At 33.7% G+C, this 230,686-nt stretch carries 172 protein-coding genes, 3 tRNA genes and 1 riboswitch (2 of these 176 running past the window's edge); of the genes, 87 read left to right on the top strand and 88 right to left on the bottom strand.

Annotated features, from left to right (window positions below; genetic code table 11):
- A protein-coding gene (locus tag QYS47_RS07515) for a nucleoside recognition domain-containing protein (RefSeq protein ID WP_322348238.1) crosses the window boundary here: on the bottom strand, positions 1-728 show its 5' portion. 505 nt of this gene lie to the left of the window's left edge; only the first 728 of its 1,233 coding nucleotides appear in the window; its start codon is at positions 726-728; its stop codon lies beyond the left edge, outside the window.
- Between the two features lie 147 nt (positions 729-875).
- Here QYS47_RS07515 and QYS47_RS07520 point away from each other — a divergent pair, with 147 nt between their 5' ends.
- The 6 genes from QYS47_RS07520 to QYS47_RS07545 all read left to right on the top strand — a co-directional run bounded on the left by QYS47_RS07520 (position 876) and on the right by QYS47_RS07545 (position 9,518).
- Positions 876-2,156, top strand: coding sequence for a DUF2851 family protein (locus QYS47_RS07520; RefSeq protein ID WP_302126604.1), 1,281 nt, complete (start codon positions 876-878; stop codon positions 2,154-2,156).
- 104 nt (positions 2,157-2,260) lie between these two features.
- Positions 2,261-3,403, top strand: coding sequence for a hypothetical protein (locus tag QYS47_RS07525; RefSeq protein ID WP_322348239.1), 1,143 nt, complete (start codon positions 2,261-2,263; stop codon positions 3,401-3,403).
- 60 nt (positions 3,404-3,463) lie between these two features.
- On the top strand, positions 3,464-4,105 hold the full coding sequence (locus QYS47_RS07530; protein ID WP_322348240.1) for an acetyltransferase: 642 nt from the start codon (positions 3,464-3,466) through the stop codon (positions 4,103-4,105).
- A 46-nt stretch (positions 4,106-4,151) separates the two neighbouring features.
- Entirely contained in the window at positions 4,152-5,126 is a 975-nt protein-coding gene (trhO, locus tag QYS47_RS07535) for an oxygen-dependent tRNA uridine(34) hydroxylase TrhO (protein ID WP_308357130.1), read from the top strand.
- Between the two features lie 8 nt (positions 5,127-5,134).
- The gene (locus tag QYS47_RS07540) at positions 5,135-5,998 is read left to right on the top strand and encodes a nucleoside phosphorylase (RefSeq protein WP_322348241.1); all 864 of its coding nucleotides are present in this window, start codon (positions 5,135-5,137) and stop codon (positions 5,996-5,998) included.
- A gap of 106 nt (positions 5,999-6,104) precedes the next feature.
- The gene (locus tag QYS47_RS07545) at positions 6,105-9,518 is read left to right on the top strand and encodes a two-component regulator propeller domain-containing protein (RefSeq protein ID WP_322348242.1); all 3,414 of its coding nucleotides are present in this window, start codon (positions 6,105-6,107) and stop codon (positions 9,516-9,518) included.
- Between the two features lie 14 nt (positions 9,519-9,532).
- On the opposite strand, the gene QYS47_RS07550 is transcribed toward QYS47_RS07545, so the two are convergent.
- Together QYS47_RS07550 and QYS47_RS07555 are read right to left on the bottom strand one after the other, a co-directional pair.
- Positions 9,533-10,558: a hypothetical protein gene (locus tag QYS47_RS07550; RefSeq protein ID WP_322348243.1), complete on the bottom strand. Its 1,026-nt coding sequence runs from the start codon at positions 10,556-10,558 to the stop codon at positions 9,533-9,535.
- 20 nt (positions 10,559-10,578) lie between these two features.
- The gene (locus QYS47_RS07555) at positions 10,579-11,736 is read right to left on the bottom strand and encodes a THUMP domain-containing class I SAM-dependent RNA methyltransferase (RefSeq protein ID WP_322348244.1); all 1,158 of its coding nucleotides are present in this window, start codon (positions 11,734-11,736) and stop codon (positions 10,579-10,581) included.
- Positions 11,737-11,822: 86 nt separating this feature from the next.
- On the opposite strand from QYS47_RS07555, the gene QYS47_RS07560 reads away from it, so the two are divergent.
- Positions 11,823-12,305 (top strand): DUF4494 domain-containing protein, encoded by a 483-nt coding sequence (locus QYS47_RS07560; RefSeq protein ID WP_308357125.1) that lies wholly within the window; start codon positions 11,823-11,825, stop codon positions 12,303-12,305.
- 41 nt (positions 12,306-12,346) lie between these two features.
- Here the strand turns inward: QYS47_RS07560 and QYS47_RS07565 are convergent, their stop codons facing one another.
- Positions 12,347-13,072, bottom strand: a complete 726-nt coding sequence (locus QYS47_RS07565) for a DUF547 domain-containing protein (RefSeq protein ID WP_308357124.1) — start codon at positions 13,070-13,072, stop codon at positions 12,347-12,349.
- A 134-nt stretch (positions 13,073-13,206) separates the two neighbouring features.
- Here QYS47_RS07565 and QYS47_RS07570 point away from each other — a divergent pair, with 134 nt between their 5' ends.
- The 4 genes from QYS47_RS07570 (at position 13,207) to QYS47_RS07585 (ending at position 16,975) form a co-directional block, all read left to right on the top strand.
- Positions 13,207-14,538: an NAD(P)/FAD-dependent oxidoreductase gene (locus QYS47_RS07570; protein WP_322348245.1), complete on the top strand. Its 1,332-nt coding sequence runs from the start codon at positions 13,207-13,209 to the stop codon at positions 14,536-14,538.
- Between the two features lie 6 nt (positions 14,539-14,544).
- On the top strand, positions 14,545-16,332 hold the full coding sequence (locus QYS47_RS07575) for a 4Fe-4S binding protein (RefSeq protein ID WP_322348246.1): 1,788 nt from the start codon (positions 14,545-14,547) through the stop codon (positions 16,330-16,332).
- A 71-nt stretch (positions 16,333-16,403) separates the two neighbouring features.
- Positions 16,404-16,646: a ribbon-helix-helix domain-containing protein gene (locus QYS47_RS07580; RefSeq protein WP_322348247.1), complete on the top strand. Its 243-nt coding sequence runs from the start codon at positions 16,404-16,406 to the stop codon at positions 16,644-16,646.
- A complete protein-coding gene (locus QYS47_RS07585) occupies positions 16,643-16,975 on the top strand; it encodes a type II toxin-antitoxin system PemK/MazF family toxin (RefSeq protein WP_322348248.1) in 333 nt (110 codons plus the stop codon). The genes QYS47_RS07580 and QYS47_RS07585 overlap by 4 nt, the downstream gene beginning before the upstream one ends.
- Here QYS47_RS07585 and QYS47_RS07590 read toward each other — a convergent pair whose 3' ends face one another.
- From QYS47_RS07590 to asnS, 4 genes are all read right to left on the bottom strand, one after another.
- Positions 16,976-17,962, bottom strand: coding sequence for a formimidoylglutamase (locus tag QYS47_RS07590; protein WP_322348249.1), 987 nt, complete (start codon positions 17,960-17,962; stop codon positions 16,976-16,978). It abuts the gene before it with no gap.
- Positions 17,953-19,179 (bottom strand): imidazolonepropionase, encoded by a 1,227-nt coding sequence (hutI, locus tag QYS47_RS07595; RefSeq protein ID WP_322348250.1) that lies wholly within the window; start codon positions 19,177-19,179, stop codon positions 17,953-17,955. The genes QYS47_RS07590 and hutI overlap by 10 nt, the downstream gene beginning before the upstream one ends.
- A 100-nt stretch (positions 19,180-19,279) precedes the next feature.
- Positions 19,280-19,633, bottom strand: coding sequence for a four helix bundle protein (locus QYS47_RS07600; protein WP_322348251.1), 354 nt, complete (start codon positions 19,631-19,633; stop codon positions 19,280-19,282).
- Between the two features lie 87 nt (positions 19,634-19,720).
- The gene (asnS, locus tag QYS47_RS07605) at positions 19,721-21,172 is read right to left on the bottom strand and encodes an asparagine--tRNA ligase (protein ID WP_322348252.1); all 1,452 of its coding nucleotides are present in this window, start codon (positions 21,170-21,172) and stop codon (positions 19,721-19,723) included.
- Positions 21,173-21,306: 134 nt separating this feature from the next.
- Here asnS and rpoN point away from each other — a divergent pair, with 134 nt between their 5' ends.
- From rpoN to QYS47_RS07620, 3 genes are all read left to right on the top strand, one after another.
- A complete protein-coding gene (rpoN, locus tag QYS47_RS07610) occupies positions 21,307-22,737 on the top strand; it encodes an RNA polymerase factor sigma-54 (protein ID WP_322348253.1) in 1,431 nt (476 codons plus the stop codon).
- Between the two features lie 104 nt (positions 22,738-22,841).
- A complete protein-coding gene (locus tag QYS47_RS07615) occupies positions 22,842-23,354 on the top strand; it encodes a PA-phosphatase (protein ID WP_322348254.1) in 513 nt (170 codons plus the stop codon).
- Positions 23,355-23,367: 13 nt separating this feature from the next.
- Positions 23,368-24,147 (top strand): enoyl-CoA hydratase/isomerase family protein, encoded by a 780-nt coding sequence (locus QYS47_RS07620; RefSeq protein WP_322348255.1) that lies wholly within the window; start codon positions 23,368-23,370, stop codon positions 24,145-24,147.
- Positions 24,148-24,198: 51 nt separating this feature from the next.
- On the opposite strand, the gene QYS47_RS07625 is transcribed toward QYS47_RS07620, so the two are convergent.
- Positions 24,199-24,272, bottom strand: a tRNA-Arg gene (locus QYS47_RS07625).
- Between the two features lie 178 nt (positions 24,273-24,450).
- On the opposite strand from QYS47_RS07625, the gene QYS47_RS07630 reads away from it, so the two are divergent.
- Positions 24,451-25,221: an outer membrane beta-barrel protein gene (locus tag QYS47_RS07630; protein ID WP_322348256.1), complete on the top strand. Its 771-nt coding sequence runs from the start codon at positions 24,451-24,453 to the stop codon at positions 25,219-25,221.
- A 46-nt stretch (positions 25,222-25,267) separates the two neighbouring features.
- Here QYS47_RS07630 and QYS47_RS07635 read toward each other — a convergent pair whose 3' ends face one another.
- Positions 25,268-26,761 carry a S8 family serine peptidase gene (locus QYS47_RS07635; RefSeq protein ID WP_322348257.1) on the bottom strand — a complete coding sequence of 498 codons (1,494 nt, stop codon included), beginning with the start codon at positions 26,759-26,761 and terminating at the stop codon, positions 25,268-25,270.
- A 74-nt stretch (positions 26,762-26,835) separates the two neighbouring features.
- Here QYS47_RS07635 and QYS47_RS07640 point away from each other — a divergent pair, with 74 nt between their 5' ends.
- Positions 26,836-28,125, top strand: a complete 1,290-nt coding sequence (locus QYS47_RS07640; RefSeq protein ID WP_322348258.1) for an aminopeptidase P family protein — start codon at positions 26,836-26,838, stop codon at positions 28,123-28,125.
- A 59-nt stretch (positions 28,126-28,184) separates the two neighbouring features.
- Here the strand turns inward: QYS47_RS07640 and QYS47_RS07645 are convergent, their stop codons facing one another.
- Positions 28,185-28,877: a cyclase family protein gene (locus QYS47_RS07645; RefSeq protein WP_322348259.1), complete on the bottom strand. Its 693-nt coding sequence runs from the start codon at positions 28,875-28,877 to the stop codon at positions 28,185-28,187.
- A gap of 52 nt (positions 28,878-28,929) precedes the next feature.
- On the opposite strand from QYS47_RS07645, the gene QYS47_RS07650 reads away from it, so the two are divergent.
- From QYS47_RS07650 to QYS47_RS07660, 3 genes are read left to right on the top strand one after another with little or no spacing between them, the layout of a single operon-like run.
- Positions 28,930-29,748 carry an alpha/beta hydrolase family protein gene (locus tag QYS47_RS07650; protein ID WP_322348260.1) on the top strand — a complete coding sequence of 273 codons (819 nt, stop codon included), beginning with the start codon at positions 28,930-28,932 and terminating at the stop codon, positions 29,746-29,748.
- A 53-nt stretch (positions 29,749-29,801) separates the two neighbouring features.
- On the top strand, positions 29,802-30,362 hold the full coding sequence (locus QYS47_RS07655) for a DinB family protein (protein ID WP_322348261.1): 561 nt from the start codon (positions 29,802-29,804) through the stop codon (positions 30,360-30,362).
- Positions 30,362-30,778 (top strand): RidA family protein, encoded by a 417-nt coding sequence (locus QYS47_RS07660; RefSeq protein WP_322348262.1) that lies wholly within the window; start codon positions 30,362-30,364, stop codon positions 30,776-30,778. Before QYS47_RS07655 ends, QYS47_RS07660 begins: the two co-directional genes overlap by 1 nt.
- Here QYS47_RS07660 and QYS47_RS07665 read toward each other — a convergent pair whose 3' ends face one another.
- On the bottom strand, positions 30,779-31,693 hold the full coding sequence (locus QYS47_RS07665; RefSeq protein ID WP_322348263.1) for a hypothetical protein: 915 nt from the start codon (positions 31,691-31,693) through the stop codon (positions 30,779-30,781).
- Positions 31,694-31,863: 170 nt separating this feature from the next.
- On the opposite strand from QYS47_RS07665, the gene QYS47_RS07670 reads away from it, so the two are divergent.
- Positions 31,864-34,233 carry a TonB-dependent receptor domain-containing protein gene (locus QYS47_RS07670; RefSeq protein WP_322348264.1) on the top strand — a complete coding sequence of 790 codons (2,370 nt, stop codon included), beginning with the start codon at positions 31,864-31,866 and terminating at the stop codon, positions 34,231-34,233.
- 57 nt (positions 34,234-34,290) lie between these two features.
- Here QYS47_RS07670 and QYS47_RS07675 read toward each other — a convergent pair whose 3' ends face one another.
- Together QYS47_RS07675 and ald are read right to left on the bottom strand one after the other, a co-directional pair.
- Positions 34,291-39,435 (bottom strand): T9SS type A sorting domain-containing protein, encoded by a 5,145-nt coding sequence (locus tag QYS47_RS07675; protein WP_322348265.1) that lies wholly within the window; start codon positions 39,433-39,435, stop codon positions 34,291-34,293.
- 251 nt (positions 39,436-39,686) lie between these two features.
- The gene (gene ald, locus QYS47_RS07680; protein WP_322348266.1) at positions 39,687-40,820 is read right to left on the bottom strand and encodes an alanine dehydrogenase; all 1,134 of its coding nucleotides are present in this window, start codon (positions 40,818-40,820) and stop codon (positions 39,687-39,689) included.
- 330 nt (positions 40,821-41,150) lie between these two features.
- Between ald and QYS47_RS07685 the strand changes: the two genes are divergently transcribed.
- On the top strand, positions 41,151-43,565 hold the full coding sequence (locus QYS47_RS07685) for an alpha-ketoacid dehydrogenase subunit alpha/beta (RefSeq protein ID WP_322348267.1): 2,415 nt from the start codon (positions 41,151-41,153) through the stop codon (positions 43,563-43,565).
- Positions 43,566-43,602: 37 nt separating this feature from the next.
- Here the strand turns inward: QYS47_RS07685 and metF are convergent, their stop codons facing one another.
- The 7 genes from metF to QYS47_RS07720 form a co-directional block, all read right to left on the bottom strand.
- Positions 43,603-44,556: a methylenetetrahydrofolate reductase [NAD(P)H] gene (gene metF / locus QYS47_RS07690; RefSeq protein ID WP_322348268.1), complete on the bottom strand. Its 954-nt coding sequence runs from the start codon at positions 44,554-44,556 to the stop codon at positions 43,603-43,605.
- A 74-nt stretch (positions 44,557-44,630) separates the two neighbouring features.
- Entirely contained in the window at positions 44,631-48,284 is a 3,654-nt protein-coding gene (metH, locus tag QYS47_RS07695) for a methionine synthase (protein WP_322348269.1), read from the bottom strand.
- A 47-nt stretch (positions 48,285-48,331) separates the two neighbouring features.
- Positions 48,332-48,444: riboswitch (SAM riboswitch) on the bottom strand.
- 105 nt (positions 48,445-48,549) lie between these two features.
- The gene (locus QYS47_RS07700; RefSeq protein ID WP_322348270.1) at positions 48,550-49,566 is read right to left on the bottom strand and encodes a glycosyltransferase family 2 protein; all 1,017 of its coding nucleotides are present in this window, start codon (positions 49,564-49,566) and stop codon (positions 48,550-48,552) included.
- Positions 49,567-49,588: 22 nt separating this feature from the next.
- Positions 49,589-50,305 carry a DUF3307 domain-containing protein gene (locus QYS47_RS07705; RefSeq protein ID WP_322348271.1) on the bottom strand — a complete coding sequence of 239 codons (717 nt, stop codon included), beginning with the start codon at positions 50,303-50,305 and terminating at the stop codon, positions 49,589-49,591.
- A complete protein-coding gene (locus QYS47_RS07710) occupies positions 50,302-50,901 on the bottom strand; it encodes a SatD family protein (protein ID WP_322348272.1) in 600 nt (199 codons plus the stop codon). The genes QYS47_RS07705 and QYS47_RS07710 overlap by 4 nt, the downstream gene beginning before the upstream one ends.
- A 141-nt stretch (positions 50,902-51,042) precedes the next feature.
- Positions 51,043-51,972, bottom strand: a complete 930-nt coding sequence (locus QYS47_RS07715) for a hypothetical protein (protein WP_322348273.1) — start codon at positions 51,970-51,972, stop codon at positions 51,043-51,045.
- The gene (locus tag QYS47_RS07720; protein ID WP_322348274.1) at positions 51,965-53,113 is read right to left on the bottom strand and encodes a hypothetical protein; all 1,149 of its coding nucleotides are present in this window, start codon (positions 53,111-53,113) and stop codon (positions 51,965-51,967) included. Before QYS47_RS07720 ends, QYS47_RS07715 begins: the two co-directional genes overlap by 8 nt.
- Before the next feature lie 63 nt (positions 53,114-53,176).
- Here QYS47_RS07720 and QYS47_RS07725 point away from each other — a divergent pair, with 63 nt between their 5' ends.
- Together QYS47_RS07725 and QYS47_RS07730 are read left to right on the top strand one after the other, a co-directional pair.
- Positions 53,177-54,385 carry a hypothetical protein gene (locus QYS47_RS07725; RefSeq protein ID WP_322348275.1) on the top strand — a complete coding sequence of 403 codons (1,209 nt, stop codon included), beginning with the start codon at positions 53,177-53,179 and terminating at the stop codon, positions 54,383-54,385.
- A 78-nt stretch (positions 54,386-54,463) separates the two neighbouring features.
- Positions 54,464-55,147: a DUF6624 domain-containing protein gene (locus QYS47_RS07730; RefSeq protein WP_322348276.1), complete on the top strand. Its 684-nt coding sequence runs from the start codon at positions 54,464-54,466 to the stop codon at positions 55,145-55,147.
- A 58-nt stretch (positions 55,148-55,205) separates the two neighbouring features.
- Here the strand turns inward: QYS47_RS07730 and QYS47_RS07735 are convergent, their stop codons facing one another.
- From QYS47_RS07735 to sdaAB, 3 genes are read right to left on the bottom strand one after another with little or no spacing between them, the layout of a single operon-like run.
- A complete protein-coding gene (locus QYS47_RS07735; RefSeq protein ID WP_322348277.1) occupies positions 55,206-56,537 on the bottom strand; it encodes an efflux RND transporter periplasmic adaptor subunit in 1,332 nt (443 codons plus the stop codon).
- Positions 56,538-56,539: 2 nt separating this feature from the next.
- Positions 56,540-57,970: a TolC family protein gene (locus tag QYS47_RS07740; protein WP_308357093.1), complete on the bottom strand. Its 1,431-nt coding sequence runs from the start codon at positions 57,968-57,970 to the stop codon at positions 56,540-56,542.
- A gap of 16 nt (positions 57,971-57,986) precedes the next feature.
- Positions 57,987-58,664 (bottom strand): L-serine ammonia-lyase, iron-sulfur-dependent subunit beta, encoded by a 678-nt coding sequence (gene sdaAB / locus QYS47_RS07745; RefSeq protein ID WP_302099888.1) that lies wholly within the window; start codon positions 58,662-58,664, stop codon positions 57,987-57,989.
- 93 nt (positions 58,665-58,757) lie between these two features.
- On the opposite strand from sdaAB, the gene QYS47_RS07750 reads away from it, so the two are divergent.
- Positions 58,758-59,573 (top strand): aminotransferase class IV, encoded by an 816-nt coding sequence (locus QYS47_RS07750; protein WP_322348278.1) that lies wholly within the window; start codon positions 58,758-58,760, stop codon positions 59,571-59,573.
- Here the strand turns inward: QYS47_RS07750 and QYS47_RS07755 are convergent.
- The gene (locus tag QYS47_RS07755) at positions 59,570-60,019 is read right to left on the bottom strand and encodes a type I restriction enzyme HsdR N-terminal domain-containing protein (RefSeq protein WP_322348279.1); all 450 of its coding nucleotides are present in this window, start codon (positions 60,017-60,019) and stop codon (positions 59,570-59,572) included. The genes QYS47_RS07750 and QYS47_RS07755 overlap by 4 nt on opposite strands.
- Positions 60,020-60,193: 174 nt before the next feature.
- Here QYS47_RS07755 and QYS47_RS07760 point away from each other — a divergent pair, with 174 nt between their 5' ends.
- The 11 genes from QYS47_RS07760 (at position 60,194) to QYS47_RS07810 (ending at position 70,813) form a co-directional block, all read left to right on the top strand.
- Complete coding sequence (locus tag QYS47_RS07760; RefSeq protein ID WP_308357090.1) at positions 60,194-60,988, top strand: AMP nucleosidase; 795 nt, start codon at positions 60,194-60,196, stop codon at positions 60,986-60,988.
- 82 nt (positions 60,989-61,070) lie between these two features.
- A complete protein-coding gene (locus QYS47_RS07765) occupies positions 61,071-62,717 on the top strand; it encodes an amidohydrolase (protein ID WP_322348280.1) in 1,647 nt (548 codons plus the stop codon).
- Between the two features lie 13 nt (positions 62,718-62,730).
- Entirely contained in the window at positions 62,731-63,057 is a 327-nt protein-coding gene (locus QYS47_RS07770; RefSeq protein WP_322348399.1) for a nucleotide pyrophosphohydrolase, read from the top strand.
- 500 nt (positions 63,058-63,557) lie between these two features.
- Entirely contained in the window at positions 63,558-64,013 is a 456-nt protein-coding gene (locus QYS47_RS07775; RefSeq protein WP_322348281.1) for a hypothetical protein, read from the top strand.
- A complete protein-coding gene (locus QYS47_RS07780) occupies positions 64,010-65,029 on the top strand; it encodes a Kiwa anti-phage protein KwaB-like domain-containing protein (protein ID WP_322348282.1) in 1,020 nt (339 codons plus the stop codon). Before QYS47_RS07775 ends, QYS47_RS07780 begins: the two co-directional genes overlap by 4 nt.
- Positions 65,026-66,453 (top strand): hypothetical protein, encoded by a 1,428-nt coding sequence (locus QYS47_RS07785; RefSeq protein ID WP_322348283.1) that lies wholly within the window; start codon positions 65,026-65,028, stop codon positions 66,451-66,453. The genes QYS47_RS07780 and QYS47_RS07785 overlap by 4 nt, the downstream gene beginning before the upstream one ends.
- Positions 66,454-67,419: 966 nt before the next feature.
- Positions 67,420-68,187, top strand: a complete 768-nt coding sequence (locus QYS47_RS07790; protein WP_322348284.1) for a hypothetical protein — start codon at positions 67,420-67,422, stop codon at positions 68,185-68,187.
- Entirely contained in the window at positions 68,187-68,831 is a 645-nt protein-coding gene (locus tag QYS47_RS07795; RefSeq protein WP_322348285.1) for a hypothetical protein, read from the top strand. The genes QYS47_RS07790 and QYS47_RS07795 overlap by 1 nt, the downstream gene beginning before the upstream one ends.
- The gene (locus tag QYS47_RS07800; protein ID WP_322348286.1) at positions 68,807-69,559 is read left to right on the top strand and encodes a sensor histidine kinase; all 753 of its coding nucleotides are present in this window, start codon (positions 68,807-68,809) and stop codon (positions 69,557-69,559) included. Before QYS47_RS07795 ends, QYS47_RS07800 begins: the two co-directional genes overlap by 25 nt.
- Positions 69,556-70,224 carry a response regulator transcription factor gene (locus QYS47_RS07805; protein WP_308357082.1) on the top strand — a complete coding sequence of 223 codons (669 nt, stop codon included), beginning with the start codon at positions 69,556-69,558 and terminating at the stop codon, positions 70,222-70,224. Before QYS47_RS07800 ends, QYS47_RS07805 begins: the two co-directional genes overlap by 4 nt.
- Positions 70,225-70,420: 196 nt before the next feature.
- Positions 70,421-70,813 (top strand): hypothetical protein, encoded by a 393-nt coding sequence (locus QYS47_RS07810; RefSeq protein ID WP_322348287.1) that lies wholly within the window; start codon positions 70,421-70,423, stop codon positions 70,811-70,813.
- Between the two features lie 320 nt (positions 70,814-71,133).
- Here the strand turns inward: QYS47_RS07810 and QYS47_RS07815 are convergent, their stop codons facing one another.
- From QYS47_RS07815 to QYS47_RS07830, 4 genes are all read right to left on the bottom strand, one after another.
- Positions 71,134-71,781, bottom strand: coding sequence for a hypothetical protein (locus tag QYS47_RS07815; protein ID WP_322348288.1), 648 nt, complete (start codon positions 71,779-71,781; stop codon positions 71,134-71,136).
- An 11-nt stretch (positions 71,782-71,792) separates the two neighbouring features.
- Positions 71,793-72,071: a hypothetical protein gene (locus tag QYS47_RS07820; protein ID WP_308357078.1), complete on the bottom strand. Its 279-nt coding sequence runs from the start codon at positions 72,069-72,071 to the stop codon at positions 71,793-71,795.
- 400 nt (positions 72,072-72,471) lie between these two features.
- Positions 72,472-74,340: a cation:proton antiporter domain-containing protein gene (locus QYS47_RS07825; protein WP_322348289.1), complete on the bottom strand. Its 1,869-nt coding sequence runs from the start codon at positions 74,338-74,340 to the stop codon at positions 72,472-72,474.
- A gap of 103 nt (positions 74,341-74,443) precedes the next feature.
- The gene (locus QYS47_RS07830; RefSeq protein WP_322348290.1) at positions 74,444-75,070 is read right to left on the bottom strand and encodes a TetR/AcrR family transcriptional regulator; all 627 of its coding nucleotides are present in this window, start codon (positions 75,068-75,070) and stop codon (positions 74,444-74,446) included.
- A 120-nt stretch (positions 75,071-75,190) separates the two neighbouring features.
- On the opposite strand from QYS47_RS07830, the gene QYS47_RS07835 reads away from it, so the two are divergent.
- From QYS47_RS07835 to QYS47_RS07855, 5 genes are all read left to right on the top strand, one after another.
- On the top strand, positions 75,191-75,847 hold the full coding sequence (locus tag QYS47_RS07835; RefSeq protein WP_322348291.1) for a transglutaminase-like domain-containing protein: 657 nt from the start codon (positions 75,191-75,193) through the stop codon (positions 75,845-75,847).
- A gap of 4 nt (positions 75,848-75,851) precedes the next feature.
- Positions 75,852-77,651 carry an acyl-CoA dehydrogenase family protein gene (locus QYS47_RS07840; RefSeq protein ID WP_322348292.1) on the top strand — a complete coding sequence of 600 codons (1,800 nt, stop codon included), beginning with the start codon at positions 75,852-75,854 and terminating at the stop codon, positions 77,649-77,651.
- A 155-nt stretch (positions 77,652-77,806) separates the two neighbouring features.
- Entirely contained in the window at positions 77,807-78,388 is a 582-nt protein-coding gene (locus QYS47_RS07845) for a Crp/Fnr family transcriptional regulator (RefSeq protein ID WP_322348293.1), read from the top strand.
- A gap of 105 nt (positions 78,389-78,493) precedes the next feature.
- Positions 78,494-79,471 (top strand): ring-cleaving dioxygenase, encoded by a 978-nt coding sequence (locus QYS47_RS07850; protein WP_322348294.1) that lies wholly within the window; start codon positions 78,494-78,496, stop codon positions 79,469-79,471.
- Positions 79,471-80,094: an alpha/beta hydrolase gene (locus tag QYS47_RS07855; RefSeq protein ID WP_308357073.1), complete on the top strand. Its 624-nt coding sequence runs from the start codon at positions 79,471-79,473 to the stop codon at positions 80,092-80,094. The genes QYS47_RS07850 and QYS47_RS07855 overlap by 1 nt, the downstream gene beginning before the upstream one ends.
- 15 nt (positions 80,095-80,109) lie before the next feature.
- Here QYS47_RS07855 and QYS47_RS07860 read toward each other — a convergent pair whose 3' ends face one another.
- Positions 80,110-81,450 (bottom strand): 3-oxoacid CoA-transferase, encoded by a 1,341-nt coding sequence (locus tag QYS47_RS07860; RefSeq protein ID WP_322348295.1) that lies wholly within the window; start codon positions 81,448-81,450, stop codon positions 80,110-80,112.
- A gap of 1 nt (position 81,451) precedes the next feature.
- On the bottom strand, positions 81,452-83,203 hold the full coding sequence (locus tag QYS47_RS07865) for an FAD-dependent oxidoreductase (RefSeq protein WP_322348296.1): 1,752 nt from the start codon (positions 83,201-83,203) through the stop codon (positions 81,452-81,454).
- Positions 83,204-83,294: 91 nt separating this feature from the next.
- Here QYS47_RS07865 and QYS47_RS07870 point away from each other — a divergent pair, with 91 nt between their 5' ends.
- From QYS47_RS07870 to QYS47_RS07900, 7 genes are all read left to right on the top strand, one after another.
- Positions 83,295-84,158, top strand: a complete 864-nt coding sequence (locus tag QYS47_RS07870) for an intradiol ring-cleavage dioxygenase (RefSeq protein ID WP_308357071.1) — start codon at positions 83,295-83,297, stop codon at positions 84,156-84,158.
- A 94-nt stretch (positions 84,159-84,252) separates the two neighbouring features.
- Entirely contained in the window at positions 84,253-85,026 is a 774-nt protein-coding gene (locus QYS47_RS07875; RefSeq protein ID WP_322348297.1) for an IclR family transcriptional regulator domain-containing protein, read from the top strand.
- A 3-nt stretch (positions 85,027-85,029) separates the two neighbouring features.
- The gene (locus tag QYS47_RS07880) at positions 85,030-86,082 is read left to right on the top strand and encodes a maleylacetate reductase (protein WP_322348298.1); all 1,053 of its coding nucleotides are present in this window, start codon (positions 85,030-85,032) and stop codon (positions 86,080-86,082) included.
- Positions 86,083-86,194: 112 nt separating this feature from the next.
- Positions 86,195-86,836: an alpha/beta hydrolase gene (locus QYS47_RS07885; protein WP_322348299.1), complete on the top strand. Its 642-nt coding sequence runs from the start codon at positions 86,195-86,197 to the stop codon at positions 86,834-86,836.
- A gap of 6 nt (positions 86,837-86,842) precedes the next feature.
- Positions 86,843-87,790, top strand: coding sequence for a ring-cleaving dioxygenase (locus QYS47_RS07890; protein ID WP_322348300.1), 948 nt, complete (start codon positions 86,843-86,845; stop codon positions 87,788-87,790).
- On the top strand, positions 87,780-88,172 hold the full coding sequence (locus tag QYS47_RS07895; protein WP_322348301.1) for a nuclear transport factor 2 family protein: 393 nt from the start codon (positions 87,780-87,782) through the stop codon (positions 88,170-88,172). Before QYS47_RS07890 ends, QYS47_RS07895 begins: the two co-directional genes overlap by 11 nt.
- A gap of 25 nt (positions 88,173-88,197) precedes the next feature.
- Positions 88,198-88,650, top strand: a complete 453-nt coding sequence (locus QYS47_RS07900; RefSeq protein ID WP_322348302.1) for a DMT family transporter — start codon at positions 88,198-88,200, stop codon at positions 88,648-88,650.
- Between the two features lies 1 nt (position 88,651).
- Here the strand turns inward: QYS47_RS07900 and QYS47_RS07905 are convergent, their stop codons facing one another.
- Positions 88,652-90,292, bottom strand: a complete 1,641-nt coding sequence (locus tag QYS47_RS07905; protein WP_407660368.1) for a M1 family metallopeptidase — start codon at positions 90,290-90,292, stop codon at positions 88,652-88,654.
- Positions 90,293-90,445: 153 nt separating this feature from the next.
- On the opposite strand from QYS47_RS07905, the gene QYS47_RS07910 reads away from it, so the two are divergent.
- The 3 genes from QYS47_RS07910 to QYS47_RS07920 are packed head-to-tail and all read left to right on the top strand — an operon-like array spanning position 90,446 to position 98,812.
- Positions 90,446-94,534 (top strand): tetratricopeptide repeat protein, encoded by a 4,089-nt coding sequence (locus QYS47_RS07910; protein WP_322348304.1) that lies wholly within the window; start codon positions 90,446-90,448, stop codon positions 94,532-94,534.
- An 8-nt stretch (positions 94,535-94,542) separates the two neighbouring features.
- Positions 94,543-96,642 (top strand): OmpA family protein, encoded by a 2,100-nt coding sequence (locus QYS47_RS07915; protein WP_322348305.1) that lies wholly within the window; start codon positions 94,543-94,545, stop codon positions 96,640-96,642.
- A gap of 4 nt (positions 96,643-96,646) precedes the next feature.
- Complete coding sequence (locus tag QYS47_RS07920) at positions 96,647-98,812, top strand: hypothetical protein (RefSeq protein ID WP_322348306.1); 2,166 nt, start codon at positions 96,647-96,649, stop codon at positions 98,810-98,812.
- A 45-nt stretch (positions 98,813-98,857) separates the two neighbouring features.
- On the opposite strand, the gene QYS47_RS07925 is transcribed toward QYS47_RS07920, so the two are convergent.
- On the bottom strand, positions 98,858-99,439 hold the full coding sequence (locus QYS47_RS07925; RefSeq protein ID WP_322348307.1) for a porin family protein: 582 nt from the start codon (positions 99,437-99,439) through the stop codon (positions 98,858-98,860).
- 87 nt (positions 99,440-99,526) lie between these two features.
- Between QYS47_RS07925 and QYS47_RS07930 the strand changes: the two genes are divergently transcribed.
- The 3 genes from QYS47_RS07930 to bioA are packed head-to-tail and all read left to right on the top strand — an operon-like array spanning position 99,527 to position 102,521.
- Entirely contained in the window at positions 99,527-100,645 is a 1,119-nt protein-coding gene (locus QYS47_RS07930; RefSeq protein WP_322348308.1) for an aminotransferase class I/II-fold pyridoxal phosphate-dependent enzyme, read from the top strand.
- Entirely contained in the window at positions 100,642-101,250 is a 609-nt protein-coding gene (gene bioD / locus QYS47_RS07935; RefSeq protein WP_322348309.1) for a dethiobiotin synthase, read from the top strand. Before QYS47_RS07930 ends, bioD begins: the two co-directional genes overlap by 4 nt.
- Complete coding sequence (gene bioA / locus QYS47_RS07940) at positions 101,247-102,521, top strand: adenosylmethionine--8-amino-7-oxononanoate transaminase (protein ID WP_322348310.1); 1,275 nt, start codon at positions 101,247-101,249, stop codon at positions 102,519-102,521. Before bioD ends, bioA begins: the two co-directional genes overlap by 4 nt.
- Before the next feature lie 82 nt (positions 102,522-102,603).
- Here bioA and QYS47_RS07945 read toward each other — a convergent pair.
- Positions 102,604-102,675, bottom strand: a tRNA-Glu gene (locus QYS47_RS07945).
- A gap of 84 nt (positions 102,676-102,759) precedes the next feature.
- Positions 102,760-102,831 (bottom strand) — tRNA-Glu (locus tag QYS47_RS07950).
- A gap of 171 nt (positions 102,832-103,002) precedes the next feature.
- On the opposite strand from QYS47_RS07950, the gene gap reads away from it, so the two are divergent.
- Entirely contained in the window at positions 103,003-103,998 is a 996-nt protein-coding gene (gap, locus tag QYS47_RS07955; protein ID WP_308357056.1) for a type I glyceraldehyde-3-phosphate dehydrogenase, read from the top strand.
- Between the two features lie 285 nt (positions 103,999-104,283).
- Here the strand turns inward: gap and smc are convergent, their stop codons facing one another.
- On the bottom strand, positions 104,284-107,838 hold the full coding sequence (gene smc, locus QYS47_RS07960) for a chromosome segregation protein SMC (RefSeq protein ID WP_322348311.1): 3,555 nt from the start codon (positions 107,836-107,838) through the stop codon (positions 104,284-104,286).
- A gap of 245 nt (positions 107,839-108,083) precedes the next feature.
- Between smc and QYS47_RS07965 the strand changes: the two genes are divergently transcribed.
- From QYS47_RS07965 to QYS47_RS07975, 3 genes are read left to right on the top strand one after another with little or no spacing between them, the layout of a single operon-like run.
- Complete coding sequence (locus QYS47_RS07965) at positions 108,084-110,255, top strand: carotenoid oxygenase family protein (protein ID WP_322348312.1); 2,172 nt, start codon at positions 108,084-108,086, stop codon at positions 110,253-110,255.
- A 59-nt stretch (positions 110,256-110,314) separates the two neighbouring features.
- Complete coding sequence (locus tag QYS47_RS07970) at positions 110,315-111,838, top strand: PP2C family protein-serine/threonine phosphatase (RefSeq protein ID WP_308357053.1); 1,524 nt, start codon at positions 110,315-110,317, stop codon at positions 111,836-111,838.
- Between the two features lie 60 nt (positions 111,839-111,898).
- Positions 111,899-112,435, top strand: coding sequence for a hypothetical protein (locus QYS47_RS07975; RefSeq protein ID WP_322348313.1), 537 nt, complete (start codon positions 111,899-111,901; stop codon positions 112,433-112,435).
- Here QYS47_RS07975 and QYS47_RS07980 read toward each other — a convergent pair.
- From QYS47_RS07980 to QYS47_RS08000, 5 genes are all read right to left on the bottom strand, one after another.
- The gene (locus tag QYS47_RS07980) at positions 112,419-112,889 is read right to left on the bottom strand and encodes a hypothetical protein (protein ID WP_322348314.1); all 471 of its coding nucleotides are present in this window, start codon (positions 112,887-112,889) and stop codon (positions 112,419-112,421) included. The genes QYS47_RS07975 and QYS47_RS07980 overlap by 17 nt on opposite strands.
- On the bottom strand, positions 112,889-114,145 hold the full coding sequence (locus QYS47_RS07985; protein ID WP_322348315.1) for a M56 family metallopeptidase: 1,257 nt from the start codon (positions 114,143-114,145) through the stop codon (positions 112,889-112,891). The genes QYS47_RS07980 and QYS47_RS07985 overlap by 1 nt, the downstream gene beginning before the upstream one ends.
- Positions 114,145-114,504, bottom strand: coding sequence for a BlaI/MecI/CopY family transcriptional regulator (locus QYS47_RS07990; RefSeq protein WP_308357050.1), 360 nt, complete (start codon positions 114,502-114,504; stop codon positions 114,145-114,147). The genes QYS47_RS07985 and QYS47_RS07990 overlap by 1 nt, the downstream gene beginning before the upstream one ends.
- 103 nt (positions 114,505-114,607) lie before the next feature.
- On the bottom strand, positions 114,608-116,443 hold the full coding sequence (locus tag QYS47_RS07995) for a cation:proton antiporter (protein WP_308357049.1): 1,836 nt from the start codon (positions 116,441-116,443) through the stop codon (positions 114,608-114,610).
- Between the two features lie 161 nt (positions 116,444-116,604).
- A complete protein-coding gene (locus QYS47_RS08000; protein ID WP_322348316.1) occupies positions 116,605-119,226 on the bottom strand; it encodes an ATP-binding protein in 2,622 nt (873 codons plus the stop codon).
- Positions 119,227-119,403: 177 nt separating this feature from the next.
- Here QYS47_RS08000 and QYS47_RS08005 point away from each other — a divergent pair, with 177 nt between their 5' ends.
- Positions 119,404-119,955, top strand: a complete 552-nt coding sequence (locus QYS47_RS08005; RefSeq protein WP_322348317.1) for an NUDIX hydrolase — start codon at positions 119,404-119,406, stop codon at positions 119,953-119,955.
- Here QYS47_RS08005 and hisC read toward each other — a convergent pair.
- The 3 genes from hisC to hisG form a co-directional block, all read right to left on the bottom strand.
- A complete protein-coding gene (gene hisC / locus QYS47_RS08010) occupies positions 119,932-120,978 on the bottom strand; it encodes a histidinol-phosphate transaminase (RefSeq protein ID WP_322348318.1) in 1,047 nt (348 codons plus the stop codon). The two genes, QYS47_RS08005 and hisC, sit on opposite strands and share 24 nt — an antisense overlap.
- Before the next feature lie 22 nt (positions 120,979-121,000).
- Positions 121,001-122,287, bottom strand: a complete 1,287-nt coding sequence (gene hisD, locus QYS47_RS08015) for a histidinol dehydrogenase (RefSeq protein WP_322348319.1) — start codon at positions 122,285-122,287, stop codon at positions 121,001-121,003.
- 87 nt (positions 122,288-122,374) lie between these two features.
- On the bottom strand, positions 122,375-123,232 hold the full coding sequence (gene hisG, locus QYS47_RS08020) for an ATP phosphoribosyltransferase (RefSeq protein ID WP_308357045.1): 858 nt from the start codon (positions 123,230-123,232) through the stop codon (positions 122,375-122,377).
- A gap of 340 nt (positions 123,233-123,572) precedes the next feature.
- On the opposite strand from hisG, the gene QYS47_RS08025 reads away from it, so the two are divergent.
- On the top strand, positions 123,573-124,049 hold the full coding sequence (locus QYS47_RS08025) for an Mpo1 family 2-hydroxy fatty acid dioxygenase (protein WP_322348320.1): 477 nt from the start codon (positions 123,573-123,575) through the stop codon (positions 124,047-124,049).
- Positions 124,050-124,052: 3 nt separating this feature from the next.
- On the opposite strand, the gene QYS47_RS08030 is transcribed toward QYS47_RS08025, so the two are convergent.
- Positions 124,053-124,652, bottom strand: a complete 600-nt coding sequence (locus tag QYS47_RS08030) for an IMPACT family protein (protein ID WP_302126307.1) — start codon at positions 124,650-124,652, stop codon at positions 124,053-124,055.
- Positions 124,653-124,756: 104 nt separating this feature from the next.
- Here QYS47_RS08030 and QYS47_RS08035 point away from each other — a divergent pair, with 104 nt between their 5' ends.
- Genes QYS47_RS08035 through QYS47_RS08050 form a run of 4 tightly spaced genes read left to right on the top strand, consistent with a single transcriptional unit; the run spans position 124,757 to position 128,220 of the window.
- Positions 124,757-125,665, top strand: coding sequence for a hypothetical protein (locus QYS47_RS08035; RefSeq protein ID WP_322348321.1), 909 nt, complete (start codon positions 124,757-124,759; stop codon positions 125,663-125,665).
- Positions 125,659-126,888, top strand: coding sequence for an MATE family efflux transporter (locus QYS47_RS08040; protein ID WP_322348322.1), 1,230 nt, complete (start codon positions 125,659-125,661; stop codon positions 126,886-126,888). The genes QYS47_RS08035 and QYS47_RS08040 overlap by 7 nt, the downstream gene beginning before the upstream one ends.
- Entirely contained in the window at positions 126,875-127,741 is an 867-nt protein-coding gene (locus QYS47_RS08045; RefSeq protein WP_322348323.1) for a glycosyltransferase, read from the top strand. The genes QYS47_RS08040 and QYS47_RS08045 overlap by 14 nt, the downstream gene beginning before the upstream one ends.
- A complete protein-coding gene (locus QYS47_RS08050) occupies positions 127,738-128,220 on the top strand; it encodes a low molecular weight protein-tyrosine-phosphatase (protein ID WP_302099995.1) in 483 nt (160 codons plus the stop codon). Before QYS47_RS08045 ends, QYS47_RS08050 begins: the two co-directional genes overlap by 4 nt.
- A gap of 27 nt (positions 128,221-128,247) precedes the next feature.
- Here the strand turns inward: QYS47_RS08050 and QYS47_RS08055 are convergent, their stop codons facing one another.
- Entirely contained in the window at positions 128,248-130,947 is a 2,700-nt protein-coding gene (locus tag QYS47_RS08055) for a putative LPS assembly protein LptD (protein WP_322348324.1), read from the bottom strand.
- Between the two features lie 124 nt (positions 130,948-131,071).
- Here QYS47_RS08055 and QYS47_RS08060 point away from each other — a divergent pair, with 124 nt between their 5' ends.
- The 4 genes from QYS47_RS08060 to QYS47_RS08075 are packed head-to-tail and all read left to right on the top strand — an operon-like array spanning position 131,072 to position 135,310.
- Positions 131,072-131,818 (top strand): N-acetylmuramoyl-L-alanine amidase family protein, encoded by a 747-nt coding sequence (locus QYS47_RS08060; RefSeq protein ID WP_308358442.1) that lies wholly within the window; start codon positions 131,072-131,074, stop codon positions 131,816-131,818.
- 14 nt (positions 131,819-131,832) lie between these two features.
- A complete protein-coding gene (locus tag QYS47_RS08065) occupies positions 131,833-132,759 on the top strand; it encodes an MlaD family protein (RefSeq protein WP_322348325.1) in 927 nt (308 codons plus the stop codon).
- A 43-nt stretch (positions 132,760-132,802) separates the two neighbouring features.
- Positions 132,803-134,431, top strand: coding sequence for an acyl-CoA carboxylase subunit beta (locus tag QYS47_RS08070; RefSeq protein WP_308357037.1), 1,629 nt, complete (start codon positions 132,803-132,805; stop codon positions 134,429-134,431).
- 12 nt (positions 134,432-134,443) lie between these two features.
- Positions 134,444-135,310, top strand: a complete 867-nt coding sequence (locus tag QYS47_RS08075) for a transglutaminase-like domain-containing protein (protein WP_322348326.1) — start codon at positions 134,444-134,446, stop codon at positions 135,308-135,310.
- Here QYS47_RS08075 and QYS47_RS08080 read toward each other — a convergent pair.
- Positions 135,307-135,942: a 4'-phosphopantetheinyl transferase family protein gene (locus QYS47_RS08080; protein WP_322348327.1), complete on the bottom strand. Its 636-nt coding sequence runs from the start codon at positions 135,940-135,942 to the stop codon at positions 135,307-135,309. The genes QYS47_RS08075 and QYS47_RS08080 overlap by 4 nt on opposite strands.
- 16 nt (positions 135,943-135,958) lie before the next feature.
- Here QYS47_RS08080 and QYS47_RS08085 point away from each other — a divergent pair, with 16 nt between their 5' ends.
- The 5 genes from QYS47_RS08085 to hutU all read left to right on the top strand — a co-directional run bounded on the left by QYS47_RS08085 (position 135,959) and on the right by hutU (position 141,482).
- The gene (locus tag QYS47_RS08085) at positions 135,959-136,873 is read left to right on the top strand and encodes a WD40 repeat domain-containing protein (RefSeq protein WP_308357035.1); all 915 of its coding nucleotides are present in this window, start codon (positions 135,959-135,961) and stop codon (positions 136,871-136,873) included.
- Between the two features lie 107 nt (positions 136,874-136,980).
- Positions 136,981-137,730, top strand: a complete 750-nt coding sequence (locus QYS47_RS08090) for a DivIVA domain-containing protein (RefSeq protein ID WP_322348328.1) — start codon at positions 136,981-136,983, stop codon at positions 137,728-137,730.
- A 14-nt stretch (positions 137,731-137,744) separates the two neighbouring features.
- Positions 137,745-138,107, top strand: a complete 363-nt coding sequence (folB, locus tag QYS47_RS08095) for a dihydroneopterin aldolase (RefSeq protein ID WP_308357033.1) — start codon at positions 137,745-137,747, stop codon at positions 138,105-138,107.
- Between the two features lie 125 nt (positions 138,108-138,232).
- Positions 138,233-139,741, top strand: coding sequence for an FMN-binding glutamate synthase family protein (locus QYS47_RS08100; protein ID WP_322348329.1), 1,509 nt, complete (start codon positions 138,233-138,235; stop codon positions 139,739-139,741).
- 67 nt (positions 139,742-139,808) lie between these two features.
- Positions 139,809-141,482 carry a urocanate hydratase gene (gene hutU, locus QYS47_RS08105; protein WP_322348330.1) on the top strand — a complete coding sequence of 558 codons (1,674 nt, stop codon included), beginning with the start codon at positions 139,809-139,811 and terminating at the stop codon, positions 141,480-141,482.
- A gap of 53 nt (positions 141,483-141,535) precedes the next feature.
- Here hutU and QYS47_RS08110 read toward each other — a convergent pair whose 3' ends face one another.
- A complete protein-coding gene (locus QYS47_RS08110) occupies positions 141,536-141,973 on the bottom strand; it encodes a DUF4174 domain-containing protein (RefSeq protein ID WP_322348331.1) in 438 nt (145 codons plus the stop codon).
- A gap of 293 nt (positions 141,974-142,266) precedes the next feature.
- Here QYS47_RS08110 and QYS47_RS08115 point away from each other — a divergent pair, with 293 nt between their 5' ends.
- Entirely contained in the window at positions 142,267-145,656 is a 3,390-nt protein-coding gene (locus tag QYS47_RS08115) for a methylmalonyl-CoA mutase family protein (RefSeq protein WP_322348332.1), read from the top strand.
- A gap of 159 nt (positions 145,657-145,815) precedes the next feature.
- Positions 145,816-147,288 (top strand): hypothetical protein, encoded by a 1,473-nt coding sequence (locus tag QYS47_RS08120; RefSeq protein ID WP_322348333.1) that lies wholly within the window; start codon positions 145,816-145,818, stop codon positions 147,286-147,288.
- Between the two features lie 129 nt (positions 147,289-147,417).
- Here the strand turns inward: QYS47_RS08120 and QYS47_RS08125 are convergent, their stop codons facing one another.
- Positions 147,418-147,615, bottom strand: coding sequence for a hypothetical protein (locus QYS47_RS08125; protein WP_302126275.1), 198 nt, complete (start codon positions 147,613-147,615; stop codon positions 147,418-147,420).
- A gap of 174 nt (positions 147,616-147,789) precedes the next feature.
- Between QYS47_RS08125 and rlmF the strand changes: the two genes are divergently transcribed.
- Positions 147,790-148,722 (top strand): 23S rRNA (adenine(1618)-N(6))-methyltransferase RlmF, encoded by a 933-nt coding sequence (gene rlmF, locus QYS47_RS08130; RefSeq protein WP_322348334.1) that lies wholly within the window; start codon positions 147,790-147,792, stop codon positions 148,720-148,722.
- Positions 148,723-148,754: 32 nt separating this feature from the next.
- Here the strand turns inward: rlmF and QYS47_RS08135 are convergent, their stop codons facing one another.
- The 5 genes from QYS47_RS08135 to fahA form a co-directional block, all read right to left on the bottom strand.
- A complete protein-coding gene (locus QYS47_RS08135; RefSeq protein WP_322348335.1) occupies positions 148,755-149,852 on the bottom strand; it encodes an efflux RND transporter periplasmic adaptor subunit in 1,098 nt (365 codons plus the stop codon).
- Positions 149,849-154,162 (bottom strand): CusA/CzcA family heavy metal efflux RND transporter, encoded by a 4,314-nt coding sequence (locus QYS47_RS08140; protein WP_322348336.1) that lies wholly within the window; start codon positions 154,160-154,162, stop codon positions 149,849-149,851. The genes QYS47_RS08135 and QYS47_RS08140 overlap by 4 nt, the downstream gene beginning before the upstream one ends.
- A 51-nt stretch (positions 154,163-154,213) precedes the next feature.
- Positions 154,214-154,618 (bottom strand): hypothetical protein, encoded by a 405-nt coding sequence (locus QYS47_RS08145; protein ID WP_302100035.1) that lies wholly within the window; start codon positions 154,616-154,618, stop codon positions 154,214-154,216.
- Positions 154,619-154,752: 134 nt separating this feature from the next.
- Complete coding sequence (locus QYS47_RS08150; protein ID WP_322348337.1) at positions 154,753-157,380, bottom strand: valine--tRNA ligase; 2,628 nt, start codon at positions 157,378-157,380, stop codon at positions 154,753-154,755.
- A 225-nt stretch (positions 157,381-157,605) separates the two neighbouring features.
- Entirely contained in the window at positions 157,606-158,880 is a 1,275-nt protein-coding gene (gene fahA / locus QYS47_RS08155) for a fumarylacetoacetase (RefSeq protein WP_322348338.1), read from the bottom strand.
- A 604-nt stretch (positions 158,881-159,484) separates the two neighbouring features.
- On the opposite strand from fahA, the gene QYS47_RS08160 reads away from it, so the two are divergent.
- Together QYS47_RS08160 and QYS47_RS08165 are read left to right on the top strand one after the other, a co-directional pair.
- Positions 159,485-165,298 carry a T9SS type A sorting domain-containing protein gene (locus QYS47_RS08160; protein ID WP_322348339.1) on the top strand — a complete coding sequence of 1,938 codons (5,814 nt, stop codon included), beginning with the start codon at positions 159,485-159,487 and terminating at the stop codon, positions 165,296-165,298.
- Positions 165,299-165,327: 29 nt separating this feature from the next.
- On the top strand, positions 165,328-165,519 hold the full coding sequence (locus QYS47_RS08165) for a hypothetical protein (RefSeq protein ID WP_302100049.1): 192 nt from the start codon (positions 165,328-165,330) through the stop codon (positions 165,517-165,519).
- 45 nt (positions 165,520-165,564) lie between these two features.
- Here QYS47_RS08165 and priA read toward each other — a convergent pair whose 3' ends face one another.
- The 4 genes from priA to pfkA are packed head-to-tail and all read right to left on the bottom strand — an operon-like array spanning position 165,565 to position 172,074.
- On the bottom strand, positions 165,565-168,087 hold the full coding sequence (gene priA, locus QYS47_RS08170; RefSeq protein WP_322348340.1) for a replication restart helicase PriA: 2,523 nt from the start codon (positions 168,085-168,087) through the stop codon (positions 165,565-165,567).
- On the bottom strand, positions 168,084-170,111 hold the full coding sequence (locus tag QYS47_RS08175; RefSeq protein WP_322348341.1) for a thioredoxin domain-containing protein: 2,028 nt from the start codon (positions 170,109-170,111) through the stop codon (positions 168,084-168,086). Before QYS47_RS08175 ends, priA begins: the two co-directional genes overlap by 4 nt.
- On the bottom strand, positions 170,095-171,084 hold the full coding sequence (locus tag QYS47_RS08180; protein ID WP_322348342.1) for a GSCFA domain-containing protein: 990 nt from the start codon (positions 171,082-171,084) through the stop codon (positions 170,095-170,097). The genes QYS47_RS08175 and QYS47_RS08180 overlap by 17 nt, the downstream gene beginning before the upstream one ends.
- A gap of 18 nt (positions 171,085-171,102) precedes the next feature.
- A complete protein-coding gene (gene pfkA / locus QYS47_RS08185) occupies positions 171,103-172,074 on the bottom strand; it encodes a 6-phosphofructokinase (protein WP_308357010.1) in 972 nt (323 codons plus the stop codon).
- Positions 172,075-172,247: 173 nt separating this feature from the next.
- Here pfkA and QYS47_RS08190 point away from each other — a divergent pair, with 173 nt between their 5' ends.
- Positions 172,248-173,336, top strand: coding sequence for a DegT/DnrJ/EryC1/StrS family aminotransferase (locus tag QYS47_RS08190; RefSeq protein WP_322348343.1), 1,089 nt, complete (start codon positions 172,248-172,250; stop codon positions 173,334-173,336).
- On the opposite strand, the gene QYS47_RS08195 is transcribed toward QYS47_RS08190, so the two are convergent.
- Positions 173,326-174,810 (bottom strand): lipopolysaccharide biosynthesis protein, encoded by a 1,485-nt coding sequence (locus QYS47_RS08195; protein ID WP_322348344.1) that lies wholly within the window; start codon positions 174,808-174,810, stop codon positions 173,326-173,328. The genes QYS47_RS08190 and QYS47_RS08195 overlap by 11 nt on opposite strands.
- A 144-nt stretch (positions 174,811-174,954) precedes the next feature.
- Here QYS47_RS08195 and QYS47_RS08200 point away from each other — a divergent pair, with 144 nt between their 5' ends.
- Positions 174,955-175,824, top strand: coding sequence for a hydroxymethylglutaryl-CoA lyase (locus tag QYS47_RS08200; RefSeq protein WP_322348345.1), 870 nt, complete (start codon positions 174,955-174,957; stop codon positions 175,822-175,824).
- A gap of 38 nt (positions 175,825-175,862) precedes the next feature.
- Here QYS47_RS08200 and QYS47_RS08205 read toward each other — a convergent pair whose 3' ends face one another.
- The 5 genes from QYS47_RS08205 to QYS47_RS08225 form a co-directional block, all read right to left on the bottom strand.
- The gene (locus QYS47_RS08205; RefSeq protein WP_302100075.1) at positions 175,863-176,093 is read right to left on the bottom strand and encodes a hypothetical protein; all 231 of its coding nucleotides are present in this window, start codon (positions 176,091-176,093) and stop codon (positions 175,863-175,865) included.
- A gap of 105 nt (positions 176,094-176,198) precedes the next feature.
- Positions 176,199-176,660 (bottom strand): pantetheine-phosphate adenylyltransferase, encoded by a 462-nt coding sequence (coaD, locus tag QYS47_RS08210; protein WP_322348346.1) that lies wholly within the window; start codon positions 176,658-176,660, stop codon positions 176,199-176,201.
- A gap of 2 nt (positions 176,661-176,662) precedes the next feature.
- The gene (locus tag QYS47_RS08215; RefSeq protein ID WP_322348347.1) at positions 176,663-177,550 is read right to left on the bottom strand and encodes a DUF3822 family protein; all 888 of its coding nucleotides are present in this window, start codon (positions 177,548-177,550) and stop codon (positions 176,663-176,665) included.
- A 4-nt stretch (positions 177,551-177,554) separates the two neighbouring features.
- The gene (locus QYS47_RS08220; RefSeq protein WP_322348348.1) at positions 177,555-178,127 is read right to left on the bottom strand and encodes a hypothetical protein; all 573 of its coding nucleotides are present in this window, start codon (positions 178,125-178,127) and stop codon (positions 177,555-177,557) included.
- A 39-nt stretch (positions 178,128-178,166) separates the two neighbouring features.
- Positions 178,167-178,673, bottom strand: a complete 507-nt coding sequence (locus QYS47_RS08225) for an NUDIX domain-containing protein (protein WP_308357003.1) — start codon at positions 178,671-178,673, stop codon at positions 178,167-178,169.
- A gap of 42 nt (positions 178,674-178,715) precedes the next feature.
- On the opposite strand from QYS47_RS08225, the gene QYS47_RS08230 reads away from it, so the two are divergent.
- The 3 genes from QYS47_RS08230 to QYS47_RS08240 all read left to right on the top strand — a co-directional run bounded on the left by QYS47_RS08230 (position 178,716) and on the right by QYS47_RS08240 (position 181,079).
- Positions 178,716-179,177, top strand: coding sequence for a PaaI family thioesterase (locus tag QYS47_RS08230; RefSeq protein WP_308357002.1), 462 nt, complete (start codon positions 178,716-178,718; stop codon positions 179,175-179,177).
- On the top strand, positions 179,170-180,576 hold the full coding sequence (locus tag QYS47_RS08235; RefSeq protein WP_322348349.1) for an ATP-dependent DNA helicase: 1,407 nt from the start codon (positions 179,170-179,172) through the stop codon (positions 180,574-180,576). The genes QYS47_RS08230 and QYS47_RS08235 overlap by 8 nt, the downstream gene beginning before the upstream one ends.
- Positions 180,577-180,680: 104 nt before the next feature.
- Positions 180,681-181,079, top strand: coding sequence for a DUF1573 domain-containing protein (locus QYS47_RS08240; RefSeq protein WP_302100082.1), 399 nt, complete (start codon positions 180,681-180,683; stop codon positions 181,077-181,079).
- Between the two features lie 55 nt (positions 181,080-181,134).
- Here QYS47_RS08240 and QYS47_RS08245 read toward each other — a convergent pair whose 3' ends face one another.
- From QYS47_RS08245 to QYS47_RS08265, 5 genes are all read right to left on the bottom strand, one after another.
- On the bottom strand, positions 181,135-182,196 hold the full coding sequence (locus QYS47_RS08245; RefSeq protein WP_322348350.1) for a DUF4097 family beta strand repeat-containing protein: 1,062 nt from the start codon (positions 182,194-182,196) through the stop codon (positions 181,135-181,137).
- Positions 182,180-182,722: a hypothetical protein gene (locus QYS47_RS08250; protein WP_302126207.1), complete on the bottom strand. Its 543-nt coding sequence runs from the start codon at positions 182,720-182,722 to the stop codon at positions 182,180-182,182. The genes QYS47_RS08245 and QYS47_RS08250 overlap by 17 nt, the downstream gene beginning before the upstream one ends.
- Positions 182,691-183,260: an RNA polymerase sigma factor gene (locus QYS47_RS08255; protein ID WP_322348351.1), complete on the bottom strand. Its 570-nt coding sequence runs from the start codon at positions 183,258-183,260 to the stop codon at positions 182,691-182,693. Before QYS47_RS08255 ends, QYS47_RS08250 begins: the two co-directional genes overlap by 32 nt.
- Positions 183,261-183,387: 127 nt before the next feature.
- On the bottom strand, positions 183,388-184,368 hold the full coding sequence (locus QYS47_RS08260) for a pyruvate dehydrogenase complex E1 component subunit beta (protein WP_322348352.1): 981 nt from the start codon (positions 184,366-184,368) through the stop codon (positions 183,388-183,390).
- 211 nt (positions 184,369-184,579) lie between these two features.
- Positions 184,580-186,376: a tetratricopeptide repeat protein gene (locus tag QYS47_RS08265; RefSeq protein ID WP_322348353.1), complete on the bottom strand. Its 1,797-nt coding sequence runs from the start codon at positions 186,374-186,376 to the stop codon at positions 184,580-184,582.
- 154 nt (positions 186,377-186,530) lie between these two features.
- On the opposite strand from QYS47_RS08265, the gene QYS47_RS08270 reads away from it, so the two are divergent.
- A complete protein-coding gene (locus QYS47_RS08270) occupies positions 186,531-186,746 on the top strand; it encodes a PspC domain-containing protein (protein WP_302100091.1) in 216 nt (71 codons plus the stop codon).
- A 55-nt stretch (positions 186,747-186,801) separates the two neighbouring features.
- Positions 186,802-187,929 carry an MFS transporter gene (locus QYS47_RS08275; RefSeq protein WP_308356995.1) on the top strand — a complete coding sequence of 376 codons (1,128 nt, stop codon included), beginning with the start codon at positions 186,802-186,804 and terminating at the stop codon, positions 187,927-187,929.
- 7 nt (positions 187,930-187,936) lie between these two features.
- On the opposite strand, the gene QYS47_RS08280 is transcribed toward QYS47_RS08275, so the two are convergent.
- From QYS47_RS08280 to QYS47_RS08340, 13 genes are all read right to left on the bottom strand, one after another.
- Complete coding sequence (locus QYS47_RS08280; RefSeq protein ID WP_322348354.1) at positions 187,937-189,016, bottom strand: alkane 1-monooxygenase; 1,080 nt, start codon at positions 189,014-189,016, stop codon at positions 187,937-187,939.
- 77 nt (positions 189,017-189,093) lie between these two features.
- Positions 189,094-189,672, bottom strand: coding sequence for a TlpA family protein disulfide reductase (locus QYS47_RS08285; protein ID WP_322348355.1), 579 nt, complete (start codon positions 189,670-189,672; stop codon positions 189,094-189,096).
- Positions 189,662-190,330, bottom strand: a complete 669-nt coding sequence (locus tag QYS47_RS08290) for a hypothetical protein (RefSeq protein WP_322348356.1) — start codon at positions 190,328-190,330, stop codon at positions 189,662-189,664. Before QYS47_RS08290 ends, QYS47_RS08285 begins: the two co-directional genes overlap by 11 nt.
- A 35-nt stretch (positions 190,331-190,365) precedes the next feature.
- Positions 190,366-191,556, bottom strand: a complete 1,191-nt coding sequence (locus QYS47_RS08295; RefSeq protein ID WP_322348357.1) for an aspartate aminotransferase family protein — start codon at positions 191,554-191,556, stop codon at positions 190,366-190,368.
- Positions 191,557-191,566: 10 nt separating this feature from the next.
- The gene (locus QYS47_RS08300) at positions 191,567-191,827 is read right to left on the bottom strand and encodes an acyl-CoA-binding protein (protein WP_302100099.1); all 261 of its coding nucleotides are present in this window, start codon (positions 191,825-191,827) and stop codon (positions 191,567-191,569) included.
- 85 nt (positions 191,828-191,912) lie between these two features.
- Positions 191,913-193,199 carry a citrate synthase gene (locus QYS47_RS08305; RefSeq protein WP_308356993.1) on the bottom strand — a complete coding sequence of 429 codons (1,287 nt, stop codon included), beginning with the start codon at positions 193,197-193,199 and terminating at the stop codon, positions 191,913-191,915.
- 190 nt (positions 193,200-193,389) lie between these two features.
- Positions 193,390-210,579, bottom strand: coding sequence for an Ig-like domain-containing protein (locus QYS47_RS08310; protein ID WP_322348358.1), 17,190 nt, complete (start codon positions 210,577-210,579; stop codon positions 193,390-193,392).
- 136 nt (positions 210,580-210,715) lie between these two features.
- Positions 210,716-211,996, bottom strand: a complete 1,281-nt coding sequence (locus tag QYS47_RS08315; protein ID WP_302126154.1) for a hypothetical protein — start codon at positions 211,994-211,996, stop codon at positions 210,716-210,718.
- Complete coding sequence (locus tag QYS47_RS08320) at positions 211,993-213,033, bottom strand: hypothetical protein (protein WP_308356989.1); 1,041 nt, start codon at positions 213,031-213,033, stop codon at positions 211,993-211,995. Before QYS47_RS08320 ends, QYS47_RS08315 begins: the two co-directional genes overlap by 4 nt.
- A complete protein-coding gene (locus tag QYS47_RS08325; protein WP_322348359.1) occupies positions 213,030-216,134 on the bottom strand; it encodes an nSTAND1 domain-containing NTPase in 3,105 nt (1,034 codons plus the stop codon). The genes QYS47_RS08320 and QYS47_RS08325 overlap by 4 nt, the downstream gene beginning before the upstream one ends.
- Entirely contained in the window at positions 216,135-217,505 is a 1,371-nt protein-coding gene (locus QYS47_RS08330) for a hypothetical protein (protein ID WP_308356987.1), read from the bottom strand.
- Positions 217,502-220,684: a SpoIIE family protein phosphatase gene (locus tag QYS47_RS08335; RefSeq protein WP_322348360.1), complete on the bottom strand. Its 3,183-nt coding sequence runs from the start codon at positions 220,682-220,684 to the stop codon at positions 217,502-217,504. The genes QYS47_RS08330 and QYS47_RS08335 overlap by 4 nt, the downstream gene beginning before the upstream one ends.
- The gene (locus tag QYS47_RS08340; RefSeq protein WP_322348361.1) at positions 220,681-222,837 is read right to left on the bottom strand and encodes a hypothetical protein; all 2,157 of its coding nucleotides are present in this window, start codon (positions 222,835-222,837) and stop codon (positions 220,681-220,683) included. The genes QYS47_RS08335 and QYS47_RS08340 overlap by 4 nt, the downstream gene beginning before the upstream one ends.
- A 535-nt stretch (positions 222,838-223,372) precedes the next feature.
- On the opposite strand from QYS47_RS08340, the gene QYS47_RS08345 reads away from it, so the two are divergent.
- Positions 223,373-223,762 (top strand): DUF1987 domain-containing protein, encoded by a 390-nt coding sequence (locus QYS47_RS08345; protein ID WP_308356984.1) that lies wholly within the window; start codon positions 223,373-223,375, stop codon positions 223,760-223,762.
- A gap of 120 nt (positions 223,763-223,882) precedes the next feature.
- Here QYS47_RS08345 and QYS47_RS08350 read toward each other — a convergent pair whose 3' ends face one another.
- The 3 genes from QYS47_RS08350 to QYS47_RS08360 form a co-directional block, all read right to left on the bottom strand.
- Positions 223,883-225,277 (bottom strand): S41 family peptidase, encoded by a 1,395-nt coding sequence (locus QYS47_RS08350; protein WP_322348362.1) that lies wholly within the window; start codon positions 225,275-225,277, stop codon positions 223,883-223,885.
- A gap of 33 nt (positions 225,278-225,310) precedes the next feature.
- The gene (locus QYS47_RS08355) at positions 225,311-226,126 is read right to left on the bottom strand and encodes a PhzF family phenazine biosynthesis protein (protein ID WP_322348363.1); all 816 of its coding nucleotides are present in this window, start codon (positions 226,124-226,126) and stop codon (positions 225,311-225,313) included.
- A 394-nt stretch (positions 226,127-226,520) separates the two neighbouring features.
- Complete coding sequence (locus QYS47_RS08360; protein WP_308356981.1) at positions 226,521-226,739, bottom strand: cold-shock protein; 219 nt, start codon at positions 226,737-226,739, stop codon at positions 226,521-226,523.
- 249 nt (positions 226,740-226,988) lie between these two features.
- Here QYS47_RS08360 and trhA point away from each other — a divergent pair, with 249 nt between their 5' ends.
- A complete protein-coding gene (trhA, locus tag QYS47_RS08365; RefSeq protein WP_302100179.1) occupies positions 226,989-227,618 on the top strand; it encodes a PAQR family membrane homeostasis protein TrhA in 630 nt (209 codons plus the stop codon).
- A 2-nt stretch (positions 227,619-227,620) separates the two neighbouring features.
- On the opposite strand, the gene QYS47_RS08370 is transcribed toward trhA, so the two are convergent.
- The 3 genes from QYS47_RS08370 to QYS47_RS08380 form a co-directional block, all read right to left on the bottom strand.
- The gene (locus tag QYS47_RS08370) at positions 227,621-228,010 is read right to left on the bottom strand and encodes a tellurite resistance TerB family protein (protein WP_308356980.1); all 390 of its coding nucleotides are present in this window, start codon (positions 228,008-228,010) and stop codon (positions 227,621-227,623) included.
- A gap of 102 nt (positions 228,011-228,112) precedes the next feature.
- The gene (groL, locus tag QYS47_RS08375; RefSeq protein ID WP_308356979.1) at positions 228,113-229,759 is read right to left on the bottom strand and encodes a chaperonin GroEL; all 1,647 of its coding nucleotides are present in this window, start codon (positions 229,757-229,759) and stop codon (positions 228,113-228,115) included.
- A 31-nt stretch (positions 229,760-229,790) separates the two neighbouring features.
- On the bottom strand, positions 229,791-230,069 hold the full coding sequence (locus tag QYS47_RS08380; RefSeq protein ID WP_302126104.1) for a co-chaperone GroES: 279 nt from the start codon (positions 230,067-230,069) through the stop codon (positions 229,791-229,793).
- A 192-nt stretch (positions 230,070-230,261) separates the two neighbouring features.
- Here QYS47_RS08380 and QYS47_RS08385 point away from each other — a divergent pair, with 192 nt between their 5' ends.
- Positions 230,262-230,686, top strand: partial view of a hypothetical protein gene (locus QYS47_RS08385; RefSeq protein WP_302126103.1) — the 5' portion only. 289 nt of this gene lie beyond the right edge of the window; only the first 425 of its 714 coding nucleotides appear in the window; its start codon is at positions 230,262-230,264; the stop codon falls past the right edge of the window.

Consider the following 230,686-nt stretch of genomic DNA (forward strand, 5'->3'; position numbering starts at 1 on the left):
AGAATTAGGTTGGCAATATTCGAAGATATCGGCCCAATTTCTGATTGACTTAGACTGCTAAAATACCAGATGATAGCAGCAATAATAGTACTTAAAAGTCCTAAGGAAATGATAATATTTTTGTGAAATAAATTAATTTTTTGAACGATAGAAACTGCAATTAATCCGCTTAATGTTGAGAAAAATGTAGTTAGCAATATAGGTATGAAAACATCAGAAGGGTCTGCTGCTCCCAGTTGCGATCTATAAACCATTATGCTTATGGGAATAATAGTTAATCCGGAAGTATTCAATACCAAAAACATGATCTGGGCATTACTGGCAACTTCTTTGTTAGGATTTAATTCCTGCAAGCTATGCATGGCTTTTAATCCCAAAGGGGTTGCAGCATTATCTAAGCCTAACATATTGGCAGAGATGTTCATTAGCATGGCTCCCATAGCGGGATGATCTTTTGGAACTTCTGGAAATAACTTTGAAAAAAGTGGAGTGGTTATTTTGGCTAAAATATTAACCATTCCTCCTTTTTCACCAATTTTCATTATTCCCAACCACAATGACATCACGCCAGTTAGCCAAAGGGATATTTCAAACCCTAGCTTAGCATTATCGAAAGTAGCCTTTGTAAGAGCAGGAAATATTTCCATATCGCCCAAGAAGAGCCATTGAAACAGAGCAAAAACAAAGGCAATTAGGAAAAAAGCAATCCAGATATAATTTAAAACCATGTGCGCAATTAATCATTAAAATCAAGATTTTGCAATATACAATGGAATAAAGTAGTATAAATATTTGATGATAGTGAAGTATAGGTTTTCCTATTTGCAGTAATTATTCAGTATATTGATGTTTAATTATCAACCAAAACCTAACCTATGAAAGAAGATTTTCTGCATTATGTATGGCGATATCAAAAATTTGATAATAAAAATCTGCTTACCACCCAAAAATTAAGCTTAAAGATTATAAAAACTGGCTTTCCACATACTGACTCAGGGCCAGATTTTAAGCAAGCGAAAATAAGGATTGATGATATTGAGTGGAATGGAGCAGTGGAAATACACATTAAATCATCAGATTGGAATCGTCACGAACATCAACATGACGAATCTTATCAAAACGTTGTTTTACATGTGGTCTGGCAAAATGACTTAGCCATTCATCATCCTGATGGAAGTTTGATTCCTACGCTGGAATTAAAAGACAGAATAGATATAGACTTAATTGAAAAGTATAATCAATTACAAAAATCTAAGGATCATATTCCATGTGCTTCTCAATGGCCAAAGGTGGATTCTATTTTAAAATCTCAAATGTTTGAAAAAGCATTAGTAGAAAGATTGCTTAACAAATCTGAAAAGGCAAAGAGTATGTTTGAGAATGAGGTTCAAGATTGGGAACAAGCTTCATATTTTATGTTACTGTCCGCTTTTGGGTTTAAAGTAAATCAATATCCTTTTGAGCGATTAGCTGAATTATTACCCTATCAAATAATAAAAAAATATAGATCATCTGTTTTTCAATTAGAAGCTTTATTGTTTGGTGCAGCAGGTTTTTTGGAATTTGATTTTAGAGATGAATATCCCAATCAATTAAAAAATGAGTGGCATTTTTTAAGACATAAACATGCTGAAGTATTTCAGAAGGAGTTGAAATTTCTAGAATGGAAATTTTTACGCTTAAGACCAGCAAATTTTCCGACTATCAGAATAGCTCAATTAGCTCAAATATTCCATCTGTTTGACTCTTTATTTGAAGCTTTCGTAATTGAAACAAATGCAAAAACTCTTCTAAAGAGACTAAAAGTGGGGGTTTCGGATTATTGGATGAATCATTACCAATTTGATAAATTAAGTACGTCTAAAAATAAACAATTGGGTGCTAATTCAATAAAGATAGTTGTGATTAATACAATTCCGCCACTTTTAGCATTATATGCAAATAGTATAGTTGAAGAAAAGTATATGGATAAAGCTTTAAGTATTCTCAAAGAGCTAAAGGCAGAGAATAATTATATCACGAAAAAATTCACTGTAATTAATACGGAATTCAATTCAGCATTTGATTCACAAGCAGCAATTCAATTACATAATGAATATTGTCAGCCGAAAAGATGCCTCGATTGTACTATTGGCTTATCTTTGTTGAAGGCATGAGCGCAATTTTTTTTCATCTTTTAGTTATTTCACTCATAATATTCGGTTTCAATCGAAATATTAAACGAATAGAGGATAAGCTCATTTTTAATTCCTTTATAATTTTGAAAATTAGCTGTGGGATTTTAGTAGGCTTATTGTATTGGTCTTACTATGGAGGTAAGGGGGATACCATTTATTTCTTTGAACAAGCTCAGGCCTTATTTCATTATTTTAAAACTGATCGAATATCCTTTTTAGAATGGATAGGATTAAATCCTTTACCACTTACTCATGCTGAGTTTTCAGCTCAATCAGAGCCTAGGACTTTATTTTTTGTCCGAACTCTAAGCTTTTTCTGTGCACTTACTCAGTCTAATTATTTTACAATCAGTATTTATTTTAGTTTCATTACTGCTATAGTAGGTTGGTATTTTGTAAAAACAATAAGTGGCTTGAGTCATGTAAATAAATATGTAGCTGCATTTGCATTCCTTTTTATTCCTTCAGTTACTTTTTGGAGTTCAGGTGTATTGAAGGAAACTATGATGATGATGTTTCTTTTTGTTTTTGGTATTTCAATTGTTAAATGGACTCAAAATTTTAAAAATTGGTATTATGTAATACCTCTTATAATTAGTCTATGGATACTGTGGAAAGTGAAATATTATGTACCTATTACGCTAGTTCCTATTGTATTTATTACCCTTTTATTTAGTCAAAATGCCATTTTCAATAATCATAAATTCTCTTCAAAACTCGTTTTATATTTTGTATCAATAATAGTCTGTGGGATGTCTTTTGCATTTCTTCATCCTGTCTTCAATAGTGGGAGGTTTTTTGAGCTGGTGAGGATTAGTCACGATACTATAGTTGAGAATACTTCAGAAGCTTTGATTGATTTTACATCAAATAATAATGATGCTCTATTCTTTTTGTTTAATCTTCCGAAAGCTTGGATTACTGGGATTTTCGGTCCTTATTTTTGGGAGGCTTTTAGTACTTTTTCATTATTCTGGATTGTTGAAAAAACAATATTTACGACTTTATCAATTTTAGCTTTATTTATTTCCTTTAGAGTTAAATTTACAGAACAGGAAAAGTGGTGGGGAATTGCCATAATTCTATACTGCAGCGCGCTTTCAACAGTAATCACACTTTCAAGTCCCAACTATGGAAGTTTAGTAAGGTACCAGGTGGCTTACATGCCCTTTTTATGGTATTTAGTATTAATGGTTTTGAATAAACATAAACTTAATTTAAAATAAGAATAGCAATATTGCGCAAGGAAAGTAGAAATCTTAACTTTGTATTTCTAAAATTCAAATATGGATAAAAAACCAGTAATAATAATAGGAGCAAAAGGTATCGGACCATCTGCTGCGGAAATTTTTAAAAGCAATAATGTGGAAATTTATTGCTTTTTGGATGATGATAAAAAGATACATGGAACTGAGATTGATTATGTCTCTGTGCTTGGGGAAACGGATGATGATGGCTTCTTAAAATATATTGGTAAAAAATGTGATGCTTTTGTGGCTGAAGATAATATGAAAGCTCGAAAGAAAATTACCAAAATGCTGAATGACAGAAGAAAAACAATGCCAGCTAATGCTATTCATGCACAAGCAATTGTTTCTGATTCAGCTCACTTAGGCTATGGTAATTTTATAAATGCAAGAGCCGTAATTGGAGCATCAGCAAAAGTTCCTAATCATTGTTTAATTCACTCTGGCGCTATAATAGAGTATAATGTAGAGTTAGGTGATTATGTACAAGTAGGAGCAGGTTCCCAAATCAATAGTGGTGTTCAAGTAGGAGAGGAAACCTTTATTGGGTCAGGTGTTACCATTGTATCTGGGGTTAAAATTGGAAAAAAAGCCAATATAGGAGCAGGTTCCGTTGTGATTAGAGATGTGAAAGATGGAGAAACCGTATTTGGAAACCCAGCTCAGACAATTGAAAATTAAGTATTAACAAATATAAAATCACCTTATTTACACTAAGGAGGAAATTATGGAAAATTCAGAAAACAAGTACAAAGTAATTCTTTATTACTGCTATGCAGAAATAGAAAATCCCGATGAATTCAGAGACCAGCATCATATGATGTGTCTTGAATTAGACTTAAGAGGTAGAATTATTGTGTCAAAAGAAGGTTTAAATGGTACAGTTTCAGGTTCTATAGAAAATGTAGATGAATACATGAAGAGAGTGAAAGCAGATCCTCGCTTTGCGGATACTGATTTCAAAGAGGATTTTCATCCTTCCCATACCTTCAAAAAATTAAATGTACGTCACAAACCAGAAATTGTACATTCTAGTCTTTCTCATATTAATCCTAGGAAAAAAACAGGCGCTTATGTAGAGCCTGAAAAATTCAGAGAGATGATTAAGAATGAGGAAGATATTGTTATATTGGATGTTCGTTCAAATTATGAACATGAGCTTGGAAAATTTAAGAATGCTATAACTTTAGATATAGACAACTTTAGAGATTTTCCAGATAAAATAAATGAACTAGAGCAGTACAAGAATAAAAAGATTGTGACTTATTGTACGGGTGGCATTAAGTGTGAAAAGGCTAGTGCATTTTTGTTGGAACAAGGATTTGAAAATGTTCATCAACTGCATGGTGGGATCATTAAATATGGATTAGAAGCAGAAGGAGAGGATTTTGAGGGTAAGTGTTATGTATTCGATAACAGACTTTCTGTTGATGTGAATAAAGTGAACCCAAAGGTTGTTTCAGAATGCTTTGTTTGCGGTACAAAATCTGACCGCATGGTGAACTGTGCTAATCCTACTTGCAATGTTCATGTTCCAATTTGTGAGAAATGTGGTTGGGAAATGGAAGGAGCATGTTCTCCAGAATGTAAAGAACATCCAGAAAAGAGAGAGTATGATGGTACAGGATACTATCAGAAGAAAACCAATGGATATGATCCATATAAAGGGTTTCAAGGTAAATTAGAGAAATCAAAACTATAGAATATAATATGAAATATCCTGAGTCAGAGTTAATCCTAAATAAAGACGGATCGGTTTATCATTTAAGTTTAAGGCCTCAGGATATTTCAGATGTGATCCTTACAGTAGGAGATCCCTCTAGAGTTCATAAAGTCAGTCAGTATTTCGATAAAATCACTTTTGAAATGAATAAAAGGGAGTTTATCACACATACTGGTACTTATAAAGGTAGAAAACTCACAGTCATGTCGACCGGTATGGGTACCGACAATGTTGAGATTTTAATGACAGAATTAGATGCTTTAGCCAATATTAATCTTAAAAAGAGGGAAGATAAAGCTAAACAAAAGTCATTAAAAATTATTAGAATTGGTACTTCCGGTGGTTTACAGCAAGACTTACCGGTTGATTCTTTATTAGCTTCACAATTTGCCATAGGTTTAGATACCTTGATGCAATTTTACCCATTAGAAAGAACAGAAGCTGAAACGAATGTAGAATCAGCGCTTCAATTAGAAGTGGGCCTACCGTTTAGACCTTATTGTGTTGAAGGGTCTTCTTACCTTCTGAAGCATTTTTCTGAAGGTATAAATATAGGGAATACTATTACATGCCCAGGCTTTTACGCCCCTCAGGGCCGACAATTAAGGAGTCCTATCAAGTTCCCTAAAATTGTAGAAAGCTTATCTATGTTCCATTATGGTGATTTATGGTTGACTAATTTTGAAATGGAAACAGCTGGCTATTATGCAATGGGCCGACTTTTAGGACATGAAGTTTTAAGCTGTAATGCTATCATAGCTAATAGAATTAGTCATGAGTTTTCTAAAAACTCTGATAAAACTATAGATTCATTGATCAAATTTGTGTTAGATAAAGCTTCTACTTTGTAAAATCTTAATATTTTTATATTTAGTCTGTAGCTCTTCAGTTATAGTTTATCGAAAATCATTGATTTTAACAGTATTTAATCCTATTTTGAAAAATAAGTTTCAATAAATGAGGGTTTTATATCTGTTAATAGTGCAATTTTTAGCTATCCCTGTAATAGCTCAAACACAGTTGGGAAATACTGATTTTAATCATTTAAATGTGAATGATGGTCTTGCCCAGAATATTGTAGAGGCTATTTATCAGGGTTCAGAGGGATTTCTATGGTTAGGAACTCAAAATGGATTAAACAGATATGATGGTTACAACTTTGTAAGTTATGAATATGTATTAGATGACTCTTCTAGTATCAGTAATAATTATATTAAAGATATTGTAGAAGATAAAAAAGGGAATTTATGGATTGGAACTTATGGAGGCGGGCTTAATAAATTTGATAAAAATTCCATTTTTAAGCATTATATAAATGATCCTAATAATCCCTATTCAATAAGTGATAATGTAGTATATCAAATATATAAGCAATCAGATTCTATTTATTGGTTAGGAACTAAGAATGGATTAAACCGCTTTCATTTACCTTCAGAAAAATTTGAACATAAAGGATCTCCTAAAAGCAAAATACCTCAATTAAATAATCCAGTAGTGTATTGCATTAGTAAAGCTGCCTCCATTAATGAAATATGGGTAGGTACTCGGAATGGTCTTCATAAAATTAATTTAGATACATTCAGTTCTAAGCTCTATTTGAAAGGAGATAATGGATTATTGGATGATGATATTCGTGATTTATTTTTAGATTCCAAAAATACCCTTTGGGTGGCTACAAAACTTGGTGGATTACATTATAAAGAGGCTAATTCTGATCGTTTTGTTAAGATTGATTTAATAAAAGACAGTAATCGAAATGTTTATTCAAGGAAGATTTACGCTGCTGATAATCAAGGTATATGGTTAGGAACTTTCGGAGATGGATTATTCCTTATTGATAATAATCGTAAAGTAAAATACCAATTTAAGGAGAACCAATTTAATCCGAAATCAATATCTAGTAATGACATTGTTGAAATTTTTAAAGATGAATCTTCAAATTATTGGATAGGAACACATGGTGGTGGGGTTTCTTCCTTCAATTTAAATAGTAAGAAATTTGATTTATATCAGGCTGATGCTAAAGATCCCAATAGCCTTTCATCCAATGCAGTAAATTATATTTATGAAGATACTAGAGGAAATATTTATGTAGCAAATGATGCTGGTATTGACTTAGTAATTGAAAAGGAAGACGGATTAGAATTTAAGCAAATTATCAAAAGTGATTCTAAATTTCCTGACGACAGGGCTTGGTTGCTACATGAAGATTCAGATAACATTTTATGGGTTGGGATGTGGAATTATGGATTATCCAGATATGATCGAGATACTGGTAAATTAATTTCATATACGCATGTTGAAGGAGATTCTACTTCTATCCCTACTAATTTTATTGAAACTATATCGGAATCAGATGATGGAAAACTATGGATTGGTTTGTTAGGAGATGGTGGCCTAGCAATTTTTGATAAGGAAACTAAGAAATTCAAAAGCTACCTACATGATTTAAATGATCCAAATTCATTATCTAATAATAGAGTTCATAAAATTTTAATTGATTCAAAAAATAGAATCTGGTTAGGTACAGATTACGGTCTTGATTTGTACAGACCAAAAACTGATGACTTTAAGCATTTTCGATATGATCGAAATAATCCTTATAGCATAAATTATAACGTTATCAGAACCATTTCAGAAGATAGAAATGACAATATTTGGATTGGTACTGGTGGTGGAGGTATTGCCAAATTGATTGAAAATGGAGATAGTATTTATTTTAAAACCTACACAGAAGAAGATGGCTTGGTTGATAATAATATATCAGGAATTACAGAAGATTTAAATGGTAATTTATGGATTACTACTTATAGTGGGATATCTCTTTTTGATACTAAATCAGAAAGCTTTGTTAATTATACAAGTTCTGATGGTTTGCAAGGAGAAGAGTTTGTAAGAAGCTCTATAACAACCTTAGAGGATGGGAGAATATTTGCAGGGGGGTTCAATGGTCTTAACGTTTTTAAACCTGATGAAATTAAAAGAAGTAATTATTCTCCTGAAATTAATGTAATATCTATAGGAATAATAAGTGAGGAAGGCGAGAGAACGATAAATGATTTTAATACTGATACGGTTTTCCTTAAATATAGTGATTACATATTGTCCTTCGAAGTAGCTTCTACCGATTTAAGTAATCAGGGAGATAAGAAATACGCTTATAAATTAGAAGGATTCAATAAGGACTGGATCATGAATAATGAAAGAAGACATTTCTCGTTTACAAATTTGCCTCCAGGAGAATATAATTTGAAAATTAAGGGCAGTAATGGGGATGGGATTTGGTCTTCTAATATTAAAGAACTTTACATTAAGGTAGATCCTCCCTTTTGGGCTACCAACTGGTTCCGTATTGTAGCTATAGTTGGTTTAGGGTTTCTAATATTTATCTACATTCAATTAAGAGTTAAATACCTTAAAGCTGCACAGATTAGGCTACAATCAAAAGTTGAAGAAAGAACTTCAGAGTTGGAATTGGCTAATAGGAAATTATTAGAAAACCAAAACCTAGTAATCAAACAGAAGGAAGAAATTACGAAGCAAAATGAGGAAATTGCTAGTAAAAATGCTATTATTCAAAAGCAAAACGATGAGCTTAAACTAAATAATATTCAGCTCGAGGAAGTAGTAAGTGAAAGAACACATGAATTAAGAGAAGCAAATGATGATTTGAAAATTGCCAAACATGAATTTGATACCTTTTTCTATAGAGCAGCTCATGATTTAAAAGGTCCCGTTTCAACTATATTAGGTTTATGCTATTTAGCATTAAAGGAAGAGGATAAAGTAATAGCCCATTCTTATTTTGAAAAGATAAATATAACGGCAGAAAGAATGAATAATATTCTTTTCAATCTTCAAAAAATCAATAAGCTTAAGCAAGAGGGATTAAAAATAAAAAATCATAATCTTCGTCAGTTAATAATTAGTGCTGCGAAAGAAAATTTACCTGATAATGAGGACTGGCAACAATTCATTGATATTGAATTGAAAGCTCAAGATGAAGATATCTTAACAGATATGATGCATTTGAAGATTGTATTTTCTAATTTGATTGATAATTCAATTAAATTTTCAAAACGAGGAGAAAAACCAAATGTATTAATTCAATTTGAGAAAGATGAAAAGAATCATTCTTATCAAATCATTTTTGAAGATTTTGGACTGGGTATTAATCCTGATATTAGAGACCGCATATTTAATATGTTTTTTGTCGCTACAGAATATAAAAGAGGATTAGGGCTTGGTTTATACAGTGTTCGCTTAGCAGTATCCAAATTAGGAGGAAGCATACAGCTTGATAAAAATAAATCTGCATGCTTTAGAATTGATATTCCTATGCCGGAAATTCCTAAAGAAAAAATAAGCTAAAGGAGAAATTATATTTAAGATTCCTTATCCCATATTTTTTCAGCTTTCTTTCCTATAAACCAAAAGGAAATAGCTATAATTCCGAAAAATAATGCTTTATGGAGTTCATCCCAGAAATACTCAAAATAACGTGTGTAGAGATTGAGAAAGATAAAGGAAACTCCAATGTTTTTTAATGTGGAGTCTTCCTTTTTAATACCAATTAGGATAGCCGCAAAACTTGCTAGAAGAAGGATTAAGCTATACCACCATAAGTAATATTGTCTTATTTCTAACCATTTATCATAACTATCATAATTTCCGAATATGGTTAAAAACCATAATGAAATGAAGAATACTAATAATGCACTCCAATAAGTGGGTTCAATAAAATTTTTCAACCTGTTAGATCTTTTAATTAAAGGACTTACTGCTAATAAAATTAATCCTAGAATTGTAAATCGCATGGGGAAATTCATCCCTATAAATCGGTATTCAGTTTTGCCTAGATCATGAGTAATAGCACCATAGGCTATCAAAAAGGAAATAATTCCAAAAATCCACAATAACTCCTGTTTTCTGAATGAAGCGATTATAAAATACAAGATTGAAAGTAAGAGAATTATAATACCTGGATTTTCTTCTAAATTAAATACATAGGAAGTTAAGCCAGCAGCTATTGCTAAAAATATAGCACCAAAAAAGGAAAAGATGTACCGGCTATATTTTTTGTTTTTAACCTTGTCATTGAACTTTGTATCAAGCCAAAAGAATACAATACTTATTAGGAAGAAACTGATTGACTTGGTTGAATAAGAAGTTTCAATTAAAGAATCAATTAGTTGTAATAAAGCGTTGTCAGCAAAAATGCTTATTACGGCTATTAATAGGCTAACAATTGCAAAGAGAAAAGAATAATAAGCTAGAGATTGCCAATTAAATGACTTTTTATCAAGGCTTTGCTTTAGCTCCTTTTCTTTTTCTTCTGATATTTTCCCTTCAGTTTTCCAGTAATTTAATACCTTATCAACTGTTTCAATGTCTTTTTTATTCAGCTTCATGAATTTCGAAAGATACTAGATTATTTAGAACTTTTATCTTTTTTAGTTCCAGCATATAATTCATATTCTAGCAATCTACATTCTATTTTTGCATTCATAAAAGGGATTCTTCTTTTGGTTCGAAGCCCTATTTTCTTGGCTAAATTTAGGTTTCCAGTAAATATATAGCCTGTTTTTCCTTTACAATCTCTTTTAAAGAAATCACCTATCTGGCTATAAACCTTGGCTAATTCAGCCTCATCACCTAATCTTTCCCCATATTCTGGATTCAGAAAAACCACACCATTATTTTCTGGAATGGTGCTGTCCCTAAAATCTTTCTTTTCAAATTGAATATATTCAGCTACTCCAGCTTCTTCAGCGTTTTGTTTTGCTGCTTGAATGGCTATTCGACTATAGTCCCCTGCAATTATTTCAGATTTTACTGGGATTTCATTCTCTATGGCTTTCTGCTTCATATTATCCCATTCATTTAGGTCAAAATCTTTTAAATAATGGAAGCCGAATTTTTCTCGGTTAAGTCCTGGAGCTTTTTTTGCGGCTATACAAGCAGCCTCAATTGCTAGTGTACCAGATCCACACATAGGATTTACAAATGATTGTTCAGGACTCCAGCTTGACGCTAAAATAGTGGCTGCAGCTAATGATTCCATCATTGGGGCTTTTCCAGGAATTTTTCGGTATCCATGTTTTGCTATGGTTTCACCTGAAGTATCTAAGTAAACAGAAACCTGATCTTCTTGCCAGTGCAAGAATACTACCATCTGATTTCTTAATGGACCAGAATCTGGTCTTTTCCCTGTTTTATCTTTCAAACGATCTACAATGGCATCTTTTACCCTAACATTCGCAAATTGTGTATTTAATATTTTCTCATTGTTAACGTATGAGGTAATACATAAGTAACCCTCTTCATTTAAATAGTCTTCCCATTTCACTTGATAAAGCTGTTGGTATAATTTATCAGGATTATTGGCCTTAAATGATTTGATCAGAAATAAAACTTTATTTGCCGTTCTTAAATGAAGATTAAGATACATACAATCGTTTTTTGTGCCTTCTAATGCAACATCCAACGGACCTTCATGAGATATTTTGTAACCATGAGATTCTATTTCTTTCCTAAGGATAGGAGCTATATATGGGGGGCAGGGGAGTACAATTTTACTTTTTTCCATTAGGCAAAGTTAAAACAAATTCATGACCCATTTCCATTCGATTTTGAATTCCTTTATATTCGCAATCCAATTTGAATAATAAGATTATGAAGCAGTGGTTTTTGTGTAAGGTGAAATACCAAAAAGAAGATGAAAATGGTAGGTTGAAGTCAGTAACTGAGCCTTATTTGGTGGATGCGGTTTCTTTTACAGAGGCTGAAACTCGTATTTACGAAGAGATGGGCGAGAGAGTAAGAGGCGAATTCATGATTACGGGTATTAGCAAAAGTAAAATAGTAGATGTTTTTCACTATGAAGATGCTGACATCTGGCATAAATGTAAAGTGGTATATTATGTTGCAGAAGAAAGTGGAAAGGAAAAGAAAATTACCAATCAAATGATTGTGACTGCTAAGAATGTGAAAGAGGCTTACGATAGAATTTATTTAAGCTTAAATAATATGCTAGTTTCTTTTCAGGTTCCTGAAGTAATTGAAAGCCCTATTATAGAAGTATTTAATTATAGTGGTGATATTTCTCCTGAATCATCTGAGCTGGAGGAAGAATTATCTCCTGAAGAAAATGAATAAAAAAATTCCCCAAGGACTATATTTCCTTGGGGGAAACCATTTTATTGAATATTTAAGCCCCAATCATATTCATAAAATGAATAATCATAGTTAGATGGTATTTTCTGATTTCTATATTTATTGATGTAAGCCATTACATTTTCAGCCTTCATTTTAAAATCTCTGTCATACCATTTGAAAATCATGGATATCTCAACCTTATTTTCTTGATTATTAACTTTTATAAAATCAGGATTATTGATGGAGTTTCTGGTTCTTTCATTTAATTGGGCATCTAAATTATCAGCTGTAAATGCAAAATCTGCTAGTTCAGGACAACCAATTGCTGCACATGAAAAGGCAAAATGAACTCTAGGATCTCCATAAGGAATAATCACTTTACCTTTTTCAATTTGATCCAGTGTCAGCATTTCTCCTCCAACATTATGCTTCACCTTATCAAAAAAGCCGTTTTTATCTAATGCAGATTTAAGCGGGTAATATTCTGTAATTTGTCTGATTACTATAATGTTATAAGCATTTATGTATAATGCTTTGATTTCATTATCAGATAATGTATTTATATTAATAGTAGCTAATGATTTGTATAGTTGATCAACTTCATCAAAGTTATTTTTCAAATTTTTGTAATCGACTTTACCGTCCATTACATATTTTTTAAGAAATTGATTTGCTTGCTGATTGAAATCTCTAAGCTCTTGTCTGTAAGCCATTAAGCTAATACTCGAAAAAATGATGGCGAAAAAGGTTAAATTTATTTTTTTCATAATTAATTAGTTTTTCATCAACAACGAGAACATTTTAAGTTTGGATTGCTTTTTATTGTCTTCGAAATGACAATTGATTAGTTTTAATAAGCTTAAAATTGAAAATCGTCTAACAGAGCCCTAGAAAATAGCTTATGCGTAATATTGTAATAATTGGAAATGGTATTTCGGGTATCACAGCCGCAAGGCATATTAGAAAAAAAAGTGATGATGCTATTACCATCATTTCCGCAGAGACCGATCATTTTTTCTCTAGAACAGCTTTGATGTATATTTTTATGGGGCACATGAAGTATGAGCATACAAAGCCTTATGAAGACTCCTTCTGGAAGAAAAATAAGCTCGATTTATTAAAGGATAAAGTTGAATCCATTGATTTCAAAACTAAGGAACTATACCTAAAGCAGTCTGATAATATAAAATATGATGTTTTGATTTTAGCCTTAGGTTCTAAGCCTAATAAATTTGGATGGCCCGGGCAAGATTTAGATGCGGTTCAAGGGTTATATTCTTATCAAGATTTAGAATCAATGGAAAAGTGGTCTGAGTCAACTCAAAAAGCAGCAATTGTAGGTGGTGGCCTTATCGGTATAGAAATGGGGGAGATGCTCCATGCACGTGATATAGAAGTAACATTTATAGTTAGAGAATCTAGTTTTTGGAATAATGTTTTACCTCCTGAGGAATCGGATATGATAAATCGCCATATTCAAAAACATGGATTTAAGTTACTTTTAGAGTCTGAAATTTCTGAAATACTAGATGATGGCAATGGACGTGCAACTGCGGTTAAGCTTCAAAATGGAGAAGAGATTGAGGCTCAATTTGTTGGGTTAACGGTTGGTGTTTCTCCAAATGTTGATTTCTTAAGAAAATCTGATTTAAAGGTAGAAAAAGGAATTATTGTAAACGAATTCTTTGAAACCAATCAAGATCAAGTTTATGCCATAGGTGATTGTGCCCAGTTTGAAAATGCCCCTGCAGAAGATAGAAGGCCAATTGAACAAGTATGGTATACAGGACGTATGCATGGTGAAACTGTGGCTAGGACTATCACAGGAACTAAAACTTCCTACAAACCAGGGGTGTGGTTTAATTCAGCTAAATTCCTAGATATTGAATATCAAACCTATGGACAAGTGCCAAATTTTCCTGATGATGAAAATGAAGTGCATTTTTATTGGGAGCATCCTAATGGAGAAAAATCTATTCGCTTAGTTTTTAATAAAGATAATAAATTCCTAAAAGGAGTGAATGTGATGGGGATTCGTTTTCGCCATGAAATATGCGATAAGATGATCAAAGAAAAGTGGGAGATGAAAAAAGTGTTTCAAAATTTAAAGTCAGCCAATTTTGATCCCGAATTTTTCAAGACCTATGAAAATGAATTGATTGAAATGTACAATAACAGATATCCTGAAGAGGCTGTGAAAGTAAAAAGAAATAAAATATTAGGATTATTTTAATATATCATGAAGAGCTTGAAAATTATACATAAAGTAGGTTTAATAGTATTTACAATTGGTTTTTTTACTTTCTTAAGTTTATTCTTCTTAAGTAAATTCCAGCTTGATCAGTCATTATTAAAGCAAGAGTTAGGAGAATCAAACTATGAAATTGTCGAAAGCTTTAATTTAGATATTTATCAAAACGAATATCAAAGTCAATTTTCATTTGTAAATGATGTGAAATCAATATTTGATATTCTTAACCAAAAAATTCAATCAGATTATCAGATCAATAAATCTCTGGCTGAGGAGATTGTAAACCGCAATGAAGGAAATACATTTGATGAATCAACCATAGCATCATCTTTTGAGAAAAATGATAGTGAAGTTACCCAATGGCAGTTAAAGCAATTTCAGGATTATACTTCATGGATGAGTGGAAGAGAATTTGATTCAAAAACTGAAATGAAATCTCAATTGGAGAAAGTAATTAGTGATGTAAATAATTCTATTATTTCTCAGAAAGGATTCAGTGATAATAATGTTAAAAATACAGTTTTCAGTATTGTAAAGCAGTCTCATTCAGCTATTATAGCTCAAAACCCATTATTATGGCTGCTATTATCTATTGGAATTCCAATTTTAGGAGCTTTATTGTATTTGCTACCTCGGTTAAGGACAGAATCAGCAGGCATTAAAAATGATGGTATTTTTCACAGCTCTTTAAAAAATAGAGGGTGGATTGGTATTTTATTGGGGAGCTTCCTTATTGGCTTCTACATATTTCTTTATTGGTTTCCTGAATATATGACCAGCTGGATTATCATAGTAGATCCTGTAAGTGAATTGTTAAGCGGGAATCCTGCAAGTCAATGGTTTATGTATGGTTTCTTATATACCCTAGCCATATTGGTAATGGGTATTAGGATGATATTAAAATACAGACATAGCCCGTATCAAATGGTTAGAACAGTTTCTGTCATGTTCTTTCAATTAGCATTTGCTTTCGTAATACCTGAAATTTTGGTTCGCTTGAATCAACCCTATATGGATTTAAAAAATATGTGGCCATTAGATTATGATTTTTTCTTTGATTATCAATTGAATGAGAAAATAGAGGCAGGTACTATCGGTATTTTTATGCTAGGTTGGGGAATTGCCTTGTTTGTTATTGGCGTACCTGTATTTACTTATTTGTATGGGAAAAGATGGTATTGTAGCTGGGTTTGTGGCTGTGGTGGACTTGCTGAGACTTTGGGAGATCCTTATAGACAATTATCAGATAAATCTTTAGGGGCTTGGAAAATTGAGCGTTGGATGGTTCACAGTGTCTTGGTTTTTGCTGTATTGATGACTGCAGCAGTGCTTTACACGTATTTTTCGGGTAACTCAAATGTGCTAGGAATTAGCAGTTATCAAATAAGAGCTGTTTATGGCTTTGGGGTTGGTTCAGTATTTTCTGGTGTTATCGGGACGGGATTTTATCCTTTGATGGGGAATCGAGTTTGGTGCCGCTTTGGATGTCCTTTAGCAGCTTATTTAGGAATAGTACAGCGTTTTAAATCTCGATTTAGAATTACAACAAATGGAGGGCAATGTATATCATGTGGGAATTGCTCAACCTATTGTGAAATGGGAATTGATGTTAGATGGTATGCACAGAGAGGTCAAAATGTTGTGCGTGCGAGTTGTGTAGGATGTGGTGTATGCTCATCAGTTTGCCCAAGAGGAGTGTTAAATCTTGAAAATAGAGATGAAGACGGAAGATTTAACCAACCGTCACTAATCGGTAATGATAGTTTTGATAAGTGATGATAGACATCACCGAACTTTATGAATAGTATTTTTATTTTATATTTGTATAACACAAATATGATTCATACATGAATATTACAACTACCCTTCCCAAAGATGTTATAGATTTATTAGCTAAGAAAGCTAAAGAACTTAATTTGCCCAAGAATAAGATTATTGAAAGAGCCTTAAAAGTTTATTTGGAGAATATTGAAAAGGCAGAATATGCAAAATCATACAAACAAGCATCTACAGATACAGATCTATTGCAGATCGCAGAGGAAGGTATGACTGATTATTGGAAGCAACTCAATGATTCTGAAAAAGCATGAGACAGGCGGAAATTTGGAATGTTGATTTAAATCCAGTTAGGGGCAGTGAACAGGCTGGATTTAGACCAGTAGTAATTGTCAGCGGTAATTTAGCTAATCAATATTTAAATACGGTGATTGTTTGTCCATTTACTACTAAGGTAAAAGAGTATAAAGGGAATCCTATTTTGAAACCAGATGCGAAAAATAGATTAAAGGAAAAATCCGAGATATTAGTTTTTCATATTAGGTCTGTGTCAAAAGAAAGATTTATAAATAAGATCGGTGAAGTTTCTGCAGATTGTATACAAGAAATCAAGAAAACGTTGGGAGATATTTTAAAATATTAATTACTCCATCAAGCCTTTTATGAAATCAGTCACTAAATAAGAGAGTAATTTACCGGTTTGAGGGTCTTCTAGTCCGTTGTCTAATTTTGCTGCTGCTTCACAGATATGGAAGTAACTTGGCTTTAATTGGTAAGCAGTATTGTATGCATATTTACGTGCTTCCAATGCACTAAAACCAGTTGGTGTCATGGCCGAACTTAAAACATTTTCAACACTATCCATATCAAGTTCAATACCCGCTATTCCTTTTGTGTTTTCTATAAAATGATGTAAAGCTTTATCGAAACTTATTTTATTTCTAAGATAAATATCTTCATAGAAATACCATTGAATATCTTTTTGCTTGCTCATTTCTTCAAGCATTGTCTGACTATTATAATTTTCATGCAGACCTAATATATGATAAGGTCCAAGGAATCCCTCATGCCTAGCACTGCTGAAAGGATTACCACTGTGTCTTCCTTCCAATTTCCTGAAATCAGCATGTGCATCCATATTAATGACAGAAACTGGAGCATTTTTAGCTTGGCTTACGCCTTTAATTATTGGATACGCATTGGCATGACTTCCGCCAATAATTATCACTCTTTTTCCGGCTAGACTGATTTTTTCAATTAGCGGACTTATGGAATCATCTATCAAACTAACTTTTTCTCTATAGTCTTCTGTTGACTCACATTCTTGAAAGATTTCCTGAAATTGGAAGCTTCCTAAAATATGAATATGCTCTCCTGCTAGTCTGACAGTATTTTGAACATTGACAAAAGCATCTAAAAAGGCATTCCAAGCAGTGTGTGTCCCTGATTTTCCTAAATTACCTTTTACACCTATTGATTCTTCTATTCCTATAATTACGTATCTTGCAGTACTATTTTCAAAGTCTGAACCATAGCTAATTTTTTCTCCAATCTTAATTTCACCCTCTCTTTTATGGGTTAATGTAAAGAGTGTTTCCTTATCTAGGTATTTAAAATTTGCTATATCCATGAGCCGTTAATCATTACTTTGTCAATACTTTGAGAACCAAAAGCATAAGGTAAATAAGCTAATGAGGGAATTTCTTTAGTGAGAACTAGATTAGCTCTTTTTCCACGGGTAATTGATCCTACTTCTTTTTCTGATTCCATAGCAAATGCTCCATTGAGGGTTGCGGCATTAATTGCTTCTTCTGGAGTCATTTTCATTTGAATACATGATAATGCAATCAATAAAGGGATGTTTCCACTAGGAGAGGAGCCAGGGTTATAATCTGTCGCTAATGCAACAGCAGCACCTGCATTAATTAATTCTCTTGCAGGAGGATATTGCATTCTTAAGAAAAATGCGGCAGATGGAAGTAGGGTTGAAATAATATCATGAGACCCTAGTAGCTCAATTTCTTCTTTACCTAATGTTTCCAAGTGATCGACTGAAAGCGCATTAGTTTTTATCCCTAATTGAACACCACCGCTATTATTTAGCTGGTTAGCATGAATTTTTCCTTTTAAACCATATTTTGCACCTGCATTTAATACCTTTTCGCTCATTTCCTGATCGAAGAATCCTGTTTCGCAGAAAACATCTATATAGTCCGCTAGATTTTCTTCTGCTACAGCTGGGAGCATTTCTTCAGTAACGATTTTAAGATATGCTTCTTTATTCTCTTTGTACTCAACTGGGAAGGCATGTGCCCCTAAAAAGGTAGATTTAATAGGTATATCAACACTTTCTTTTATCCTTTTTACTACTCGGAGCATTTTCAATTCAGCCTCTACCGTTAAGCCATACCCACTTTTGATTTCTAAAGCACCTGTTCCTAAATGCATTACTTCTATGACTCTTTTCATGGCTTGCTCGTATAATTCATCTTCAGAAGTCTTAGCTAATTTCTTAGCTGAATTTAAAATTCCACCCCCTTTCGCGGCAATTTCAGCATAACTAAGGCCTTTAATTTTATCAACAAACTCTGACTCTCTACTTCCTGCAAAAACTATATGAGTATGAGAGTCGCAGAATGCTGGTAAAATAGATTGACCTTTTACATCATATATTTCATCATTGGAGTCAACAGTTAAAGAATCCATATCCCCATAAGCTGAGATTTTGCCATCTTTTATTTTAAGATAAGCATTTTCAATAGAAGGAAGAGTACTTAGCTCATTACCTCTTAATAACTTATTTTCTTCTCTAATTCCAAAAAGTGACTTTATGTTGGTTAGGATCATGATTAAAAAGTGGTTTGCAGGGTGAAGGGTGATGGATGTTTGAAGAATTTTAGTCTTTGATTTTTAAACATTCTCATTACCCTGAGTTGATTAATGTGTATTATTTGATTTTTGAACGATAACTTATCATCATATTCATTAAAAGGTAAGCTTGATCATAGTTATTTTTAAAGCATTTAATGTCAATGTATTGTCTTTTTTCTGCTTTATATAGGCAAGTCACAACCTCTGCTAATGACCTGATTGAGTATCCTAAAAATTTTTTGTTTTCAGGTAAAGATTGAAGTATTGAACCTTCTGCAATATTTAACGCAATTGAATCAACGGCTCTTCTGATTTGCGATGTTAAATTATAATTTTCAGTTTTAGGGAACGCTTCAGAAATTTTATAAATTTCCTCAGCAAAATCCATTGACATTTGCCAGATTCTAAGCTTTTCAAATTTAAAACTCATAATTGTAAGCTTGGTTGATTCATTCAATCTAAATAAATCTACTCAAGCTTACAAATGTATTATCCAACATCCATCATCCAACACCCATCAAAACTCAGCGTTATCAGGTGTTCTTGGAAATGGAATTACATCTCTAATATTTCCCATTCCTGTCACGAAAAGCATAAGCCTTTCAAAACCTAGTCCGAATCCGCTATGAGGAGCTGTACCGAATTTACGAGTATCTAAATACCACCAAAGTTCTTCTTCTGGGATATTCATCTCTTTCATTCTTTGAGTTAGCTTGTCTAGTCTTTCCTCTCTTTGAGATCCACCTACGATTTCACCAATGCCAGGAAACAAAATATCCATTGCACCTACAGTTTTGTCATCATCATTCTGACGCATATAGAATGCTTTGATATCCTTAGGGTAGTCAAATAGTATGACTGGTTTTTTGAAATGTTTCTCAACTAAGAAACGTTCATGCTCAGATTGCAAATCAGCGCCCCAGCCTTCAATAATGTAGTTGAATTTTTTCTTTTTGTTAGGCTTACTGTTTCTAAGAATTTCAATAGCATCAGTGTAGCTTACTTTCTCAAAATCATTATTTAAGATAAATTCTAGTCTTTCTATTAAGCCCATTTCCTGCCTTTCATTCTGAGGTTTTTGTTTATCCTCATCTTCAGCTCTCTTAGCAAGGAAAGCTAAATCATCTTTACAATTATCTAAAGCATATTTCACCACATACTTTAACATTTCTTCGGCTAAAGCCATATTGTCTTTTAAGTCATAGAAGGCCATTTCAGGCTCTACCATCCAAAACTCAGCTAAGTGACGGGTGGTATTAGAGTTTTCAGCTCTAAACGTTGGACCAAAAGTATAAATTTCGCCTAATGCCATTGCACTCAATTCACCTTCTAGCTGTCCTGAAACAGTTAGATTGGTTTCCTTACCGAAGAAATCTTGTTTGTAATCAACTTTCCCATCATCAGTCATAGGGATTTTGTCCAAATCAAAATTGGTTACGTGAAATGTTTCACCCGCACCTTCAGCATCATTTGCTGTTATGATTGGAGTATGAAGATTATAGAATCCTTTTTTATGGAAAAACTCATGTATCGCAAAAGCTAAAGAATGACGAATTCTAAAAATAGCGCTAAAGGTGCTACTACGCATTCTTAAATGAGCCTTTTCTCTCATAAACTCCATTGAATGCTTTTTAGGCTGTAGTGGATACTTTTCAGGATCAGCCTTGCCTAATACTTCAATAGTCTCAGCAAGTATTTCAACTGACTGGCCAGCTCCTTGAGAAGCTACTACTTTTCCTACTACATTTAAAGCGGCTCCTGTCGTAATATCTTTAATGATATCTTCAGAGATAACCTCTGGGTCGGCAACAATCTGAATATTATTGATAGTAGAACCATCATTTAGCGCAATAAAAAAAACAGGCTTTCCACCTCTTTTTGTTCTTACCCATCCTTTCACATTTGCTTGTTGCTCAGTAGCTTCACTAGCTAATAGTTCTTTGATTTTAATTCTTGCCGGAACAGTCATAAAATAATTACGTTTATTTTTTGTAAATTTTAGTCTGCCAAAATTCGATATTATTGGCTTTTTATCAAAGATTTCAAGAATTTAAAATAAATTTGGGTAAAGAAAATTGGCACAATTTTTAGTTTAATCCTTTTATGCAAAAATTAGTACTCACACAATCTTTAGGACAACGTTTGTCTCCTCAGCAAATTCAGTTTATAAAACTGTTGCAAGTGCCTACTGCTGAGTTGGATACGAGAATAGAAGAAGAATTAGAAATAAATCCAGCCTTAGAAGAAGGAAAAGAAGAGCCAGAAGAGGATAATTTTGAAGAAGATTATGAGGAGGATACTAATGATGATTTTGACATAGAAGATTATCTTCATGATGACGAAGCGGGATACAAAATGCAGGGTGATGGCAATAATCAGGAAGAGGAAAAGGAAATGCCCATTGCAATGGGTACTACTCTAAATGATCAATTGATGACCCAATTGGGCTTTTTAGGGCTTGATGAACACCAATATAAAATTGGGAAGCAGCTAATCGGCAGCATAGAAAGTGATGGTTATATCCGTAGAGATATTAGTGCGATCGTTAATGATTTAGCATTTTCACAAAATGTAAATACTGATGAAGATGAAGTTGAAAGTGTATTAGCCAAAATTCAAGAATTTGATCCTGCAGGGATTGCTTGTAGAAATTTACAGGAATGCTTACTTCTGCAGTTAGAAAGAAAAATTGACCAATCTGAAACCGTTCAGTTAGCCCATCAAATCATAGATGAATGTTTTGAAGAATTCTCAAAGAAGCATTATGAAAAAATAGTGAAAAAGCTAAATATTGAGGATGAGGAACTTTTCAAAGAGGCTATTGATACCATTAAAAGATTAAATCCAAAACCTGGTGGATCAGGATCAAGTGCCGTAAGAACACAGTATTTAATGCCTGATTTTATATTGACCAATCAAAATGGTGAATTAGTTATTACATTAAATTCTAGAAATGCACCTGATTTACGGGTGAGCCCTTCATATTCTGAAATGCTTAAAGCTTATGATAAAGGAGATAAAAAGGATAAAAAACTGAAGGAAACTGTTGGTTTCGTAAAGCAAAAATTAGATGCAGCTAAATGGTTTATTGATGCCATTAAACAACGTCAATTCACTTTGTTGAATACTATGCAGGCCATATTAGAATATCAATATGAATTCTTTAAAGAAGGTGATGAAAGTAAACTTCGCCCTATGATTTTGAAGGATATTGCTGAAAAAATTGATATGGATATTTCCACTGTTTCTAGAGTAGCTAATAGTAAATCGGTGCAGACTGAATTTGGTATATATCCATTAAAATTCTTCTTCTCTGAAGGTATAGCTACAGAATCTGGTGAGGATGTTAGTTCAAGAGAAGTGAAAAATACATTGAAAGAATTTATAGATAAAGAGGATAAAAGTAAGCCACTTTCTGATGATAAATTAGAAAAACTATTAAAAGGTAAAGGTTATAAAATTGCCAGAAGAACCGTAGCTAAATATAGAGAACAGTTAAATATTCCAGTAGCACGTTTAAGAAAAGAATTATAGTGAATAGGTTCTGGGCGCATTTCATATCAATTGTTTTTCAACCCTTACTCATTCCGAGTTATATATTTTTGGGCTTAATATTTTTATTGCCTTATGCCTTAAATATGTCTGATGAAATTGCCTGGAGGTTTATTTCTATGGTTTTCATGACTACTTTCTTAATTCCCTTAATGGGTATATTGTTACTGAAATTTACTCGAAATATTAGCAATTTGAATATGGAAGATAAGAAAGAACGTATCTTTCCATTTCTTTTTAATGCTATATTCTATGGTGCTACCACCTATCTGTTTTGGGAGAAATTTCGATTTCCCAATTTAGTGACCGCTATTCTTTTATCTATAACGATTAGCATTGTCATTCTGACCATTATTACGGTTTGGTGGAAAATTAGTGCTCACGCAATTGCAATATCAGGGGCAACTGGGATTTATTTGGCTTTATTATTACAATCTGAACCTTCTAATTTTTATTATGCTGTTGCAGCTTGCTTTTTGTTGTGCGGTTTGGTTGGAAGTGCGCGATTACAATTGGCAGCTCATGATTCTAAACAAGTCTGGTATGGTCTCCTGATTGGCTTTTTTGTAAATTTTCTCACAATTTTGATTCTAAATTAAACAGATATAAATAATGTACGAGTTTTTAAAATATGAACTTAATGATGGTGTTTGTACCATCACATTCAATAGACCAGATTTTTATAATGCTTTTAATGATGGAATTAGTTATGAATTTCAAAAAGCATTAAAAGAGGCTGGTAAAGACGATGCGGTAAGGGTAGTGGTTATTACCGGTGAAGGGAAAGCATTTTGTTCAGGACAAGATTTGAAATCAGCTCGTGATGAAGATGATAGAATGTTTTATAACTCATTAGAAAAGAGATATAACCCTATCATCAGAGCAATGAGAAAACTTCCTAAGCCTATCATTGCTAGATTAAATGGAGTAGCCGCAGGAGCTGGTTGTTCTTTGGCGCTAGCTTCAGATATGATTATAGCGGCTGAATCATCTAAAATGATCGAAGTATTTATTAACATTGGCTTAGTACCTGATTCAGGCTCTTCTTTCTTCTTGCCTAATTTGGTAGGTTATCAAAAAGCTTTTGAATTATGTGCTATGGGTACAAAAGTTAGTGCGCAAGAGGCTTATGAACTAGGTATTGTCAATAAGGTGGTAAAAGATGATGAGTTAGATGAAGCAGTGAAATCTTACACTGATTATTTTGCAAAAGCACCTACCAAATCTATAGGAATGATTAAAAAGATGTTGAATAAAGCAGCTACTTCATCATTGGATGAAATGTTAGAGTATGAAAAATATTCTCAGCAAATAGCAGGTACCTCAGAAGATTATAAAGAAGGAAAGCAGGCCTTTTTAGATAAAAGAAAACCCGAGTTCAAAGGAAAGTAAGAACACAAAAAAGCCGCTTAATCTCTTAAGCGGCTTTTTTGATTATGAGAGTGACCTTGCCAGGATTCAAACCTGGAACCTCTTGAGCCGTAATCAAGTGCTCTATTCAGTTGAGCTACAAGGCCATTTAAAAATTATTTTATTGTTCAAAATTAGATTGAGCAATAAGCTTTCATTCGCTACGTTTGCTAATGAGTGTGCAAAGGTAAATAATAATTTCTTATAAGAAAAAGGATTTATTTATTTATCCTCTGCATAAAACGCTATCTTTGTCGTTCGAAAGTAAAATTCAAAAAAATACTAATGAAAAAACTATTCGTAATTACGATCATATTATTCACTACAGTAATAAGTATGCATGCACAAAACATGCAAGAAAAAAATACATTTGGACCAAGGCCTAATTTAAAAGGAGATCTTACCTTATCCTTTGGTTTAAATATGTTATACAATAATGATGTTGAAGCATTAAATCTCCGCACTTTTGGAAATAATGATTTTAAAATTGGATATATGTATCCGATTCAAATTTCTAATTCCAATTTCAGCTTTAATGCAGGGATTAACTTATCATTTGATAAATATGCATTTGATGGGGATTCCACTACTTTAGCCATAGTGTCAGGGAGTGATGAACTAAGAAACGTACGTTTACAAAGTATTGGGACTGATATTGTAGGTGAAAATAGTATAGTTGAGAAGTCTAAGTTTGAGACTAATTATGTGAACATTCCGATTGAATTTAGATACTATTTGAATAAAGATAAGGTGGATAATGGTGGGTTTTTCGTTGCCGCAGGAGGTAGTATAGGGTATTTAATTAATGGTAAAACAAAGATAGTTTACAACCAAAACGAGCAGACAAAAAAAATTAAGCGAAAAGAAAATTTCGAGTTAAATCAATTTCGTTATGGTGCTCATATAAAAGTTGGAATTTCTGGTTTTGGTGCCTATTTCCAATATGATTTCTCAGAACTTTTTAATCCTGGAAGAGGGCCATTAAATAATGCTGAAGAACCTATTGCAACACAGGCAACTCCATTCAGATTTGGTTTAAGTTTCAACTTATTTTAAGACGAGAAAAAAATTATTTTATGTAAAGCCCGATTTATCGGGCTTTTTATTTCCACATGATCTCTGTCAGCCATCTATCTTGTGCCACAATTGTAGAATATTTTATATCTGCTTCTTTCTCAATAATTAAAAATTTCTGTTCTGATTCTATCGAAACAGTAAGTTCTTCCTTCACATTTTTATCAGAGCTTTTATGATATATCACAATTTCTTTAATTCCATCAGGAATTTGAATGGTATAATCATTTTCTGAAACTTCTACCTTAATCAATTTAGAACTAAGATTGTCTAAACCTTTATTTAATAGGGTTTTATGTATCTTCTTACCATTAGGGACTCCATACCCCAAATAGTTATTAGGTACTTCATTTAAATGAGCACTATTCTTGATGATTTCCATAACTTCGTAATTGCTTAAAGTTGAATCGTATTCCCAAATACATGCAGCCAAACCCGTTATAACTGGAGCTGAAAATGATGTTCCATTAGCAGCAAAACAAGCTACATCAGGTTTAACATATTCCAGCTTTTCAGGGCCAACAGATGAGTAATATATTCTAGACCAATCATCAAAACGAGTAGCTCCAACTGTTAAAACATCTTTTGCATCAGATGGCAAGGATATGATTTTCCATTTATTATGACCGTCATTACCTGCTGCACTAACAATCAGCATTCCTTTTTCTGCAGCCATCTGAGCGGTTTTCGTTATCATACTACTTTTACCATTCACTTCATTTACGGAATGATTTTCCTTTCTTTTATCATAGCCATCTGTATAGCCTAGAGAGGAATTCACCAGTTTGATATCCATTTCGTGAAATAATTCAATTGCTTCAATCCAATAATCTTCTTCTAATCTTCTTTCTCGTATTCCATGATCAGTTCGTGCAAGATAAATACTCGCATTTTTAGCCATTCCGTATCGAATGATGGTATTATCATTTGAGCCGGCAATCATTTTTAAAACTTGCGTTCCGTGGTCATCTTGTGCTAAACGTTTACCGTAAAATGGATTATTATTTCCAGCTAAAAGAAAATCTTTAAAAAACTTTATTTGGTCGTTTTCAACTAAATGAAGGAGGGATGGTTCTTTATCTGCATCCATAAAACCACCATCTATAATTCCAATATTAACGCCTTTGCCGCTAAGTTTCATACTGTCCATAAGATAATGAGCTTGGATTTGTTCCAAGGCATAGGACAACTCACTACTATTAGTAGATATGAGAGAGGTGGGTACCAATTCTATTTGTGATGTGATGGAATTAATCCATTCATAATCAGATAATTCGGTGGCAATTTCATGGGTAGTCTCGATGCTAATAACAGGATGCCATTTAGACTCGTAGTGAAAACTAAGATCTTCCTGATATTTATTTTTTAACTCAGCTTTTAATTTTTCTAATTCTATTTCCGGAACATCTTTTAATTCAGCCTTATATTCTAACCAATATTTCTGTTGTGAGAAAATTTCAATTGAAAACAGAAATAAAGGGATTAATAGGAAGATATTCTTGAAAAAAGCCTGTTTAAGCATGTTGATTGAGATAATAAACTGTAAATTTGAAATTTACGAAGCATAAACGATTAATTTCAATAAAAAGCAATTTTATGAGATACAAAACTTTAGACTCGTCTCTTTATATCAAAAACCGCAAGAACTTCATGAAGCAAATGCCAGCACGTTCATTAGCTGTATTCAATGCTAATGATGTGATGCCCTTAAATGCTGATGGTACTATGACCTTCTGGCAAAATAGTGATTTGTTTTATTTGAGCGGAATTGATCAGGAAGAAACTAAATTGGTTTTATTCCCTGATTTTGATAATGATAGCTGGAGAGAGATATTGTTTGTTACCGAAACCAATGAGCATATTGCGGTTTGGGAAGGACATAAATACACCAAAGAAGAAGCTACTGCTGCCTCTGGAATCCAAACCGTAATGTGGCTTTCACAATTCGAGACTGTTTTTAATACGTTAATGGCGGAAGCTGAGCAAGTTTTTATCAATACGAATGAACATATAAGAAATGCTTCTCCAGTGGAAACTCGTGATATGAGATTTATAAAGTGGTGTCAGGTAAGATACCCTGCTCATCAATACAGAAAGGCAGCTCCAATATTATACGATCTAAGAGCTATTAAAGATCCACTCGAGATAACTCAGATGGAACGTGCTTGCAAAATTACGGAGGATGCGTTTAGAAGATCCTTGAAATTTGTAAAGCCTGGAGTGAAAGAATATGAAGTGGAAGCGGAAGTTTTACATGAGTTTGTAAGGCAAGGATCTAAAGGCTTTGCTTATACGCCAATAGTTGCTTCTGGAGCTAATGCTTGTGTATTACACTATATTGAAAATAAAGATGTTTGCAAAGATGGAGAGCTATTATTAATGGATGTAGGAGCCGAATATGGTAATTATAATGCAGATATGACAAGAGCTATTCCTGTAAATGGCAGATATACGCAAAGACAAAAAGATGTTTATAATGCTGTTTTGAGGGTAATGAAGGAGTGCTATAAGATTCTAAGACCGGGTAATAGAATTCCAGAGTATCATAAAGAAGTCGGGAAATTAATGGAGAGCGAATTATTGGGACTTGGTCTGTTAGATAAAACTGATATCAAGAACCAGGATCCAAATAATCCTGCTTACAAGAAATACTTCATGCATGGAACTTCACACCATATTGGTTTAGATGTACATGATGTAGGAAATATCTATAGAGAATTTGAACCTGGAATGGTATTCACGATTGAGCCAGGTATATACATACAAAATGAAGGATTAGGTATTCGTTTGGAAAATGATGTAGTGATTACTAAAGATGGTCATCATGATATGATGGCAAACATTCCAATTGAAATTGAGGAGATAGAAGAAATCATGAATAGTTAATAAATAGGAAAGCGATGATTTAAAGATCATCGCTTATTTATTGCTTCAATTATTTTAATTTATTCAAATACAGCCACGGCTCTAACAGGAGAACCTGTTCCGCCCCTAATCTTTAAAGGGAAAGCAATAAAACGAAATCTTCCTCTGCCAATTAATTGGTGAAGATTGACCATATTCTCATAATGTGTAAATCCTAACTCTCCGCAGATTTGATGTACCTCTTTATTAGAGACTTTTCTTACTCCAGGTGCCATTGTTTCAACACCAAAAGCAGAGATTTTCTGTGCACCTAACCAACGAGCACAATCTGAAGATATACCTGGTCCAAATGGCCAGTCGGATGTATTAAAATATTTCCTGTAATGGTCTGTGTAAATAAGTACGGTGTCTTTTTCCTTTATTTCAATTTTATCCTTGGTGTAAGCTGCTTTGAAATCTTCAATCTCTATTAGTTCATTAAGGTTTTTGTGGGAAAAATCCAGACAAATGCCTTCTGTGTAAAACATGGATAAAGGCATGATGTCAATGGATTGGCCTTCATATTCTTTTCCCATATGATTAATAGCATCTACATGAGTGCCTGTATGTTCACCTAATTCTAGTTTATGAACTGCAGGGGTTCTTTTCTCAGGGTTTTTAATACCAGCCCATTCTTCATGAGAATTATGAATTTCCATTTTTACCTGTGGTAAATCCTTAAATACAGGCATTCCTTCGTATATTTCTTGACTTAAGTCAATGATTTCTGGCATTTCCAAATATATGATTAATAAGATATTCATTCATCAGCTAAAATGAAAAAAAATGAAAAAATTCATCCTACTGTTTTTACTACCACTAAATCTAATGGCAATTGACCCAGATCCAAAATATATACTCACGCCAGATTCAATTGGCTGGGAGTACGAACAATTAGTGCTTAATACCCCAGATGGCAATGATTTAAATACTTGGATTTATGCTCCTAATCCTGAAAATGAAAAAGATGAAGTTTTGATTCTTGCTTATCCGGATGCTGGCAATATGTCCTATTTTGTTTATCATGCTTCTGTATTGGCTAATTTAGGATATACAGTGATTACATTTGATTACAGAGGATTCGGGAAAAGCTCAGATTTTGAAATAAAGTCTGATCATTTATTTCAAACCGAATTTTCAATTGATCTAAAAACTGTTGTTCAGTTTGCTGCTAATAGGTTTGAAAATAAAAATATTGGCATTTGGGCTTGGTCAATGGGCACCATGGTCACTACCTATTCATGGCCAACTATTAAAGATACAGTAGATTTCTTAATTTTTGATGCTTTTGTTATGAATCCCGAAAATCATATTGAAAGATTGAAATCTTTAAAAGGGAAGCAAACTTATTCTCCGATAGATGATCAAACCTACCTTGATAGAAGAAATAAAATTGCTATTCCTATCTTACTTTTTGCCGGTAAAAATGATGATCTAACTACAGCAGAAGACGCTAGAAAATATGCCGCTAAATTTGGTAAAGATGCTATAATCTCCTTATATGATGGAGGCCATCTGATGGGGTTTCAGCACAATATTAAAGAAATGGGGTTTGGGGGCTGGTATTCTGATCGTATTCTGAGGTTCTTGGAAAATTTAAACTGACAACTATTTATTAACTACTAAGAACCTTTTTAGATTATATCCGAATAGAAAATATGATTTGGCTAAAAGATGTAATAAAAGACCTGAAAGAAATTGAGACTATTACCACAGAGGAGTTTCAAAACTTAAGCGAGGAAGAATTGATATGGAAACCTGCACCAGATAAATGGTCGATAGCGGAATGTTTACAACATATCATAATCGCAAATACAATTTACAATAAGGATATAAATAAGCGACTTCAAACGGCTGAAGTAAAGACAATAGAGTATCCTATTAAATTTTCAATAACAGGTAAGCTCTTTTTATATGCAGTGGATCCTAAATACAAATGGAAAGTGCCTGCCCCTAAAATCTTTAAGCCCATAAAAGACAATAAAGTATTAAATGGAACAGAAACCGTTAAATATTTTCTAAAATTGCAAGAAGAGATAATTGAAACGGCTAAAAAAGGCTGTGCTTATGATCATCAGCACGTCCACACTTATAGTCCTTTGAGTAAATTGCTTAAATTTAATGTTGGTGAGCAATTGTATATTATGATGCGCCATACAAAAAGACATATCAATCAGGCACTTAATGTTAAAACAAAACTTCATAAAACAGCAGCATAATGGATGATAGTATTAGAAATTCTGACCGTGCACCATTACCGGTAGGCTTATATCCCCATGCTCGAAAAGTGGGTAACTTATTATTTCTTTCAGGTGTAGGGCCTAGAAAGAAAGATAGTAAGGATATCCCTGGTGTTGAATTAAACCAGCAGGGTGAAATTGTATCTTATGATATTGAAAAGCAATGTCGGTCTGTATTCGAAAATGTGCGTATGATATTGGAAGACTGCGGAAGTAGTTGGGAAGCTTTGGTGGATGTCCAGGTTTTTCTAACCAATATGAAAGATGATTTTAAAATTTTCAATAAAGTATATGCAGAATATTTTAAGGATATTCAACCATGCAGAACTACCATAGAAATTAATGCATTACCAACACCCATAGCCATTGAATTAAAATGCGTGGCTGAGTTATAATTAGGTTTCTTGAGGTAAATTTATTCTTTCATAGAAATTATGAATCCATAGAATTAATACTCCGAAGGTTATAGCAGATACAATCAGTATATTATTCATCACGCCTTCAGTACTAAATGATATTTTAATCAGCATTGTTGAAATTACAAAACCAGAATTCCTAATAACCGACCTAAAGCTGGAGGTGTGAGTATAGGATATCAATAGTAATAATACATCACTTAAAATTAGAATGGTGAAAAATTCATCAAAGAAGATTTTATTGATGTCTTTTATTGAGCCAACATCATGATTGGCAGAAACTAATACATCATAAAAGTAGTCACCAAAGCTATAAACCGCTAAACCGAATAAAATGGGGATTAATATTACTGCGAACCTTTTTTTAGTTTGAATGAATTTTTGGGTTTGCTCTAGTTCAACAGACTTACTTTTCTGTATACTGGTTCTTTTTCCATTTAGATTGTAAAAAATAAATATTAATGCAAAAATGATTAAGGTTGCGGCTATATCATAAGTGAATTGTAAATCTTCTTTATTGCTGAACCAGCTGACATCTAAATCTAGTTGAGCCAAATCTTTAAATAATCTCCTGATTAATACTAATAAGATAATTTCATATTGCTTTCCAATATATATGGTTATGGATTTTGGTAAAAAATAAACCAATAAATAGACCTCATAGATCAAAATAAATGAGAAAGGAGTATAGATAGATGCGATTGGGTTTTCCAATAGATTATTGGAGTATGGCGCATTAAATAACTCCAGTTTTGCTAAAATAATAAGTGATAGGTGAGTAAAGAAACCGAAAATAGCAATGATGATAATAGCTTTTTCGGTACGCTCTTTCATCTTTTCTGATAAAAGTCTGCTGTATAATTTAGTCCAGAAGGTATTAGAGATATACTTCATTTTTCAATATAAAATGTAAATCATTCTGGGCTTGTAACTGAAGTTGCACTCTAATTCTCTCAAAATGCTAGCAATTCTCCGTCCATGTAAAAATATGAATTAATTTATATTTATATAAACTAAAGAGTTATCACTCTGTTTATTATGTGTATCTACATTTAAATTATAAAATGAAGTATATAAAATTTATAACTATAATAATCTTAATTACAACAACATTTCAATCTTTTGCAGAGAGTCCTTACGTATCAGGACAAGTTACAGACTCTGAGTCAAATGAAGTCATACCGTTTGCTCAAGTAGCATTTTATGAAGGGGATTCTAACAGTCCTGTAACTGGTGCTACAACCAATGCAGCCGGTAAATTCAGAATAAATATAAAAGCAGGCACTTACAGAATGGTGGTATCCTTTGTTGGTTATCAAGACTATAAAACGAGATTAACTGTTGGGGCAGGTGGTGTAGATGTTGGAACTATAGGTTTATCTGTTGAGGAAGAAATTATGGATGAGGTTGTTGTAAAAGGAAATGAAGTAAAAAGACCTGTTCTCACAACAATGGAGGGGATGGAGATAAAACCAGATCAGACTATAGCTAATATTGGAGGGTCATTATTAGATATATTAAGAAATACCCCATCCGTAAATGTTACGGATGATGGATCTGTAACATTAAGAGGTAGTGGAAGTACTAATGTATTGATTGATGGTCGAAATTCGGCTTTAGCTTCTGATCTAGAACAGATTCCAGCTAGTGCTATAGAATCAGTAGAAATCATAAATAATCCAAATGCAAAGTATGATGCCTCTGCTGATGGTGGTGTAATCAACATAAAACTGAAAAAGGGAAAAGATTTAGGAACTACAGCCAGAGCTGAATTAACCATGGGGACACGCATGAGAACCAATGCTAATGTTAATTTATCTCGAAGAACAACAAATTATGCCGTATACGGTGGATACAGTTTTAGGAAATGGCCAAGAGTTGGAAGTAGATTTACTGAAAGAGTAAGTACGTTTAATGATCAAAATGAATTGTTCAGACAAGAACAAGACAGTAGGAATGAGGATACGGAACATACCGTTAATTATGGTGCAGATTACTTTTGGGGACAAAATAAGATAAGCTTAGAAGGGGTATTCAATACTGAAGCTGAAAATGATTTTCAATCAAGTAGATCATTTGTTCAGAATTTAGATACAGAGGAGTTTTTAACTTCTTATGTTAGAGATAATACTGAAACTGAGCAGAACTATACGTATGACAATGCAATTGTTTATGAAAGAGATTTTAAGGATAAAGAAAAGTCATTAAGAGCTTCAGCTAGTATTTCAATTAGAGATCAGCTTGAAAATCAAAATATAGATATTTACAATAATACTTTATCAGTAGAAGGGAGCCCAAATCGCACTGAGGGTAGTGAAACAGATGAATTCAGAAATACTTCAGTTATCCAGCTAGATTATGCTACACCTGCTTTTGGTGGATTAGTTGAAACGGGCTACAAATCAATTTTCAGAAGATTTGATAATGATTATTTGTATGGATTAAAAAATCCCTCAACTGGAGAAATAAATTCATACGATAGTATTAGTAACCGATTTGTATATCAAGATCAAATTCATGCAGCCTATGCTATTTTCTCTGATAGTCTATCTAATTTCAATTATGCCTTAGGTTTAAGAGCTGAGCAAACTATTTTAGAAAATGAATTATCAAATGTTAATACCTCTCTAGTGGCTGCAGAAGATTTAGTAAATAGCCAACGCTATTTGAATTTTTTTCCAAGTGTTCAAATGTCTTATCAATTGAATGAGGGGAATATTGTGAAGGCTACCTATTCAAGAAGAATAGATAGACCTGGAGGATGGAGATTAAATCCTTTTCCAGATTTTGCTGATTCATTAAATGTAAGGGTAGGGGAGCCTAACTTACAACCTGAGTACATCAATTCATTTGAATTGGGGCATATGTACCAGAATGGTATTATTACTTTAACTTCCAATGCTTTTTACAGAAGAATTAATGGTCAGGTGGACTGGATTGTGCGAGTGGAAGACGGAATTTCTTATAGAGGCCCTCAAAATTTAAATACTGCAGATTTATATGGTTTTGAATTCATCAATACTACACAGCTAACTAATTGGTGGAATTTGAATGCTAGTTACTCTATTTTCGAATCTCGTATTGACGGTACAAATCTAGACGATAGTTTTACCAACAGAGGATTATCATGGTATGCTAAAGTTACAACTGATATTAGTTTACCATTAGATATTAATTTACAGTTTACAGGAAATTATTTTGCTCCTGAGATTGAAGCTCAAGGGAGAGACTTAGCCCGATATTACATAGATGGTAGTTTACAAAGATATTTCTTTGATAAGCAATTAACCTTAAGCGCTAGTTTCAGAGATTTATTTGATACTCGTAACTTCAGAGGAGAGAATTTTGGTCCTGGATTTGAGCAAAGATTTGAAAGAAAGAGAGAAACTCAAATCATTTTAATCACTGCATCTTATAATTTTAAAACCGAATAAGGCTGATAATGGAGGATGTCTTGCTTAAATATAAGACATCCTCTATTCTCTTTAAATCTAATTTTTCAATAATTTATAATTGCTTGAAATTAGGCCCTTTTTCGTTTTAGACCATATCAATAGTTGATAATAACCTACCGGTAGGTCAGCTATATTCAATTCTAATTGATTAGCCTCTTCAACTGTTTCTTTCTTTACTATCTGTCCTTTTGTATTTACGAATTGAATAGTAGTTGCTCCCACTGCCTCATCAAAATTAATATATATTAAATTTGAAGCTGGATTGGGATGAATGTTGATATTAAAGAGTTGAGCTGAAAATTGAACCTTAACAACATCAGAAAACTCAAATTGCCCATCAAAATCTAATTGTTTTAAGCGATAATAACTAACATTGCCATGATTTGAATAATCCATAAACTCATACTCAATAATACTAGAGGAGTTACCGTTTCCTTGAACGATTCCTAGAGTTTCGAACTCTTTCCCATCATTAGATTTTTGAATTTCAAAATGTGAGTTATTTTTTTCAGAGGCAGTTGACCATTCAAGTTTTACTCCGTTTTGTTCTTGAACTGCCTCAAAGGAAATTAATTCTACTGGTAAAGGACCTTGGGTTGATGAGCCAATTGCAAAGTCACTAAATCCAGTAAGGTTTGAACGGCTAACTGTTATAGGATCTGTAAAACTTCCACCTTCATTTTCGGAAGAATAATCTCCCAATATCTCCCAATCTGCAGTAGCATCTTCACGTTTTAAAAGAATATGATTTCCAATCTCATTACCATTAGCATGGCCTTGAGAAGTAACAGAAATATTATATACGTAAGTACCGGTCGTATTAGTAGGAGTTAAAGTCCAGAAGCCATAGTCCAATAGTTGTTCAACCTGATTTCCATCTACAGATAAATTTAAATCACTTATATCTGTAAATGATGGATCAGAAGAGCTTTCATTAAAAAATACGTCTAGGCTAGTACTTGAAGACATGGAGTTAAAGAAAATGTTTACTGCTTGTTTAAAATCCATTGAACCCACAGGTAGAGTGTAGTTTATTCCTGCAGTAACTGCTCTTCGTAATGTTCCGGCAATAAATGAATTTGCAGATGTGCTTAAGCCTTCTTGAGCATTATTAGAAACATTAATAAGCCCATTAGTGCTTATCAACTTACCTTCTATAAGCTCCAATTGATTATTGATAATTATGGTATTTTCAATTTCAAACTGACCATTTGTTACATTTATAATCAAGTTAGATAATTGGTTTTGTGTGATGCTATAAATGATCTTACCTGCATCATTTGCTGAGTTAATTCTTAAAATAGCGTTAGGTAAAGATGCTAAACGACCGTTTTGAATTTGACTATAGCCATTTAATTCTAATGTATTGTTACCTATGTTAAAAGTACCTGTTGATAAGCTTAAAGTATCAGCAATCTGAAGATTTCCATTTAATGTTAAGCCACTACCATTATTCAGTTGTAGTTTTCTTAAGTTATTAATAGAAGCGGGAACTGTAATACCCGCAGTAGTTCCTTCAATATTTAAGGTAGAAGTAGCATCCATAATCAAGCTATTAGCATTTCCAGCAATAGGATTTCGTATAGTGAGGCTATTATTCCCTACATTTAGTTGCCCTGCTTGAAGATTTAAAGGTCTTTGCGTAGAAAGGTCATTTTCTAAATTAACGCCACTTCCATTATTAATAATTAATCCACTGATCCTTCCCATAATCCATTGAGTGCTTAAACCTACCATTGTAACACTGCCATTGCCAGTATATTCAGTACCTAAATTAGTTAAGTTTCCATAAACGTCTAGATTCCTTCCTGCATTTACGGTGATTTTGGCATTATCATTTATAATTAAATTATTCACTTCAGCAGCATTATTGATTACTGGGAAATTACCTCCTAAAGGGTTGGCAGGTATTACTGCTGAAATTACATCAGATGGAACTCCTGCTGACCAGTTGTTGACTGCATCCCAAACCGTGGTATTTCCTAACCAAACATTACCTACAAATAATTCGAAACTTTCCGTAGTGCTACATGTGCCATCATCAACTGTTACACTGATCGTCACTAATCCGAACTGATCATTTTCTGGGGTGATTTGTAAAAATCTATTGGAGCCACCACCTATCACATTGATATTTGCATCTTGTACTAAGCTTTGATTTGAACTGCTGGCTACCACATTTACGTTATTAGCACCAACATTGGCGTCATCTACTGTGAAATTAATATTTGGAGAGGGAGTATTGATATCTAGAATGACATCATCAATTTCGCTAATAATAGGAGCATCATTATCCAAAACTTCAATATCAACACTTCCAGCGTTGTTACTAAAGTCAGAATCATTTTGATTGTAAGATCGCACACTGGCATATGCTGTGATAATGTTATTGTTTTCTCCTGCATTTACAGTTCCAAGCATTTCTAAGGTTATCGTTTCACCATCACCTATGAAAGGAATTCTCCAGAAACCGCTTTCTTGATTGTAAGTACCTCTTTGTGCATCGAAACCAGTAGGGGTGAAGCCAGAAGGCAAGGCAGAAGTTACTACCACATTGGTAGCGTTATTTGGACCATTATTTGTGATTTCAACACTGTAGGTTACCAAACTATTGACGCAAGGTGTATTTGAATTAGAAGAGAAAGTAATTGATAAATCAGATACTTGAGAAGGAGTTTCCCCGAAAATCATCATTCGGTTCATACCTCTACCGTTTATGTATAGACGTTCATTTAAATCGAAATTGATACCGTAAGGTGTATCCATATTCCTATCTGAAGGAGTTCCTGTGTTACCGTTTCCATCATTAAAGGAAACTCGCTCATTAAAATTTCTTTGACCTAAAACCACATCAGCATCCACTCCGTTTGTTGTTGGTATCTCATTGAAAATTAGAGCTCTGTTATTGCTAAAATCTGCTACAGCTATAACTCCTGAAGGAGATACTGTTACACCTGGAAATGAAAATCTATTAGCTCCTATGCCAGGGTTGCCAGAATTAAAATCATCCTGTCCAATTACTACATCTGCAGAAGCCCCATTAGTTGTTGGGATAGAATTAAATACTAGCACTCTGTGATTTTCATCGTCAGCAATCAAAAGTTTTCCATCGGGTGAAATAGAAGTACTCCAAGGAATTCGGAGTCTATCTGGTGCTGTGCCAGGATTATTATTAGTGAAATTGGTTTGGCCGATCACAACATCAGCATTTTCGTAATTTGAAGTAGGAATTTTATTGAAAATTAAAACTCTACTGTTTCCTCTATCCGTAACAATCATTTTACCACTTGGGGTTACTTGAACATCTGAAGGAAAATTTAAGCCGTTTTGAGTAGCACGCGCATTACGAGAGTTGAAATTATTTTGTCCCACTACAACATCTGCTGGTGCATTATTAGAAGTGGGTATACTGTTCCAGATTAATATTCTATTATTTCTAGAATCTGTGACAATTAGCTTGTTACCATCGGGACTAAAAGTAACTCCGTTCGGACTCCATAATCTATTATTTCTTGTCCCATTTCCTGTATTGGTGAAATTTGTTTGTCCTACTACCACATCAGCAGGTTCTCCATTTGAAGTAGGCACTGAATTCCATATTAAAACACGGTTAGTTGTTTGAGAACCTACTGCTAAAACACCTTTTACACTCACGGCTGAACTGTTGGAACCAGGAGCTACTATATCAGATGGCGTTGTTGATCCTGAAGTAAAGTCAGGTTGCCCTACCACAATTTTTGCTGCTTCAAAATTGTTAAAGATCTGGCGAAATACTTCTACCTCAAAAGTTTTAATAATCGGACATGTCCCGTCTGAAAGCTCAACCGTTACGGTAGTAATTCCAAACTGATTCAATGCAGGTTGTAATGTTAATTCCCTGTTTTCTCCGCTTCCTCCTACTGTTATATTAGCATTAGGTAAAAGGGTTTGATTAGAGGAACTTACTGAAATAATTAAATCATTAGCAGCAGTTTCAGCATCTGAAACAGTAAAATCAATAGGTGCAGAAACGCCATTATAAGGAGCAGTTTGATTAGGAATAGTAGATAATTGCGGACTAGAATTAGAACCAACCGTCAAGTCGACTGAAGCATTGTTGTTAGATAGATTTGGATCAGAAGCTGTTGCGCTAAGAATTTCAGCAATTGCATTAATCGTACTGCCTTCCATACCAGCATCTACTGATACAATTATATCCAAAACAGCGGTTTCGTTAGCTCCTAAAATTGGAATACTGTAGATTCCTGTATTTTCATCATAAGTTCCATTTGAGGCACTAGCTGAAATGAAAGAAAGGCCTAAAGGAAGATTGAATTCTGCTTCAATGTTAGAGTTGTCGGATGCAGAAGAATTTACCACTTCTAAGGAATATATAAATTCCTGTTCTGCACACAATTCAGCTACGTTAGGAAAAAGGTTGATGCCTAAGTCAGATTCATTTCTGGAATAAGAGAAATTCAGATCAGTACTTGGAACACTATTAAACCATAAGTCTACAACGCTGTTATTATTAACAGCATTTTCTGTGTTAGTTGTATTCCAATTTTCTCCTTGGAATAAATTCCAATTTAGTTGTCTGGAATTAAAATCAGTATTTGAATTACCTCTTAAACCTACCTGAACATCATATCCTAGTGAGAAGTAATCGCCAAATCCATTGTAGTCTATAGAATTATTTCCATAACTGAATTCGATTTTACCGGAACCTTCAAATAATTTTAATTGGAAGTTCAAGTTTCCGTTTCGATTGTTATGTCTGAAATTTCTCCATTGGATTATTCTAATTCTATTTGGAGAGGATCCTTGCAATTCTGTTCTTATAGATGAGCCATTTTTAGATCTTAAATCTCCACCTAAAGGACTTATTGCATTATTTAGATCAGCAATTGGAGAATTTGAACTAGTATTAGCGAGTGTTCCTAGTACAACATAACCATTAGCGCTTACACCAAACTTATTGAATGTATTATTACCATAACTAAAATTGAATCCGATGTTGATGTCATCAAAAAACTGATCGTTTAAGTTGGTACTATTTGAAATCAGTTGTCCTCCAGTAATCTCCTGATAGGTTTCAATGCTAACCTCAAACTGATACTCTGTAATGTTTTGAGCTTGTATGGTTGAATGTTGAAAAAATGCAATTAATGATAATGCTAAAAATAGTAAGATTCCTCTCATACTTAATTTAATTTTTTAACTAAATACAAAATTAGTAACACTGATTCATTCAAGGGCATTACAATTGACTTAATTTCTAAATAGTTCGATGAGTTTCAGTTTATTATCGGTGAGTAAGAGATGTTGAAATAATTCAATAAGAATACTTGATATATTACAATTATTGAATTAATAACCTGATGAGTAGAAACAAAAAAAACCTGTCTCAATCAAATTGAAACAGGTTTTGTAATTTTATATGATTTGAGTTTTTATATTTTATCCCAAACGTTTCCTAAATATTTTTCAAAAGGAACATGATCATAACCGTATGCATCTGCAACAGCATCATAAACCACATCACCTTTGATGATATTTAAACCTAATGCTAATTCTCTATTGTCCTGACAAGCTTTTACCCATCCTTTTTCAGCTAATTCAATTGCATATGGTAAAGTGGCATTCGTTAATGCTAAAGTTGAAGTATAAGGAACTGCACCTGGCATATTCGCTACACAATAGTGAACTACATCATCAATGATGTAAGTTGGGTCTTGGTGAGTAGTAGGTTTACATGTTTCGATACAACCTCCTTGATCAACTGCAACATCTACTAAAACTGTACCTGGACGCATTTCTTTCAACATATCACGAGTAACCAAATGAGGTGCTTTTCCACCAGGAATTAAAACTGCACCTACGATTAAGTCCACTCTATGTAACATTTCACGAATGTTATATTCACTAGACATGAAAGTGTTAACGTTTGCTGGCATTACATCATCTAAATAACGTAATCTCTGAAGATTCACATCCATAATAGTTACGTCAGCTCCCATACCAGCAGCCATTTTTGCAGCGTTTGTACCTACAACTCCACCCCCTAATATCATTACCTTTGCAGGTCTAACACCTGGAACTCCACCTAATAAAATTCCTCTTCCTTGTAAAGGTTTTTCTAAGTATTTAGCACCTTCTTGTATTGCCATTCTTCCAGCTACCTCTGACATTGGTACCAAAAGAGGTAAGCTTTTGTCTGGTCTTTCAACTGTTTCGTATGCCAAACAAATTGATTTACTCTTGATCATTGCTTTAGTCAAATCCTCGTAGGCAGCAAAGTGGAAGTAAGTGAATACTAATTGATCTTCTTTAATCAATTCATATTCTTCTTCAATAGGCTCTTTTACCTTCATTATCATATCAGCCTTAGCATAAGTACTCTGAATGTCTGGTAAAATTTGAGCACCTGATGCTACATAATCATCATCAAGAAAACCACTTCCTTCTCCAGCGGTAGTTTGAATGTATACTTCATGGCCTCTTTTCACTAACTCTTGCGTTCCAGCAGGTGTCAACGCGACACGATTCTCGTTGTTTTTGATTTCTTTTGGTACCCCAATGATCATATCACAATATTTTTAATGATTTTTATTGTGGGCAAATATAAAGCAAACTATAGAATTTCCATTCGATCCTATTACTTTTTTAATCCACTTTATTTTAGAATTTTAAAATCAAATTAATATTTTATTTTGAATACCTTTCCATGGGTATTGTTTGGTGGAATAATATTTTGGCAGAATGATAAAAGTCATTAATATAATCTGACTTACTTAATCCAAACAGTTGTTAGGCAATTCTCGTTAATACCAATTTGAAAGCCTCATCATTTTGGTTATTTTTGTTGAGCTTACTGAAAAAGTGAGCCTATAATATTTCAATAAAACGATAAGCTGATGACAACCACCAAAAGCAAAAAGAAGAATAAATTTAGTATTTCGAAAGAAGAAATTTTGAATGATTTCCGATTAGGATGGGAGAGTAGACATGCCAGTTTAATGGGCCGTAAAGAGGTCTTCATGGGAAAGGCTAAATTCGGAATCTTCGGTGATGGTAAAGAGCTAGCGCAATTAGCCATGGCGAAAGCCTTTAAAAATGGTGATTTTCGCTCTGGTTATTATAGAGACCAAACCTTTATGTTTGCTACTGGGGAGTTGAGCATTCAGGCTTATTTTGCTCAGCTTTATGCTCACACAGATGTAAATGCTGACCCAGCTTCAGCCGGTAGATTAATGAATGGTCATTTCGCTACCAGAATGTTAGATGAAGCAGGTAAATACACTAATCTTACGGATAGTAAAAATAGCTCTTCTGATGTTTCACCTACAGCTGCTCAAATGCCTAGATTAGTCGGCTTGGCATTTGCTTCTAAATTATTCAGAGAAAATAAAGATTTATACAAAAAGGAATTCGAAAAATATTCAATTGAGGGTAATGAAGTAGCTTTTGGTACCATTGGTAATGCTTCTACTTCTGAAGGAATGTTTTATGAATCGATAAATGCTGCTGGTGTTTTACAAATTCCGATGTTAATTTCAGTTTGGGATGATCATTATGGTATAAGTGTGCCACAGGAATTCCACACTACAAAAGGAAGCATTTCTGAAGTTTTATCGGGTTTCCAAAGATCAAAGGATAAAAAGGGCTATGAAATATTAACCGTTAAAGGTTGGGATTACGAAGCCTTAGTTGAAACTTATCAAAAGGCATCCAAGATTTCTAGAGAAGAGCACGTGCCTTCAATGGTTCATGTTTTGGAACTAACTCAGCCTCAAGGTCACTCTACTTCAGGTTCTCATGAGCGCTATAAATCAAAAGAAAGATTAGAGTGGGAAGCTGAATATGATTGCTTAAATCAATTCAGAAAGTATATCATTAAAGAGAAATTAGCCACTGCTGAGGAGCTTGATCAAATTGAAAATGAAGCGAAGCAAACTGCAAAGGATGCAAAAGATGCGGCTTGGAAAGCTTTCATTGGTGAAATTAAAGATCAACAAAAAGAAGCATTAGGCCTACTAAATGAATTAGCGGAAGAATCAGCTGAAAATAAGATTTCTGAGATTGCGGATGAGCTTAAGTCGGCTATGAACCCGTTGAGGTTAGATAATATTAAAGCTGTTAAAAAATCTTTAAGATTAGTTATTAATCATGAAGGTGAAGCGAAAAACAAATTGCTTAATTGGCTTAATGCCGTAATGGAGGAGGGTCATGACAGATACAGTTCACATTTATATAGTGAATCTGACGAGTCTGCTTTAAAAGTTGAAGTAATTGATGCTGAGTATTCCGATGACCCTAAAAAGGTCGATGGTAGAGAAGTATTGCAAGCTTGTTTCGATGCTGCATTAGCTCGTGATCCTAGAGTATTTGCTTTTGGAGAAGATGTAGGGAAAATTGGAGATGTAAACCAAGCTTTTGCTGGCTTGCAAGAAAAGCATGGTGAGCTAAGAGTTATGGATACAGGTATTAGAGAATGTACAATTCTGGGGCAAGGAATAGGTGCTGCTTTAAGAGGATTAAGACCTATAGCTGAAATTCAGTATCTAGACTATTTATTATATGCAATTCAGATCATGTCTGATGATTTGGCTTCTCTTCAATACAGAACAAAAGGAGGACAAAAAGCTCCATTAATCATAAGAACGAGAGGTCATAGACTAGAAGGTGTTTGGCATTCAGGCTCTCCTATGGGCATGATCTTAAATTCTATTAGAGGAATTTATGTTTTAGTTCCTCGTAATATGACTCAAGCTGCTGGTTTCTATAATACCATGCTTCAATCTGATGATCCTGCTTTAATCATAGAATGTCTAAACGGATACAGGTTAAAAGAAGAATTACCTGAAAACGTTGGAGAATTCACTGTACCTCTTGGTCAGCCGGAAACGATCAGAGAAGGTGAAGATGTTACGATCGTTACTTATGGTTCAATGTGCAGAGTAGTAATGGATGCTGCTGAACAATTAGCAGAACAAGGTATATCGTGTGAAGTGATTGATGTTCAAAGCTTATTGCCATTTGATATTGATCATAAAATTGTAGAATCAGTAAAGAAAACCAATAGAGTAATTTTTGCTGATGAGGATGTGCCAGGTGGTGCAACTGGATTCATGATGCAGAAAGTACTTGAAGAGCAAAAAGCTTATAAATATCTAGATGCTCAACCAATGACTATAACTGCTGAAGAACATAGACCAGCTTATGCTTCAGATGGTGATTATTTCAGTAAGCCTCAAGTTGAAACTGTATTTGATAGGGTTTATGAAATGATGAATGAATTTGATCCGGAACAATATCCAGCTTTGTATTAATATGTGAAAAGGCTTACCGATAGGTAAGCCTTTTTTATTAAAACACCTCCTTTGCAATTCTATAGATAGGATCTGATTTTCCCATAGAATAATAATGCAAGCAAGGCGCACCAAATTCAATCAATTCTTTAGATTGCTGTATGCACCATTTAATACCCACTTCTTTTGCTTCAGCATTATCTTTACAGTTTTCTAGTTGATCTACCAACTCATCTGGTAAGTCCAAATAAAAGGATCTAGGTAAAGCAGACATTTGCTTCAGGGAAGTGATGGGTTTCAAACCTGGAATTATAGGTACATTTATTCCTTCAGCCTTACATAATTTTACAAAATCAAAATATTTCTGATTATCAAAGAACATTTGAGTCACCACATATTCAGCTCCTCCTTCTACCTTTTGTTTCAGTATTTTCAAATCAGACTTCATGCTAGGCGCTTCAAAATGTTTTTCCGGATAGCCTGCAACGCCTATGCAGAAATCTGTAGGAGTTGCCGATTGTAATTCTTCATCTATGTATTTACCATGGTTCATGTCCACGACCTGTCCCATTAATTCAATTGCATAAGCATGACCATTCGGATCAGGAATAAATTTATTCTCTGACTTAATAGGGTCACCTCTTAATACCAGCAAAGAATCAATTCCAAGGAAATCTAAATCAATTAAGGCATTTTCTGTTTCTTCCTTACTGAAACCACCACAAATGATATGAGGGACAGTATCTACATCAAAACGGTTTTTGATAGCAGCACAAATACCTACAGTACCAGGTCTTTTCCGGGTAGTCCTTTTTTCAAGTAATCCATTTCCTTTATCTCGATAAACGTATTCTTCCCTGTGATAGGTAACATCAATAAATGGAGGTTTGAACTCCATCAGTGGTTCTATATTCTCAAATAATGACTTGATATTTTGTCCTTTTAGTGGAGGTAATATTTCAAATGAGAATACGGTTTCTTTTGCGTTATTTATATGTTCGGTTACTTTCATAATGAGATTTTAGATAAAAGAGTCTAGATTCTAGACAAAAGTCTATATTCTTATATCTAGGCTCTTGCTTCTTTTCAATAATTTAAATTGGGTTTTAGCCATCTTTCGATTTCCTTGAAATCCTGATTTTTACGTTTGGCGATATCTTCTACCTGGTCTTTTCCTATTTTACCCAATCCAAAGTATCGACTCTCAGGATGAGCAAAATAAAAGCCGCTGACAGATGCAGTGGGCCACATGGCCAGGTTTTCAGTTAGACTTATTCCCGTTTCTTTTTCTACATTTAATAAATTAAACAAAGTGATTTTTTCAGTATGATCAGGACATCCCGGGTATCCTGGGGCAGGTCTTATTCCTTTGTATTCTTCTTTGATGAGTCCTTCGTTGTCAAGACTTTCATTTTGAGCATATCCCCAATACTCTCTTCTCACTTTTTTATGCAAAAGTTCAGCAAATGCTTCTGCTAGTCGATCTGCTAAAGCTTTGGCCATAATGCTGCTGTAGTCATCATGATCTGCTTCATATTTTTCTGTCAATTTCTCCAGGCCAATTCCAGTAGTGACCGCAAAACATCCCATATAATCTGTTATAGGCTGCTCAGCAGGAGCCAGGAAGTCAGAAAAAGCATAATTGAAATTATTGTCTCCTTTTTTGCTTTGTTGTCTTAAAGTATGGAATTCAGTCAGTTTCTGCGTCTTTTTTTCATCAGCAAAAACCTCAATGCTGTCATCATTTTTCGTATGAGCAGGATATAAACCAAATATGGCATTGGCTTGCAAGGATTTTTGTTCTATAATTTCAGCTAGCATTTTTTGAGCGTCATCAAATAACTTTTGTGCCTCAATTCCTTTTTCAGGATCATTCAATATTTTTGGGTATCTACCCTTCATCTCCCAGGTATGAAAGAATGGAGTCCAATCTATGTATTGAGATATTTCCTCTAAATCGTAGTTCAAAAGCACTTTATTACCCAGGATATTTGGCTTAGTACTTTCAAAATTAGACCAGTCGAGCTGAAATTTATTATTTCTGGCTTCTTCAATACTTATGTAATTTTTGGTTTCACCTCTGCGACTGTGTCCTGCCTTTGCTTCAGCATATTCGCTTGCAATTTCTTGGAAATAATCCTCTTTATCTTTACCCATTAGCTTTCCAGCTACCGTAACAGAGCGTGAGGCATCATTTACATGCACTACGGGTCCACTGTAGTTTGGCTTAATTTTAACTGCGGTGTGAATTCGAGAGGTGGTAGCACCGCCAATCATAACAGGAGTTTTCAATCCTCTTTTCTCCATTTCTTCCACCACATATATCATTTCATCTAAAGAAGGGGTGATTAAACCACTAAGTCCGATAATATCCACTTGCTGCTTTTCAGCTTCTTCAAGAATCTTTTGCAAAGGAACCATAACGCCCAGATCAATGATTTCATAATTGTTACAGGCCAAGACTACTCCCACTATATTTTTACCGATATCATGAACGTCTCCTTTTACTGTAGCCATCAATATTTTGCCTTTGCCCCCCTGGGCGGAGGACTTCTCAGCCTCGATGTAGGGTAGGAGGTGTGCTACTGCTTTCTTCATCACCCTGGCACTTTTCACAACCTGAGGCAGGAACATTTTTCCTGAGCCAAATAGGTCTCCCACTACATTCATCCCATCCATTAAAGGACCTTCTATTACATCAAGAGGACGATCTGCTTGCAGTCTTGCTTCTTCAGTATCCTCTACTATGAATTCGGTTATTCCTTTAACTAATGCATGTTCCAGCCTTTTATTCACCGGTTCATTTCGCCATTGTTTAGTTTCCTTTTCTGCTTTTTCTCCGGGCTTCAAGTTTTCAGCATAAGCCATTAACCTTTCTGTAGCATCTACTCTGCGATTGAATAATAAATCCTCAACATATTGCAGTAATTCTTTATCTATTTCATCATAAACCTCCAGCATTCCTGGATTGACAATTCCCATATCTAAACCAGCTTTGATAGCGTGGTAAAGGAAAGCAGAATGCATGGCTTCTCTTACTACATTATTCCCTCTAAATGAAAATGAGATATTACTAACACCACCACTTGTTTTCGCATGGGGTAGGTTTTCTTTGATCCATTTTACAGCATTAATAAAGTCAACCGCATAATTATCATGCTCCTCCATGCCGGTACCAATTGTAAGAATATTGGGATCGAAGATGATGTCTTCAGCTGGGAAATCAGCCTCCTTGACCAGTAAATCATAGCATCGCTTACAGACTTCAATTTTGCGATCAAAAGTATCCGCTTGTCCCTTTTCATCGAAGGCCATTACTACAACTGCAGCTCCGTATTCTTTTATCTTTTTGGCTTTTTTAATAAAATCTTCTTCCCCTTCTTTTAAGCTAATGGAGTTTACAATTCCTTTTCCTTGTAAACACTTTAGCCCGGCTTCTATTACTTCCCATTTCGATGAATCAATCATGAATGGAAGCCGTGCAATATCCGGTTCTGAAGCAATTAGATTTACGAATTCAGGCAATACTTTTTCTGCATCAAGCATACCATCATCCATGTTGATGTCAATAATTTGGGCACCACCTTCCACTTGGTTTAGAGCGATATCAACTGCTTCTTCAAACTTTTCCTCTCTTATTAATCGGGCAAATTTCTTGGACCCCGATACATTGGTTCGCTCACCAATATTCACAAAGTTTATTTCAGGAGTGACTGAAAGAGGTTCCAGTCCGCTTAACTTCATTATTTTATCAGAAGTGCTTATTTCATGAGGTTTTGATTTCTGTGCATAATCAGCAATTGCTTTAATATGCTCAGGTTGAGTACCACAACAGCCTCCGATAATATTCACCAAACCTTCATCGAAGTAACTTTTTATGATTCCGCTCATTTCAGCTGGACTTTCATCGTATTCCCCAAATTCATTTGGTAGTCCAGCATTTGGGTGACAAGAAATTGCTACGTCTGATATTCTCGCTAATTGTTGTAGATAAGTTTTTAATTGATCAGCTCCTAAAGCACAATTAAAACCAACACTTAAAAGCGGGAAGTGACGGATACTGTTCCAAAATGCTTCCACTGTTTGACCAGATAATGTTCGACCGCTGGCATCTGTAATCGTTCCGGAAACCATTACTGGAATATCGATACCTTTCTCATCTTTTAATTCTTGTATGGCCATTAAGGCAGCCTTACAATTAAGCGTATCGAATACAGTTTCGACTAAAAATATATCAACTCCTCCAGCAGCTAGGGCTTCTGCCTGTTCTTTGTAGGCGAGCCTTAATTCATCAAAGGAAGTAGCTCTAAACCCTGGTCGGTTTACGTCAGGCGATATAGAGGCAGTTCGATTCGTAGGCCCAATTGATCCTGCCACAAAACGAGGCTTATCTGAATATTCTTCTGTTACCTCTCTAGCTAATTTAGCGGACTGCTCATTTAACTCCCAAACTAGCTCCTGCATGTTATAGTCGGCCATAGCGATGCTTGTCCCACTGAAAGTATTGGTTTCGATTATATCTGCGCCTGCATCTAAATAAGCTCTATGAATGCCCTTGATGATATCAGGCTGGGTGATAGAGAGGAGGTCATTATTGCCTTTTAAGTCAGAAGGATAATCTTTAAATCGTTCCCCGCGATAGTCAGCTTCTGTTAATTTATACTGCTGAATCATAGTGCCCATCGCACCATCTAACACTAAAATTCGGTCTTGAAGTATGTCTTTTGAAAATCTGCTCATTCTGAATATTTAAATTTCATATCCAGAAAGTGCCTAAAGAGTGGCTGTTCTTATCTTTACCAAACTATTTGTTTGGATGGGAAGTAGCACCTTTTCCTATTGTAAGGAAGGGTTGCTAAGACTTCAAAGGGCCCAATCCCTCAGTCTTTCTGGATAAGTAATGTCAAATAAAGGTATAATAACCTAAATGAAAAAGCGAAAGTTCAGAATTTTTTATCTTTTGAAGTGAAAGAACCTCTTTTTAATATGTTTTTTATAGGTTAATCTATCTGAAGAAAAAGTAGTGTTTGTGTTCTACCCAATTGTGCTTTTTCATGAATGCCTGGATTTGCTGTTTACTTTTTGCTTCTCCTACAGTGATGATGATTTGTGGTTCTATAAATTCAGCTAACTGATCCATGCCTAAAGTATAATCAGAATATTTTGAAGCTGTTTTTTCTTGCTTAGATTTAGAAATAGAGTTCACCCAGTAGAATTTTTCTTTTTGATCTATTAAAAAATTAGCCATGATTTTTCCTTTAGTTCCTGCACCAAAAATCAGAAATGGTCTATTCCTATCCCGTTCAAACTTAAGGAAATACATAAGCTTTAGTTTAAAAAATGCAGCTTGATTGCAATAAGCAGCTGTTCTACTTGTTCTTTTTGGATGCTCTCGCCAAAAATGGATACAATCTCTTAAAGCAAAAATCTTAAAACCTGCAGCATACCAACGGAAAACCAAGTCATAATCTTCAGGGTAGTAATTTGAGTTAAAGCCACCACATTTTTCGAAATCTTGTTTAAACATCATCCAGGCAGGTGAAGCAACTACACATTCCTCGTAAAGATGCTGCCAGTGCGAATTATCTTCACAAAGCGAGTTCAACCAGTATTGGTATTGTAGGTAGCCTTCAGAAATTGGTTCTTCAGAAAAGTATTCAACTTTTCCTGTAACTACGGTGTTTAGCCCTTCTTTAAGAAGCCCTTCTTTTAATAATTGTAGCTTGTTTTTGGGCATTATATCATCAGAATCCATTCTGTGAATAATGTCCCCTGTTGCTAAAGCATAGGATGATTGCAGAGCAGAAATGATTCCGTTTCCTGAGGAACTTATTAGCTTGATTCGGGTATCTTTTTCTACAAATTTTTCGACTACAGCTCTACTATTATCAGTGGAGTGATCATCTGTCACAATTAATTCCCAATCCTGTTCCGATTGATTGATGATGCTATCCAAACAGGCTGGAAGAAACTGTTCAGTGTTTTTAACAGGCATAATAATTGAGATAAGAGGAATGGCCATCTTGCTGCGATATTTTTTGAAATTATAAGTTATCTAACAGGTTTTGATAGAGAAGGCCTATTAAAATTGCAAAACCAAAACTTAATAAAGTGCCTATTAAGATGTATTCAGTAAGTTTACGATCTTTTGCTCTTGATAAATCTCCAAATCGAAATACAGATTTAGCTGCTATTAGAAATCCTATGGCTTGCCATTCTTCCATAAGTACAAAAGCAAAAACAAAAAGTCGTTCAATAATACCGATGTATTTCCCAGCTTTGGAAAGGGAATCTTGGTCAGAGTCTTCTGGCAGCTCCCATTGAGACATAATGATCTTAATAAAAACAGCTATTCCATAGGTAAGTAATAGAATACTTAAAACAAACAGTAATAGAGTTTCTGATAGTTGAAATTCAAAAGAAAGCATTTTGGGGTAGTAATAAGCACAAATAGCTAAAATCACTGCTAAATGAGCTAATTGGTCAACTATAAATGATAAACGAGAATTTAAGATTTTTCTAAGATAGATTTTGAAGAGGTCAATTACAAAATGACTTATGGGTAAAATGAGGAATGCCAACCAATAGTCTACATTGAATTGCAATAAAATCAGTACTAAAATAGTATGAATTATGATATGTATATATAGAAATTTTGATTTTGCTTTCTTTGATTCTTTGTGTTGAACCCATCGGTCCGATTGAAAAACGAAATCACCTAATACATGAGCAACTAAGATTTTGAGAAGAAATGAAATCATAACGAATGGGTTTGTTTCTTATAATAGTCAATTATTTTTTGCAGCTTATCAAATCCACTTCGATCGAGGGATACGCTAATGGTACTTTGAGTTTTTTCTAGTAGTTCTGCAAGTTGGTTTTGGTTTTTATCAGGATTTTCTATACTTGCTTTTATCACCTCGGCTTGGCTTGCAGTCCATTTATCTGCAGTAAATAGCATTAATTCCAACATGATATTGAGTGGCTCATCCCATTTTGCATCATTTGATCTTATAGCAAGAGTATTTTTTTTGAGAGTTTCAAAGCATACACCTGAATTTTGATAGGCTATACCATTCGACTCTGATATTTTTTCAGATACATAATCTTCCTTTCCAATTCCAATGGCAATTCTGACATCTTTGTTTTTAATTTGTTTGATGGTGGCTTTGATATGAAAAGCTGCTAAAATAGCTTCCCCAATGGAGATTTTTAATTGAAAGCTATCCCCTCTATAGATTTCCCATTTTTCAGGGCTAGTGCCATATTGATTTAAAACTGATTTCAGTTCTTTCAACCAATTTGAAGGAACCTTCTCTGTAGAATTGATAATGTCGCCTGTTAATATTGCTATCATTAAAATGCTATATTTCTTTGTTAAATATCGATAAAAATATCGATAAATAATAATATAGATATATTTATCAATAATTATTAATATTGATGCATTTAACGATATATATAGTCAGATTGAAACAATAGTATTACTTCATGAAAATTAATTTCCTTTAACAGTTATTTCATCAAGTTTTAATATTTCTGATTTAGAGCCCTTTTTTTGCATTAAATCAATAAAATAGAAACAGATATCACCTTCCTCATCCATTTCTCGATAAAAAGCTCTTGACTTATTGACACCCAAAATATGTTGGTTTGTGGATGCTATGTATTGGAGTTCATTAGCCTCAAGATTATAGGAATAGACCTCATTGATCTCTTTTTTCCTATTTCTTATAAAGAATATATCGCTATTGGAACGATCAACAATAGCATACCATGCTTCTTTATTTTTGTCTTCAATTGCAGGGAATTGCTTTATTGTAGTTTTTTTATTTTTAAAATCATGTACGATGAATGAGTTGGCTTCCGAATGATTAATAATTAAATTATTGTCAGTAACATAATAGTCAGCTAAATTACTCATGCCTTGATAGTATCTTGATTCAAGGGGTAGTGGTTCATTTAGGATTAAAAGCTGTGAATCTTTTTTATGTATTAATGCAAATTGATAAATACTGTGCTTTCTAGGTGCATTTTTATTTGGGGTCATTCCTATTACATAATCTCTAACTGGTATTTTTAGCCCTGTTTCATATTCATCAATTAAGAAATGAGAAGGAATTTCTTCCTGAATTGAAAACTGATTATTCGATATAAGAACTTTAAGTCCATGCTTCCCTAAAGCTACTGAAAAGGTAGAGTCAGAAGTTGCAATAATACTCATAACAAATCCCCATTCCTTTTTTAATTCTAGGGTGTCCGATATTAAACCATTAGGTTTAGCTAATACTAAAAAATCTGATTTTTCAGGTCTTATAATAACCTGGTCATTCATAGGAACTATATTTTTCATGCCTGCATTAGCTCTGCAAAAGAATAAAATACCTTCACTTTCTTCATTTTGAGCTTTTATCGAAAAACTATTCAATATCAGTAAGAGAAATAAGAGCAAATTCAAGGAAGTCTTCATTGTTATTTTGGTTAAAGGGATTATCAGTATTTATTAATAGGCCTCTCTTTGTAGGGATTATAATGGATGGATTAAACTTGTTAGATGGTAGCGATATTGTACCAGATAATTCTCCGTCTGGCTCAAAAAACAATAGTGTAAAGTCGGATCTATAATATGCATTGGATCGGTCTTCATTTGCCTCCAGCAATATTGCCTTTTTGTATAGCCTAATCAATTTATTACGATATGGGTCATATACTATTTCTCCTAATTGTGGACTCTCAATTAAATATAATTGATTTGAAACGAAGTCATTATCATCCATGCTAATAGCTTCTGCAAGCTTTCTTGATCCTATATCCAGTTCGATATTTTTTTCTTGTTTGTTTTCAATCTTAATTAGTTTTTTACTCATATTAAACCCTACATAAATAGCGCTGCCATAATGATGAAAATAAGGATTTTGACTCCACGGATACCACTTATTATTTTGGTGAGCTGCTAAGATTTCGTTTGGGTATTTTAGATTTTTTATTTCTGATATTTTTCCATTTTCAAGCTTGAGATAACTTAAATGGTTTACATTAAAGAAAGCTAAATCATCTGGGTAAAAAGATTGAGTAGAAATACTATAGAAGTATAACTTATTATCAATCAGAAATGGGGAGGCATTACTATGCCAACCAGCTCCTAAAGTCATATCTGTACTTTCCCATTTTTTAACTAGGTTTTTGGAAGTATCCGTTAAGTAAAAAGTAAGGGGAAATGCTTCATTATGAAAAAATATTGAATCGAAATTATGAACATAGAAATTTACAACCTCTTCGAAAGCATTATTTCCATATAAAGGAAACTGTATTACTTTTTCTATTTTTTGTTCTTCTAAGTTTATAATTTCTAATTGCAAGGGATTATTACTGCTTTGATAATCATTAAATCGAAAAAGATAATTTACGCCATTAATTTTTTTATGCTGAGTATTAGAGGTCGTTTCCTTAACTCCACTTTGAAGCTCAATTGCTGTTGTATCCAGTATCTCTATTTCTTGACAATAATTTTGTTGTATGGAAAAAAATAAAAGGACAGAAGTAAGGGGGGTGATAAATATTTTATTCATTTACAATAAATTGACGGTTGATTAGTTTTTTTATAAGTTTACTTCCAACTATAACATTAAAATGTGCAAAATATTATAATCAAAACAGAAAAAAGAGCTATTAGCTACATATTTTTCATGCTTTTAGCGTTTGAACTTATCTTAGCGAATCCATATCAATCTTTTTCACAATCCTATTCTAGGCAATCTAAAATCCATATTTCTGCTTTCCCTGGTTTTAGTAATCATCAAATAGATGAAATGGCCAATCATTATAAATTATCATTGAACCTGACTTCAGGAATAACGGGCAGTGTCAGCGGTATTGAGTTGGGACTTATTTCAAATTATAATTTTGAAAAATTTCAGGGTATTCAATTGGCAGGCTTTGTCAATATTTCAGGAGTTAATAATCGTTTAAATCCAAAAGAATCAATTGATGAGACTTTTAAAGGCTTTCAACTCGCTACAATTTCTAACAGAACTTACGGAAATGGGGTAGGAGTACAGATATCTTCATTTAATAGCAGCTATTCTGGTTTTATAGGTTTACAATTAGGTGTTTTAACTAATAAAGCAAGAAATTTACAGGGTGCGCAGATTGCAGGCTTAATCAATTCCTCTAAAATAGGAATGGTAGGTTTCCAGATTGCGCCCTTATTCAATTATTCAGATGGGCAAACTAACGGTTTACAATTGGGACTTTTAAATTATGCCAGAACAGCTGGTTTTGGTCATGAATTCAGTAGTTTATTTAGTGATACCTGGCAGATTGGATTAATCAATTTCAGTAAAGTAAATAATGGAAATCAAATTGGGCTGATCAACATAAGTGGAAAAAATAACGGAGTACCTTTAGGGCTTCTTAATATCGATGCCAGTGACGGATATGTAGCTTTAAGAGCTACAGATATGTTTTTATCTAATATTGCTTTGTCTACTGGTAGTAGATTCTTTCAAAATCTATTACAATTTGGTTATAACTTTTCAATTTCAGGTTTACCATCATGGGGATTAGGCTATGGTTTGGAAAAAGAGTGGACTGACCAGAATAGAAAGAAGTATTTATTACTTAATACATCTTTATGGCAACAAAAAGCAGCGGATATCAAGCTTTTTAAAGGTCCAAGAGTAATAAGGTCAGAACTGATTTATGGATTTAAAATAAGCAAATACAGATATCTAGAATTGGGTGCGGCCATTAATTATGAGTTAGCTTCTGTGGATCAACAAGAAACTTCTTTACTGAGTATAGGCCAATTTTTTCCAGGCTTAATAGTAGGGATACAATGATTTATAAGTCTGTTAGTCACTCATTTTAAAAAAAGACCGTTATAAATTACTAAATAGCAATAATCAAATAATTGAATCATGAGAAAACTTAAGTTTTTGAATACCCTAGCGGTATTAATTGGGTTGATATGGTCTTTTTCTTCTGTATCGCAAGTCAAAAATTGTAATCTGTCGTCAATAAATGAGGAATTAGCAAAAAGAAAAGAAGCAGAACAGAGCATAAGAAAAGAGGTGATCCCTGCTGTTCAGGAACATAACAAAACAGGCAAAGGGATATTAAAAGTAATTAGGCTTGCGAATAAAATGAATAAAATAGATGAAGACAATCAGAAATATTTAGATAAACTGATTGGAAAATGTGGTTGGGACGATAATTTAAATGCAGAGAGTCATCGTACAATTTTTTTAATTATTGATCATGGTGATAAGGATTTTATAAATAGATATATTGATCTAGTAAAAGTTAAAGCCGAAGCTGGCGTTTTAGAATCAGATGATTATCCTACTGTGCTAGATCGTAAATTAATGTATGATGATAAACCTCAATTGTTTGGAACTCAAACTTTCAGTTATATAGATGATAATGGCGATAATAATTATGTTTGGCCAATTGCTGACCCAGATAACTTAAAGGCAAGGAGAGATTCTGTCGGTTTACCCACAATGGAAGAATATTTCCGAATTGCCATGGAAGAATTTAACATCAAAATGGTCTGGGATAAGTCTCTAACAATAGAGAAGGCCTTGGAAATGAATAATTGAATTGATCAAAAAAAAAGCAGTGCTTTTGACACTGCTTTTACTTTATGCAAAACTTAAATTAGTCATTTTCTTTTTTCTTTCCTTCTTCTTTAACCTCAATCAGATCTCCATCTTTTAAAGTTTTAGAAATAGCTAAGAATGGTCCTTTTACGATTTCTTCTCCTTCTTCTAATCCACTTACCTGAATAAATTCAAAATCGCTGATTCCAGTCTTAACCTGAGTCATTTTAACCGTATTGTCATCTTGAACCACAAATACAACTTCTTGCTCTTTTTTAACTTCTTTAGTCTGTTCAGTTGTTGTCGAATCTTTCTCAACTTCTGGAGATCTTAATGTAACTGAAGCTAATGGCACAGTCAAAATATTCTCTTTGGTTTCTGTCATAATTTCAACACTTGCCGTCATCCCTGGTCTGAAAGGAGAATCTCCATTTTCCGAAATTAAATCCTCATATGAAGAATTCAATATCTTCACTTTCACTTCAAATTCGGTAACGGCATCTTGTGAAGCTTTGTCATTAGCAGTATTAGCAATAGCCGTAACGACTCCTTTAAATTCTTTTTCCATATAGGTATAAGAATCTACTTCTATATTAGCAGTGTCTCCAATGTTGATTCTGATGATATCGTTTTCATTTACATCAACACGCACTTCCATGTTGTTTAAGTTTGCAATTCTCATCATTTCAGTACCTGCCATTTGCTGTGTACCTACCACTCTTTCACCTAATTCAACACTTAACTTAGAAACTGTACCATCAACTGGAGCGTAAATAGTGGTTCTTCTTAAATTTTCCGCAGCTTCGTTTACAGTCGCCTGACTGCTTTTAACTGTATATCGAGCAGCTAGTACATTTTTCTCTGCAGCCACTTTATCGTTTTGTGCTACCTGATAGCTAGCCAATGCCGATTCGTAATCAGCAGTTGAAATTACTTTCTCATCATAAAGTTTTTTCTGTCTGTTGAAAGTTTGCTTGGCTTGCGTTTCCTGCGCTTTTGCTCTTTCCAAAGAAGCTTCTGCTTGCGCTAAAGATGCTTTTTGTTGGTTTAGATTTGCTTTCGCTCTTTCTAATGCACTTTCAAAATTATCAGGTCTGATCTCTACAAGCAAATCTCCTTCTTTAACAGGATCACCTTCTTCAACCGCTAATGCAATAATCTCACCGGCTACATCTGGGCTGAGTTTTACTTCCACGACAGGCTGAACTGTTCCACTGGCATTTACTTTTTCAATTATGGTTCTTTTTTCTACTTTAGCTACTTCAACTTTTGTAGAAGGTGGCTGTCCAATTACGCCTGATTTTTTACCAATAATTGCAGCTACTATTAATACAACTACCGCTGCAATTAATATATATAATGTCTTTTTAGATGATTTCTTCTTAGCCATGGTTAAAAGTTTAATGGTTTACCTTGATAAAAGTCAAGTACTTTAAGTTTGAAAATATAATCGTATTTAGCTCGAATTAAGTCAGATTTAACTCTTTCGAAATCATTTTTAATTTGAGTAAACTGAACTGCATCAATTGCGCCTAATTCTAGCCTTTGCTCAGCATTTTTGAAGCTAAGTTCAGAGGCTTCAAAACTATTATTTAAAGCTGAATATGATTTTGCAGCAGCTTTTACATCTAAATAAGCTTGTTCAATTGTTTGCTGCAAATCATTTTTAGCAGCCGTTAATTGATAATCGCTTCTTTTTTTAGTTATAATGGCTTGTTGAACACTATTTCTTACCTGGAATTGATTGAAAATAGGAATATTCAAGCTTAAGCCAACAAATCTTCTTTGGTTAAAATCTAACTGATTCCAATAGGTATTCTCTCTGAATTCAGAAGGGATTTCATCTTGCGTTACTACCAGCTGACCAGTATTTTCAACTATCCCAATTGGTCTAGTAATCGTAATGTTTTCTGAACCTAATACCGGAAATTGTGCTGGAGCGGCATCAGAATAGTTGGTTGAAATTCCAGCATTCAAACTTAGAGAAGGATAATACCTGCTTCGTGCTACACCAATACTTCTAAATGCGCTTTCTTTTCTATATTCAGCAGCTTTAATTACAGGCTGATTCTGCAATGCATATTGATAAACATTTGCGGATGATTCCATTAATTCTCCTGTATTGGGTTCAGGTAATTCAGGAATTTCAATATCGAAATCTTGATTCGCAGGAATTTGTAAGGCTTGTTTAAGTTGTAAGTAAGAAAGGTTAAGATTGTTTTCAGCTCTCACTACTTCTAATTCATCATTTGCTTTTTGTTGTCTGATTTGAAGTAAATCTGCCTGAGCTAAAGCTCCAATCTCCACTTGCTTTTCAATTCTACTTTCTTGGCTCTCTGTTGTTTCTAACCTTAATTTGGCAGTTTCCAGAAGCTCTTTATTGAATAAAATGTTCGTATAAAAAGTAACAACGTTAAGCGAAACATTATTTTGTATGGTTTTCAAATCACTTTCAGCTGCTAATTGTCCATACTGATCTCTCTTAATGCTGTTATATCTTTGGAAACCATCAAAAAGAGGCACACTAGCGCTAATGCCTGCAGTTTGTGAATTAATACCTCTATCGTTAATGGTATTGGTAAATGGATCAATGGTTCTACCAGTAGAGGTATTCAAACCCAAATTACCATTCACACTCGGTAAATTACTCATTTTGGAACCAAATAAGCTTATATCTGCACTTTCTACATCCAGATTGGATTGCTTTACTTGCAGGTTGTTCTCTAAAGCGTAATCAATACATTTCTGTAATGACCATTTATCCTGAGCCTGTACTTGAAAAGTAAAAGCTAAGAATAAGCTAACAATAAATATTCTAAGCATAATTATAATTAATAGTTTACATGTCAATGTCTGGAATATAGATAACATCTTGTACCCAATCCAGATTTTTAAGGTATTCCAACGAAATTTCTTTTAAACCAGTATCCATTTCAATAGCTAAGCAAGCAATATCTTTTTTGCCTTTTCTGGTAACACTCATAGTTGCAATATTGGCTTTATCATGGGTAAGGATACTTGTGATAAAGGCAATACTTCCTTCTCTATCATCTGCGGTGATGATTAAAGTGTGTAATGTAGCTGAAATATTAGCGGTAAAGCCATTTACTTTGGAAATGTTTATTACACCGCCTCCAAGGCTTTCTCCAATTACTTCAACTGACTTATCTCCCTTTTTTAAGTTTAATTTAATGGTGTTGGGATGATAGGTTCCAGCACTTCCTATTGATTTGAATGTATAGGTTAGGCCAGCTTCTTTTGCTAATTCAAATGCTTCTTTTATTCTTTTGTCGTCAGTTTTTAAGTTCAATAAACCGGCAATAATGGCTTTATCACTGCCGTGGCCTTCATAAGTTTTAGCAAATGAATTATAAAAAGTTACCGTTGCTTCGTTCGGAATTGCTCCTAAAACTTTAATTGCGGCTCTAGCAATCCTCACCACTCCTGCGGTATGAGAACTGGATGGTCCGATCATTACAGGGCCAATCATATCAAAAATACTGCTTCTTTCTGCCATTTTATAAAATAAAACCCAATATTAGACAATTAATTGCTCTGGCAAAAGTAATATTGATGAATGGATTAAGGAAGTTTTAAAGGTGATATTAGTATGATTAACTACAATGGTAGATTAACTTCTTCAGAATCAATCGATTTTAACAATAGAGGATTTCAATATGGGGATGGTATTTTTGAAACTCTGTTATGCGAAAGTGGAAATATAAGATTCCATGAAGAGCATTGGGAAAGAATTTCAGAGGGACTAAAAATTTTAAAAATTGATTTTTCTATCAGTAAAGAAGTTTTATTCAATCAGGTAAATGAATTGCTGCTCCAAAATGAATTGTCGAATAAAACCGCTAGAGTTAAGATTTACTTTTGGCGGAAAAACGGTGGTTTATACACACCCACTAGTTCAGAATGCAACTATTTAATTTCAGCTGATTCGACTGAGATTAAAGAAATCAAACTTTACAAGAATGTAGCACTTTCAGAAAGTGTAGCCTTACAGTATTCTAAATTCAGTGCTTTAAAAAGCATTTCTGCTATTGAATATGTATTAGCAGGCATTGAGAAAAAGGAGAGAGCCTTAGATGAGCTTATAATTTTGAACTCAGAAGGACTACTAGCCGAGGCATCCGCTGCAAATTTATTTTTCTTTGATTTTGCACATAAAAAGTTATTCACTCCTAGTTTGAAAACAGGATGTATAAATGGTGTTGTTAGGCGATTTATCATGAAAAATATAAAGCGACATGGGTTTGAAATAGAAGAAATAGAATGGAAATTAAATGAAATCCCTTTAAACTATTCTGTTTTTACTGTGAATGTAGTGGGAGTAAATCAACTATTGAAAGTTGGAAATCAACATTTTAATGATAGCCATGAAGATTTAAAATCATTTTTGCAGCTTCTGAAAGCTTAGGAGTTATCGCTTTTAAAAGTTGGGATTTCCTCTTCAAATACAATTTCTTTTTCATTAGGTCTGAAGCAGTAATGATCCAATCCATTGGTTACGATCATATATTTCGCTTGAAACTGACTGTAGTAATTCGTGATTTGGGTGAATGTTTTTTTAGTGATTTTAACATCTGGCGCCTTACATTCCACTAAGAGTAATGGCTCCATATTACGATCAAAGGCAATTAAATCAGTTCTTTTATTTCGTTCATGATATTTTAGCCCTGATTCCATTTTAATTAAGCTAGCAGGATAATTTTTATGATGGAGAAGGAATTGTAAAAAATGTTGCCTTACCCATTCTTCCGGTGTTAATACCAAAAACTTCTTCCTGATGGGGTCAAAAATGTGTATCTTGCCGCCCATTTTACGCAGGTTCACATCATATGGCGGAAGATTTAATTTTTGCATAAGTTTTCCCTTAATTTTGTGGCAAGTTAAATTTAATTGTAGATAAAAAAATATAGTTTGGTTAAAGCTGTCAGGTTTTTCAAATAGAAATATTAGAATATGTTGATAAAAGCTGATTTATTTCAGTTAGAAGTAAACCTGACAGGTTTTTAAATAATAAAATAAAGCTGATTAATGAAAACAAAAAAGGAAATTGTAGACAACTGGTTGCCACGTTACACAGGAACGGGCTTAGATGAATTTGGTGATTATATTTTATTGACCAATTTCATCAATTATGTAGAAATGTTTGCTAAACAATACGATGTGGAAATTAAGGGTAGAAATAAGCCCATGCAAACTGCTACAGCCGAAGGAATTACGATCATTAACTTCGGAATGGGAAGTTCTGTTGCGGCTACAGTAATGGATTTGTTGTCAGCAATTATGCCTAAAGCGGTTTTGTTTTTAGGAAAATGCGGGGGTATAAAAAAGAAATCTAAAATAGGAGATTTGATATTACCACTTGCTGGAATCAGAGGTGAAGGTACAAGTAACGACTATATGCCACCAGAAGTGCCCGCTTTACCTTCTTTCCGTTTACAAAGAGCCGTTTCATCCATGATTAAAAAGCATGAGATGGATTATTATACAGGTACCGTATTTACTACAAATCGCAGAGTTTGGGAACATGATGATGAGTTTAAAGATTATTTAAGACGAATCAGAGCCATGGCGGTTGATATGGAAACGGCTACGATCTTCTCTGTAGGTTTTGTGAATAGTATTCCGAGAGGAGCTTTATTATTAGTTTCAGATAATCCAATGACTCCGGAAGGCGTGAAAACTGCTGAAAGTGACCAAAAGGTGACCGGTAATTATGTGAATTATCATTTGCAAATCGGGATTGATGCCTTAATCGAATTGAAAGATTCTGGTGAATCCGTTAAGCATTTGAAATTTACTGAAACATTATTCGATAACGATTGATAGTATAAAAAGTGAATCAAGCAGCTTTGATAATGGCTGTTTGATTCCTTATTTATTAACTTATAATCTGACTTCTGCCCACATGAAAAACCTATTTCTTTTCTTTATCTCTCTAATTATTTTCAGCTCTTGTTCTAAAAAAGAAAAAGTAGATTCCATTTATTTTAATGGCAACATTTATACGGTAAATAGCAATTTTGATAATGCGGAAGCTTTTGCCATAAAGGATGGTAGATTTGTGGCAGTTGGAAGTTCACGTGATATTCAAAATAAGTATACAGCCGAGGAGGAAATAGATCTTTTGAATTCTCCCGTTTATCCGGGCTTAATTGATGGACATTCTCATTTTATTCGCTATGCCAAAGGATTGAGAGAGGTCGATTTATTCGGAACCCAATCATTTAACGAACTGATTCAAAGAATTCAGAAACATGTAGAAGAACATCCAAATGAGACTTCAATTTTAGGATTAGGTTGGGATCAAAACAATTGGGTAGGAAAGCAATTTCCTACCAAGGATACATTAGATATTCTATTTCCTGAAAAGATTGTGATTCTCAAAAGAGTAGATGCTCATGCCTTATTAACCAATCAAAAAGGGCTTGATTTGGCTGGAATTAATGGTCAGACCAAAGTTTCAGGGGGTGAAATCATTACAGAAAATGGGGAACCCACTGGTGTGCTAATTGATAATGCTATGAAGCTCCTGACGGATAAAATGCCTGAATTGAGCAAACAGCAAAAGAAGAGTTTAATTCAACAAGCTCAGGCCAATTGTTTTGAAGTGGGTATCACCTCACTTGGCGAGGCAGGTTTAGATAAATCGCAGATTGACTTATTAGATGAAATGCATCAAGATAGTCTGCTAAGCATGCGTATTTATGCGATGATTAATCCTACTGCTGAGAATTTGAATTACTACTTCAGTAATGGACAGTACAAAACAGATTATTTAAATGTAAGAGCCTTCAAGATTTACGGAGATGGCGCTTTAGGTTCCAGAGGGGCTTGTTTAATCCGCCCTTATTCAGATGATGAAGATAATTATGGATTTTTAAGAAGTGAGCCTCAGGTTTTTGACAGCTTAGCTAGACTTATCTTTGCCAAAAACTTTCAAATGAATACCCATTGTATAGGCGATTCAGCTAATAGAGCCATCACTAATATTTATGCTAAATACCTTAAAGGCAAAAATGATAGAAGATGGAGAATTGAACACGCACAAGTTTTAGCGGAAAATGATTTTAGCAAATTTGGAGATTATGATATTCTACCTTCTGTGCAACCTACCCATGCTACCTCTGATATGGACTGGGCACATGAAAGGCTGGGAGAGGAGCGCGTTAAAAATGCCTATGCATATCAGGAATTATTAGAGCAAACGGGGAAATTAGTGTTAGGATCTGACTTTCCGGTTGAGGATATCAATCCCATTTACGGTTTTCATGCAGCGGTAGCAAGGCAGGATGATCAAAATATGCCGGAAGAAGGTTTCCAGATGGAAAACGCTTTAAGTCGAGAAGATGCCTTGAAAGGGATGACGATATGGGCAGCTTTTGGTCAATTTGAGGAAAAGGAAAAAGGAAGCATTGAAGCGGGTAAATTTGCTGATTTCGTGATTTTGGATCGTGATATTATGGTAGCTCCATATGAAGAATTACGCACCACAAAGGTGTTAGAGACCTATTCAGCAGGTGCAAAAGTGTTTGATTTAAAGGCAGATCTTTAAGATGAAAGAGGATATTACAATTTCAGAAGCTCAAAAAACCGTAGATGAATGGATTAAAACGGTGGGTGTAAAATATTTCAGCGAGCTCACTAATATGGCCATTCTTACTGAAGAAGTGGGTGAACTAGCCAGAATTATTTCCAGAAAATACGGTGAGCAATCCTTTAAAGAAAGCGATAAAAAATACGATCTGGGAGATGAAATGGCGGATGTCTTATGGGTATTGATCTGCTTAGCCAATCAAACCGGAGTAGACCTGACTGCTGCTTTAAAGAAAAACCTTGAGAAAAAGAATATTCGTGATGCCGATCGTCATAAGAATAATGAGAAGTTGAAGTGATGATAGATTTCTGTATCATCTCAAATTAACTTTACTAAGATGAATAGCTTTTGTATTATTTTTTTCTAAAAAGCTATTTTAGGATAAGTCAATGTCAGCTTTCTGAAATTCTAATATATTTCGACCAATTCCTGTATTATCCCGATGTATTTTATAATTAATCCCCTATATTTATATATCAAGTTCATCTGTAACCAAAACCTGCAAATACTCTACTTTTCTTTTTTGGGTTAGATGATACATAGTTAATATAATTAAGAAGTATCTATTATATCAGGTAGTTTAGAATAGTAACATTATTAAAGGTTTTTATTAGAGCACAATCAATCAAAAAATAATTGAATAAGACGGTAGCAAATAACTTGAAAAGAAGGGCACAGTTTACTCTGTTCGTTACATCCTATTTACCATTGTTCGTATTAATAATTTTTAAGCAAGTCTATAATAATTCGGAGTATTTACATTGGGGAGGTTGCGAATTCTCTTCGCTAAATTTATTCATGGAGAAGTTTGGGTTGTCAATATTGCTTTTAGTTCTTGGTACCTATGGATACCTGGGAGCGATTATAACATTAAGCAATATTCATAAAGCTTCTAAAAATGGTTTTCCGACAAAGATTTCTAAAATTGAGAATAAGAATAGTGAATCTATTGGATATATAGCTACTTATATTATTCCATTTGCTTTTCAGAGCTTTAATAATTGGCTTGATTTAGTCTCCATATGTTTTATAATTTTCATAATATATAGAGTTTACATAAACTCATCATTGCTGCTAATAAACCCAGTTTTAAACTTGAGATATTCAATTTTTGAATTTGAATATATGGAAGGAGAAAAAATCAGAAATGGCATTTTAATTTCAAAAGAAAAGGACTTACAGGAAGATGACTCAATTAAACTCTATTCTATTGGAAATAAAATGTTCTATTCTATAAAAATAAATGAAAAATGATAGATCAATTTTTAGACAAATTTGAAGATATAAATGATGAAAATCTGCATTTGTATTTTATCACTCGTGTGTTAAAGCCAAATCTAAAAAAAAGAGCAAAAGTGCTCGATAAGTATGATTTTGAGATATACCAAGTTGATATTGACAAGGAAATAGCATCTCACTTATACGATGTTTCAATAAAACAATTAGAGTATGTAGCTAAAAAGAATTTAGAGATTACAGAATATGAAGCTATTACTGATAGCACTCAGCAAATATTCACATATGATGGTACCAATAAGGCTATGTCATTTCTTGATGTAGTCCAAAATAAACTGAAAAATAAATCGAAAATTGCCAAAATAAAAAACCTTACAGAAATTGTAAAATCACAGGAATTATGGGCTTACACTGTTGGGTTTTTTGATGATAATCACGATTGGATTTATTCTTTTCGCAAGATATTAAAGGGAAAAGTAGCCATTGATGAAGAAGCTAACAGTAGCAAAAAATTATTTGGAACATTTAGAACGAAGTTTAATACAGTAAGTAACAAACTTGAAGTACTAAAAGGTGAAACGATAAATCTAGATGAACGCATTGACTGTATTTATTTTGAAGATATTTTCTATATCTTTCAAAAGACACAGTTCGAACAGATAACAGGTTTAACAGAAGAATTTAAAGAGCATGCTGAAAAAATAGCAGATGAATTAATTAAAACAGAAATGTTTGATGGATTAGACATTTTAAAAAAGCAAATCAAAGAGACGCCTGCCATTCATCGAAAGCTGGTTAGACTCAAAAAAATTAACAATTATCAAAACCTAAATGAAAAATCATTAAATAAGATGATAAAGATTGCCAAACGGTATGGAGGTCAACTTAAGAAGAATAATGGTAAAATTATTATAGAAAATGAAAAAGATGTTGACCTAACGATTAAAGTATTAGTAGATTTTTACAAGACAGGAGAATTTTCTGGAAAACCATATGGAACTTTCAGCGGAAAAGAATTAACGACCGAAAAATGAAAGAAAAGCTGACTGATATAGAAATACTCCGGGAAGAGATTGAATTATTTACAGTTTACTATTTTGACTCCATTGAGATGTCAGGCTCAGTACAATGTAAGAGCAGAGAAAGCATTAATTATTTAAGAGTTGATCTAACATCAGAAGAAATAAATTGGGATGACGACTTAGAAAAGCTTCATCAATCTTGCGTAAAACACCTTAAGGAATGGGCGAAAGAGAATGTCTCAAAATTTAGTAATTATATTTCGATATCACGTTTAACAGTAGAATACAAACTTCCTAAAGAAGCAGATACAAATCAAAACCGAGTCAGACATGTTAAGCTATTTAATGTCCCTTCGTATTTTTATCACAACTTCAAAAGAAACAATCACAAAAATAGCTCTAATTTTTCAATGTTTTGGAATAATGTTTTCTTGAGAAATATGGTTCTCTCTGCAATCCTTACTTTGGGATTATTAGGAGTCGGGATATACAAAATCCAAACTGATCGAAGCTTCAATGAAAGACTTTTGGAATCATATGATTATATGAATATAGCAAGCGGGATTATTGCATCTTTTGTGCTTGGTTTTCTAATAACGAAAGTTATAACTATTAGACAAGATAAGTTGAAATACACAGGATCTATCCGCGAACTTTCTAATAAATTAACTTACTTCAGAAAAATTTGCTTTAGTCTTTCACGGGATCATGTTTTTTGGTCAAAAGAGCAACCTTTCTACGATTCATATCAATATGCTATGTCTATAAGAAATGATGTAACATTTAAAGAGTATTTTTATCCGAATTACGATGATGAAATAGAATATGCAAAGGTTAAATCATTTTATAGAGACGATATGTCTTATAATGTTGTTTCGTTGATTTTACAACTTCATATGCTGGCTGATGAATCATTTTTGAATTCTGGTTTATTATATACAGAATTTCCACCAGACTATATTTATTCTTATGATGAAATGAAGGATTTCATCATATTTACAGATTCAAATCAAATCTGGTACAACTGTTCAGAAATACAGATTTTTCCTGAAACATTTTTATCATCCTATGATGTAAAAGAAATTATTAACAATATTAATCGGATTTATCCTGAAAACAATATAGAAAATTTAGCAAGAAATAAGCTTAAAGAAGTTAGTCTTGATTTTCAGTATCATGTTATACCGAGACTATTTAAATTAACAAGACTTGTAAATTCTAGTTTACCAATGACAATTAAATATTTTATTTCAGCGGTTATTTTACTACTTTCTTTTGGTCTGATTATTCCGACATTAACCTACGTATTCATCGACCAATCATATGCACTATTAAGCGTTTTTGTTGTTATCGGTATTATTGTACATATTTTGCTTACTCTCAAACCAATATTAGAAGCAGAAATTTATTTAGATAGAAAACATGATTACTTATAAAAAACTTGAGGTTCCCCTCTACGTTCCCGCCATGCTCTGCGTAATGCTATACCCTTATTCAATATAAACCACATAGAACTTTCATTGGCCATGAAATAACAAGGTATCCAACTGAGAGTATTTTTAGTGGTAAAAACTAATACTCAAAGTAGTATTTCAGCAAAAGGTGAGAATATGCGCATTGATTTTGCAGCCCGCATATATGCGCACTATGTTTCAGTCACGCATATATGCGTATCCACTTTGCAACCCGCATATATGCGGACTCTAAAAATTGGATATGCGCGATTGAAATTTTTGACCACGCATAATTATTTCATCAAAATAGATATGCGCATAATTTAAATGTGGCTTAAAACTATTGTTCCCCTACCATTCTGAATGGAGGTAAAAAATGTTCTAATTTTAAAATATTGTACTGCCTATAAATAATAAAATTCTCTGCTAAGTAGGCAATGATTATCAGATTAAGCATTGCTCTTCCCAAATTTCATTTTAAATCTAAAAAAATATCTGATCTCCGATTAATACTTGTATTTTAAGGTGATTTTTATAATTAATCGGCTATATTTACTTATTGATTTCTTCAACGACCAAAACCTGCTATTCATCAATTTTTTTGTTTTATCGATAGTATTGGTGCATGTTCTGGTCCAGAAGAATTATAAGCACAATAACAAGAGTTTATATAGTTTCATTAGGATAGTAAGCCCTTTAACGCTATTATTTCTTATGCTTGAATAGGCAAAATGAATACTAGCTTTTTTTTTGAGATTTATTTTTCAAAAATAATGAAAAGGGTTTTGGATGTATTGAAAATGGTGAAGCTGTTAAATTACAGTAACACTAACGAATTTTGAATGATAAGTAATGTCCTTGTGAAGTTTAAAAGTTGATAAAGAGAAAAATAGTAGATGTAAACAATTACTTAACTTATATAAATAGCCAAAACCAAATAATAAGATCATGCTTGAAAAAGAAAAATGTATTCTCGCCATCGAAAAGTGGGAAAAGACCAGAGCGCATTATAATGAAATCAAATCTTTAGTACCTCCAGCCGCTGCCTTCAGCTTTAATCAAAAAGAATGTCAATGGCTTGAAGAGAACAATGATAACGGTAAGTTCCATACCTATATAGGAGTTCATGAAGATCAGCTAATTTTAATTGTGGTTCCTTTAGATAAAAAGGGGACAGAAAAAGAACTTACTTCCTATTTATATTCAGAATTAAAAAGATTAAATAAAGAAATAGTAATAACTGAAACTGATGTTGTTACGACTAGAAAGAAAACCGTGCTTTCTGAAAATCTAGAGATTACAAAATATAGTGAAGAAAAGGATTTTCCCACTTACAATGAACCTAGTATAACGGAAAGAGCTTCTGTAAAAGACATAGAGAAATGGAAAAATGAATGTTTAGATTGGTTTTATTATCAGTCTAAAAAATCAAATGGGAAGAATATCTTTAGAACCTTTACGGTACCTTTTTCAGATATATCACGAGAAACGGGCCAAGATGGTGAAGTGGTTGCTTTCTTTGGTTTTAAACATTCTTCCATTTATCAAAAAGCTTTGCCCATATTAATTTTTATTGCTGTAGAAAATCAAACCAAATCTGCACAGATTATTAGTTCGCAGGCTGTTGATGAAATAATGCTAACGAACTCGCAAGATTGGGCTCACCCTTGCCCACCCCTTTGCAAAGACGGTGTAGATTTCGGGCTTTTAGGTTGATGAACAATTATATTTTAAGCTCTATCATTCTCTCTTATTCTTTATTGATTACCGCTTTTTTGTATGGTGTAAGCAATGAAGTAATACGGAATAATGAATTTAAAAAATGGCATATAATCTATCTGGGTTTTATTTTAGGAATTGAGAGTATTACGATATTCTCAATTTATATATTGGAGAGTAAGACTACACAGTATTTATATCCAATCTACGTCACAGGAGAGTTTTTGATATTAATGAGCTTATGCCTAACAGAATTCAAAGCGACAAAAATGTGGAAACTAGTAACAGGAATAGTGGCTAGTTTTATCTTTATTGAAACCACTATCTTATGGTTTGTTCATCAAGATGCTTCTACCGGTTATGCAAAGATTATTTCCCATTTAATTATTATCTGTTTACTGGCTATTCTACTCGTTAAAAACATGAGGGAAGTTGAAAGAAGCAAACAGAGTTGGTTTATTTTCGGAGCCCTATTTCTGTACTATAGCGTATCTTTATTTTTATTCTTGTTAATTAATCAATTGACTGAGCACAGCATCAATCTTTGGATTATAAATAATATTCTTTCTTCTATTTTATACGGTAGTTTCATCTATACATTTTACAGTTTCAAAAAATGGAAGTCAAGATCTTATATATAGTAATTATGATTATCGTACTATCGATAATTATAATTACTTTTTTTGCGGTATATAGAGCCTTTATTCAAAAGATTTTGAGAGAACAATCCAGGCAACATCAATTAGAGTTAGAGCATCAAAAAGAGATTAGCATGCAATATACCATTGTGCAGGAAAATGAAAGGAAACGGATAGCTGAAATGCTGCATGATGATGTGGGGAACAAGCTCAATATTCTCTCACTCTGGATTAATAACGAAGATACATGGAATAGCAATCGTTCAAAGGAAGTGGTTAGTCAACAGATACCAACGCTAATTGAAGCGGTTCGGAACATATCGCACACTTTATATCCAGCTAATCTGGAGAAATTTGGCTTAATTTTTCAAATTGAAGCTTTAATTGCTTCGGTTAATACATCTCTATCAATTCAATTAATAGCCCAGCATGATTACCAAAAAAAAGATATTTCAATTGAAGTGAAAATCTATCGTATCATCCAGGAGTTTTTAACTAATGTTATTAAGCATGCTCATGCAAAAAAAATGCTAATCCATTTAAGAGATACTGAGACCTCTTTTGCAATGATTTTATCGGATAACGGCATAGGGTTTAATCATGACACGCTGCAAAAGGGGATGGGACTTAAAAATATTGATGGTAGAATTCAATCTATTGATGCATATAGTAAGTGGAAAAGTAAAACAGCTAAGGGGACTAGATTAATTATAGCCTATTTAAAACCGTGAGTACAATAATAAAATTAGCATTAGTAGATGACGAGCCTTTAATTTTAGAAGGACTCTCGCTTTTATTTTCAAATGTAGAAAATATAAAAGTTGTTAAAACAGCCAGTAGTGGTGAAGATTTTCTATACGAGATGGAAGGAATTCAAAAATCAGATTTTCCTGATATTGCCCTGATCGATGTTCAAATGAAGCCAATGGATGGTTTTGATTTAGTTGAAGTTTTGAGAGCGAAATATCCTGATTTGAAAATCATTATACTCTCATCTCATTACAAAAGTAATGTGCTCGGGCATATGATTAAGTTAGGAGTTTCAGCTTTTATCCCTAAAAACTCAAATAAGATTGAGCTTTTGCAAGTTGTAGAATCAGTATATGAAAAGGGGGTATATTTTACGAAGAAGGATCAGGATATGCTTGTAGATTTTATGATAAGTAAACCAAAACAACCCACTTTAGAGGCTGAACAAGAGTTATCGAGTAGAGAAATTGATGTATTAAAATTAATTTGTCAAGAATACACCAATCAAGAAATTGCAGATCAATTGTTCATTAGTAAAAGAACGGTTGAAGGTCATCGTCAAAGAATATTAGAAAAAGTTGGAGCGAAGAATACCGTTGGACTAGTCGTTTATGCAATAGCCCATAATATTCACCCCATTTCATAATTCCATTATCAGGTATAAATACGTGCCAGTCAATTAGGTATTTTCTACTCTAAAATACCTTGATATAATTCTGTCTATTTGTAATGATCAACCTATTGAATAGTTCAATAGCAATGTGAGCAATTGTGCAGCCACAATAATCACAGATCAAAAGAACGACCTATACAGAATTAAAACTTGACCTATGCCTGATACGATGAAAAAAAACTCAAATCAATTGCCTAGAGAGGATATTAAAGCCTATTCTCAACTTGCTGGTAACCAACAAATCATTCGAAAGATAAAAATAGGAGATTTAGATGTAATTGTATCTGCAGAAGATAATCATACGATAGATCTCAATGCATATGCTGGATTGAATTTAGCACTTTTTGCTGAGCAAATCACTTTATCAGGATCTGTAAAAGCAAATAAGCTTGCTGTATCTACAGATATCTTGGTTTTAGGTACAGGTGCTGAGCTAGACACTTCGGGAGCAGATGGACTAGTTACTCCCGGAGTAGCAGTTGATTCACCAGGAAAAGAGGGAGATAATGGGCATGATGGAGGTCATTTATATCTTTATTTAGTACCTCTGTTAATTCAATAACCTCCCCATTTTTACCAGCTTTTCCGAGTAATCCATTATTACATCCTCCTGTAGTCCAGAGAAATCTTCTTCAGAAGGACTAAAATCAGCAATGTAGAATCGGCTTTTATTAAATTTGTTTGCACTTAAAGTGTTATCTTATTAATTGCTTCGGAGGGTTGGGAGATTCAAGTTTCTAGCTTATGAAACTTTTAATTAAAATTTAAATCAAGTGCAAAGAAATAAATTTGTAAAAGATAAAGCCCCGAAAATTCCACTGAAATTTTCGGAGCTCTAATATATAAAGGGTAAGAAATTATATTTCGCTAATTTCGAATCTTCTAAAAGAACTGCTTTAAGAAAATCGCTGGCTTTTCTCCTTTAATGGCAGTATAGCCAGTTTGAGAAAATATATCCCCTTTTTTGGTCTTAGCTGAAATTATAATATTCTTAGATCCTACTAAAATTGAATCTAACCAGTTACCATCATTAACCTGTACACCCATTTCGTGTGGAGTGCCAAATCTTGTGGCAATAATATTTCCTGTCCCATTAGTGATCAATGTACGTTGACCAATACCTGGGGAAGGAAAAACTTGTGAAACAGTAATATCAGTTAATTCGCCAAGTGTTATAAAACCTGACTCATCTGCTAAATTTACACCAATATCATTTGTGTCTGAAGGCACCATACTAATAGTTCTACCAAAGTCGGGCTTCGATGAATTATTTAGGCAATACATCCAAGGAGTAGTACCTTTATGTCCTGACTCTGTCTCAAATGTTGCATAGTACTTAGCATGAACATTTAACGGGTTTGTGACTTTGCCCTCATTTTCTAGCGCTAAATTGTAAAAGGAATTGAGCCCTAAAGTGCCAATGGAATAAGTACCAGTCGCATTTGTTAATATTACGGCTGACAACGGTTCCAATGGATTGAAATACATATAGACAGTAACGTTTTTAACTTTAATTGGAATTGATTGCATAACTTTAAAGTTTAGTTGATTTCTTTGATGTTGTTAATAATAGCAGAGCCTTCTAATGGCTTATAAATACTGACAATCGCTGCTCCAATTACGGGTTGTCTTGTTGCAGATTCGGTATTACAGAAGAAATGGTAATTAGTACCCGATACAACTTGATGAGACACTGCTACTGGTGCATATCTAACACCTACAAGCCCTTTCATGGCTTCATCAAAAGCTGATTTACTTGCTTTACTTATTTCACTTGAATATGGTGAAAATGCGCCTAGTTTATTTGTTTGTTCTGACATGTTTTTATTATTAATTTTCCTACTCTATTTAATATGGGCTTTTCGGATTACGCCTTTATACTTCGATGGTATTAATACTAGCTAGCGGTCTAATCGAAGTTTTTTTACGATTACATTATAAATGTCTGATAATGAGTGGATATTTTTTAGCGTAGAAATACTGGTTTTGCTGAAATAGGTAGAATTACCTACCATATGATTTGGGATTTTATTGATATAGAGGTAGAGGTCCAGTTTCAGGAATTAATTCTATAAACTATGAATTTATAAACCGATTAAATCTATGAGCCGCAAAGTTGTTTTAGGACGATACAGTGGCTTAAAACTGTTTTTCACGCGCTGCCTGTATTCAAATGAACCTCATCAGTAGATTTAAATGTTCTGATTGAGAACAATCTTATTATGTATTTCCGACAAAGGTTTTTCGAAATTCTGCCAAAGCATTCTGATTTCCAATAACCGTTATGAAATCTCCTAATAATAATTTTGTATCACCATGCGGAATAAAAACTTCTCCATCACGCTTTTGAATCACTAATGAGCCAGTAGGAGGGAGTGCTAATTCTTTTACTTTCTTTTTATGAATTTCCTTTCTTTTAATCTGTATTTCCTCCAATCTATAATTTTCAAAGCTCTCGGATAAAGAGGAAATAGAATCAGGGCTTACAATCAAAGATTCCACATGGCTAGCCAATACTTCATCGTGATCAATAAATTTAATATTCGAATTGGGTCCTATTAATTTGCGGTTAGCAGATTGCTTTCGTGCAATAATCTTACTGTGGTGAAGTTTCTCTTTTATGAAGGTCGTTAACTCTTGGTTTAACAACTTAGATTCAGTTAATACAATCACCAAATCCCCTGTTCTAATATTTAAACCCGAAATTACTTCTTCAGAAATTTGCTCTACATAATTGAAATTAAGATGCTTTCTTTCATATTCTGGGATTAAATCCTTTTTCTGTACTATACTTAAAGCAGAAATCCCATGCATTTTGAGTCGCTCGGCTAAAATGATACTGGCTCTAAGTCCTCCCAATATGTAAATTTCATAGTGTTCTTCAACTTCTGATTTATTTAAAATTTTGTAGAGCAGCGGAGAAATTAGACTAATCAAAATCGAAGAAATGACAATTCCTGCGTTTTCTGCTGAATTAATCACCCCAAGATTTAAACCAATTTGAGCAGCCGCAATAGTAAGGCCCATTCTTGCACAAAGTAAAACCCCACCCGCTAGCGCTTTTTTCAGACCAAATACTTTCCACATAATAAGGGCAGGAAGAATTTGGGTAATGGCAAAACCTAAAAGCAGGGTGATGATAAAGGGAATAGATTCTTCAAACTGACTTAATGAGGATAAATCGAGATTTACTCCCACCATGATGAAAAAGATGGGAATGAAAAAGCCATAGCTCATACCGTCTAATTTGAACAGTAAGGAAGAGCGTTTTTTCTCCACAAAAAGACTGAGTAAGGCTCCCGCAAAAAAGGCCCCCATAATGAGTTCGGTATTGATGAGATGGGCAATTAATACAAAGAACATGAGCAGGGCTACTGTTCCGCGTATCCGAATTTGGCTTGCAGCATGCTCCAATTTGTAGAGTATAATCTGAAACCTTCTCTTTCTGCTAATTTGCTTTCCTATGATATAAACTAGGGTAAAAGCAAAAAATATGAGGATGAATAATAAAAGCTCTACTTCAAATCCGTTTTCTAATACTCCTGAATAAACTGATATAATGATGATACTCATCACTGTGGCAATGGCTCCTTCCATCAGCATGACCTGTCCAAACTTTCTGCTTAATTCTCCATCTGCTTTTAAGATGGGAACCGTTATACTTAATGCGACAGTGGGTAATAATAAAGCAAAAAAGAAAATGTCTATTTCCATAAATAGGCTAATGAACCAGGCAAAGGGAAGAGACAAAATCAAGGAGCCAAAATAAATGAATACGGCAAGTAAAAATGAATTTTTGAGTAAATTAGAAAGCGTTACTTTACCTTTTGGAAAAGAAGAGATGATCTTTTGCATATCTATTTCTAAACCGGAAAGGAAAATCAAGAATAAGAAACCAGTATCAGCTAAAAAGCTTACTATAGGGGTATCAGAGATTATATTGAGAACAAAAGGGCCACAGGCTACTCCTACAATGATTTCTACTATAACAGAAGGGACTTTTGAGACTTCAAACCACGAAAGCAGCATGGGAACTATCCAGGCAATCATGAATACAATAAAGAGTGGCCAATAGTCTAAGTTTTCCATAAATATAGTATCAAGGCAAAGCTTTGGTTGTGAAAAATAATGGAATAAATACTTCCCTCAAAGTTGCAAAATAAGAGAACTTATAATTGCTAATGTTTCTAAATTAATTTGAACTGTTTTTAACTACCTTATGAAATCCTTCTTTCCCTTTTTCTGTCAAAGTGGGGCGCACTAAATTAAAGAAAAGCTGCATATAATAATCAACCTTATCCTCCTCTTTACCGCTATAAAAAGTCTCAGCATCCGATATCCATGAATTGCTAATCATCAATAATGAATGAATCAGCATGTTTTTTTGTCGGCTATCTTTAAAAGGTTTCATATAGCCATTAGCTATCAGGAAGTCAGAGATCATGTCTAATATTTTCCAGCGCTGTTCAAATTGTTGCTGAGCATGTTTTTTAATATGATCGAAATGACGCATGACTTTGGTAATTCCCAAGTAGATGAATTTATACTTATAGATTTCTTCGAAAAGTACTTTTAGCCTGCTCAACATAAATTCAAGATTGATCACCTCTTCTTTAATGTTTTTAAACTGAGCATCAATTCTTTCCTGCATGTTTAAATAAAGCTGAAGAATGATGTCATCCTTCTTAGGGAAATGATAGCATAAATTCCCATAGCTGATTCCCATTTCTTCCGCTATAGTTTTACTGGATATAGCGGATATGCCATGCTCGTTAAATAATTCTAAAGCTTTATCTAGGATTTTATCTTTGGTTTTCATGCTGATTTATTCAAGGCAAATCTATAAAAATAGAACTAATAAAAATAATTAGGCAATCATGCCTAATTGATGGTTTTATTCTCTATATTTGTTAGGCAATAATGCCTAATTAATTAATAAATGCAAGAAAAAATAACAGATAGATATCTTAAGCCTGGTTATTTTACAAATTCAGACCATCCAGATGTTCAGGATTTTGTAATTGAAAAAACGAAAGGGCATGAACATTTAGAATATAAATTAAATGCGCTTTATTATGCAGTTCGCGATGGCTTCAAATATGATCCATACACTTTAGATTTTTCAAAAGAAGCAATGCGTGCCAGCCATTTGGTAAATAGAGATTATGGATACTGTGTAGAGAAAAGCTGTTTGTTTGTTGCGGGTGCCCGCATTTTGGGTGTGCCTGCCCGTTTGGGTTTTGCTAATGTTAGAAATCATATAGGAACGGCTAAGCTGGAAGAAATTTTGCAAACCAACACATTGGTTTTTCATGGTTATGCCGAAATATTCTGGAACGATCGCTGGCTTAAATTGACTCCTGTTTTTAATGAATCCCTATGTCATATGCTGAATGTTGAGCCTTTAGCTTTTCAGCTAGATGATGATTCAATCTTCCAGGAATATGATAAGGGGGGTGGTAAATTCATGGAATATACACATCAATACGGCCACTTTGAAGATATTCCTTATGAATTGTTCATGAGCGAATTAGCGGCTCATTACCCACATCTTGCTGAGAATTTTCAATATGGAAAACTTATAAAACTTAAATAGAACTATGGAAACTCAAGAAAAATTTCAACCAACTATCACGGGTGGTTCTTTTTTAATCAATCAATCCCCGAAAAGAATTTTTGTGAATACTGATTTTACGGAGGAACAAAATATGATGATTACCTCTGCTAAAGATTTTGTAGAGCAAGAAGCAATGCCATTGGCTGATGAATTGGAGAAAAAGAAGGACTTAAGCCAGACGATCAATTTATTAGAAAAAGCAGGTGAATTAGGTCTGCTAAGTTTGGGTGTTCCAGAAAATTATGGTGGTATTGAGGTGAGCTTTAACACTACTTTGAAAGTAATAGAAGAGGTAGCAAAATGCACAGAGTTTTCCCCAGCATTCGGTGTACAAACCAGTATCGGAATTGCCCCCATTCTATTGTATGGAAATGAAGATCAAAAAGCTAAATATATTCCCAATTTGATTTCTGGCAAATGGAAAGGATGTTACTGTTTAACTGAACCAGATGCAGGATCTGATGCTAATTCCGGCAAGACAAAAGCAGTTTATGATTCGAGCAAAAAAGCGTATGTGCTGAATGGCCAAAAAATGTGGATTACCAATGCGGGTATAGCGGATATATTTATTGTTTTTGCAAAAGTAGAAGATGATAAAGATCTATCTGCATTTGTGGTTGAAAAATCATTTGAAGGCTTAAGCTTAGGAGATGAGGAAGATAAGATGGGAATCAGAGCATCATCTACCAGACAGGTATTTTTAAATGATGTAGCTGTACCTGAAGATAATATGCTAGGGAAAAGAGGCGAAGGTTTTAAAATTGCATTGAATGTATTAAGCACAGGCAGAATAAAATTAGGTATTGGTGGAGTAGGGGTTTCAAAAAAGGCAATTCGTCATGCGGTTGAATACGCGAAGCAAAGAAAACAATTCGGAAAGTCTATTAGTGAATTTGGCGCTATTAAGCATAAGATTGCCCAGATGGTTACCAAAACCTATGCATTGGAAGCTGCAGCCTATAGAACTGGTGATTATATAGATCAGAAAGAAGCTGAATTAATATCAACTGGTGTTTCAAAAGAGCAAGCAAAACCTAAATCAGTTTCTGCTTTTGGAATTGAATGTGCTATCATTAAAGTATTCGGAACAGAAGTTCAAGATTTTGTAGTAGATGAAGGCCTACAGGTATATGGCGGAATGGGGTTTTCTGAAGAAGCCCCAATGGCTCGATTATACAGAGATGCCAGGATCAGTAGGATATTTGAGGGAACGAATGAAATTAACAGAATGCTCATAGTGGATATGCTGTTGAAAAAGGCAATGAAAGGCGAGCTTGATCTCATGAGTGCTGCCCAGGAGATACAGTCTGAATTAACTTCCGTACCTAGCTTTAGCTCAGATAATGAAACGGATGAATGGGCAAAAGCTTTTTCTACAATCCAAAACTTGAAGAAAGCTATTTTAGCAATTGCGGGTAGTGCTGCTCAGAAGTTGATGGTGAAATTGAAAGATGAGCAAGAAATATTAATGAATGTAGCTGATATGCTCATTCAATTATATGTTGTGGAGTCTTGCTGGTTAAGAAGTCAGAATAAAAAAGACTTATTAGGAGAAGAAGCAGCGCTGGTTGAACTAGAGATTTCAAAATTACAATTATACGATGCTGTAGAAGAAATAAAATCTGCTGGACAAAAAGCTATTTTGTCTTTTGCGGATGGTGATGACGCTAAGATGCTGCTTATGGCACTCAAAAGGTTTACCAAATTTAATACTTTCAACCTTAAAGAGTCAGGTAGAATGATAGCTGATAAAGTCATTGAAGAAGGTGAGTTTTGTTTCTAGTTGTGATGAAATGCGGAACTGGTGAAAGCCAGTTCTGCTATTTTATGAGTTATTTTTAAACCATTTTGTAAAATTTCTCTTGTATATTAAGCTATCAATCAAATAGGATTAAATTCTTTGATTAAAGATTTTTTAATTTTAATCCATTAGTAAATATGCAGAAAGAAGAAATTATTAGTCATTTCCAATCTAAAGTACCAGTAACCACTGATGACATCAACTGCTTTTTTGATCTAGTCGAATTCAAATCTGTTAAAAAGAATGAGCTTATAGTAAGGCAAGGGGATTCGTCTTTATATTTTATTTTAATAAAGTCGGGATGTCTCATGACTTATTTTAAAGATAAACATGATCATAAGCATGCTATACAGTTTGGCCAAGACATGTGGTGGACTGGTGATTTAGATGCTATTTTTAATAGCCATGAATCCAGTTATTCTGTAAAAGCGATAATGCCTTCTGAGGTGTATTTATTGAGTAAAGAAAATTTTGAGCAATTAATTCAAAAGTGCCCTGTTTTTGAAAAGTATTTTCGAATTCTATATCAAAATGCCTTGATAAGCCATCAAAAAAGAATTATTAGAAATATTTCCTATACCGCTGAAGAAAAGTATCTGGAGTTTGTGAAAATTCATCCTCGTTTAGAATTGATAGTTCCTCAAAAATACATTGCGTCCTATATGGGCATCACACCTGAGTTTTTAAGTAAGTTGAAACGCAAATTGGCTCAATCTTAAACTAAATTAAGATTTAAGTTCATATAGTAAACATTTGTTTGAAATACAGAACAACCTCTAACTTCTATGGTTAATTTCACCTAAACAAATTAAAATTTTACTACTATGAATCCGAACGAATATATCACGGGACTACACCACTTAACTGTAAGTGTTGGTAGCGCTCAAGAAGACATTGATTTCGTAACTCAGGTAATGGGGATGCGAATGATTAAGCAAACAGTATTATTTGATGGCTCAGCAAGTGTTTATCATTTATATTATGCAAATGCTGATGCTGAAGTAGGATCTGTTTGGACTACTTTCCCATTTAAAAAAGCAGGTGTTTACGGTAAAAAAGGTTCTGGTCAAATTGAAGTTTCTGGTTTTTCAGTTCACCCTGATGCCCTTCCTTTTTGGAAACAGCATTTAGACAAGCACAATGTAAAAAACTCTGGAATCTTAGAACGCTTTGGTCAAAAAATGATTCATTTTGAAGATCCATCTGGCGTTGGTATTGGTGTTTTCGGAGATGCCAACGACAACCGTAATGCGTGGTCAACAGATGAGATTTCTAAAGAGAATGGTATTAAAGGTATCCACAGTGCAGTACTATCTGTTAGAGAGGTAGAGATGATGGATAAATATTTAACCGAAACCTTAGGTTTCAATAAAGTAGGGCAGGAAGGTGATTATCACCGTTATCATATCAAAGACGGTGGAGCAAGAAGAGTAATTGAATTACACCATCAGCCAGATTTACCGCAAGGAAGCTGGACATTCGGTGTTGGAATTCCTCACCACATTGCTTTTGCTACTGCAAACGATGAGCAAAGTGCTGAATTAAAAGCATATATTGAAGGTACTGGTTATACGGATGTGACTGAAATTAAGGATAGAAATTATTTCCATTCTATCTATACTAGAACTCCAGGTGGTCAACTATTTGAATTTGCTACTTCTGATATAGGATTTGCAGTTGATGAGCCAGAAGATTTATTAGGTCATGAGTTACTTTTACCTCCATTCTTCGAAGATAGAAGAGAAGAATTGACTAAACCATTGGAGCCAATTCAAGTACCTCATTACTTAAGAGATAAATAATGAATTTCCATTTAGAAGAATCTCCAGTAAAATTAAATATCCCGAAGCAAGACGCTTCGGGATATGCTATTTTATGCCTTCATGGAAGAAATCAAACACCCGCTTTCATGCAAGATATTTTAAAGAAAATGGGTTGGGAAAATATACCTGTAATTTTACCCACAGCATCTGAAAAAGCCTGGTATCCTAAAGGCTTTATGGCCGATTTAAATGAAAATCTACCAGATCTTGATTATTCCTTAGAGACGGTTGAACATTACCATAAAGAATTAAATGATTTAGGATATTCAGATGAAAACATCATATTGATGGGCTTTTCTCAAGGAGCTTGTTTGATGGCTCAATATGCACTTTTACATCCTAATCGATATAAATCGATCATTATTTTTACAGGAGGTTATATAGGACAGGATGAAATAGATTGGAAATTCAAAGGAGATTTTGAAGAAACTCCGGTATATATTACTACTTCAGAAATAGATGAATGGGTACCTGTTTCAAGAACTAAAGAAACAGCAAATGAATTCAATAGACTAAATGCTAAGGTTGAATTGAAAATATTTGAAAAAAGACCTCATGAAGTTTCAGAAGAAGAAATTAAAGCTACTGCTAATTATTTATAAGCAGTAGCTTTTTTTTTATAAGCTATTTTTAAAAGGAGCTCCAGTACTCTTCTCTATACTTTCTACAGTTTCACCCGGCATTAATTCAATTAATTCAAATCCTTCATTTCCTATTCTAAAGACAGCCTTATCAGTAATAACAATATCAACTGCTTGCATAGCGGTTACTGGTAAATCACATTCTTTAACAAGCTTAGGACTTCCATCTTTATTAAGATGACTCATGGTAATGATTAATTTTTTAGCTCCAGATGCTAAATCCATGGCGCCACCAACTCCTAGTAAAGGTTTGCCTGGAACAGCCCAGTTAGCTAAGTTCCCTTTTTCATCCACTTCTAAGCCTCCCATTATTGCCACATCAACATGTTTTCCTCTAATCATCCCAAAAGAGGTGGAGGTGTCAAAATAGCTAGCACCCTTAATAGCAGTAACCGGAATTTTACCGGCATTTACAGGATTGACCATTGCTCCTGAACCATCAGAAGGCTCTGGACCTACACCCAACATTCCATTTTCGGTATGTAGCACAATTTCATCTTCAGCTTTAATAAGATCAGCCACAAGCGTAGGAATTCCGATTCCCAAATTCACTATATCTCCTTTGCTGATCTCTTTTAATGCTCTTCGCGCAATATTCATTCTGGTTTCACCTGCTTTTTTGCTTCCAACAGATGCCGAGGATCCTAAGTTTTCCTCTTTTAGCTTTGATTCAACCAAAAAGTCCACAAAGCAAGCCTGAGTATGAATATGATTAGGGTCAAGTTCACCTACTTCTACAATATCTTCTACTTCTGCAATTACCAAATCTGCAGCTGTTGCCATGGCAGGATTAAAATTCTGTTCTGTCATTCTATAAGTCAGATTCCCGGCTTTATCAGCTTTCCAAGCACGAATAAAAGCAACATTTCCTCTAATGGAATTCACAAATACTTGTTCCACTCCATTCAGGACTTTTGTTTCAAGCTCCTTTGCCAAAACAGTTCCAGCCGCGGTAGGAGTGAAAAATCCTCCGATACCCATTCCACCGGCCCTGATAGCTTCTCCTAATGTTCCCTGTGGCAACAATGCATAATCAACCTTACCATCTTGAGCCCATTTTACTGCATTGGGGTTACTTGTAAAATAAGAACCAATCATTTTTTTGAGCTGACCATTGGTAAGCAATCTATCTCCCCCTAAACCTGGTTCTCCTACATTATTACCAATATAGGTTAATTGCTTGGTATCCGTTTCTGCCAGAGCATGCAGTAAATTCACCGGTGCTCCTGTCATACCAAATCCACCACATAAAATGGTGTCATTTGATTTTACTTTTTTGGCTGCTTCTTGAGCAGTAATAATTGGAACATTTTTCATCTTATTTCCCTAAAATTTTTTCAAATGCATTTTTTAAATCACTTTCTGCATTTTGACTTACTTCCTTTGCTCTAAATGCTATGTGATAATCTGGCCTAATTAATAAACAGCCAGAATCTTTAATATCTCTGACTTCTGCCCATGCGCCATACAAATCAGTATAATCTCTGTCTGGGCCAATCTGAACAGTATTGATATTGATACCAAGAGATTTACTAAGCTCTTTGGCAGCTTCAATCCATTTTTCACCTCCAATACTTGTAAATAATGTGAATTCTCCTTTTCCTGATACATCTAAGGTAGAAACCTTATGCCCGTTCTTACCTAACCAAACATGGGGTAAATGTGCTCCCGGTCTTGTGGAGGCTTGGTAATACAATTCTTTATCTCTTTTAAATTCTTCTTCATGACTACCATCAGCTATGGTAGCATTTGAGTTATATCTTTGATTCATTTCTACGCCATGGCAGTTGAATTCATAGGATTTCAATGCAATAGCCTTTCTTAAATCTTCTCTTTGCTTTTCAGAAGTTGGATTATTATCCTTTAACTTCTCCATATTTGCCCTCATCTGTTCAGGTTTAATATCTTCACCCAAACCTAATGATTGGAATATCGGACCAAACTCTTCAATACTTTTATTCGCTCTATCTACTATTTGCTTTGCTATTGGCCCTCTTTCATCTTGATAACTTTCTAATAGCGATTCATTAGCCTCACCTTTGATTACTTTAGCAAGCTTCCAGCTAAGATTAAAAGCATCTTGTATTGAAGTGTTAGAACCTAAACCATTTGAAGGTGGGTGTCTGTGGATAGCATCACCCATGCAAAATACTCTTCCTTCAGATATTTTTTTGGCATAACAATGATTTACCGTCCAGGTTGAAGTTTGTGTTATTTCTATAGGAATACTATCATCGCCAACTAGCTTGAAAGCAATTTCTTTTGCTAAATCATCATTTACTTCTGGTGGACCATCGTTGATGTCATACCCCCATACTATTAGCCATTCGTTCCAAGGTCTTACCATTCTAACCAATCCCATTCCAATTCCGCCTACATTAGAACCCGGCTGAAGCACCCAGTATAAAACACTTGGACGATGAGCAACATATTTGCTTAAGTCCATTTTGAAAACAATATTCATGCTTCCACCAACTCCCATTTCACCCTCGTAAGGAAGACCTAAGTTTTCTGCTACTTTACTATTACCTCCATCAGCACCTACTAGATATTTAGCTCTTACTGTAAATTCTTCATCTGCTAGCCTATCTCTGCAAGTGACGGTAACTCCATTGTCATCTTGCACATGACTTAGATATTCTGTGTCGAATTTAAATTTTGAGCCTGTTCTTGCTGCAGCACCCACTATGATGGGTTCCGCTAAGTTTTGTGGTATATCACATATTTTGGTAGGACTGGCTAAAGTATAATCTGCCATTCTATTTGGGTGGTTTCCCCAAGAATATAATCTACCTAACTCCTCGCCAGCCAAACTAGTACAAAACACATTATTCCCCATTAATTCTTGTGGAACTGCTTTTTCAATTACCTCTTCTTCAATTCCAAGGTCTCGGAATACCTCCATAGTCCTTTGATTTGTAATATGGGCTCTAGGGGAATTGGCTAGCCAACCATATTTTGTAACCACCATATTTTTAATCCCATATTTACTTAAAAGAGCTGAAGTGGTAGATCCTGCTGGGCCGCTTCCCACAATAAGTACATCCGTTTCGTATCTAGCTTTTTCCATAGCGTTTTTTCTAAATGTTTATATAAAGAACATAAGTTTAATAATAAAACAAAAGTTTGAAATAATTGTTTATAAAAAAAATAGACGTCAAATGAGAAACTTAACTGAAGAAAACCTTACCGATATCGTATTGCAGAAGATCAATAGCGATGATCCTAGAAGTCAAGAAATCCTAACTAAATTGGTAAAGCACCTACATGCTTTTATCAAAGATTTAGAGCCTACAGAAGAAGAATGGTTTAAAGCAATAGACTTTTTAACTAGAACGGGTCAAAAATGTGATGATAAACGCCAAGAGTTTATTTTGTTATCTGATGTTTTAGGCGTGTCAATGCTAGTAGATGCTATCAATCACAGAACTCAGCAAGACGCCACTGAAACTACAGTAACAGGGCCATTTCATGCACCAGCCATGAATATGGAAATGGGAGATAATATTGCGAGAGGTAAAGAAGTAGAAACAGGTGAACCGGCTTTATTTAGAGGTAAAATTTTAGATCCAGAAGGAAAGCCATTGAAAGGGGCTACAATAGATGTTTGGCAATCTAATGATGATGGTTTTTATGATATTCAAGATAGTTCTCAACCTGAGATGAATTTAAGAGGGATTTTCACTACAGATGAATCAGGGGAATTTTGGTTTAAATCAATTAAGCCTTCTCCATACCCAGTTCCAACTGATGGTCCAGTAGGTGAAGTACTGAGAGCTTCAGGCAGACATCCAATGCGTCCTGCTCATATTCATTTCTGGATTGAAGCTGAGGGCTATCAAACTTTAATTACTCATATTTTTGTAGAAGGAGATGAATATTTAGATTCTGATGCTGTGTTTGGTGTAAAAGAGTCCTTAATTCTAGATTTTCCTTTAAATGAAAGTAAAGAGGATATGGATAAATACGGTTTTAAATCATCTTTCTACGATGTTGAATATGATTTTAAATTGGTGAAGAAATAAGTTAAGGTCAAAATACTTATTCAAGATGGTATAGCCAGTATTTTACCGTCAAGTTAATTCGGTCAATTTCACTTTAAATCTGCACATTTGTAAGATGGAATCTATCAAAAAATCTGATTTTGTTCAGTCTCTGGAAAAGGGATTAAACGTAATTGCATCATTTGATGCAGAGAATCAAAGCATGACCTTAACTGAAGTCGCTAAAAAAGTAGATTTAACGCGTGCTAATGCACGTAGAATTTTGTTAACCTTACAGTATTTAGGTTATGTTCAATGTGAAGACGGTAAAAAATTCAGTTTAAGTCCAAAAATTCTTACCCTTGGTTATTCTTATTTATCTGGCTTGCCATACCATGAAATTGCAAAGCCTTTTTTGAGGCAATTAGCAGATCAGGTAAATGAATCTTGTTCTATGTCGGTGCTTGACCAGAATGATATAGTATATGTGGCGAGAGTTCAAACTAATAGAATTATGACCCTAGCTTTAGGAATTGGAACCCGCTTGCCAGTTTATGCTACCTCAATGGGAAGAGTACTGTTATCAAGGCTGGAGGATGAGGATTTACTTCAATACCTTCACAGTCTAAAAATTGAAAAGTTAACAGAGAATACGATTACAGATCCTGATAAACTTTTTGAAAGAATCAAAGTAGTAAGAAATAGAGGTTGGGCAATTGCAGATCAGGAATTAGAAATTGGCGTGCGGTCGATAGCTTGTCCGATTAATGATAAAAGTGGAAAAACCATTGCCGCATTAAACATAAGTGGACATGCCAGCAGAGTAAGTAAAGACGAAATGCAGGAGAAGTTTTTACCACATTTGAAAAGTACAGTAGTTCAAATAGAAAACGCAATACATAAATTATAGATTATGAATTTTACGTATACATCATATCCTAATCAAGTTTATTTTGGAAAAGGTAAAACCGATGAATTACCTAATATCTTAAAAGATTACTCCAAAGTAATGGCGATGGGAGAGGAACGTTGGGAACCTCATATTAAGAAAGTAGCAAAAGAGATTGGTGAAGAAAACCTATATTATTTTCCAGAGATCATTCAGCATGTACCCCAGTCATTAGTGGATAAGGCGATGATTAAGCTAAAGGGAGAAAAACCAGATGTACTATTGGCCTTTGGGGGAGGTTCTGCTGTTGGGCTTGCTAAAGCTTTAGCCTTAGAAACTGATATTCCTATTATTGCAGTACCTACAACTTATTCCGGTTCAGAGCAAACTAATATTTGGGGCATTAGTACAGAGGAGGGCAAAACAACCGGAAAATCTATGAAAGTTATGCCGAAAGTAGTCGTGTATGATCCTGATCTGACATCCAGTTTACCCTTGAGTTTAGCTGTCACTAGTGGTATGAATGCTATGGCTCATTTAATGGAGGCTATTTACGCTCCAAATGGAAATCCTGTAACTCGTCATCATGCATTATTAGGAGTTGAATATATAAAAAAGGGATTAGAGATATTAGCAAAAGAAAAGCAACTAACGGAAGAAGCTAATACCGATATTCAATTTGGAGCTTATCTAGCCGGTAAGTGCTTATGTGAAGTGAGTATGTCATTACACCATAAAATGGCTCATGTTTTAGGGGGTAGCTTTAAATTAGAACATTCTTATGTTCATACAGTACTTCAGTCTTTTGTACTTAAATATCAGTGGGATTCCTTATCCGATGAAATTAAAACTGATTTTAGACAAGTATTGGGTCATAACCCAGCCCATAAATTACAAGAATTGTCAGGTAATGCAGGCGGACCAACAGATTTAAAAAGTATTGGGTTTAAAATTGATGATATCGAAAAAGCAGTAGAAACTGTTTTGGCGAAACCTTACGAAAATGTAGCGCCATTAGAGAAATCAAAATTAGTTGATATGCTGCACCATGCATATGAAGGGAGTCTTGAAGGCTAATTATTTTCCACTATAATTTTCTGATTTGAAGGTTTAGTTTGATAAAAACTAAACCTTCATCTTTTAAATTAGTTGTATATACATATATTGTTGTTGTATTAATTAATTTAGAATGTCAAATACATTACATTTATTTGAAAACACCATTTTTGAAGGTACAGCTGTAAATGAAGCAAAACATGCGATCATTATGACTCATGGCAGAGGAGATGATGCTTCCAAAATGCAGCAATTAGTAAAGAGCTTAAATTTAGCAGATCAAACTGCCATAGTTTACCCTATTGCTACTAATAACACATGGTATCCTACAGGCTTTATGAAGGATTGGGAAGAGAACCAACCATGGCTTGATTCCGCTCTTGAAAATTACGGTACTATAATCAAGTATTTAAATGAGCAAGGTATTGATACTGAAAATATTTTTCTTTTAGGTTTCTCGCAAGGTGCATGTTTAACATTGGAATATGCTACCCGAAACGCAGAAAAATATGCAGGTATAGCCATTCTTAGTGGAGGGTTAATCGGTCCACAAATTCAAATGAATCATTATAAAGGTGATTTTAAGGGTACGGAAGTTTTGATAGGATGTAGCGATATAGATCATCATATTCCGGAATCAAGACTTCACGAATCAGATGAGGTGCTAAGCTCTATGGGTGCTAATGTTGATAAAAGAATATACCCAGGAATGGATCATATCATAAATGATGATGAAATTAAGAAAGTAAATGAAATGTTGGCATCATTAAAATAAATCAGAATGAACTTTAAAGGAATAATAAAAGGATTACATCATATTACCGCTACGGTTAATGATGCTCAAGAAGATTACGATTTTTATACAAAATTATTGGGTCAAAGATTAGTGAAGGAAACTGTAAACTTTGATAATGAGAAGGTTTACCATTTTTATTATGGTAATGAAATCGGTTCACCTTCTACTATTTTTACAACTTTTCCTTATAAAGATCAGGGCGTAAGAGATGGAATTATTGGATCAGGACAAGTATTTGAAACCGTTTTTTCTGCACCTGCTAATAGTTTACAATATTGGGAAGATAGGTTAAAGAAACATAATGTAGACGTTTCAAAGGCCAATTTATTCGGAAAAAAGAAATTAACCTTTAAAGACCCATCAGGATTGAATTTAGCAATTATTGAAGATGGAGAAGATGAAAGAAGCCCCGTTTGGAAATCGGATGAAGTACCTACTGGCCAAAATATTATAGGAATTCATCATGTTGTATTAGCTATTGAGAATGTAGAGGAGACTTTAAAGTTTTTAGAAGTATTTGGATATGAATCTACCCAAAAGGAAGGTGATTTTACTTTGTTGAATTCTTCAATTGGAGGTGCCGGTAATTCTTTGGTTGTTATGGATGCTAAAGGCTTACCAGAAGGTAAAAATGGTTTAGGAACTGTGCATCATGTGGCTCATAGAGTAGAGAGTATTGATGAATCGCTCAAAATCAAAGATTATCTTGAAAATGAACTTAACTTAAAAGTTACTGAAGTAAAAGACAGAAAATATTTCCAATCTATTTATTTCAGAATACCAGGAGGAGTATTATTCGAAATTGCTACCGAAGGACCTGGTTTTATGGTGGATGAATCGAATAAGGAATTAGGAAGCTCACTAAAATTACCAGACTGGCAGGAGGAAAGAAGAGCAGAGATTGAAGCAGGTTTACTGGATTATGAAAGATAATATAGCAAGACTTGCAGCTATTAAGAACAATGCCATTGCATTTTATGAAATGGCATTTACAGGAAAACCAGCAAAAGCTGTAGAATTATACGTGGGGGATCAATATATTCAACATAATCCTTTGGTAGAAAATGGTACTGATGGGTTTATTAGATATTTTGAAAAAATGCAAGTGAAGTTTCCTAATAAACAAATTGATTTTGCTAGAGCCGTAGCGGAAGATGATTTGGTGGCACTTCACACCCATCAAGTTTGGGCTGGAGATGGAGAATATATTACTATGGACTTTTTCAGATTTGATGAAAAAGAGAAAATAGTTGAACACTGGGATAGTATTCAAAAGATACCATCAGAGTCAGCCAATCCTAATACCATGTATTGATTTAAAATCCTCAGATTACAATCAGATGCAAAAATCAAATTTAATATTAATGATGTTGGTGTTTTTAGCGGGCGCTATTTTACCTATACAGGCTGGTTTTAATATACAAATAGGTAAAGCAGTACAACAGCCTGTTTTTGCAGCATTTGCTTCCTTTTTAATAGGGACAACAGCTTTATTTTTATATTTATTAGCCGTTCGTTTTAATTTCTCGAGCATTAGTGCTACTCAAACCGTTTCTCCATTATTTTGGACAGCAGGGATTTTAGGAGCTTTCTATGTGGCTTCCGTAATTATTATTGCACCACGCCTAGGGACAGCCCTAACATTCTCATTAATAGTTGGAGGTCAAATGATTATATCATTAATTTTAGACCACTTTGGCTTATTAGGTTTTTCAATAAAAGAAATTAATTGGCAAAGAATACTTGGCGTTATATTCCTGGTTTTAGGCGTTTTATTAATTAGAAAGTATTAAGCTATTCCGTTAGATTAAAAGTTGAAATGTAGAAATTTGGATCAACCATAATATCTGTGTTTTCAGGGAGATTTTCTAATGTTTCATAGCTTTTGGAATTAGGAACCAGCCATTCTTCTTCTCCATTGATAAAAATGCGAAGAGGCATTTTAAAATCTTCAACTGTATTTTCCCATTTATAAAGGAGCTTGTTGTCCAGTATTCTGTAGGTAAAAGTAGGAATTAGTGTAGTTCTTAAATATTGGTCAAATACAAAGCTCAAAGTATCGCCATAAGCCTTTTCGATATAGTCTTCAATTTGCTGTGTGCTTACCGTTTGATGGTAGAATACCTCATTTAAACCTCTTAATGTATTACGCCATTTCTTATCGTCATCAAACAATTGGCGGATGGTATGAAGCATATTGGCTCCTTTATAATACATATCTCCAGAACCTTCATGAGACACACCATATTGCCCTATTATGGGTCTATCATTAGATATGGAAGATCTTACCCCTTGCACATAAGCATTGGCAGCTAATGAATCGAAATGATAGTCTAAAAATAAATTTTCTGAATAATGGGTAAACCCTTCATGAATCCACATATCCGCTACATCATTATGGGTTATGTTATTAGCAAACCACTCATGTCCCGATTCATGAATGATAATAAAATCAAATTTTAATCCCCAGCCCGTTTGGCTTAAATCTCTTCCTCTGTAGCCATTTTTAAATTCATTCCCATAGGTTACTGAACTCTGATGCTCCATTCCTAAATAAGGAGCTTCAACTAGTTTGTAGCTATCTTCATAAAAGGGATAAGGCCCGAACCAATATTCAAAGGCCTCAAGCATTCGAGGCACCTCTTTAAACTGCTTTTTGGCTTTTGCCAGATTATAGCTTAATACCCAGTAGCTGCAGTCCAAAACACCTTTTTCGCCATTGTACTCTTCTTCAAAATTTACATAATCACCAATATTTAAATTTACCCCATAGTTATTGATAGGATTATTCACAAACCAATGGTAAGTTCTACTATTACCTAAATCTTCAACTTCTCTCAGACGACCATTTGAAACATCTATTAAAGGTTTTGGAACATTTACACTAATCAGCATGCTATCGGGTTCATCATAGGGATGCTCTTTGCATGGCCACCAAATACTAGCACCTATTCCTTGATTTGAGGTAGCAATAAAATGTTGATTATTTTTATCCTTTTTCCAGGAAAATCCGCCATCCCAAGGTGCATTTTTTGCTTTCCTTGGTTTACCTGAAAAATATACAACTAAATCTTGATAGCTATCTTTTGGTTGTGGGTCATGTAATTCAATAAAATGAGCTGCTCCTGTTGATTGATAAGCTAGTTTTTTCCCATTTTGAACCACGCTGTCTATCTGCATTGGAGCTTGTAAATCAATTTGCATCACGTCATGAGATTTTAGAACTCTGTATCGAATTAAATTTGACCCTTTTATTTTTTTTTGATCAGGATGTACTTTTGTGCTTAAATGATAATAATTTAAATCCCACCATAGTCTTTCTTCAGTTAAACCTCCCTTTAAGCTATCTGCTTTTGTGAATACTTTTTGGGCTGATGTTGTAAAATAAATTGTAGAATAAATCAGTATGGTAAGTAGTATGTTTTTGATGTTCATCATAAACTAGGTGATTGAAATTCAATTAATTAATTAGTAAGTCATGCAAAATCCATCACTAATAGTTACTATATTTAGTATGCAAATACCTAAATGTAGGTATTTCGATGAAATTTTTTCAAATTTCTTGTGATTTCCTCATCTTGCGCATGTATGAAAAACTCCATTTTTGTAATTCTATTAATCTTTGGCTTTTCTGCTATTATCTCAACGCAAAGCTATGCCCAAAGCTCATGGGAAGATTCATTTTCTGCACTACAGCAAGCTCAAAATGAGAATAAGCTTGAATTGGCTAATTCTTTATTAGAAAAGGCACTCCAACAAGCTAAAAAAACCTATGGTGAGGTACACCAAGCCTATGTGCTCACATTACACTTAGGGGTGAAATTGTCTTTTCAAACTCAGGATTATGAATATGGATTAGAGTTGGCTAGAAGAGAATTAGAGTTGATGAATGAAGTTACCTTTGATCAACAAACACAATTTTATATTCAGCTTCTTAATTTTTTAGCTCAACTTAATATTCAACTCGGAAATACTGACGAAGCAATTCAATTCTCAAAGGATTATATGGAATTGCTAAATAAGGAAGATCCGAGTTCTCTTAATCAAGCTTTAGCAACTTATGATTATGCTTCACTACTATATCAAAATCAAGATGATAAAGCATTAGAGTATTTTCAAAAAGCCTTACCTGAACTTGTTCAATTTACAGCTCAAGCCGGAACGCAATATTTGAATGCCCTTTATTATGTTGCTTCATTATTACAAGAAAAGGGTCAGTTAGATCAAGCCGCTAATTACTATGATAAGGTAATCGGGATCACTCAGGATAATAACTTGCAAAACTCTGATCTCTGGAAAATCTCAGCCTACCAAAGAGCTTTAATTTATCAAGAAAGTAGTCAGAATGATAGAGCAATATCATTTTATGATATATTGATTACCCAATTAGAAAAGGATGGAGAAACTGAAAAAGATTTATATGTCAGTGCAAAGAATAATCTAGGAGTTTTATATCAAAAAACTGGACAAACTAAAAAAGGAGAATCCTTACTGGCTTTAAGTGGTGATGATTTACAGAGTCAATTAAATAGTGCCGCTATTGCTTATAATAATGGTGATTATGAAACTGCATTAAACCTTTATACCATTGCTAATGACTCACTGGAGATACAGACAATAGAGGACAGTCTTCAATCCGTAAAAATATTAGCTCAAAAAGCCTTGGTATTTAAATCTATGGGTCAATTAGATTCTGCTTTAAATTTACTGCTAGCTTTAGAGGCTGACATACTTAAAAATATAGCTGGAAGGCAGGAGGAGAAAGCGCTAGCTTATAAAAATACTGGAGATCTTTATCTTGAATTAGCTGATTTTGATTCAGCTGAATTATATCTGAATAAGGCTCTTGCTCAATTTGAAGGCAATGATAAATTCAAAACAGAAATCCAGATACAAACTAGAAATAGCTTAGGGGTTTTAGAGCAGAATAGAACCAATATTGAAAAAGCTGCTTCGTACTTTACTCAAAATTTGAAGCAAATTGAAGAAACCCTGGGTAAGCAAACGGTAGAATATGCCAATACCTTAAATAACTTAGGTTCTTTAAGATTGGAAGATAGTGAATACGATTTAGCAGCTTCATATTTTGAAGATGCTGGAAAGATCTTCAGGTCTATTTTTGAGGAGGAACATGAAAACATAGCGAGAACCTACGAAAATTTAGGAGCTGTTGCTCAAAGTAGATCTCTATACAGAGTAGCAGATTCTTTATATCAATTAGCTGAAAAAACTTATACAGCAAGTTTGGGAAGTGAGCATCCCGCATTATTGAATGTGAATTCAAAATTAGCTTTAGTGAAATTGGCTGAAGCTGATTATCCAAAAGCAGAGCGCTACTTTAGGCAGTCCTTAGATTTATCAAAGCTAATTTTTGGAGAGCAAAGTGCTGCTTATGCTGATGCCTTATCGGGTATGGGTTTATATTATCAAAGCACAGGGAATTTAAGGGAGGCAAAAAATAATCTTCAAAAGGCCATCGAAATTTATATCAAAAAACTTGGTAAGCTTCATCCATCTTATGTTACCTCTATAGAAAATCTATCTTCTATTTATCAAAGTGAGGGTAATGTTAAAGAAGCCCTTCCCTTGCTGAATGAGGCTCTAGAGATGGATTCGATAATCTACGGAGTCAACCATCCTAAATATGCTACTACCTTACACAATTTAGCCTCCTTATATTTGAGCAATGAAGATTTTAATAAGGCAGAAGACTTCTATGAAAAATCATTAGTAATTGATGAAAAAGTATATGGTAAAGAAAATCCTGTTTATGCTAGTACTCAATATAATCTTGCTGTTTTATACCAAAAGCAGGATCAATTTGATAAAGCAGATTCTTTATTTGCTAGAGTTACAGATTTAAGAAAAGAAGTATTAGGAGATAATCATCCAGACTATATCTTTACCCTATATGGTTGGGGTATTTTAAAGCAAGTAGAAAATGATATAGACTCAGCCTATAATTTATTTTCAACTGCTGTTGATAGCTACTTATTTCTTTTCAAAGAATATTTTCCTTCCATGAGTGAAAGTGAAAAATCTGCCTTTTACCATAAGGTAAATCCAGTTTTTGAAGCATATAAAGATTTTGCACTTGAAAACTACACTAAAATCCCTAAGCTGAAAGAAGATTTATTTGACCTGCAATTGTCTACCAAAGCAATGTTATTGAATGCTTCGGCTAAGATGAGAAATAAGATCTTAAATAGTGGAGATGAGGAGCTGATTTCATTATTCAAACAATGGCAATCTAAGAAAGAAAAAGCAATCCAATATTACTCTTACACAAAAGATGAATTAGATGAACAAAATATTGATTTAGATGAATTGGAGGTTTCCATTAATAATATGGAAAAAGAATTGAGTTTGAAGTCTAATTTATTCAATGCAGGTTTTGGATCGGATAGTATAAACTGGCAAAAATTGAAAGCGAGCTTAGCACCAAATACTGGTGTGGTCGAGCTCGTAAGAGTTAAGAAGAGTTTAAGAAATGATTCCATTATATATGCAGGTTTGATTTTGACTTCCGATATGACGGAACCTGAAATTGCAATTCTACAGGAGGGCAGAAGAATTGAACAAAAATATTTTAATGCCTATCAGAATTTGATCAAGTTTAAATTGATGGATAAAATATCCTATGAAAATCTTTGGGAATGGGTAGACGAAAAAATTCCTGAGAATTTAGATAAGTTATTTATCAGTCCTGATGGAATTTATAATAAGATTAATATCAATACACTTTACAGCGAGAACTTAGATCAATATCTTCTTGAAAAAGAGAATATCAGAATTATTACAAGTTCTCGAGATTTGATAAAGCAAAATGAAATCCCAATACCTAAAACTGATCTAGCAATTGATTCTGCTGGTGTAAATTCAGATTCAGTGATGATTGCTGATGATTTAGATTTAAGAAGTAATAGACCAAGTTTAGTGCTAATTGGATCACCTGATTTTTCTTTGGGAAGATCAGAAGACGAGATGAATTTAACAGCCGAAAGGGTAGGTTTAATGAGAAATTTCAGTGGTGGTATTCCAAGACTCCCAGGTACCAAAAAAGAAATTAATGCCATTGATTCTATGACAAGGTCAAGCAATTGGCAAGTGAGGAAATATTTAGAAAAAGATGCAAATGAAATTTTGATAGATAGCATCTCAGCTCCTAATATATTGCATATTGCTACCCATGGCTTCTTCAAGACTTATGATGCTGATAAAAAGATATCAGGAGTAGAAAATCAAGGCAAAGAAGAAAATCCATTATTAAGATCTGGTATATTGCTTTCAGGTGCTTCAATCGGTCTTGCTGGGGGCTTACCTTATGAAAATAGTTTTGAAGACGGACTTCTTACCGCTTATGAAACTATGAATCTTAACCTTGATGATACCGAATTAGTAGTGTTATCTGCTTGTGAAACAGGTTTAGGAGATGTAAAAAATGGAGAAGGAGTTTATGGACTTCAACGTGCATTTTTGGTAGCAGGAGCAGACAATCTAATCATGAGTTTATGGACTGTCAATGATTATACCACTCAACTTTTAATGACTGAATTTTACAAACATTGGACAGAAGGGGATGATAAATTTTCAGCCTTCAGGAAAGCACAAATGAAAATTAAGGAACAATTTCCACAACCCTATTATTGGGCAGCATTTACTATAATTGGAGAATAAGTATTTCTATGAACTATTATAATAAAATTTTTTTAATAATCGCATTGGTGTTTAGCGCATCTATTGCTTATTCACAATCCAAAAAGGATTCGATAGAACAAGTATTAGATTCAATATATCCTAAGACTATTGTAGCTGAAATCAGCTCCGATGAGTTTACAGAATATGCACCTAGTATTAGTGCGAACGGTCGGATTATGATATTCGAGTCTAATCAAAACGGACTCTGGAATCTTTATTTAACCAGATTTGAAGAGGGTAAATGGATTGATGAAGTTCCCATTGATAGTGTTAATATGGCTGCGGACTCAAATGATGTAATTAGTGGTCCTAACTTTAGCTACGATGGAAATAGAATATATTTTCATGCTTCATTTGATGGAGGTTTTGGAGCGGAAGATATTTATTTTTCTGAAAGGGTAGGTGACAATTGGACTGAGCCAGAAAATATGGGGCCTGAAATAAATTCTTCAAGCTTTGATGGTTTTCCAACTATTTCAACAGATGGAAAAACACTTTATTTCACTCGAAATAGTAAAAACATCCCAGAAGGCATAAATGAATTTTGCTATGAGATTTATGCTTCTCAAAAAACTGATTCTGGTTGGTCTGAACCAGAAGTTTTACCGTATCCTGTCAATTTAGGATGCGAAAAAGCTCCTAAAATCATGGCAGATAACAGAACTTTAATATTTGCTTCATTAAGGGAAGGTGGTATTGGAGGCTTTGATTTGTATCAGACCAGACTCAATGAAGATGGGGATTGGATTAAGCCAGTACCTCTGGAATATGTAAATACCACGGATGATGATTTATTTTCTTCCATCTCTGCTTCTGGAGATTTAATGTACTTCTCAAAGCGTAATGATATATATAGTGTTGAAATTCCTCAGGAATTTAGACAGTTTCAAAATGTCACCCTTCAAGGTGTTATTCGAGATGCTGACAGTAAAGAGGGTTTATCAGCATCAATCAGGATTACAGATGCCAATACATCTGAAATCATTACCAGTTTTGATAATAACCCATCAGATGGTTTTTATTCTATTGTATTATCTGCTGGAAGAGCCTATAATTTAGAAGTAAGGAAAGAGGACTACAGCAGCGCTCTTTATTATTATGATTTGAGAGATATAGAGAGTTATCAGGAATATGAGCAGAATATTGATTTATTCACTACTGCCCACCTTAATGTGAATATTTATGATATTGAGTTGTATGATCCCTTAAAGTCTACTATCACAGTTAAAAATACATCCGGTCGAACGGTAGATATTGTAGAATCAGATGGTCAAAACTGGAAAACTAGAGTAGACCTACCTATTGGTAATGCCTATACTGTGGAAGTAGAAAGTGAAAATTTTAAATCTAAAAGTTTTTCAATTGACTTGACGGGTTTGATTTTATACCGTGTTTATGAAGAGGATATTGAGTTAATCCCTGAGAAAATTGGAGTTCCTATTAATGTAAATGATTTATTGAGTGGAGGGTCTGTTTCATCTTCTACCTTGATAATTCGCAATAAGACAAGAAATGAAGAGATTGTGATTTCTGGAAATCAAACCATTAATTTGAGGGTGGGAGACCGTTATATGGTGGAGGCTTCAAGTGATAGAGGTTATGCCTTTAACTCTACTGAAATTGAGATTTCGAATCAAGGTAAATTGCAAACCATTGATGAAAGCACTGGTGAGATTAAAGAAGATAGTAAAGGAGTTGAATTAAAACTGCAACCTTTAGCTAAGGATGCTAACCTGACCTTAAAGGATATCTATTTTGAATCAAATTCATCAGATTTATTTGAAAGTAGTTTTGAAGAGCTAGATAGGGTTATAAAACTGATGAAATCTTATCCCACAATGAAAATTGAGATTGCTGCACACACCGATGATATTGGGGCGGCTGCTTATAATGTACGACTATCTAAACAACGGGCCAATAGTGTAATCAGTTATATCACGAGTAATGGCATTGAGGAAGATAGATTAATTTCACAGGGTTACGGAGAATCCAAGCCTGTGGTGCCTAACGATTCTGAGGAAAATAGAGCCAAGAATCGAAGAGTAGAATTAAAAATATTAGACATTCAATTGGCGCAAAATGATTAAGAACATGAAGAAGTTACTATTTATCATATCGTTATTCATCTTACTGCCTAAAATAAATTATGCTCAATTAGAGCTTGATTATGATGATGATATCAATCCTTATTTCTTAGGAGATAGCATAGATTTGGTATTTCCACTTTTATATGATTTTTTCAAAACTAATAATGAACATCCTGCAACTAATATTCAGTTAGCTTTAATATTTCAAGAACGCTACAAAAATGCTCATCCTATTTCGGATTATGAATCAGCTATTGCTAATGCAGAAAGAGCCAAACTATTATTTGGTCGATCTAGAGATTTGATTGATGATAGAGAAGTGAGAAGAAATGAATGGTATTATCCAAACTTTACTAATGAATTCAAAAGAAATGGGAAACCAGTGTTAGAATTTGAGGCGGTTCAATCTGTTTTTGAGCAAGGCTATAAAGAAGCTGATTCATTCTTAGTGCATATGCCACCTATTTATGATAATTTCATGAAGATGGTAGAGCAATATGATTTGGCAGCGAAAAACTTTGTCCGAATAAACGGGGACTACAATTCACTCAAGGATATTTATCTCCTTTTTGATGAAGATCTAAAAGCTCGATTTGATTTGGTGAAAAACAGTTATGATTCAACGCTGTACTATTTCAAAGCCTATAAAGATGCAGCTAGCAAATATCCTCCCTTTGAACTCGATCAGCAGTTGTCATTTAATCAAATTAAAACATACCGTTTAGACGGATTGGTGATCCAAACAGACTTTTTGGTGAACAATATTAAATTGTGGGATTATACTTCTTGGGTGAATGAGGTAAAAAATGTAATTGATACTGAGATTGATCAATTGAGAAAAGATATTACTCAAATTGAAGATAAGCTTGATGATAGTTTTGATCAGATGGAAAATTGGCAGCCAAATGATTCAATTGATATCGATCCTATAGAAAGGAAATCAATTTACAGGATTAGAAAGTATGATTTGAATTCACCAGTGGCTAATCTTTTCCAATATAAAGATGATAAGCTGGATTTGATTAATGAACAAAAGAGTTTAGCAGTCTACGATACTGCTGAAGAGATATCTTTGCAAGTTAAATTATACACCATAAATCGAGTTTTTCAGCAGACTATCCAATTGGAAAATGCTTTAGAAAGTTACAATGAGCAAATTGCCTTGAGTGATCTTAATAAAAACAAAGACTTCTACCAACAATATTATGGAGGAGTTGAGGGGTTTAAAGAATATTTTAAATCTGAATCTGGTGAATTATTAAAGATAAGGGGAGAAACTGCTAATAGATTGAAAACTCAAATTGTGGAGCAGTTTGAAAAACCCTTTGCTCAGGAAATCCCAACCTTTAGAAGGCTGAAATTTGAATGGCAAAATCCAGAAAATGAATATGATTCACTTCCTAAAAATATAGCGTATATCAATCACTCAGTTACTAATGTAAACGAGCTGGAATATTTTGGAGGATATTATTTTAATCAGGATAGTGTTCCTCAAGCATTTTATGCTGCTAAAAATGATACAAAAGTTAGATGGTATAATGCTGTTCCTTCATTATATCAATCCAATAAAGCCTGGCAGCAAATTAATGATATTTCAGTTGCAGGTGGAGGTGATTTAAATTTCTTATTGTATGAAAGTCATGTTGATTCATTAGATTTCATTAACCACATAGTGGTGGCAGATGAAAACGGAAAAATAAAAAATGACATAGAAATTGATACTCAAGAAAAGCCTCTTGAATTAACTGCTTTAAGAAATAGTAATCTTCAGTTAGCCTTATATCAAGGAGATGGGTTAGGAGATGCTATATGGCCGAATTTCCTAACTGTGGTGAAATTTAATCCTGATAGTACAGATTATGTTATAAAAGAAATTGACATCAATGGAAAATATGAAGGGATATTTCAAACGGAGGAAGGAATTATATTGGTATCCTCATCAGAGGATAAAATGAATATTCATGCTACACTTTTTGATGTGGATTTTAATTCGCTAAAGAAGCAATCCTATTCTTTCAAAGAGGACTTTGAAATCCATTATCATTACCAATTGAGTGATGAAAGTTTACATTTAATGAGTAGGCAAGGAGAGAAGGGGCACTTCGTTTTGAATGATATTTTAGAGTTACGATATTCTGATGTTGAATTAGAATCTACAGATGGTATATAAAATAGAAAAGGCTGGATTTCCAGCCTTTTTTATTTGAAATATATTCTACAATAATTTATACCCTACACTCAGCATAATTTGATTTACTTTCACATTACCATCAGCACCTAGTGTGGCTTGATTAGATAAGTTACCTTCATATCTTAGATCAACAATAAGTTTTGAAATATCTAGACCGACCCCTGCTTGATAGGCAAATACCGCTGATTTATAATCTTCTACAGCTGCGTCTTCAAAATCTTCCAAATCATCGAGATTAAAACTTGCAACTGGACCAGCATTAATTCTCACGGGTCCAAATTTCCAACCAAATAAAACAGGCATATCTATTTTGTTTTGGTTGAAATTTATTCCTTCTCCTACCGGGAGAAATGGTTGACGATATTCACCACGAACTGAATTAAAATAAATTTCTGGTTGGATGTAAAAGCCTGTAATTTTAATTCTAGCAAAAACACCAGCGTGATAACTGTATCTTGCTTCTCCTGCTGTATAATCATCTACATTTTTTTCAATACTCAGGGTCGTGTTACTTAATCCAACTTTAGGACCTATTGTAAAAATTTGTGCATTTGATACTGTAATTCCAGTAAAAAATAGAGCGAATAAAAGTAAAATCTTTTTCATGTTTTATTATCATTTGAGTTTCTAAGTACAATAACGTTAATCAGTATAAATGTTATATTTGCATCGATTAAATCTTATATATAAAGGATGAAGGTAGAGGATGTTTTAGAGAGCCAATTGCAAAAAAGAAAGCAAAATGGGAGTTTTAGAACCTTGAAAATTGCTGATCCCAAACAAATAGATTTTAGTTCGAATGATTATCTAGGCTTAGCTCAGGTTTCAGAAATACATCAACCTATAGAAGAGTTTGTAGAAAATGGAGCTTCAGGTTCAAGACTATTAAATGGCAATAAGCAATATCACGAGGATTTAGAATCTTTTTTAGCTGAATTTTTCAAAGGTGAATCATCATTAATTTTTAATTCTGGATATGTAGCTAATCTTGGCGTATTATCTTCAATTCCGCAAAAAGGGGATGTAGTACTGATAGATGAGTTATCACATGTTTGCATTAAGGAGGGAGTGAGATTAAGTAGAGCTCAGCATTTCAGCTTTAAGCATAATGATTTAAGTGATCTAGAACAGAAACTCAATAAATTCCATAAGCAAGGGGGGAATATATTTATTGTAGTTGAATCAGTTTATTCAATGGATGGAGATGAATCCCCATTGTTAGAAATAGTTGAATTAGCTAATCGCTATGATGCCTATATTATAGTAGATGAGGCACATTCTACGGCATTGCATGGTGACTCTGGTTTTGGATATTGTTGTCAATTAGGTATTCAAGATAAAATATTTGCAAGGATTTATACTTTTGGTAAAGCAGTTGGAGCTCATGGTGCTGCAGTTGTGGGTAGTAAAATCTTAAGAGAGTATTTAATTAATTATAGCAGACAATTTATTTATACTACGGCCTTACCTTATTCTAACGTCAAAACGATTGAGGCCGCCTTAAATTATAGGCAGAATCATCCTGAGTTATGGGATAAACTTCAGAAAAATATTAGTTTATACCATGAAATTCTGAATCAAGATATTTCGAAACTCAATAGTAATCACCCAATACAAGGCGTAATTTTTAAAAACAATAATGATGCTATTCAATTTTCTAATTATTTAAATGAAAATGGTTTTAATGTACGCCCAATTTTAAGCCCTACTGTGGTAAAAGGAAAAGAAAGAGTTCGGATTTGTTTACATGCTTTCAATTCCGAAGATGAAGTAAGAAATTTGTGTCACCATATCAATCAATATTTTAAATGAACTATTTTATTACCGCCATTGGAACTGACAGTGGTAAAACATTATTTAGCACCATTCTTTGTGAAGCACTGGAAGCAGATTATTGGAAGCCAATTCAAGCGGGTTTTCCTAGGGATACTGATTTTGTGGCAGCTCACTTATCAAATTTAGTTACAGATTTAATTCCTGAAAAATATGTATTGAATACTCCAGCCTCACCACACTATGCAGCAGAAATAGATAATGTAGAATTAAGAGCTGAAGATTTTGATCTACCCAAAACGAACAATCCGAATTTAGTGGTAGAGGGAGCCGGAGGTGCACTGGTACCGATCAATAATTCTGAGTTTGTAATTGACTTACCCAAGCAATGGGATATGCCTGTGATTTTAGTGGCTAATTTATATTTAGGAAGTATAAATCATACCTTGCTCACTGTAAGCGAACTAAAAAGACGAAATATTAAAGTAAAAGGTATCGTATTTAATGGCCCTTCTAATCCTTCAAGTGAAAGAATTATTTTGCATCATAGCGGGTATCAATGTCTTTTAAGGATTAAACAAGAGAAAGAAATAAATAAGGAGGTAGTAAGAAAGTATGCAAGTGAATTAAAAAACAATTTATGAATTGGTTAGAGAGAGATCAAAATAGTATCTGGCATCCATTTACACAGCTTTTAAATGGCTTTGAACATATAATGGTAGAGAAGGCAGAGGGAATGTATTTGCATACTCCAGACGGCCGGAAAATAATGGATGCTATTTCTAGTTGGTGGGTTAATTTGCATGGACATAGCCATCCTAAAATAGCCGAAGCAGTGGCTAAACAGGCTAGTAACTTAGAGCATGTTATTTTCGCGGGTTTCACGCATAGCCCGGCCATAGAACTGGCTGAAAAATTATTATCTATTTTACCCAAAAACCAATCTAAGATATTCTATTCTGATAACGGAAGTACTGCCAATGAGGTAGCCTTGAAAATGGCTTTTCAATATTGGTATAATAAAGGTGAAAAGAAACGTAAAAAAGTAATTGCATTTGAGGGTGCTTATCATGGTGATACATTTGGCGCCATGTCAGTAGGAGATAGAGGGCCTTTTTCAGCTCCTTTTTCACCTTATTTATTTGAAGTGGAGTTCTTACCTATGCCTACTGAAGAAAATCATACAGAGCTGCTTAATAAGTTTGAAAAAATATTGCATTTAGGAGAAGTAGCAGCATTCATTTTTGAGCCATTGGTTTTGGGATCAGCAGGAATGAAAATGTATGATGCTTCATTTTTAGATCAACTGATAGAAATGGCACAAAAAGTAGATGTCATTTGTATTGCAGATGAGGTTTTTACTGGTTTTGGTAGAACAGGTAAAAACTTCGCATCTGATTACTTAAATCATAAACCTGATATTCTTTGCTTGTCAAAAGGTTTAACAGGTGGCACCATGGCATTAGGGGTAACTTCATGTACTGAAGCAATAATGGAAGCTTATAAGAGCACAGATATCATGAAAACATTTTTTCATGGACACAGCTTTACTGCAAATCCTATTGCATGTGCTGCTTCTATTGCGAGTTTTGATTTGTTAGTGAATGAAGATACTCAAAGCAAAATTCAAGAAATAGGGGAGTGGCAGACTGAATTTTACCATAAGATTTCTCAGCATCCTAAAGTTCAGAATGCGCGAGTATTGGGGACGATCTTTGCAATGGAGTTAAAGACAGAGTCAGATACATCCTATGTGAATGAGGTGCGTCATAAGCTTTATCCATTTTTTTTAGAAAGAGATATATTATTGAGACCCCTAGGGAATGTATTATACATTTTACCACCTTACATAATCAAAAAAGAAGAAATTGAAAAGGTTTATAATGCTGTAGAGGAAATGTTAGAAACCTTATAATTAGGTTTTATATAATTTGACTTGATAAAATTAAGAATTGGCACAAACAAAAAAAGCTACCAAAAAGGTAGCTTTTTTATTGTAGCCCGTAGGGGAATCGAACCCCTGTTTCCAGGATGAAAACCTGACGTCCTAACCCCTAGACGAACGGGCCATAGTTATTTGATTCTACTATGAAAAGAATTAAATTTTTTCTGAAATTTTGCTAAATGTTTTACTTTTTAAAACATTATAAATGTAGCCCGTAGGGGAATCGAACCCCTGTTTCCAGGATGAAAACCTGACGTCCTAACCCCTAGACGAACGGGCCATTTGTAAATGGAGATGCAAATATAGAAGCTGCATTTTTAATTACAAACCATAGCTCAAAAAAAATATAAAAATATTTTCTGAGCTAAACCTTTGAGCTTCTAATTTGATAATACTAACAACTAGGTTTATATTTGTTTTAAATTTATTGTAACTAAATAATTATATCAACATGTCAAACGTAAAAGTTGGAATTAACGGTTTTGGGCGTATTGGAAGATTAACTTTCAGAGCTCTACTGCAAAAAAATAATGTTGAAGTAGTAGCGATCAACGATCTTACAGATACTAAAACTTTAGCTCATTTATTGAAATATGATTCTGTTCATGGAAAATTCCCTGGTGAAGTTTCTTATGATGCCAACTCATTAATCGTAAATGGTAAATCTATCCAAGTTTCTGCAGAGAGAGATCCTGCTAATCTTCCTTGGGGAAAAGTTGGTGTTGAGATTGTATTAGAGTCTACTGGTCTTTTCGTAGATGAAGAAAATGCAAGCAAGCACTTAAAAGCAGGAGCTAAAAAAGTAGTGATTTCTGCTCCAGCGAAAGGTAATATCCCAACTGTTGTATTAGGAGTTAATGATGATACCATGACAGGAGATGAAACTATCATGTCAAATGCATCATGTACTACTAACTGTTTGGCTCCAATGGCTAAAGTATTAGATGATACTTTTGGTATTGAAAAAGGATACATTACTACTGTTCACGCTTACACAGCTGATCAAAGATTGCAAGATGCTCCTCATAAAGATTTAAGAAGAGCTAGAGCTGCAGCTTATTCGATTGTTCCTACTTCTACAGGTGCTGCAAAGGCGGTAGGTTTAGTTTTGCCTCACTTACAAGGTAAATTAGACGGTATTGCAATGAGAGTTCCAATTCCTGATGGTTCATTAACTGACTTCACTTTAGAATTGAAGAAAGAAGCTACTGCTGAAGAAGTTAATGCAGCTATGAAAAGTGCTGCTGAAGGTAGTATGAAAGGGGTTTTAGAATATACAGAGGATCCAATTGTATCAATTGATATTGTGGGTAATCCTCATTCATGTATCTTCGATTCAGCTTTAACTTCTGTTTCTGGTAAATTAGCAAAAGTTGTTGGATGGTATGATAATGAAGCGGGTTACTCTAACAGAGCAGCTGACTTGATCGAGAGAATTTCAAAGTAATTTAAAACCTAAAATAGGTTTATATAATAAAAGGCTAGCTTTTACAATTTGTTAAAAGCTAGCCTTTTTTATTTGACTAGAGTTAAATAATTACCACCTTATTTTTTCATCCATTTCTTTCTCATAATTAATCCAAAGATTATGGAGAATAAAATAGCTTTGAAAAACGATTCCTGTATTTGTGAAATAAAGCTATTATCTTCAATCAAATACATAATACTGGCATCAAGTAACCAAAATACTAGTGCAGTAATTCCTATTCTAATTAAAAAGATTTTGTTCATATTATTCTTCCAATGAATCTTCTAATTCCCTTAAATCAACAGGAACTACTCTTGAAATACCCAATTCAACCATAGTAACTCCATAAATAACGTCTGTGCTAGACATCGTTCTTTTATTATGGGTTACAATAATGAACTGAGATTCTTTTGAGAACTCTCTGATGATATTATTGAACTTGTCAATATTTGCATCATCTAAAGGAGCATCTACCTCATCAAAAATACAGAATGGAGCAGGTTTCAATAAGTAGATGGCAAATAGTAAAGATGTTGCAGTTAAAGTCTTCTCGCCCCCTGAAAGCTGATTTATGGTTAAGGGTCTTTTACCCTTAGGCTTTGCCATAATCTCAATTTTAGATTCTAATGGATTGTCAGGATCAGACAATTGAAGATCGCATTCATCCTCATGTGTGAATAAGGTTCTAAATACTTTTTGGAAGTTTTCTTTTATCTTTTCATAGGCCTCAATAAAGTTTGTTCTAGCGACTTCATCAATTTCAGTGATAGTGTTTAATAAAGAATCCTTCGCATTTCGTAGATCCTCTCTTTGGCTTAGAATGAAATCATTACGTTCTTTGATTTCTTCATAAGCTTCCATGGCCATAGGGTTGATTGGACCAATACGGTCCATTCTCTCTTTCAGTTTATTGACAGCGGCTCTCAAATCTTCTACAGACTCATCAGAATTCTGTTCTTCTTCATCCTCTTCTGAAGCCATCATTTTATCCAAATCGATATCGAACTCAACTGAAAGCCTTTCTTTGATGCTACTAAGATCTAATTTAGTTTCATTTAGGTTGTTTTGTAATTGCATTACAAATTCATCAACCTGTTCCTTATTTCTTTGAATATTACGGCTTTGCTTTTCTATCTCATCTATTTGACCTCGAGCATTATAATATTCCTTTTCTATTTCATTTACCGCCAGCTCAATTTGTTCTTTTTCCTCATACATGCCGAGTAACTCATCATCATTCGTTTCAGCAGTGTCAATAAGCCCTTTAATGGCCTCTTCATTTTCTTTTAATTCAGCCTGATTTTTTTCAAGCCTTTCTTTACTACTATCGAAAGCGGTGTTCTTATAACCGATTTCTTGTTCTAAGCTTTGAACTCTGTTTTGCTGCTGGTGAAATTCAATATTTTCTTGATTAAAAGCGGAAGATTTTTGGCTTAGTATTTCATCTTGAACTCCAAGATCTTCACTTATTATGCTTAATCGCTCTTCAATCTCTTTAAGTTTTTCTGATTTCTCGCTAGCTTCTGGTTTAATTTGATCAATTTCTTCAATTAATGTTTCTCTTTGTTGCTCCATGCCTTCCCTCTTATTGGCAGCATTATTTAGCATTTGAGCAAATTGTTCCTGTTTAGTTCTCACAGAAACATATTCAGAATTCACCTCATTAATCTCAGTTTGAAGTACTTCAATGTTTTCTCTGTAAGTGTGATCTTTTAAATTATCTAGATCATTTTGTCTACTTTCTAGGCTTTCTTTTATCTGGCTAATCTTTTTATTAAGATCTTTGATTTCAACTTGTAGCTTCTCCAGATTTTTAGCTCTACCAATTCTTTTACCTTCAAATAAGCCAACTGAACCTCCTGACATGCTGAATTTTCTTTTGGTTACCTTACCGCTTTGGGTTATGAAAATACTCTCTTTGTCATCAGGGATGGCTTGATAATCTCCATTTACTACATATACATTGTCAAGGATAAAGCGAATTAGCTTTTTGTATTTTGCATCATACTCTACAATTTCGGTAGCGGCTACAGCCTGGTCATAAAGTTTGGTGTCAGAAGGTTTAAACTTTTCAAAATTGTCCAGTATAAAGAAATGCGCTTTTCCCTTACTAGCATCACTTAGTAGATTTACCGCCTCGAATGCTTGAGCCTCAGTTTCCACTATATAGTAGTTCATATAAGGCTCTAAGAAATTTTCAATCGTAATTCTATAGTCTTCAGAACAAGTAAGAACATCTGATAGGAGAGGAGCATTTTTTCCCCACTTAGAACTTTTCTTAAGGAATTTTATAGCCTCTGGAAATCCTTCTAAATTATCAACCAAGGACTTGGTTAGATTGTATTCGTTTTCTCTGGCATCGAGCTTACGCGATGATTGTGTTAATTCTTCACGGATTAGTTCGATTGTGTTTTTATGATCCTCAATCTGCTGATTAAGGTGATTTTCCTTGTTTTTGAGATTACTTAGATATTCATTTTTCTCTTTCAATAATTTAGAAAGCTCTTCAAGCTTAGCATCAAATTCTTCTAAACTTGCAGATTGTTCTGTAGTATCTGTACTACTTTTTTCTAATTCTTGCTTAACTGAAGAAAGCTGAATCTCCTTTATCTCTAAAGATTTGTTTAGTTGATAAACCTCGTTTTGTAAGGTTTTTTGTTGTTGATTAAGCGTGTTTACTTCTTCCCTGATAGCAGAAGTTTTATTTTTCTGCTCTTCATATTCTGCCTTTAAAACTTCTACTCTTTGCTCAGTTTCAAAGAATATTTTTTCAGCGGATGTTTTTTCTTGTTCTAAACTTTTAATACTGAATGCAGCACGTTCATTACTTTGTTTATCTTGCTCAATTTGATGTTTTAAGCTGTCACTTTTATCCTGAAGAAAGCGAAGTCTTTCATTTTTGATTTTCTTTTCACTTTCGTACTGACGGATTTTATTCACGTGCTCATTTAAGGCCTTTTGTCTGCTGGCTAATAATTTTTCTTTCTGTAATAATTCTGATTTACCTTTTTCTAATGTTGCTTCCTGTTCAGCTAATTGCCTATTGAAGCTTAATTTTTTATCATTCTCAGCTTCAAGCTGTTTAGTAAGATTTAAGAATACATCTCGCTTGTCAGCAACCGTTTTTTTCGCTAATAGGATACTTTTTTCTTTATAATCAGCTTTATATTGATAATATTTTTCAGCTTGTTTGGCCTGTTTTTCTAGTGATTTTAGATTCTTCTCGATTTCGAATAATAAATCTTCAACCCTTTCTAAATCTGCATCCGTATCATTTAGCTTCTTAAGCGTTTCTTTCTTTCTTATTTTGAATTTGCTAATACCTGCTGCTTCTTCAAATAAGCCTCTTCTTGAATTATCTTGATCAGTCAGTATGTTATCAACCATTTTTAACTCAATTATAGCATAGCTATTTGAACTAATTCCGGTATCCATAAATAGGTTCGTAATATCTTTAAGCCTACAACTAACCCCATTTAAAAGATATTCACTTTCACCAGTTCTATAATATCTTCTGGTGATGGTTACATTCGAATATTCTGTAGGTAAAAGGTTTTTTGTATTGCTAAAAGTGAGAGAAACTTCAGCTAAGTTACTTTGCTTACGTTTTTTGGTACCGTTAAAAATCACGTTTTCCATTTTATCGGATCGTAACATACGTGATTTTTGCTCACCAAGTACCCATCTAATTGCATCAACTACATTGGATTTACCACATCCGTTAGGACCTACAATTCCGGTAATTCCTTTATCAAAATTAATGACCATACGGTCACCAAAACTCTTAAATCCTTTTATTTCAAGTTTGGTTAGCTGCATATTTCAATCTCAAATACTTTGCGCAAAAAAAGCGGATAACAAATTTATAATTTATTATGAGAAGTGAGTAATCAATTTTAAGGATATCCTTAAAAAATTGAATTTATAAGCATCGCTTAAAATAGAGATGTATTTGTTGTTATAGACAATAAATGAATTTGTAAATAATATTTAAATCACTCAATTATTAATTGAAATTTTATTATTTATGTGTTTCTAAACATCAATTATTAAAAACCAAAACTATGAGTCATCCTAATTTGCTCACCTCAACACGCGAACCACTAGATGTAGAATTAAAAGTTAAAGAAGGTGAGATCCCTAAGGATTTATCGGGATTCGTATTTATTAACTCGGGAGCAGGAACCGTTAATAGCGGTGGCTTACCTTATGAACGAAAATTGCCAAATGGTGAATTTAATCAAGAATTTGGATCACCTGTTATAAATGGTGATGGGTATATGTATCGCTTTGACTTTACAGAAGAAGGTAAAATCAAATTAAAAACAAGGATATTGAAAACTCCTTGTTATTATGCTGATATAGCTTCAAGTCCAATATTAAATCCTAATAATCCTTATGCTGATATTGCATTTAAGAATAGGGGGCTGGCAAGGATGTCTATGAAATTGGGTACTAGAAACCAGCTCAATACAGCCATCACTCCATTCAGAACACCCGGTGATCCGCAGGCGAGATTATTGGCTACTTTCGATGCAGGTAGGCCATTTGAGTTTGATCCCGAAAGTATTGATTTAATTACACCTATTGGAGAGAACAAATTCTGGAGAGCAGGAACTCCACCATTTTTAAATAATCCTTTTCCTATGGTGCTAACTTCTGCGCATCCTGTTTATGATCCAGAGACGCAGGAGGTCTTTAGTGTTAATTTCACTAAAACCACTCGAAATTTATTAAGTGCTACTGAAATATTTCATCTATTATTCAGTAGTGAGGAAGAACTTGAGGCTAGATTAGAAGAAAGAATTAGCAGATGGGAAAAGATAGAGGATAAAGAACAAGTTGTTAAAGAGGTAAATGATTTCTTTTATCATGAAGCAGCTGAGAAGGAAAAAAAGTCTTTTTGGGATAAGGTAAAAGCCTTTTACTGGAAATTGATTGGAAGACATTTTTCTAATGAAAATGCGGTCTATTTAGTGAAGTGGAAAGGAGAAAAAACACCGGTATCGTATAAAATAGTTAATGAGGATGGCTCAAATATAGACATTGAGCATAATATGCATCAACTAGGTTTTAGTAAGGATTATGTTCTTTTAGCAGATACCAATTTTAAGTTTACACTAGATGTAATGCTCAATAACCCTTTCCCTAATAATGAAAGAATTGATTCATTTTTGAGAGAGTTGTTAGATGGAGCTCAAAATGATTATTCTACCCTTTATATTGTTCATCGAAAAGATTTACAACCTAATGTAAAAGAAGTAAAAGCACATAAGGTTGTTTTACCACTTGAGACAGTTCATTTTTCAGCTAATTACGACAATCCAAATGGCATATTAACTCTTCATGCTGCTCATAATTGTAGCGCTTGTCCAGCAGAATGGGTTAGATATTATGATGAATGTAAAATAAATGGAAGTCCAATTGATCCTCAAAAAGTGGGGATGCTTGCAGTGGGTGAAATGGATATTGGTAAAATCGGAAAGATTGTGATCGATGTGAAAAATCGAGATAATTTAGAAGATCAAACTAGATTTTTGCATTTGGAAGGAAAACCAGGAGAGAAAGATCCAGGTCCACACACATGGGGAGTAGGATTATATACTTACAAAGATATGCTTTCACCAGATAGAAATGTAGGTGAAATAAAGCATATTTTCTGGCAGGCTTATGGTCTTAATGATCAGTTACTTACAGATTTTATGTATAGATTATACAAAGACCCAAATAGGAATAGGACATATTCAGCAGAACAAATGATCGAGTTCACTAAAAAGGGTGCTCCCTTCGTTTTAGAAACAGTAGAAACTGATTCGATGAAAGCTACAGATCATTACAGTTTTCCTAAAAACACCTATATGTGGTCATTACAATTTGTACCTAGTAAATCTCCAAATAGTGATATTCCGGAATCTTTGAATGGTTATATTTTATGTACCGTAATAGGAGAGGAGCAAAATGTACATCAAAGTAAATCTTACTTCTCTGAAATATGGATTTTTGATGCTTCTTATTTAAGTAAAGGTCCTGTCGCTAAGCTAGATCACGAGGAGCTACAGTTTGCTTTTACAATTCATTCTGTTTGGGTGAATGAAGCTAATCAAGTAGATACACCTGCATATAAAATTAATATAAAGCAAGATTATGATGAACAGATAAAGCATATAAGAAGGCGATGGTTACGTAGAAAAGTGCAATCTCTTATGAAAGATCACGTTTATCCTCATTTTCGATAAACTATTTTTATTTTTGATATAAAGCTGTTAATCTCGCATAAAACTTTTTAATAATATAGATGAATTTAAATCTAGCAGATAGTTTTGGTATAAACTTGAATGAGAAGTGGGAAGCGGAGTATAAACGAATTGGTCATGTTTATGCTCGCTGGGGAGCGCTATTGGTTATATTTTTATTTCCACTAAGTACAATTCCTGAATTATCCATTGAAAAGACAGATATTAACATCTGGTATGCCTTTCGATATGGCCCTTCAGTGGTGGTAGGTTTAGTGTTCCTGCTTCATCAAAAATTTAAGTTTAGTCATGAGTTACTATTTGAGGTAATAGCTTTATGCTTGTTTACATCAGCAGCCTATATGGTAGATTGTAATGATTGGATGACTTATATGATTTCAATGGTTACAGTATTTATTACTAGTGCTGTTTTGGTGATTCTAAGACCTTTCTATTTTGTTATAAACTTCTTTGCAGTATTTCTGATTCAAGTTTTAGTTCACACTTATTTTTGTGAGGCTAGCGTATTAGATTATTTTCTAATGAAAGGAGTTAATATATTAATAGTAGTAGGAATAGCTGCTTTTTCTATGGCTGCATTTAGGTACTATATCATGAAAAATAACTTCATGCATAGAGTAGCTTTACAGGAGGCTCATTTTGAATTACAAGAAAGAAATCAGAGTTTGATTAAAGCTCAAAAGGAATTAAGATTTAAAAGTGATCAAATTTCTGAGCAAAATGAAGAGCTAAAAATGCAGAAGGAAGAAATTCTTTCACAAAGGGATGCAATGCAGTCTCAAAAGGAATATATTGAAAAGCAGAATAGAGATATAATTGGAAGTATTCGATATGCTCAGAGAATACAATCTGCAATGCTTCCTACAGATGCTTATGTGAAAGGGATGTTGCCTAACTCTTTTATATTATTTCTTCCACGAGATATTGTATCAGGTGACTTTTACTGGGCTGCCGAGATCAATGGTAAAAAAATAATTGCGGCCATAGATTGTACAGGGCATGGGGTTCCTGGAGCTTTTATGTCATTAGTAGGAGATACTAATATGAATCAGGTTGTATTACAAGAAGGAATAACTGATCCTGCTGAAATATTAAATAAACTACATGAAGGAGTTTGTAATTACCTAAAGCAGTCGGAAACAGAAAACCAAGACGGTATGGATGCTGCCATAGCCGTTATTGATGAAAAAAATAAAACCATCCAATTTGCTGGTGCTAAAAATCCATTAGTTTATATTGATGATAAGCAAGAAATTAATGTAGTTAAAGGTGATAAGATTTCTATTGGAGGTAAGCGTAAAATTCAAAATGATGAAAGTTTTACTACTCATGAAATACCTTTCAATTCAGCATATACCTATTATATGTATTCTGATGGTTATCAAGATCAATTTGGCGGACCGAATGATAAGAAATATTTGGTAGGTCGTTTGAAAAAGCTTTTAAGGGAAGTTTCAGTTAAAGAAATGAATGATCAGAAGTTCCTTCTCAATAAAGAGTTCGATGAATGGAAATACGGATACAGTCAAACTGATGATGTATTGTTGATAGGTTTTAAGTTATAATTATCCATTAATTATTTGAATTTCATACTAAATTCAAAATTAGTTTAGTAATTTTATTTTATGGATGATTATAAGATTCTCATATATATAGTGCTGTCAATTCTTTATTTTCTTTTTAAAGGAAAGGGAAAGAAGGAAAAGCCTGTTACAAGAAAAGAGGTACAGAAATCTCCTTCATCTGATCAAGCTAAAGAAAACAGACCTAAAACTTTTGAGGAAATATTAGCTGAATTGTCTGGTCAAAATCAAGAAGAACAATCAACCAATGAAGAGGAAACCATTTTAAGAGATGGTGATGAAATAAAACCGCTTTCTGACCAGGTTGAAGAACGGCCTATGGATCAAGAAGTGAGTGCTAAAGATTATAGAAATGCTGATGAAACTTTAAAAGAACTATACAAAAAAGGAGAAAAACTTAAAAGTATAGATGAGTTAGTTGATATAGAAGAAGTTGAAATACGATCAAATCGATTCGCTGAGTTTGAGGATAAATCTGATGATAATAATTTCGCTCGAGAAATAAGAGAAGGTTTATCTGATCCTGAAAGTGCGAAAAAGGCAATAGTTTATGCTGAAATTCTTAATCGGAAGTATTAGTACTTACTTTTTCTAATTCATACTTCTGTATCACCCAGTCTTCAGAATTTTTAAGATTTAATTTTACTTCTAAAATTAGTTTTTCCTTAGTTTCATGATACATTTTCGCATTCTGATACGATAATTGGATAGAAGCCTTTTTATTATTTAATCTGAATTCATCTACTTCAATAAAGTACTTTCTGGCAGGTTCATCTATTTCATTTTCTGATATAAACTTTATGGTTTTGTCACGTATTGTTAATTCTATTTCATCATTCAATAATTCCGGGAAATCCAACATGAAAACTTCTTTTCTATCATTAGAACGCACATATCGTGGTGAATTATTAAAATGCTCCTGAAATTCTTCTATGTTTAATGCAGCCTGAAGGACTAATTTTTGGTTTTTGACTTCAGGTTCTTGAATGTTGAAAATTGAAATGATCAGTATAAAAGTAAAAAAGAATTTCATTATGAATTAATTTGAAATCTTATGGGGATAACTCTTCTAGATCTTACAGCTTTTCCATTTTGCTTAGCAGGATTCCACTTGCCTTGTTTTTTCAGCACTTCAATGGCTAATTCATCACAACCATAGCCAATTCCTTTTACGGCTTGAATATTAGAAAAGCTTCCATCTTTTTCAATAATGAATTGTAAATACACTACACCTTCTATTTTGTTTTCAATGGCTTCTTCAGGGTAAAGTCCTTCCATTTCTTCTGATAGCTGATTATAGAACTCTTGAATTCCATTTTTAGGTGCAGCTTGTTTCTCAACTACGTTGAAAATTTTATCAGTAATTTGGATTGCTTCTTCAACAGTAGCAGTATTAATATCCTTTGCTAAAACTATTTCTTCGTTTTGATTGAAGTTACATGAAAAAATAAATGAAGTGATAAAGAATAGGAGAGCAGCTACTATTGTCTTATTACTTGAAGTATTATTGTTTTTTAGCATATCTAATCTATTCAATATGCTAGGTTTAGCGAAAAAGCTAGCTAGTTTGAATGAATTGTTATTTACAGTCTCTCTTATTAATAAATTCACATAATTATTCTTTTCTGTTGCTTTGCTTGCGTAATGGTCAGCTATGTATTCATGATTTTCAACTACATACCGTTTGATCAATCGATTTAATGGATTAAGAATTAAAATTGATGAGCACAATTCTATACAAAATATATCAATAAAATGAAGTCCTTTCCGATGTGATTCTTCATGTTTAATTATGATATCTTTCTCTTGATTATTTTGTAGCTTAAGTGGTAAAAGTGTTTTGGTAATAAATGTAAGTGCTGGAATATCTTTTTCTACCCAATAAACTTTTGATCTGTAGTCAAATTTTGAGTTTCTAATTACTAGATTAAATTGAGAATAACTTTTAATAAATCTTATTATGAAAATAGATACAGAACCTATACAGAGAGTTAAATAGAAATATTTCAGAATCTGATAAAGGTTTAAGCTATTTCCAGTATTCCCAACGCTTTCTTGTATTATTTTCGAATCATTAATGCTGTTTTCAACAATAGAGGTATCTATAATGATTACGGTATTAAAAAAATTAAATTCTAGAAAAGGAGCAATAATACTAATGAAATATGCTCCTAAAAGGTAAAATCTATTAAAGTGGAAGTTTTTTTCTTTTCTAAGGAAAAAGTGAAAAAAACTTCCAAGAATAATAAATAATAGATGTGCTTTTAAAATGTAAATAATGCTATCCACTATTTTTGTTCTTTGATATGTTGAAGTACTTCATCTAATTCCTCCTTGCTTAAATTTTCTTCTTTAGCAAAAAATGATGCCATATTCGCAAATGATCCTTCGAAATATCCAGATATTAATTTTTTTAAGCTTTGTTTTTTATATTCATCTTTCTTTAAGATAGGATAATATAAATAACTTTTACCAGTCTTTTCGTGCCCAACTACTCCTTTTTTCTCTAATATTCTAATGATAGTACTTACGGTATTGTAGGCTGGTTTTGGAGAAGGTAAAGTTTCTAAAACTTCTTTTACATAAGCTTTTTTAAGCTCCCAAAGCTTATGCATGATTTCTTCTTCGGCTCTTGTTAATGTTTGCATTTGTTCCCTATTTGATTTCAATAAATATAGAACTAATTAATTAGTTTCCAAAGCCTTAAAAGCTATTTATATGTGTGTTATTGGCCTATTAATCGAAAAACTATTAATCGTTTTTATTACTAGTCATATTGTAATTCTTATTTTTTAAGAATATAAGTCGATCATCTTTCCCTACTTCTTCAGGGTAACCAGAAATTATATGTAGTTTCTTTTCTGAGGTAATAATGAATAGTGGAATTATGGTTTTTCCCTTTTCTTCTAAGAATTCTTCATATTCTGCCTCACCATAAAATTTCACTTCTGAAATTTCACTATTTTGTCTAAGTAAATGATTTAAGCTTAGGTAATCTAATCGAGATTTGAATAACACATTTTTAGGTAACGGTAGATTTTCATTTTCAGCTTCTTCTTTACTCACAATTCTATAGGTATTTTCTAGTCCTAATTCATTATCGAACCAGTTTAAAGCCAAAGAATTAATGCCTGAATTACTGGTTACAGCCATCATTTTACCTATTTGGGATAAATCAATTTCTTCAAAGATCTCTTCTGATAAAATATTCCCTTCATATACTGGTAAATTTAATTTTCTAGCTTCATTAACATTGTGTTTGGCAGTATCTGCTAACAAAACATAGAAGCCTTCTTTTTTAAGGAACAAGGCTAACTTTTTAGCAATTTCATTTGCCCCAACAAATAAAACTCCTTGAGGTTCTTTTCTTAATACGCCTAACCACTTTCCAACGTATTTTGCACTTGTACCTTGAATAATTACAGTTCCAACGATCACCAAAAATACCAATGGAAGTAACAGTTCTGCTTCAGTTTTAATAGTGGAGCTTGTGGCGGAAGTACTAATTAAGTCTAGAGAAAATAGTGAAGCAACGGCTGCAGCTACTATTCCCCTGGGGCCTATCCATGATACAAATAGTTTTTCCTGCCAGCGAAGAGTAGAACCTATTGAACTGAGCCATACGCCTAATGGACGCAAGACAAATATCACAACTGCAAATAATACCAAACTTCTGGTTCCCAGTTGCTCTATTTGATCAATATTTATTCTACTAGAGAGTAAAATAAAAAGAACAGTTACAAGTATTAAACTTATATCTTCTTTAAATGAAAGTATTTTTTTAAAATCATCAAGTTTTAGGTTTGCCAATACTATTCCCATTATGGTAGTTGCTAATAAACCCGCTTCTTTTTGTAACATATCTGAAAGGGAGAATACTAGAATAACAGTACCTAGTGTAATAACATTTCTTAAATAATCTGGGATTTTATTTTTACTAATTATGTACCAGATAAGAACTGCACCAAACCCACCAATAAAGAAGCCGACTGAAATAGTGATAAAGAAATCCTTAAGTGCTTCAACAGTATAATACTCTCCATTTGAAGAGCTTTTTATGAATTCATATACCAAAACGGCTATTAATGCGCCTAATGGATCAATTAAAATCCCTTCCCATTTTAAAATGGTATTTATTTTTGCATTTGGCCTTACGTTCCTCAAAATTGGCAAAACTACGGTTGGCCCTGATACAATGATTAGCCCTCCAAAAAGTAAGGCCATTGAAAGACTTAAGTCTAAAATTGCCACAGCAGCTATTGTTCCCCCTACAAAAGTCACTAATACCCCAACAATCAACAAGTTTCTTACAGTACTAGCGACCGTTCTTACTTCCTTTAAATTTAAGGTTAAGCCACCTTCAAATAGAATAACACCTACTGATAAGGATACAAAAGAGAATAAAAGATCTCCAGAGAAAATATTATCTCCATCGATTAATTTAACACCATCTGGCGTAAAGAAAGTAGATACCGGCCCCACCAAAAGACCGATAATAATTAGTGGGAGAATTGCTGGCTGTTTTATTTTCCAAGCTAGCCATTGAGCAAAAACTCCTAACACTAAAATACTTGCTAATTCAATCATGCTGTAAGAATTTTGATTAAGTCAATTCTAAAAATAAAGATTAATTACCGCATTCATAAGTTTAAAGTGGAATTATTTATTTTAAACAAGAATAAATGGTGCACTAATTAAGAAGTTATTAGTTACGGTGATTAAGTTATGAAGTTGTAAGGGAATTGATTTTAACTAGATGAATATACTTTATCCTGATATTTTTTTGCTATTTCAGTAATACCTGATAAAGGGAATGTAATAGTGAAAGTACTACCTTCTTTTTGTTTACTTTTTAATTTGATATCTCCATTTAGTATTTCCGTTGCTTTTTTTACTATGTAAAGCCCCAGGCCATTACCAGAAGAGATTTGTGATGTTCTTTTGAACATATTGAAAATTTCATGCTTCATGTCCTCTGAAATCCCAATTCCATTATCTGCAACACTAAGAATTAGCTCTTCATTTTTTACTTCCGCACTAATTCGTATTTTAATACTTTTTGTGTAATTAAAAATCAAGCTGTTTTCAACCAGATTACTCAAACATATTTCTAATAAAACTGGATAGAAAATGACTTTATCATCTGTAGCGTAAACTTTTACATCATATTGATAATCAGTACGATCAAATGACTTTCTTTTTACGACTTCATCCGTTATTTTATGAATTTGGTCTTTCAGATTTATTGAAGTAGGAGCTTTTAAATTTTCAAAGTCTCCTAAAAAACTCACAGCTTGGAGTTTTTTAACCAGACCATCTAGTTTTTGAACAGTAATGTTAACCTGATTAAATAAGGTTCTTCCTTCTTCTGGTAAATCATAACCTTTTGAGATACCCACCAATCCCATTAAGGTAGTAAGTGGACCTCTAAAATCATGGGAAGCTCTGTAGAAGAAATGATCTAATTCAGAAAGGGCGTTTTCAAGTGCCAGGGTTCTATCCTTTACTCGGTTTTCAAGTTTCTCATTTAGCTCGGTAACATACTGATTAGCTTCCTGCAACTCTTCAGATTGCGCCATGATTTCTTCCTGCTTTTCTTGAATTTCATTATTCAGCTCACGCAGTTTATGGTTAGTTTTCGTTCTGATTTTTAGGTAACGGAAAATGATATAACTAATCACTAATAGAAGTATAAATCCAACTGCTAAAACAATCAAAGTATTTCTTTGAGAAGCAATAGTTCTATTTTTTAATGCAATAGTTTTTTCATTATTCTCTTTTTGTAGATTTAATAGTGTTAGCTCTTTTTCTTTATTTTTTAAGTCGTATGAGGTTTCTAAAGTAGCTAATTCTAATGTTTTGGTTTCTTCTGAAAGTTCTTTCTGTGTTTTTAATGCCTTTTGAAAATAGTCTGTAGATAATTTAAAATTATTTGTTTTAGAATATAAGTTAGCCTTTGCTTCATAAATTTTTAACAAAAAGTATTTCTCTCCCAGATTAATAGCATGTTTCTCACCCAAATTAAAATAGTATAAAGCAGAATCATTTTGATCTTTTTTCATAAAATATTCACCTAACACCCATTCCCCTTCAATTAGCCCCGCATAATTTCTTAGTGTAGAATCTACTTTATAGCTTTCTCTGTATAGCTTAATTGCCTTATAATCTTGCCCAATTTTTTCAAGTACTACAGCTTTATTAAACTTAGCAGCTGAAATTTGCTTAATATTTTTCGTTAGTTCTTCATAATAAATAGCAGAATCAAAATGAAAGATAGCAGAGTCAAAAATTTCTAAATCAGTATATAATGATCCGTAGGCGTTATGCTGACTCCCTAGAAAACGATAATTTTGAATCTCACGAGCAATTTCTAGGGCTTGATCTAAATACTTTTTCGCTCTTTTTTCTAATTCAAGGGAATAGAAAATCCATCCTAATTCATAATAGGCTATTTGAAGTTCATTAAGATTCTGATTATTGTCAAATACTTTTAAAGCTTTAAAGATATAATCACTTGCCTCATTATATCTTTGCATCCATGAAAGTAGCGTTCCAGTTTCAAGATTTATTAGTGCAATACCATACTCATAATTTAATTCTTCATAAATAGATTGTGCTTTAATTAAGAATTTTGAGCTCTCTTTATAATTACTAACTTCCATGGCATTCTTAGCTAGAAAAAGATAGGTTTCAGCTAAATCCATTTTGTTATCGGTACTTTTATAGTAAAAAGCTAGCTTATTGAATATTGAGTCTGATTTTTTGTATGACGCAATTAACTGATAATATTGTCCTTGAAGACTTTTAAACCTGTTTAATAATTTTTCGGTTGCTATATTTCCATTTTGCTGTAATTGGTTTATAAGTTTTAAGGCGTGGTCAGTATAGCCAATTTTTATTGCTGCACTAAGTTTAATTAATAGAAATTCATAAAAAGCTGTTTCATTTTCATTTAATGAATATTGCTCCTTTTCGATTAAATCAAATACATCTTTGAAATGTCCTTTTTTAGCTAATACCGCAGCTAAATAAGGTACATATTGAGAATAATCATATTTATTAGCTTTTAATAAATTAACTGCTTTTTGGTAGTAAGAAAGGGCACTATCATATTCTAATTTGGTATAGAAAGATATTCCATATTGCACGTAAGCATCAGCTTTAATTTTAATGTCTTCAATTCTAGGAATTAATTCAAATGCTTGTTGAGCGGCATTATGTGAGAGGGCTAAATCATTATGCCAATTTTCATTTGCTATATTTATAAAATAGCTAGCAGAGTCATCCATGTTTTTTTGAGCATAGATATCTTCAAGAGCAAAAAATGCTAAGCTTATTATCAGAAGTAATATGGTTCTTTTAGTGCTCAAATCTTACAAGCTAAATATCTGACTTACAAATTGTTTAAATAATCTTTAAAAGCTAAAGATTATTTAATAATACTTAAAATGATTTCGATAATTAATATGTTTTAAAGGATAATCTTATTTGATTTGACTTTAATAAGATAAATCAAAACAAAAATTAAACTTCAAAATTAAAAATTAATGGGGTTAAATCCATGGAAACTAGTTAAATCCACACTAAAATATGACAATCCTTGGATAAAAGTTGAGGAACATGACGTGATTAATCCAAGCGGCAAGGAAGGCATTTACGGTAAAGTTCATTTTAAGAATATTGCAGTGGGTGTGATTCCAATTGATGAAAACGATAATACTTATTTAGTTGGCCAATATAGATATCCTTTAGATCAATATAGTTGGGAAATTCCAGAAGGAGGTTGTCCTGAAAATGAGGACGTTTTAGAGGCTGCAAAAAGAGAATTGAAGGAGGAGACGGGTCTTTCAGCTAAAGATTGGAATGAATTTATGAAAATTCACACTTCTAATTCAGTCTCAGATGAGAGAGGGGTAGTGTATTTGGCAAAGGGTTTAACTCAAGGTGAGGTTCAATTTGAAGAAACTGAGGACATAAAAGTAAAAAAGCTTCCCTTATCAGAAGCTTTTGAAATGGTATTAGATGGTGAAATCACAGACAGTATTAGTATGGCTTCACTTTTGAAGTTGAAATGTTTAATCGATCAAAAGGAGCTGTAAATTTCTGATGAGAAGGTTGTTTTCTTCCTCTGTACCTACTGTTATCCTTAAACAATCATCACATAATTGAACGTTAGAACGATCCCGAACTACAATTTCTTTTTCTATCAATTTTTGGTAAAGATCTTTTGCCTGATTTATTTTTACTAAGAGGAAATTAGCATCACTTTCATATACTTTTTTAACTGAAGGTAAATCCTGTAAAGCCACTTGCAATCTGTCTCTTTCACTTAATATGATCTTAAGCTGTTTCTTAAATATTTCCGGATTTTGTAAAGCTTCCAATACAACTTTTTGACTTGGTCCACTAATATTGTATGGAGCTTTCACCTTGTTTAGCAACTTTATTAATTCTGTATTAGCATAAGCAATTCCTAAGCGGGCAGAAGCTAATCCCCAAGCTTTACTTAAAGTTTGTAGGATTACTAAATTAGGATATTGATCTAATTCTTTAATCCAAGATTCTTCTTTCGAGAAATCAATATATGCCTCATCTATAATTACAATACCTGGATACGTTTCAAGTATTTCTAAAATACTATCTTTTCTTAAACTATTTCCCGTAGGGTTATTCGGTGTGCAAATGAATAATAATTTGGTACTTTCGTTTACAGCATCCAAAATGTTTTTAACATCCAATTGAAATTCAGGTGTCAGAGGCACTTCGACATTCTCAACATTATGTATCGCAGAGGATACCTTATACATTCCATATGTTGGAGGGCATGTAATAACATTAGATTCACCTGCTTTACAAAAGATTCTAAAAAGTAAGTCAATAGCTTCATCACTACCATTGCCCAAAAACATATTTTCAGCTGCTATACCTTTTATTTTTTCAAGCTCAGCTTTTAAATTTTTCTGTAAAGGATCAGGATATCGATTCCAATTGTTTTGTTCCTCATCAAACGGATTTTCATTTGCATCCAAAAATACTTTCGCATCACCTGAAAACTCATCTCTGGCAGAAGAGTAAGCTTGTAATTTTAAAATATGGGGTAAAACAAGTTTTTTCCAATTCATAATTTTAATCTATAGATTATGATTAGTTTTTAATACTATTAAGACGCACAGTTACTGCATTTTTATGCGCTCTTAGAGATTCAGCTTCCGCCATTTCTTCCACATAGGGGCCAAGTTTTTGTAATCCTTCAGCTGTAATTTCTTGATAGGTTATATTCTTGATAAAACTGTCTAAAGAAACTCCACTGTAGGCTCTTGCAGCACCGTTTGTTGGTAAAGTATGGTTTGTACCAGAAGCATAATCACCTGCTGATTCTGGTGTATAGTAACCAATAAAGATAGAGCCCGCATTTTCAATTTTATCAGCTATCTCTCTTGCGTTTTTAGTTAATAAAATTAAATGTTCAGGAGCATAAATATTTATCAAGTCAATGCATTCTTTTTCTTCTTTTAAAATAAAAACGGCACTATTTTGTAGACATCTATCAGCTATTTCCCAGCGTGGTAACTCACTTAACTGATGATAAATCTCCTTTTGTAAAGTTGGGATAATGTCTTGATCTGTAGTAACAAAAATCACCTGACTATCCACTCCATGTTCCGCTTGAGATAATAAGTCAGCCGCAATAAATGCTGGATTAGCATCTTCATCCGCATAAACTAAAACTTCTGAAGGCCCAGCAGGCATATCAATAGCAGCGCCATCTAAGCTGGCCAATTGTTTTGCTGCAGTTACATATTGATTTCCAGGGCCAAAAATCTTATCCACTTTAGGAATACTTTCTGTACCATAGGTCATGGCTGCTATGGCTTGAGCACCGCCTACTTTATAAATTTTGGTGATACCTGCTAATTCCGCTGTAAATAGAATTGCCGGATGAATGTTTCCTTCTTTATCTGGAGGACTACAAAGAACAATTTCCTTGCAGCCCGCAATTTTTGCAGGAACCGCTAACATCAATACTGTGCTAAACAAAGGAGCCGTTCCGCCAGGTATGTATAAACCTACTTTTGGTATAGCCACTGATTTTCTCTCACAAAGAACGCCAGGCATGGTTTCTATCCTTAAATCAGTTATTTTCTGTGCCTTATGAAATCTAGTGATATTCTCGTGTGCTACTTTAATCGCATCTTTAAGCTTCTGATCTACTTTTTTGCTTGCAGCTTCTATTTCTTCTTTTGTTACTAAAAGATCATTTATCGATATACCATCAAATTTTTCCGTATAGTTTTTTACGCTACTGTCACCGTTTTTCTTTACCTCATCCATTATCGGCTGCACTATTTTCCTTATATCATGCAGCGATTCAGTTGGTCTTTTTAATAGTTCTTCCCAATTCTCCTTTTTGGGATTAATATATTCTTTCATATCCTTTTGCTAATTCTTTCTGAAATACTGATTACTTTCAGTTGTACAACTGTTCAGTGTAATTAAATATTTAGGTTCAATTATATATTATAGAATCATTTTTTCTATTGGGGCAACTAATATTCCTTGCGCACCAGCAGCTTTTAATTTTTCTATAACATCCCAAAATTCATCTTCTTTCACTACTGAGTGTAATGAACTCCAGCCTTCCATTGCTAATGGCAACACGGTAGGGCTTTTCATACCTGGCAGTAGGCTTATGATTTCATCAATAGAATCATTAGGAGCGTTTAATAAAATATATTTATTGTTTTTACCTGCTTGAACTGCTTCGATTCTAAATATTAACTGATTTAAAATTTCTTTCTGTTCAGAAGATAACTTTTTTCCAGAGATTAAAACAGCTTCAGATCGCATAATTACATCCGCTTCTTTTAGGCCATTGCTAAGTAAAGTACTTCCTGAACTTACAATATCACATACCGCATCCGCCAATCCTATGCTAGGAGCAATTTCAACAGAACCACTGATTTCATGAATTTCTGCCTTGATATTTTTTCCTTTAAGGAAATTTTCAAGGATTTTAGGGTAGGAGGTTGCGATACTTTTACCATCTAATTCAGAAATGTCTTTATAATCCCAATTTCTGTCTACTCCAATTGATAATCTACATTTTGAGAAGCCTAATTTTTTTACAAGCTCAACATCTTTTTCATATTCCACTAATACATTTTCACCAACAATACCTAAGTCAGCTACTCCATCTTCCACATAGCCAGGGATATCATCATCTCTGAGAAATAGAAATTCTAACGGAAAGTTATCTGCAACTGCTTTTAATTTACCTTTTCCATTACTGAATTTGATACCACATTCTTTGATTAGTTTTAGTGAATCTTCACTTAATCTACCTGATTTTTGTATAGCTATTTTTAAAGTATTCATTTTTAATTTCTGATTTCGATAATTTAATAAAAAGAGAATTTGATTAGAATTGTTTATTTAATTTCTATTAAATAAAATGATGCGCAGAATCCTGCTTATGGCAATATAGTGTGAATATTCCTCTTACAAAGAGGAATGATGGAATACGTGAACAGCATGAAATGCATGAGTTGCATTTTTTGAGATGTAGATATTTGTGCTGTTTGTATTCATTCACTGCAAATGTATTAAGCTTTTTTAATAACTCTAATAATTTTATATATTTTTTAAAAAAAGTGTTAAGAATTTTTACAATAATTTTAATATTGATTCATAAAATAAAAATCTCTATTTTGGTCGTATGAGAAAGATAGATTCACTACTAGAAGAATATGGGGCAAGCCATAAAAATGCTACAAATAAGAAAGTTCATTGGATTTGCGTGCCGCTTATATTTTGGAGTGTGGTAGCATTGCTTTATTCCATTCCAAATGATAGTCTTACTTACGTTCTTGGAGAAGGATATTACAACAATTGGGCAGTAGTTGTACTCGTTCTAGTATTGATTTATTATATCACTCTATCTATTCCAATTTCCTTTGGTATGTTGGCCTTTGCCATTTTGTGCATTGCGGTTGCAAGATGGGCAGATCAATTCAATTTTTTACCATTATGGGGAATCGCTTTAATAGTTTTCTTTTTAGCCTGGGTTGGCCAATTTTGGGGGCATAAAATAGAAGGTAAAAAGCCATCCTTCTTAAAAGATTTACAGTTTCTTTTAATAGGGCCAGCTTGGTTAATGCATTTTATTTATAAAAGATTAGGAATTAAATATTGAGAATTAAGAATTCAAATAATCAAATTTGAGTCCATCAATCTTAAGGGCTTCTTCCTCAAACCTATCTTTCAGCGATTGTTTGATACCAATATTAGCAGAACATTCTTCAGTAAACTCCTGAGTTTTTATATCGGCTTCAAATTCATTTAATAGCCTCATAACTTCGTTGGTGATTTCATAGCCGTAGTTAATATCAAATAATTCTTCAATTGTAACCTCGGTCAAATTAGATGATTCTAATGCTTCAAATGCGGCAGTTTTATAGGCATTGATTAAGCCTGGAACTCCCAGTTTTGTACCTCCAAAGTATCGAACAACTACTACTAATACTTGGGTTAAGTTCTTGGATTTTATTTGGCCTAAAATAGGGTCACCAGCGGAATGATTGGGTTCTCCATCATCATTTGCTCTAAATTTATCTTTTGAAAGTATATAAGCATAGCAATGATGTCTTCCATCATAATATTGCTTTTTAACTTCTTCTAATCTTTCTTTTACTTCATCTTCATCACGAACTCTAAAGGCCAAGCCAATAAATTTACTTCCTTTTTCTTTATATAATCCTTCACCACCCTTTGAAATTGTATAGAAAGAATCCTTCATTATTTTCTTTACTTAAATATTTTTAAAGGCTTTAAATTTTACTCAAAGCTCAAATTAGTTGAAAAGCTATTATTAATTATAGTTTAAAAAGTATTTTTACACTTATGTGGCAAAACTATCAAATTTCTGAGCAATTCCCTTCTCAAAAAGAGGAAGCTGAAATGGATCTGATGCTTTTTACTAAAAAAGAGTATTGGCTATTTCATTTAAGAAAAGAAGAAATTTTGCCAGTGTTAGTTAAAGATGATAATGGAAATATACTGTCCTATTGGTGTTTTTATAAGTCTTCAAACGAAATAAGAACTCCTTTCAGTGCTCCTTATTTTAAACCTTTTATTTCACGAACTTCTAGTTTTCTCATTCAATTTGAAGTTGTTAAAGGCTATTTGAAATCAAATTATAATCAAAAAGTCTATTTCGCATTTTTGAAATCTTTAATGGATGAGTATGAATTTTTTAAATCGAATATACAGTCAGTTGATATAGGAACAGTTTTATCAGTTGATAAGGCTGATTTTTCAAGGGCAATTGTAAACGCTAGAAAAAGTAGGAAGTTAAATTCATTATTAAAAGATAGATCCTTTAAAACTGAATTAGTTCGTAAAAATGATTGGAAAGAGACTTATGAATTAAACCTGAGTTGGAGGATAGAGAAGGGTCACCAAAATTTTATTAGATCTGAAGTGATGAGAAATCTGAAGCTTAAATTCCCTCATAATTACCAGGCATTTCATTTAATAAATAGTGATAAAGTAGTGGGTACAGTCTTTTTTGTTAAAATTCATTCTGAGTTTTTATATGTATATTCCTTAATTACAAATCCTAAATATGATGCTAAGGAACCCAGCTTATTACTTTGGAATGCAGTCTATAATTGGGCTTTTGAAAATAAAATTCTTTTTATCGATATGGGTACTTCTATGCTCTCTAATAAAGGTATAAATAAAGAATTGCTATCCTATAAGTTAAAAATAGGAGGGAAATGCTACCGAAAATATAATGTTGAATGTTAAAAACAATTACAAAATATCAACATGCGGTATTTAGTGCAATATTGATCATAATCAGAAGTGCAGTGGGTTTTGGAGTTCAAAAACTTGTTGCTGTTGCATATGGGCCAGTAGGAACTACCTTAATCAGCCACTTTCAAAATTTAATATCAATTTTCACTCAACCTGTTCAGGATGTAATTGTAAATGGTTTAATTAATGCTTTCCCTAAAAAGGATTTTGAAAAGTCTAAAATAATAGGGGCCTCACTTCATTTATTATTGATATTATTGAGTGGTACAGCCTTCATTCTATTTTTAAAATATATTTTTAACGAAAGCTTATTTAGTTTTTCATTTTCACAATGGGTTCTGATAGTTATTTCAATAATACTTTTCAGCCTTGGTTTAATTCTATCAGCCATTTATGTAGTTGAGAAGAAGCTGAAAATATTTCTTAGTATTATTTCATTTCAATGGCTTCTCTTCTTTTTAATTGTTTTATTATATGAGTTTGAGTTAAATGAATTTTTACTCTTTTGGTTAATAATTCAAGCAATTTTTACTCTAATACTTTATCTGCCTATTAAGAACCATTTTAATATAAACTTTGAACTTGATAATAAAATTAAAAACCATTTTAAGCAATTTCTCATAATTGGGTTTACTGTTTTAATAAGTAGTAAATGGGTTGATTATTTTGTCAGAGAATATGCAGTACAAGAATTTGGTCAAAATGAATCGGGTCTTTGGCAAGCGGTGGTTCGTTTATCAGAAGCATATAGAGGATTGATTATTAGCTTTTTGTTTTTAACTTTTTATCCCAGTATTTCAAAAGCAATTTCATCTGATACCATAAAAAGTACAATATTACGGAAGCATTTCTTAATATACCTGGTGTTATCTTTAATGCTAATCATCATTTTATTCCTTTTTTCTGATCAATTATTAACTCTATTGTATAATAGAGAGTATAGTCAGGCAAATTATTTATTTCGGCTTCAGTTAGTAGGAGATTTTTTGGCTATATTATCATTCCCTTTTGCTATATATCTTTTAGCCAGAGTAAATACCTATTCCTACATTTTTGCAGAAATATTAAGCACGATTGTCTTTATTATTGTAATTTTATTAAAACTTGGAAATGGAATTGATTCCATTGTTATAGCTCACATCTGCAGATTTATTATTTATTCCATATCAATTTCTGCAATTAGTGTAAATGATTTAAAAAATGTCAGCAACTAAGGTCACTGTAATTTGCTTATGTTATAATCAGGAAGAATATGTAGTGGAGGCTATGCAATCCGTTTTAAATCAGACTTATCCAACTGAATTAATCATTGTGGATGATGCTTCTACGGATAAGAGTGTGGAAGTCATTAAATCATTTCTAAAGAATCAAAGAAGAGAGATTAAGTCTATCTTTTTAAATGAAAATCATGGAAATTGTAAAGCTTTTAATATTGCATTGAAAGAGTGTGAATCGGATTATATAATTGACTTAGCAGCAGATGATGTTCTTTTGCCTCATAGGGTAGAAGAGGGAGTTAAGAATCTAAAAGCTAATAGAAATGTGGCAGTAAACTTTACAAATGCTAATTATATTGATCAGAATGGTGAATACATAAAATCACATTTTGAAGTTGATGATATTAAAAGATCAAAGGAAATAGTACCAGAAGGAGATTGCTTTGCCGCTATTTTAGAGCGTTATTATATATGTTCTCCTTCCATGATGTACAATGCAAAATACCTAAAAGAAATAGGAGGTTATGATGAAAGTTTAGCCTATGAAGATTTTGATATTATGCTGCGCCTATCCAGAAAATATCCATTTAGTTATACGGATAAAATATTGGTAAATAAAAGAATTCTTAATAATTCTATGTCTGCCAAACAATATCAAAAAGATAATAAGCAGTTAAATTCAACACTTATTATATGTAGAAAAGCGTTTAAACTAATTAAGGAGAGAAAAGAAAAGGTAGCGCTTATAAAACGTATCGCTTATGAAGCAAAACAAGCTTTTGTTAATAAAAGGTTTATATTATTCATCTCATTTATTAATTTAGAATTTAAAACTATTTTGCAAAAATGAAGAAAATACTTTTTGTGTGCTTAGGGAACATTTGCCGATCTCCATTAGCTGAGGGTTTGATTGTGAAGAAAATTGCAAAATTAAATTTAAACGAGCACTTTAAAATTGATTCCTGTGGGACTGCTGACTACCATATTGGTGAGCTACCGGATGAAAGAACTCGCGAAAATGCACTAAAAAATGATTTAGAATTAAATCATAGGGCAAGGCAATTCGAATACTCTGACTTCAATAAATTCGACCATATTTTGGTCATGGATAATTCTAATAAGATGAAAGTGATTGGCCAAGCAACTTCCGAGGAGCATCTTAGAAAGGTTCAGTTAATGAGAGAATTTGAAACTGAAGATGATCTGAAAGGTATAGATGTGCCAGACCCTTATTATGGTGGCGAGGAAGGTTTTCAAAACGTATTTGATATATTAGATAGATGCACTGAAAATCTTTTAGAGTATCATTTACAGACTATAGAATACTAGTATTTAGTATCGGTTTTCATCAGTGGATTAATTATCCCACCAGCTTCTTCTTCTGTTTAATTTCAAATCCTGTAAAATTGAAGCCTTTACTCCAATATCTACACTGAAAGATTGGAATCTTCCAAATGGTACCCAATTTGCATTAATTTGCCAACAGTGTAGATTTCTGAAGATATTGATGGAAGTTTGTGTGAAGTCTTTTTGCTCAAAATCATAACCCGAAGTGAAACCAACTTTCCAGTTTTCTGTGAAATTAATGTCCCCGCTGAAATTCATGGTTTGTTGCACTGTAGCTTCTTCATAGCCGTCTTTGCTCCATCTGATATTATATCGTACTCTTAAGTTCCATGGAACATCGAAATCAACATACATTTGAGGATTATTGGATAATGCCTGCACCTGATCTTCAGTGGCACCAGCTTGCCTAGCTTTGTCTTCTAAATTATTTCGGTTTTCATCATCGCTTTTCTTACCCTTAGGGTTCAGGTTAGTTGATAATGCAATATTTGCTGTGGTTAATCGTCCTATTCCTTGGCCACCTTCCCAAGCATATTGATCAATTTCACGTTGAAAAACCTCGGACTCACCCCTTTCATTTGTTATGATACTATCCAATACTATAACATATGGATTTATGCCAGTTTGTATGTTAACATCTAATTTATTGTTAAAAAGGTTTGTTCTAGCATTTATAGAGATGGGTGCCAATCTAAATGAATCAGCTATTATATTATAACTGGTGGAAAAAGAAAGGTTGTCAAAAATTTTCACTTTAGTAGGAGTGTCAGAAGTATCACTAGCCTTTTTAACTTTCATTTCAATGGTATTAGCTAAGGAAATACCTATTGTTCCCGATTTCCCTCTACCAGGACTACCGTAAACAAATCCATCATATTTTGAAAAGATTCTAGTGTTTCCAAGAGAGTCAGTCTGAACTTCCTTGTAAATACCATATTGTTCCTCACCAAAATCGGGACGCCAGTTGAAGTTTACAGTTGGAGTCATAATGTGGCGAACTGCTTTCACTGGTCCATTCTTAGGGTAAATTGTACCATATAATCTAGTAGTAAAACCAATGCCAGCATTGTAAGAGCCAGCTCTACTAAAAGTATTTAAGGTATCAATTACTACAGTTTTTAAAGAATCACTGTATCTGTGATTTAATTCTCTTAGATACCATACCTCATCATAATTAAAGTTAGGACTTGCCGTAATGAACTTAAATAAATTAAAAGAAGTAGAAACTGGTACTCTATGCCTACCTCCATTATTAGCTCTTTCTAATAAGAAAGGTAAATTTTCTGGACTAAAGTCTGCAATACTATCTTCTGTAGCTTCCAGGCTAACTCTTCCAATATTATTTGTTATTCTATTTGTACTTGTAAAATTGTATGAATAATTCATTTTCTGTAGCCAGTCAAAACCATCCAGATTAACCTTTTTAAATGGATACTGCCTGTTCATGTTCAAAGCTACTTCTGGTAATAGAATGTCAATTTCATTAGTTCTAATATTTTGATTGTGTCTTGCACTTATCGCATAATTGAAAGGCGTTCCTGCAATAACGTTAGAATAAGAAATATTGGAGTTAAAGTTCGCGTTTACTTGCTGCTGGTAGTTTGAAGTTGGGTTGTTTTGGTTATAGCTTGAGGTTCCACCATTCACTGAAGCAGAGAATCTTCCTGTCCCTTTTGATTCAGGTCGATGTGACCATTGTATCCAGAAATCTTTTGAAACTGCTGAATCTACTTCAGATTCCCCAATTTGCTGCTGATTAAAACGGATGTTAATGTTTCCGCTATAACTGTATCTCTTTTTATAATTTGAAGCTAAAGATAAACCATAACTTCCTTTTGAATAAATTTCACCTCTTAAAGCTAAATCAATATATTCACTGATAGCCCAATAATAACCTCCATCTCTTAAGAAAAATCCTCTTCTATTTTCTTCACCGTAAGTGGGGAATAAAATACCAGAGGTCTTATTATTGGGCATCGGAAACATACCAAATGGAAATAATAAAGGCGTGGGAAGTTCTGTGATTTCTAGGTTAAAAGGGCCAGCAAGTATTTTATCTCCAGGAATTAATTTTAATTTATTTGCTGAGATACCAAAATGAGGATGATCTAAATTACAAGTAGTATAGAGAGCGTGGTCACTGAATAGTTCATCCTTTTCGTTCTTTTTCGTCCAGTTTGAATGCATGAAGGCTTCCCCTTGCTGGGTTACTACACCCTTAATAATGGCTTTTTTGGTGTCGAAATTATATCTAATTTCATCTGTTTGATAAACTTGGCCTCTATCCGAGAATATTGGTTTACCGCTAATATTACCGGAAGTATCTTTTAATCCACTGGCATCTAGTACCTTGGTATTGTAATTAACTTTTATCTTATCAGCATCTAGTTCAATTTCTCCATAATCTACATGGGCCTCTTTATACATAATAATGTCTTGAGTTTTCAAGTTAAAGTTTAAAGAATCCTTGGCATTGTAATTGACTGTGGTTGCGATGTCCCCTTTTTTCTTGTTTTTAACAGTATCAGCTTCAGCTTTTGTACTATCAGAAATTATAGTAGCTGTAGAGTCTGTTAAAGTTTTAAGACTATCAATATCGAGGGATGTGTTAATCAAGGAATCGGTTTTCTGTACTAAAGAATCCGCGTCTTGAGCAAAACCAAAATAAGGAACAATGAATATGAAAATACTTAAAATATACCGCCTCAAATTATTTCGTGGATTTTTCCGATTTGATGAATTTTTGCAATCTTTGTGTAAAATTATACTATTCAAATTAAACAACCGAAAGATTGTGAAAAATATTACCATCCTTTCTACACTTACTATTTTGATGGTCCTTGGCTCATTCACAAATCTTAATAAACCTTCATATAAAGTAAATAAGGTTGTGATTGATGCTGGACATGGGGGCAAAGATAGTGGAACACGAGGCGTAATGTCAAAAGAAAAAGATATTGCTTTAGATATTGCTTTGGAGCTAGGTGAAATCATTAAAGAATATTTGCCTGATGTTGAAGTCATTTATACTAGAAAAGATGATAATTTTGTTGAACTTGACGAACGCTCGAATATCGCGAACAAAAATGGTGCCGACCTGTTTGTATCTATTCATTGTAATGCAGTTGACTATAGCGAAAAAGTTCACGGCACAGAAACCTGGATAATGGGACTTCATAAGTCAGAAACAAACTTGAATGTAGCAAAAAGAGAAAATGCTGTTATTCTTATGGAGGATAACTACGAAGAAAAGTATGAGGGTTTTGATCCGAATGATCCAGCTTCTCACATATTATTTTCTTTATACCAAAATGCTTATTTAGCTAATAGTTTGAATCTTGCCGAAAAAGTAGAATATCAGTTCGATAAGAGAGTAGGAAGACACAGTAGGGGTGTTAAACAAGCCGGATTTGTGGTTTTATTTAAAAGCTCAATGCCGAGTGTACTGATTGAAACTGGCTTCTTAAGTAATCCTAAAGAGGAAAGATATTTGAACGATGACTTAGGAAAGACGTATATAGCATCGGGTATTTTCCGTGCCATCCGAGATTACAAAGTAGAAATTGAATCAATGAACTAAAAACTTATACAACTTTGAAAATAGCTAAAGAAATTAAAGTTGCCGTCTTGGCAATTACATCAATTGTAATATTCTATTTTGGTTTTAATTACCTTAAAGGAATAGATTTTTTTGATCCTAAAAATGAATATTATGCTGTTTATGACCAAGTGAATGGTTTAACAGTATCTAATCCTGTGTTATTAAGCGGACTTTCAGTGGGGAGAGTAAGTAGAATTGAAATTCTTCAAGAGCAGGAAAATAAATTGAAAGTTTATTTTGAGGTAAGGGAGGATATCACTTTAGGAGATGAATCGGTTGCTATGTTAGCAACAGACATTCTAGGATCTCAAACTATAGTGTTGAAAAGGAATAATGTGGTTGAACCTATAGCGGAAGGAAGCGAAGTGAAAGGAGATGTAGAACCCGCATTAACTGAACAAATTCAACAACAAGCCTATCCAGTATTAAAGACTTTAGACTCTGTTGGCCAACATTTAAATGGAATACTCGCAAACATCGATCGTAACGAGAGTAAAATACAAAATATTATGCTTCATGTGGAAACTACCACCAGAAATTTAGCAGAGATTTCAGAAAAGCAAGCTAAGATAGGAGCGATGATCGATGATTTTAAAAAAATATCTGCTGCTTTGGCTGATGAAAGAACTGGACTAAAAGCATTACTTAATAAAACAAATGGTATTGCCGATTCTGTTAATTCTTTAGAATTAGCTAAAGTTGTGAATAGATTAGATTCTACATTAATCACAATCAATTCTACAGTGGCTTCAATGCAGGATGGTGAAGGCACGGTTGATAAATTACTAAATGATGATTCTTTATATCTTAATCTAAATCAGACATTAGTTGATTTAGATGCCTTATTGATTGATATGAAGGATCAGCCTAAGAAGTATGTACACTTCTCATTATTTGGTAGTAAAGACAAGAAGAAATAATTGAATACTTAATTAATTATTAATCATATCAGGAAACGACTAAATGGATATTGAATTTAATAAGAACGAGGACCTCAATAAACAAGAGGTAGATAAGTTAAAGCACAAGCTTGAAAAAGTATATTTAGGTGGGGGAGAAAAAAAGATTGAATCCCAACACAAAAAAGGAAAATTAACAGCAAGAGAACGTATTGATTATTTAGTAGATGATGGTTCTGAATTTTTAGAAATCGGAGCATTTGCTGCAGATGGTATGTATGAAGAGGTAGGCGGTTGCCCTTCTGCTGGTGTAGTTACGGGAATTGGATATGTAGAAGGTAGACAGGTGGTTATTGTAGCTAATGATGCTACCGTTAAGGCTGGGGCATGGTTTCCCATGACAGCAAAGAAAAATTTACGCGCTCAGGAAGTAGCGATGGAGAATAGATTGCCTATCATTTATTTAGTAGATAGTGCTGGTGTATTCCTGCCAATGCAAAATGAAATTTTCCCTGATAAAGAACATTTTGGAAGACAATTTAGAAATAATGCAAAAATGTCTTCAATGGGAATTATTCAAGTAGCTGCTATCATGGGTAGCTGTGTAGCAGGAGGCGCTTATTTACCGATTATGGCGGATGAAGCTATGATTGTAAATAAAACAGGATCTATATTCTTAGCAGGTTCATATTTAGTAAAAGCTGCTATAGGTGAAGATATTGATAATGAAACATTAGGTGGAGCTACTACACATTGCGAAATCTCAGGTGTTACGGATAATAAGCATGAAACTGATCAGGATTGCTTAGACGATATTAAAAGGATTTTTAATAAAATAGGTAGCTTTGAAAAAGCTGGTTTTAACAGAGAAGAACCAGCAGCACCTAAAAAAGATGAGAAAGAAATCTATGGTTTACTACCGAATGATCGAGTAAAACCTTACGATACTAGAGATATAATAGAAAGACTGGTTGATAATTCAGAGTTTGATGAATACAAAGCCTTATACGGTAAATCTATCATTTGCGGAACAGCAAGAATTGATGGATGGGCAGTTGGAATAGTAGCAAACCAAAGAAAAGTTGTAAAAACTAAGAAAGGGGAAATGCAGATGGGGGGAGTAATTTATTCCGACTCTGCTGATAAAGCTGCAAGGTTTATCATGAATTGTAATCAACGAAAAATTCCACTTGTATTCCTTCAAGATGTAAGCGGCTTTATGATTGGAAGTAAATCTGAGCATGGTGGTATTATTAAGGATGGGGCTAAAATGGTAAATGCTATGGCCAACTCGGTAGTACCTAAATTTACTATTGTGATTGGTAATTCATACGGAGCAGGTAATTATGCAATGTGTGGAAAGGCTTATGATCCTCGACTAATCTATGCATGGCCTACAGCCCAAATTGCAGTAATGAGTGGAGCGGCTGCAGCAAAAACCTTATTGCAAATAAAAGTAGCTACCCTTAAAGCAAAAGGAGAGGAAATATCAGAAGAGGATAAGGAGAAAATGCTGAAGGAAATTACCGATAAGTATAATGAAGAACTTTCTCCATATTATGCAGCCTCTCGATTATGGGTGGATGGTATTATTGATCCATTAGAAACTAGGAAAGTAATTTCAATGGGGATTGAGGCAGCAGATCATGCGCCAATAGAAAAACCATTTAATGTAGGAGTAATCCAAACCTAAATTAGATAAATATTGGATTTAGATAAGAAAGAATTCAAAGCTTTAGTATCTCTTTTAGAAGACGATGATCAGGAGATAAGCTCTCATGTTGAAGGAAAGATAATGTCTCTTGGAAGCGATATTATCCCATATCTGGAAGAGCAATGGGAAAATAGCTTTGATCCTAATGTACAAAGGAAAATTGAAGATATGATTCATAATCTTCAATTTTCTCAGCTGAAGGAAAAGCTAAGGGATTGGAAAGAAGGTGGTGCAGAAAGCTTGCTTGAAGGCATGTGGCTAATTTCCTTGTATCAATATCCTGATACTGATTTAAATGAATTAAATAAAGAAGTAGAACAAATATATTATGATATATGGGTGGAGCTGAAGGAAGATCTTCATCCTTATGATCAGGTGAAAATTATAAATAGTGCTTTGTTTTCGAAATTAAAATTCCGAGCGAACACAAAAAATTTCCATTCACCAAATAACTCTTTTTTAAAGTCAGTATTAGAGAGTAAAAAAGGTAACCCGATATCTCTATCAGTCATATATATGCTTGTTGCTGAAAAGTTAGGGATGCCTATTTATGGGGTAAATTTGCCAAATCTGTTTATTGTAACCTATAAATCTGAAGAAACTCAGTTTTACATAAATGCATTTAATAGAGGGCTAATTTTCTCAAAAAAAGATATTGATAATTATTTGGCAAATTTAAACTTAACGCCAAAGCCAATTTATTACGAACCATGCTCAAATGAAGATATCATAAAGCGTGTGTTACGTAACCTTATCATGGCATATGAGAAATTGGATGATCATCAAAAAGCTGATGAAATTAAAGAATTGCTAATAGAAGTTTCCGGTGGAATTGATTTCGATGCTTTAGGGCTTTAGTTCACATTTAAGCAAATAAAATACTCCTCCAATTTGTAAAAAGCTAATTCGTATTCTTTAAAGAAATCATCTTTATTAATAGAACCACTCATTAGAGTCCAGTCTTTTTTGAGTGGTTTTACTTTTAAGTGGTCTTTAAAATTTAATTCACGTTTCATAAACAGCTTATACAATACTTCCTTGGCAGACCACATTTTGGAATATTTCACCAAGTCAGCATTACAATATTCCATTTCCTCATCAGTATAAAGTCTTGGGGCAATTTTTGCCATTTTGGCCTTTGGTTTTTCAATATCAATACCCACTTCTATTTTAAATCCTACGGCAGCAGCTATATAATTTTCAGTGTGAGAAAGTGAAATATTATACTCTGAATCAGGTATTACAGGTTTCCCGAATTCATTTCTATATATAGGCTGATCAGTTATTTTTAATGAATGTAATACCGTTTTACATAACATTCTACCAGCTAAGAATTCTAATCTTTTTTCAGGGTGAGTAGTCTCAGCAAGAATATTAACATCAGTTGGGCTTAAAACAATGTTTCTTTGATAGAAGTCTATATCTTCCTCAATTTTCCAAACAGCTAGGTGAACTTTATCGTTTATTTGTTTTATATATTCTAATGCCATCTCGTAACTTTACAGTATGCCTAAAATTAATGTAGAAAAAGTACAAAGCCTAACAGGACATAAAGATTGCCTATATGTAGTGGAACCAGCAGCCCAAAATAATCAATTTTTCTCTGCTGGCGGAGATGGGATTGTGGCTTTATGGGATTTAAAAGATCCAGAATTAGGTCAAATGGTAGCAAAAGTCAATAATTCTGTATACGCTTTACATTATCTGAGAAATACCAATCATTTGTTGGTAGGCCATAATTATGAAGGTATTCATTTAATAGATGTTGAGAATAAACAAGAGGTAAAATCTTCTAAAATAACTGATGAAGCTATATTTGATATTAAAGTAATTGATAATATTATTCTGAGCGCCTGTGGTGATGGTCAGTTAATATTATCTGATTTGAAGGATTTATCTACCATTGCAAAGCTTCAAATTTCGGATAAAAGCATTAGAACCATTGCTGTTCATCCTAATCAAAAAGAAGTAGCCTTAGGCTTAAGTGATAATACGATTAAGGTTTTATCTTCTACTGATTGGCGCTTAAAAAAGGAAATAAAAGCCCATGATAATTCAGTATTTACAATTCAGTATTCTAGGGATGGAAAGTTATTGTTAAGCGCTGGTCGTGATGCACATCTAAAAATATGGGATGCGCAATCTGATTATATTTTGGTTGAATCAATAGTCGCCCATATGTATGCAATCAATAATATTAGTTTCCGGTCAGATGGTAAGTACTTTTCTACCTGTAGTATGGATAAAAGTATAAAAATTTGGGATGCACAGTCATTTAAGCTCTTGAAAGTTATTGATAAAGCTAGGCATGCAGGTCATGCAACATCCGTTAATAAATTATATTGGACGGATTATAATGATCAACTGGTAAGTGTTAGTGATGATCACACCATATCAATTTGGGATATACAGATGAATTAATCAAAATTATCCCGTTATATTTATATCTTGAAAAAGTGAAATACTTTTCTTAGCATTAAGACATTAGCTGGTTTTATGCGTTATTACAATAATCAACAGATAGTAAAATGAAGATTACTCCTTTAGAAATAAGACAAAAAGAATTTGAAAAAGGCTTTAGAGGCTATGATAAAGATGATGTCAAAGCATTTTTAGCTTCTCTATCTCAAGAGTGGGAGAGGGAAATGGACATTCAAAAGGAGTTAAAACTTAAATTGGAAGCAGCAGAAAAGGAAGTAGAAAAGTTGAGACAAGTGGAGAGCTCATTATACAAAACTTTGAAAACGGCAGAAGACACCGGAGCCAACGTAATTACCCAAGCCAACAGAACAGCGGAACTTCATTTAAAGGAAACCCAAATTAAAGCAGATAAATTGTTGTCAGACGCTCAACAAAGAGCAAAAGATATTGTGGAAGATGCTAACCATAAAGCACAGGCAATATTAGAAGATACAGAAGATGAATTAAAAGAGGTTGCCGATGGCTTCAAACAACTAGAAAATCACAGAGATAATGTGATTGAAGAATTGAGAAACCTTAGCACTGGATTGAATGATAAAGTGAAGAAGATTGAAGACAGAATGCAGCATGTTGATATTGAAACTCATCTTAAAAGAGCCAGAAAGGCGGTAAAGAAAATACAAAATGCTGATGAATATGAATTGGAAGAAGTTAAAAGACCTTCTATAAAACATGAAGCAGCAAAAGTACCTAAGGCTGAAAAAGCTAATCATTCAGAAGAGCCAAAACAACAAAATAAAAATGAAGAAAGTGGGGGAGAAGATACTTCCTTCTTTGATGAAATAACAGCCGATTAAAATCAGTATTTTTTATGAAGGGGAAAGTTGCATTGTCAGGAATGACTTTTTATGGCTATCATGGCTATTATGTTGAGGAAAACAAATTAGGGAATCATTATTCGGTTGACTTGGTAGTGGATACCAAGTTTGAAAAAATGGATGATAATTTAGAGAGCACCTTAAACTATGAAACCCTATATAAAACCACCGAGGAGGTTATGAAAAAACCTCTGAAATTACTGGAGACCTTAGCTTTTCATATTGGTAAAAAGATTTTAATAGAGAATGACTCAGCCATAAAAGTATTAGTAAGAGTAAATAAAAAGCAGCCCCCTATCGGTGCAATATGCGATGTAGCTTATGTTGAATTAGAGGTATCTCGAGATGATTTTTAATTAATCCTAGAGTACTTTTTTAAATTATAGAAAACTATTCCCTACACAATTTTATTACTTTATTATATTCTTTAAATTAAATTTTAGTTGTCTTTTCAGACATTTCATTTTTTAATCAAGATCAAATGCATAGAGTAATAAAATTTATCTTTGCAATAATTGCTTTTTTTATTGTAACCTACCTGATCATCTTTTTCCCGATTCCCAGTCTATTAGTAGTAGGCTCAGTTATGTTAATAGTTGGGATTTATGATATTTCTCAAAAGAAGCATACTATTTTGAGAAATTTCCCCATAATCGGTCATTTTAGATATTTGTTTGAAGAGATATCTCCAGAAATACATCAATATTTTGTTGAATCAGATGTTGACGGTAAACCACTTAGCAGAAACCAAAGAAGTTATGTTTATGCTAGAGCTAAACTTCAAAATAATACACATCCTTTTGGAACAGAACATGATTTACAAAGGGAAAAGATGGAGTGGACTACTCATTCAATTTTCCCTAGTAAAAGATTAGAAGATGCTCCACGTGTTAAAATTGGGGGCGCAAATTGCTCTAAGCCATATGAAGCAAGTTTATTTAATATTTCTGCAATGAGCTACGGCTCATTAAGTAAAAATGCTATTATGGCTCTTAACAAAGGTGCTAAAGCTGGAGGTTTTTATCATAATACAGGTGAGGGTAGCGTTTCTAATTATCACCTTATGGGTGGTGATATTGTTTATCAAGTAGGTACTGCATATTTTGGCTGCAGAGATAAAGAAGGGAACTTTTCAGAGGAAAAGTTTAAAGAAACTGCTCTGAGAGATGAAGTGAAAATGATTGAATTAAAATTATCTCAGGGTGCTAAGCCTGGACATGGAGGGATATTACCAGCACAAAAAAACTCAAAGGAAATTGCAAGAATTAGAGGAGTGGAGCCCCATACAGATGTTTTGTCTCCTCCTGGTCACACAGCATTTTCCTCATACACCGAAATGATGGCTTTTATTGGTAAACTTCGAGAGCTTTCAGACGGAAAACCTATTGGGTTTAAAATTTGCATTGGCAGAAAGAATGAATTTGAATCTATATGTGATGCAATAAAAGAAACCAATATTTACCCTGATTTCATAACCGTGGATGGTGCAGAAGGAGGTACCGGTGCGGCACCAATAATATTTTCTGATCATGTAGGAATGCCTTGGGAAAATGCCTTGGTTTTCGTGGTGGATACCTTAAGGAGATACAATCTTAGAAATGAGATAAAAGTCATTACCTCAGGCAAAATCATTGATGGTTTTGATATTTTTAAAGCACTTTGCCTTGGTGCCGATATATGTAATTCAGCAAGAGGTATGATGCTAGCCTTAGGGTGTATTCAAGCCTTGGAATGTCATAAGAATACCTGTCCTACAGGAGTTGCAACCAATAATGCTTCACGGATGAGAGGATTAGTGGTTGAAGATAAATGGAAAAGGGTGAAAAATTACCATGGGGAAACTATTAAAGATTTCTTAGATCTGTTTATGGCTTCAGGAGTTTCGGACTTATCTCAGCTTAATAGATCATTGATTTTTCAACAAAGAGATGGGAAAGAAGTAAACTTTGCAGATAGATATCCAGAAGCCCTAGAGGATAGTAAAATATAATAAACTTGCCTTTTTGTTGAATTTATAGCTATTTCACATTTGGAAAGATTGAACAGAACTAAAAGTTATGGAAACGACTAAAAAATACAATCCGGAAACTTACAAAACACCTACCGGCAGCAAACTCAACTGTAAAGGGTGGGTACAAGAAGCAGCATTGCGTATGTTGTTAAATAATCTAGACCCTGAGGTGGCCGAAAGACCTGAAGATTTAATTGTTTACGGGGGTAGAGGTAAGGCAGCAAGAAATTTCGAATCTTTAGATTTGATCATTAAAGCACTTAAAGATTTAGAGGAGGATGAAACTTTAATCGTTCAATCAGGAAAGCCTGTCGGGATTTTACCTACCCATAAAGATGCTCCTAAAGTATTGATTTCTAATTCTCAACTAGTGCCTAATTGGGCAAATTGGAAGCATTTTGATGAGTTAGAGAAAAAAGGATTGATGATGTACGGTCAGATGACGGCTGGTAGCTGGATTTATATTGGTTCGCAGGGTATTGTGCAAGGGACTTATGAAACATTTGCAGCAATAGCCAATAAAGATTTCAATGGTAGCCTTAAAGGAACCTTAACCGTAACTGCCGGATTGGGTGGAATGGGAGGAGCTCAACCTCTTGCCGTTACCATGAATGATGGAGTTTGTTTAGTAGCTGAAGTGGAACAGTGGAGAATTGATAAAAGGCTTTCTACAAAATATTTAGATGAGTCAATTGAAGATATGGATGCTGCAATTGATAGAGCATTGGAGGCGAAGAAGAATCAAGAAAGAGTTTCAATTGGAGTTCCATGTAATGCAGTGCATTTATTAGAAAGATTAATCGAAAGGGGAATTACGCCCAATGTTTTGACTGATCAAACATCAGCTCATGATCCTTTAATTGGATATATACCACACCAAATAAGTTTAGAAGAATCAAATGTTCTAAGAGAGCAAAATCCTGATAAATATGAGGAATTATCTTATGAGTCAATGTACAGACATGTAGAACTGATGCTTGAACTTCAAAAATCAGGATCTATCACTTTTGATTATGGTAATAACTTAAGAGCTAGAGCTTTTGAAAAAGGCCTAAAAAATGCATTTGATTTCCCAGGATTTGTTCCGGCTTACATTCGTCCACTGTTCTGTGAAGGGAAAGGGCCTTTCAGATGGGCTGCCTTATCGGGTGATCCGGCTGACATAGCAGAAACAGACAGAGTTATTAAAGAATTATTTCCTGAAAATGAATCTTTAATGCGTTGGATGGATATGGCTCAAGAAAGAATTTCTTTTCAGGGATTACCCTCAAGAATCTGTTGGTTAGGACAAGGAGAAAGACAAAAGGCTGGCTTAGCATTCAATAAATTGGTGAAAGAAGGAAAAGTTAAGGCTCCTATTGTAATTGGACGTGATCATTTAGATACTGGATCAGTCGCTTCTCCAAACAGAGAAACAGAAGCCATGTTGGATGGCTCAGATGCTGTAGCTGACTGGCCATTATTAAATGCATTAGTCAATACTGCGGGAGGTGCTAGTTGGGTTTCGTTGCATCATGGTGGTGGTGTGGGTATGGGGTATTCTATCCATGCCGGAATGGTAATCGTAGCGGATGGTACTGATGATGCAGAAAAGAGATTAAAGAGAGTTTTACATAATGACCCAGGAATGGGAGTGATAAGACATGCAGATGCTGGTTATGACATTGCCAAGGATACTGCTAGAAAGCATAAACTGGATTTAAAAGAAAGATTAGAGTAGGTGGTTCTATACCGGTCAGGTTTAAATAACCTGACCGGTATTTTGTATATTATTTAATTTTTATCTTTCATTTCTCTTTTTCTCATCGGCATAGCGTCAATAGTAGCAAATAGCTTTTCATTTTTGATAGGCTGGTCTTTTCTCATTTTAATTCCCCCATCTTTACCTATTAATATATTTTGATAACCATCTTCTGAATTAACATTCAATCTTTCCAAAATCTGTTCATAATTCAAGTATTGCTCCTTTTTAAGGTTTAGGGACTTAACTATTTCGTCTTCTAATATTAAAACTATTAAATCTCTTACCTTAAATTCTTCTAAATCACTTTTTATTTCTTCTGATTGTGAATCTAATAGAGAAGTGGAATATTCATTTGAATAAATCACCAATACTCTATTTTCCCATTTAAAGTCTTCAATTTGTTTTATTTGTGCCATTGAAAGATTGCTGTAAATAAATAATAGACTCGTAATAATTAAATATCTCATAATTAAATAACAGAATGATTTGTTCGATGTTTATAATTTGATTTTATAGCTTATAAAATTAAGCAATATTCTGATTCACAGATATTATCATTTGTTAATAGAGGGCTGTGTTATGATTTTTATAGCAAATAAAAGCTTGGTAAGCTTATAATTTACCTATCATTAACTAAGCCTTTTATAGGTAGTTTAAAATATAATTTTTGGATTATTCATACCTAACGAATGTTCGGTAATAGCTTTAATCTTTAGCTTAATTATTGTAATTTCGTACTTGGAAATAAACGACTAAAAATATGTCTGCATATAAAACTGAAGCTCCTTATAAACCTAAAAATAATGTCCGTATTGTAACGGCTGCCTCACTTTTTGATGGTCACGATGCTGCCATCAACGTAATGCGTAGAATCATACAATCTACTGGCTGTGAAGTAATTCATTTAGGTCATGACCGATCGGTAGAAGAAGTTGTGAACACGGCTATACAGGAAGATGCTCAAGCTATCGCAATGACATCATACCAAGGTGGACATACTGAGTATTTCAAATACATGTATGACTTATTAAAGGAAAAGGGAGCAAGCCATATAAAAATCTTTGGAGGTGGAGGAGGAGTTATCCTTCCTGAAGAGATTAAAGAGCTTCATGATTATGGAATTGCCAGAATTTATTCTCCTGATGACGGTCGTGAGATGGGATTGCAAGGGATGATCAATGATTTAGTAAAACAAAGTGATTACCCAACAGGGGAGAATTTAAATGGTGAAGTAGGAAGAATCGATAAAAAGGATGTGAAGGCAATTGCCAGATTAATATCTGCTGCTGAAAACTTTCCGGATGCTTCCAATGCTGAACTAGAAAAAATACGAGAAAAAGCGAAGGACCTTTCTGTACCAGTTTTAGGAATAACGGGTACTGGTGGAGCCGGTAAATCCTCATTGGTAGATGAATTGGTAAGAAGGTTTTTAATTGATTTTAAAGATAAAAATATAGGGATCATCTCAGTTGATCCTTCAAAGCGTAAGACAGGTGGTGCTTTATTAGGAGATAGAATTAGAATGAATGCGATTAATCACGAAAGAGTGTACATGCGTTCATTAGCGACTCGTCAGAGTAATCTTTCTATTTCCAAATACGTGAAAGATGCGGTGTCTATATTAAAAGCCGCTCAATTTGATTTAATTATTTTGGAGACTTCTGGGATTGGTCAGTCTGATACTCAAATATTAGATCATTCTGATGCCTCTTTGTATGTGATGACTCCTGAATATGGAGCAGCAACTCAATTGGAAAAAATTGATATGCTGGATTTCGCGGATATCATCGCTTTAAACAAATTCGATAAGCGTGGGGCTTTAGATGCATTGAGGGATGTAAAGAAACAATACCAAAGAAACCATGGGCTATGGGATGCAAAAGTAGATGATATGCCAGTTTATGGTACAATTGCTTCTCAGTTTAACGATCCCGGGACTAATTCCTTATACAAAACATTGATGGATAAAGTAGTAGAAAAATCAGGTGCTGATTTAAAATCTACTTTTGAAATTACAGATGAGATGTCTGAAAAGGTATTCATCATTCCACCAAATAGAACTCGTTATTTGTCTGAGATTTCTGAAAATAACAGAGGTTACGATCAATGGGTGGAAGAGCAGGCTGCTGTAGCCGATAAATTATACGGTTATAGAAAGTCAATTGATACGTTAAAAGAATCAGATCTTGAAGATAAAGATCGCTTGATCAAAGGTTTGGAGGAAGCTTACGCGAAGGAAGAATTAAATTTCGATCCTAAGAATAAATTATTAATTGAAGAATGGGGCGATAAGGTTCAAAAGTATAAAGACCCAATTTATTCATTTAAGGTAAGGGATAAAGAGATTAAGATTCAAACTCATACCGAATCATTATCTCATTCGCAGATTCCAAAAGTATCACTACCAAAATATAAGAGTTGGGGTGATCTTTTACGCTGGAATTTACAAGAAAATGTACCCGGTGAATTTCCATACACGGCAGGAATTTATCCTTTTAAAAGAGAAGGAGAGGACCCAACGCGTATGTTTGCAGGTGAAGGTGGGCCTGAAAGAACGAATAAGCGTTTCCATTATGTAAGTATGGACATGCCGGCTAAACGTCTTTCGACTGCCTTCGATTCAGTAACGCTATACGGTAATGATCCGGATTACAGACCTGATATTTACGGTAAAATTGGTAATTCAGGGGTAAGCATCTGCTGTTTGGATGATGCTAAAAAGCTTTATTCAGGCTTTGATCTAGCTGATGCCATGACTTCGGTTTCCATGACTATTAATGGTCCTGCACCTATGTTGTTAGGCTTTTTCATGAATGCTGCCATTGATCAGCAATGTGAAAAGTATATTAAGGAAAATGGAATGGAAGATGAAGTCAATAAAAAAATTGACAAAATCTTCAAAGAAAAAGGAGCAGAAAGACCTCAATATAGAGGAGACTTGCCTGAAGGGCATAATGGCTTAGGTTTAATGTTGTTAGGTGTTACAGGTGATCAGGTCTTGCCAAAAGACACCTATGCAAAAATTAAAGCAGAAACCATGGCGGTTGTTCGAGGTACTGTTCAAGCAGATATCTTGAAAGAAGATCAGGCGCAAAATACCTGTATTTTTTCTACAGAATTTGCTTTACGTCTAATGGGTGATGTGCAAGAGTATTTCATTGAAAATCAGGTACGTAATTTCTACTCTGTTTCTATTTCAGGTTATCATATTGCAGAAGCAGGAGCGAATCCAATTACTCAATTAGCCTTTACCTTGGCGAATGGATTCACCTATGTAGAATATTATTTAAGTAGGGGGATGGATATCAATAAATTTGGTCCAAACCTATCATTCTTCTTTTCTAATGGTATTGATCCTGAATATGCTGTTATCGGTCGGGTTGCGAGAAGAATTTGGTCTAAAGCTTTAAAACAAAAGTACGGAGCAAATGCTAGAGCGCAGATGTTAAAATATCACATCCAAACTTCTGGTAGATCCTTACACGCTCAGGAAATTGATTTTAATGATATAAGAACGACTCTTCAGGCTTTATATGCCATATATGACAACTGTAATTCATTGCATACCAATGCTTATGATGAAGCGATTACAACGCCTACAGAGAACTCAGTTCGTAGAGCTATGGCAATTCAGCTGATTATTAATAAAGAATTAGGATTGGCTAAGAATGAGAATCCGATTCAGGGGTCATTCATCATTGAAGAATTAACTGATTTGGTTGAAGAAGCGGTATTAACTGAATTTGATAGAATTACCGAAAGAGGAGGGGTGCTTGGTGCAATGGAAACTATGTATCAGCGTGGAAAGATTCAGGAAGAGAGCTTGTATTACGAAACTTTAAAGCATACGGGTGAATATCCTATCATAGGAGTCAATACCTTCTTAAATTCAAAAGGATCACCAACTGTAACTCCTGGTGAAGTAATTAGAGCCACAAAAGAAGAGAAAGAATATCAAATTGAAACACTTCGTTTATTGAATGATAGATTTGAGAATGAAGCTCAAGAAAGTCTAAATAAATTGCAGGATGCTGCTATAAAGAATAAAAACTTATTCTCTGAATTAATGGAGGCTACTAAATTTTGTTCGTTAGGTCAGATTACGAACGCAATGTTCGAGGTCGGTGGCCAATACCGTAGAAATATGTAGGTTTAGATTATAGATTCTGGAACCTAGATTATAGATAAAAGAAAAGCATGGTGAAAGCCGTGCTTTTTTGGTTTAGGTATTAACTGTCTTGTTTTTAAATTTTATATATTACAACTACTAATTTCAATAATTAAATTTTCATTGTATAATTACAAGTAAGTGATCTATAATTTATTTATTAAAGGTTTTACAGACGGAGGGATAAGAATTGAAAATGAAATAATCCAGGGTGAAGAGTTTTTGACTATTGCAGATTTTCAAGATAATGAAAGTAATACTCATATAGTTTTTAAGAATTGTACTTTTTTAAAAAAATTATCGATTGATATATTTAATAATTCTAAAAGTAAACTTAAAAAGGTAAAATTTCACAATTGTAAAATCATTAAAGATTTAGAAATTTATCATTGTAAAAATTCAGAATTCAGCTTTAGCGGTAGTAGAACAGAAATCCATAAAATAGATATCTTTAATTGTTATGAAGGTTGTAAATTTGATTTTAACAATATTAGCTGTTCAATTTTAGATTTTACCTCTGTATACAAAGAGCAATTTCTTAAAATATTTTCATGCAATTTTAATTCCATTTCTTTAAATGGAACTATGGATTTGGTTGTGAAAATCCTAGGAAGAGGGACATTAGTTAAGGAGTTCGTAATGTCATCAGTTGATTCAGGCAATATTGAAATCTCAGAATCACAAATTGATAGTTTAGTGGCTTATGATTGTTTCTTTACTTGGTTAACTTTTAAAGGTAAAAATGGTGAGGTGCAATCACAGAAATTCGATATTTACAATTCTGAAGTTGAAAATTTGAATCTAGATAAGATTCAAGTAAATTTTTTTAGGTTGAATTTTGTTAAAATAATTGAACGTGGGAATGTTACAAATTCAAAGTTTGTCAATGAAGCTTATTTTCAAAATTTAGATTTTACAAAGCTAAATTTAAATAATCTTGATTTTTTCAAACTGAAAGAATTGTCATTTAGTGGATCTACATTAAATGGCGGAGTTTTTCAAGCTATAAAATGGCCTGAAACTTATTTTTTAAAATCTAAATTCAATTTCAAATCTTTTGTTATCACTCCTTTGAGGTTTTTTAAAAATTTATTTTCTCATAATAAGTTTGAAAACAGTGGGTTTGATTTGATTAAGGAAAAATCATTAGCTGAACAGTATCGTCAGTTGAAGGTGATTAGTCAAAATAATGGTGATAGATTTTCTAGCCTTCAGTTTTACCAGAATGAGATGAACTCAAATTTATTAATAGGATCACAAGATAAAAGTCTCAATGGCTATGATCGCTTTTTATTAAAAACTAATAAGTGGTTCAGTAATTTTGGTTTGGACTATTTTAGACCATTAATTTGGTTGTTATTTCTACATACATTTATTTTTACTTTTATGATTATTAGTGGCTATAATAGTATGGAATTTATCTGGCCATGGAATAATTCATGGTACGAGATTGGAAACTCCGTTGGGTATTACTTTTACTTAATTAACCCTTTACATAAATTACCTTCTGAAGAAATTGGGGTGATATTAGGACTAGACTTTATCAGCAGAATAGTAAATTCTTATTTTATATTTTATATTTTGAAAGCTACCAGAAAGTTTACTTTTAATTAACCCTTTTATTTTTCATTTTGGGCTGCATGAGCAGCTTCTACTTTTTTGTTATTTCATCTAAAAATGGAGAGATGTCTGATTGGCTTTTAAATTTTTTTAATTATTTTGAAAATCTTTTTAATCTCTGATTTACTCATTCATTTTCTCTTTTCTATTCTTTAGAAATTCCTCAAAAGGAACATATTCTTCATTGCTAGCTTTTACTTTATCGTATAGTTTTATGTCTTCCAACTCTTCCAGATCTTCCATTAATTTTTCATATTCTGCAATAGGGAGAATCACAGATTGCTTTTTACCTTTATCATCGGTTATAAATTGAGTTTCCATAGAATTTTAACTTTACACTCTAAACAGTAATCAATATACAAAAATTTCATAATTTCAGGATATTATCAATTGTTAGAAAAAGCAAATGGTTTTGAGAATTCTTTAATCTTATATCTAAAATCCTCAATCTCTATTTATTACCTTACCTTTACACTTGAATTCTAATTTTTTAAAATGCCTACTCCACAAAAGTCCAGCTTACACCCCCAAAACCCTTTCAATACCAGATACGAATTAGAAAATTTATCGGAAGTACTTCCGGAATTGAAGCCTTTTGTATTTGTTAATCAGTACGGAAATCAGACTTTGGATTTTGCTGATCCCAAAGCAGTGAAGGCTTTGAATAAAGCACTATTATTAAAGCATTATGACTTAAAATATTGGGATATACCGGATGGTTACCTTTGTCCTCCTATACCGGGTAGAGCGGATTATTTATTTCATATTAATTCATTTTTACAAAAAAAGAGGAATGGTGTAAAGATTAAAGGAGATATGGTTAATTGCTTGGATATTGGTACAGGAGCAAGCTGCATTTATCCAATTATAGGACATAAGGAATTTGGATGGAAGTTCGTTGGATCAGAGTTTGAATTCAAAGCCTTGAATTCTGCACAAAACATTATCAATAATAATGCATCCTTAAAGGAGGCAATTGAATTACGAGTTCAGCAAAAATCTAAAGATATTTTCAAAGGCATTATAAAAAAACATGAATTTTATGATGTAAGCATCTGCAATCCTCCATTTCACGCTTCAGCGGAGGAAGCCGAAAAAGGGACTATTAGAAAACTGAAGAACCTTAAGCAATACAAAGGGGAAAAGAAACCTATTTTAAATTTTGGAGGTAAGTCGAATGAACTTTGGTATGAAGGAGGAGAATTGAAATTTATTACCAATATGGTGGTACAAAGTAAATACTTTTCTCATTCGGTTCGATGGTTTACTACTTTAGTTTCCAAAGAATTCAATCTTAAGAAAATATATGAAGCCATAAAGCAGGCGGGTGCTAAGGATATGGAAACGATTGAGATGGTGCATGGCAACAAGAAAAGTAGAATTGTAGCTTGGACATTTTTGGTTCCAGTCAAAGTAAGTAAAGGATAGACCTAATTTGATGGGTCTATCCTTTAATTATTTTATTCCGTGCTTAAATAGTAAGCTCCTTCAATTACGTAATTTTTATTTGCATTTAAGCTGTTAGGATCTATTCCAATATACTCTTCATTTTCCGCCACCATTTGAATTTCAACTTTATTAAATTGATTATCAGCTAATGCTTCAAAAATATAGATATGGTTTCCTTGTCTTAAAATTCCTTTTTTAGGCATTAGTAGTAAACTATCAGTTTGAGAATGTACAGTCACTTCTAGCTGAGCGCCTAATGGGATATTTACTTGTTCTGGAATGTCAGCATGTGCTAAGACGGCATTACCTGTTAACTTTTTATTGATTAAATGTAATTTGCTTTCGTAAGACTTATGGCTTTCTGGTAATTTAAAACTGACTCTTTGCTCTTCTTTTAAGAGATGTATGTCTTTCGGGTAAACCAAAAATTCAAGATGCATTTCATCAAGATTAACGATCTCAAATAAGTCCATATTAGGTTCAGCAAGCATTCCTCTTTTAACATAAACCGCTGTTACGAAACCGCTAAAAGGAGCTCTTATGTGCAAGTTTTCCTGAAGGTTTCCTTTTACTAATGAGCTAATATTAACTCCTAGTTTTTGCAACATACTTTTCTTAGCATCAGTATTCACCTTCATCTCATAATATTTTGCTTCAGTTTGCTGATAGCTTTTTAATGAGATCGCTTTATTTTCTACCAAGCTTTTCTTTCTTTCAAAATCAGCCTGCAACTGTTTTAAAGTATTTATGGAAGCTAGATATTCACTTTGAAGTGTCAATATATCTGGATGAGAGATAGTGGCTAAAGATTGCCCTTTTTTCACTTTATCACCTGGTAAAATACTAGTACCGTTAATAAATGCACGCTGCACAATATGTACGTTAGCAATATCCTCTGGTGCTACAGCAAGCTCACCAAAGACAGTGAGTTTTTTATCCAATGGAGCTTTTTTCAACTGTGCAATTTTCAATGAGCTATTGGCTAACTGTTCATTGCTTAAACTGATAGCAACTTCTTCTTGAGCGGCTTCTTCTGAATTAAGCTGTGTTTCTTCGCTACAAGCCGACATGACTAACAGCATCGATAATATTATATAATTGATTTTCATTTTGTTTCTGTTAAATATTGTAATTCAATTGAAATGTTGGCGATCTCTTTTTTGAGTTCTAAATTGGTTTTTTGAATGTTGTAAAGAGCATTTAAATTTTGTACGAATTCGTAAAAGTTTAACTCTCCAATTCTTAAAGCCTCAGATGAGGATGATTCAAGATTTTCTAATTGATCAATCATAGCAGAACTTTTAGACAAGAGTCGTTCATAATTCTGATAATCTTTTTTTGCAATAATCAATCGTTGACTTCTCTCATAATTCTGCCAATCGATTGTCGATTTTTGTATTTCTTTTTCAATTTTTAATTCTTGAATGTTTCCTTTCACATTATTGTAGAAGATTGGTATACTTAATCCAATCTGGAAGCTTTGAAATCCAGTTATATTATTCAAACTTTGATTCACGTATCCTACATAGGCTTCAGGAAAATACTGTGCTTTACTTACTTTGATTGAACTACTAATCGTTTTCATCTGCTGTTTATTTCTGAGAGTAAAGGCAGGATCAAGAGTCAATGAATCAAGAGAATTACTCCATTCATATCTGCTATATTGACTGATGGAATCAGGTAGCTCATTACAAAAACAAAGCTGTTTCAAATTTTTAGTATTTTCGTTTAAAAGCTTTTTTCCTTTTATTAATTCATTTTCAATACTCATTAATTGACCCGATATACTGAGGATTTCCAGCTTTCCACTCTCACCTTCTTCAATCATTTCTTTAGCTTGTTTCATGCTTTTCTGTAAAAGATCCGATTGATCCTCTAAAAACCGTACTTGTCTTTTACTATATGTCCAGTTATTCCAAGCTTTTCTGATATCAGCAGCTACTTGTTTTTTAGCTAGATGATATTCTTTGTTTGCTAGTTCGATTTGATGATCCGCCATTTCGGATCTTCTAAAATTAGCAGGTACATTTCCAATAGATTGTTGAATCGTCCAACTATTATCAATTAAAGGACCGTCTAACTGACCTCTTTGATAATTTATATTGGTGGAAGGAATTTGAAAAGCTTGGGTTTTAAAACTTTTAGCCTGTTCTATTTTTAGTTGTGCATTGATCACATGAGGATTTTTTTCCATAGCATTAGTGATCATACTTTCTAAAACTTGAGGATCATTTTTATCCTGTGCTTGTAACTCATGATTCAGTCCTGAAATACTCAGCAAGCATAGGATTATGATAGGTATAATCTTACCACTCATTTTTACTTTATTGATTAAATAATATAAAGCAGGCAGCACGACTAGCGTTAAAAAAGTAGCTGTAATTAATCCTCCAATTACTACTGTAGCCAATGGTTTTTGAACCTCTGCTCCGCTTGAAGTTGAAACAGCCATAGGTAAGAAACCTAAAGAAGCTACTAGTGCAGTCATGACAACAGGTCTTAAACGATCAGCACTTCCTTTTTTAATGAGTTTGATCAAGTCCATTTCTTTTTCTTCTGCTTTTAAGTCATTCAAATGACTGATTAATACAATTCCGTTTAATACGGCTACACCGAAAAGAGCGATGAAACCTACTCCGGCAGAAATACTAAATGGCATGTCGCGTAACCATAAAGCTAAGACTCCGCCAATGGCTGATAGGGGTACGGCAACATAGATTAAAAGCGCATATTTAATTTTACCAAAAGCAAAGTATAAGAGTATGAAAATCAGAGCTAAAGCTACCGGAACGGCTATAGATAAACGTTTACTTGCCTTTTCTAGAGTTTCAAACTGACCTCCATACTTAATAGAATAGCCCGGATCCATTTTGAGATTTTCATCTAATTTACTCTCAATATCTGCTACAAGTCCCGCAATATCACGGTCTCTAACATTCACACCTACTACTACTCTTCTGCGAGTATCATCTCTGGAGATCTGTAGTGGACCTTCTTGATATTCCCATGAAGCCACCTCTGATAAAGGAATAATTGTGCCATCTTTGCTTTTAATAGTAAGCTGATCTAGGTTTATGGAATTTCTGAAAGATTCACTCAATCTCACTACTAATTCAAACTTTCTTTCTCCTTCAAAAACAAATCCTGCATTTTCACCAGCATATGAGGCTCTTACAATACTGTTTAATTCTTCAATAGAAACGCCATATTGAGCGGCTTTCCTTCTATTGTATGAGATAACCCATTGTGCTAAACCTTCAGTTTGCTCTACTTTCACATCAGCTGCACCCGGTACTTCTTTTATGATAGCGGAAGCTTGTGCGCCATAATCTGCCAATTTCTGTAAGTCTTCGCCATATATTTTGATAGCAATATCTGATTTTGCTCCTGTAATTAATTCATTAAAGCGAAGTTGAATAGGTTGCGTGAATTCAAATACAGCAGTAGGTATTACTGCGAGTTTCTCTTCCATCTTTTCGATCAAATCAAAACGATTTTCACCATTCACCCATTCATCCTTTGGCTTCAAAATGATCATAATATCTGCTAATTCGATTGACATCGGGTCAGTCGGGACTTCAGCCGTACCAATTTTTGAGACCACAGACTCTACTTCCGGGAAATTATCTAATAGGATTTGTTCAGCTTTGGTACTGGTGGCAATACTCTGCTCAAGTGAACTCCCCGGTGGTAAAGTCATTTGCATGGCTAAATCACCCTCTCCTAATTGCGGGATAAATTCCGAACCCATTTTGGTGAAGATGAAAATGGAACCTCCTAATAATATTGCAGATAAAGCAACAGTCATTTTTGGGTTTTTTAATGAAGTGTTTAGTACAGGTTTATAAGCTGCTTTTAGTTTTAATATGATCTTATCTGCAAAGGTGACTTGCTCTTTGATTTTCTTTTTCAAGAATAAGGCAGTCATCATAGGTACATAGGTCATGGACAAAATCATCGCACCAATAATGGCAAAGCTCACCGTTTGTGCCATAGGTCTGAAAGTTTTACCTTCAATTCCTGTTAAACTTAAAATAGGTAGGAAGACTACTAAAATAATCAGTACCCCAAAAGCGGCAGATTTGTAAATTTTCTGCGATGCATTAATTACTACTTCATCCATTTCAGATTGACTTAACTGCTTGCCAATATGGACAGTAAAGAGAATGTGAAGAATACTTTCAACAATAATAACAGCACCATCTACTACTATACCAAAATCTATAGCTCCTAATGACATGAGGTTAGCTGAAACATCAAAGATGTTCATCATAATGAAAGCAAATAGTAATGAGAGCGGTATAATGGAGGCTACAATCAGACCTGCTCTGAAATTACCTAGCAACAATATCAAAACAAATATTACGATTATACCACCTTCCAATAAATTGGTTTTAACAGTGTTAATAGCTCTTCCAACTAAATCTGATCTGTCAAGATAAGGCCTGATTTTCACCCCTTCTGGTAACGATTTTTGGACTTCAGCCACTCTAGCATTTACTGCTTCTAATGTTTTTGATGAATTTGCACCCTTCAGCATTAAGGTGATGCCTCCAACCGCTTCGCCTTCTCCATCTTTAGTCATGGCACCAAAACGTTTTGCATTTCCGAACTGAACAGTTCCAATATCTTTTATAAGAACTGGTGATTTCGGGTCATCTTTAACCAAGGTATTACGGATATCATCCAGGTCTACCATCATGCCCTCTGTTCTTACGTAATAGGCGTTTTGATTTTTTTCTATATAACTTCCTCCAGAATTCTCATTGTTAAGTTGAAGGGCAGACGTTACTTCTTGAAAAGTAACCCCTTGTTGCGCCATTAATGAAGGATTAATTGCAACTTCATATTGCTTAAGAAATCCACCAAAAGAACTTACTTCTACAATTCCCTTAATTCCGGATAGTTGTCTTTTCACAATCCAGTCTTGGATTGTCCGGAGCTCCATAGGAGAGTACTGCCCTTTATGTTCATCATCCACCTCTAATGTATATTGGTAGATTTCACCCAAACCAGTTGTGATGGGCATTAATTCAGGAGCTCCCAATTTTGAAGGGATTTCACCACTTACAATATTGATTTGTTCCTGAACATATTGTCTTGTATCCAGTAAAGGTACATGCTCTTCAAATACGATGGTCACTACCGATAATCCATATTTCGAGATCGATCGGATTTCTTCAATCATCGGAATATTGGCCATTGAAATTTCAATGGGATAGGTAATGAATTGTTCTACTTCTTGTGCTGATAGTGAAGGACTTACCGTGACTACTTGCACTTGATTATTGGTAATATCAGGGACTGCATTTACAGAAAGCTGATTCATTGAATATATACCGCCACCAATTAAAGCGATTACTCCAAAGAACACGATCAATTTGTTCTTTATGGAGAAAGAAATAATTTTTTGAAACATGAAATGTTATTTGATTATTTAAGAAATAAATAAATAAATGTGAACGAATTCTTAAATAAGGGAAGGGGGGCCTCTATAAGAGAAACTACTTTTGAATATAGATTGAATAATTTTATCTTCAATCAGAAGTTGTATTGAATTATCATTTTCAATTTGTGAAAAATCGAAATCAATGATTGTAGGAACTAATAAAAATAAATCATTACTTGACAGACTTTGTTGGCTCGCATGTTTGGCTAGTGCCGAATTGTTATTTTGATAATTGTCAAGGTGATTAGCTCCTAAATTAAGGTGAAAGCCAATTTTGAGTAAATCGATTGGAGATTTTACAGGTTCATTTCTGAGAATCTCATTAAGATTAAAGCCATTTTCACTATGATGATGAGGCACAAAGCTGTGTAGCAGTAAAATATTTACCGATACAGTAATTAAAAATATGCCTAAAATTCTCCTCATTGATACAAATGTAAAACTTTATAATGATACGTTACTATTTAAAGTATAGTTTTAATAATCTGATAATTTTGAAAGAGATAAAAATAAAAGCATCCGCTTAAATACGGATGCTTTAAAGTGAGATAGATATTTTATCAACCTAAATTGGCAAGGCTTTCCTCAAGGGTTTTTATTCTGGCTTCAGCATCTGCTTGTTTTTTCTTCTCCATTTCAACCACTTTTTCTGGGGCATTACTCACAAATCTTTCATTTTCAAGCTTCTTTTGTACACTTTTAAGGAAACCTTTAGTGTAATCAAGCTCTTTTTGAATTTCTTCCTTCTCTTTTTCAACATCAATGGCACCTTCCATAGGAACGAAACACTCATCTGATCCAATAAAGAAACTAACAGCTTGATCAATTTTAGTATTGGTGAACTCTAGTGATTCAATATTTGCTAGTTTGTTAATAACAGAGATATACTCTTGATAAATCATTTCGTCATTAGTCTTCACAAATAACTTTAAAGCGTCTTTTGGAGAAATACCTTTCGAAGCTCTTATATTTCTAATCTGTGAAACTAATTCAAATGTTAATTTCAAATCTCCTAATATAGACTTGTCATAATCCTTTTCTATTGGCCAGTGATTCACAATTACACAATCCTTAGCATCTCTTTCAGTAATTTGATGCCAAATCTCCTCCGTAAGGAAAGGCATAAATGGATGAAGTATAGTTAAGATATCTTCGAAGAATTTGATCGTAGCCTCATAAGAATTTTTATCTATAGCTTCTCCATATGGTGGTTTTACGATTTCTAGATAGTAAGAACAGAAATCATCCCAGATCAATTTATAGGTAGTCATTAAAGCATCAGAAATTCTGAATTTGCTAAAATGATCATTGATTTCTCTTAAAGCATCCTGGAATCGAGCTTCAAACCAATCGATTGCTTTCATGGCTTCAATTGGAGTATCCTTTTCGGTAACTTCTAATCCTTCAATTAATCTAAAGGCATTCCATATTTTATTACCGAAATTCCATCCTTGTTCGCAAAGCTTTTCTTCAAATAATAAATCATTTCCGGCAGCCGCAGAAAGCAATAACCCAACTCTAACGCCATCAGCACCATGCTTATCAATCAAGGCTAAGGCATCAGGAGAATTGCCTAATTGCTTAGACATTTTTCTGCCTTTTTCATCTCTAACAATTCCAGTCAGGTACACATTTTTGAAAGGTAGTTCTCCCTTAAATTCATAGCCGGCTATGATCATACGGGCTACCCAGAAAAACAGAATATCAGGACCCGTTACCAAATCATTGGTAGGGTAATAGTAATTGAAATCTTCATTATCGGGATCTTTGAAACCGTCAAAAACAGAGATTGGCCACAGCCAAGAGCTAAACCAAGTATCTAAAACATCCTCATCTTGTTTTAAATCTTCGATTTTTAAGTCTTGATTGCCTGATTTCTCTTTCGCTAATTGTAAAGCTTTATCAGCATTTTCTGCCACTACAAAATCACCATCCGGAAGAAAATAAGCTGGTATTCTTTGTCCCCACCATAACTGACGTGAGATACACCAATCTCTTACATTTTCCATCCAATGTTTGTAGGTGTTTTTAAACTTAGGTGGAATTAGTTTGATGTTATCATTCATCACATTCTCATAGGCAGGCTTTACCAATTCCTCCATTTTCACAAACCATTGTGTAGAGAGTTTCGGCTCAATAACTGCATCTGTTCTTTCAGAATGACCAACATTATTGGTATAATCTTCTTCTTTCTCTAATTGATCAACTTCTTTTAAAAGCTTGGCAATTTTCTTCCTGGCTACAAAACGATCTTCGCCAACTAGGATTTGAGCTTTTTCATTTAGCTTACCATTATCATCAATAATGTCAATTACTTCTAAATTATGGCGTAAACCAATTTCGTGATCATTAATATCATGAGCAGGGGTAACTTTTAAGCAACCTGTTCCAAATTCCATATCAACATAATCATCTTCCACAATTGGAATGGCTTTATTAATTAATGGAATGATTGCTTTTTTACCTTTCAGATGATGGAATCTATCATCATTTGGGTTGATACAGATGGCAGCATCCGCCATAATTGTTTCTGGTCGAGTAGTGGCGATAACCAAATAATCATCACTACCTTCAATTTGATACCGGATGTGGTAAAGCTTACCATTTACCTCTTTAAAGTTTACTTCATCATCGGCTAAGGCAGTTTTTCCTTCAGGATCCCAGTTTACCATTCTGGTTCCTCTGTAGATGTATCCCTTTTTGTAAAGATCAACAAAAACCTCAATTACAGCCGCTGACATATCTTCTTCCATGGTGAATCGCTCACGATCCCAGTCACAAGAGGCACCTAGCTTTTTGAGCTGTTGTAGGATAATACCACCATATTTTTCTTTCCATTCCCAGGCATGTTTCATGAATTCATCTCTTGTGATTTCATTTTTATTGATGCCCTTCTCTTTCAACATCTTTACTACTTTAGCTTCGGTGGCAATAGAAGCATGGTCCATACCCGGCACCCAACATGCTTCTTTTCCTTGCATCCTGGCTCTTCGAATCAAAACATCCTGAATCGTGTTATTCATCATATGCCCCATATGTAATACACCAGTGACATTTGGCGGTGGAATAACAATGGTGTAAGGCTCTTTTTTCGGATCTGGTTTTGAAGCAAAGAATTTTTGTTCCATCCAGTGTTTATACCATTTGTCTTCTATATCAGAAGGGTTGTATTTTGTTGCCAGTGACATATATGAATTATTTTATTCTAATTTTTTATATAAAATGAATCGCAAAATTAAGCAATTCAATAATTTTTATTGAGGGATAATGAATAAAAAAGCTTTTCCAATCATAAAAGCTTTTTGTAATGATAGTAACACCCCCACAGCCCCCTCAAGGGGGCAGGGTTGTTAAAATGACATTGTTTTGAACTGGATTTCTATCCCCTTGAGGGGATTATAGGGGTGTAAAAATTACTTCGCAGGAAGTAATTCAGTTCTAACTTCACCAAAACCAATTCTTACACCATTCTTTTCTCCATGGCCTCGCATAATCACAGTGTCATGATCATTGATGAATTTACGTACTGATCCATCAGGCATTTCAACAGGTTTTGTTCCTCTCCAACTAATTTCAAGCATAGAACCATAAGAGGAAGGATCATTTCCGCTGATAGTACCTGAAGCGTAAACATCACCAGTATTGATATTACAACCATTCACCGTTTGATGGGCTAATTGTTGTACTACATTCCAGTACATGTATTTAAAGTTGGAATTCGTTACTACTTTTTCTTCTGAATCTTTCGGTTTGATTCCTACTTGAAGGTCAATGTCAAAATGGTAATCTCCTGTAAATTTTAAGTAGGGTAGAACTTCAGGTTCTTGTTTTGGACCTGCTATTCTAAAGGGTTCTAATGCTTCCATCGTAACAATCCAAGGTGACATAGAAGAACCAAAATTCTTCGCAAGAAATGGGCCTAGTGGTACATATTCCCATTTTTGAATATCTCTTGCAGACCAATCATTAAATAAGGTAAAGCCAAATATATGCTCTTCTGCCTCTTCTGTAGAAATTGAATCTCCTAATTCATTTTCACCACATGTGATAAATGCCATTTCCAATTCGAAATCAACTAATTTAGCCGGCCCAAAATCTGGTTTTTCTGCATCTTGAGCAATCGTTTGACCTTTTGGTCTGTGTAAAGGAGTACCTGAAATCACAATAGAAGAGGCTCTGCCATGATAACCTACCGGGATGTGTTTCCAGTTCGGTAATAATGCATTATCAGGATCACGAAACATAGTACCTACATTAGTCGCATGTGATTCTGATGAATAAAAATCTGTATAATCGCCAACCTGAATAGGTAAATGCATAGTGGCTTTTTCCATTGGAACTAAGGCCTTAGCTTTTAGTTGGTCATTCGATTGAAGTTCTTGATTATCAACTTGAAGAAGCTCTGAAATTCTCTCTCTTACAGAAATGGTGATTTTTTTACCTAAATCCATGAAATCATTCAACACTGCTTTGTCAAAAATTCTGTCTGGTAAATTCAGATCATTGAATAATTGCGCGGATTGAATTTCAGTTAAGTCCAAAATATGATTTCCTATTGCTACACCTGCGCGCGCTGATTTTTCAGCAGTAGAAAATATACCATAAGGTAGGTTTTGAATAGGGAAATCTGAGTCTTTTGGTACTTCCACCCAGCTTTTTAAAGCTGGATTATTCGCTTTATACGTCATATTAAAAAGTCGTTTTTGTAGTCAGAAATTTTGAAATGCTAATATCTGAAAATTTGAGCAAAGGGGAAAGGAGAGGAGTAGTTAGTTAGGAGCTGGGAGATTGAAGTTAGTTTGCGATGTCAATTACTAACATCTGATTATTAGTGCTTAAAAAGTACCATTTGAATTATTCGTCCAGTCATTCTAATATTTGTTTAGTAGCTATTGCAAATCCGGTCTGACTTTCGTCTGACCTATTGAAGCATCCAATCTATTGAAAATATAATTTGAGAAAAGGAAGGAGAGCTAGTTAAAATTTAGAAGAGGGTTGTGTAGTGGTAAGTATGATGTTTGGTGTTGAGCAGTAGCGTATTTAATGCAATTAGTTACTAATTATTAATTCTTAATTCATAATTATTTTAATCCAACCATTCTACAAATTCGTATGTCTAAACAGGTATAGGAAAGGAAAATATGCTGTTTTAAAGTATTTTTCGATCAAATGTAATATTTAGAGGACTGTTCCTTACCTATTGTATAATTAAGTTCTTATTTTTGTTAATTAGAATAAATGAAGCTAATTGATTAGGGTTATTTTAGATTGGCGGATTTTAAAGAATTAATTATGAAGAAATTTTTATTTTCTATATTGTTTTTTGTTGGGCTTACTTCAATATCGTTTTCTCAAAGTGTAGGAGATTTCCAAACTCGCCAATCAGGAAATTGGAATGATAGCGATACTTGGGAAGAGTGGACGGGCTCTAGTTGGGATAATACAGCTAATACGCCTACAAGTGCTGATGGTGTTATATCTATTTTGAACTCTCATATAATTACAATATCAGCTTCTGTTACAACAGATCAAACATATATTAAGTCTGGTGGCCAAATTACAATAAATTCAGGCAATGTATTCACAGCAGCTGCTGGTCCTGGAGATGACTTAACAATAGAATCTGGAGGAATACTTCAAAACAATGGAACATTGACAATTCAAAGGATTGTTAGCCCTCCACCACCAAGACTTGGGTTAATAAGGGTTTTAGGTACGTTAATTCAAAACTCGGGAGCTTCAATCTCTAATGCAGCTACATCTTCTTTATTATTTGGTGCCAATAGTATTTATCGACATAATCAAGATGCTGGAACTATCCCAACATCCACATGGAACATTTCTTCAACAGTTGAAATTACTGGAGTCGTAAATGTTAAACCATCAGGATTAGGACAGTCTTTCGGTAATTTCAGATGGGACTGCTCTTCTCAAGGAGCATTTGTTGATTTAGAAGGGGCATTGACCACGGTAAATGGTGATTTTACAATGTTGGATAACGCTTTTTGGGGCGTTTATTTATCATCGGTGACTGACTACACAATGAATGTTGGAGGAGATTTTAGAGTAAGTGGTGGTACTGCATATTTAGGATTTAATAGTGCAAATATTGGTAATTTAGTTATAGGTGGGGATTTGATTTTTGAAAATGGTGCATTTATAGATCATAGTTTCGATGGAGATATAAATTTTGATATATCTGGAAATGTTCTTTATAATAATGCATCTGTTAATATTGGCTATGGTGGATCTTCTACAGTGACATATAATATTAATGGCGATCTAACCATATCTTCAAGTACTATTTCAAATCAATCTGCAAGTAATGGATTAATTAATTTTATTGGTTCGGGTAATCAAAATATTAGCGGAGTAATTGATTTTGGTAATTTTGATTTTATTATTGGAAGTAATTCAAATGTAATAATACCAGATGGTAGTTATTTAAGCGGTGCAGTAAGTTTGACTACTAATACAGGTGGAAAACTAACTGTAGGGTCTGTTGCTGCTAACGGTGCAATACAAACTGGAACAACTTCGGGAAATATCAGAGTCTCAGGAACTAGAACTTTCAATTCGGGTTCTACAATCGAATACAATGGAACAGCAACTCAAGCTCTGGGTAATGGCTTTCCATCCTCAGGAGTAAATTTAATTGTTAATAACACAGGAGGCGGAGTAAACATGAATTCAGATGTAACCATTGCTTCAGGCCGAACTTTAACACTCACAGAAGGAACCCTTAATATTGGCGATGGAAATTTATTAACACTTAATGGTAATGTAGTCACTACAAATGGAGGTATATCCGGGGGAGCTCTTTCTGATTTAACCATCGGTGGTACAGGAGCATTTGGAACCTTAGGATTTGTAGGTACTCAAGAATTAAGAAATTTCACTATCAATAGAACTTCATCTGGTACAATTATACTAGGAGGAGATTTAACGGTTTTAGGTGATTTAACTCAAACAGATGGAGACTTATTACTTAATGGGAATCAATTAACGATTAATAGTAATTATTCTCAAGCGGGTGGCAGCTTAATATCCAATTCTGCTTCTTCCTTGATCGTGAATGGTGCTGGGACATTACCAACTAGCTTATCATTTTCAGGTGATATTAATACAATTACTTTAAATAGAGCTTTAGCTACTCTTAATACGGGTGCTTCAGGTTTTACCTTATCTAACTTGAACTTATATTCTGGTACGCTTGATGGAACAGCCATAAGCATAGCGGATGGCGGATTTGTTGAAAGAAGAGCTTCAGGATCACTAACTAATGCCCTTATTCCAACAGGAACTTACAGTTTGCTATATAATAATAGTAGTTTGATGACCTCAGGACCTGAATTACATCCCACGGCTATTAACGATTTGACAAAAACAGGAACATCTACCTTAACAGTTGCTAGTGATTTTGATGTAAATGGTGTACTTACATTATCAAATGGAGCATTCGATGCAGGTGCTAACATAATTTCATTAAATGGAGACTTTGTATCTAATGCAGCTTCAACCTTGACTAGTGCTACTGTTACCTTTGATGGGACTACAAATTTATCGGGTGGTACAGCTCCAACTTTTGGTAATATTACAGTTAATGGAGTATTTAACCCTACTTCAAACTTAAATGTTAATGGTGATATAACGAATAATGGCACTTTAAATAGTTCAGGAGGTTTATTGACACTTAATGGAACTTCAATTTTAGGTGGTGCTAATCCAATTACTATAAATGATTTAACAATAGGAGCGAGTGGAGATGTAACTGCAAATGCAGCTGCTGATTTACAAATCAATGGTAATTTTACCAATAATGGTTTGTTTGATGGTAATTCTGGTACTGTTGTCTTTGGGGGTACAACCACTATATCTGGATCAGTTCCTAATTTTGCTAGCATTCGGGTTGATGGCACTTTAAATGCACCAGCTTCCTTAAATATTAACGGTGATTTTACTGTTAATGGTACTTTCAATGATAATGATGGAATTATTAATTTAACAGATGGCAATATTGCGGGCGGTTCTGCTTTTAATATCCATACATTAAATGCAAATGGAGCTATAAACAATAATAATACTGGAGGAGTAAATATTGAAGATGGTATTACAATTGGGGCAAGCACAACTTTTGACCTAGATGGAGGAGGTTCAGGTGTGATGACATTATTATCAACTCCTTCTAAAGATGCTTTTATAGGTGAGGTACCAAGTGGTTCAAGTATATCAGGTAATATCAATATCCAAAGAGCAATTTACACAGTTGGAGGAGATGGAAGAGGTTATCATATTGTGGGCTTTCCTGCCACTGGAGTTACTGTTGCTGATATCCAGGAAGAAATATCTATTACGGGCCCTTTTACCGGTTCTAGTGCTTGTCCAACCGCAGGATGTACGTATTCTATTTATGCGTATAATGAGGCAGCGGCAGGGGCTGGTGTTTTTGATGATGGGTATACTGGTTTTCCCGCTTCTGGAAACGGAGAATCGTTTACGAATGGAGAAGGATATTATATATTTAATTATGCAGGAGAACCTTCGTCTGGAATCATAGAAGGTAATGGTGCTGTTTTCTCAGGTAATTTCTCCACCACCCTATCTAGAGGAGCATCGGCAGATGCAGGTTGGCATATGGTTTCTAATCCTTATCCAGCGGCAACTGATTGGTCCCAATGGGATGCCTCAAATATAGCTGGTGGAACTGCATATTTATATAACCCTGGTTCTGGGAATTATATTGCTTTGGATGGTTTAACTCAGCAATTAATAGGGCAAGGTCAAGGATTCTTTGTAAGAGCCATTAGCAATGGTGTTAGTTTAAGTACAACAGAGGCATCCAAAGTAACGGGTACAACACCTACTTACTATAGAACTTTACCTCAAGAAAGATTTGAGATTATCTTAAAGACACCTGATTATGATGATATAACTATTGTTTCATTTAATCAGAATGCGACAGACAATTACGAACCGAAATACGATGCAGTTAGGTTATTAAATACATATGAGACAATTTCTACTTTAACAGAAGATAATGAAATGGTTAAAGTAAATAGATTAGCTCCGGTAACCAATTCTTCAAATTGTAGCAGATCAATAAAACTGAACTTGGAACAAATGGTAGTAGGAGATGACTATGCATTAGATTTCACTGGAATTAGTACTGTAAGTACTCAAGAATTGATTTTAAAAGATAACTTTCTTGCTACTGAAAGCATTATTACCGATAATTTAGTCTATAACTTTCAGGTAGCGGATGAGGTAGCTTCAAAAGGTTCTGATAGATTTGAAATTATATTAAATTCTAATCAACCGTCACAAATATCAACTGTTAGTGATGATGTTTGTCCTCAGCAAAATGCTACCATTGTACTACAAAATACTGAATCCTTTGTAAACTATTTGATTTCAAAAGGGGATGAAGTTGTAGCTTCTGTTGAAGGAAACGGTGCTGATGCAAATGTTGACATATCAACTGAATTATTAGCAAGTTCAATTAATGATTTTACAATTCAAGCCTTTGTAAGTGGTTGTGATACTACCAATGTTGGAAACGCTCAAGTTCAAGTTTATGATGAATTGATTTTAAATCAAGAAGTAAGTGGTTCTTCAATTTGTAGTTATGATAATCAAGCTTCTTTCAGTATTAAGACTCAATTAGGAGCTAATTATTATATTCTTGATGGGCAAGATACACTGCAATCAGTAAATGGGACAGGTGGTATTTACGATGGCTTTATTTCAGTTAAAGATCTTAACTCAGGTCTTAATGAATTTACGATAGCTGCTGAAAAGGATGCTTGTCAAAGCGGTACTTTACAATCAACATTAGAAATTAAATATCAAGATTTAGTAATTGATGAGAATATTGCTTTTGAATCAAATGATATTTGTATTGATAATTCTGCTTCCATAGATTTCACTGGTCAATCAGGTGTTACTTATAGTGTGTTTCAAAATGGATCATTAATAACCAATATTGAAGGAGATGGTACGAATCAATCTATAATAATTGATAAAACAGAATTGAGTTCAGGATCTAATGAATTTACAATGAAAGCTTCCTATGGTAGCTGTTCAGAGTTCGAATTTAGTGATAAAGTAATCATTAATGTTGAGGAAGAAATTGTTCCAGATCTAGATATCACCAATGCGAATAGCTGTGGTAGTGGAGTGGCATCTGTCATAATTAATAACGCACAGAACGGTAAAACCTATACCTTTGTATCAGGAGAAGAAGCCATTGTTTCAAAGCAAGCTTCCCAAGATGGTGAATTAATCATTGAAGTACCTGTCACTAGTTTAACTACAGGCTTGAATCAATTCGATATTTTAATTGAAGGACAAAATTGTACATCCTTAAATGCAAATCAGGTAGCTTCGGTAAATTATGTTGAATCTGCTATTATTGATCAAGTTGATGATTACAGTATATGTTTAAATGAAACCTTAACCATTGATTTGTCGGCTAATGTGGACATGGATAATTATCAGTTATTTTTAGGTGATGAATTATTAGCTGAAACAAATGAAGCTAGAATATCTATATCTCCAGAGGAAACAACTACTTATACCTTAACGGGTTCTACAACAAATAGCTGTGAAGTAAATTCAATAAACTTCACAGTTGAAGTGACTAATATTTCTAAACCAGGTATTTTAGCTTTCAATAATGTTTTAGAAAGCTCAATAGAAGGAGATTCCTATCAATGGTACCTGAATGGAGAATCATTAGAGGATGAAACCAACAAATTGATAGTAGTTTCAGAAAAAGGTGATTATGAGGTAGTAGTAACGCAAGTTAATTGTTCTGCTACAAGTGATGTTTATACTTTCGATCAGGAAATTTTAAAAGCTAATGAATTGCTGGAAAATTCAATCAATCTTTACCCGAATCCAGTAAGTGAAAAAATCTTTATTGATTTAAATACTATTAATTCAGTAAATATTACTATTTTCACCCTTGAAGGTAAGTTTATTGATAGTTTTAAATTAGAAAAATCTCAAACTGAATTGGATATGACTAAATATTCAAATGGTACTTATTTAATGCAGTTTGAATCCGATAAAGGGAGTATCACGAAAAGAATAATTAAGCAGTAAGAATAACTGCATTTGAATAGGGAATACAAATGAATTATAAAATAGTATTATCAATCGTTTTCATGGTTTTATTTGTTGGGATTTATGCTGCAATTGCACAGCCTGGCCCACCACCGCCACCACCAGATAGTAATCCTGTACCCATTACAGGTATAGAATACTTAATTGCTGCTGGTGCTGCATTTGGCGCTAAAAAACTATACGATAAAAAGAAAAAATAATCTTTAAAACTTTAATTACAAGGTCTGTTCATAAACAGACCTTTTTTATTGAGGATCTACATCATAAATAACTCTAATCTTTCTGAAATGTGCATTTTCATTAAGTTTTTCAACAATAGATTTTATCCCCTCTTTTGTTGATTCTAAGGGATATCCTTTTTCTAATTTGATCCATATTTCCATATGATAAATATTTCTAATTTTAGAAATAAGTGGTTCGTGTGGAGCTAACACTCTTTGATTTCCTAGCTGAATTACCAAGGATTCATAGAGCATTGTAGCAGATTGATAAACATTCTGAGATTCCGATCCCTTTAAAATGATTTTAATTAATCTACAGAAAGGTGGGTAGAAGAAAGCTTGTCTTTCATTTAACTGTAGTTGATAAAAACCCTCATAATCATATTTTAATAGATAATCAAAAAGAGGATGTTTATGCTGAAAGCTTTGAATTAAAACTTTTCCATCTTTATTAGTTCTTCCAGCTCTTCCACTAACTTGAAGCATCATCTGAAATGCACGTTCATGGGCTCTAAAATCAGGATAATACATCATTCTATCTGCATCTACAATTCCAACCAAACTCACCTTTTCAAAATCCAGCCCTTTTGTGACCATTTGCGTACCTATCAAAATTTGAGTTTCACCACTTTCAAAGGCTTCTATGATTTGATTATAGGAATATTTCTTTTTGGTAGTATCTCTATCCATTCTTTGGATTTTAACATCAGATAGTTGCAGTTTTAGATCATCTTCTATTTTTTCAGTACCAAAGCCTTTCATAACCAATGCACTAGATTCACAGTTTAAGCAAGCATTAGGGCTTTTTTGTTTATAACCACAATAATGGCATTTAAGCTCATGTTGATGCATATGATAGGTTAGACTCACCGAGCAATTTTCACACTCTGCTATCCATCCGCAGGTTTCGCATTGTAAATAGGGTGCATAACCTCTTCTGTTTTGAAATATAATGGCTTGATTACCTTTACTAATTTCTTCCTCAAGAGCAGTTAAAAATACATGGCTAAAGTCATCTTTCACCAACTTTTTAGCCTTTTGTTTTTTCATATCAATTACCTGAATTTCCGGCATTTTTCCCTCACCAAATCTTTCAGTTAACTGCGTTAAGCCATATTTGCCATTTAAAGCATTATAATAGCTTTCATAGGAAGGTGTTGCAGAACCTAAAATAAGTTTAGCCTGATGAATTTTAGCTAAAACTACAGCGGTATCACGTGCATGATACCGTGGGGCAGGATCAAACTGCTTATAACTGCTTTCATGCTCCTCATCTACTACAAGCAATGATAGATTGTTGAATGGAAGTAAAATGGATGAGCGAACACCAATTACAAAATTAATCTTTCCTTCTGCTACACCTTTCCATACTTCCACGCGCTCTGCATCAGAGAATTTAGAATGATAAATACCCACTTGATCACCAAAAATTTTTCTCACCCTTTGGATCATTTGGGTGGTGATCGCTATTTCGGGCAATAAAAATAAAGCTTGCGATCCACTTTCAATTACTTCTTTAATAAGGGAAAGATAAATTTCAGTTTTACCACTGCCCGTAATACCATGAAGAAGCGCCACATCCTTTTTGTTAAATATATCATTGATCTCTGATCTACATTTTTCTTGTGCTTCACTTAACGTAATCTCATGATCAATAAATTCTTGTCTGTTTAGGTAATCTAATCTTGAAACGATGATTTCAAATTCTTCAAATATTTTATTTTTTATTAATGTATTAATGGAAGAAATTGAAAAGCTTTCTTCTTTTAAAAGACTTTTTGGGATGCCTTCCTCATTTTTATCTATTTCATTGAAAATAGGGACAGATTGAAGGTATTTTAAAAGAACATCTAATTGCTTAGGTTTTTTATCCAATTCCTGCATAAGAGAATTAAGTTTGGCTTCTTCTAGCCATTCTTTTTTTAACCTTAGTCTCTTTTCAGTTTTGGGTTTGTAACGTTCTTGTATTTGCTCTATTAAAATGATGACCTGTTTATTAAGCAATTCTTTAATTAAATAGCTGATTTGCTTTGTATTTGTTATTTCAAGCAATTGCTGATAGGAGAGTAGGCCTTCTTTTTCCAATACATTAATTACCACACTCTCTATTTCACTGAAAATATGAGGGGAGTCTTCTTTGTTAAAAGCAGGGTTTAATTGGATTTTTGATTCACTACTTAATTTTAGCCCTGATGGCAAGCCTACATTTAAAACTTCTCCTTCAGTTGCCATATAATATTGAGCAATCCATCCAAAAAGCTTTAATTGTTGATTGCTGATGATAGGATAATCATCGAGTACTTCTAAAACATATTTTGCCTCATAATCTTCAGGGGCATTATGATGAACATCAGTAATAATTCCGCTTATGATTTTCTTTTTTCCAAAAGGGACAATTACTCTAACTCCAACTTGAATCTGATTTTCGCTATTTCTCGCTACTCTATATGTAAAAGTTTTTGGTACAGGTATTGGTAATAATACTTGTACAAAGAAAGTTTTTTCTAAACTATCTTCCTCAACCGTATTCAAGCTAAGTTGACTCATTTACTTAGTAAAGCTATAGCATCTTCGGAAGTAAAAACGGGATATTGACAAGCATTATTTTCGCAAACATATATACTTGTTTTAGTATTAATAATTTCTTTACCTTTCCAAACCAACTCATCATTATTTTCTTCCTCTATAGCCATGCAAAATGCATTAGGTAAATAGTGTTGCCACAATTCCCTTTGAATTTTTTTAGCATCTTTACCCACAATCACTACATCATAACATGGGTATGATTTTAAAATAAAAGCAGAAGCCCAATTTGACAAGAATTTTGGTTCTCGGGCTATTAGATGTTGAGTTTGTTTTAACATCTCATTCGAAATGTCTGTAAATGCAGAATTTCCTTTCAGAATCCCTAACCAATGCAGATTTTGAATCATGATTGAATTAGAAGATGGAATTACATTATCAAAAATCTCTTTTTTTCTGGCTATTAAAGTTTCACTATTTTTATCTGTGTAGAAGAATAATTTTTCCTTTTCATCATAAAAATTTTCAATCGTATAGTTTGCCAGCTTTTCAGCAAAATTGAGAACCTTTAAATCCGATGTGATTTCAAATAAAGAAATTAGAGCCTGTATAGTTAGGGCATAGTCTTCTAAATACGCTTTAATTTTCGCTTGATCATTTTTAAAGCTTCTATAAAGCAAAGTTCCATCCCATACGAATTCACTTAAGAAAACAAAGTTGTCGAGTGCAATTGCTTTGTACTTTTCGTCCTTGTGAGCTTTATAGGCATCACAGAGTCCTTTAAGTTGTAAAGCATTCCATCCAGTTAGAATTTTATCATCTAATGCTGGTCTTATTCTTTCCTCTCTTTGATCTAATAATTTATCTTTAACGCTATTGAAGGTTTCTTTAAAGTTAGAACTGTCCAAGTTTTCAGCTTTGCAAAAAGACTCAATGGAAGTATGTCGAAAAAGAATATTAACTCCATTCTCCCAATTACCTTCTTTTTCAACATTGAGAAATTTTAAAACAGGCTCTTCATTTTCATTTATATGATTTTTAAGCTCATTATAAGTCCAGGTATAGAACTTCCCTTCAACACCTTCAGAATCGGCATCGAGAGCGGAATAGAATCTGCAATTAGGATCCATCAGTTCTCTTACCATGAATTTTATACTGTCTTCAAATACTTCTTTGAAATATGGGTTTTTAGTGAACCTATAAGCATCTGCATATAAACTTATCAATTGCCCGTTGTCATATAACATTTTCTCAAAATGAGGAGCAAACCATTCCGCATCAACAGAATAGCGAGCAAAACCACCACCAATCTGATCATAGATTCCTCCATCAGCCATTGATTCTAATGTTAATTCCAATGCTTTTTTAGCTTCAGGGTTTTTGCTGTGAAAAGCATATTGAGTTAAAAATTGCCATATAACTGGCATTGGAAATTTAGGAGCTCCTAAGGTACCTCCATTATCCCAATCAAAGCTTTCACTAAGCTTTTGATAGGCCTGAATCAACACGCTATTATCAAAATTATGATCTTTATTTATACCGAGGTTTAGCTTTTCTACTTCAGATACATTTAGTGCTTTCGAGAATTTATCTGCCGATTCAGCTAACTGCTTTCTACTATTTTGAAAGGCTATGGCTACTTTATCTAATATCTCAAGCCATTTATGCTTAGGAAAATAAGTACCACCATAAAAAGGTTTTTGATCAGGCATTAGAAATACATTCAGAGGCCAGCCGCCATTTAACCCCATATTTTGAATGGCATCCATGTAAATCTGGTCTATATCGGGCCTTTCTTCTCTATCTAGCTTAATACAGATATAGTTTTCATTCATCACATTAGCTACCTCATTATCTTCAAAACTTTCATGCTCCATTACGTGGCACCAGTGACAAGCAGCATAGCCAATACTTAATAAAATAGGTTTATCTTCCGCTCTAGCTCGATTTAAAGCTTCTTCATTCCATGCCTGCCATTCAACCGGATTGTAGGCATGTTGTAATAGATACGGGCTCGTTTCGTGGATAAGCTTATTGGGTTTTGGCATTCTCTAATTCTTTTTCAACATGTTCAATTTCAGCTTCTACATTTCCCATTACTGAAAATCTATTTAATTTCTTTTGAAGTGCTTCCAAAAACTGAATATGCTCTTCTGATCCTGGGTTCATCACTCTGTGGTTTAAGTCATTTTTTATCGACTGCCATTTATCACAATACGCAAACAAAGGTTCTGAAAAGAAAGTCTCTCTAAACCGTTGCCAAATAAAATTCCGAGCTACATTGTTAGGGTGAATCATATCTTCAGCATAAAACCTATAGTCTCTTAAATCATCCAACATTAATTCAAAAGATGGAAAATAATAGGTCTTTTCTAAAGATTTTTTGATTTTATGAGCAGCTAATCTTAAGATGGATTTACTTAACATATTTTCTGGTATACCATCTTTAATATGCCGCACTGGGCTAACCGTTAATATTATTCTTAAATCAGGATTTTTTTCTTTTAAGAGTTTTAACGTGGCATTCACTTCGCTGATAATTTCATCCAACTCCAATAATTCCTTATTGAAATTTTGAGATGGTAACTTATGGCAGTTAGCTATAATTTCCTGAGTTTTCTCATATCTATAAACCCAAGCTGTTCCAAAGGTTAAGATCAATACTTTCGAACTTTCTAAATAATCTTTTAGCTTTGCTGAAGCTTCTCTAATGCCCTCTTTGAGCTCTATAAGATTTTTCTTACCGAAGATAGAATGTGCATCTAAATGATTGTAAATGTCTCTGTTTTCAATGATATGATCTTCTCTAAGATCCTCATCATTTAGAGCTGCTTTGATTAGTCTCATTTGAGAAATGGGATTATAAATAATTCCATATGGATTACTTAATATATCCATTTTCATTTCCTCAAATCGACTTCCGATATGATCTGCAAAACAACTTCCTATGGAAGTAATTCTATCATGAGGATGTATTTTTTCCTCAGTTGGTTTTATTTCAATTGTGGTTTTTAATTCCATTTCCCTATTCGAAATATTTTAGACGCTCAACACTTTTACCATATGAATTAATTCCTGATTAAGGGGTTTGTTTTTAGTAATACTATCTTCAAATGAAGTATAGACTAACTTGTCATTTATTATGCCAGCCATAACATTTTTCTTTCCCTTCATTAAGCCTTCTATTGCACCTAATCCTAAACGGCTAGCCAATATCCTATCTTGAGCACTAGGAGAGCCACCTCTTTGTATATGGCCTAAAATTGAAACTTTTATATCTTTCTGAGCAATTTTCTTTTTAACCTTCTCAGCTATTTCCATGGCATTTCCTTCTTCATCTCCTTCTGCTACCACAACAATAGATGAGGTTTTATGTCTAGCCCAGCCTTCTTGAAGAGTGCTTATAACCTCTTTTATGCTAGTTGAAGTTTCAGGAACCATTACTAATTCAGCTCCTCCGCCAATTCCCGACCTGATAGCAATATAGCCAGAATCACGCCCCATAACTTCGATAAAGAATAGCCTATTATGAGAGTCAGCAGTATCTCTTATTTTATCAATTGCACCTAAAGCAGTATTAACTGCTGTATCGAAACCAATAGTATAATCAGTACCATAGAGATCATTATCTATAGTTCCGGGAGCGCCTACGGTTGGAATTTGATATTCATCATAGAAAATTTTAGCTCCTGTAAAGGTGCCATCTCCACCAATTGTAATTAGTCCTTCTATACCTAATTTAGTCAATTGATCATATGCTTTTTTACGGCCTTCTTTGGTTTTGAACTCTTCACTTCTTGCTGATTTAAGAATAGTTCCTCCTTTTTGAATAATGTTACTTACTGAATGAGAATTCATCTTTACAATATCTCCTTCAATCATGCCGTCATAACCTCTATATATGCCGTAAATCTCTATCCCATGATAGATGGCCCCTCGTACTGCCGCTCTTAAACATGCATTCATTCCTGGTGCATCACCTCCGGAGGTCATTATTGCTACTTTCTTCATTTATACCGTATTTATAATAAATAATTCCAATATTTGGAACTGCTAATGATATTTAACCAATTTAGTAAAATTAATCGCTCATTCATTTGAAAACAGATTTAAAGTTGGAAAAGCATGTCTTTTAATGCAAATAAAAATTACTATATCTTTAAACTATTCTTAAAATTCACAAGATGACTTACGATTATATTCCATTCATAAAGTTGAATAATCAAAATCAGGATTTGATGTCAGTTTTACAAAAAGTTGTGAATAAAGGGGTGTTTATGAATGGTGAATATCATCAAAAATTTAAACTAGCATTTGCCAGGTATTTAAATGTAGAAAATGTAATCCTTACCGCTAATTGTACGGATTCTCTTGAGATCATTTTGAGAAGTATCAATATTTCACCTAATGATGAAGTTATTACTGCGGCATTTAGCTGGTATTCTGATGCTTCAGTTGTTAAAATTGTGGGTGCTAAATTGGTTTTTTGTGATATCAATCCAGCTCATTTTATGATGGATTTTAATCATTTAAAATCATTGATAAACTCTAACACTAAAGCTATAATTTTACCTCATTTATTCGGTCAAGTTCATCCTGAAATTGAAGCAATAGCTTCTTTTTGCAAAGAAAATGGAATCCTATTAATTGAGGATTGTGCTCAAGCACATGGGGCCAGTTTAAATGAAATTAAAGCTGGAGCCTTTGGTGATATAGCAGCATTCAGCTTTTATCCGACCAAAAATTTAGGAGCGTTAGGGGATGGGGGAGCTATTGTAACGAATGATCAAGATTTGGCAGAAAGTTGCTATCTGTGGGCCAATCATGGTCAAATAAAACGTGATGAACATATTCAGTTAGGCCGAAATAGTAGAATGGATGAGCTTCAAGCAGCAATTTTACAATCAAAATTACCAGACTTAGATGCTGAAAATCAAAAACGGATTGAGTTTGCAAAAATCTATCAAGATATATTAAGGCAATTAAATGGAATTTCATTGCCTATTCATTCAGAAGGTCATGTTTACCATCAGTTTGTAATTAAAACAGAAAAAAGAGATAGTCTAAAAAGCCACTTAAAGAATAAAGGTATAGAAACTCAAATTCACTATCCTAATGCAATTTCAGATATGGATGTTTTTGACCGTTCAACATCTTGTCCAAATGCAACTAATATAGCAGACATAGTATTGTCATTACCGATTCATCCCAATCACACAAAAGAAGAAATAAAATATGTAGCCAATGCCATTTTAACTTATTTTAAGACTTAAACTTATCTTTAATTGGTTTTATAATTGTGTCTATCTCTTTTGAAGGTTTAAATATCAACATCAATAACCCAAAAATTATGGATGCGATTACACTTAAATAAATAGCATTTAGAATACCATCTTCAAATTGAGGGATATAATTCAAGATTACAAAACTAATAACAGTTATGGCTATTGCACTGACTGTATGAATTGAGAATGGCTGAAAATGTAATTTATGATAGATAAAAATCATTTTCATCAGGTTATATAAAAATATTGAAAAAAGTGTGGCTAATGCTGCACCTATTAAACCAAATTCAGGTATTAAAATGGCATTAAAAAGTACAGTTAAGGCCGCTAGAATTAGAACAAAGTAAATATTACTTTTATAGTATTTTGATGAAATAATGATTTCTGAATTTACTCCAAACGCCATCAAGATGAGCTTACTAATTCCTATTACTACGGCAACTAATTTCCCATCGATATAATCATCGCCTTTCGGCATGATGGCATAAATGTTATCCAAATTGATTACCACAAGTATGAATACAAAACCTCCGAGAATCAACTGGTTTATACTACTCTGTTTATAAATTTTCTTCACCTCATCGATTCTTTCATTTTCAAAAGCATTAGCAATTATAGCATCTGACATTTGAGATATACTTCTTCTCGGGATTTCAATTACTGTACCCATGAAAAAAGCTATTACATAAATTGCATTGTAACTAGTCCCCATGAAACCAGTAACCATGAGTTGATCTATTTGAAATACAATGACTGATCCAACAGCCCCAGCCATTATAAAAACCATGTATTTCAGCATTTCTTTTACAAAAGGTTTTTTAAGCTGAAAAATCGAAAAATTGAAATGCAATTGTTTTTTTAACAACAAAATAACAACTAAAACTACTAGACTTACAGCATAAGAAATCACAATATATTTGAGGAACCATTCAAATGAAATTATGTCGAAGAAGTAAAGCAAAGCTAAAATACCACTAGAGGCTTTTAAAAAGATCTCTCTCATGAAAGTGGGGATAATCACATTTAACTGGGCTTTATAATAGGCTTCTATTATAGATATATAAACCAGAATAACCGCTAAACTAATAATCAACCAATATTGATGTACTAAATCGGAAGCGTTTTTTTGAAAAAAACTGAAAACCCAATCATCTACTAATTGAAATAATAGAATAAATAACAGAATAGTGAAAAATCCTAATATTAGTACAAAAGTAAAAAACCTGCCTGCTGCTTTCGGACTAGTATTAAATCGAGGAAAATACCTTAAAGTACTACGTGGTAGTCCTAATTGAGCAAATGGAGATAAAATAATAGCCATTGATATTACGGCTCTAAATAATCCCAATTCTTCTTGAGTAAGAAATTTCGGAAACACGATCATTGTGGTGAATGCCCCAATGGCAACTCCTATATAATTGATGACTGAAGCATATGCACTTTGCTTAATGATTATTCCCACTCTTTAAATCTTATTTAAACTAAACCGAAATTTAGGTAGTTGATTATAATAAAATGCTATTATACTGAGCATTTATCTTTTATTGAAATTGAATAGGTATAAATAAATCTTTTAGCTGAATTTTACATTGATTAGTTTTGGCATATGGAAACGAAAAATCAAAATATTAAACTTATAGAATGTCCTAGAGATGCTATGCAAGGCCTGCATGACTTTATCCCTACGGATAAAAAAATAAATTATTTAAATCAATTACTAAAAGTAGGTTTTGATACCATTGATGCCGGAAGTTTTGTGTCTCCTAAAGCCATTCCTCAAATGCGTGACAGTGCTGAGGTATTTGATTCAATAAATTGGCAAGATTCTCAATCTAAATTATTGGCTATTATTGCCAATCAAAGAGGAGCATCTGATGCAGTGAAGTTTGATCATATTTCATACTTGGGTTATCCATTATCTCTTTCGGAAACATTTCAACAAAGAAATACTAAAAGGTCAATTGCAACAGCATTAGAAGATTTAGCCCAAATTCAGGAGCTATCTATGGCTCACTCTAAAACACTCGTTGTTTATTTGTCAATGGGTTTCGGTAATCCTTATGGCGATCCTTATGATGCTAGCTTTGTACAAGATTTTGTGGAAAAGCTGGATAAGATGAACGTTAAAGTGATTTCTTTATCTGACACAATAGGGGTTTCAAATCCAGAAAACATTTCGTGGATCTTTAATCAACTTATTCCTAAATATCCTCACATAGAATTCGGAGCTCATTTGCATAGTAATCCAGCTACAATATGGGAAAAGGTCGAAGCAGCTTATACTTCGGGCTGTCGCAGGTTTGATGGTGCAATAAAAGGATTTGGAGGATGCCCTATGGCTAAGGATGATTTAGTGGGGAATATGGTGACGGAAGATATGGTAGCCTACTTTAATAAGAACAATATTGAATTAGGATTAGATCAAGAGGCTTTTGCGAAAGCACAAGAGTTAGCTCTTGAGGTATTTCCTTCGTAAGAAAAAAATGGGTGTGTAAAAAATACCACCCATTTAATTTAAAAATCTTCTAAATCTACGTCAAGATCATCTTCGAATTCATAGTCACTGTCTTCTTGATCGTAGCCATCATCGATTTTAAATCGCCAATTGTCGTCATCCTCCTCATCATCTGATAATTTGATGTCATCGGTATCACCATCATCAAAATAATCATCTGAGAGATCATCATAGTCATTGTCATCGTATTCGTCAAATTCTGCGAAATCCGATACTTCATTAAGTGCCATTTTTAAGTTGCATTTATATGACGAAATGTAACGTATTTTAAAATAGCTTGTATATTTTTTGAGAAGTTTTTTTAAAATTTATTAGAGAAATATGAAGAGCTAATCTTAATCTAATTTATAGGGCAAAAATTCATTTACTTCGCCTTTGAATTTATGTACTTCCCTAATAATAGTTGAGCTTATAGCTGCATATTCAGGAGATGTAATTAAAAATACAGACTCTAAACTCTCGTTTAGATATTTGTTAACTTGCGATATACTATTTTCATATTCAAAATCAGTTGTATTTCTCAAACCTCTTAATAAAAAACCTGCATTAAGTTCTTTAGCTAGGGTAGAAGTAAGTTTATTGTAAACGATAACCTTAACTCTTGGCTCTGATTTGAAAGTTTCTTCAAGTTTATCAATCATCAAATCGATATCGAAGTATCGATTTTGTTTTTTTGAATTGTAGCCAATAGCAATTATTATCTCATCAAATATCTTTAAGCCTCTTTGTACAATATCATGATGACCTTTAGTAAAAGGATCAAATGATCCTGGGAAAATTGCTATTCTTTTAGACATGCTTATAGGTTGAAATAGTTTCCAAAAACATCAAAATATTGATGTTCAGGTATTTCGTCAAATTTAAATCCAAAGTTTAATTTAGAAGTTCTATTGCCTACTTCTAAAACAGGAAAATTCTTTTTTAAGGCTTCAAAATGTGAGGAATCTTTCTTAATATAACCCCACACTTTTATGATACCTTCTTTTTTAAGGATTTTAAATTCATGGCAGATGAGGTTGATATACTTAATATACTCCTCGAATTTTTGGATTTTAAATGAATTAAAGTAAACCAATTTACCATTATTAGTTACTGCTGCATGAAGATAGAATCTATCAATATACAATGATAGTTCATTTTCATTGGCAAAAGGAGGGTTCGATAAAACAGCATTCACCAGCATGCCACTTTGGTGAGTAACTCTAATTTTGCTGTTTACGTAAATTGATCTAATAAATTTTAAAACTTCCTTTTGGTAGGTAAAGATGTTTACAGAATCGTTACTGTTTACTTTGTAATATCCAACTGAGTCAGAAGATTGAACTTCACAATTCATTTTGAGAATGGCTCTCGCATTATCCTTAGAAAAATAGGATAGGGGAGCCAAGCAATATTTTGGATTCTTGAAGCAAAGTACTACTTCTTTCCAAAAGCCCACCATAAGGAGATGATGCTCATCAAAAAGTGCTTTTAATACTTGCACTTTTTGATGTTCATCTTCAGTTTTTGTTAAACTATAATCTTCAAGAATTAATACTCTGTCAGATTTGATGTCAATGACGGCTACTTGTAAATCTCTATCTCCAATCTCTAATACTAAACAGTATTGTTCGATTTTGTCAATAGAAAACTTATCGTCCTTGACCTTTTTGAGTGATTTAAATACTTTTTCTTTAGTAATATCCAAAATATTATTCCCAGTTACCAGCTGTTGTTACTTCTGACCGTGATCCTACTCTTAAAGCTTTGTCATTATTATCCTTTCTTCTTTTAGGATTAATAGGGCTAGGATCTTTTACTTCAAATACGTCAACTTTCACTGAACCTTTTATGATTTTATCAGCAAAAATCTCAAATTTTTCTTTAGAACCAGGTTTGTATGGTAATCTATCTAATTTGAAATTTTCAATATCAGCATATAAAGAATCAAAAACAGGCATAGTACCTAATGTGTCAATATTGATTACAACACTGTCACCACCATATTCTCTAGGAATAATTGTTTCAGATCTTTCTGTGATGTAAAAGTCACCAGAATCAATGAAGTTTATTAATTTATCCCAGTCGCTAGTATATTCACCATTTACCCTTTGGTAGGCGATCATACCAGAACGGATCTGCTTCAATTTTTCAATTACTCGAGCTTCTTCTCTTTTTATTCTTTTTTCTTGTTGAATATCATATGCTATGCTGTCTACAAAAAAGTAGGCTATCACAATTGCTGCTATGAAGAAAACTATTGATAAAATCTTTGTTTTACTCATCTTTCTATTTTTTCTCTATTTAGAAATTATTTTAAAATGCTATTTTATGGAATTATTCACAAATTTAAAATATCCTTTAAGATTTAAAACTTCTTGGGGTTTATTTATTCCAATAAACATATTGTGAAGATAGTCTCTTTCTGTGTTTTTTAATTTTTTTTCATCAAAAAATGCTAATTCACTTAAAATTTGCTGCTTTCCCATTTCAGGATCTTTTCCTAATTTAAGTATTCCTCCTGTCTTTTCCACCTCATAAAACAATTCAATTGCATGAATACTTTCATTAATAAATTCATTCACAAACAGCAGCTTAATTACTTTAATATTTAAAGCGGTTTCTTCCTTAAACTCTCTAATTAAATTTTTTTCAGCGTCTTGTCCAAATTCTAAACCTCCGCCTGGTGGCGACCATAGAAATTCTCTTTTGCCCACACCATCATGTTTCAATAATAATATTTTTTCATTTTCTATTAATATGCCAGCAACACGAACTCTTATCTTACCTCCAAACTTTTGATTTATACTTTCCTTTGGGTTTGCACTCATCAATATGCTTATATTTGTGAATATTTTTTGAATTTAAACAAAATGCTGGAAAATACGGTGGAAAACGACTTTAAGTTAAGAGTAGAGAAGTTTCTTGAAAGACAAGAATTCATGAAACATATTGGTTTCGATTTGTCTGTTATAGAAGAGGGTAGAACAGAAGGGTGGCTAGATATTAAACAAATTCATAAACAACAAAAAGGTTTAGTTCATGGTGGAGTTACAGCTACTATTGCCGATATAGTAGCAGGTTTTGCAGCTTATACTACGGTTCCTATGGATTGCCATGTGGTTACTGCAGAAATAAAAGTTTCTTATTTTAAAGCAGGAACTGGGGAAAAGCTTCATGCAATCGGAACTGTGATTAAAAAAGGTAGGAAATTGAATTTTTGCGAAGCTGAAATTTATGCTGTAGAAGGTGATAAAAAGAGTTTAATTGCTAAAGCCACTACTACTATGGCTGTAATTACTCCACAAGATATCAATCATAAAATGAATGCCTAAGGCATCACAAATCATAAGGTCGAAATTTCCTTTTGAGCCTACCTCAAGTCAGTCTCAATTTTTTAAACTGTTAGATACATTTTTTGATATTGATGATGCTGATAGGCCCATCATGCTTTTAAAAGGTTACGCTGGTACAGGTAAAACTACTATTGTCAGCGCATTAGTGAAATTTTTACCGCTTTTTAACTATAAATACGTTTTGATGGCGCCCACAGGACGTGCGGCTAAGGTAATGAGTAATTACTCGAAGCGTTTGGCTTTTACTATTCATAAAAAGATTTATCGTCAGAAAAATGAAATAGGGAGCGGAGATCTTAATTTTTCATTACAAAAAAATTACCATGAACATACTCTTTTCATAATCGATGAAGCGAGTATGCTTTCCGATGATAAAGGTTTTGGTAATAGTAGTTTACTTGATGATGTGGTGAATTATGTTTTTCAAAATCCTGGAAATAGAATTTTATTTATAGGGGATGATGCCCAACTTCCTCCTGTAGGTAAATCGAATAGTGCAGGATTAGATGCTAATTTCTTACGGACTAGCTATAGATCAGAAGTAGTAGAATCTATTTTGACTGAAGTGATGAGGCAGGCTGAAGGTTCTGGGATTTTATATAATGCCACTTTATTAAGAGCTCAACTTTCACAAAAGGATTTTAAAATTCAATTCAGAACTCAAGCTTTCAAAGATATTTTTAAGATGACAGGGGAGCGGCTTGAGGATGGTTTGCGTTATTCATATGATAAATACGGTATTGAGAATACTGCTATTATATGTAGGAGTAATAAAATGGCAGTACAATACAATGAGTATATTAGGAGACAAATTCATTTTATGGAAGGCGAGCTTGAAGCGGGGGATTTTTTAATGATTGTGCGTAATAATTATGTTTACCAAACAGAAGACACACCCGGTGGGTTTTTAGCCAATGGTGACTTTATGGAAGTCGTTAAAGTCATAAATTTTGAGGAGATGTACGGATTGAGATTTGCAGACCTTGAAATACGACTAACTGATTATGAAGATCATCCTAATTTACAAGTGAAAGTAATTTTAGATACACTACATGCAAATAGTCCGTCTTTAAGTAATGAGGATTATTTGAATTTGTATAATCAGGTAGCAGAAGATTATATGGATTTATCTTCCAAAACAGAAAGGAAGGCAGCGATTAAGAAAGATCCGTATTTAAATGCTCTCCAAATTAAATTTGCTTATGCTTTAACTTGCCATAAATCTCAAGGGGGGCAATGGAAGTCAGTTTTCGTAGATCAGGGTTATTTAACGGATGAAATGATTAATAAGGAATATATTAGGTGGTTGTACACTGCTATCACTAGATCAACAGAAGAACTGTTTTTAGTTAATTTTCATCCAAAATTTTATAATTAAGCTTATTCTAAATTTGAATTACTCCAATTCCTGAATATAATAAGGCATCATTTTTCCGATTATTTCGTAACTTTACTTAACAAAATAAATTAAATACTTAAATCATGAGAAAGGCATTATTATTTTTCGCATCATTTTTCATCTTAAGTGCAGCAATTGCACAAAGCACTGAGAGTGCAAATGGTCCAGAAATTACGTTTGAAGAGAAAAGTCATGACTTTGGTGATATTTCACAAGGTGATGTAGTAGAACATGTATTCAAGTTTGAAAATACTGGTAAACAACCTTTGATTATATCTAATGTTAAAACAACCTGTGGTTGTACTGTACCTAGTTATCCTAGAGGTGAAGCAATTGCACCAGGTGAAACTGGCGAAATCACTGTTAAATTTAACAGTAGAGGTAAAATGGGGAGACAAAATAAAATTGTTAGAATTGTCTCGAATATAGGTGAGGAGAGAAGTGTGAGGATTACTACCAACGTATTACCAAAAGATTCTTAATTTAGATTTTAAATATCAAAAAAAAAAGGCTGTTTCAAGAGAAACAGCCTTTTTTTTACTCTCCGATTATCGTACATCCACCATAAGAAGTTTTGATTCGCATTGTTGTATTTGCTTGATTAGGCGTTTTTCCTATAGTTCCTTGATATGATTCCTCATTCATATCTTTTTCCTTCATGGTGAAGTTTACGTCTTGACTTTTCACGTTCAATTTTCCAAATGAGTGATCAGTGTCAAATTTAAAGTTAGATCCTTTTTCTAGAGTCAGTTCTGATTTTGAGAAGGAAGTATCAAGATTAAAGGATTTAATATCTTTACTTACTTGATTTATTTCTATTGTTCCACTGGCATATTCCGCATCTAAATTGAAATTATCAAAGATTGTGTCAATAGAGATACTACAGAATTCAGCATTTCCATCATAATCATTTACTTCACCAATTTCTAATTTCCCATACTCAACATCAAATTCAATTGTTGATACTTTACTTATTTCAAGCTTTGAGAACTCTGATTTTAAAATTAATCGATCAGCACTTTGTAAGCTGAATTCATTAATATATTCTAAATCAAAATCACCTGAAGTAATTGATTCTATATTAACTTTCCCGAATTCGTTTCTTAAATGCAATTCTTGCATAGAACCAGCCGTTAAATCACCATATTCAAGATTAATATCTGCTTTCCCTTTATAATCGGTCATGAAAATATTGCCGAATTCATTTTTTAAAGACAAAGGATGGTTATCAGGCATTTTAATCTCATAATTAATTTTAAAACTCTTATTTTTTCTAGATGTGAAATTATATGATTTTAAATCAGTTTTGATTGATATTACAGCTGCAGATTCATTTGTTTTTAAATCTATTTTATCCAGTATATCACTAATTTCCTTGTCGGAGAATCCTTCGGATTCAAGCTTTATTGATACATCTATTGAGTTGTTATCCCATGTTACCAAGTTAATATTTCCGAAGTTACTACTTACTTCTAATTTAGTATTTTTACTTGCAGGCGTATATGATTTTTTCAAAATCTCATTTTGCTGACTTTGAGCAAAGGAAATTGTATTACACAATAAAAGTGCAATCATTATAATTTTAAATCGATATTTCATTGTTTTCTTGTTTTTCGTTTTTACTATATTCCTGTAACTCTTGCAAGATGTTCAGTTTCTGTTCAAGGATTTCAATCTGTGTTTGCAAGTTTTGAATCATGGCATTCACCAACTGAGGATGAGCACCTTGATTTTTAATTTGACTTTTTAAATCCTTGTATTTCTTATTTAATGCTGCTAAATCCGTTTTAACTGATAGATTATTTTGCTTTGATAATTCATTTATCTTTGCTTTTTTTTCAGTAATATTTATTTGATAATAATTTTCAATTTCAGCAAATGGCTTATTGTTATAAGTTATTTGCTCTAATTGATTTATTTTATCTGTTAGAATTGCACGATCATAAATTAACCATCCTATAACAAGTAGCATTGCAATACTAGCTGCCACCATCCATCCAGGATGTCTATCTTTCTTTTTATTAATTTTTGCTTCTAATTGATCCCAATTCTTATCTAGATCAAAATCTGCTTCAAATTGATTTCTATTATGATTAATAAATTGCTCTAACTTGTCCTTTTTCATAATCTTGTATGAAAGTTTTAATTTTCTTTTTCGCTCTGTGAAATTGTGACTTAGATGTGTTTTCAGATATATCTAAAATTTCAGCAATTTCTTTATGCTCATATCCTTCAAATAAATAAAGGCTGGCCACTGTTCTAAAACCTGATGGAAGGTTTAAAATAGCTTCTTTTACCATGTCCACTCTTAATTCAATATCCTCCCAATCAATATCTTCCTCTTCAACAATACTTTTGTTTTCTAGATCATCCATTAACCATCTGCTTTCTTTTCTTAAATAGTCAAGTGACTGGTTAACTACTATTCTTTTTAACCAAGCTCCAAAAGTGGCTTGGTAATCAAATTGATTAATTTTATAAAATGCTTTGATAAATGCTTCTTGTAAAATGTCTTCGGTGATATTACTATCCCGTAAAATCCTAAATGCTACATTATACATTGATTTAGCATAAAGCATATATAAATCTTTGAAAGCAGCATGACTACCATGCTTACACTTTTCAATTAATTCTTTATGGATATTAATATCTATATTCTCCAATTCTTTTAATTCTGCCCTAATGACTTAATTAAATATAAGTAGTTGCACGGAAAATAATTTTTTTTCAAAAAAAAAAGGCAAGTCCATATGGACTTGCCTTCAAAATCTATTGGAATAACTTATAGTATTAGTCTAGGTACATTACTTTCCTTAATGCTTTGATCGTTCTTTCTTTATTAGGAATAACAGCTTCCAATAAGGTAGGAGCATAAGAAACTGGGACATCTAAACTATTAACACGTAAAATTGGGGCGTCCAAATAATCAAATACAGTTTTTTGAATGTTGAATGCTAAATCTCCTGATATAGAAGCTAATGGCCATGCTTCTTCTACCACTACACACCTATTTGTTTTTTTAACCGATTCAAAGATGGTAGCATAATCAATAGGCCTCACTGTTCTCAAATCAATGACTTCAATAGAATGCCCCTCTTTTTCCATCTCTTCAGCTGCAGCATGAGCTACTTTCATCATTTTACCAAAAGAAATTAACGTAGCATCACTTCCTTCTTTAGTGATTTTAGCTTTTCCAATTTCTTCTAAATATTCTGATTCAGGAACTTCTCCTTTATCACCATACATTAATTCTGATTCCATAAAGATAACGGGATCATCATCTCTAATAGCAGATTTTAAAAGTCCTTTAGCATCGTATGGATTTGAAGGAATTACTACTTTTAAACCTGGAGTATTTGCATACCAGTTTTCAAAGTTTTGCGAATGTTGTGATGCTAATTGACCCGCATTACCTGTTGGACCTCTAAATACCATTGGAACATTAAACTGTCCACCAGACATATTTAGCATTTTTGCTGCTGAATTTATTACCTGATCTATTGCAACCAATGAAAAGTTAAAAGTCATGAATTCAATTATAGGTCTAGTGCCATTCATAGCTGCACCAACACCAATACCGGCAAAACCTAACTCAGTAATAGGAGTATCTATTACTCTTTTAGGGCCGAATTCATCTAACATTCCTTGTGTTACTTTATAGGCACCATTATATTCAGCAACCTCTTCTCCCATAATGAAAACGTTTTCATCACGTCTCATTTCCTCAGACATTGCCTCATTAAGTGCTTCTCTAAACTGAATTTCTCTCATCTATCTTGAAATTTTACAGGGTAAAAATAGTTATTCAACTTTCAATTACCAACTCAATCCTTAGTGTTCATTAACTTTTCTTTTCTATATAAAGTTTAGAATAATTTAAAAGTTAATTAGAAGCTAAAATTTCTGGTAAATCTAAAATTATGTGCAAAAAAAAAGCACTCGCTATTTAGCGAATGCTTTCAAAATTATTTATTAGAAATAATTATTTTAATGCATTTCTGAAAGTTTCATTTGCTGCAAAGTTAGCAAATTCAAGATCAGAAAGTGCTTTTGATTTTAAATCAGCGTCAGCAGCAACTGCATCTTTTAAGTGGCTGATTACATCACCTTCTTTACCTAATCTTGCGCTAGCAACAGCTGCTAAATAATGAGCATGAGCGTGAACACCTTCACCAGAAGTTTTTCCTGCAACTTCTTCTAAAGTGCTTACTGCATTCTCATAATTACCTTGAAGAACTAATGCTAAACCTTTGTTGAACATGTTAACTTCTGAGTCAGCAGTATTTTTAAGTGAAGTAGAAGCTTCGCTGTAGTCACCCATCATGATTTCTAAAGCACCTTTAACGCCCATTAAACCTCTTTCATTTTCGCTGCTTAATGTCATTTCGTTAGCTTTAGTAGCTGCATCATATGCTTTCTCATAGTTTCCTTGCATGGCGTAAGCAGTAGCTAAGTTTGCATAAGCTTCAGCATTTTCTTTCTTCTTATTAGAAATTTCAAATTGAGTAACTGCTTGCTCTACTAATGTAGTCATTTCATTACCATCTGCTTCCATAGCTAATTCTAAGTGAACAGCACCGTAATTGTTGTGAGCAACTGAGCTATTGTCATTTTTCTTGGTAGCAGCTTTGAAAATAGCAGCTTTTTCTTCTAATGAAGGAGTCATGCTAGCAGCATACATTAATTCTTCTAATGAAAGAGTATCAGCAGAAACTTCCTCAGCAGCAATTTGCTTAGCTAAAACAGAAATCTCAGCATCAGTCTTTTTCTCTTTTACTGTTAGAACTTCAGTTTTAGCAGCTCTTAAATCAGGATAGATATCTTTGAATACTTGTTTGTAAGTAGATAATTTTTGTAATCTATCTTCTTTTTCTTCAAAGCTACCAGAACCGTTTACAATTTGAGTATACTCGCTTTTTTGAGCATCAGTAATTCCATCATATTCTGCTAAAGCTTTTTTGAAATCAGTCCAATCTTCAACAACTGGCTTTAATATAAATTCAATTGAATCCGCCATTCCTTTGTAGTCATAACGTCTCATTTGTCTTCTATAGTAATCTTCAATTGCTTTTGCTCTATCTTCAGATAAGTTACTGTTGATTCTTTCTGGACCTTCAGGAGAGTGAGTACCTGTAATAGTTACAGTTCTTGTAACGTTTTTGTCAGCAATGAAAGCATTGAATTTTTTACCTCTATCACTTCTTAATTCAGATGATTTTAGAACTGATCTTCCTTGGTCAAAATAGAAATTAACATTAGTAGGGATTAATTCCTCTTTGTTATTATATCCGTGATCAGCATAAGCAGCATGATAAGACGGCATAACTAATTGAGAAGTTCTGATTAATCCAGTTGCATATGGTTTTCTATCAGTAGAAGCGGATTTTCCATTTTTTTCAATAGTAGCTGTACCTTGCATAACTAGTTCACCATTTACATTCATACCTTCTTCATAGTCGAATGCAAATTCTTTGCTAGTTCTAACAGGCTCAGTATCACTATTAGGGAAATCAGCTTTGACGAAATCAACTGCGTCTAACGCAATTTCTTTATCGCCATATACATAGTAAGGATTTACAGTATAAGTAATTCCATCTTTAAGCATTTTAGACGGTAATTGGAAATCAACCGTAAATGCTACCTCGTCACCGTGAAGTTCAAGAGGATTTGGAGTTACATCGATAGCTTGTTCTTCAGCGGCTTGCATCATCTTATTCAATGCACAACCAGAAAAAGTTAATGTTCCTAAAAGAACAGCTGCGTAAAATAATTGTCTCATTTGATTCATTATTTGATTAAGTTTGGAAGTTAATGCGAAATTATACTTATATTAGAACTATTCCAATGTATTTAGTAAATTTAAGAAAAGATTTTTAATTTTATCGAAATATTAACGTAGCATTTGCTGTAATTGTTTAGTTTAAAGGGATATTATGAAAAAAGTTCAAAAATTCATCGAAAATCAGGCCTTTGGTGTATGCACAAGATTGGGTGAAATGATGGATCTCCCTAGTTCTCACATAAGGATATTTTTTATTTATTCTTCTTTTTTAACATTTGGGTCTCCCATTTTACTTTATTTAGCTTTAGCATTTATACGTGATGTGAGAAAAATGTTAAGAAGAGGACGATCTAAATGGTATTATTAATTTTAATTAATTGAACTACAGGTTCTTAATGGTTCATTTTTTTAAGCATTCTTTATTGAGGTCAAGATTAGCTATTAGTACTATTTTTTTCTGTTATGGCTTAACCTTTGCAAGTTGGGCGGCTCGAATACCAACAATTCAAGAAAACTTTAATCTTTCTGAAGCTCAATTAGGTACTTTATTATTAATGTTACCTATTGGTTCTTTTATTTCATTACCTATTGCGGGAGCTTTAGTTGCCAAATGGAATAGTTTTATAGTCACTCGTTTTGCCATTATTCTTTATCTCCTTTCCTTAGTTATTATCTCGTTTATCGATAATATTTATATGTTAGGGATATTACTATTCTTTTTTGGAGGAATGGGCAATATGGTAAATATAGCGATCAATACTCAAGCAGTAAATCTAGAAAAAGAGTATAACAGAAATATCATGGCAAGCTTTCATGGAATGTGGAGCTTGGCTGGTTTTTTTGGTGCAATCATAGGAGCTTACATGATAGGTGCTGATATTTTGTTACAATATCATTACATAATTATTTTTTCAACTAGTGTAATTGCGGCTATAATAAGTTTTAAGTACTTACTAAACGCAGATGCAGACCAAGATACCGACAAACCCATCTTTGCTATTCCGGATAAGTCACTTTTATTGCTAGGGTTTATCGCATTTTCCTCTATGATGTGTGAAGGGACAATGTTTGATTGGAGTGGCATATATTATAAGGATATAGTGAAAGCTCCTAATGAAATTTTAGGGCTAGCCTATACTTTTTTTATGGTAAGTATGGCGGGGGTTCGGTTTATTGCGGATTACTTCACTAGTAAAGTCGGAGTTAAAAAAGTCATTTTTATTAGCGGTATATTAAATTTTTCCGGTATGTTATTATTAGTTTTAATCCCAGGAAAAATCATTTCATTAGTAGCTTTTTTTATTGTTGGTGCGGGTGTGTCCTCTGTTATTCCTTTATCCTTTAGTTTAGCAGGGAAAACAAAAAAAATGAATTCAGGAGTGGCATTAGCTGCAGTTTCTACTATGGGCTTTTTCGGCTTCTTGATTGGCCCACCTCTAATAGGATATTTAGCTTCATGGTTAAACCTAAGAGCATCATTTTCATTTATTGCCTTAATGGCACTATCAGTAGCTTTACTAGCTACTCAAATTAAAAGCTCTCAAAATTGAGATTACATCATACAGCTTTTAAATTATTCCATTTTTGAAGTCTTGGATTCATAATTTTGAACCATAAAGGAGGAAAATGAGCTAATAAAATCATACTAGGATAACCAGCGGGTAGCTGAGGTGCATTTTCATAATTATCTAATACTTGATATCTTTTTATTGCATTATAATGATGATCTGAATGTCTCTGTAATTGAAATAGAAAGAAGTTACTCATCAGGTGATTTGCATTCCATGAATGGTGAGGTGCCACTCTTTCATATCTGGCTTCATCAATTTTTTTTCTTCTTAAACCATAATGCTCAACATAATTTACTGCTTCAAGTAGAGAAAAGGCTAAAATGCTTTGAGCAAAAAAGAATACAAAGGGTATGATAGTAAAGTAACCAATGTATGCGCTTATAAGGGTTGTAATGAAAGCTGCAAAAATAAAAGGTAAGATAGTGAACCAAATCATTTGATTATGAATGGAGAATCGAGAAATGTTCTTTCTATCTAATCTTTTGTTTTCAATTTTCCATGCACTTAAGTAGCCTTGAGAAATGGATCTCCACCAAAAGGCGTAAAAGTTTTCATTTTCTCTGCTTGTTGCAGGATCTTCGGGTGTTGATACTCTTACATGATGCCCTTTATTATGCTCAATATAAAAATGCATGTAACTTACAGTCATAAGGAGTACCTTACTATAAAATCGCTCTAATTTTGATTTTTTGTGGCCTAGCTCATGAGCCACAGTAATGCCAATACCTCCAGTTGATAATGAAACTGCTATAGTAAAGGTAATCATTTCAAATATGCTTAAGGTATGAGTTGTAACTGACCACATAGCCCAAATTAAAAAAGCAAGTTGGAAATAAGTCCAACAATAGGTAATGAATCGATAATAGAAATCATTGGCAACTTTGCTCACTGCACTTTTAGGTATATTCTTATAATCTTTACCTATTGCAGCATCCAAAACTGGTATAAATGCATATACAAAAATTAAGGTAGATAGGTTTGCAATACCCCCGATGTAAAACCCTGCAATCGTGAAGGATGGGATAATAAATGCACTAAAAAAGCCAATTTTTCTTAACCAATTCATTTTGAGATATTTTCTATCTAAAATAGTAGAAATGAATTAATTAAACAATTAGTAGAATGCTTAATGAATTTTAAATCTTAATATCTGGAGATTAAGAAATCTTTAAATTCTTGTGTATTGAAATTACTCATCCCTTCAGTTTCAAACACAATCTCTCCATTTTTAATAACATAAGAACTAGGTAGTACTCTTGAGCTAAGCTGGTCAAAGCCCTTAACTTCAGTGTAAATAGGCAGGTCATATTCCTTTTTATCCATGAAGCGAATTGCTTTATTAAAATCTTGATCTTTAGAAATCAAAAGAAAAACCACATTTGGATCTGACTTAACTTGTTGATAGAGTTTATTTATATGAGGTAATTCTCCCAAACAAGGTGGACACCAAGTTGCCCAATAGTTGATAAATATGGTTTTATCGGATAGCTCTTCACTATTTATTATCGTCCCATCTGAAGATTTTAATATACCGTTAAAGTTAAAAGTTACAGCCTCTTTCTGGTCTAAATCTGGTGTAATCAAATGTGTGGATAATAGTAAGGATTGAATTTTACCAATAACAGGTGTATGAAGGCCTGTTAAGTATAAGGTTCCAAAAACTGCAATCATTACAGCCCAGCTAATTAATTCCTTTTTCCAATTAAACTTTTTATTCGTCATCTATATTCATTAATAAATCTGTTACTTCTTTATTATACGTGCTTTCATAAAATATTTCCACTGAAATTAGATATTTATGAATTTGCAATAAATTATCAAAATTAGCCTCAGGAATATGTTTAGGGATTTTGTAAATTCTTTCATCTTCCTTTTCAATAGCGGCATTTTCTCTATTAAATAGAAAGGGGAATAAAGTTTTATTACAACTTAGTGCAATTCTATCAATGTTATAATACTCCAACCATTCATTCAATTTATCATTTATTTCATTAAAGAAATGATCTGTGCTTGCCAGCCTTACCCTTGAGCCTGCTTTTGATTTCCCTTTAGTTTTAAGGTGTTTAATTTGGCTTTTACCTTGTTTTTGTCGGACCATATAAGCTTTAAAGGATTTATGCTCAATTATTTGGTCGGATTCTGATACTGCAAGAGAAGCTTCACCTGCATGTACAAGAATGATTATAAAAGTCGATTCTTTTAAAACGTTATTATCGATATTAAATGAAAATGGAAACCTGATTTTAATATCGGTATTAGCTAATTGAATTAAATTTTTATTTTTCAGGAAGGATTCAATATTATAGTTTTCAACTATTCTTTTGATTAAAGTTTCTAGTTGATTCTCGTCTAAAAAATATGAAGTGCTTAATTCCTGCATTCGGTTACATTACCATATCAATGAAGATAATTTGGTTATATTGATTTCTTAATCGCATTATTGATCACTTCACAAGCAGTATTTATTTCATCATCATTAATGGTTAGGGGAGGAGCTATTCGGAAGCTATCTGGACAAGATAAAAACCAAAAACAAATGACCCCATTTTTCAAGCATTCCTGAACTATTTTTGATACAATTTCAGCTGAGTCAAATTCGATTGCAAACATCATCCCTATTCTTCTAATCTCTTTTATAGCGGGATGACGTATTGAATCCTCAAATATTTTCCCTTTTCTTTCCACATCCTCAAGAAATCCATCCTCTAGTATCACCTCTAATGTAGCAGCTGCAGCAGCACAACTAACTGGATTACCTCCAAAAGTATTAATATGGCCAAGCATAGGATTCTTGGTAAATAGATCCATATACTCCTTTTTGGCTATGAAAGCACCTAATGGTAAACCACCTCCTAATGCTTTAGCAGTACACAATATATCTGGTTCTACATCAAAATGTTCAAATGCGAATAATTTCCCAGTCCTTCCAATTCCAGATTGAATTTCATCCATGATTAGTATCGTACCGGTTTCATTGCATTTTTTTCTCAGTGCTTTTAGAAAATTCTGTTGTGGAATTCTAACTCCTGCGTCACCTTGTATTGTTTCTATAATTACACAAGCTGTTTTAGTTGTAATTCTGTCTAAACCTTCAAAATCATTAAGTTTTAGAAATCCTACATCGGGAAGCAGGGGTCTAAATCTATATTTCTTATTTTCATTAGATGAAATGCTTAACGCACCATGAGTACTGCCATGGTAAGCTCCTTTAAATGATAATAATTCTGTCCTCCCAGTTATTCTTTTTGCTAGTTTTAGTGCTCCCTCAATTGATTCAGCCCCACTATTGCAGAAATAAACACTATTTAGATGGGAGGGAAGGTGTGAAGTTAAAGTCTTTGCTAATTGGTTTACGGAGGATTGCACATACTCTCCGTAAACCATAGTATGTAGGTGTTTATCTACTTGCGATTTTATAGCTTCTATTACTTTAGGATGTTGATGTCCTAAATTACTAACTGCAACTCCTGAGATTAAATCCATATAGGATTTTCCGTTTTTATCATATAGATAAACTCCTTTTGCTTTTTCAATTTCAATTAGAAATGGAAAGGGCGAAGTTTGTGCAATATGATTTAGAAATATTTGTTGTTCGGTCTGTTGCAATTTCTAATTATTAAGCAGAAGCTAACGTATCAACTAATTCAATATAGGCTTTCATAGCGTCTTCTGATGACATTCCTTTTAGTTCAGCCCAAGCATCGTATTTTGCAATGGCTTTAAAATCGAAGCCGCCTGGTCTTTCTCCACTTACATCACCTTCGTCACCTTGTTTATAAAAGGCATATAATTTTAGTAACTCTTCATTTGAAGGTCTTTCTTTAATATCTGTTTTTGACCTTTCAGCGGCCTTTTTGAAATCATCTTGTAAACTCATTGTATATATTTTAAAATTCGCGTAAAATTAAAAAAGTCAACCTATTTTCATAGATTGACTTCAGATATAATTTTATATTATTCTATTATCTATTGCTGATATCAACATAAGGTCTTAAGTTATGACCTGTATAAACCTGTCTTGGTCTTCCAATTGGTTCATTATTTTCTCTCATTTCTTTCCACTGAGCGATCCAACCTGGTAATCTACCTAATGCAAACATAACTGTAAACATTTCTGTAGGAATGCCCATTGCACGATAAATTATACCTGAATAGAAATCTACATTAGGGTATAATTTCTTTTCAACAAAATATTCATCTTTCAGAGCAATTTCTTCTAATTCCTTTGCAATATTTAATAACGGATCGTTTACTCCTAATTGCTCTAATACATCATCAGCTGCTTTTTTGATGATTTTTGCTCTAGGGTCAAAGTTTTTGTAAACTCTATGTCCGAATCCCATTAATCTAAATGGATCATTTTTATCTTTAGCTTTTGCAATGAATTTAGCAGTATCACCACCAGCCTTTTGAATTTGCTCTAACATTTCCAATACAGCTTGGTTTGCTCCACCATGTAATGGCCCCCAAAGAGCATTAATACCTGCAGATATAGATGCATATAAACTAGCTTGAGAACTACCTACAACTCTTACTGTAGAAGTAGAACAGTTTTGTTCATGATCTGCATGTAAAATTAATAATGTGTCTAGTGCTTTCGCTACAACAGGATTCACCTCATATTTCTCTGCAGGTAATCCAAACATCATTTTTAAGAAATTTGAACAATAATCAAGATTATTATCTGGATAATTTACAGGATGCCCAACTTGATTTTTATACGCCCAAGCAGCAAAAGTTGGCATCTTTGAAATAATTCTGATAATACTTAAGTCCACTTCATCAGCAGATCTATTAGGATCTAATGACTCAGGGTAAAAAGCAGTTTGAGAACAAACTAATGAAGATAAAACACCCATTGGGTGTGCATTAGAAGGGAATCCATCTAATATCTTTTTAATATCTTCATGAACTAAAGTATGTGTAGTGATATCTTTCTGGAAATTTTCTAATTGAGTTTTAGATGGTAATTCACCGTAAATCAACAAATAAGAAACTTCTAAAAATGATGATTTTTCAGCAAGTTCTTCAATTGAATATCCTCTGTATCTAAGTTTACCTTCCTCACCATTTAAAAAAGTAATAGCACTTTTTGTAGATCCAGTATTTTTAAAACCAGGGTCAATAGTAATTAAACCACTTCCCGCTCTTAATTTACTAATATCTATTGCTATCTCATTTTCTGAGCCTTCAACAATGGGTAAGTCGTAATCTTTTCCTGCGTATGATAATTTTGCGTGATCTGACATGTATATTCTAATTATATTAAATGTTGAAACAATGAATTATTTATTCACGAAATTAATTAAAAAAATAATTTTATAAAACTTAGAGTGCTAACAGTTGTTAGCCGACATTAAATCATTTCTTGAAATAACGCCTTTAGCCTAATATGGTTTTGAAAAATCTAGAGTTTTTCAAAAGAATAAAGGCGTATAATTAATCTAGTATTACTACTTTCTTTCTTGTGAGATTTCCTGATAAAGTTTTTGTAATTATATGGTACACACCAGAAGAAACCCCATTTAAATTCAGTTCTTTATGATTCGTTCCTCTCAATGCTTTCGTATTTAAAATCACTTTACCATTCATGTCTACTACAAATATTTCTAGCTCTGATTTTAAACTTTGATTAAAGTTTAGATTTACAATTCCTGAACTTGGGTTAGGATAAAGGTCAAGATTGATATTCTCTAAAGCATTTGAATTACTAGTAATTTTTGAAGATTGTTTAAATTGATTTATGTTGGTAATGTCAATTTCGAAAACACTATTCGATAATCTGTCCTGAACCACAGTTATTATAGCTAAGTCTGTATTAGTATAGAGTGGCTCAACCAACCATTCATAAGTACTTACTACGGTTTCATTTAAATCATCTAATTCAACTCCGTTTATATTTGGTAGTATTTGTCTGACAATGTTATTAAGCCCATTCGAAGTAGTGGATTTTTCAATTACAAAGAAATAAGACACCATATTTCTGGTAGTATCAGTATTTGGTCTTAAAGTAGCATCAAAACTAATAGTGCTTTCACCAACTTCTTCATTAATGATGATGTCAACTAAATTAGTTGGTTCCAATAATGACCTTCTAGTTATTTTTCTCGAGAATTCTTCTGTTAATCCCTCTGAATTAAATATTGAGGTATTAAATCTTTCTCCATCAATAACGATTTTAGGGCTTTCCTCAATACTGTATATACTTGCTCTAGCATCCATTTGAACTGAATTTCTCAGATTCACCGAATCAGGATCCGGAATTGATATGTGGAAGTTGATTGGTAATATGTCATTAGCTATACCAGTACTATTAAGATTTTGAACATTTGCTCTGTTTGAGGTATAATTTGTTGCATTTAGATTAGTGAAGTTCTCTATTAATACCAATTTTTGTCTTTCTCCAACATAGAAGTTGTCAATAGCCATACCAGTAGGATCACTATTTAATAAAGTACCTTTAAAGTTAATTCTAAATTTAACGCTTGCAAGATTTGTAATTTCATCTTCATCTATGGTATGAGCTACTCTTACCCAATTTCTTTCTTCACCGATAAAATACCAAGCATAGTTTAATGGGTTTGCATTTTGTCCACCAATGGCAGATATGTTTGTAGTATTATACCAATTTAATTCATCTTCAACTGCTCCTAAAATATTCCAAGTAGAACCTCCATCAATTGAATATTCAACTGTAGCTCCTGCTCTAAAGCTATCATCTACATCTAACCACATATCAAACGCAATCATTGGCTTTTCAAGAGAAGTTAAGTCGAATGAAGGACCTTCTAAATATGAGTCTTCATTTTCATAATATCCAAAGTTTCCGTTAGCAGCAGTTTTCCAGAAGTTACCTGGATTAATATTGTCATTATTACCTATAAAGGCACCATTTGCTGATCCATACGTCCATGAACTTAAGCTGTCATTTACTGTATTATTTGTTGTCCATCCTCCAGCATTATTATCAAAAGTTTCATAATATGGATAGGTGTTGATTGCGGGTACAATAGCCACTGTTTTGGAAATGGTTTCAGTACATCCTAATAAGGTTTCAATAGTTAATTGAACTTGATATGATCCTGCAGTTTGATAATTAAAACTCGGGTTTTCTAATGAAGATATATCCGTATCAATTCCTGGAATACCAAAATCCCAGCTGTATGAAATTATTGAATCAGCACCATCTAATACAGATTGATTCCTAAATTCGGTAGGGGTTTCACCTGGATTACTAGTTTTAGTATTTGTAAATGAGAAATCTACATTTTGAATATTTCCTACATTGATAGAAGTAGTAGTTTCAAATGTACAACCCAATGCGGTTGTTCCTATTATAGTAATATTTTTTACTCCTGCTGAATTAAACTGTTCAATTTGACCCTCTTCATAAATTCTGTTAGGCGAATTTTCATATTCTAATTGGAATGAGATTAATGAATCTTGAGCACTATCATAACCAGGATTTATGAAAATTTGAACTGCATTATCAATTTCGCATAAGTTTTGATAATCAATTGTAATTTGTGGTTCAGGAATTCTATATAATGTTTTGGTTGTTTCAGCTAAACAACTTGTAGCATCCTCAAACACTGTATACGTAATATCAACAGTATCTTGATTCAGAACTTCTGATGAAGCTGCATTGAAATATGGTATCCCTCCTAAGATTTCTATACCAGGGCCAGTGAATGTACCCCCAGTTTGATCTGGATCTAATTCAATGAATGCATTTGAACAAAAGAACCCATTACTATCATCCGTTTCCATATCAAAATTAGAATTCGGTCCGTTTGTAACTTCTACTATAACTTCATCTGTGTTTACACAACCATTTGGATTAGTATAAGAATATGTTAATGTATATGGGCCACCAACAGTTGCAATAGTTGGATCGAAATCAAAGGTTCCATCACCATTGTTAACTACTCCTCTTCCACTAAATACTCCTCCTGAAGGCGTAGCTGTAAGTTCTTGTAATCCATTTCTGATACAATATAAATCGTTAGGGAATAGATTTTCTGTAATTGCGACATTAGGTAATGTATTAACTGCAAATGTTATTTCATCAAATGCAGTTCCACAAGGTCCCGCAACACCCGATCCGTCAGGATCATTTGCAGTAAATCTTAAAGTTACATCTAAACCATATTCGTTTGGATCAGGAATATAAGTTGTAGTAGGGGATGAGGTAGATGTAAATGTTCCTTCACCACCACTCCATACACCACTTGAAGCACCATTAAGTAATTGGGCTTCTACTATTGCATTATCTCCTTCACATATATCAGCTATTGGAATGATGTCGATAATTGCATTTGGATTAACAATTACATCTATGACCTTCGAATCTCCGGTGCACGTTCCGTCTAAGAACCTAGTGTTTAATGTGTATTGAATTACATCACTTTCTCCAGAGATTGTATTGGATAAGTTTCCTGAAACCGTTGTACCTACTCCATCTGTTGCTCCGGATGAATTTGGTGATACTGTCCATACAAATTCAACATTGGTAAGATTATTTACAAAATTAATTGGCAAATCAAAGTCCTGACCACTACATACATAATATTCGTCTCTAATATTATCGAATTTAATTTCTGGTCTAACAATTATAGTTAATTCCTCACTGTTGGCAGTTGCTAAGCAACTGCTATTTTTAGGGGTGATTTCATAAACAACTTCTTGATTAACACCTGAAGTATTGACTAAATCAAGAGATATATTACCAGTTCCTGACGGGGTCAATCCGTTTACAACGGAAGTGTTTCCTGAAATTAAATTCCATTCAAAATCAGCGGAAGGAATACTTGCAGTAGGTACAAAATCAAATGTTTCATTTGAACAAACAGTGTAATCAAAATTAGAATTTGTCATTACAGGGTTAGGCAGTACAGTTACCGTGATTGTTTTTGTTGGCCCTGTGCATCCATTTGCACCATCTTGAGTAGGAATTACTGTAATAATGGCAACATTATCTGAAGAATTAGATGGATTATTTGCAGTAAAGCCTGATGGAGTTATAGATTGATTTGTAGATCCAGAAGGAAATGCAATTCCAATAGTAGTATTATCTATTGACCAATCGAAGGTAGTGGTTCCTCCGACATTATCAATAAAATCAATATTTACATTTTCACCATCACAGAATGTAACATCAGTATTCTGAATAACGGGTCTAGGGTTAGAAGTGATTTTGAAAGAATCAGCTATGCTTAAGCATCCATTTCTTACTGAGTAATATTTTACATACCCTTCAATAGGAGCTCCAGTTTGATTGTCTGCTAAATCAAAACCAGGGAAGTTTCCAGTTCCCGTAGTAGGTGTAGCATCTCCAATTAATGCAGGATTTGTAATTTCCCAATTAAAGGTTCCAGTACCTGAACTATGAGTAAAGGTTCTTGGGCTTACTGCTGAAGGGAAACATAATATTGGCTCATCTGCTTCAGAATTAACTACTGGTCTATCTTTTAATGTCAGATTAATACTTTTAATTGTAGTACATCCATTCTGAGTTGCAGATAATGTAATAACCCCAATTTTATCAGTACCACTTGTATTTATTGAACTAGTAAATTCTATTTTCCCATCGATAATGCTTATACCGCCTTGTACTAAGGTTGGATCATCAATATTTACATTTAATATAGGATTTGTAACATCTACAGTGAAAGGTATTGATGCGAATTCTTCCGAACAAAGACTAATACTGTTAGCTGCTGATATTACTGGAGTTTGCTTAATTGTCAATGTTATTTCATCAAATACATCACTACATAAACCAGCATTTGACCCAGTTAATCTCAAGGTTATTGGACCGCTAGTATAATCATCTGATCCTGGATCATAAATCGGTCTTAAGGCAGTATCATCATCAAATGAACCAGCTCCATCTGTTGTCCATGTTAAATCATCAGCACTCGACTGGCTAGGAGGAGTAGCAATACTTGCTAAATCTAATACGTCTCCATCACATATTTCAACACTACTTGAAACACCACCGCCAGCATCTAAAACGATTTGTGGATCAACCGTAAAATCAACTTGTGCGACATCAAAGCAATTGGTAGTAGGTAAGATTACTTTCGCATAGTAAATTGAATTGTTTACCACTGATACTGCTGTTTCATCAGGAACAAGGGTTCCTAAACTACTATTAGAATACCACTCAATTGTAACACCTGTTTCGCTAGTTACAAAATTGTTATAAGAGGTTAAATCTACTATTACACTTCCACCACCAGCAGTAGTTTCACAGAATGCGTCTGAAGTATTTGTAACAATAGGTAAACCTCTAACATTAATTGTTTTTGTAATAGTATCATTACTGCAGCTAGTAGTTGAAATTGCAATAAATTCAAAAATCACATCTCCCTGATAAGTACCATTTGGTGTAAATGTTGCTTCATATACTCCTGCATTATTAGTGGTTGCTGAAAGGCTACCGGAAGTTTCTGCATTCGGGTCAGGTTGTCCTGATTGTATAATCCATTGACCTGTTGAGGCTCCACTATTGATAGTTCCTCCTAAAACGATCGGTTCAGTTTCACAAACTGCATTTCCTGTAGGAGCTAAAGAGGCTTGAGCAGGTTCATCAATTGAAACATCTACTGTATAGGTATTATCTCCACAAGGTCCACCAGTGTTAGGATCATTAGCAGTGAATTGGAAAGTGATGATGGTATTGAAATCTGCGGCATCCGGAGTATAAGTAGCCGTAGTCACCCCAGCAGTAGTATTGGAAGCAGACAGATTAGCTGCATTACCATTCGTGATTACATCCCATTGTCCGTCAATAGCAGAACCACCAAGGGTAGCATCAAGATCGAAGTTAGCATCTCCACAAGTACTAAAGTTTGCAGGAATTACCGCAGTTGGGTTTTCAAATACATCAAAAGTAAATACTTCTATAGTTGATGAACAAGTATTAGAAGTAAAAGCCTCAAATTCGGCAGTAACTGTACCATAGGCTGTAGTAGATGGAGTGAAAGTAGTAGTCCAATCGCCAGCATTATTAGTAGTGGCCCCAATACTTCCAATAGTAGCACCGCCTGTAATAGTCCAGTTTCCACTGGTAGCCCCACCTCCAATATTTGCAATAAGATCTAATGTTTGAGTTTCACATATTTCAGTTCCTATAGCATTTGTAATAGTAGCGGTAGCAGGAGCATCAATTATAAAATCTACTGTTTGACTTACACTTCCACAAGTATTAGCAGGGTTATTTGTAGTTAAAGTAAAAGTTACAGTATTCCCGATATCTGCAACTGTAGGGTTATAATCAGCTGTAACCGTACTACCCGTAGTAGAAATATTGGTTAAAGACCCATTACCATTTTCAGACCAAGAAGCTCCAGTAGCAGAACCAGAGAAGTCACCAGAAACCGTAATCGTTGAGTTTTGACATATATTTACAGGAGCAGTTGAAATACTTACACCTGCAGGTTCATCAATTGAAACATCTACAGTATAGGTATTATCTCCACAAGGTCCACCAGTGTTAGGATCAGTGGCAGTGAATTGGAAAGTGATGATGGTATTGAAATCTGCGGCATCCGGAGTATAAGTAGCCGTAGTCACCCCAGCAGTAGTATTGGAAGCAGACAGGTTAGCTGCATTACCATTCGTGATTACATCCCATTGTCCGTCAATAGCAGAACCACCAAGGGTAGCATCAAGATCGAAGTTAGCATCTCCACAAGTACTAAAGTTTGCAGGAATTACCGCAGTTGGGTTTTCAAATACATCAAAAGTAAATACTTCTATAGTTGATGAACAAGTATTAGAAGTAAATGCCTCAAATTCGGCAGTAACTGTACCATAGGCAGTAGTAGATGGAGTGAAAGTAGTAGTCCAATTGCCAGCATTATTAGTAGTGGCCCCAATACTTCCAATAGTAGCACCGCCTGTAATAGTCCAGTTTCCACTAGTAGCCCCACCTCCAATATTTGCAATAAGATCTAATGTTTGAGTTTCACATATTTCAGTTCCTATAGCATTTGTAATAGTAGCGGTAGCAGGAGCATCAATTATAAAATCTACTGTTTGACTTACACTTCCACAAGTATTAGCAGGGTTATTTGTAGTTAAAGTAAAAGTTACAGTATTCCCGATATCTGCAACTGTAGGGTTATAATCAGCTGTAACCGTACTACCCGTAGTAGAAATATTGGTTAAAGACCCATTACCATTTTCAGACCAAGAAGCTCCAGTAGCAGAACCAGAGAAGTCACCAGAAACCGTAATCGTTGAGTTTTGACATATATTTACAGGAGCAGTTGAAATACTTACACCTGCAGGTTCATCAATTGAAACATCTACAGTATAGGTATTATCTCCACAAGGTCCACCAGTGTTAGGATCAGTGGCAGTGAATTGGAAAGTGATGATGGTATTGAAATCTGCGGCATCCGGAGTATAAGTAGCCGTAGTCACCCCAGCAGTAGTATTGGAAGCAGACAGATTAGCTGCATTACCATTCGTGATTACATCCCATTGTCCGTCAATAGCAGAACCACCAAGGGTAGCATCAAGATCGAAGTTAGCATCTCCACAAGTACTAAAGTTTGCAGGAATTACCGCAGTTGGGTTTTCAAATACATCAAAGGTATAAGTTTTAAAATTTGAAGCACAACTATTTATTGTAGCAGCTTCAAACTGGGCAGTAACTGTACCATAAGCAGTACCAGAAGGGGTAAATGTAGTAGTCCAGTTTCCTGCATTATTTGTAGTTGGACTTATTGTACCTATTGAACCACCTCCAGTAATAGTCCAGCTACCACTTGATGCACCACCGCCAATGGTAGCTGTAAGATCTAATGTTTGAGTTTCACAGATTTCAGTTATGCTTGTTGTGATATTTGATGTTGGTAATTGAACTACATCAAATAGATTAATATCTTTTACTGCTACACATCCATTAGGACTTGTATAAGTTACTTCTATTTCAATTATACCTAATCCTGCAACTGTTGCATCAAAGTTTGACCCTGTTACTCCTGGTCCTGTAAAAGAGAAGGATCCACCTGCCGGAGTCGCACTTAGACCTAAAGAATTTAAATCAACAGTGTTTTCATTTTCACATACTTCAACAGGAGGGAAGACATTATTTATAACTGGTTTTGGATATAATGTAATAGAGAATGTAGTGGTAACTGGTGACGTACAAATAGCATTTGAAGTTGATACTGTAATATTAGTTACCAAATTTGCTCCTGAATTATTTGGCCCCGCTACGAATGTCATAGCGTTACCACCATTTGTAGGGTTTCCTACTAGGGTATTATCCGCGGTCCATGTAATATTATCCGTTCCTGATAGGGTACTAAAATCAATATCAACTAATTCTCCTGAACAAACAAAAAGGTTTGTTGGAGTAGGTGCGAATTGTGGAGCTACATTATTAGTTAGAGTAACTTCATCAAATGTATCTGTACAACTTCCATTTGAGATTGTCCAACGCAGGGTAGCTGAAGTACCTGCCGCTATTCCTGATACTGTTGATATTGCTGAAGATGGGGTATTAATTGTAGCTGTTCCCGATATTAAAGTCCAAACACCTGATCCTGTAGCAGGAGGACTATTTGCTGCTAATGTAAAGTTACTATTTTCACAATTAATCTGATCTGTACCTGCATTTGCTACTATTTGCGGATCAGGTTGAGTAAGAGTTACTGGTATAGTAGTTATAGCACAAGCATTTGCATCTGTTATATCAATATCATAGTTACCGGCCGCTAAGTTGTTAAAGCGATAGGTAGCGCCTGGTTGGGTTTGAGTAGCCGAAGCATCTCCACTTAGGGTGAATGTATAGTTGCCAGTACCACCAGCTGCGGTTACTTCAATGAATCCATCGGTTTCGCCATTACAGCTAATGTTAAATGTATTATATATACTTACTGTAGTAGAGGCTGAGAGTAATGTTGGCTCATTAAGGGTATAAGAAGCAGAACTGGTACAACCGTTTCCATCGGTGATAGTTACATCGTAGGTACCAGCCGTTAAACCAGATTGATCTTGATCGGTGGCTACCAATCCACTACCATCGGCAGTAGACCAAGCGTAGGTATAAGCGCCTTCACCTCCAGCAGGAGTAAGGTTAATTTCTCCAGTAGCGGCACTGTTGCAGTCTACATCAGTTAGAACAGCAGCTTGAGTAAGTGGTGTAGGTTCTGTTAGGGTATAACTTGTAGAAGTACTACATCCATTAGCATCAGTAACAGTAAGGTCATAAGTACCAGCTGTTAGTCCAGTTTGGTCTTGATCGGTAGCCACGAGTCCGCTACCATCTGTGGTAGACCAAGCGTACGTATAGGCTCCTTCACCTCCAGATACGGAGATAGCGATCGATCCATTGGCATCGCCATTACAGTTAAGTTCAAATCCTCCGGTAGTAGAAGAACTCAAGGCATCCAGAGAAATGGCTAAAGGAGAAGGTTCAGTAATGGTATAGGATTCAGTGATGGTACAACCGTTGTCATCGGTGATGTCCACATCATAGGTGCCAGCAGAAAGTCCGATTTGATCTTGTGAGTTAGCATTTACACCGGAACCATCAGCAGTAGACCAGCTGTAGGTATAGGGAGGAGTTCCTCCTGATACGGTAATATCGATCGATCCATCAAGGTCTCCATTGCAATCCAGGTTAAAGCCCGTTCCAGTAGAAGTACTCAGGCTAGCGATGGCAGAAATAGCATCAGGCTCATTAATAGTATAAGAAGCAGAACTGGTACAACCGTTTCCATCGGTGATAGTTACATCGTAGGTACCAGCCGTTAAACCAGATTGATCTTGATCGGTGGCTACCAATCCACTACCATCGGCAGTAGACCAAGCGTAGGTATAAGCGCCTTCACCTCCAGCAGGAGTAAGGTTAATTTCTCCAGTAGCGGCACTGTTGCAGTCTACATCAGTTAGAACAGCAGCTTGAGTAAGTGGTGTAGGTTCTGTTAGGGTATAGCTTGTAGAAGTACTACATCCATTAGCATCAGTAACAGTAAGGTCATAAGTACCAGCTGTTAGTCCAGTTTGGTCTTGATCGGTAGCCACGAGTCCGCTACCATCTGCGGTAGACCAGCTGTATGTATACGCCCCTTCACCTCCAGATACGGAGATAGCGATCGATCCATTGGCATCGCCATTACAGTTAAGTTCAAATCCTCCGGTAGTAGAAGAACTCAAGGCATCCAGAGAAATGGCTAAAGGAGAAGGTTCAGTAATGGTATAGGATTCAGTGATGGTACAACCGTTGTCATCGGTGATGTCGACCTGATAAGTACCAGCAGAAAGTCCGATTTGATCTTGTGAGTTAGCATTTACGCCAGATCCATCAGCAGTAGACCAGCTGTAGGTATAGGGAGGAGTTCCTCCTGATAGGGTAATGTCGATCGATCCATCAAGGTCTCCATTGCAATCCAGGTTAAAGCCCGTTCCGGTAGAAGTACTCAGGCTAGCGGTAGCAGAAATAGCATCAGGCTCATTAATGGTATAAGAAGCAGAACTGGTACAACCGTTTCCATCGGTGATAGTTACATCGTAGGTACCAGCCGTTAAACCAGATTGATCTTGATCGGTGGCTACCAATCCACTACCATCGGCAGTAGACCAAGCGTAGGTATAAGCGCCTTCACCTCCAGCAGGAGTAAGGTTAATTTCTCCAGTAGCGGCACTGTTGCAGTCTACATCAGTTAGAACAGCAGCTTGAGTAAGTGGTGTAGGTTCTGTTAGGGTATAACTTGTAGAAGTACTACATCCATTAGCATCAGTAACAGTAAGGTCATAAGTACCAGCTGTTAGTCCAGTTTGGTCTTGATCGGTAGCCACGAGTCCGCTACCATCTGTGGTAGACCAAGCGTACGTATAGGCTCCTTCACCTCCAGATACGGAGATAGCGATCGATCCATTGGCATCGCCATTACAGTTAAGTTCAAATCCTCCGGTAGTAGAAGAACTCAAGGCATCCAGAGAAATGGCTAAAGGAGAAGGTTCAGTAATGGTATAGGATTCAGTGATGGTACAACCGTTGTCATCGGTGATGTCCACATCATAGGTGCCAGCAGAAAGTCCGATTTGATCTTGTGAGTTAGCATTTACACCGGAACCATCAGCAGTAGACCAGCTGTAGGTATAGGGAGGAGTTCCTCCTGATACGGTAATATCGATCGATCCATCAAGGTCTCCATTGCAATCCAGGTTAAAGCCCGTTCCAGTAGAAGTACTCAGGCTAGCGATGGCAGAAATAGCATCAGGCTCATTAATAGTATAAGAAGCAGAACTGGTACAACCGTTTCCATCGGTGATAGTTACATCGTAGGTACCAGCCGTTAAACCAGATTGATCTTGATCGGTGGCTACCAATCCACTACCATCGGCAGTAGACCAAGCGTAGGTATAAGCGCCTTCACCTCCAGCAGGAGTAAGGTTAATTTCTCCAGTAGCGGCACTGTTGCAGTCTACATCAGTTAGAACAGCAGCTTGAGTAAGTGGTGTAGGTTCTGTTAGGGTATAACTTGTAGAAGTACTACATCCATTAGCATCAGTAACAGTAAGGTCATAAGTACCAGCTGTTAGTCCAGTTTGGTCTTGATCGGTAGCCACGAGTCCGCTACCATCTGTGGTAGACCAAGCGTACGTATAGGCTCCTTCACCTCCAGATACGGAGATAGCGATCGATCCATTGGCATCGCCATTACAGTTAAGTTCAAATCCTCCGGTAGTAGAAGAACTCAAGGCATCCAGAGAAATGGCTAAAGGAGAAGGTTCAGTAATGGTATAGGATTCAGTGATGGTACAACCGTTGTCATCGGTGATGTCCACATCATAGGTGCCAGCAGAAAGTCCGATTTGATCTTGTGAGTTAGCATTTACACCGGAACCATCAGCAGTAGACCAGCTGTAGGTATAGGGAGGAGTTCCTCCTGATACGGTAATATCGATCGATCCATCAAGGTCTCCATTGCAATCCAGGTTAAAGCCCGTTCCAGTAGAAGTACTCAGGCTAGCGATGGCAGAAATAGCATCAGGCTCATTAATAGTATAAGAAGCAGAACTGGTACAACCGTTTCCATCGGTGATAGTTACATCGTAGGTACCAGCCGTTAAACCAGATTGATCTTGATCGGTGGCTACCAATCCACTACCATCGGCAGTAGACCAAGCGTAGGTATAAGCGCCTTCACCTCCAGCAGGAGTAAGGTTAATTTCTCCAGTAGCGGCACTGTTGCAGTCTACATCAGTTAGAACAGCAGCTTGAGTAAGTGGTGTAGGTTCTGTTAGGGTATAGCTTGTAGAAGTACTACATCCATTAGCATCAGTAACAGTAAGGTCATAAGTACCAGCTGTTAGTCCAGTTTGGTCTTGATCGGTAGCCACGAGTCCGCTACCATCTGCGGTAGACCAGCTGTATGTATACGCCCCTTCACCTCCAGATACGGAGATAGCGATCGATCCATTGGCATCGCCATTACAGTTAAGTTCAAATCCTCCGGTAGTAGAAGAACTCAAGGCATCCAGAGAAATGGCTAAAGGAGAAGGTTCAGTAATGGTATAGGATTCAGTGATGGTACAACCGTTGTCATCGGTGATGTCGACCTGATAAGTACCAGCAGAAAGTCCGATTTGATCTTGTGAGTTAGCATTTACGCCAGATCCATCAGCAGTAGACCAGCTGTAGGTATAGGGAGGAGTTCCTCCTGATAGGGTAATGTCGATCGATCCATCAAGGTCTCCATTGCAATCCAGGTTAAAGCCCGTTCCGGTAGAAGTACTCAGGCTAGCGGTAGCAGAAATAGCATCAGGCTCATTAATGGTATAAGAAGCAGAACTGGTACAACCGTTTCCATCGGTGATAGTTACATCGTAGGTACCAGCCGTTAAACCAGATTGATCTTGATCGGTGGCTACCAATCCACTACCATCGGCAGTAGACCAAGCGTAGGTATAAGCGCCTTCCCCTCCAGCAGGAGTAAGGTTAATTTCTCCAGTAGCGGCACTGTTGCAGTCTACATCAGTTAGAACAGCAGATTGAGTAAGTGGTGTAGGTTCTGTTAGGGTATAGCTTGTAGAAGTACTACATCCATTAGCATCAGTAACAGTAAGGTCATAAGTACCAGCTGTTAGTCCAGTTTGGTCTTGATCAGTAGCCACGAGTCCGCTACCATCTGCGGTAGACCAAGCGTACGTATAGGCTCCTTCACCTCCAGATACGGAGATAGCGATCGATCCATTGGCATCGCCATTACAGTTAAGTTCAAATCCTCCGGTAGTAGAAGAACTCAAGGCATCCAGAGAAATGGCTAAAGGAGAAGGTTCAGTAATGGTATAGGATTCAGTGATGGTACAACCGTTGTCATCGGTGATGTCCACATCATAGGTGCCAGCAGAAAGTCCGATTTGATCTTGTGAGTTAGCATTTACGCCAGATCCATCAGCAGTAGACCAGCTGTAGGTATAGGGAGGAGTTCCTCCTGATAGGGTAATGTCGATCGATCCATCAAGGTCTCCATTGCAATCCAGGTTAAAGCCCGTTCCGGTAGAAGTACTCAGGCTAGCGGTAGCAGAAATAGAATTAGGGTTAGTTAATAAAATTTCATCAAATGAATCGGTACATGGGTTATTAGAAATTGTCCATCTTAATACAGCAGATGATCCTGCAGGTATACCGGATACAGTTGAACTATTAGAACTTGGAGAATTTATCGTAGCAGTACCACTTATTAATGTCCATATGCCCGTTCCTATAACTGGATTATTTGCCGAAAGAGTAAAATTTCCTGAGCCAGCACAACTAATTTGATCAAAACCTGCATTAGCAACAGTAGGTAATTGATTGATAGTAATAGTTTCAGTGTCAGTAAGGTCATCCGTACAGCTAGTGGTAGCATTAGTAGCACGAACAGTAATAGTTTCTGAACCATCACTTCCTAAGGCAGTATAGTCAAAGGCATTTGATGCAATGGTTATAGTTCCACCATTACCACCTACTGAAGATGAGAAAGCAGAATTACTTTGATCAAATAATTGATAATTAACTCCGGATTGAGAGCCGTCAATAGTAAAAACCAATGAAGAACCATCGCACACTTCAGAAGCCGAAGGGGTTACAGTTAAAGTGTTGTTAGGTAATGGATTAATAGTAACAGAAGTAGCAGCAGAAGGGCTACTAAAGCAAGAGGCAGTATTGTCTCCATTAGTAACTTCAACGGAATAGTTTCCGCTTTCAGAAACAAGATTTAAGGAGATATCTCTTGTTGTTAAAGCGGGGACTAGAACACCATCTTTATACCATCTATAAGATCCCTCAGTAGAACCGGGAGCTAGAGAAGAGGTCAGAGTGATGGACCCCCCCTCACAAGTTGAGACACTTGGCCCTTGAAGAATAGTAGGGGCAGCCGGAGCATCCTCTACGGTAATTGTAATGCCTGCATGCGTAGCAGAACAATTATTTCCATCAATACCTGTAACGGTGACCATATCACCATCAGCTAAAGAAGAAGTAGAATACGTATTAGAGGCAGAAGGACCTTGAACGGCAAGTCCGTTAACAAAAAATTGATAAGTAGCAGCTCCACCTGCGGTAAAAGTTATAGGGGAACCGTTACAAATTATATTATCAAGATCATCACTATTTAATGATATAGTAGGTAATTGATTGATAGTAATAGTTTCAGTGTCAGCAAGGTCATCCGTACAGCTAGTGGTAGCATTAGTAGCACGAACAGTAATAGTTTCTGAACCATCACTTCCTAAGGCAGTGTAGTCAAAGGCATTTGATGCAATGGTTATAGTTCCACCATTACCACCTACTGAAGATGAGAAAGCAGAATTACTTTGATCAAATAATTGATAATTAACTCCGGATTGAGAGCCGTCAATAGTAAAAATCAATGAAGAACCATCACACACTTCAGTAGCCGAAGGGGTTACAGTTAAAGTGTTGTTAGGTAATGGATTAATAGTAACAGAGGTAGCAGCAGAAGGGCTACTAAAGCAAGAGGCAGTATTGTCTCCATTAGTAACTTCAACGGAATAGTTTCCGCTTTCAGAAACAAGATTTAAGGAGATATCTCGTGTTGTTAAAGCGGGGACTAGAACACCATCTTTATACCATCTATAAGATCCCTCAGTAGAACCGGGAGCTAGAGAAGAAGTCAGAGTGATGGCCCCCCCCTCACAAGTTGAGACACTTGGCCCTTGAAGAATAGTAGGGGCAGCCGGAGCATCCTCTACGGTAATTGTAATGCCTGCATGCGTAGCAGAACAATTATTTGCATTAATACCTGTAACGGTGACCATATCACCATCAGCTAAAGAAGAAGTAGAATACGTATTAGAGGCAGAAGGACCTTGAACGGCAAGTCCGTTAACAAAAAATTGATAAGTAGCAGCTCCACCTGCGGTAAAAGTTATAGGGGAACCGTTACAAATTATATTATCAAGATCATCACTATTTAATGATATAGTAGGTAATTGATTGATAGTAATAGTTTCAGTGTCAGCAAGGTCATCCGTACAGCTAGTGGTAGCATTAGTAGCACGAACAGTAATAGTTTCTGAACCATCACTTCCTAAGGCAGTATAGTCAAAGGCATTTGATGCAATGGTTATAGTTCCACCATTACCACCTACTGAAGATGAGAAAGCAGAATTACTTTGATCAAATAATTGATAATTAACTCCGGATTGAGAGCCGTCAATAGTAAAAACCAATGAAGAACCATCACACACTTCAGTAGCCGAAGGGGTTACAGTTAAAGTGTTGTTAGGTAATGGATTAATAGTAACAGAGGTAGCAGCAGAAGGGCTACTAAAGCAAGAGGCAGTATTGTCTCCATTAGTAACTTCAACGGAATAGTTTCCGCTTTCAGAAACAAGATTTAAGGAGATATCTCGTGTTGTTAATGCGGGGACTAGAACACCATCTTTATACCATCTATAAGATCCCTCAGTAGAACCGGGAGCTAGAGAAGAGGTCAGAGTGATGGACCCCCCCTCACAAGTTGAGACACTTGGCCCTTGAAGAATAGTAGGGGCAGCCGGAGCATCCTCTACGGTAATTGTAATGCCTGCATGCGTAGCAGAACAATTATTTCCATCAATACCTGTAACGGTGACCATATCACCATCAGCTAAAGAAGAAGTAGAATACGTATTAGAGGCAGAAGGACCCTGAACGGCAAGTCCGTTAACAAAAAATTGATAAGTAGCAGCTCCACCTGCGGTAAAAGTTATAGGAGAACCGTTACAAATTATATTATCAAGATCATCACTAGCAAGAGTAACTGTAGGAGGATTGTTAATTGTAATATTATTAATGTTTTGAGGTGCAGATAATACTCCTTCACATCCTGTACTCAAAATGGTCACTAAAACAGAAACTGTTTCAGAGGTTCCTAAAGTACCGATATCAAAAGAATTTGTAGGAATTATTATATCTCCACCATTTCCTACAATTTCTGAGCTTAAGGGATTGTTGGACTCATCAATTAATTGGTATTTATTAGTACTTTGAGTATTTGTTATTGTAAAGTTAAGAACACCTCCATCACATACTTCTGAAGCAGAGGGGGTGGTATTAGTAGTTATGGTGGTTGTATTAACAGAAGGATTAACCACTAAAGTAACCATTGCAGGATCACTTTCACAGCCATTTGCAGAAGTTTCAGTTACATAAACAGTTGTAGTACCCGCTGTAGAGTTGTCAAAACCTATGTCTGCATTTATAGGTGATCCGCCAGTAGTTAAAACAGAAGTTAGGCCTGCATCATCATACCATGTAATAGTTCCTCCAGTACCGCTTGCTGACGGAGTTAGGAATGCTTCATTTAAGCATATTTCTTGGTTTTGGTTGGTTATTGTTGGTGCAGCAGGGAGAGCTTCAACAGTTATTTGTGCTGATGTAGATGTAACGATAGGCAAACAGGCACCTGTAACTACAACGCGGTAATTGTAAGTATCAATGCTAATAGGAGCATTATTGATTTGAAGGGTGGAAGAAGTAAAATTACTATAAATTCCACCATCCATACTTATATCAATATCTTCAAAACCTGCACCGCCACCAGCATCTCTTTGCCACTGATAACTTAATAAACCACCGGTAACTGATACTGTAAAAGCTGTATTTTCATTTTCACAAATTGCTTCTGATGATGGTTGACCAGTGATAGTTGGAGATTCAATACTACTTAATGATCCATGTAAAGTACCAAAAGGTGCACCATTTACATTTAAGTCCGTACCTGTTGGAGAATCAACTCTAGTAATGTTTCCGGACGAGCCAGCAGTAATAGCTCTTACTTGAAAGTCCTGAAAGAAAATAGAATTAATTTGACTAGTTGCATTAATTATTAGATTTACTTGCAACCAATTCGTTCCTCTATTTGTAGAGGAAGATGCATTAATATCTCCTCCAATGCCGGTAGCAGAAATGGTTCCACCTGTAGGTTTAAATTCAAAATTGGGGGGTAGTTCAATTCTGTAATACCTAGTATTGCCTGAGGTGTTGGGGAAGTCACCTGTATTAGTTTCAGTAATCTCTATATCAGGAAGACCATAATAACCACCATCTACACATATATTACTTAAATCAGCCTCAGTTATGGTAACTTGTGAATATGATTTAAAGCTCAATAATGTAAAGGAGCTAATGAGAAGTAAAACTTTTATATAAGTGTAAAACTGTTTCGTAACTTTTTAATTTAATGTAACTTACAATATAAACGTTTGGGGAGTAATTGACAAATTTATATGGAATAATAGAATTTTACTAAAAATTAATCTTCATTAAACCAATAGCGGTCGAATTATTATCAAATGTTTTATGTGATAATATCACTAGGCTATTTCCACCTTCATTTACTATTTTTTGAATATCATAAAAACCAGTACTATTAAACATAAAATTTTGGCCTTCTAACTGAGTACCAGATTGCGAAAATTTTAATAAGTAGGAAATATGATTGGCTGAACCTTCATCTATTGTTGAGATAATAATATTTCCATCACCATCTTCTGTTAAGCTAGTGATTTTATTGCCAAATTCAGAAAAAGAATAAATACTTTGAATCTCATTGTTATTTTTCCCATTGTAATCTTTAGAAATCAAAAATATAGAGTCATTATCTATATAGTTTCCAGCTATATAATTTTTCCCATTCGAGTGATATAGTATGTCCCCAAATTCTTCATTTTGGTCTGAACCTATATAAATAATTTCACTGGCGGTTGAATTTAAATCAGAATAAATATGCCAACTGATATTGTCAGATGAACCTGAAACGGATCCATTTGGGTTTTCACTAAAATTCTGACCTAATACTTCATATAATCTATTGGGGGTATTTCCCTTTCTTATTTTGAAATCTGTACTGTTATTAAAAACAATATCATCAGGTTTTTGCCTTATTGCTGTAATAATAGAATCATTCTTATCATTGAAATCCATAGCAGTTAAATCGAAAATCTGTGTATATCTATTTAAGTTCCCACTTGAACTTTGTCTAATATTTCCTACACAAATAATATTTGGAGGTAGAATTAGAAAGTCATTTAATTGCACTATTCGATTTTGATTGACTCCTAAAGTTTTTATTTCAGCAGACAAAGAGTCTTCAATATTTGCATTAGAAGCTCTTGCAGGTATTCCATCTAAGTTCGTTTTAATTAATATATTTTGGTTAACATTAACTTGTGATTGATCAGTTCTACGATTTCCCATTATGTAAACTGAATTATCGGCCTCATTAAATTTGACACTTACGGCTTCATCATAGAAATCAGTGGTAATCTGATAGAGACTTCTTTGAAGTCCATTGTTAGCCACATTAATTACTATAATATCAGAATTTTCTTCTGATTTTAAATTTCCTACAACTATATATCCTGTTGATTCTGGTTTACAGATAAAATCAATAGCTTCAACATTTTCTGAAACAGCATATAATTTATCGAAACTAGGTAATTGTTCGCTTTCTAAGGCTTCAAAATTGCATGCTGAACATATCGCAAGTAACAGAAGAATAATATGTAAGAAATGTCTAGTTATCATTGAAAATTAAAGAAAGGGATATTAAATGTGAGATTCAATTGAAATACTAAATTTGCGATATCATCATCTTTCAAAACCATCCCATTTAAAACTGTTGTTTTGACAGCCTCTTGCCTCGCTAAATCATTTAGATGGTTTCTAAAATAATTACTTACTCCTAATTTGACTTCGCCATAATTTTCTCCAATTTTTATCATTGTCCCTATATTGGCATTAACAGCAAAATTAAAAATTGCTCTTCTGTCTAAAACACTTTCAGGACCTGCTATATTTTCTTCATCTACAGATTCAGAAAAGCCATTTATATAGTTCGATATTTGATAATTAAAATTCCCTCTTCCAGTAGCCCCTATTTCAACAAAAGGTTTCCATTGATAAAAATCTTTCATATATCTTGCCATCAAATTTAAATTAATACCACTGTTTGAGCTTTGGTATTCGATTGTTGTGAAACTTCCATCTAACGATTCATTTCTTTCAAAGTATCCATATCTTTGATTTTGATATTGTAATTCTGCACCCACTACAATACTTTTCACCAAAGGATATAAATACTGAATCCCTATTTGTTCTAAAGAAAATTTTGGAATATAATTAGGAGCTTCGTTACCCAATGGATTAGTAGATCTGTAGTCAACAAGTCTAATGTAATTAAGATTAGTGCCAAAAGTCACTCCAATGAAATATTTTATGTCAGTATCTATACTATTATATAATGAATACAATTCAGATGGATCAACATTATCAATTACCTGATAATCTGTTTTAATATTTAATAACTTAATTAGGGTAGATCTTGCCTTTTCTTGTTGGTTTATATTAATATAAGTAAGCGTTAAAAGCCTTAAGGCCACAATTTTTTGAGTTTTATCAAAGCCGTTTTCTAAACAATCGTTTAGTTTGCCTGGTACTGCGTATAGATTACCACTTGAATAATCTGCACGTGCCTCATTTAAATTTCTTTCACAACTAGACTGTGCAACTAATTGAATGGATGCTAAAACGATAAATGATATGGTGATTATAAAAATTTTCATCTTGCCGCATCTAGAAATTTACTTTCTTCAAATATTGGATCATATTCTAAATCATCACCAATATATCTATCCCATTCTTCAGGAGTAATATCTCTGCTCATTTTTTCTTTCAAAGTTTCAGCAAGTAATTGACTTTTAATAGGGTATAAGCGAAAAACTTGATCTTTACATCCAGCAAAAATATGAGATTCGTCCATAAGCGCAATAGCATTAACCCATGAACCAGGTTCATTTATAATCATCGGAAATTCATCAGGATCATTTAAGTTCCATATACGAATAGTTCCTTTAGTACTTGCTGCAATTATTTGATTTTCTTTTTCATTAAAGGTGATATCAGTCATGATTTCTCCATCGCTACCTCTTAATGTAATTGAATTGGTTACATCATACTGATCATTAAGATAGAATAAATTAACCTGACCTGAGTTGTCACCAGCAGCTAAAATATTATTTCCAATTGACAGGGAATGTATATATCTATTATTTGAATCGCGTATAACTGTTTTACTCTCCTTAGAATTTAAATCCCATAGTTCAATTTTTCCATCCGTATTTCCAGTGGCCAAATAATCATTATTCAATAGTTCAATATCGTAAATTCTACTGTTTGTATTAAGGAAAGGTTCAATCCTATTATTTGAAAATTTATAAATGTTATTATCAGAAGCTGAAAGATAGAAATCCGTACTGCCTTTAACAAAACTGATATCATAAGCATAGCTATCAGGTAGGCTGTATTTTTTAACTTCTCTGATTCTATTAGAAACGTCAATAACATAAAAATCAGAACCATCTGTTAAGGCAACTAAACTTTTATTTTCTTCATCAACATAAATTTTCTTGACAAAAACATTTTCTTCATCAAAAATAACTATGCTTCTGTTGGCAGTCATATTATCAACTTCCCATGCATTTATTCTTCCTGAAGTACCCGTTGTGTACAAATATTTACCTTTTACAAATTGTAATGATCTAACATCAGTTGATTTACTTCTGAAAGCGTTATAGTAATCCTGATCGAAATTTTTTACAGCATAGAAAAGACCATTGTAAATGTCATTATTACTGTCATAGCCTTCATTATTAATATTATACTTAAATCCAAGATAAGCTAATAGCGCTTGTAATTGATCATCTTCCATTTGCAATGACTTTACAGCCAATGATTGTGCAATAGCTCTTAAACTTAATTGTCTTGTATTCTTTCTTTCTGATTGTAAATCACTATTGATTTTTTCGAGTTCTTTTTGTTGCTCTTGTGCTAATCTTCTTGCTCTACTTTCTTGCTCAGCTTTTAAAGCTAATTCTTGTCTTGCCTGACGCTCAACTTCCTGTGCTTCTTGAGCTAATAAGAAGTTATACTCAGCTTTTTCTCTTTCAGCATTAGCTCTAATACTTGATTTATTTGCCTCAATTCTTCTTCTTTGTGCCTTTAATTCACTTTCTTTTGCTCTTTCTGATTCTCTTTGAGCTTCCAAGGATTTTGCTTCGGCAATTTCTCTTTGTCTCTCTGCAACCCTACTTTGGTTAAAGGCATAGAATAAGAAAACTAATGAAAGCACTGCTGCAGTCCCTAAAATCGTTGCAATAATTTTAGATCTTTTCAAACGCTTTCTTTGAAGCATTTCTTTGGTTTCCAATTCCTTTTTATAGGATTGCTCACTTTTTTCTAGGAATAAAATAACCGCTTCAAAATTGTTTTCATATTGAAGAGCCCACTTAAGTGTTGGTTTAGTATTGTTCCTCCATTCTATAGCTAATTGTAAATCAGGTGGTCTCCATAAACCACCACTACCGTTTTGGTATTTGTTGGCTGCTTCTGATAGTCTAAGATAAATTCTAGCAGATTGAGATTCTTGCTGTACCCAGTTTCTCAATCTATACCAAACCCTCATCAAAGCCTCGTGACTTATATCGATTACGGATTCGCTGGTTAATTCAACTTCCTCACGAGGAGTTAAGAGTGCTCTACCTTGAATTCTAAATTTATCGATGATTTTAATCAGCACATGTTCTTCTTCATCCACAATTTGAGAAATCTCTCGAAGTGGGGTTGGCCTTCTAATACCATCATTATCACTTCTTTTTTCGGTGATAGTCTTAAATAATTTCTCGCAGATCTCCTTCTCTTCTTCATTTAATTCATAAAAAGCTTCATCCGCGTGTCGTGATAAAGCTTCATTAACTCCTCCAATTGCCTCATAATGAATGTAATCAAGCTGATCTTTATCATTTCCTGAGTCAGACCAATAATCCCATGTTCTCATTAATGCATGCTGCAATACTGGTAATTGATCAAACCGATCCCCCATATCGTTTAATAACCTTTGGACTAATCGATTTGATATTTTTGCATCACCTACAGCAACTGGCCCCGTAATAACAAGCTTCTTTTGTTCACGGGTCATTTGAGGTATCAAATAGTGACTATCATTAATTTTATTGGTTAATTCTGGAAACTGTTCACAATCTCCTAGGAAATCGGAACGCATAGATAAAGCAATATAGATTGGGACTTCTGTTTGCTCTATAGCCTCCAAAATCAAATTAACATAAGCTAATGATTCATTAATATGTCGTGGTTCACCTAATTTTCTGAATCTGAATATTTCTTCAAATTGATCCAGATACAATAGTAAGTTTTTGCCTTTTAAATGTTTATTGAGTTTGAATAAGTCAGTTAAGCCTTTGGTGCTTTTATGGAGCACAGCTTCAAATAAATATTCATTGATAAGATTATGGGCAGTATCTAATTCGTCCTCTTTGCTTTTTTGCTCGATATGTTTCTTGAAACCAAGTGCTAAATTTTTAATAGGGTTGAGTCCTGGCTTAGCAGTTATAATTTCCCATTCATTTCCTGCTTTAGAAATAAAGCCTCCATGCAGAGTAGGAATAACACCAGAAAACATTAAAGATGATTTACCTGTACCTGATGAACCGAGAATATTAACAAAACGGTTTTTTTCCAATATAGCTAATACCTCATCACTTTGCCCTTCACGACCAAAATAAAGATAGCTTTCATCTATGCCAAAAGGTCTTAAACCTGGAAATGGATTAAAATTGTTTTCCCTATTATTAATAAAAGTTTCTTGCACTTAAACTGCTAAATTTTGTACTACCTCAAATAATTCTTCTGGTTTGTTTTTTGGAATCAGTTGAAAATCTTTGAGTTTTTCCCGGTTAAATATAGTATTATCATTGAACAAAATATATTTACCTAATATTTCTTTTTCATTTCTAAAACCCGGAGCCTTCTTTATCTCTGCAGACATAGAACTTAACCAAGGTAAATTATTTTTAAAAAATAAAATGAAGAAATAGTCAGCTTTTCTTAATAATTCATAATGTAAATGCCTATAATCAGTCACATTCTCCACATTATCAATTAATTTTAATTCAAATTTCTCTGAAATATTTTTATTCCTCAATAAGTCATCAAAATTCGCTTTATCGATTTTGCTATCAGAAATTACGTAAATTAATTCTTTTAAAGATTCTTTTTCAACCTCAGTACTTATCTTAATTTTAGTAATGTTTTCCTTTACAATTTCTTTAAATTCTTCAATTGTAGATTCAACTGCCTCAATATTGGGGTAAGGCTTTAATTGAACCTTTAATTCACTGTAATGAGCTTTCTTTTCTGGTTTTTGACTTTCAACAGGACTAAACCATATCAGTCTTTTAATATTAGAACATTTATCAAAAGCTTTTTTTCTTTGCTCTCTTGTCAATCCTATAAATTCATCTGGAAAATGAATGGCCAGATCACATTTTTTCATGAAGAACTCCTCTGGATCAGACATATAGTTTGCCTCAATTGAGAAATCTTCATCTGGAAATATCTCAGAGCCATAAGCTTTAAGTTCCCTTTTAATAGTATTTCTGTTATGATAATAAGCTTTATTTTTATCAGAAATAAAGATGGTATTTTTAGGCTCATTTACTTCTTTTGATAGAATTGAAATGGTATCCAATAAAACATCAGCAAATACTTTCCAGTAGTTTTCATTTTCTTGGTATTCACTCCAGCCTTCATAAGTTTCATAATTTTGTTCATTTATTAAGCTATTATCATAAAACCTATAGTAAGTAGGAGTGGAAAGAGATAAAGGTAAATCTTCAATTTTTACAGGTGCTTTGAATACTTTTTTAATCTTAGAATTAATAAGAGGAATGTCAAAATTAAAGGCTTGCTCCAGTTCATTAGAATCTTGATTAAGGTTAGAAGAAAACACCATGGCAGGGGATAATATGTAAAATATTAAATCAGCACGGTCAAAATCATCTTTAGTAATTAATTCTAGCTCATTTTTGTATTCAAATTCAACCGGATTTTCAAGCTGATAAGCTAGTCCAGTTTTTAAAAACTTTACGAAATAATCAACCCATCCCAATTCTTGGTCAGAACCTTTTATATTATCGTTTTGAGTAAACTTTAAGATGATATGTTTCTTTTCTTCTTTCATAATTTCAATCCAATTACCAGTATATCATCTGTTTGTGGATAACCTGATTTCCATTCTTCTATTTCTTCATGCAAAATAGTTTTTTGATCTAATACATCTTTATCATGAATTCTTAGCAATAATTTCTTAAAATTGCCTACCAAATACTTAAAGCCTTTTTCACCTCCAAATTGATCTTGATAACCATCAGAGAATAAATAGAAGGTTCTTTCTTTACCATCTGTTAAATCTAATTGATGTGTAGTAAAGATTCTATCATCTCCTCTTTGTTGGCCACCGATCGCATGTTTATCACCTTTGATTCGAATCAATTCATTATCTTCAATATACATTAGTGGGTTCTTAGCTCCTGCGAAATACAGCTGCTTAGTAGTTTTATTATAAGTGATTAAGGTCATATCCATACCATCATTCACTTGTGTTTCATTTTGACGCAAATCATGTATGATGTCATGGTTCATATCAGTCAATATTTGCCCAGGATCATAAACCTTTTTCAGTTTTGTGATATTATTTAGCAAGTTCATACCTACCACACTTACAATTGCTCCTGGTACACCATGCCCTGTACAGTCAACCGCGGCAAGTATTAATAGGTCTTCTCCTTTTTCATTTTTGACTTGGTTGAACCAAAAGAAGTCACCACTTACCATATCACGAGGCATAAAATAAACAAAGCTTTTTTCAAATGCTTTTTTAATTTCTACCTCAGTACTCATTAGTGCATTTTGAATTCTCTTAGCGTAATTAATACTTGAAGTTAATTTACTGCTGGTTTCTTCAAGAAGGTCTTTCTGTTTTTTAATTTGCTGATTGGTTAATGAGAGCTCGTATTTTTGAGATTCAATCTGCTTATTCTTTTTTTCTAATTCACTTTTTTGTGAGGTGATTAACTCATTTAATTGTTTTAACCTTTCAGCCTTCAATACTTGTAAATGAGATTTTTTCTCAAGATCTTCAAGACCTTTATGTAATTCTTCCTCAAGATCTCTTGCTCTATTATTTTTAATACTGATTACTGTTCTGTATCCGACAAAACCTAAAAGAAAAACTGATATAATACTTGTTAAATAAAACCAATTTCTTTTCCATATTGGAGGTATAACGTAGATGTTAATGTTTGCTTGATTTGCACTTTCTATTCCATTACTATTATATCCTATAAAATTGATTGTATTTAAACCGTCATTTAAGTCAGTCAGAATAATTTTTTCTCCATTTCTTATTCTTCTTTCCGCTTGGCTCGTGCTTAAATTTTTATAACCTATAGTGGCTTTATCACAATTGAAGTGAGATATAACACTAGGTTCAATAATAACTATTGCATTACTGCTAATTTTCTCTTGATTTTCTAAAAAGTAAGTAGTGTCGTAAGGATTATTAAAATTATCTAACTCATAAGCAAAAGCATTTTTAACACTTACACTGGGGGGAACTAAATTGGGTATTTCTTTTAAAGGGTTATAAATGGAAATTCCATTATCATGAGTAAACCATAGAAGCGAAGTAGAATCTTTTTTGGCGCTTTTAAAGTAAGTAGAAATTAGAAAATCATTTTTGTTATACTCCGTGAAATTCTCTAGTATGCTCTCCTCTTTATTAGGATTTACAGGGAATCTTAATAATTTGTCTGGAGTTGAGATCCATAAATTATTTTCAAAATCATCAAATGTATTAAGAATTCTAAGTTCAGTTGTTAAATCAGTTTTTATATTAATTTTTGTAAAATCACCTTTATAATTTACCTTAAATACATCTGACAAAGTATGATACCAAAAACCTTCTTTAGCGGGGATAATGTTATTAATTTTAATAGAATCAGGGAATACAATTGAATTCATCATTACGCCCTCATAGCTTAATCTGTTTATAGAATTGTCAGAATAAGCCACTATACTATTGTTGGTATGAATCAAATTATTTACTGAGCTAAGATTTACAATTTTTGAAATGGGTTCAAAATCTTTATTGACAGTAAATAAATTGTTATTTTGACTTTTTGCTAAAAATGTATTTTCATCAATATAAGCAGTAGGATAGAAGAGGTTATCTTTTTTTACTAGTTGTAAGCTTCGCTTATCTCCAGATAATTTATAAATATTTTCATTGAGCGTTATGATCCAATCTTCTCCGTTGTAAAATGCATGATAATTATCAAGTGGTTTATCACTGCTATTAATTTGAATTTTTCTTAATCCAGTAAGGGCACTGTAGTAGATGATTTGATTATTCGAAATAATAATATTGCTCGTTTCTCCTGTAAATATTTCTAATACATCATCAATTAATAATTTAGAGAAAGCGTTATTTTGGCTGATTTTAGTAAGATTATTTTGGCCTAAAACCCATAGGTTACTTTCTTTATCATTAAATAGTTTATTTCCAGTAATTTGTTTAGTGCCATTTTCATAAAAAGCAGGATTGACATTCATTAAATCATTAACCCTTAAAGCTTTATTTATATTCAAAAACCAGGTTTTACCAAAGTCGTCAATAATAAAATCCATTATTGCAGAATTACTGCTAAAGTCTCTTACAATTTTTTCATCATTTAATTGAAAAATCGCATTTTCACTTAATATGTAAATGGAAGAGTCATATTCAATTATTTTTGTCGGTTTAAGAAATGATCCAAATGATGAAATTTCTTTATTGTCTTCAATTAGACTAATTCCATTAGAATGACCTATTATTGTAATATTATTACTAACCTTAAAAGTATTGAAAGCATCACTATTACTAGTATATATTTCATTTAAGTTGCCATCACTCCATTTAAATAAGCTGTTTTTACTAATCATCCATAATTCATCATTGAATATTTCAAATTGAACTATAGCATCTGTTGAAATTTCAGCTAATGAGTCTGATTTAGGGGAATAAAGTAGTAATAAGTTATTGGTAGCAATGAATAATTGGTTTTGGTATACTTGTAGTGCATTTATAGATTTATTTTTAATGCCTACTTCTTTAAAATCACTACCATCATAGCTAAGAATACCTTTATCTGTATTAAAATAAATAATTAAATTATCTGCTTGAGTGGCCGATATGAAATTTCTTTCACCTAAGAAGTCATTTACTTCAAATTTTTCTGTTTTTTGAATTTGTGAAAAACTACTAAATGGTATTATAAACAGATAGAAGAAAATGGTAATATAGGGTATACTAGTTTTCAAGCAGCGTTTTGATTTAGTTCTTTGATGTTTTTACTCTTGTCTTTATCTGGCAAGATATTAATATATTTTTGTATTATCTCATTATACCCTTGAATTATATTCATTAGGGTAACTTCTTCTATAATTAAAAACCGAGTATCTTCTTCACAATAAAAGAAAACATTATCGGCTAAAGTTTCATGATCAGATAATCTAATGATGTCCCTTTTATTATATTCATAAAAATCAATTCCATTTTTAGAATAAGATATGGTTCCCGTTTCAATAATCCAATAACCTAAATTAGATTCTTTTTGCAACGATATCTTGTGTTCTCCAGCTTTTAAAACACTGACTTTAAAATAAGTATGGAAATTAATAATTTCAGAAATTGATAACGAATTTAAATAAGGAATGCTGATTAAGAATTTGATTTTATCCTCCAGCATTAAATTGTCAGCATTAATTTGCTTGGGGTTAGCAATATCGAGATTAGATCTAATTAAATAATCAATTCGCTTGGACTCATCATCTACAAGTCTATCTAAAAATATAGTATAAAACTCTGGTAAGTTATTGTAAATATTAACAGCAGCCACTTCTTTCAATAACCTATTCTTGTTTAAAAATTCTGCGGCTAATTCAAATGGAATATCTTCTTTATAGGTGTAATGCAAAATATTAAGGGCACAGGCTCTGGTCCAGCTATTAATTTGATCGTATTCCTTTTTTAAAATATGCCAAATAAGTTCTTCCTCGGCTTCAAATTTAGGTTTTAGATTTATCCCTGGAAATTCATCTTGAAGAGCTTCTAATAATACTCTTTCATAGGGAGAAAAGATTGTTTTTAATTTATCTCTAACAGAAATGTTATCCTCAAACATAATATCTATCAAGAGATTAGTGGCAGCATGAAGTGATTTATCATGGCTTTTATAGCCATTAAATATTTTTTCAACTACCTCCCCATGATAATATAATTTCACAATATTGATAATAAGGTATATGGCTTCCTTATTCTCATTCTCAATTGCATTTCTTAAGGTTTTAAACTTTTCATTTTGAAGCTGTAGTTGATTAATGAGATAGTCATTACTTAAAATGCTTAACACCAAATCATCAAATAGTCTTTTAAAATATCTTCTGTGATTTTCAGTAATTGGAATGTCATATTCTACAATTTTCTTCGCAGCTATCTTTCTTACATTACTATCATTATCATTTAATGCAGAAAAAAGCAAATTATAATTACTATGGTTCTCTATTTGACAAATCAGATTAAAACATGAATCAACAAACAATAGATTATCCTTTCTTTTAAAGTATTCGATTTCAAGATATTTGATTGATTTTTCTCCAATTTTTTTAAGAGCCATTTGTGCCCAATGGGTCAAATTAGGTTTTTCAAGATGCTCAATTAATATTGAGATAATATTGATGTCATCATAATATCCCGCAACGATACAAGCCGGTTTTACTATAGCTATTCGGCTATCATTAAGTAATTTAATAATTAAATTCTTATCATCTTTTGTGATCTGGTTTCTTATTATTCCTTTAATGATGCTTAAATCATTGGACTGTTCAATAAACTCAAATGGATTCTCAACAAGTTCTATTTTTCTTCTCAGGTTTTTAAGATAAAAGTGAACATCAGAGAGAACCTTAAAGATTTTATCATCACTTGAGGTATTTGTAATAATAGCTTCTAAACTTTCTATTAGATCAATAGCTGAAAGTCTTTGTAGAGTTAATAGTAGACGTTTCTGGTTTTCATAATTAAGTTGATGAAAGTCGTCTTCTAATTGTATTATTGTTTGATATGGATTTTCTTCAAAAATTAAAGAATTGTAACGATCTTCTGTTTCAATACTTTTTGCATCTGAATCAATTTTGAAGTAAAGAAAGATCGATTTATGTATAAATCCATTTAAGAAAAACATGATTCCAGAAAAAATCATGAGAAAACCAGTAGGGAAATAAAGAGAGTATTCCAGTGATTTTGGAGTGTAATCGTAAGCTAAACCGAAAATAGCTACAGAAATTAAAATCACATATATCTCGTAATTTTTATAATTTGCTAAAGGCCTGCTTTGAATTATTTCAATAATTGCTTTTTCATTATTTTTACTAAATGCATTCCAGAAATAAAAAGAAATTAGTAAACCTGACATGAATAGAATTGATCCAATAAGTCCAAACTCTATTTCAATTCCCCCTGCTTGTCTATTGAAATAAATTAATATAATTACAAGTAAAGAAAAAACTAGATTGAATATGTTAAATAGGTTAGCGAACAGATTTTGATGAATTTTTGAGCGTAAAAGCCAATATAAACTGTACCTAACTTTGCTATTTATAAAACTGATTAATACTAAAGATCCTAATGCTAATATATAGGCAAAATCAGGATCAAGAATACTATACGCACCGAATAAATAAATAAATGTAAGAGAACCAAAACACAATAAATTCAGGAAGTATATAATTGTACTATACCTTAGAATCTTACTTTTGTATAAGTTCTTGTATGTGTGCGTGTTTGAGTTCATATTTTAAATCTAAACTTAAATAATTGTTTAGACAACCTTTTCCTGATAATCGAAAGAAAAGTTTAATTAATCGAAATTTTATTACATGTGAAATTTTTTTTAGCGAAAAGATGAGGATAATCACTATTATTGTTAAATAATCAAAAATTACTTTTTAATGAGTGTATTAGAAATTCCAGCTAAAGAGGCAGCTCCATACGTACGATTTGATGAAGAAAATGGTACTTTGCAAATAAAAGGCAAATCTTATGATGAAGATGTTGTAATGCTTTACAGCATGCTTAGAAATAAGTTGAAAGCATTTGGAGGTAAAAGTCCTGATAAATTAGATGTTAATATTTACTTGAAATATTTTAATACTTCTTCATCTAAATGTTTATTTGATTTATTATCTGATCTTAAAGATTTAGAAGATAATGGAACTAAACTATCTATAGTTTGGAACTTTGTTGAAGGAGATGATGAAATGGGAGAGGATATTGAAGATTTTAGAGATTCACTAGATATGGAATTTGAAGTAGTGCCCTTAGAAGATGATATGGCTTAATTAAAATTATTTCAATAAAAAAGGGAGACTCACATCATTAAGTCTCCCTTTTTTATTGAAATGTCTCCGTCCTGAAATAGCATTACATAAAAGTATCGCTATGAAAGAAAAATCAGAAAATCAATTTTCTAACTCAATATCATAAATACCATATAATTTCTTTCGCTCTATACTACTCATAATATCTTTAGATGGTATTTCTTTTAACTGTTTTTGTCTACTCAGTTCATCGCTTCCTGCTAAATAAACTAAAGCTTCTTTCAAAAGCCTTTCATTTACATCTCCTAATTGAAGTTTAATCAATGAGTTATCTTTCAATGCAATATCAGGATAAAACCCTAAATCATAATCTGATTGATTTAAACTGTTAAAGGATTTCGTAATAATAGGTTGCATTCCCCAATTGTTTTCATTGTTATTTTCTTCGTAAAAGGAAGTAGATCCCACATTTTTTCCTACTGTAGTATCACCTATAATGAAAATATCCATAAACGGATTTAATCCATTAATTAATAATTCAGAGGCCGAGGCAGTTCTGGATGAGGTTATCACAGTTAGTTGAGGACTTTGTAATTGAGCCCCAATATTGGCAGCTTTGTTAACAAAGGTTCTATAGAGTGATTCTTCACCATATTCATCTATAAATGCTTGCTCTAGGCCCTCGTTATATTTTCTTTTCACAAAAATATCTTGATCCGAAACGTTAGATCCGATTAAACTGGCTAAATTAATTGTTGCTCTTTCAGCTCCACCACTATTATATCTTAGATCTATCACTAAATGATCTACAGATTCAGATTTAAATTTTTCAAAGATAACATCCATTTCAGAAGCATAAGCCGCACTATCATCGTCTGTTCCTACTGCAAAGAAATTATAAACATAATAAGCTATTTTTTTTCCATTGCGAGAATACACCGTGTCCATGAAGTTTGGATTTTCAGCAAATTGAATAGGAGTAATGCTTACATCGCCTTCAGTTAAAAATTCTTCTGAGTCAAAATCAAACCTTTTAATGGTAAGGCTATGGGTTTCTTTTAGTTCACCTAATAATGATGAATAATTATCTACTGTTAATATGCTACCATTAATATGTGTAAATAAGTCTCCTCTTCTCAGATTTACTGATTCCGCAGGAGAGTTTTCTTTGATATAGGCTATCTGTCCGACTACTCCATTTACCCTATCTGGATCGTTATAAAGAATATACTCATATCCACCTTCCTTCGATATCCCTTGAAGAGAATTTAGCAATTCTTTAAAATTTGACTGAATCCAAGAGAATCGATCTTGGTTTGAAAGCAAACTATAGAAAAAATCTTCAGGATTTTGCCCTTCAATATTTTTATTCGGAAGATCATCCGTCCAATAATAATAAAGGTTCAGATTATCGTAAATCCAATTGTTAACATATTCATTGGTTCCATTTTCGTATTCTATCGGCTCAGGATCATCCTTTTTACATGAAGAACTTATAAATAGAATTAACATTGACCAAATAGCAATTCTTTTCATACTGTAGTAATTGGTTTTAGTTTAAAATAATAATTAATGATGGTGAAAAGTTCCCTTTACTCTATAATAGGAATTAGCAACTAATTTAAAACCATCTTTTTGATGGTGAGCATTAAAATAGCCACCTCTCGGACTTAATTGTCGCGATTCCAAATGTGATTTATTTAATCTATTAGCCCAATAGTCAACTAAAACGGCTTGTGTAGAACCTGTAGCATGATCTTCTAATTGTAATACATGTGGCACTAATGTTCTACAAACAAAATCATCATTTTTAGATGATGTAGCCGTTACGGCATAACCAAATACATCTATTTCCTTTAATGCCTCAAAATCTGGCTTCATATTAGCAAGCTCTTCCTCACCTTCTAAAACTACAATATTTTTATTTTCAGTAGCATAATGTTCCACAATCTTTTTACCCAGGGCTGCTTCAAGGCCAGCCGGTGGTTCAGATTGAGAATCTCTATTTATATTTTGCATTTTTGTGTAATGCTGATTTTCCCCTTCAATACCTGATTCAATGACAGTGTTGTTTTTGATAAGTTTTAAACCATTTTGGGCGATTTCAGAAAATTCATTTGAAAGAAAAACGGTTGCCGCCATTGCACCATGACCACATAATCCTATTTCAGCATCTGGAGCAAACCATCTTATTCGAAATTCATTTTCTTTGCTGGTTTTCCATAAAAAGGTAGTCGCTGGTTGTTGTAATTCAGTAGCAATAGCCTGTAAATCATGATCGGATAAGTTATCATTTAATAAAATTACAGAGGATGGATTTCCTTTAGCTGAAATTTTATCATTTGAAAAAACATTAATTATTGCGAATGGAGATTCTGTTTTCATAGTTTAAAGTAATATTACCAGTAGAAAAATTATAGCCAGAAGAATGGCGACCCACTGTAAGCTTTTCTGATAAGAAGACCTGGGAAATTCATAACTACAAATAGGACAAACTTTTTCTTCTTTATCAATCATCATAGCACAGGATGGACATTCTTTTTTCATAAAATACTGTTCTAACTTAAAATAAATTCATTGTGTAAATTAAATAACAATATAGATTGTTTAAAAATTAACTTACAGTTGTATTTAAGTGATTTATTTTATAAATTGAGTCTTAACGGGTAGAGGTTTTAATCTCAACGTTATGATGAGGTAGGATTTTATGGTGAATAACCGCCATAATCACCCCAAAGGCGAGCAATTACTCGCCTTTTGGTGTATTATGGAGTATGTATTATTCCTTATTTTCAGATTTTTTATCCTCTTTTTTAGGTTCTTCAGGGGGGCTATCTAATATATTACCGTATTCGTCAACATAGGCGATCATTGCATCTAAGCTACCTCCTTTTGACTGCTCTTTACGAAGCTCTTTCTTTTCTTGCTTCTCTTCTTTTTTCTTTAATTTCTTTTTTTCTTTTTGCTTTTTCATAAAGCTATTTTGTGATCTTGCCATAAAGTAGGGTTTAAATTAAAACATAAGACAAGTATTTTACTTGAATGAAAGATCCCTCTTGTTAGAGGTACAAAGGAGGATAACCAAGGTAAGGTATCGTTTCAGATATATGCAAATGGTTAAACTTGCTTTGGAGATGGCAAAGTTACCAAAAAGCGATGAGAATAACTATTATTAAATTAATAGCTTTTTCTCCCTCATCTTTTAAAGATACTTTATAGATTTACCAAATAAGAAAACTTTACAAATTTGAAAAGACCACAAACCTTAGAAGAAGAGTTAGCAAACAGCCTTACACATGGATTTGGAATTCTATTCAGTGTGGTGGCTATATCCTTATTGATTACTTTTTCAGTATTAGAAGGAAGCGTACTTCATATTATCAGCAGTAGTTTTTTTGGTGGAGCATTTTTATTAATGTACACTTTTTCAACTATTTATCATGCTATACAACACGAGAAATCAAAGGCAATCCTTAGGATCTTTGATCACATTAGTATTTATTTTTTAATTGCAGGTACCTATACTCCATTTTTAATTTTAGGAGTTGGAGGATTCACCGGTTGGTTAATGTTCGGAATAGTTTGGGGGATTGCCTTGATTGGAACAATATTTAAGATATTTTTCACCCATCGGTTCCCTCGCTTATCACTTTTTCTGTATTTAGGAATGGGTTGGATAGCTGTGTTTATTGCGAAGCCGTTATTCTTAGAGTTATCTACTACGGTTTTATCTTTATTGATTGGGGGAGGAGTGAGCTATACCTTGGGGACTATATTTTATACAAATCAAAAAATGCGTTATGCTCATGCTATTTGGCACGTATTTGTTTTAATAGGCACTATAACGCATTTCATTGCTGTTATGTATTTACTGTAATTCTAAAGGTCAGATTCTCTTATATTTAATAACTTCTTTACAGCATCTATAGCTTTGGTTTCCATGTCGTGGATAAAACCATCTGCCATAATTACCTCTTGTAAGTCATTCATTATTCTGTTAGCATTAATTTGACCTTTTTTATAGTGTAAATAATTATGATAAATAATATGGTTAATGTCCGAATCCGAAAGTTCTTCGTATTCATCTTTCAGAGATACAAATTTAGATCTTAATTGATCCATGTCATCAATGTCCGGAAAGTAATCTTCCATTTTAGCAAGGATAACTTCAATTTCTGATCCTTTTAGGCTGTAATCTGAACTCCCTACATGGATGAGTAGAAAGAGTATAAAGGTCTCGTAGTTTTTAAAAATATGATGCTTGTCCATTTCTTAGTTATATTTTTGTAAAGCTAAGATTTTTTGATAAGAAAAAAATAAAAAGGCTTTGCCAATCGACAAAGCCTTATTTTTCTTCTTTAAACTATGGGATTACATCATTCCACCCATGCCGCCCATGCCGCCTGGCATACCACCACCTGCTGGCATACCGCCACCATCTTCTTCCTCTTCGTCAGCTACTACACATTCAGTAGTTAATAATAAGCTAGCGATAGATGAAGCATTTTCAAGGGCTAATCTAGTCACTTTAGTAGGGTCAATAACACCTACTTTGAATAAGTTTTCGAATTTATTTTCACGCGCATTGTAGCCGTAGTCATCTTTTCCTTCTAATACTTTGTTGATGATTACAGAACCTTCTAGTCCAGCATTCTCAACAATAGTTCTTAGTGGAGACTCTAAAGCTAATCTGATAATATTAACCCCTGTTTCTTGGTCTTCATTATCAACATCAACTTTATCTAACGCTTTGATAGCTCTTAATAATGCTATACCACCACCAGCAACAATACCTTCTTGTACTGCAGCTCTTGTAGCATGTAATGCATCATCCACTCTGTCTTTCTTCTCTTTCATCTCTACTTCAGTAGCAGCACCGATGTAAAGAATAGCAACACCACCAGATAATTTAGCTAAGCGCTCTTGTAATTTTTCTTTGTCGTAATCAGAAGTAGTATTCTCCATTTGAGATTTAATCTGATTTACTCTCGCTTGGATATCTTCTTTTTTACCAGCACCGTTAACGATAGTAGTGTTATCTTTATCGATAGTGATTTTTTCAGCAGTACCTAAATACTCTAAAGTAGCACCATCTAATTTGTAACCTCTTTCTTCAGAAATTACAGTACCACCAGTTAAGATTGCAATATCTTCTAACATTGCTTTTCTTCTATCACCGAAGCCTGGCGCTTTTACAGCAGCAATTTTCAGAGAACCTCTGATTTTGTTAACCACTAAAGTAGCTAAAGCTTCACCTTCTACCTCTTCAGAGATGATTAATAAAGGTTTACCAGTTTGAGACACTGCTTCTAAGATTGGAAGCAATTCCTTCATGCTACCAATTTTCTTATCGTAGATTAAAATGTATGGATTGTCTAATTCCGCTTCCATTTTCTCAGTATTGGTCACGAAATAAGGAGACTGGTACCCTCTGTCAAACTGCATACCTTCTACAGTTTTAACTTCAGTTTCAGTACCTCTAGCTTCCTCAACAGTGATAACTCCATCTTTACCAACTTTTTCCATCGCCTCAGCAATCATTTTACCGATTGTAGCATCATTGTTTGCAGAGATAGTACCTACTTGTTCTATTTCGTTATTGTCAGAAATGTCTTTAGACTGCTTTCTTAAGTTCTCAACAACCACTTTAACCGCTTTGTCGATCCCTCTTTTTAAGTCCATTGGGTTAGCGCCCGCTGTAACGTTTTTCAATCCGTGTTTGAAGATTGATTGAGCTAAAACAGTCGCAGTAGTAGTACCGTCTCCAGCCTCATCTGCAGTTTTAGATGCAACTTCTTTTACAAGCTGAGCACCCATGTTTTCGATAGCGTCTTTCAATTCGATTTCTTTCGCTACTGAAACACCATCTTTTGTTACAGTAGGAGCTCCGAATTTCTTGTCTAAGATTACGTTTCTACCTTTTGGGCCTAGTGTTACCTTAACCGCATTAGCTAATTTATCAACACCTTTTCTTAAGCCGTCTCTAGCTTTTAGGTCAAATGAAATATCCTTTGCCATAATTATTTAATTTTTTAGTTATTTTAATTTTTTAAATAGTACCGAAAATGTCAGAGTTTCTCATGATTAAATACTCTTTTCCTTCTAGAGTAAACTCTGTTCCAGAATATTTTCCGTATAATACAGAATCACCAACCTTAACGGTTACTGGAGCATCATCTTTTCCAGGTCCAACCGCTACAACTGTACCTTGCTGTGGTTTTTCCTTTGCAGTATCAGGAATGATGATACCAGATGCTGTTTTTTCTTCTACAGGAGCTGGCTCAACTAGAACCCTATCCTCATTTGGTTTGAATGATACGTTTGACATTTTTATTATAGTTTATGTTTTGATTTGTTTAAATCTGATCACATCATAGCATTTTATGTGCCATATATTATAGCGTGTCAAAATTGCAGTTTTTTACTCGAAGCTTGTCATGCACTGTAATGATTATTAAAGTTGATGAATTTTTGACAGATTTTTATTATTTTAATATGTCAGTATTAAGTATTAATGATTATGAAAAAATTGTCAGATGATTGGTTAACATCCGGAACACTTGATTTTGAGTATAAAAAATATGTTTTGCTAGCATATCTTCAGCAGGTAAGTTGTTATTTTGATCAGCATAAATTATATCCAACCTTTGCTGATCTTATTATGCATTATAAAAATGCGGTACAATTAAAGGATGGAAAGCAAAAACTATTAAAATCCTTTCCTAAAAGATTAAGCCAAGTGGATTTGAAAAATTTTAAGATGTATTTTGAATCCAAAGTTGAAGAAGATGTACAATTAAAAGAGTTGGAGGATATTATTGATTTTGCTTTAGATGAATTAAAAGGTCAGATTACGATTGGGAAAGATATTTTTGATGAAGTAGAAAGTCAACTAATTATTGAGCCAGTGGGAGTGAAAGCATTAGAAGAAAATGAAGGTCTATT

The organism is Marivirga arenosa (genome assembly GCF_030503875.2).
In the GTDB taxonomy this organism is placed as follows: Bacteria; Bacteroidota; Bacteroidia; order Cytophagales; family Cyclobacteriaceae; genus Marivirga; species Marivirga arenosa.

Bases quoted from the DNA above. Each gene is read 5' to 3' on its own strand.
- QYS47_RS07905 (WP_407660368.1), bottom strand. From the start codon at position 90,292: ATGAACATCAAAAACATACTACTTACCATACTGATTTATTCTACAATT.
- hutI (WP_322348250.1), bottom strand. From the start codon at position 19,179: ATGATCCTAACCAACATAAAGTCACTTTTTGGAATTAGAGAAGAAAAT.
- QYS47_RS08260 (WP_322348352.1), bottom strand. From the start codon at position 184,368: ATGAGAGAAATTCAGTTTAGAGAAGCACTTAATGAGGCAATGTCTGAG.
- QYS47_RS08040 (WP_322348322.1), top strand. From the start codon at position 125,659: ATGTTAAAAACAATTACAAAATATCAACATGCGGTATTTAGTGCAATA.
- QYS47_RS08080 (WP_322348327.1), bottom strand. From the start codon at position 135,942: ATGGCATTAGAATATATAAAACAAATAAACGATAAAGTTCACCTAGCT.
- QYS47_RS07900 (WP_322348302.1), top strand. From the start codon at position 88,198: ATGCAAAAATCAAATTTAATATTAATGATGTTGGTGTTTTTAGCGGGC.
- QYS47_RS08270 (WP_302100091.1), top strand. From the start codon at position 186,531: ATGAAAAAAGTTCAAAAATTCATCGAAAATCAGGCCTTTGGTGTATGC.
- QYS47_RS07795 (WP_322348285.1), top strand. From the start codon at position 68,187: ATGAACAATTATATTTTAAGCTCTATCATTCTCTCTTATTCTTTATTG.
- QYS47_RS08240 (WP_302100082.1), top strand. From the start codon at position 180,681: ATGAGAAAGGCATTATTATTTTTCGCATCATTTTTCATCTTAAGTGCA.
- QYS47_RS07620 (WP_322348255.1), top strand. From the start codon at position 23,368: ATGTACGAGTTTTTAAAATATGAACTTAATGATGGTGTTTGTACCATC.
- QYS47_RS07645 (WP_322348259.1), bottom strand. From the start codon at position 28,877: ATGCCAGAAATCATTGACTTAAGTCAAGAAATATACGAAGGAATGCCT.
- QYS47_RS07665 (WP_322348263.1), bottom strand. From the start codon at position 31,693: ATGAAGTATATCTCTAATACCTTCTGGACTAAATTATACAGCAGACTT.
- QYS47_RS07965 (WP_322348312.1), top strand. From the start codon at position 108,084: ATGAGTCATCCTAATTTGCTCACCTCAACACGCGAACCACTAGATGTA.
- QYS47_RS07885 (WP_322348299.1), top strand. From the start codon at position 86,195: ATGTCAAATACATTACATTTATTTGAAAACACCATTTTTGAAGGTACA.
- QYS47_RS07930 (WP_322348308.1), top strand. From the start codon at position 99,527: ATGAAGGTAGAGGATGTTTTAGAGAGCCAATTGCAAAAAAGAAAGCAA.
- gap (WP_308357056.1), top strand. From the start codon at position 103,003: ATGTCAAACGTAAAAGTTGGAATTAACGGTTTTGGGCGTATTGGAAGA.
- hisD (WP_322348319.1), bottom strand. From the start codon at position 122,287: ATGAAAGAATATATTAATCCCAAAAAGGAGAATTGGGAAGAACTATTA.
- QYS47_RS07585 (WP_322348248.1), top strand. From the start codon at position 16,643: ATGAGACAGGCGGAAATTTGGAATGTTGATTTAAATCCAGTTAGGGGC.
- QYS47_RS07640 (WP_322348258.1), top strand. From the start codon at position 26,836: ATGAGATACAAAACTTTAGACTCGTCTCTTTATATCAAAAACCGCAAG.
- QYS47_RS07775 (WP_322348281.1), top strand. From the start codon at position 63,558: ATGGAGAAGTTTGGGTTGTCAATATTGCTTTTAGTTCTTGGTACCTAT.
- QYS47_RS07975 (WP_322348313.1), top strand. From the start codon at position 111,899: ATGGATGATTATAAGATTCTCATATATATAGTGCTGTCAATTCTTTAT.
- QYS47_RS08350 (WP_322348362.1), bottom strand. From the start codon at position 225,277: ATGAAAAGAATTGCTATTTGGTCAATGTTAATTCTATTTATAAGTTCT.
- QYS47_RS07550 (WP_322348243.1), bottom strand. From the start codon at position 10,558: ATGAAGCTGAATAAAAAAGACATTGAAACAGTTGATAAGGTATTAAAT.
- QYS47_RS08090 (WP_322348328.1), top strand. From the start codon at position 136,981: ATGAAGATTACTCCTTTAGAAATAAGACAAAAAGAATTTGAAAAAGGC.
- QYS47_RS07735 (WP_322348277.1), bottom strand. From the start codon at position 56,537: ATGGCTAAGAAGAAATCATCTAAAAAGACATTATATATATTAATTGCA.
- QYS47_RS07545 (WP_322348242.1), top strand. From the start codon at position 6,105: ATGAGGGTTTTATATCTGTTAATAGTGCAATTTTTAGCTATCCCTGTA.
- QYS47_RS07560 (WP_308357125.1), top strand. From the start codon at position 11,823: ATGAAGCAGTGGTTTTTGTGTAAGGTGAAATACCAAAAAGAAGATGAA.
- QYS47_RS07990 (WP_308357050.1), bottom strand. From the start codon at position 114,504: ATGCAAACATTAACAAGAGCCGAAGAAGAAATCATGCATAAGCTTTGG.
- QYS47_RS07755 (WP_322348279.1), bottom strand. From the start codon at position 60,019: ATGCAAAAATTAAATCTTCCGCCATATGATGTGAACCTGCGTAAAATG.
- QYS47_RS07855 (WP_308357073.1), top strand. From the start codon at position 79,471: ATGAATTTCCATTTAGAAGAATCTCCAGTAAAATTAAATATCCCGAAG.
- QYS47_RS08110 (WP_322348331.1), bottom strand. From the start codon at position 141,973: ATGAGATATTTAATTATTACGAGTCTATTATTTATTTACAGCAATCTT.
- QYS47_RS08045 (WP_322348323.1), top strand. From the start codon at position 126,875: ATGTCAGCAACTAAGGTCACTGTAATTTGCTTATGTTATAATCAGGAA.
- QYS47_RS07765 (WP_322348280.1), top strand. From the start codon at position 61,071: ATGAAAAACCTATTTCTTTTCTTTATCTCTCTAATTATTTTCAGCTCT.
- QYS47_RS08050 (WP_302099995.1), top strand. From the start codon at position 127,738: ATGAAGAAAATACTTTTTGTGTGCTTAGGGAACATTTGCCGATCTCCA.
- QYS47_RS07870 (WP_308357071.1), top strand. From the start codon at position 83,295: ATGAGAAACTTAACTGAAGAAAACCTTACCGATATCGTATTGCAGAAG.
- QYS47_RS08005 (WP_322348317.1), top strand. From the start codon at position 119,404: ATGGGGTTAAATCCATGGAAACTAGTTAAATCCACACTAAAATATGAC.
- QYS47_RS08175 (WP_322348341.1), bottom strand. From the start codon at position 170,111: ATGCCAAAACCCAATAAGCTTATCCACGAAACGAGCCCGTATCTATTA.
- QYS47_RS08315 (WP_302126154.1), bottom strand. From the start codon at position 211,996: ATGATAACTAGACATTTCTTACATATTATTCTTCTGTTACTTGCGATA.
- hisG (WP_308357045.1), bottom strand. From the start codon at position 123,232: ATGAATACTTTAAAAATAGCTATACAAAAATCAGGTAGATTAAGTGAA.
- QYS47_RS07860 (WP_322348295.1), bottom strand. From the start codon at position 81,450: ATGAAAAATGTTCCAATTATTACTGCTCAAGAAGCAGCCAAAAAAGTA.
- QYS47_RS07830 (WP_322348290.1), bottom strand. From the start codon at position 75,070: ATGAAAACCAAAGATAAAATCCTAGATAAAGCTTTAGAATTATTTAAC.
- QYS47_RS08135 (WP_322348335.1), bottom strand. From the start codon at position 149,852: ATGAAAATCAATTATATAATATTATCGATGCTGTTAGTCATGTCGGCT.
- QYS47_RS07675 (WP_322348265.1), bottom strand. From the start codon at position 39,435: ATGAGAGGAATCTTACTATTTTTAGCATTATCATTAATTGCATTTTTT.
- QYS47_RS08265 (WP_322348353.1), bottom strand. From the start codon at position 186,376: ATGAGACAATTATTTTACGCAGCTGTTCTTTTAGGAACATTAACTTTT.
- QYS47_RS08205 (WP_302100075.1), bottom strand. From the start codon at position 176,093: ATGGCACTTAATGAAGTATCGGATTTCGCAGAATTTGACGAATACGAT.
- QYS47_RS07780 (WP_322348282.1), top strand. From the start codon at position 64,010: ATGATAGATCAATTTTTAGACAAATTTGAAGATATAAATGATGAAAAT.
- trhO (WP_308357130.1), top strand. From the start codon at position 4,152: ATGGAAAATTCAGAAAACAAGTACAAAGTAATTCTTTATTACTGCTAT.
- QYS47_RS07720 (WP_322348274.1), bottom strand. From the start codon at position 53,113: ATGAATAAAATATTTATCACCCCCCTTACTTCTGTCCTTTTATTTTTT.
- QYS47_RS08220 (WP_322348348.1), bottom strand. From the start codon at position 178,127: ATGAGTAAAACAAAGATTTTATCAATAGTTTTCTTCATAGCAGCAATT.
- QYS47_RS07865 (WP_322348296.1), bottom strand. From the start codon at position 83,203: ATGGAAAAAGCTAGATACGAAACGGATGTACTTATTGTGGGAAGCGGC.
- QYS47_RS07705 (WP_322348271.1), bottom strand. From the start codon at position 50,305: ATGATTTCATTTCTTCTCAAAATCTTAGTTGCTCATGTATTAGGTGAT.
- QYS47_RS07555 (WP_322348244.1), bottom strand. From the start codon at position 11,736: ATGGAAAAAAGTAAAATTGTACTCCCCTGCCCCCCATATATAGCTCCT.
- QYS47_RS07710 (WP_322348272.1), bottom strand. From the start codon at position 50,901: ATGATAGCAATATTAACAGGCGACATTATCAATTCTACAGAGAAGGTT.
- QYS47_RS07890 (WP_322348300.1), top strand. From the start codon at position 86,843: ATGAACTTTAAAGGAATAATAAAAGGATTACATCATATTACCGCTACG.
- QYS47_RS07565 (WP_308357124.1), bottom strand. From the start codon at position 13,072: ATGAAAAAAATAAATTTAACCTTTTTCGCCATCATTTTTTCGAGTATT.
- bioA (WP_322348310.1), top strand. From the start codon at position 101,247: ATGAATTGGTTAGAGAGAGATCAAAATAGTATCTGGCATCCATTTACA.
- QYS47_RS07655 (WP_322348261.1), top strand. From the start codon at position 29,802: ATGATTTGGCTAAAAGATGTAATAAAAGACCTGAAAGAAATTGAGACT.
- QYS47_RS07910 (WP_322348304.1), top strand. From the start codon at position 90,446: ATGAAAAACTCCATTTTTGTAATTCTATTAATCTTTGGCTTTTCTGCT.
- QYS47_RS08180 (WP_322348342.1), bottom strand. From the start codon at position 171,084: ATGGAATTAAAAACCACAATTGAAATAAAACCAACTGAGGAAAAAATA.
- ald (WP_322348266.1), bottom strand. From the start codon at position 40,820: ATGATCATTGGGGTACCAAAAGAAATCAAAAACAACGAGAATCGTGTC.
- QYS47_RS08305 (WP_308356993.1), bottom strand. From the start codon at position 193,199: ATGTCAGATCACGCAAAATTATCATACGCAGGAAAAGATTACGACTTA.
- sdaAB (WP_302099888.1), bottom strand. From the start codon at position 58,664: ATGGCAGAAAGAAGCAGTATTTTTGATATGATTGGCCCTGTAATGATC.
- QYS47_RS07730 (WP_322348276.1), top strand. From the start codon at position 54,464: ATGAGAAAACTTAAGTTTTTGAATACCCTAGCGGTATTAATTGGGTTG.
- QYS47_RS08150 (WP_322348337.1), bottom strand. From the start codon at position 157,380: ATGTCACTGGCAACAAAATACAACCCTTCTGATATAGAAGACAAATGG.
- QYS47_RS08160 (WP_322348339.1), top strand. From the start codon at position 159,485: ATGAAGAAATTTTTATTTTCTATATTGTTTTTTGTTGGGCTTACTTCA.
- QYS47_RS08190 (WP_322348343.1), top strand. From the start codon at position 172,248: ATGACTTACGATTATATTCCATTCATAAAGTTGAATAATCAAAATCAG.
- QYS47_RS08280 (WP_322348354.1), bottom strand. From the start codon at position 189,016: ATGAATTGGTTAAGAAAAATTGGCTTTTTTAGTGCATTTATTATCCCA.
- QYS47_RS07590 (WP_322348249.1), bottom strand. From the start codon at position 17,962: ATGGATATAGCAAATTTTAAATACCTAGATAAGGAAACACTCTTTACA.
- coaD (WP_322348346.1), bottom strand. From the start codon at position 176,660: ATGTCTAAAAGAATAGCAATTTTCCCAGGATCATTTGATCCTTTTACT.
- QYS47_RS07650 (WP_322348260.1), top strand. From the start codon at position 28,930: ATGAAAAAATTCATCCTACTGTTTTTACTACCACTAAATCTAATGGCA.
- QYS47_RS08290 (WP_322348356.1), bottom strand. From the start codon at position 190,330: ATGCAGGAATTAAGCACTTCATATTTTTTAGACGAGAATCAACTAGAA.
- QYS47_RS07660 (WP_322348262.1), top strand. From the start codon at position 30,362: ATGGATGATAGTATTAGAAATTCTGACCGTGCACCATTACCGGTAGGC.
- QYS47_RS08285 (WP_322348355.1), bottom strand. From the start codon at position 189,672: ATGACGAATAAAAAGTTTAATTGGAAAAAGGAATTAATTAGCTGGGCT.
- QYS47_RS07630 (WP_322348256.1), top strand. From the start codon at position 24,451: ATGAAAAAACTATTCGTAATTACGATCATATTATTCACTACAGTAATA.
- rlmF (WP_322348334.1), top strand. From the start codon at position 147,790: ATGCCTACTCCACAAAAGTCCAGCTTACACCCCCAAAACCCTTTCAAT.
- QYS47_RS07760 (WP_308357090.1), top strand. From the start codon at position 60,194: ATGAAAACAAAAAAGGAAATTGTAGACAACTGGTTGCCACGTTACACA.
- QYS47_RS08035 (WP_322348321.1), top strand. From the start codon at position 124,757: ATGTGGCAAAACTATCAAATTTCTGAGCAATTCCCTTCTCAAAAAGAG.
- QYS47_RS07995 (WP_308357049.1), bottom strand. From the start codon at position 116,443: ATGATTGAATTAGCAAGTATTTTAGTGTTAGGAGTTTTTGCTCAATGG.
- rpoN (WP_322348253.1), top strand. From the start codon at position 21,307: ATGCAAAAATTAGTACTCACACAATCTTTAGGACAACGTTTGTCTCCT.
- QYS47_RS07810 (WP_322348287.1), top strand. From the start codon at position 70,421: ATGAAAAAAAACTCAAATCAATTGCCTAGAGAGGATATTAAAGCCTAT.
- QYS47_RS07540 (WP_322348241.1), top strand. From the start codon at position 5,135: ATGAAATATCCTGAGTCAGAGTTAATCCTAAATAAAGACGGATCGGTT.
- hutU (WP_322348330.1), top strand. From the start codon at position 139,809: ATGGAAACGACTAAAAAATACAATCCGGAAACTTACAAAACACCTACC.
- QYS47_RS07815 (WP_322348288.1), bottom strand. From the start codon at position 71,781: ATGCAATCAATTCCAATTAAAGTTAAAAACGTTACTGTCTATATGTAT.
- QYS47_RS08370 (WP_308356980.1), bottom strand. From the start codon at position 228,010: ATGGACAAGCATCATATTTTTAAAAACTACGAGACCTTTATACTCTTT.
- QYS47_RS08340 (WP_322348361.1), bottom strand. From the start codon at position 222,837: ATGTCAGGTTTACTAATTTCTTTTTATTTCTGGAATGCATTTAGTAAA.
- fahA (WP_322348338.1), bottom strand. From the start codon at position 158,880: ATGACGTATAAAGCGAATAATCCAGCTTTAAAAAGCTGGGTGGAAGTA.
- QYS47_RS08380 (WP_302126104.1), bottom strand. From the start codon at position 230,069: ATGTCAAACGTATCATTCAAACCAAATGAGGATAGGGTTCTAGTTGAG.
- QYS47_RS08140 (WP_322348336.1), bottom strand. From the start codon at position 154,162: ATGTTTCAAAAAATTATTTCTTTCTCCATAAAGAACAAATTGATCGTG.
- QYS47_RS07790 (WP_322348284.1), top strand. From the start codon at position 67,420: ATGCTTGAAAAAGAAAAATGTATTCTCGCCATCGAAAAGTGGGAAAAG.
- QYS47_RS07895 (WP_322348301.1), top strand. From the start codon at position 87,780: ATGAAAGATAATATAGCAAGACTTGCAGCTATTAAGAACAATGCCATT.
- QYS47_RS07580 (WP_322348247.1), top strand. From the start codon at position 16,404: ATGAATATTACAACTACCCTTCCCAAAGATGTTATAGATTTATTAGCT.
- QYS47_RS07920 (WP_322348306.1), top strand. From the start codon at position 96,647: ATGAAGAAGTTACTATTTATCATATCGTTATTCATCTTACTGCCTAAA.
- groL (WP_308356979.1), bottom strand. From the start codon at position 229,759: ATGGCAAAGGATATTTCATTTGACCTAAAAGCTAGAGACGGCTTAAGA.
- hisC (WP_322348318.1), bottom strand. From the start codon at position 120,978: ATGAATTGGAAAAAACTTGTTTTACCCCATATTTTAAAATTACAAGCT.
- QYS47_RS08345 (WP_308356984.1), top strand. From the start codon at position 223,373: ATGAGTGTATTAGAAATTCCAGCTAAAGAGGCAGCTCCATACGTACGA.
- QYS47_RS08230 (WP_308357002.1), top strand. From the start codon at position 178,716: ATGCTGGAAAATACGGTGGAAAACGACTTTAAGTTAAGAGTAGAGAAG.
- QYS47_RS08025 (WP_322348320.1), top strand. From the start codon at position 123,573: ATGAGAAAGATAGATTCACTACTAGAAGAATATGGGGCAAGCCATAAA.
- bioD (WP_322348309.1), top strand. From the start codon at position 100,642: ATGAACTATTTTATTACCGCCATTGGAACTGACAGTGGTAAAACATTA.
- QYS47_RS07740 (WP_308357093.1), bottom strand. From the start codon at position 57,970: ATGCTTAGAATATTTATTGTTAGCTTATTCTTAGCTTTTACTTTTCAA.
- QYS47_RS08245 (WP_322348350.1), bottom strand. From the start codon at position 182,196: ATGAAATATCGATTTAAAATTATAATGATTGCACTTTTATTGTGTAAT.
- QYS47_RS08300 (WP_302100099.1), bottom strand. From the start codon at position 191,827: ATGAGTTTACAAGATGATTTCAAAAAGGCCGCTGAAAGGTCAAAAACA.
- QYS47_RS07570 (WP_322348245.1), top strand. From the start codon at position 13,207: ATGCGTAATATTGTAATAATTGGAAATGGTATTTCGGGTATCACAGCC.
- QYS47_RS08320 (WP_308356989.1), bottom strand. From the start codon at position 213,033: ATGAAAATTTTTATAATCACCATATCATTTATCGTTTTAGCATCCATT.
- QYS47_RS07980 (WP_322348314.1), bottom strand. From the start codon at position 112,889: ATGAAATTCTTTTTTACTTTTATACTGATCATTTCAATTTTCAACATT.
- QYS47_RS07670 (WP_322348264.1), top strand. From the start codon at position 31,864: ATGAAGTATATAAAATTTATAACTATAATAATCTTAATTACAACAACA.
- QYS47_RS08100 (WP_322348329.1), top strand. From the start codon at position 138,233: ATGCATAGAGTAATAAAATTTATCTTTGCAATAATTGCTTTTTTTATT.
- QYS47_RS07840 (WP_322348292.1), top strand. From the start codon at position 75,852: ATGGAAACTCAAGAAAAATTTCAACCAACTATCACGGGTGGTTCTTTT.
- QYS47_RS07685 (WP_322348267.1), top strand. From the start codon at position 41,151: ATGACAACCACCAAAAGCAAAAAGAAGAATAAATTTAGTATTTCGAAA.
- QYS47_RS08125 (WP_302126275.1), bottom strand. From the start codon at position 147,615: ATGGAAACTCAATTTATAACCGATGATAAAGGTAAAAAGCAATCTGTG.
- QYS47_RS08165 (WP_302100049.1), top strand. From the start codon at position 165,328: ATGAATTATAAAATAGTATTATCAATCGTTTTCATGGTTTTATTTGTT.
- QYS47_RS08355 (WP_322348363.1), bottom strand. From the start codon at position 226,126: ATGAAAACAGAATCTCCATTCGCAATAATTAATGTTTTTTCAAATGAT.
- QYS47_RS07820 (WP_308357078.1), bottom strand. From the start codon at position 72,071: ATGTCAGAACAAACAAATAAACTAGGCGCATTTTCACCATATTCAAGT.
- QYS47_RS07530 (WP_322348240.1), top strand. From the start codon at position 3,464: ATGGATAAAAAACCAGTAATAATAATAGGAGCAAAAGGTATCGGACCA.
- QYS47_RS07750 (WP_322348278.1), top strand. From the start codon at position 58,758: ATGATTAACTACAATGGTAGATTAACTTCTTCAGAATCAATCGATTTT.
- QYS47_RS08250 (WP_302126207.1), bottom strand. From the start codon at position 182,722: ATGAAAAAGGACAAGTTAGAGCAATTTATTAATCATAATAGAAATCAA.
- QYS47_RS07785 (WP_322348283.1), top strand. From the start codon at position 65,026: ATGAAAGAAAAGCTGACTGATATAGAAATACTCCGGGAAGAGATTGAA.
- QYS47_RS08030 (WP_302126307.1), bottom strand. From the start codon at position 124,652: ATGAAGGATTCTTTCTATACAATTTCAAAGGGTGGTGAAGGATTATAT.
- QYS47_RS07635 (WP_322348257.1), bottom strand. From the start codon at position 26,761: ATGCTTAAACAGGCTTTTTTCAAGAATATCTTCCTATTAATCCCTTTA.
- QYS47_RS07835 (WP_322348291.1), top strand. From the start codon at position 75,191: ATGCAAGAAAAAATAACAGATAGATATCTTAAGCCTGGTTATTTTACA.
- QYS47_RS08235 (WP_322348349.1), top strand. From the start codon at position 179,170: ATGCCTAAGGCATCACAAATCATAAGGTCGAAATTTCCTTTTGAGCCT.
- metF (WP_322348268.1), bottom strand. From the start codon at position 44,556: ATGAAAGTAACCGAACATATAAATAACGCAAAAGAAACCGTATTCTCA.
- QYS47_RS07845 (WP_322348293.1), top strand. From the start codon at position 77,807: ATGCAGAAAGAAGAAATTATTAGTCATTTCCAATCTAAAGTACCAGTA.
- QYS47_RS07575 (WP_322348246.1), top strand. From the start codon at position 14,545: ATGAAGAGCTTGAAAATTATACATAAAGTAGGTTTAATAGTATTTACA.
- QYS47_RS07800 (WP_322348286.1), top strand. From the start codon at position 68,807: ATGGAAGTCAAGATCTTATATATAGTAATTATGATTATCGTACTATCG.
- QYS47_RS08200 (WP_322348345.1), top strand. From the start codon at position 174,955: ATGGAAACGAAAAATCAAAATATTAAACTTATAGAATGTCCTAGAGAT.
- QYS47_RS08115 (WP_322348332.1), top strand. From the start codon at position 142,267: ATGTCTGCATATAAAACTGAAGCTCCTTATAAACCTAAAAATAATGTC.
- QYS47_RS07970 (WP_308357053.1), top strand. From the start codon at position 110,315: ATGAATTTAAATCTAGCAGATAGTTTTGGTATAAACTTGAATGAGAAG.
- QYS47_RS08085 (WP_308357035.1), top strand. From the start codon at position 135,959: ATGCCTAAAATTAATGTAGAAAAAGTACAAAGCCTAACAGGACATAAA.
- QYS47_RS07700 (WP_322348270.1), bottom strand. From the start codon at position 49,566: ATGGCCATTCCTCTTATCTCAATTATTATGCCTGTTAAAAACACTGAA.
- QYS47_RS07875 (WP_322348297.1), top strand. From the start codon at position 84,253: ATGGAATCTATCAAAAAATCTGATTTTGTTCAGTCTCTGGAAAAGGGA.
- asnS (WP_322348252.1), bottom strand. From the start codon at position 21,172: ATGACTGTTCCGGCAAGAATTAAAATCAAAGAACTATTAGCTAGTGAA.
- QYS47_RS07915 (WP_322348305.1), top strand. From the start codon at position 94,543: ATGAACTATTATAATAAAATTTTTTTAATAATCGCATTGGTGTTTAGC.
- QYS47_RS08225 (WP_308357003.1), bottom strand. From the start codon at position 178,673: ATGAGTGCAAACCCAAAGGAAAGTATAAATCAAAAGTTTGGAGGTAAG.
- smc (WP_322348311.1), bottom strand. From the start codon at position 107,838: ATGCAGCTAACCAAACTTGAAATAAAAGGATTTAAGAGTTTTGGTGAC.
- QYS47_RS07825 (WP_322348289.1), bottom strand. From the start codon at position 74,340: ATGGAAAACTTAGACTATTGGCCACTCTTTATTGTATTCATGATTGCC.
- QYS47_RS07925 (WP_322348307.1), bottom strand. From the start codon at position 99,439: ATGAAAAAGATTTTACTTTTATTCGCTCTATTTTTTACTGGAATTACA.
- QYS47_RS07600 (WP_322348251.1), bottom strand. From the start codon at position 19,633: ATGAGTTTTAAATTTGAAAAGCTTAGAATCTGGCAAATGTCAATGGAT.
- QYS47_RS07880 (WP_322348298.1), top strand. From the start codon at position 85,030: ATGAATTTTACGTATACATCATATCCTAATCAAGTTTATTTTGGAAAA.
- folB (WP_308357033.1), top strand. From the start codon at position 137,745: ATGAAGGGGAAAGTTGCATTGTCAGGAATGACTTTTTATGGCTATCAT.
- QYS47_RS07850 (WP_322348294.1), top strand. From the start codon at position 78,494: ATGAATCCGAACGAATATATCACGGGACTACACCACTTAACTGTAAGT.
- QYS47_RS08060 (WP_308358442.1), top strand. From the start codon at position 131,072: ATGGTCCTTGGCTCATTCACAAATCTTAATAAACCTTCATATAAAGTA.
- QYS47_RS07615 (WP_322348254.1), top strand. From the start codon at position 22,842: ATGTCTGATGAAATTGCCTGGAGGTTTATTTCTATGGTTTTCATGACT.
- pfkA (WP_308357010.1), bottom strand. From the start codon at position 172,074: ATGAAGAAAGTAGCAATAATGACCTCCGGAGGTGATGCACCAGGAATG.
- metH (WP_322348269.1), bottom strand. From the start codon at position 48,284: ATGAGCAGATTTTCAAAAGACATACTTCAAGACCGAATTTTAGTGTTA.
- QYS47_RS08330 (WP_308356987.1), bottom strand. From the start codon at position 217,505: ATGAAAGAAGAAAAGAAACATATCATCTTAAAGTTTACTCAAAACGAT.
- QYS47_RS08145 (WP_302100035.1), bottom strand. From the start codon at position 154,618: ATGAGGAGAATTTTAGGCATATTTTTAATTACTGTATCGGTAAATATT.
- QYS47_RS08070 (WP_308357037.1), top strand. From the start codon at position 132,803: ATGGATATTGAATTTAATAAGAACGAGGACCTCAATAAACAAGAGGTA.
- QYS47_RS08360 (WP_308356981.1), bottom strand. From the start codon at position 226,739: ATGGCAAGATCACAAAATAGCTTTATGAAAAAGCAAAAAGAAAAAAAG.
- priA (WP_322348340.1), bottom strand. From the start codon at position 168,087: ATGAGTCAACTTAGCTTGAATACGGTTGAGGAAGATAGTTTAGAAAAA.
- QYS47_RS07520 (WP_302126604.1), top strand. From the start codon at position 876: ATGAAAGAAGATTTTCTGCATTATGTATGGCGATATCAAAAATTTGAT.